The organism is Vibrio panuliri (assembly GCF_009938205.1).
Classification (GTDB): Bacteria; Pseudomonadota; Gammaproteobacteria; order Enterobacterales; family Vibrionaceae; genus Vibrio; species Vibrio panuliri.
Window position 1 is genome coordinate 749,727 of the sequence record NZ_AP019654.1, and the last position, 230,686, is coordinate 980,412.

Here is a 230,686-nt window from a genome sequence, read left to right on the forward strand (position 1 = left end):
CTTCCTCTTTGATTTCATTGTATTGAAGTCGTCGGGCATAAAAAAGTGCGCCAACTTGGTTAGAGTGGCGCACTTTTTATTGGTTAGAACATCACTCAATCACATGATAGCCATGCGCCTGAAGTTGATGGGAAAACTCCCGTTTACTTTCCGCCTCGCCATGAATGAGATGGATCACTTTTGGTGGCTGACTAATGCCTTGAACAAATGCGAGCAAATCTGCTTGGTCTGCATGGGCCGAATAGCCAGACATGGTATGCACTTGCGCATTGATTTCGATTTCTTCTCCATCAATATCCACCAGCATATCGCCGTTTTGAATCGCCCGTCCTAGTGTCCCTTCTGCTTGGTAGCCTGCCAGCAAAACATCGGTGCGTTCATCGGGAAGTAAGGACTTTAGGTAGTCCATAATCCGCCCACCTTGGCACATGCCTGAAGCTGCCACCACAATCGCCGGTTCTCCTGTCGATTTAAGACGATTCACTAACTTGAGGTGATAGCGATGTTCATCCACAGTAATGCATTGCTCAAATGCCAGTGGATGGCGTTGCTCGGCTAAGCGTTGCTTTGCCTCTTTTCCCCATAGGGTTTTAAAACGACGGTACGACTCAGTGACTTTTTGCGCCATGGGGGAATCGAGAATGATAGGAATATTGGCGTCAATTTGATGCTGATGAATAAGCTGTTCAATATCAAACAGTAACTCTTGGGTTCGTCCAACACTAAAAGCTGGAATTAAAATAGCACCGCCATCGGCGAGTGAGCGGTCGATAATCGCTTTTAGGCGCTGTGCGCGACTTTCTATTTCATCGTGCATTTTGTTGCCGTAGGTGGTTTCAATTAACAGGTAGTCAGCACGTTCTGGAGAGATTGGGTCTGGAAGTAATGGGGTATTACTCGGGCCAAGATCCCCAGAAAATACGACGATTTCACCATTGCTCAGTTGAATCTCAATATAGGATGAACCAAGAATATGGCCGGCATGCTGAAAGCGGGCTTTCAGTGGTCTTTTCCCCTCGGGGTCGATATTGAACCATTGGTTATAAGGTTGTGGGCGCAAAAGGCAATCTATTTGGTTGAGCACATACTGAACTTCTTTATTGCTCAACCCCAGTTGCAGCTTTAAACCATCTTCGAGCATAAGCGGCACCAGTTCTGCCGTTGCTTCGGTACAGTAAATCGGTTGATGGAAACCATGACCCACTAACCAAGGCACGCGACCTATATGGTCAATATGGGCATGAGTAAGGAGTAGGGCAGAAAGGTGCTCAATGGCAAAATCAATTTCTAGTGGTCTTTCATCTGCGCCTTGAAACAAGCCGCAATCAATCAGAATGGATTGACCCTCTACCGTGAGCTCATGGCATGAGCCAGTAACTGTGTGTTTACCGCCGTGGTGCACTATTTCCATCTCTGCCTCCAATTGACTATGGTTAACTGGTTGAGATTGTAAATGCGTCACTTATACCCAAGTGACTTCAATATGCAGGATTCAGAGCCTTGTCATTGACTTGAGTTCAAGGAAAACGACGCAGCGAAATAGATAACTATTTCCAAGTTGTTTGACGCCGAAATTGAGACTCTGACATGCTCCCGAAGGGCGAGTTGCCTTGACTCGCATACATCGTTAACGATTTTTGATTTAGAACCACTAAATCTTCAACTCGTTGCCTTGTCTGCAAGCCAAGGCATTCTCGCTGAACCAAGCACCTTGAGGTTACTTGGGTATATACCTTACTCAAGTGCCAATGAATTAACTGTGAGGCAGTAATTATTCTTGATGAGAAGTAATGTAAATAGAGTCGGGATTCTTACGAGGCGGTGTGGGTGCCGCGAGTAAAAGACTCGCGGCTAATATAGCTAGATTAATCGGATGATTCAGTTTGAGGGCGGGTAAAACCGCCGTAAAGATCGAGTCTACGATGGCGTAGGTTCGTTACTGAGCCTTCAGTGTTGAGTTGTTTTAGCTTGGTCAAATCCACATCAGCGAAGATGATCATTTCTGTGTTGGCGTTAGCCTCGGTTAAGGTGGCATCGTGAGGGAAGTAGATATCCGAAGGGGAGAATACCGCTGATTGCGCATATTGAATATCCACATTATCTACTCTTGGCAGGTTACCCACGCTGCCGCCGATTGCGACGTAACATTCGTTTTCAATCGCACGAGCTTGCGAGCAAATTCGAACGCGTTGGTAACCATTTTTGGTGTCGGTCCAAAACGGCACAAAAATAATTTGAGCGCCTTCTTCGGCCATCATACGTCCAAGTTCAGGGAATTCACTGTCGTAGCAAATCAGGATCCCCACTTTGCCGGCATCGGTTTCGAACACATGCACTTGATCGCCACCATCAATCACCCAATCTTTCTCCTCATGTGGGGTGATATGAATTTTAGATTGCGCGTTGATCTGTCCGTCACGTTGCAATAGATAAGCCACGTTATATAGCTTGCCGTCGCTTATTTCGGGCATACTGCCAGCGATGATGTTGATATTGTAGGTTACGGCCATTTGGGAAAAACGATTCTTAATTTCTTCGGTAAACTCGGCCAAAAAACGAATCGCTTCAACGGAGTTTTGTCCTTTTTGTAAGCCCATTAGTGGGGCATTAAAGAACTCAGGGAAGAGGGCAAAATCGGCTTTGTAGTTTGCCAGTGAAGAAACAAAAAACTCGGCTTGGTCGAGCAGATCTTCTAAGTCATGCATTGCACGCATTTGCCACTGAACCACACCAATTCGAACTAGTGTTTTCTCTACATCATGAATCGAATCAATGTCTTCCTCATAGAAAAAATTGTCCCACTCCAACAGCGTCGCGTAGCCTTGTGACGCGTCATCCTCCGGTAAGTAGCCGCGCATAATACGTTTAACATCAAAGCCATTAGCGAGCTGGAACGACAGAATAGGATCGTGGAGTTCGCGCCGTTGCACTTTCTCTATGTATTCGGTGACGCTTAACTCGTCGGCATGCTGGTGGTAATTGGGGATGCGTCCACCAGCCAAAATCGCTTTAAAGTTTTTGCTGCGGCACAGTTCTTTGCGCGCGTCGTACAAACGTCGACCTAATCTTAAGCCGCGATAGTCGGGATGCACAAACACATCCAAGCCATACATGGCATCACCAGTGACTTGGTTTTGAATCACGTTATTTTCGTTGATGATATCGGTATAGAGGTGCGGGAGAGAGAAGCGATTGTAGTTAACTTTAATCGTTAACGCGGCACCGACTATTTTACCGTTATCTTCGATGCATATTTGCCCATCAGGGAATTGGTGAATCAAATCCATAATGGTCAGGCGAGGCCAAGACCCACCGACATCATGAAATACAAGATCCATCAATGTCGCCAGTTCAGGATAATCCGTGGGTTCGATCGTACGCAGAGAAAGTTTTGGGGTGTTACCATCCATATTCCGTTATGTCCTTATTATTTCTCTATTAGTTACCTCAAGCTGAAGTTACTTGGGTATATCACTATTAGTCAGCATGCCAGATTTTAAGTATGGCAAATATATCAAGCACTCACAGTTTCAGTGGCTGGTGGTAAGGTTTTTGATTGGAGACGACAATAATTTTTCGCCGAATGTCGCTTGGCGCTCAAAGAAAAACCTCCCGTAGGAGGTTTGGATACTTGGTCAACAAAGTATGTCACCTTGTATTTAACGATCAGGCTTACACCAAATCTCGCATCAAGACTTCTAGCTCTTCATTGGCTTCTTCTACCAGCGTCGATAACTCTAGTGCATCCGAGATCGCTAAATGACAGCGCCAAGGTACTCTTTGTTCTTTGCCACACACTTCGATGCCGCCTTGATTTGATTGGAAAACGAGATCATCAAACTCAGTCATATGGCGTTGGTTTAACTCGATGATTTCTACTGCTAACTTTCCGGTTGGGTTAACTTCAAAATGTGCATGTAAGTTTGGACTGTTGGTTAAACAGTATTCTCTGTGAACAGCAATCATGATGACCTCCTTGCTCTCAGTAACAAGTGTAGGGAACGATGTTTTTATCTGACATGAAATAATCGTGAAGATTGATCCAAGGCAAAAGAGGGATAAATTTAACGAAATAGGGCGAAATTATGGCACGGTGTCACTGCTGGTTTTTCATCCCACTGTACAAGCATTTTATATTTGGTTATCCTCTTGCCTCTTGAGCTGACAAGCCCAAAAACGTTACTCACAATCACTGCATCGAGACAGCAGTTGATGAGCTGGTTAGCCATAACCAGCGCCTAATGGTTAGGCATGAGTCTTTCGCTCGGTATCTTAGTTTGTAAGTAGTTTTGAAACCTCTTTTATCACAACAAGAACGAACTCATTTATTACTTAGAGAATTGGCTCTAAGTGCTTTGTTACACCTTGAATTTCATCAGTTAGACAAAGGGCGACGCCTGAGTCTAGTCGATAAGAACTCGCTGTTTCGCTTGTGGCTAAAAAAACAAGCAACTTCGCAGCGATATAAGTTATTGAAGAAAAAAATCAAGGTATTAATCCAGCACTCAAAAGGGAATAGCTACGATCTGGAGAAGATGTTCCTTGAGCTGATTAACTACAGTGAAACCGTTTCTCTGACGCAGTTAGAGGAATATTTACTGTTGGTACGCTCAATTGAGAAAGATATCGGTTTGACCGTGTTGCTTTCTTCACCCCACGATGTCGACCTTGGGTATGGTGAAGGCAAACAGTTTATTTGTGTGTTGGCAACGGATCTTAATCGCCATTTCTCTGATGAAGGCAATATGCTGGCACCGATTACATTCCTAGTTCGCTCAAGCGTATATGAGCGTTCTGCTGTGCTGGCGAATGTTTACAAGTTTGGTCAGTTTAGCCATACCGTCTTATATGAAGACGACGACTTTTTGCGCTTTGAGCTGAAAAGCTAGGGCGTAGCACTTATCCATGCTTTGGCGGTTAAAATCAAAGGGCGAACCATTGGGTTCGCCCTTTTACGTTTGGCAGTATCGCCATTAACTTGTGCGCTTAAGGATCGAGCTCGACATGCAAATGATTGGCATGAAACAGAATGTCATAGTTGGTATTCATGGTGTTTCTCGCCAAGTTGGTGAGCGCCTGCTGGGCTTGTTGATAAGTGAGGGCACCTTGCGGCCAGTGAGCTGAGTTCCAAGATGGGTTGAGATCCACCGCGTCTCCAGTTTGATGGAAGCTATTAATGCTAGATGGACCCAGAGAGTCATTCCTTCTCGGGTTACGCCAACCTGATGTGACACGCAGTGGATAACCCCAAGCTTGGCGAATCGTTTGAGCGATGTGGACTGATTCGCCGATCACCGCATAAGTTGGGCCGTAATCCGAGTAGGTTGAGAACTCATCAAATGTGAAGTTTGTAATGCCTGCTGGGAAGTTAGCCGCGGTAATAATGCTGTCGCGAGTGGGAGTATTACGGGCAAAGTCAGGACGAAAATCGCGTTTATCGACGTACTCTTGGCGAATTTGGGATTTTACATCTTGGACTATTTCGACAGGGTCAGTCTCTTCGCCACCTGATAGCGCTTTGATTTGGTATTTCAGCTTATGAGATGCTGGGCTGGTTAGAGAGTCTAGCCCTTCATGCGTCAGCTCAATTGATTTTGAGTTTGTCCCGTCAACCCCGTTAGTCGTGCTCACACGATGGTTTTCTAACAGTTCAGTGATTTCGAACGCAATAGTGCTAGGGTCAATATGCTCGGGCACATTTAGGGTAACGATAAGCTGATTCTCACCATTCAAAGTGGTGAACACACCATCGTTCGGCAACACTTCGATAATCGAGAAATCGTCAATATCAAAAGTATGTGCGTTCCACCATCCTCGATGTGATAGCGTGCGGCTGTCATTAAAAATCAGACGAGAACCGACTTGGATAGATAGGTTCGCCGTAGTGGGGCCGTTACCATGATCGGAGTAGTAGTGAACGTCCGCTTTGTAGGTACCGGGAATGGGGTCAAGAAATGTAAATGTCTCCGGCCCATAGCCATCAGTATCATCGATATCTAGTCTTGCGCCTGGGATGCCGCTTAGACTGCCATACCACGCTTTATTACCGTTGGGATCGGTAATGTGCATATCCACATCAGTATCATTCGATGACCATGTCAATACGACGGTAATAGAGCGATTTTGCGTGGCGCTTTGTGCGGCTGCACGTGCGGTGGAGTCGATAGAGAACAACTGGACTTGCTGCCCTTCACGATTGATGATCTCAAGTGCCGGTATGGTGCCAGTATTGCCGAGAGCATCAGTCGCTCGCAGCTCAATACTGTTTGAACCGGGCAATAATGAGATGGTGTGGTCAAACTCACCATTTGCCGTCACTGAGATAAAAGAATCAAGGCCATTCAAGTTAAGTACTAACCGACCGTTTTCAAATGTCCCATTGGTATCGGCGACTGTGCCGACGAGCTTAAACACGTTATCTGAGACAACAAGCCCATCGGTGATTTCAGGCACTAACTCAATCAAAGGTGAAAGCGATGAGTCAACTCTTACGAGTTGCTCTGAAAGCTCTACGCTCGCTGTCGCCATATCAAAACTGACAAACTTTTCGTTGTAGCCCGGGATATAGAGTTTTACTTCGTTTTGACCGTTAGGGACATTTTCAATCACAAACGGTGAGAGTTGAGGTTGAAGCGCCCCGTTTAGATAAACGGACGCGCCTGAAGGGGTGGTATTCAACACCAGAGTTTGATCATCTTGTGGCTTTTTTACCGCAGCAATGAACCCACCATAAAACAGTTGGCTAATAGAGATTTCAAGCTGACTGCCTGTTAGCGAAGTGTGAGGGTAGACTTCCCAGCCGTTATCCCCAAGCGCAAGTACCAGTGGTTCTAAGCCAAGAGCGGCAACCTCTTCACTGTTGTAAGGTATTGCAGCGAGAGCGACGGGTGAAAAAGATTGCCCAATTGGCTGCAAGGTGATCGGAGCACCGACGGCTTGATAGCCTTGCGGAAGAATAGGCATATGCTCTGCGTCTGAGACGATACCAACCTCTAACTTAACGTCGGCAGGAATCTGCACGCTGCCAGCTTCAATAAGGAGGTTTGCGCCATATGCAGGATCTTGTGGGTCATCGACTGAAAGGTTAACGGGGGTGCTATCGTCTGCAGAATAGAGCGCTGAGACTCCTGACTCCAGCTGATAGGTGATTTTAAAACTGGTTTCACCATTGACGGTTCCGTTGAGGAGCGACTGCACGGTTAAGGTCGTTTCTCCTGGTGGTAACAGTAACCCAGCTAATGTAAAGGTGCCGTCTGTGGCAACCGGGGCTGTGATACTAGGAAATTGCTTATATTGAACTGAAGTGCCTTCTTTTACGCTCGAGACGGAGCCAGTAATGTTGAACATTCGCTCCTTAACGACGGAACCATCTTCAATATCTAGCGTGATGTAGTTGTAAAGACAACCACTTATCATCAAAGATATAAAAACGGCCATGACAAGATTGACACTCAGTCGCTTAAAGATAGGTAGATCTTTTTTCATCGTCATTCCTTTAACTATTATGCAACTCATATCATCCTTCATGTTACATAACGACAATTTCAAGTGAAACGTGAATAAAATAAATAGTCTAAATTCAGATGCTTATCTTGTTTCTGTCTCATTGTCGATTTTGTTGCAGATAAGTTTGCATCGAGATGAGTGAACGGTAGAGATGTTGAGCCGTGATCAGCCAGAAAGATGAACAGAGTGAAAAGCGAAGAAAATGAAAATTTCACTTTACTCTCAAATGAGAATGATTATCATTAATAAGGTTAAATCTCATAGGGAATGAAAATGAAATGAAGTTTAAGTTGTCGCTGTTGTCGGTACTGGCACTTCTTAGTGTAAGTGTGCCAGCGTTTGCTAAGTTTAAGGTTGTGACTACGTTTACTGTGATTCAGGATATTGCACAAAACGTAGCAGGGGATGCAGCCGAAGTGGTTTCAATTACCAAACCAGGAGCTGAAATTCATGGCTATCAGCCTACGCCAAAGGATATTGTTAAAGCACAAAAAGCCGATTTGGTAATCTGGAATGGGATGAATCTAGAACTGTGGTTTGAGAAGTTCTTTGATAATGTAAAAGACGTCCCGTCGATTGTGGTTACTGAAGGGATTAAGCCGATCTCCATTTACTCAGGTCCTTACACGGGTAAGCCCAATCCCCATGCGTGGATGTCTGCCTACAACGCGCTCATCTACGTCGATAATATTCGCGATGCTTTGGTGAAGTACGATCCGCAAAATGCCGATGAATATCGTGCGAATGCGAAACAGTATAAGTCACAAATCTTAGCCATTGATGCGAAAAATCGTGCGGCCTTTTCCGATATAGCGGCAAGCAGTAAGTGGCTTGTCACCAGTGAAGGGGCATTCAGTTACCTTGCTCATGATTACGGCTTTAAAGAAGCGTTTTTGTGGCCAATGAATGCTGATCAGCAAGGCACACCACAGCAAGTTAAAGCGCTGATTGATAAGGTGCGCGAAAACCAGATTCCAGTGGTGTTTAGTGAAAGTACAATTTCACCGAAACCTGCAAAACAAGTCGCGAAAGAAACCAATGCAAGTTATGGCGGTGTGCTTTATGTGGATTCATTGACGACCGCAGAGGGGGCCGTACCAACTTACCTCGATCTATTGCGTGTTACGACAGAGACGATCGCCGAAGGATTCACATTATGAGTAATTCAGTGAGCATTGTGGCAAACGATGTAGGTGTTGTGTATCGCAATGGACACAGTGCCATCAATAATGTCTCTTTCTCACTCGAACAGGGCACTATCTGTGCCCTAGTCGGGATCAATGGTGGGGGAAAATCGACGCTGTTTAAAGGCATTATGGGTTTGGTTGATTTAACGACTGGCTCAATTCAGTTGGCGGGTAAAAACGTCAAACAAGCATTAAAGCAAAACTTAGTCGCCTATGTGCCGCAGACAGAAGATATTGATTGGAACTTTCCCATTTTGACACGCGATGTTGTGATGCAGGGGCGTTATGGTTATATGGGATTTCTGCGTATCCCTAGTGGCAAAGATCATCTGGCAGTGGATGAGGCCATGGACAAAATGGGCATCGCCCATTTAGCGACTCGACAAATAGGGGAGTTGTCTGGCGGGCAAAAAAAACGGGTGTTCCTAGCTCGTGCCTTAGCGCAAAAAAGTAAGATCATTTTGCTTGATGAGCCCTTTACCGGTGTCGATTTCAATACTGAAAATGTCATCATGTCCTTACTGAAAGAACTGCAACAACAGGGGCATTTAATCCTTGTTTCGACTCACAATCTAGGCACAGTGCCGGACTACTGTAATCAAGTATTGTTTATCAATCGCACGATTATTGCCGCGGGTTCTACCGAAACGACTTTTAATCAAGAGAACCTCCATGCCACCTTTGGTGGTGCACTAAAACAAGTCGATATCGCCGGTAAAACACTGCATAAAGATGATGATGAGCGCAATATGCTGATCATTTCTGACCACGATAAACCAGCGGTTTTCTATGGTAAATCCAAATCAGACGCTGTGATTGTGAGAGATCAGAATACGGAGAACTCCCATCATGTTTGATCTTCTCTTAGAGCCATTTGCCTATCAATATATGACGAACGCTATGATTGCCGCCGCCTTGGTTGGTGGGGTCTGTGCTTTTCTATCAGCCTTTTTAGTGCTTAAAGGTTGGTCTTTGATGGGGGATGCCTTGTCCCATGCCGTTGTTCCTGGAGTCGCGGGGGCTTACGCTCTAGGGTTACCATTTTCTGTCGGGGCTTTTTTTTCTGGCTTTCTTGCGGCGGGAAGTATCTTTTTTATTAAGTCACTCTCGTCATTGCGTGAAGACGCGATAATCGGATTCGTTTTTACCACCTTCTTTGCTGCCGGCATGTTGATGATATCGCTCAATCCGACTTCGGTTGATGTGCAGACGATTATCTTTGGCAATATTTTGGCGGTTGATAGTGATGATTTACAGCAAATGCTGATCATCGGCAGTGTCTCTTTAGCCATTTTGTTTTTTATCTGGAAAGATTTGATGTTGCTGTTTTTTGATGAAAACCAAGCTGCATCGGTAGGGTTATCAGCAGGCAAACTAAAAGTGGTATTTTTCGCTTTATTGAGCGCCTGTACTGTCGCGTCTTTGCAGTTGGTTGGGGCTGTTTTAGTGATTGCTCTGGTCATTATTCCCGGAGCAACGGCTTATCTGCTCACTGACCGTTTTGGTGTTATGTTGACTCTTGCGACAGTGATTGGCGTGGTATCAGCTTTGTTTGGGACTTACTTAAGTTATTACGTTGACGGCGTGACGGGTGGGTTGATCGTGCTAACTCAAGCGGCAATTTTTATCATCGCGTTTTTGTTTGCGCCTAAATATGGGTTACTTAAAGCTCGCTATTCGATTCAAATCAAAAAGCAACCAACCGAGCAATGGAGAGAGCGTGATGTTTGAGTATTTTATTGAGCCGCTTAGCTACTCTTTTATGCAGCATGCTTTGTTTGCTGGTACAGCTGTCGCCATAGTATGTGCTGTGCTTTCTTGCTACTTGGTGCTTAAAGGTTGGGCACTAATGGGAGATGCGATCTCTCATGCAGTACTGCCTGGTGTTATTTTGGCATACGTACTTGCTCTACCTTTAAGTATCGGGGCTTTTATTTCTGGACTCAGTTGCGCTTTGTTAACAGGGTACGTGAAAGACAATAGCCGGATAAAAGAAGATACGGTGATGGGGATTGTGTTTTCCGCGTTGTTTGCGTTGGGAATTGTGTTGTTCGCTAAAATTGAAACTGAGCATCACTTAACGCATATTCTATTTGGCAATATGCTTGGTGTCGTGGCAGCAGACATGTGGCAAATCGTGATCACATCAGTCATTGTGACTTTGATTTTGACCGTGAAATACAAAGACTTTATGTTGTACTGCTTTGATAAAAGTCACGCTAAGGTCGCGGGGCTGAATGTCAAATTGCTGCACTACGGGTTACTGTCATTAATGGCGTTAGCCATCGTTGCCTCAATTCAAATTGTTGGCGTTATTATGGTGGTGGCGATGCTGATCGGCCCGGGCATCATCGCTTTAATGCTGACCAAACAGTTTGGATGGATGATGTTCACCGCTTGTGTGGTGTCTTTGGTGAGTACCTTTGCTGGTGTGATCATCAGTTACCATATTGATGGCGCAACCAGTTCATGTATTGTTTTGATTCAATCTGCGTTATTTATTGCGGCTTTGGCTTTTTCTAAGTGGAAAGATAAAGTCATTCAACGCCAATTAAGCCAAGTCGTTCAATAGGGATTACAGAAGCGAAGATGGCAAGTTGCATCACAGTAAAGCGTTAATACCAGTCAGTGATTGGCATTAACGCTATATCATTCATCTGCACCAATGACGTTAATTGCCCGCAAAGGCTTTGAAGGTTTTACCATTCTCAATACCTAATGCACTGCGTAGGTAAAACTGCGCAACGTCTTTGGCATCAATTGAATGAAAGCCAGGGAAATAGTCGCCATAGACAGCCAGTGATTCTGTCACCACTGTTGGGCTAACGGCATTAACGCGAATACCACGTGGCAGTTCGTGGGATACCGCGCTAACAAAATGCTCAAGAGCGCCATTCAGTGTTGCAGCACTAACCCCATAGGCAATTGGGTAATCGGCGATGATGCCGCTGGTTAAAGTAATGCTGCCGTTGTCATTTAAGTAGTTAAGCGCGATTTGGCTGAGGTTAACTTGACCCATTAGGCGACTGTTAATACCGACATCCCATTCTTCACGGCTAATTTGTTCAAAGGTATTGAAGGCCACATCGCCAGCGGCACAAATGATGCCATCCACTTTGCCCACTTTATCTAATGCTGCGTGAATCGAGTTCACATCTGCAATATCGATTTGTACATCACCACTGTTTTTCCCTGCGGTGATCACTTGATGGTTGTGGGTAAGAGCCTTTGTAATTTCCGAACCGATAGTACCCGCTGCGCCAATAACTAAAATTTTCATAATTTCTCTCCGTTGTGTTTACGTTTTGTATCTTATTCCCTTGAGTGTTGCGGAAAAACCACACAAAATGAGCGCACTGTTTACTAAATGGTGTTAATCATGAACCTTACTTATCTACAGACTTTTTTGACGGTGGCGCAAGAAGGCAGCTTTACCAAGGCCGCGGAGGAATTGGATGTTTCCAAAGGTTTGGTGTCACGCCATATTCAGCGATTAGAAAGTTCACTAAACAGTAAATTGTTCCATCGCACTACGCGCTCAATTAATTTGACGGAGTCAGGGCGTGATTTACTGACCCGCGCGCAACAGATCCAGCTATTAGCCACCGAAGCGGAAATGCGTGTGCGAGATATGGCGCAGGAGGTAAGTGGCGAGCTGCGTATTACCGCGCCGTTAGAGTTTGGCCGTTCCTTGTGCCAAAGCGTGATCCCCAATTATTGCCAACAGAACCCCAAAGTTGAGGTGATTTGCGATTTTGGCCCCGGAAAAAAGCGCATTGAGCTAGGTGAGTTTGATGTGGCGATTCGTGCCTTTGACGCACTGCCGGATGATGTGGTGGCGAAAGATCTCGGCTATATGCGCAATGTGTTGGTGGCGGCGCCTGCCTACCTAGACTCTGTAGAGCCGATTACGATAGACAACCTTGAACAGCAGTTCTTTATTCTCAATAGCCAAAACGAGCGCTGGAATCACCTGCAATTGGTGCGAGAGGATGAAGCGCTATTTAAGCAAGTGATTGGTAATCTTCGCGCCAATACCTATACAGCGATTTTATCTTTAGCTCAGCAAGGCATGGGGCTTGCCTGTGTGCCGTTTATGCATGCAGAGAGTATGATCAAGCGAGGTGAGCTGGTGGAGGTGTTGCCAGAGTGGTCGGTGAAATCTCATAAGCTCAGTTTGATTTACGCCCAGCGTAGAATCACGCCCTCAAAGTTGGTGAAGTTTAATCAAGCGGTAATTGAGTGGCTGCGGGCAAACCCGAGGTATCTGATTTAGGATCAGCAATATAATCTGCCAAGTATTTACTCAGGACTTGGCAGAATAGATAACTCGCCACTTAACGTTGGTATTGGTACAAGTTATTGAGCATGTCATAGAGTTCCATGGTTTGTTTGAACTCGAACCCGACAGCCTGAAGCAGTTTATTTGATCTCAGATTGTCTGGCAGGGTAACCGCAAGCACGGTATCCAATTGACATACATTCATCGTGGCAGCCAGTGTTTGCGCTGCTGCTTCGCGTGCATAGCCTTTGCCTGCAAACTCATCTAGAAACGCATAGCCCAAATCAGGAAACTCAAGCTCATCCCGTTTTAGTACTCCACACATGCCAATGGGAGTCTGGCACTCTTTGAGCATCACCAAGCTAAGACCAAAGCCATGCTTAACGTAGCTCGCCATCGGCCCTTGTTTTAGGTAGTTGATCGCGTCTTCTTCGGTGCGGACATTCTTATCCGCGATATAGCGAATAAAAGAATCTTGATTCAGTAAGCGCACAATAAATTCGGCGTCGCTCAACTCAAAATGACGAACAATCAGCCTTTCTGTTTCACATACCACAGTCATGTGAGTTTCCTAAAAGATGGAGAGAAGCGAAGATTATAAGCGCATGCAAGGCGGTGGGGTAGGTGCGAAAATCAATGAAGGGGTTTTACTAGGTGAAATATTGACTACTGGTTTGGTAGCTATTAAGTCTTCAATGTTCATCGAAGTAGTTATAACTATTGGCTTAAACGCCGAACGGTAATCAATACTGATGCAGTAAGACTTTGCAGCTTGGTTAGCGAGGCTTACGCCGTAAGCAATGGCTCAGCGGGAGCAAGAACCAAAGAATCGCTCCAGAAAGGCTTCACAAGAACGTATTGAACTTAGGTCGTCAGTTTGCGGTTACCAGGCCAAATGAAGTCTGGGTGGGCGATGTTCCGTATATTTGGACAGGTAGTCGGTGGATGTATTTAGCGGTTGTTTTCGATTTTTTTGCCCGTAAAGTGATTGGTTGGTCGAGTCGTTATCTCCTGATTCTAGGTTAACAGGCAAAGCTCTCTCGATGGCTTATGAGTCTCGTGGTAAGCCTAAAGGTGTCATGTTCCACTGCGATCAAGGTAGTCACTATACCAGTCGTAAATACCGCCAATTATTGTGGCGTTTTCCAAATAATACAGAGTTTATCTCGCCGAGGAAAATGCTGGGATAATGCACCGATGGAGCGTTTCTTTAGAAGTCTGATAACGTAATGGGTGCCAACGGTAGGTTATCGTAGCTTTGCTGAGGCTCAACAAGAAATCACTCGCAACATCACTGGATATTACTGCCAAATCAGACCACATCAGTATAACGATGGTCTAAGTCCCAATGAGTCAGAGAGACTATATTGGGAAAACTCTAAAGCCGTGGCCAATTTTAGTTGACCACTACAATTGATATTGATTATGAATGTCGGAAAATTTTTGGTCATACGCAACAAAGGTGATAGTCTCGTTGGTGAATAATATATCCATAAAAAACATGAGAGTACGATGATGTTAAGTAAGCAGTCTGACACTCGTTATATAGATGCTGCTCCCTATGCTTCAGCACTTATTGAGGGACATCGAGACTTTGGCTACAGTCTCAAAACTGCTTTGGCTGATATTATAGATAACTCCATTTCGGCGGGGGCTGATCGAGTTCGTCTTGTGGTTGATACTATTTCAAATTCTCCATCAGTTGCCATCGCTGACAATGGCAGAGGCATGAGTGAAAGTGAATTATTTGAAGCAATGAGATTAGGTAGTAAAAATCCCACGTTTGACAGGTTGCCTTCGGAACTCGGGCGCTTTGGCTTAGGTCTAAAAAGTGCAAGTTTTTCTCAGTGTCGTTCACTTACTGTCATAACTAGGCAAGATGGAATTACATCATGTGCTCGCTGGGATTTAGATCTAGTAGCCGAAACAAATGCATGGACATTAGAGCTGATTGAAGATTATGAAGGTGAGTTAGGCTATGACTTGCTCGATGAGATTGGAACGGTTGTTATTTGGAAAAAATTAGATCGATTAGTCGGCGAAATTGATACACCAGGGAAAAAAACTGAGTATATGAATGCAGAGTTCTCTCTCGCTGAGAGACATTTAAGGCTTACTTTTCATCGATTTTTAGAAGCTCCTAAGTCGCAGTTTCAAATAAGTATCAATAATCGACAATTAACCCCGTTGGACCCAATGGCTTCTTTTCATCCATCGACTCAGAAGGATCCGGACGATAACATTCGTTTATCTAATGGCCATGTTCGTATACGCAGTTATACCATTCCGCACTACAAAAAAATGAGTCAACATGAATGGGACGAGCTTGGTGGACCAGAAGGCCACCTAAAATCCCAAGGACTATATATCTATAGAGAAAATAGATTAATTATTGCAGGTAGCTGGCTGGGGCTTGCTAAGCAAACTGAACTAACAAAATTGAGTAGAATAGCCATCGACATACCTAACACGATGGATGCGCAATGGAAAATTGATGTAAAGAAATCTTCGGCGCAGCTTCCTCAACCGGTTCGAGAGCGACTCAAGCGAATCATAGAGCGTTTCGTTGGGTCCTCTAAAAGAACATATCGAAGTCGGGGGAAAAGGCTAGTTGAAGGCACGATGCATCCTATTTGGAATCGAGTCCAAGTTGAGGGTCGAATACACTTCAAACCCAATTCAGAACATCCAGTATTTCAATCTTATTCAAATTGTTTACCTCATGAATTGAAAGAAGGGTTTGAACGCTGTATTAGGTTACTTGGTGCTGGCTTACCTATTGATGCGCTTCATGCCGAACTGGTAGGTAACGCGGAGTCAATTGTTGCAATGCAGACTTCTGAATCCGATTTGAATCAAGTTGTGGTTGACCTTACTGATGCACTGCTTGTTAGCAATGTTACTCCGGATAGAATCAAAGATGTTCTTCAAAATTATCCATTATTGCAATCAAACTGGGAACTTTCAGAACGACTAGTTGCAAATTATCTCAAGGAAAAAGGCTTATGAGCAGCAGGCAGCAAGTATTAGATATGGTAGAAGCAGGACTATACAGTCAACCTCGTAAATCAGAGGATGAGCTGAGAAGTTTGGTTAAGAATATTGCTAAAGTAGTAGATAGTAATTTAGATGACACAGTGATCGAGGAAATAGCTCGTGAGATTGAGTCAAAACAAGGGATAAAAGTTGGCCTCGGTGCAATAGTTGATAATGTCAAGTTTAAGCCTTGGTTAGACGATGCAAAATCAGAAATAGACCCCTTCTACTGGAAAAGATATGAGAAACTCCTGCTAAATAATGGATTGCCTAGAGATGTTATTACAGGTACGGATATTGTTACAGACAAGATACTTGGCCGATTAGGGAACCCCCAAGAATATTCCTCATGGGATCGTAGAGGTATGGTTGTTGGTCACGTACAAAGTGGCAAAACACTGAATTATACAAGTTTGATCTGCAAGGCGGCTGATGCAGGATATCGCCTAATAATCGTTGTAGCAGGTATACATAATAACCTTCGTAATCAAACTCAAATTCGAATCGATGAAGGATTCATAGGTCGGGATACTGGAAAAAACTCTGATAAGAAAGCTGGAAATGCTAAGCATGTTATCGGTGTTGGACATTTTGATTCGAATAGAACTCCTGTTAGTCTGACGAATACGTCCAGAGACTTTAATAAACCTACCGCATCAACAAATACCAGTGAAATAGACTCGTATAGAGTGCCAGTCGTTTTAGTTATTAAAAAGAATCACCGAACGCTTGAAAATCTTCTTGAGTGGCTTAAGGACAACAGCGCTCGTGGTGATAAAGAAATGATCGACCAGCCAATGCTACTCATCGATGATGAGGCTGATAACGCATCAATCAACACTAAATACAGTGATAAATTGGTAACCAAGATAAATGGGCAAATACGCGACCTCTTAAAAATGTTTCATCGTAGTTGCTACGTGGGTTATACAGCGACTCCGTTTGCGAATATTTTCATTGATCCGGATGAGAACCACGATGTACACAAAGAGGACCTATTCCCTAAAGATTTCATTATCGGTCTCGATGCCCCAACTAACTACTTTGGTCCAAAGAAAATCTTTATCGATGGCCTGCCTGATGACAAAGAGCCAGTTTGGTTAAGAAGTATTTCGGATAATGAAGACCTTCTACCGATAAAGCATAAGATTGGTCATGAGGTCTATCAGTTACCCGACTCGCTGATGTTTGCTTTGCGTACTTTTCTATTATCGCGAGCCATTAGAAATTTAAGAGGTCAATCAAGCTCACATTGTTCAATGCTGGTTAATGCTAGTCGATTCACTCGAATACAAAGTCAGTTAAAAAATCGATTGCATGAGGCGCTAGAAAGAATTCAAAACTCTTTGAGATTAAACTCATCTTTAACCACGGCGTTGAAGGACCCAGAAATCAAAGCTTTGTTTGAAGTCTGGGAAGCAGAGTATCAAGACATTGAGTTTGAGTGGAGTGAGATACAAAAAACTATTTTTGATGCAATTGCTTCCGCCAAAGTTGTAGAAGTTAACAGTAGAGCAAATGAGCTAGATTACTCGAATTCAGGTGATAGAGGACAAACTGTCATTGCTGTCGGTGGTTTCTCTCTCTCGCGAGGGTTGACTCTAGAGGGGCTTACAGTTACTTGGTTCCTGCGCAATACCATGATGTACGATACCTTAATGCAAATGGGACGATGGTTTGGCTATCGAAATGGATATGAAGATCTGTGTCGAATTTGGATGCCCGATGATGCTATAGATTGGTACGCCTTTATCGCCAACGCAGCTGAAGAGCTTCATGATGAACTCAAAGCAATGGATCAGGCTAAAGCGGCTCCTGAAGATTTCGGGCTTGCAGTCCGCAGTCACCCTGCATCATTGTTGGTTACCGCAAAAAATAAGATGGGATCAGGCCTCGAAGTTACTACTTTTGTTGGTCTTTCAAATAGATTTATAGAAACCGCCAAGGTAAGTGTCGATTCTACAAAGTTAGATTCGAATTTAGCCATAGCTAAAAAGCTTGTTTCTAATTTGAAAAAAGCCACTTTCACGATTGAAGATACTCAATGGGGGTTATTGCTTCGTGATGTGCCAATCCAATATATCGATGAGTTCCTAGCGGGTTGGAGCAATACACCTGAGAGTGTGATTACTGAAACTGGGCCAGTAAGAAGCTATCTCAGCGCACGAAAAGAAGATGAGTTGGCTCTATGGGACTTGCTAATCCCAAGTCTACAAAAAGGAGATGAAGACAATACGCTAGGGGTTAGTATCATTCCTACAAACCGTTCTATTAATCTAGATGATCTAGCAGATGGGTATATGTCCTTTAGTGGTAAAAAAATGAGGGTTGCATCTAGAGGTATCGAAAAAGCGGGTGTTGAGCCAAGTAAGGCGAAAGTTGCTGAAAACTCTTATGATAAGAATGGTAACTACCCAGACTCAATTTATCGGCAAGTACGAGATAAACCATTATTTATTCTGCATTTTGTTAAACCAAAAGCACCAAAAAGCAAAGAAGGTGATAGTAGAGTGGCTTTGATTCCGAGTTACCCTGTCGTTGCCTGGGGGATCAGCCTTCCAGTTTCAAAAAAAGCATCGGAGAAAGTTGCTTATATCGTTAACACACAACGTTACAAAGAACTCTACGGTGAAGATGATATCGATGAGGAATATGAGGCTGAATTGAATGGATAATTCACCATGGAAGGAGCTAGATCTCAGCAATGCAAGAAGAGTTAACCATAACGGCCAGTATGATTTTTTTTGGGTTGTTGTAGAGGACAATCAGCCAGCGCTTATGCTTAGATTGCCAATTGAGCCAATTAGTAAGCCCAAGCTTCCTGAACTCAAAAATCTCATTGCCAACTTCAGGATAATATCTGGTCGATGGGCATTTGTTCTTGCCCTTAAAGAAAATAGCCAAGCGGAGCTTTTTGAAACTCTCTGCAGAGATGTCGTTGAGTCAGGTGAGAAGGCTTCCGACCTAGATGAAGCCCTTTCTAGGGCGATACAGCGGACTAAAAGGTGGCATTATCTTTTACGTTCAGGACGCTCAGAAGGTCTCACTATTGAAGAGCAACGTGGTTTAATAGGTGAATTAGCCTTTCTCCGAGAGCTCGCGACCAGTTTTGGTTCTGAAGTGGCAATTGAAGCATGGAAGGGACCTTCTGGGGCTCCAAAAGACTTTGAGTTAATTGGATGCTGTATTGAAGTTAAAACGCGAAGAACTGCAGCAACACCTTCAATTTTTATTTCATCAGCAGACCAGCTAGCTGTCTGTGATGGTGGGCGTTTATTTCTTAGTGTTACTAATGTCGAATCTGCAATTGTACCAGAAGGTATGACACTGCATGACCATGTAGCGTTAACCGAGGCTTTATTTCAGGAAGATTGTAGTACCTATACGAAGTGGGAAGATGCAATCTACTCAACAGGTTATGACCCATTAAATACGTACGATGATCGCCGTTGGCTGATAAGGTCCACCACTCATTATGAAGTAGTTGAAGGTTTTCCTCGTGTTAATTGCCCACTACCACAAGGCGTGCAGAACGTAAGATATTCTATTTCTTTAGATGCCTGTGAGCCTTTTAAAATAAATGACAATACCGTTAATTACCTCCAAGAGTTTATATAGACATGACAGAGCTTGAAGATTTCAACGTTCAGTTTATCGCTGATGTACAAGGTGATGCTGATGCCTTGGGGCTGGTAACGGTAGAGGCATTCTTTGAAAAGGTTGGTGACTTATTGACTGAGTCAGGCGAAGTAGAAAGCGCCAATCGAGCTTTTTATGAAGGTTTATACTCTCGTGGGCCAGCGCAAATTGATGGATACGGTGGTGATCCAAGGGAAAATGAAGGCATATTGAGCCTTATACTGTGTGATTTTACTTTAGATAAAGGTATTCGCCTTTTACACAAGGAGCATATTCAACGTTTATCGCAAAAACTTTTTAGGTTTCTGAATGCCAGTCTTGATGATCGGTTCCGGGAAATGCTGGAAGAAACTAGCCCTGGATTTGGTGTGGCTGATTTGATCAAAGCAACTTGGAGTAGCGTTGAAAAAGTTAAATTGATTATAGCGACCAATGGAGATTATAGAGCTAGAACAGATGCTACTAGCCTTGGTGTTATTGATGAAAGACCAATTACATTGAGCATCTGGGATATCAAACGTCTGCGGCGCTTTATGGAGCAAGGACTTGTCAGGGCTGATTCAGTTATCAACTTTAAAGACGACTTTGGAGGTGGTATTCCGATATTGAAAGCATCTGGTGGAAGTAATGCTCTAGAGAGTTATTTAGCCGTTATCCCGGGAAAGCAGCTTGCTGAAATTTATGACAAATGGGGGCCAAGACTACTTGAGTCTAACGTAAGAAGCTTTCTGCAGGCTCGGGGTAAAGTGAATAAGGGTATCCGTGACACCATTCGGGATGAGCCTCATATGTTTTTCCCTTATAACAATGGGTTAAGCGCTACGGCTGATAGTCTAGAAGTAGATAAGACAAGCTCAGGTTATGAATTGATTAGTGTGAACAACCTTCAAATAGTGAATGGTGGTCAAACTACGGCGTCGCTATTTGCGGCCAGTAAGATGCATAAAGAACAAATACAGCAAGTATTTGTGCAAATGAAATTAACTATAACCCCAAAAGAATGCGCTGAAGAGGTTGTTCCTAGAATTTCTGAATATGCCAATAGTCAGAATAAGGTAAATGCAGCGGATTTCTTTGCTAATCATCCATTTCATATACGTATTGAGGAATTATCTCGACGCATTTTAGCTCCATCAGGCACAGATAGTTATCGAGAAACGAAGTGGTTCTATGAACGAGCTAGAGGTCAATTCGCAGACGAAAGAAGCCGAAGAACGCAAACGGAGCGTAAGAAGTTCGATGCTGAATATCCTCGGGGGCAGTTTTTTGTAAAAACAGAACTTGCGAAATATGAAAACACTTGGGCATGCTTACCGCATATTGTGAGCCTAGGTGCACAAAAGAATTTTTCAGAGTTTGCGAAAGCAATAGGTAAAAACTGGGGCGCAGAGGGAACTGCTTTTAATGATATTTGGTTTAAAAGATTGATAGCTAAAGCGATCATATTCAGAACAACAGAAAAGCTCGTGTCAAATGCCGAATGGTATGAAGGAGGCTATCGAGCCAATATTGTCACATATTCAATTGCAAAACTTGTTAATGATGCCAAGAGTTTAGGCATGGTCATAGATCTTGACCTCATATGGAAAATACAATCGGTTCCAGAAGATTTAAAGGCTTCCATTCTTTTGTCTGGTGAGCTAGCACAGAAGGTTATAACAACGCCACCTGAGGGCATTAAAAACTATAGTGAATGGGCAAAGAAACCCCTTTGTTGGCAAAGGCTTGTTGAAAGTAAATTGCCGCTGAGTAACTCGTTTAAGAGAGTCATAATATCTTCTGAATTAGCTGATGAAAATGTTCGGGAAGCAAAGGCTGAAAATGCCTTAGATAACTCAATTAATGTTGAAGTTGAGGTGTATAACCTAGGCGCTAAGTTTTGGGAGAGTGCTAAGAATTGGGCAAAAGAGCGTGGTATGCTGACTCCTAGAGAAAATAGCATTATTGAAATTTGCTCGGCTATCCCCAGAAAAATGCCATCGTCGAAACAATGTGAAATTGCATTTGAAGCGCTTAAGAAGCTGCAGGCAGAAGGTTTTCACGTATAACAAGTTTCCATCAGCAGTCATCAAATTTGAGTGAGTGCATAGAACATAAATCTGTTTTTCTAAAGTAATCTGTTGCCCGTTAATTTTAGCCTGGTATGATTGCCAGGCATTTTTATTGGTGGTAATAGTTAAATGATGGCAGGTGAAATTCTTGTAATTGATCTCTTTGCTGGGCCCGGCGGGTTAGGAGAGGGGATATCTTCAGTCGCAGACGAGAGTGGAAACTCTCCATTCAAAATCGGTATATCTGTAGAAAAAGAGCCATCTGCGCATAAAACATTAACAACGCGAGCTTTCTATCGCAGAATAAAAGCTCTGGATGGTGGTTTAGATAGCTACTTCAGGTACGTTCGCGGGGAGCTAACCCGTGAAGAATTATTCTGTTTGTATCCAGAACATGCTCAAGAGGCAAGTAACGAAACATTAGAACAGCCTAGAGCGCTTGGTGACGATAATGAACTAATTCACGACCGCATTCGAGAACTATTGGCAACTCATATAGGGCCCAAGGTTGTCATTGGTGGACCTCCTTGCCAAGCCTATTCGCTAGCTGGTCGCTCTCGCAATGCGGGAAATAAGGATTATAAGGCTGAAGACGACCATCGAAATTTCCTATACAAGGAATACCTTAAAGTGCTTTCCATTGCGCAGCCAGATGTGTTTGTGATGGAAAATGTACGCGGTATTTTATCTGCCAAAATTAACGGTAAGGTTATGTTTCCTCAAATATTGGAAGATCTGAGGAACCCTAGCAAGGTAACGAGCTCGCGCGATGTAACCCAATATAGAGTTTTTTCGCTTGTTGTAGAGGCTAAAAATCCAAAGGATCCAAAATATGATGACTCCTCTGATTTTCTTATTCGTTCTGAGCAATATGGAGTGCCCCAAGCTCGTCATAGAGTAATTCTGTTGGGTGTCCGTCAAGATATAAACCGTATACCAGCAACTATTGCTCCAATTGCAGAAACCGTCACTGTTCAACAAGTACTATCAGATTTACCTCCTCTCAGAAGTGGCTTTTCTAAGCAGAAAGATGTTCAGAAGGACTGGGAGAAGCAAATTCGATTAAACGCTAAAAAGCTAAAGCGTATATTGGCAACAAAATTTGATAGAGAAGTTGTGGATAATTTAGATCTAGAGCCTTTGCTTGGGCTTGAGCGCCAAAGCTGTCTATTTATGGAAAAAGAGCACAACATCCCGCCACATTTAGAAAGCTGGTATTTATATAACCATCCCGGCTGTGTGCTAAACCATGCAACTCGCGGACATATGACATCTGATTTACTTCGTTATGCCTTCAGTGCTGCGTTTACAAAGTTAAGTGGTGGCATTTCTCCTAAAGCGAGAGATTTCCCTGCAGAACTTGCACCTGAGCACGAAAACTGGGATAGCGGTTCACATGCGGATCGTTTTCGTACCCAAGCCGCAAATAAATGTGCAACGACAGTGACTAGCCATATATCTAAAGATGGTCACTACTTCATTCATTATGACCCACAGCAATGTAGAAGCTTGACTGTTAGAGAAGCTGCTCGTTTACAAACTTTTCCAGATAACTATTTGTTCGAAGGTAATAGAACACAGCAATATGTTCAGGTAGGAAATGCTGTCCCACCATATTTAGCAAATCAGATAGGTAAGATAGTGTTAGGTATATTGGACGTAGATCAAGTCTGAATTTGTACTAAATATATATCGGAATTGTTTTATTGTAGAGAAGGTGACGAGTAGCTAAGAAACCTGCTATAGCTTTTTTGATTGACGCTGGTTTTCTTTTAGTAAATATCTACCAACGGTTATAGTGTAGTTTTAAGCTAAATTTTTATTCTGTTCATACAGAAAACCACGATTTTATCCGTGGATGAATGCCAATTCTAAAACTACAGCGTTAGCTGTTTGTAATTTTGGTCAGCGCTTTAGCGTTGTAACCAGTAAGTACCCCGGGCATGCCCGGGGGTATCTACTTCCACGTGCTAAGGAGTTTTTAAGTACAAAAAACTCCTGTCTCCTATTATAGTGAGTTGGTGGAATCTATGTGCTAGATTGCTTTTAACTGCCTAGTCCCAGTCACTGAGAGGTTGCCTTGGGCTGCCTCTTCTATATGCCCGCTCCACCAGCACATCATTGGTTTTCTGCGTTCTAGATAGTCAGTACGGTTGTATGCGCTACGGACTTGATTATCATCGACGTGAGCCAATGCCGACTCAACTAAGTCAGGATCAAAGCCTTGCTCGTTGAGTGTTGTACTCGCTAGTGAGCGTAAGCCGTGGCTAACCAGTCGACCAGCAAACCCCATACGTTTCAGTGCCATATTCGCTGTTTGGCTATTGCAGGGCTTCTTAGGGTCTCTATCTGACGGAAAAACAAAATCACGATGACCGCTTATCGGCTTCATTACTTCTAATAGTGCCAGCATCTGCTCAGTGAGCGGGATGCGATGCTCTCTTCTTTTTTTCATTCTCTCAGCGGGAATGGTCCAAACTTTCTCTTCCCAATCAACTTCATCCCATCGAGCACCAGATGCTTCCGCAGGGCGTGTCATTGTATGCAGTTGCCACTCAATTAAACAACGCGTAGTTCGCTTGATACTGGCATTGGCAATCGCGCCCATTAGTTCAGGCAGCTCTGCGGGTGCCAGAGCCGCCATATTTTCTTTTTTGGGCTTTTTGAACGCAGCGCGAATGCCTGAGAGTGGGTTAGCTTGAATAAGCCCACAGTTCGTCGCGAAGTTCATCACTTCATTGAGTCTTTGAGCTAAGCGCTTAACGGTTTCTAAACTTCCTTTGGCTTCTATTGGTTTTAGGAGCTCAATGATTTCTGGTGCCGTAATCGTTTTAACTGGTTTATCTGCAATATGCGGGAAGATATGCAAATCAAATGATCGCCAAATATCGACGGCATAATCCGGTGTAACCGAGTCTTTTTTGATTTCAAACCATTTAGTAGTGACATTCAAGAATGTGTGCTCGTGAATTTCTTTATGGGCTTGTTGTTGTCTTTTTCGTTCTTCTTGAGGATCAATACCTTGTGCGATCAGCTCTTTTGCTAAAAGAGAGCTTTTTCTTGCTTGTACAAGAGAAATGTCAGGATATCTACCTAGGCTTAGGTTGGCGCGCTTTCCACTTATAGGGCGATAGTAATTGAGTTGCCACTGTTTCGAACCACTAGGTAAAACTCGTAGTTTCAATCCTTGACCATCTACTAGGTAATACTCTTTTTCTTTCGGCTTAGCGTTTTTGACTTCCGTAGCGGATAGCTGTTTTGTCTGTCTCGGCATGTTTAGGAACCAAAAGTTAGGAACATAAATCCTAGGTTCCTACAACGGTTCCTAAAAGTCAAAGATGTCATGAAACACTCTGGAACCTTAATGGATGCTAAGTTATTGATTTTTGGTTCTTACAGGTATAAAAAAAGACGTCCTGGGACGTCTTAATTCAATGAATTGGTGGAGCTGGCGGGAGTTGAACCCGCGTCCGAAAACCTTTCATCATTGGTACTACATGCTTAGTCGATCTTTAATTTCACCACCGACCTGCGAACCGACACGCTAGTTGATGGCTATCCTGAATTATAATTCGTCGTTCATCTCTCAGGCGGGAGAATCCGGACTAGCGCGTTTGGGTTTGATCCCTCGTAATTCCCCGTCTTACGTGCGGAAGCTAGGGCGAGAGAGCTCTGAGCAGGTTATTAAGCTGCTAGTGCGTAGTTTTCGTCGTTTGCGACTATTTTTTTGCGGTTTGTTAACGAGGCCTACCGCACCTCGGCATGCACCTCAGACTTCTGAATTCCCGTCGAATCCTAAATCAGCCCCAAGTGTTCGAAGCATAGTACCAGAAAAGCTAGACCTGTCTAGTACTCTACCTCTTAAGTGGTCAAGATTAGCGCAATCCGCTCTTCATTACGCGCGCTTTTTCACGAGCCCAATCTTTTTCTTTAAGATCAGTACGTTTATCGTGCAGTTTCTTACCTTTTGCTACACCAATCTTAATCTTCACCCAAGAGCGAGACCAATAGAGTGATAGGGCAGCAAGTGTCATACCTTCACGGTTGATTCGACCAAATAAGTTGTCGAGTTCGCGACGGCTCATTAGTAGTTTACGCACGCGTGTCGGGTTTGCGACAACGTGAGTCGATGCTTGATTAAGAGGAGTGATTGTCATGCCGCTGATAAAGGCTTCTCCGTCACGCATAAACACATAGCTTTCTGCGATATTGGCTTTGCCTTGGCGTAGGGCTTTCACTTCCCAGCCTTGTAGCTCCAAGCCAGCTTCAATTTCATCGTCAATGAAGTATTCGTGGCGAGCTTTCTTGTTAAGCGCGATAGTATTGCTACCCGCTTTTTGTTTTGAATTTTTCTTTGCCATAATGGCGACATTATACGGTGCGTAGTGGGGTTAGCAAATCCCTTTATTTGCGCTCAAGGCAAATAAAAGTAAAATTGCTTAGAGCTTAACGCTCAATTGTTCGTGAAGTAGGAGAATATATGAAGCAAGTCACTCGTTCTGCGTTGGTGTCCTTTAGTGCTGAGCAGATGTTTGATCTGGTTAATGATGTTGCCCGTTATCCAGAATTTTTACCTGGATGTTCAGGATCGCGTATTCTAGAGGCGAGTGCATCAGGCATGGTTGCTTCGGTTGATGTTTCAAAAGCGGGGATCAGCAAAACGTTTACCACTTCGAATGAACTCGTCGCGGGTGAAGCAATTTTAATGAACCTTGTGGATGGTCCATTTAAAACCCTAAAGGGCGGTTGGTTCTTTACTGCTCTTGATGAACAAGCGTGTAAAGTTGAGCTAAAACTGGAATTTGAGTTTTCCAGCAAGATGATTGAACTCGCTTTCGGCAAAATTTTTAATGAGTTGACCAGTAATATGGTAAACGCTTTTACCAAACGCGCGAAACAGGTGTACGAGTGTTATGAGTATTGAGTCGGATATGATCCATGTTGAGGTAGTGTACGCACTGCCAAATGAGCAACGTGTATTCACTCTTGTGGTAAACAAAGCAATGACAGCCGAAGAGATTATTGCCCAGTCAGGCGTGCTTGAGCTTTACCCAGAGATTGATCTGAAAGTAAACAAAATTGGTGTCTATAGCCGAAATGTGCGTTTAGATGCGACGGTACGCGATGGCGATCGAATTGAAATTTATCGCCCATTATTGGCTGATCCGAAAGAGATTCGTCGTAAACGAGCGGAACAGGCCAAAGCAGCGGGTTCTGCAGACCCTGTGACAGGCGGTAAGCCAAATACCCTGCGTAAAACAGACTAACTGTGTTTTGGGTGGTACAAATAAAACAAAGGCTCGCATTGTGCGAGCCTTTTTAATGTTTCAATATTAGTTAATACTCTCGTAGAAAGATTCACTAATAGGGTAATCACCAGTCACTTCAACTAGGCGTCCTTGGTCATCGAAGCTCACAATCAAATCTCGTTGGATTGATGCGTTATGCCCTTCGGTGTGATGGTAGATGTAATACCAAGTATTTGGGTATCCGTTTTCTACTAGCATCGGTGAGCCCATCACAAAGCGAACTTGCTCTTTGCTCATACCAAACTTTAACTTGTTTACCGCTTCTTGCTCAATGTAGTTGCCTTGGTTGATATCAATGCGATAAACCAATTTTTCTAACAGTGAACAACCCGTTAGCATTGTCATAGCGAGAGGTAATGCGATAAGCCACTTTTTAAATTGCATACTCAAATTCTTGTAACTATCCATTTGTTAAACTGGGCTGATAATAAACAAGCTTTGCCCTAATGTAAAAAGCTCATCTTGTTTTGAATTATTTCAGACCATGATTTTTGAATTTGGTTGCAAAGTCAGCATACAAATCACGTAAATTAATGAATTAGGCCGCAATCAATAGCTCGCGAGCATTCGCAAGTGTTGATTCGGTAATCTGGCTGCCACCGAGCAAACGAGCTAATTCTGCAACACGTTGATCTTCTGCCAGCTGATTCATCCGCGTTTCGGTTTTGCCGGCTTTGGTTTGTTTAGCAACAAACAGCTGTTGATGACCACAACCCGCGACTTGAGGTAGATGCGTAACACACAGCACTTGGGTTGACTCGCCAAGCTTACGCAGCATTTTGCCTACCACGGCCGCTGTCGGACCACTGATACCGACATCAACCTCATCGAAGATCAGGCTAGGGGTATCAACTTTCTGCGCGGTGATCACTTGAATCGCCAACGAGATACGGGATAGCTCACCACCAGAAGCGACTTTCGCTATTGGCTGCATAGGCTGACCAGGGTTCGTCGATACAACAAAACATACGCTGTCTAAACCAAGTGGTGAAGGGTGGGCGCCTTGGTTGTTCACTTCGATACTGAACTGCGCTTTTTCCATGCTCAGTTCATGCATGCTGGCAGTGATAAGCTTGTTGAGCTCTTTGGCGTAGCGGCAACGTGATTTATGCAGTTTCTCCGCACTTGCCAAAAACGCTTGGTACTTGGTTTCGACGTCTTGTGCGAGTTCTTCCAGTTTTTCATCTGAACAATCAAGTTGCTCAATTTGTGTCAATAAGTCTTGATGGTGCTGATAGAGCTCTTCTGGCAAAACATGGTGTTTACGCGACATCGACATCACCTTTGAAAAACGTTCTTCAACAAAAGCCATACGTGCGGGGTCGACATCAATGCTATCGAGGTAGTTGCGCAGTTCACTGTTGGCCTCTTCTACTTGGATGATCGCTTCTGCCAGCATATTGGGCAGTTCCGCTAGTTTCTCATCCAGTTCAGCCAGCTGAACTAAGGAGTGACTGGCTGATTGCAGAATACCAAGCGCATTAACCTCTTCACCTTCGTAAATAAGCTCGATGGCTTGTTGGCAAGTTGAGGCAAGTTCTCCGCTATTGGACAAGCGTTTGTGTTCTTGTTCGAGTTCTTCATACTCCTCCTCACCAAGTGAAAGTTCATTGAGCTCTTTGATTTGGTATTCCAACAGCTGTTTCTGCGCTTGGTTTTGTGCGCTATTTTCGCGTAGCTGCTTTAAGTTGTTGTCCGCCTGACGCCAAGTTTGGTAAGCGTTGCGGGTATTTTTCAGCAAGCTAAGGTGTCCGGCGTATTGATCGAGCATCGCCAGTTGGTATTCACTTTTCATTAACTGGTGATGGGCGTGTTGACCATGGATATTAATCAGCAGTTGCCCTAAAGATTTTAGTTGGGAAAGGGGGACTGGGCTGCCGTTAATAAAAGCGCGTGAGCGACCATCTTTTGTGATGGTGCGGCGCAAAATGCAGTCATTGCTATCTAACAGTTCATTATCTTCTAACCAGCGGGTGGCGTGGAGGTTATTCTCCAATGAAAAAGCCGCACTCACTTCGGTTTTTTCTTCACCTTGGCGCACCATGGAGGCTTCAGCGCGTCCGCCCAAACATAAACCGAGCGCATCAATCGCAATGGATTTACCTGCACCTGTTTCGCCCGTAATGGTGGTCATGCCTTTAGAAAGTTCTAGCTGCAAAGACTTAACAATAGCGAAATTATTAACACTTAAGTGAGCCAGCATTTTAATTACCTGTTTAAATGAACAATACTGTATATAGATTCAGTATATACTGTTTCTTTATACAGTAAATACAGGTGGGCAAAAAATTGTGAGCAAAGTGGAGGAAAATCGCGATCAAGTTACATTGCTTGCTTAATTCTTAGCTACTTTGCAAGGAAGTTGAGCAAATACTATTTATAAGTCTTTGCTCGAAAATGAAAAATCCGAGCATGAACCAGTTTGGTCTCGGTTAAGATGATAATTGTTTGGCTAACAGTTCGATGCATTTTTGCACGGCGATCGGAGCGTGATGGTTATAAGCCGTGAGCGCAAAAACCGTATTGTCAGGTAAAGTCCAACTTGGCGTGAGGTTAACGATACTGTTGTCGAGTTGCTCAAGGTAAAAGGCTGGGATAAGGCCAATACCAGCGCCCGCACGGATTAAGGCAAGACAACTATGAAATGAGTTGGTAATACACCTAGCTTGGCTTACAAACGGTGGTACTACGCTTTCGCAGGAACGGAAATGGTGCACATACTGCTGACCTTGCCAAGAGTTGGCGATATAAGCTAGTTCTTCAAGAGGTTTTCCTATCATTTTGGGGTGTCCACAAAGTACATCGCGAAACTGCCCAATACGCCTTTGTTTTAGCGTGCTATCAGGGGAGTGGCCGACTCGGATGGCAAGATCAATGTCATGCTGCATAAAGTCGAGTCGTTGATCGTCGTTAATCAACTCCGGGCGCAATTTCGGATACAGCTTAATAAGATCGGCTATCACAGGTGCGATTAGGGTGTCCATCAATGCGTGTGGTGCCGTGATGCGAATTCTACCCGAGGGCTCTGTTTGATGTTGGCGAGTGTTATCCCACGCGGTATCAGCGATGAGGTTGATGTTTTTGCAGCTTTGATAGAATTGTTCGCCGATTTCGGTCAAAGATTGTCGGCGCGTGGTGCGTTTTAGTAGAGTTATCCCAAGTTCTTGCTCAAGCGTTTTTAGGTGTTGGCTGACAACGGACTTTGATAGTTCGAGTTTATCCGCGGCAGCCGAGACAGAGCCTTGTTCGACGATATGGGCAAAGATAGACATTTGTCTGAGTCTATTCATTATTGTTCTCTTTTGTTAAACAGTCACTTCTATTGTCTTTGTATTTCATTGTAATCAATACACCTACACTTGGGGTATCAAAATTACCAGACAGAAATGGATACAATCGTGAACAAATCAGACCCTAAAGCAGTATTAGAAGCGTGTAAGCAAGGTATCAAGGCGTGGCAAATCGCGTTTAATCAGCAAGACGCCAAAGGTTGCGCAGCTCAGTATCAAGAAACGTGTACCATGCATGCTCGTCCATTTGGCGATTTTACCGGTCACGAAGCAATCGAGGCTTTTTGGCAAGATATTATGGACAAAGGTTTTAACAGTGTTGAGTACACAGATGTTGAATGGCAACCCCTTGGTGACGATGCGTATATTTTGTCAGCCAAGTGGACGATGAACCAAGCGTTTGGTGTGGTACATAAGGAAGTTTGGCAGCTAGATGCCGATGGTAAAGCACGCCTAGCCAGTGATGACTTTGAAGTCCTAGGCGAACGTTAATGACAGTGCTTATTTTATGAGGCACGATTGTTGACCATCGTCATTCCATGGAGCGCGTAAGCGCGAGCAGGGAATCTAGTATTATTTGTTTAATGAGAGATTCCCAACTCGGTCGTTCCTTCCTCTCGGGAATGACAAACTTTTACCTTTGTCATTCCATGGAGCGCGCAAGCGCGAGCATGGGATCTAGTGTTTTTTGTTTAAATGAGAGATTCCCAACTCGGTCGTTCCTCTCTCTTGGGAATGACAAATTTTTACCTTTGTCATTTCATGGAGCGCGTAAGCGCGAGCAAGGGATCTAGTATTTTCCGTTTAAGAGAGATACTCCCAACTTGGTCGTTCCTCCTTCTTGGGAATGACAAACTTTATCTTTGTCATTCCATGGAGCGCGTAAGCGCGAGCAGGGAATCTAGTGTTTTCTATTTCAAAGAGAGATTCCCAACTCGGTCGTTCCTTCCTCTTGGGAATGACAATTCTAGGGATGGTCGTTCCTTCCTCTTGGGAATGACAATTCTAGGGATGGTCGTTCCTACCTCTTGGGAGTGACAATTCGAGGGATGGTCGCTCCTCTCTTTCGAGAGTCACCATATTGTGGGGGATAGTTGTGATACTTGCACTCGGACACAATACTATTTCAATACAACTGTATTAGCTTATCGTGGCACGTTAGACATTAAATCCTATGTCATGACGATACCCATGAAACAACCAGTGGTTTACATCCTATCTAACCAGACAAGACGTTCAATTTACGTTGGAGTAACGACAAATCTCAAAGCGCGAGTATGGCAGCATCAGAGCGGAATCTGTGAAGGCTTTACCAAGCGCTATCGTATTAACCGATTAGTCTATTTTGAACTTTTCAGTGATATAAGAGAGGCAATTGCTCGAGAAAAGCAACTGAAAAAATGGAAGCGTGAGTGGAAGAACAATTTGATCGAGAAGGTTAATCCTACGTGGAGTGACTTGTATCCAGAGATATAAACGGGAAAGCGAAGCCAAAGCTTCGCTCTAGTCCGTAACGTGTGATTTCATAGCGAATCCTGATTTACTCGCTCGATTCGCCCTTTTGTATCTAAAACAGCTTACTTGCCCAGCCTAGCTTGTTACGCAATACGTGGTAGTAGCTATAGTCTTTCGGGTGGATCAACTTGAGCACATTTGGGCTTTGATAGATGTGTATTTCATCACCAGGTGAAACTGGCAGTGAAACTTGACCATCACAACTCACTTCCTGAGTACCGCGGTTATCGGGAGAGACAACAAGTTTAATGCGACGTTTGCTATCAACCACCAATGGGCGGCTTGACAGGGTATGCGGAAACATAGGGACCAGTGAGATGGCATTTAAGCTCGGTGACAAAATAGGGCCACCACCTGAAAGAGAATAGGCTGTCGAACCTGTTGGGGTGGAAATGATCAAGCCATCAGAGCGTTGAGAGAAAGCGAAGCTATCATCAATGTAGACTTCAAACTCAATCATGTGAGCCACTTGCCCTGGGTGCAGTACCGCTTCGTTTAGCGCTGCATTATGACTTTTGATTTGCTTGTGGCGATGGATCTCTGCTTCCAATAAAAAGCGTTCTTCTTCGATAAACTCACCATCAAGCACTGCTTTTAATGCTGTTTTGAAATCTTCAGGGTTAAGATCGGTCAAAAAGCCAAGGTTTCCGCGGTTAACACCGATAACAGAAATATCGAACCGCGACAAAACGCGAGCTGCACCGAGCATATTACCGTCGCCACCAACCACAACAGCAAGGTCTGCAATTTTGCCAAGTTGAATAAGACTCGCAAAATTCTCTTGTGGGAGATCACTTAAAATATCGCCCAAACGGTCATCGATATAGACAGTGTAACCCTCGGCAGTTAGCCACTCAAACAGCTCTCGATGAGTTTGAATTGCTTGCTGATCTCGAGGTTTACCAATGATGGCGATCACTTCAAAAGTTTTTTTCATGGCTTTTCCGGCACAATTAGGCTTGATTCGACAATCTTCATCCCCATAATAAAGGCAAGTTAGCTAAATATGCGAATTTTTGTGTATTAACGCGTGTATACGTCGCACGCAAGCAACACAAATGCGAGAATTCTGGAGATATCATGAGCCACGAAGAAAAAAAGATCCAAGAAGAAGAGCTGCAACAGCAAGAAACTGCCGTTGAGCCAGAAGTTGAAGCCGTTGGTACAGACGCCGATATCGAATGGAACGAAGAGACTGAGCTAGACGAGCAAGAAGCAAAAATTGCTCAACTAGAAGCGGCTCTGCTTTCAAGCGAAGCAAAGATTAAAGATCAGCAAGATGGCGTTCTACGTGCGAAAGCGGAAGTAGAAAACATGCGTCGTCGTACTGAGCAAGAAATCGATAAGGCTCGCAAGTACGCTTTAAACAAGTTTGCTGAAGAGCTGCTACCTGTTATCGATAACCTAGAGCGCGCTATTGCAGCGGCTGATGGCGAAAATGAAGCGGTTAAACCACTGCTTGAAGGGGTAGAACTGACGCACAAAACTTTCTCTGATGTTGTCGCGAAGTTCGGCTTGAAAGAAATCAATCCTGAAGGTGAAGCGTTTAACCCTGAGTACCACCAAGCAATGTCGATTCAAGAAAGTGCTGACCATGAGTCAAACACTGTTATGTTCGTCATGCAGAAAGGTTATGAGCTTAATGGCCGTGTGATCCGTCCAGCGATGGTTATGGTTGCTAAGTAACACCTTGTGATTAGTGAAAGCGCCTCGTCTTTAGACGGGGCGTTTTTGTGTTTGGGAAACAGCATTCAGTTCTAGCCAGATCGAAGAGATCTGTCGCAACGTGTAAAAAGCTTTGGTTTGATGTCAAACTTTTAAGTAATAAGTAGTGAAAAGTTTGAAGAATAACCTAACCTTGATTGATAAAGGTATCAATTAGACAGACTAGAAAGATCCACAGATGGATGAATATTGAGGAGTGAGGTTCGCAGTGTCAGATACGAACAAGAAACTATATGAAACATCCATAGGAATGAGCTGGATGGTGGCTCGTTTAGTCCAGAACCGTATGCAAAATGAAATTAGTAAGTTGTACCCGACGGTCAACTTTGAGCAGATGCTCGTACTAATGGAGCTAGATTATGAGGATGGCATACGTCCTAGTGTTTTGGCTGAACGGCTTCAGCGCAGCAAAGGTACTGTCACGAGTTTGATTCGTCATGCTGAAAAAAATGAGCTGATAGCAAGCGCGCCAGATCCAAGCCACAAGAATGCAAAACGCATATTTCTAACCTTAAAAGGCAAAAAGATCCATGACGAGTTAGTCGAAGTTATTCGCGCCGAAATGGAATATGCGACCAGAGAGTTAACGTCTCAAGAAGAAGAGTTTGTGTTTAAAACGATGGAAAAGGTGATGTTGAAGTACCGTCCAGATTTTTATAGTTACTGATTTTGTTATCTTCAACAAGAAATGGTAAGCATTGGATAAAGTGAGTCTCTCTCGATTTGCAACACACTGATAGAATAGTTATTTAATGGTTGTAAGACATCAATAGCTGTCTTATTATCAAGACGAATTAAACTCTGTTGAAATAAGTGGGACGACTTATTATCAGGGTGCAGAGTTTAATAAAGCCCTCATTAAGAGGGCTTTTTGCTATTTAATATCATCACTCGAAAGAACAGGCCGTTGATGGATGCCGCTTGTTAGATAAACATTGCTAGCCATATTCCATGTGCAGCTTATCGTTATCGAGTCAAGGAGGATAAATAGTTATTTTAGAGTGATGGTTGTTGTCACCATTGCAGAACCAGACTTCAAATCTTTAGGTGCAACATTTAGACGAGCCGCTAGTTTGTGTTTACCCGCCGCAAGCGTTTTAGTTACTTCGTGTCCAGCTTCTGAATCTTGGTTCAGCTTAAGTTGTACTTTAGACAAAGCTGGAGTTGTGCCGTCTAGTTTTGCTGCTTGTACGTTAGACGTAGTTACAGTGACTTCTTCTTCTTGAGTCGCACGGTTAGTGATCACTTCAAATTGAGCACCTTCGTAGAATTCTTGGCCACCTAAAGCGAGATCTGCTGATACATCGTCAATCACTAGACCACGAATCACAGGAACGTCGGCACCAAATTCGATTTCGTTTGCAGTTGCAAACATTGGTGTTGCGGCGATAGAAGTAAGTGCTGTAGCTAGTAGTAATTTTTTCATGGGTATAAATACCTAATTTTCAGGGTTAAAGTGTGTTGATTAACTCAACGCTTAGTTGTGAGTTAACGGAGTTCGATAACCGTGATCTCACGGTCTTCATCTTCAGCAAGACGCAAAGGGACGTTTGCGCGCTTAGACAATTCATGAACTCCAGCTCCTAACTCAATGAGTTCAGAGTCTGAAAGCTTCATGTAACCATTATCAAAATGGTTTACTTCGAACTCAATTAACGGTCGATTTTCATCCCATTCCGCCTGCTTAAGTTGGTATGAGTATGTAGAAAATCGAACAAATTCTTTTCCTTTTATGGAGTTGGTAAAGAGAGTAAACCGGTTACCTTCTCTATCCTGGTGAGAAGCACTTTCAGCTTCTCTTTCTACCGAGATTCCACGCTCGGTTGGAATGACAGTGACGAACTTAATCTCATTAGCCAAAGATACAGTTGGTACACCGCTGATTAGCAAGGCAAATGCAATAAGACTGTTCCTCATATACTTTCCCTTTCCTGCCTATCGAATTTCGATCGTCACTTCGATTTCTGCCTCACCAGCCATTATGTTGATTGGTTCTTCATCTAAGTTGGCTGCTAATCTGTACTTGCCACGGTCGAGATCTATCGATTCGTGGTTCGTGACATATGCGCGCTCTCGCCGCCCTTCAACCAGCAGAGTGACTTTGTTTTCCATGCCTCGCATATTTCTGCTGTCAGATTCGATACGGAATCTCACTTCTGCTTGAGTGCGCTTGTTTGGCGTATAGATCTTGAATCGGCCACAGTCAGAGAGATCAAACCCCTCACCTTTAAAGGTCAGTCTTCCGTCGTCTTCCGTGATTTTGATGCCGAAGCGTTGGTTGTCATCGTCATCAAAATCAAATGCTGTTGCTTGAGCTGAGAGCAAGGTTGCAATCAGAGATACAAGGGCTATCCGTGTCATTCTATCGCCATGTCTTCATCAAAATTATTTTGGCTGACTGAGCCTGCATGCATTGCTGCTTTCATCAATTGCAGCTCAGCTTTTAAAGTCTCAATCTGTAAGTTTCGATTTTGCAGTTCCATTTCGTAAAGGCGATTCGGGTCAGGCTTATTGCGTTGACCAAAAGTAATGGGCACGACTGCCTGCACATAAATTGCCGCTTCATCACGTTTTCTATTGGAATTACGATGGTAATCATGATGGTTGTCTTTACTCAAACCATTGCCATATGAAGTTCCAAATTGAACCGTCATGTCTGGTGCGTATTCAGCATCGATTTCAATCCCGGATTCGCCTTTGATGCGCACGCGGTCACCTTTCGCTTGTGTTGGTGAGGGCATATAAGCAGCAGAGACTGAATTGCTAAGGGTGAACGAGGTAATAGCAATTGCGAATAAGTTGCGTACATTCATTGTCTAGTCCTCAACGCTTGCTCTGAATAGATTTGCGGTCGTAAAAATGTGCGTAATAACCGTTTGTCCTTCTCGCGGCTTAGAGCGAGTTGAGATCTCTTTCTTAACCCATCGCTCCGTATCACTGACTCTTACCGTGACATTGAACTTGCGTTTTTCATTCGGCTTTAGAGTGATTTCACCCAGTTTCTTTTCGTCAGACATCACTTCATAAGTTTGTGCGTATGAATTGAGGTTTTGAACCGTGATAGGAACTGCAACTTTTTCAGTAAGCACAACTTTTTTGTAATGTCGTGGAATTTGACTATGAGCATTTGCGCCAACGCTAGAAAATAGCATTGCAGCAATAAGTGTTTTCTTAAGCATTAATACATCCTCTGATATTAGTTTCGACCTCTTTGGTCATTTTCGATGGCGCAGTTCAATAGCAAATAGCTACCTCAAATGCGTTGACAAACTTATTAAAGAACAGTGGTGACTTCGTAACCTTTAACAGAACGTTTGATATCGAACCATTAAAATGGTACGACATCGAACTAATCATTTCAATTGGTGATCAAATAAAAGAATTTAATTTTTTAAATGACCTAGATCATGTTGTTTGAATAAAATTTTATTTTTTATTGCGGTTCTGTGGCGCATGATGTGTTTTTAAAATGTGGAAATTTGGTGTTTTGTATGTGATAACGTCATAGGTTTGACGTCATATTTTTGTCTCATTACTGAATTTAAAAAGGAGAAAAGGAGGTGAATGGGCGTAAATAAGGGTTTTATTGCATCGAGATTCCCAACTCGGTCGTTCCTCCCTCTCGAGAATGACAAATTGGGTAAGGTCGTTCCTCTTGTCTCGAGAGTGGGTTGGTGTGATCTCCTTCGTAGTACGTTCTTCGTATATCGCTTCAAAGTGTGTCGTCTTTGTTGTTTGGCTTTAGCGTTGCCATTCAGCGAAGTGCTTAACATGTCACGGACCGTATTGCTCCACTAACGTCAGTTTATGGAGTGCTTTACTCCACATTATTATTCTATGAGGTACATAACTTGCGTTTGTCATTCCATGGAGTGCGTAAGCACGAGCAGGGAATCTGGTTTTATTGCATCGAGATTCCCGACTCGGTCATTCTTCCCTCTCGAGAATGACAAATTGGGTAAGGTCGTTCCTCTTTCTTAAGAATGGAAGGTTGGGCATGGGCGCTCCTCTTTTCTTAAGAATGACAGGTTGGGCATGGTCGTTCGTCTTTTTTGCGAATGGCTGGTTGGAGTATGGCCAATGATCTGCCTAAAGAGTGACTAGTTAGGGATGGTTGTGCCTCTGTCTAGAGAACGACAACTCACTATATGGCATCTTTTTTGATTTTTTTTCTTCTTTTCCCTTGAAATGCGTTTTGGCGCCCTTATCTATGGTGCATACAAGAAGCAAACATCACATTTTTGTTTGTGAGCAAGGGTTGAAACCCGATTCTCTATCCCCCACATAGGGGATATAGCAAAACAAAATAGAATTTATTCGGAGATAGCCTGATGGGTAAAATCATTGGTATTGACTTAGGTACTACTAACTCTTGTGTTGCTGTTTTAGACGGTGACAAGCCACGCGTAATTGAGAACGCGGAAGGCGAGCGTACAACAGCATCAGTAATTGCATACACAGATGGTGAGACGCTGGTAGGCCAACCTGCTAAACGTCAAGCGGTAACAAACCCAACTAACACGCTATTTGCAATTAAGCGTCTAATCGGTCGTCGTTTTGAAGACGAAGAAGTTCAGCGTGATATCGAAATCATGCCTTACAAAATTGTTAAGGCTGACAACGGTGATGCATGGGTAGAAGCAAAAGGCCAAAAAATGGCTGCTCCTCAAGTATCTGCTGAAGTACTGAAAAAAATGAAGAAAACTGCAGAAGACTTCCTAGGTGAGGAAGTAACTGGTGCAGTTATCACAGTACCTGCTTACTTTAACGATGCTCAACGTCAAGCAACTAAAGACGCTGGCCGTATCGCAGGTCTAGAAGTTAAACGTATCATCAACGAACCAACAGCAGCTGCGCTAGCTTACGGTCTTGATAAGAAAGGCGGCGACCGCACTATCGCAGTTTACGACCTTGGTGGTGGTACATTCGATATCTCTATCATCGAAATCGATGAAGTTGAAGGCGAGAAAACTTTCGAAGTTCTAGCAACTAACGGTGACACTCACCTTGGTGGTGAAGACTTTGATAACCGTCTAATCAACTACCTAGTAGACGAGTTCAACAAAGAGCAAGGTATCAACCTTAAGAACGATCCACTAGCGATGCAACGTGTTAAAGAAGCAGCAGAAAAAGCGAAGATTGAGCTTTCTTCTACTTCTCAAACTGACGTAAACCTACCATACGTAACTGCAGATGCGACTGGTCCTAAGCACATGAACGTAAAAGTGACTCGTGCGAAACTAGAATCTCTAGTTGAAGACCTAGTACAACGTTCTCTAGAGCCACTAAAAGTAGCACTAGCGGATGCAGAGCTGTCTGTAAACGACATCACTGACGTTATCCTAGTTGGTGGTCAAACTCGTATGCCAATGGTTCAAGCGAAAGTTGCTGAGTTCTTTGGTAAAGAAGCACGTCGTGACGTGAACCCAGATGAAGCGGTAGCAATGGGTGCTGCAGTTCAAGGTGGTGTACTTGCGGGTGAAGTGAAAGACGTTCTACTACTAGACGTTACTCCTCTGTCTCTAGGTATCGAGACTATGGGCGGCGTAATGACTAAGCTAGTTGAGAAGAACACGACTATCCCAACTAAAGCGAACCAAGTTTTCTCTACTGCAGAAGATAACCAAAGCGCGGTAACGATCCACGTACTTCAAGGTGAGCGTAAGCAAGCGTCTTACAACAAGTCTCTAGGTCAATTCAACCTAGAAGGCATTCAAGCTGCACCACGTGGTATGCCACAAATCGAAGTAACTTTCGACCTAGATGCGGACGGTATCCTACACGTATCAGCGAAAGACAAGCAGACTGGTAAAGAGCAGAAGATCACTATCCAAGCTTCAGGCGGTCTAAGCGATGAAGACATCGAGAAAATGGTTCAAGAAGCAGAAGCTAACAAAGAAGCGGACAAAAAGTTCGAAGAGCTAGCAACTGCACGTAACCAAGCAGACCAAATGATTCACGGTACTCGTAAGCAAATCGAAGAAGCTGGTGAAGCGCTTCCTGCAGACGAGAAAGAGAAGATTGAAGCTGCAATCGCAGAACTTGAAACCGCACGTAAAGGCGATGACAAAGAAGCGATCGATGCGAAAGTTCAAGCTCTAGCTGCAGCAGCGCAAAAGCTAATGGAAATCGCTCAACAGCAAGCTCAAGCTCAGCAAGCACAAGGTGCTGACGCTGGTGCTCAGTCTCAAGACGATGACGTTGTAGACGCGGAATTCGAAGAAGTTAAAGACGACAAAAAATAATTTATCGTCGCTATAGCGTGTGACTTCTGTGTCGAGAGTGCTCACTTACTTGTGTAAGCTGTGCGTTCTCTCCTTGAACTAGCGCGCTCTAGCTTAGATAAATCGTTTTTAGAATCTAACGATACGGGCGTCAGAGGTAACTCTAACGCCCGTATGTTTGTAAGTAGAGGTTGTCTTTCTAGCTAAGTTCTTTTAGGAATACTTTGAGCGAAAAGCTTTTAGCTAGAACGATATAAAAAACACCAAGCGATGCTGATTCTGGCTCGTTTGCAGTAATAAATTGGTGACTAAAGCATGTCAAAACGTGATTTTTACGAAGTATTAGGCGTAAGCCGTGATGCAGAAGAGCGCGAAATTAAGAAAGCGTACAAACGTCTAGCGATGAAATACCACCCTGACCGTAACCAGGGTGATGAAACTGCATCTGACAAGTTTAAAGAAGTAAAAGAAGCGTATGAAATCCTAACGGATCCACAAAAGAAAGCGGCTTATGATCAATACGGTCATGCGGCATTCGAACAAGGTGGCGGCGGCTTCGGCGGTGGCGGTTTTGGTGGCGGCAATGCTGATTTCGGTGACATCTTTGGTGATGTATTTGGTGATATCTTCGGTGGCGGTCGTCGTGGTGGCGGTGGTCAGCGTGCGCAGCGTGGATCAGACCTACGTTACAACATGGAGCTGACTTTAGAAGAAGCTGTTCGTGGTGTTTCGAAAGAGATTGAAGTACCGACCCTAGTACACTGTGATAGTTGTAATGGCAGTGGTGCGAAGAAAGGTTCGACAGCGGAAACATGTGGTACCTGTCACGGCCACGGTCAAGTGCAGATGCGTCAAGGTTTCTTTGCTGTACAACAAACCTGTCCTACCTGTCATGGTAAAGGTAAGATCATCAAAGACCCATGTAATGAGTGTCATGGTCAAGGCCGCAAACAGAAAACTAAAACGCTTAATGTTAAGATCCCAGCAGGTGTGGACACTGGTGACCGTATTCGCCTATCTGGTGAAGGTGAAGCCGGAGAAATGGGTGCACCAGCAGGCGATTTGTACGTTCAAGTTCATGTGAAAGAGCACCATATCTTTGAACGTGATGGCAACAACCTATATTGTGAAGTGCCAGTAAGTTTTGCCATGGCTGCGCTAGGTGGGGAAGTAGAAGTTCCAACGCTAGATGGTCGTGTAAATCTTAAAGTGCCGACAGAGACGCAAACCGGTCGTATGTTCCGTATGCGTGGTAAGGGTGTGAAAGGCGTACGCGGTGGTGGCATCGGTGATTTGATCGTGAAACTTGTAGTCGAGACGCCAGTTAACTTAAGCGCTCGTCAAAAAGAACTACTAAAAGAGTTTGAAGAGTCTTGTGGTGGCGAGGCGGCAACTAAGCACAAGCCAAAGTCTGAAGGTTTCTTCAACGGTGTGAAGAAGTTCTTTGATGACCTAACGAGCTAATTGTTCGTCAATCAGAATCTATATTGCTAAAGCCTGCGTTATCGCAGGCTTTTTTGTCTCTGATTTTTATCTAAAAAGGCGTTTGAGCGGTGTGTTAAGCACGGTTTACCAGCAGCTTTCTGGCTGACCAGAGTTGGTATGATCAAGAGTAATCATGTCACTGCGATTTGCTAAGCAATGATCTTGTTCTTGCCTTTGCTGCGGATCCGCAGAGATAAGATAGCTATCCGCGCCAGCCGACACGCTAATGATATAGTCACTTTGGCGACTTTCACACACTAAGCAAATCGCCCCAGAAGTGATAGCACTCGCCGCATCAGCAAAGCTACCGTTATAGCCAGTCTCCAGTTGTAGTTGAATTCGAACCAAGTCGCTGATCACGACATGGCGTGTGCTTGTGATCAGTATTGATTGATAACTGGGTATGGCAATAGCAGTCAGGATAGCGATGATTGCCAGTACGACTAACATTTCGATTAGTGTCATTGCCTCTAATCTTTTCTTACTTCGCATACATTGAGTTACTTGTGCCATTTCCCGCTATCCTTGTCGCCCACTTGGGTTGATTGTGCGACCTGTTAGCATTGAAACAAGATTGAATCGAATCACCATCGGGTTTGCAGAGGATTCTGGGAAATGAATCGAGGGTTTAACTTGCTCGAGTTAACCGTGGTTGTGGCATTGCTAAGTGCATTACTCACTATTGCACGTCCAAGTTTTAACGGCTTCTTTGAGCGGATTAAAATGAAGCGTTTAGCCAGTGAGCTAAATGGTTTTATGGCACAGGCAAAAAGTGAGGCGGTGCTTCGTAATCAGAGGCTCTATGCACACTTCTCTTTTAGCGCTAATCCGGTGAGTCACACGGACACTTGGCACATCACACTCACAGACCAAATCGTAGCGGGTGGGGAACCTTTATTTTTCCTCGATGGTTCCGCTTTTCGTGGTCTCGCGATTAGGCATAGCTATAACTTGGGCTACATCAGTTTTGACAGTACGCGAGGGCGTCCCACTTCTGGCTCAATCGCATTTTTCCCACAACAGACTCCATCGATGGTACTTAAGGTTGTGATGGCGAACCCTCCAGGGCGGGTGCGTCTATGTGGACTCAATGGAACACTTTATGGCTACGCCGCTTGTGAGTAATTCAGCGCAAGGTTATACGCTGGTTGAGGTTTTATTGGCTGCGAGCATCGGTGTCATCGCGATAAGCACCATTGGCGCTGTGTTTATCTCCGCACAACGAGTGGCGGACGAAAAGAGTCAGCAACTCTATTTACTGCAAGCATTGAGTAGCACTTTTCAGACAATTGAAGAAGATATTCAGCGGGCAGGGTTTGATAACTATCATGGGCAATCATTAATGCTAGATGGCGCGAGCCAGGTAATTGAACTGCACAACAGTGCGGACTTTGGTTTGGCGTATTATCGACCCATGAGTGATGGCAAGAATTACCGCAGTGTTCGTTACTATCTCGATGGCGAAAAATTGGTGGTGTGTGAGCAAGGTGCGAGTAGTAAGGAAGGGATTAAAAGCCGCCTAGCGATTGCTAGTTGTCGTTCAATGTTGGATGAAAAGCGGATTCATATTACGGCTTTTTCCATGGTTGCTACACCACTCTCTAGTGCAACGGCTTCTTCGGCGATCTATCGACTCCGTTTATCGGCTCACACGTCCGACTCACTTTATATGCGTACTTTAGAAGTGGATGTAAAACAAAGGAACTGGCAGTGAAAAAGCAAAACGGTGCGGTGGTAATCATGGTTACAGCGGTGATGTTAGTGGCTTTACTGTTGCTCGTTCTAGGGAGCTATCGAGCGATTTTTCACCAAATCAAAGTGGGGCAAAATGAGCTCAAGGCACGACAGCTCCATTGGCAAGCAGAGGGCGCGTTAGAGTGTCTCTTTAGTTACCTAAAAGTTACCGATATCGTACCGGAATGGTTGAGTGCTGATAGCGCATCTCACCATCTTACTCACATGCGCTCACTTTGCTTATCTAAACCGAGTCGTGAATTGCTGTACGTTGAACATTTGGCACTAAGCCAATTTCGTCTTGTCTATCAGCGAGATAGTGTAACGGTACTAAGTAAGGCGGTAGAAGTTGATCCCGTCAGTGGGGAAGGGCGTTGGATGCAAGGGGCTTGGAGTGATTACTAAGCAAAAAGGCTTTAGTTTGCTTGAAGTGTTGCTGGCGTTCACATTGATTTCGATAGCAACACTGGGGCTACTGAAACTGCAAATCACTTTACAGCAAAAAGCCGATTTTATTCTTCAGCAAACTCAAGCGCTCCATTTCGCAGAGCAACAGTTGGAGCGATTTATTAGCCGTGCAAACTCAGTTTCCGCAGCAAGTGGCGTGATTGCTTTTTCAGAATTAGGAGAAGCCGTGAACTGCGGCACTCATCTTAGTGCGCTGTCCGGCTCTATTTATACTTTAGAGTGTCAGGTAAGTACGGTATCTGGAGTGTTAGAAGATGTAATGCGCAAGGTGACGGTTAAAGTCTCTTGGGTAAATTTGCCCAATCAAACTGGCGAATCTAACGGGGTGCACGGGGTTTTATTGCAGACAAATGTGTCGAAATTCGGTGAATTTGACATGTAACAAAATGTTTCTGTCACAAAAAACAATGAAAACGTTTCATTTTGGTTTCAGGATTGTTTTGCTGCGACGTGTGTAGTTGTATTTTTATTGTTATGGTAACTGCTCATTTTTGCAAAATATGTCTCTAAATTTGGATTTTCCTTTGGGACTATGTGCTTTTGTGTGATGGATTTAATAAAATGCTCAACTGACTACTGACCGCTATAACTATTTCTACAGGTCAAACGTAACAACATCACATATGGAAATACCATGAGTAACCAAGCTGTAAATAAAGCGCCATCACCAAAGCCGAGTGGTATGGACCGTTTTCTAAACGCCATTGAGCGTGCCGGCAACAAAATTCCAGATCCAGCAATCCTGTTTTTCTGGGCTCTAATTATCACATGGGTAACATCAGCTCTTTTGTCGAATGTTTCATTCGATCTAATTAACCCTCGTACTGGTGATACTCTAACGGTAAGTAACCTTCTGACTGGCGAAGCGCTAGCAAGTTTCCTAGCGAATATGGTGACCACATTCACCAGTTTTGCTCCGCTAGGTATTGTACTTGTGGCGATGCTTGGTGTGGGCGTTGCAGACTCTTCAGGCTTTATTACTACTGGCCTTAAGAAAATGCTGAACTTCACGCCAGCGAAGCTACTGACACCTATGCTGATTCTTGTTGCGATCGTATCGCACACAGCTGCGGATGCAGGCTACGTATTGGTTATCCCACTAGGTGGTATTATTTTCCACGCGGCTGGTCGTCACCCACTTGCGGGTATCGCAGCAGCGTTTGCGGGTGTTTCAGGTGGCTTCTCTGCTAACTTTATTCCGTCAGGTATCGACCCATTGCTTGCAGGCTTTACGCAAACATCGGCGCAAATTCTTGACCCTGAATACATTGTTAACCCACTAGCGAACATCTTCTTTACCGGTCTATCTTCAGTCGTGATCATCGCTATTGGTTGGTATGTAACTGAAAAGATTATTGAGCCTCGTTTGGTGCATACACCAATTGATGATGATGCGGAAAAAGCACCGGATCTAGGTTCATTTACTGAGCAAGAGTCAAAAGCATTCCGTTACGCGGGTTGGTCAATGCTAGCGGGTATTGCGTTGCTTGTTGCTGCGTTGATTCCTGAATCATCGGCACTGCGCTCTCCTGAAGGCGAAATTACCGCATTCTCTGCGCCAATTATGCGCTCAATCGTGCCGTTGATCTTTATCCTATTTATCATTCCTGGTTACGTTTACGGCCGTGTATCTGGCACGTTCAAAACGAGCAATGACATTATTAAAGCGATGGCGACAACCATGTCAGGCATGGGTGCTTACATTGTTATGTCATTCTTCTGTGCTCAGTTCTTGGCTGCATTTGCGCAATCAAACATTGGTACAATGCTGGCGCTATACGGTGCAGAAGGTCTAAAAGCAATGAACCTACCGGGCGAAGTAACAATTGTCGGTATGATTCTGTTGACGGCATCGGTTAACCTACTGATCGGTTCAGCATCGGCTAAATGGGCACTTATCGGTCCAATCCTAGTACCAATGCTAATGGCGGTTGGTATCTCTCCTGAACTCTCTCAGGCGGCATACCGTGTTGGTGACTCTGTATCGAACATTATCTCTCCTCTAATGGTGTTCTTCCCACTGGTTGTTGTTTACTGTCAACGCTATGTGAAGAGCTCTGGTATCGGTACGCTAGCATCATTGATGATGCCATTCTCTATCGCGATGTTGATTGGTTGGTCAATCTTCCTAGTCGCTTACTGGATGATTGGTATCCCGCTAGGTGTACAAGCACCTTACACTTACACCATGTAAGTGATACAAATGGTTACAAGCCTACCCCATCGGGTAGGCTTTTTTTTATTCTCGACTCGCTATACACTGCAAGCGGCGGCATGAGCCGTTATTCTTGGAAAAATAATATTTATGAAAATTCTGCTTTTAGTAGGGTTAATTGTATTAAACGGTCTATTTGCGATGTCTGAAATCGCATTGGTTGCTGCAAAAACAAGTCGATTAAAGCGCTTAGCTGAAAAACATAAAGCGGCACAGGTTGCCCTTGATCTAAAAGAAAATCCCACGCGCTTTCTTTCCACCATCCAAATTGGCATTACGGTTATCGGTCTCTTAAGCGGTATTGTTGGTGAGGCGACACTATCGGTTCCATTGGCTCAGCAAATGGAGTTGTGGGGTATTGGGGCTGAGCAAGCGAATGTACTCTCTACCGCGATTGTGGTGGTTGGTATTACTTATTTTGCGATTGTGGTTGGTGAGCTCGTGCCTAAACGTTTCGCTCAATCGCAAGCCGAAACCATTGCCGTTCTGGTTGCATTGCCTATTTACTGGGTATCAAAACTTACCACTCCGTTTGTGGCACTGCTCTCTTGGTCAACCGAAGCTCTGCTAAAGCTACTTGGCAAAAGTAACCAAGAAGACAGCGTGACGGAAGATGATATTCATGCCATCGTGCGAGAAGGCTCTGAGTCAGGGGCAATTGAACCTGGCGAGCAAGAGATGATCCGCAATATCCTGCAGTTAGATGACCGTCTAGTGAGCTCTCTTATGACACCAAGACGAGATATCGACTTTCTGGATATTGAACAGCCGATTGAGCAACTATTAAAGCGACTTCGCACCACTAAGCACAGCGTCTTTCCGGTTTGCCAAGGTCATATGGACAAAATGGTTGGTACCGTGTCGGCGAAAGCGCTGCTTAACCAAGCTAATAACTTAAGTGTCCAAGTGATTGTGGGTTTGTGTAAAGCTCCGGTGTATGTGCCAGAATCAATGAAAGGTTTGCGATTACTTACCTACTTTAAGGAGTCGGGGAGTGAAATGGCTTTTATCGTTGATGAGTATGGTGACATACAAGGTGTTGTGACCCATTATGATGTGTTAGAAGCGATTGCGGGTGAGCTATCGAATAATCCTAAGGATCTTTGGGCGGAGCCGGAAAAAGAGGGGTGGCTACTGGATGCGTTGATTCCGATCAGTGAGCTAAAAAATCGCTTAGAACTGGCTGAAATTGAGGGTGAAGAAGAAGGCTTTCAAACGCTCAATGGTTGGTTAACATGGCATGCTGGGCGTCTACCTGCGCAAGGGGAGACGTTTACATATCAGCATTGGTTGTTTGAAGTTGTTGCGGTGGAACACAATCGTATTGTGACCGTAAAAGCGTCACCAATCGAACAAGGACTAAGCGAGTAATTCGCCTGTTGTTGTTCTTTTTACGAGAACTTAGGTATGCTTTTGGGCATACCTTTTTTATTTCAATTCTTTGATACGTTGGAGCTTAGTTTGTCTCAGCAATTTACCGCCAGCGATGAGCAATTTATGCGTCGTGCGATTGAACTGGCAGCGCAAGCTGAAAGTGAAGGCGAAGTCCCGGTTGGCGCCGTATTAGTGAAAGATGGTGAGATCATTGCCGAAGGTTGGAACCAATCTATCGGCGCTCACGACGCCACTGCCCATGCAGAGATCCAAGCATTGCGAATCGCGGGGCAATCGTTAGAAAACTATCGTCTGCTTGATACCACCTTATACGTCACCTTAGAGCCTTGTCCAATGTGTGCAGGAGCGCTGCTACATAGCCGAGTTAAGCGGATTGTATTTGGGGCGCCGGACTTAAAAGCAGGCGCAGCTGGCACGGTGCTGAACTTGTTTGAGCATCAAGCGGCATACCATTACGCTACCATTGAGTGCGGATTGCTAGAAGAGGAGTGTCGCAGCCAGCTTCAAGCCTTCTTTAAACGTCGCCGCAAAGAAATCAAGGCACTGAAACAGGAAAAGAGAGATTCGGAGCTAAAGTAGGTGTGGTTTTCAGTTAGCAAACATAAAGCTATGTTTGCTAACTTATTAAGTCAATCCCGAGGGATCATTGACTCGACAATTGCATAAATGCACGATGACGAGCAATCACCTTTTTCTTGTTGTTAGCTAGTTTGCGTTTACGGCGGTTAGCGGCAACAGTCTTTTTAAGGCGTTTTGATTGCATGCTACGTTTTCGCATAAAACAACCTCCAAATTATACGAATTGCATACCGGATAAAACCGAAAATTCCCACCTAACTGCGATGAGAAGTTGCTTGTTCCCCATCCCAATAACGCTTTAAGCAAAGGATTTGCCTACCATCCTTAACGGTATTGCTGCCAATATCGAGAAGTCTGTTGAGCCCATCGCTTTCCTGCTGCATCAGTTGCTTGGGGATGTTCCGTTGGATTGGTATATCAGGCGCTGAAAAAGCGAGTCTTCATCAACGCTGAAAGGGCAGTGAGTATGTATGGAGTCGCAGTTAAAATTCAAGGGAAATCTGCAAAAATCGAGACTTCCCTTGATTTAGGATATGAAACCAGTGTTTTAGTTGGTTTTGCCGCTTGCGCTTGTTGGCTCACTTGGGGTCGCCGCCGAGGCTCCAGACAGTGAGCTTTCAGCGCTTGAGAGCAACTGAGGATCAACTTCAATCACGGTCAAATCGTCAATATTCACATCGGTCTCATCGGGCGTTTGCTGCTCAATATGTCCAATGATGCTCTGGTAGTAACGACGAATGTTTTCTACATAGTTACGAGCTTCGTCACCACGCGCATAACCGTAGCGGGTTTGACGGTGATATTTAGCTTGGCGAAGCAGAGGTAGGCGCTCTTTTACATCCATCCACTGATCTGGGTTTCCGCCTTGTTTCTTAGTGAGACGACGCGCATCCATAACATGACCATAGCCAACGTTGTAAGAGGCTAGGGCAAACCAAATTTTCTCATGCTGCTCGATAGAATCAGGAATGCGTGCCACCATGCGACGTAAGTATTCCACCCCTCCTTTTACCGATTGCTCGGGGTCTAGGCGATTGGTCACCCCAACGCTTTTTGCGGTGGGCAACGTTAACATCATCATGCCGCGGACACCTGTTGGCGAGCGAGCAATTGGGTTCCAATGAGACTCTTGATAAGCCAAGGCGGCAATTAAGCGCCAGTCAAACTCCTCTGAATACTCTTGAAACAGAGGAGACCACTTTGGCAATTTGTCGTCCAGCGCACGAATAAAGGCGCGAGTATCCACATAGTCAAAGCTGTCAATGTGGCCAATGTATTTCTCTTCAAGCTGCGCAAGTTGATCGGATTGTTTTAGATTGCCAAAAAATTCAATCACCATCGCATATAAGCTTTCATCATCTGAGCGGCGCAAGAACCATGAGGTTGGTTGGTCCTCTGTGAGTTCAAACGCGGTCGCCACATCCGGATAAATACGCTGAGAAAGAGAAACTTCAACGGAGTCAGCGACAGTAAACGGGATTTTGCCTTCAGAGACTTGCTTAAGTAGATCACCGACATCTGCGGTTTGATCAATCGTAAACTCAAATTCTGGGTGCTCTTCTTTTAATTTGGTTAAGGTTTGATTGAAATGAGAGTCTCCAACGATAGTTACAACCGGTTTGCCGTCATTGGCTTCGATTAACTGTGGTTGCTTTTTCAATAACTGAGCAAGGTTGCGAGGACGCCATTGACCTTTCTTATAGATCAACTGTTGGCTGACATAGTAATACGCGGGAGCTGGTCGAAAACGCTTAACACGCTCTGGTGATTGGGTAAGACCTGCGGCAATGATGTCGATCTCACCGTTCTCTAGTGCTGGATACAGGTTTGAGATTTGGTAGGCAGGTTTCATTTCGAGCCTTACGCCAAGCTCCTCAGCAAACTTACGCGCGATTTCATAGTCCAAGCCTGCCGGACCATCAGGGCCGATGTAATAAGCTAGCTGATTATTCAACGTGCCGACACGCAACACTCCACGCTCACGAATCTGATCGAGATCGCTTTTCGGTGCAGACTCTATCTGACAGCCGGCTAGCGTAACAATACTGATAGCAAACAAGATATAGGTGCGTGCTCTGTTTAGAAAATGGCTGATCATCTAATAATTTTCTCGTACTTCATATACCGACTTTATATCAGAGTAAACGGGCGAGGCAAAGTGGAGTGGAAGGGTTCGCGAGCACGGCTAAGTTTTTCTGCTTGATGAGAAAATGGTTTTCCTTTGTTGTGGTTAACAACGGAAGGTGAAAACTACGCTAACTTAGGTGGAATAAGCCGTGTCTTACCGATTGGTTATGGGTTGTATTTCAAATTTGACAAAAAAATAAAGCAAACGTTTGCTTTTGGTGTTACATCACAAAAATAAATCCTTTATAATGCGCCCGCAAGCAGAGGTGAAATTGGTATGGGTTATCAGTGATTTTTATGTAACCATCTGAATTTATTCCAATATTACCTTGTGGTCTATTTTCTTTTGCGGCAATCCGTTTGCTTCATCAGTGAAATTGATCTTAACCAATTGCAGAGAGACCTAAGCACATGAGAATTTTGCGTGGCTCCCCAGCTCTTTCCGAGTTTCGTGTCAACAAACTACTAGAACTTTGCCGTGAACAGCAGTTACCTGTGAGCGATATTTACGCAGAGTTTATGCACTTCGCTAATTTAAGCGCGGATTTGGACGCGTCTGAATTAGATAAACTTGAGAAGTTACTTACCTATGGACCAACCATTGAAGAGCACGAGCCGCAAGGACTTTTGCTTTTGGTTACTCCACGCCCAGGCACAATTTCACCTTGGTCTTCTAAGTCGACGGACATCGCTCGTAACTGTGGTCTCGAAAAAGTAAAACGTCTTGAGCGCGGTACGGCTTACTACATTGAATCCTCGGTTGAACTTTCTGCTGAGCAAGTGAATGCGGTTAAGGCTCTGATTCATGACCGAATGATGGAAGCCGTATTCACTGAACTGGATGCCGCAGATGCACTATTTAAAGTCTCTGAACCTAAGCCTGTGGCGCATGTTGATATCCTTGCTGGTGGTCGTCTTGCGCTAGAAGAAGCAAACGTTTCCCTTGGCCTGGCATTGGCAGAAGATGAGATTGACTACTTAGTGGAGAACTTCACTAAACTAGGTCGTAATCCAAATGATATTGAGTTGATGATGTTTGCTCAGGCGAACTCAGAGCATTGTCGTCACAAGATTTTTAATGCTGATTGGACAATTGATGGCGTTGAGCAAGAAAAGTCGCTGTTCAAGATGATCAAAAACACTTACGAAACCACACCAGAGCATGTGTTATCTGCATACAAAGATAACGCCGCAGTGATGGTGGGCTCAAAAGTTGGACGATTCTTCCCTGATCCACAAACCCGTCAGTACAACTACCACCAAGAAGATGCACACATCTTAATGAAGGTAGAAACTCACAACCACCCAACGGCTATTTCTCCTTGGCCTGGTGCCTCGACCGGTTCTGGTGGTGAGATTCGTGATGAAGGCGCAACGGGTATCGGCGGCAAGCCAAAAGCGGGTCTGGTCGGTTTTACAACGTCGAACTTGCGTATTCCGGGCTTTGAGCAGCCATGGGAAACAGACTTTGGCAAGCCAGGGCGTATCGTTAACGCACTCGACATTATGCTAGAAGGTCCACTTGGTGGCGCGGCATTCAACAACGAATTTGGTCGTCCAAACCTACTTGGTTACTTCCGTACTTACGAAGAAAAAGTTACCTCTCATGCTGGTGAAGAAGTTCGTGGTTACCATAAACCAATTATGATTGCGGGTGGTCTAGGTAATATTCGTGACCAACACGTACAGAAAAAAGAGATCCCAGTAGGCGCAAAACTGATCGTTCTTGGTGGTCCGGCGATGAACATCGGTCTTGGCGGTGGTGCGGCATCATCAATGGCATCAGGTCAATCTGCAGAAGATTTGGATTTCGCTTCAGTGCAGCGTGAAAACCCAGAGATGGAACGCCGTTGTCAGGAAGTTATTGACCGCTGTTGGCAACTTGGTGAGCAAAACCCAATCGCCTTTATTCACGATGTTGGCGCGGGTGGTATCTCTAACGCGCTTCCTGAATTGGTTGATGATGGTGAGCGTGGTGGTAAGTTCCAATTGCGTGATGTGCCTAATGATGAGCCGGGAATGAGCCCGCTTGAAATTTGGTGTAACGAGTCGCAAGAGCGCTACGTAATGGCGGTTGCCGCAGAAAATATGGATGTATTTGATGCGATTTGTAAGCGCGAGCGTGCACCGTATGCCGTCGTCGGTGAAGCAACGGAAGAGCGTCACCTAACTCTAGAAGATTCGCACTTCGACAATACGCCAATTGATATGCCAATGGATATCTTGCTTGGCAAACCACCAAAAATGCATCGTGATGCGACGACATTGAAAGTGGAAAGTCCAGCAATCACGCGTGATGGAATTGAAATTAACGATGCGGTTGAGCGTGTGCTTCGTCTACCGACCGTCGCGGAAAAAACCTTCCTTATCACTATCGGTGACCGTTCAGTTACCGGACTGGTTGCACGTGATCAAATGGTTGGTCCATGGCAGGTACCTGTGGCGAACTGTGCTGTAACCGCAGCAAGCTATGATTCTTACCACGGCGAAGCGATGTCGATGGGTGAGCGCACTCCAGTTGCTCTGCTTGATTTCGGTGCTTCAGCTCGCCTTGCGGTTGGTGAGTCACTCACTAATATTGCGGCAACGGATATTGGCGACATCAAACACATCAAACTGTCGGCAAACTGGATGTCTCCTGCGGGTCACCCTGGTGAGGATGCGGGTCTCTACGAAGCGGTAAAAGCCGTGGGTGAAGAGCTATGTCCGGCATTGGGTCTGACTATCCCTGTGGGTAAAGATTCAATGTCGATGAAGACTAAATGGGAAGACAATGGTGAAAGCAAAGAGGTGACGTCACCGCTTTCGTTGATTATCACGGCATTTGGTCGCGTAGAAGATGTACGCAAAACGGTTACGCCTCAGCTTCGTACCGATAAAGGCGACAGCTCTCTGCTGCTGATTGATCTTGGTAATGGTAAAAACCGCCTTGGTGCAACGGCACTGGCACAGGTTTACAAGCAGTTGGGCGATAAGCCAGCTGACGTGGATAATGCAGAGCAGCTAAAAGGCTTCTTTGATGCGATGCAAAGCCTAGTGCGCAACGACAAACTGGTTGCTTACCACGATAAAGGTGACGGTGGTCTATTTGTGACACTGGCAGAAATGGCATTTGCAGGACACTGTGGCGTTAAAGCGAATATCGAAGCGCTAGGTGAAGATACGCTGGCGGCCCTGTTTAACGAAGAGCTAGGCGCCGTGGTTCAGGTGCAAAATGAGGAACTTGATTCGGTACTCTCTACACTAGCCGCACATGGATTAGAAACGTGTTCGCATGTGATTGGTTCGGTGGAAGCATCTGATACGATTAGCATTACATCAGGTGATAAGGTGATCGTGCAGCGTTCACGTACTGACCTTCGCACTATTTGGGCGGAAACTACGCATAAGATGCAAGCCCTTCGCGATAACCCAGTTTGTGCTGATCAGGAATTTGCGGCGAAAAAAGACAACTCAGATCCTGGTCTGAATGTTGCGCTTAGCTTTGACGTAAACGAAGATGTGGCTGCGCCATATATCGCTAAAGGTGCCAAGCCGAAAATGGCTATTTTACGTGAGCAAGGCGTTAACTCTCATGTGGAAATGGCAGCGGCATTTGACCGTGCAGGTTTTGAAGCAACAGATGTTCACATGAGTGATATCTTGACCGGTAAAACCGTACTTGATGAGTACAATGGCTTGGTGGCATGTGGTGGTTTCTCTTACGGTGACGTACTGGGTGCAGGTGAAGGTTGGGCGAAGTCTATCCTATTTAACCCATCGGCTCGTGAGCAGTTTGAAGCATTCTTCAATCGCCAAGATACCTTCTCATTGGGTATTTGTAATGGCTGTCAGATGCTCTCTAACCTTAAGGAACTGATCCCAGGCGCAGAGCTGTGGCCACGTTTCGTACGCAATGAATCTGAGCGCTTTGAAGCGCGCTTTAGCTTAGTTGAAGTGCAAAAATCTGACTCGGTATTCTTTGATGGTATGGCTGGCTCGCGTATGCCAATTGCAGTTTCACACGGTGAAGGCCGCGTTGAAGTGCGAGATACGCAACACCTAGCGGCTCTTGAAGCATCAGGAACAGTGGCGGTGCGTTATGTTGACAACTTTGGTAACCCAACACAGCAGTACCCAAATAACCCGAATGGTTCGCCAAATGCGATTACAGGTTTAACCACTCAAGATGGTCGTGTCACCATTATGATGCCACATCCAGAGCGAGTGTTCCGCACGGTAGCGAACTCTTGGCACCCAGATAACTGGGGAGAGAATGGCGCGTGGATGCGTATGTTCCAAAATGCGCGTAAGAATCTAGGTTAAACTCGACTCTCAAAGGTTTTTTGAGATTGGTTGACAATGGATAGTTGCCATTAGCAAACTAGCCGCCGAAGCGTCCGCAACGGCGGCTTTTCAATGTTTTGCATGGTTGTAGTGCCACAACCAAAAATAAGAAAAATGGCGCACGGCTAGATTGAGAGCGCAGATTGTGCTCTAATACGCCGCCCCAAAGGAGGGGAATGATCGACTTAGCTGAGCGGGAATGCAGCAGGCGAAGTCATTGTTAATAATTCATTAGAGCAAAGACTATGACCACAAGTAAAAAGTTTGCAATTCGCGTATCAGAAAAACGTAACGGTTGGTGTGCAGAGATCACTCGCCAAGTTACTTCACGTAAGCAAGTAGTATCTAAGCGTGAGCAAGGATTCGAAACCGAAGCTCTGGCACAAGAGTGGGCTGAAAAAGAGCTAGCTCAGTTCGTTGAAAACCAAGTAAAGCGTAATGAGCGTAAAGCAGACCAACGCGCTGAACGTAACGAACGTCAAGAGCGTGAAGCGGCTGAGCGTAAAGCGGCGGCAATGCGTAAGCGCAGTGAAGCGGCACTAGCACAAGAAGCGGATGACGAAGAGGATTTCTAATCCCTATCGCTTGATAAATGCTGAATTAAAAAAACCGCCAGTTGGCGGTTTTTTACTATCATCAGACGCTAAAGCGTGAATCACATCGTGGTTAACGAAATTGTCCCACTTCGGCAAGAAACTCAAAACCAGCGCTCGCCAATTTGGCTTCCAAAGCTTGACGGTCGATATCGAAAAATTTTACTAACTCATCAAGATCGCCAGCGAAGTCGTCACGCAACTTTAAGTTTACGATGCTCATTAGCATGATGGGATCCATGCTTTCGAATTTCGCTAAATCCATAGTTAGTCCTCAAAATCGGAGATGAGTAAGTTGGCTGCAGCAAACGCTGCCTTCTCTCGAACCTTTAGGTCAATGTTGGTATCGGCAGCCACTTCATTTAAGGCGCGTACTGCACAAGTGATTGCTTGAGGGATATACCCTTGATCACCGCTACCAATTTGCGCATATAGCTCACGCACCAAATCACAACAATCGTAAACTTTCATCGTTTTACTTCCACTATAAATGAGAACTTCTCTCACTATACTGATTCTGTCCGGTAAGTTCAAAGCCTGCTGCGGCGAGGAGATTGCGCTATCTCAATACGCGAGCAGGGTTGTCGTTTTTATAAGCAACTACCCAAAAGTGCTCAGCACTTACATTGCATGATTGAGTTGAAGTTCAAGTTGTTGGGTAACTTCCTCTGCTAAGTTGAGCTGCTTGGCAAGCTCTTGCAAATAAGCTTTTTCCATAAAGTTCTGCTCATCAATCACAATCAGTGACGCCAGATAAATTTCAGACGCTTGCTGTGGCGTTTGTGCTAACTGTGCGATATGGCTAGGATCGAGCGGCTTATTTAGCTCATTGTGAATCAGTGTTTTTAGCTGCTGATCCGCGCCTGCCTGTTCGATAGCATTTTCGATGTGTGCCATTTCAGTTTGGTCGACATGCCCATCCGCTTTTGCCGCCGCTATCATCGCTTTCAGGATTAATTGGTCATGGATCTGGTTACACGAGTCAAATTGCTCGGCAGCGGCTTGGGGTGTAGATTGCTTGTCTTGCCAGTCGTTATACACTTTATAGGCGAGTGCACCTAAAGCGGCTGCTCCGCCAATTTTGAGCGCATTCTTGCCGACTTTTTTCCCCATTTTTTTGCTCTTTTTGGAGCCCATTAATAGATTGACTAAGCCGCCACCGACCGCTCCTGCACCGAGTGATTTCAATGTATTTGAGGTTGACGCGCTTTTTAGTTGCTGTTGCCCCTGACGGACGATATCTGAATTAAGAGCTTGATTAAGTAGAGACTTAATATCCATAGCCACCTCCAATATTAAGCTGTGAAGACTGGAATATTATTCAGACTAGCTTAACAAAACGAAGATGAATGGAGGATTAATGGATGAGAGTTGAGACAAAGAGAAAGAATTGAGAGTAGAGAGGGGGAAAGAATTGATAATTGAGAGACTGGACTTAAAGAAAGCTCAACATCATAGACAAAGAAAAGAGCCGAGAAGAAGTTCCTCTCGACTCTCATATCTCAAAGTGAAGCGTTCTAAACTCTCTCGCTGTTTTTATTCCGCAGCGTAGCCATACATCCCAAGCAACTCACCATCGAGGTAGGCGCTTTTGCCATCTCGCATTTCAAGCCGCTCTTCGACAAACCATTTGGCAACCATTGGGTAGATTCGATGCTCTTGATTCTGAACACGCTCGGTCAGTGACTCAACCGTATCTTCATCGAAAATTGGCACTTTGGCTTGCAAAATGACCGGACCGCCGTCTAGCTGCTCGGTGACAAAATGAACGCTGGTACCATGTTCTTCATCCCCGGCATGGATTGCGCGTTGATAAGTATTCAGACCTGGGTACTTTGGCAGTAGAGAAGGGTGAATGTTGATCATGCGACCCATATAGTGGCGAACAAACTCGCCACTCAAGATACGCATGTAGCCAGCTAAAATGATCAGATCGGGCTCAAATGTATCTATTTGACGCATCAACTCATGATCAAATGCATCGCGGGTATCGAAAGCCTTAGGATCGAGAAACACCCCAGCAGCACCGGCCTTTTTCGCGCGTTCTAACGCATAAGCATCCGCTTTGTTGGAGAATACGGCGGTTACCTTGCCATTGGTAATCGAGCTTGAACAAGCGTCGATGATCGCTTGGAGGTTGGTTCCGTTTCCAGATACTAAAACAACAATACTCTTCATAACTTAATTGATCTCTACTTGCTCTTCGTCAGCTTGTGCTGGTGCAATGGTACCAATAACCCACGCATTTTCGCCTTCTTGCTGAAGTAACTTAACCGCTGCGTCTGCTTGGTCTGCTGGTAGTGCAACAATCAGTCCGACACCGCAGTTAAAAGTACGGTACATTTCATGTGTGGTTACATTGCCTTGCTCTTGCAACCATTTAAAGATGACTGGCCATTCCCAACTGTTGCCATCAATAACTGCTTTGGTACCTTCAGGTAGCACGCGAGGGATGTTTTCCCAGAAGCCACCACCTGTGATGTGAGAAATTGCATGGATATCATGTTGCTCAATCATCTTTAATGCTGATTTGATATAGATTTTTGTTGGCTCTAGTAGGTGTTCACCAATAGTGCGACCTTCAAGCTCTTGGTTTTTGTCCGCAGCAGAAACTTCTAGAATTTTGCGAATCAGTGAGTAACCGTTTGAGTGAGGACCACTTGAACCAACCGCAATAAGTGCGTCACCCGCAGCAACTTTAGTACCGTCGATAATGTCTTCTTTTTCTACTACGCCGACACAGAACCCTGCGACATCGTAATCTTCGCCTTCGTACATACCAGGCATTTCTGCGGTTTCACCACCAATTAACGCACAACCAGCTTGAACACAACCTTCAGCGATACCAGAAACAACATCCGCTGCCGTATCAACATCCAATTTGCCGGTTGCATAGTAGTCAAGGAAGAATAGAGGCTCTGCACCTTGTACAATCAAGTCATTAACACACATTGCTACAAGGTCAATACCAATTGTGTCATGCTTGTTCATATCCAATGCTAAGCGCAGTTTTGTGCCTACACCATCGGTACCAGAAACTAACACAGGTTGCTTGTATTTGGTCGGCAGTTCACAAAGTGCACCAAAGCCACCAATACCACCCATTACTTCTGGGCGACGAGTACGTTTTACGGCACCTTTAATACGATCGACAAGTGCGTTACCTGCATCGATATCAACGCCAGCATCTTTATAGCTAAGAGAAGTATTATTGCCACTCACGGGAAGTCCTCGGTCTAGTCAGTTGGATATGAGAAAACGGCGCTATTCTAACAGTGGATAAAGCGCAATAGCAAACGTTTGCGTAAGTTTTTTATCGTACACTAGAGCAAGAAATGCAGCGCGAAATCGTTTATAATCTGAAGGTTTGTTTAAAAAATACCAAAAAAGCCGGAGATGGACATGAAAGTTGTTGAAGTAAAACACCCACTCGTTAAACACAAAATTGGTCTAATGAGAGAAGGTGATATCAGCACGAAGCGCTTCCGTGAATTAGCAACAGAAGTTGGTAGCCTACTGACTTATGAAGCAACCGCGGATTTTGAAACTGAGAAAGTAACCATTGAAGGCTGGAATGGTCCAGTTGAAGTTGACCAAATCAAAGGTAAAAAAGTAACGGTAGTGCCGATTCTACGTGCAGGTCTTGGCATGATGGATGGTGTACTAGAGCACGTACCTAGCGCACGTATCAGCGTTGTTGGTGTATACCGTGACGAAGAAACTCTTGAGCCAGTTCCATACTTCAACAAGCTAGCTTCAAACATCGATGAGCGTATTGCATTGGTTGTTGACCCAATGTTGGCAACGGGTGGTTCTATGATTGCAACCATCGATCTTCTGAAAGAGAAAGGCTGTCAGGCAATTAAAGTGCTTGTTCTTGTTGCAGCACCAGAAGGTATTGAAGCTCTTGAGCGCGCTCACCCAGATGTAGAGCTTTACACTGCGGCAATCGATGAGAAGCTAAACGACAAAGGCTACATCGTTCCGGGTCTAGGTGACGCAGGCGATAAGATCTTCGGTACTAAATAAACCGAATCAAATGTTAAAAGAGGAGCTTAGGCTCCTCTTTTTTTGCCTAGTAGGGTTAGAGTTTCGTTAAAACTCGTCATCCCATAGTGCGCTGAACTCAATTATGTCGCTCCTTAGAACGCTGAGTTAAGACTGTCATTCCATCGAACGCTGAATTCAAACTTGTCATTCCATAGAGCGCTTTAGCGCGAGTAGGGAATCTTTTACCGCTCTGCTTAAGTTGCCTTATAGATCCCCGACTCGGCTGCGCCTCTCGAGGATGACAAATGGGATGGGAGGGAAACTCGCCATCTCATAGTGCGCTGAACTCAAACACGTCGCGCCATAGAATGCTGAGTTAAGACTGTCATTCCATAGAGCGCTGAATTCAAACTTGTCATTCCATAGAGCGCTTTAGCGCGAGTAGGGAATCTTTTACCGCTCTGCTTAAGTTGCCTTACAGATCCCCGACTCGGCTGCGCCTCTCGAGGATGACAAATGCGCAGAGAGAACGCTGCTAGCTAAAAAGAAGGCTTGCCAATGGCAAGCCTTCTTTGTTATTTCTTCAGACTCAATGTCCCGCCTACGCGAGGGGCCGAACTTGGTTTACGGTCGCTAGATTTGTGATGTGTTGGCTTTGCGTGACTTGGTTTGCCTCGGTTCGCTTTGCTATTAAACTCACCATCACGTTTTGGCTTATTGTAACCCTTGCCTTTATTGTCGCTACGATGTTCATTGTCGCGCTGGTGGCTACGTTCGCTGTTACGACCTTTCTTCGAGTTTGGAGCATGGCGGAACTCATCCGCGTTACGCCCTTTAAAAGTGCGACTCTTCTGGTTACGACGGGCTGTTGAACTTTGGTTCTCTTCTCGGCTATCAAACAGTTTAGCATCGGTCGCTTTACGAATGCGTTGACCTTTTGCATCTAAGGTTGAGGCTTCTTCGGTGCTCACTGAGCCTTCACACATAGCGTGAATCTCATTAATCTCATCGTCTGTTAAATAGCGCCATTGTCCATTTGGAATACCATCTAGACTGATGTTCATAATGCGCACACGGCGAAGTTTAAATACTTCATAGCCTAATGCTTCACACATGCGGCGAATTTGACGGTTTAGTCCCTGTGTTAAAACGATGCGGAAAGAGAATTTGGTCTCTTTGCTCACTTTACACGGCAGTGTCACGGTATCAAGGATGTTAACCCCTGAGCTCATGGCTTTGAGAAACTCATTGGTGATCGGCTTATCGACGCGAACCACATACTCTTTTTCGTGATTATTACCCGCACGTAAGATTTTGTTCACTATGTCGCCATCGTTGGTCAAAAAAATCAGACCATCTGAAGGTTTGTCTAAACGTCCAATTGGGAAAATACGCGATTTGTGACCGATGAAATCGACGATATTACCAGGGATATCGCGCTCAGTCGTACAGGTAATGCCGGTAGGCTTATTTAGCGCAATATAGACAGGCTTTTCTTTTGCTTTTAATGGGTTGCCATCAATACAGACATCATCGTTTGGCAATACTTTCATTCCCATCTCTGGCATTTTGCCATTGATAGTAACTCGGCCTTGTTCGATCAATTTGTCGGCTTCACGGCGTGAGCAAAAGCCGGTTTCGCTGATGTATTTGTTTAGACGTTTGGCATTATCTTGTGACATAGGATTTCTCTTAACGTTTCCCAACGGCAAATATAGACAGCCATGTGAATCCGTCACATGGCATTGAAACTCGCGGCGATTGTAACAGTGCTGAACAGGTTAGCCCATTCGTTTTTGATGGCGTTCGCGGTTTTCGAGCTTTTTCTCGCTGCTTTTTCTTAGTAGAACGTAGACGGCGCCCGTCCCGCCATGGAAACGTTGCGCACTATGCGCACACTGAACATCGTTGATTTGCATTAACCATTGTGCCACGTAACTCTTCATCATCGCTGGAGGGTTAGAGCGTTCACCGCGGCCGTGTACTATCACTACCGTTCGTATATCCATACGCATACATTGCTTAAGGAAGTTGACGACTTCGTCGCGTGCTTGTTTAAGCGTTTTACGATGCAAATCGAGTCGAGCTTGAATCGGGTACTTACCTAAACGTAACTTACGGTACACACCGTCTTGAACACCATCTCGTTTAAACTCAATGATATCGTCAGGTTTAATCATTGGCGCATGGTCAATCGACAGGTATTCAGGGTCATCTTCCGTTAACCAAATGGCAGCTTCGCGTTTGGCGAGTTGAGCGTCACTGACGTGATGGGTTTTCTTTAGTTCAGCAGTATCATTGTGCAGGGGCTTTACATCCCCCATCATTTGTTGGAATAAGTCGAAGTCATCTTGAGACATAACGGCATCTCAGGCTAGGAGTTCAATATTTTGATTATACCCAGTCTAAGAGGAGAGTGATCATTTTTCTCGGTACGTCGTATTTTAAAAGTGGAAAAAGAAAAAACCGAAGTAGACAGAGAATCTACTTCGGTGCAAAGCGTTAGGCTAATACTAGCAAAGCTTAGCGATCTAGTGAGGAGATTTGTCAGTCATTACCTTGTAAACGAAGAAACCGCCATAAAAAAGCATTAGACCTAAAGCGCCGAAAATAACGATCATTGACGAAAGTCCAACTGCATTACCAAAAAGGAGATCGAGCCAAAAGTCCATGTTTCCTCCAAAGTTCCGAAGACGAGTAATAGGTTAACTTTTGGTCAGTAAATATTAATGATCTGGATCAATTGTGTTTTTATGGTTATTAAATTGTTTTCTTTAGTGTGTCTTTGCTCACAATTTGTAGCCCGTTGATGCTGTTTTAGGCAAACAGAACGATGTAGTGATTAATTTGCGGAAAACTACTTGCGTTGTGCGTAATAATCAGTAATATACGCATCCGTTGACGGGCAAAGTGCTCGAATAAAACATTTCGGTGAATAGCGCAGCTTGGTAGCGCATCTGGTTTGGGACCAGAGGGTCGGGGGTTCGAATCCCTCTTCACCGACCATCTTAAAGAAGCCGCAGCAGAAATGTTGCGGCTTTTTGCATTCTGCGCATTTATAGCGCATCGGGTCGGGTGCGGAAATCGGGTCGGGTGCGGAATGCCGCCCAGTTCGAATCCCCTTTACCGACTATCTAAAAGCAGCTTCAGCAGAACGTTGCGGCTTTTTGCATTTTGCGCACTTATAGCGCATCGGGCCGGGTGCGGAATGCTGCCCAGTTCGAACTCCCCCTTACCGACTATCTAAAAGCGGTTACAGCTTGAACTGGCACTGGGTGGGTTGACTTTTAGAACGTTGAGTAATGGTAAAGCCCTGACTTTCTAATAGTGACAGCAAATTTTCATGACCTATCAAATGCAATGCGCCAACCACCACTAAGTAGTTGCCAGATTTATTTGGGAACAATGCGCCTGTCGCCAGTTTTTGTGCCCAGTCTCGATTACGCTGATAAATAAATACCTCTTCCATTTCAGGTGACATTTCTGCGAACTTAGCAAATTGATTAAGATTTTGCTGGTCACCGTTCTTCCAGCTTTCAAGTAGGCAGTGGGCGGCATCTTCATTGTGATCAAACTGCTCAAGTAAACTCGTGAGCAGCTCTTTTCCGCCTTCTGGGAGTTGCGCCAATAGGTCGATTTGAAACTGCAGAGACTCTAAACTGTAGACTGTTTTCCCTTTCGATGATGCTTGCCCAAGTAGCCAAAGATCAACACCATCTTGTGCACGATAACCTAAATATTCGAGTTGCTTCATTTGAACCGTGAGCGCTGTCGCCCATGGCGGAGACAACAAGAGCTGTTGTGGATCAAGCTGCAATAGATTAGCAATTCCTTTAACCTCTTTGACCTGCTTATCACTTAGAACCTGTTGCGTGGTTTGCTTAGTTTGTGGATAGCGAACGCCTTGAGCATTACGGATGTCGGTCTCAACCACAATACCGTCGGAATGCTGGAGAAAAGTGGTGAGATTGACCGGTAGTGGGTACATGGTTTGATCACCGACATGCACAGAGCCGAGGATAAGATAATTGAGGTTGCCTTTACTTGCTTGCCAATAAAGGGGCTCAGCAAACAACGAGGAAGAAAAGAGAAACGTAACTAGCAAGCAAATGGTGCGCATCATGGCTCTGTCTTATAGCGATTAGGTAGTTTAAGTATACCCAACATCTATCGTGATAAAACAAGTGGATGGTGAAAATCAGAGCAACAAGCGAGCAGATTAAGAGAGAGGGGGGAGATTAGTTTTTTAAAGAAAAAAAGCGTGATTGAACTGAGTCTAATTTTTCTGTGTGAAATAACTCGCAAATTGAGGGAGAGGGTAGTGATTTTTTACGTGGTAAGACGAAAAAGCCCGGTATTGAGCCGGGCTTAAAAAACATCGAACTAAATGCTTATGCGATTTGAGTTTGCTGTTCTTCGATTTGTTGTTCAGTTGTGATTGGAGATTCAGCTCCATGCATCCAACGTACAAGTGTGTTCGAGAACAACAGTAGAATCACGCCACTGATGGTCGCCGTAACGGCAATGCCACTAAAGATAGACAGAGCACCTAGCTCACCAACGTGTGAACCCACATAGCCTGCAACATAGTTTGCGATAGCATTACAACCAAACCATGCGCCCATCATTAAAGATGCTAGGCGTAGCGGAGCCAGTTTTGTCACCAGTGATAGACCGATAGGAGATAGACATAGTTCGCCCAAAGTATGGAAGAAGAACGCACCCACTAGCCATAACATTGAAGTCTTAACGGTCGTGTCGCCACCTTGCTCCATTACCGCACCCACCATGCAAAGGAAACCAAGTGCGAGGAAGAACATTGCTAATGCAAATTTCACTGGCGAGTTTGGCTCACGTTTACCTAATTTCACCCAAAGCACAGCAAGCAACGGTGCCAATGTGATGATAAAGAATGGGTTTAGCGATTGGAACCACGCAGCAGGTACTTCAAATCCGCCAATCATACGATCAGTGTACTGTTGAGTGTAGATGTTCATCAGGCCACCAGCTTGCTCGAAACCAGCCCAGAAAACGATAGTAAACACACTCATCACTAGGATAACTTTGATACGATCGAACTCTTCTTTTGTTAGTGGCTCTTTTTTCGCTGAGTTTTTCAGCTCAAGATCGCGCTTCGCAGCAGGCTCTTTACCAATCTCACCTAACCAAGATTGTGCCAAAGTCATTTGCATCACTAGGCTCATAAGCATACCAATACCAGCTGCGACAAAGCCTGCTTTCCAACCAAATTCGTTGGTGACAGAGCCAGATACCACACCTGCTAATAGTGCACCGATGTTGATACCCATATAGAAGATAGTGAATGCACCATCACGACGGTTGTCACCTTCTTTATAAAGGTCACCGACCATTGTTGAGATGTTTGGCTTAAACAGACCGTTACCAGCAATAAGTAGTGCAAGACCTAGGTAGAAGCTATGTAAGACGCTTAGGCCTAGCATATCGGCAGGGATCGCAAGGGTAAACTGACCGATTGCCATTAGAGCGCCACCGATCAAGATTGAGCGGCGTTGACCTAAGTAGTTGTCAGCTAACCAACCACCGATTAAAGGCGTGATGTAGACGAGTCCAGTATAGATGCCGTAGAGATCTAGAGCATCTTTAGTCGACCAGCCTAAGCCGCCGTTTAAAGTAGTGTCTGTCAGATAAAGCACTAAGATTGCGCGCATTGCGTAGTATGAGAAGCGTTCCCATAGCTCAGTGCCGAAAAGAAGGAACAGTCCGCGAGGGTGTCCTAAGATTTGATGATGCTGTGTTGACATAAATTTTACTAATAGATTTTGTTAAAGAATTTTATGTGGGGGATATCTATACAGGAGGGAATTAAATATTGCAAATTATAAAATTGTAAGTATTTGCATTATTTTTGTGACAAGTGTTTGTTTTATGATGCTTTAATTGCGTTATTTCCGCGTAATTAACGCGATTAAAACTTAGGTTTCAAAATTGGTTGAATACTGTTAATTCAGGCTGTTACTTGGATTTTTACCAATAAAAAAGGGCGCTAAGCGCCCTTTTAAATTAAAATGTTGCGTTCTTGTTAATATGCGTCATTATGGACAGCTTTTACCGCTCGACCTGAAGGGTCTGCAAAGTTTTTGAACGATTCATCCCACTCAATAGCTTTTGCTGATGAGCAGGCAACCGATGGACCTCCAGGTACACATTCCGCTGCTGATGGTAGCGGGAATAGCTCTTCAAAGATTTCGCGATACACGTAACCTTCTTTGGTGGTTGGGGTGTTGTACGGGAATCGGTAAGCGGCCGTCTCGAGCTGTTGGTCTGTAACTTTCTCTTCAGCCACAGCTTTTAACGTATCAATCCAACTGTAGCCAACGCCATCAGAGAACTGCTCTTTCTGACGCCAAGCAATTGACTCGGGTAGATAATGCTCGAAACATTCGCGTAGGATGTGTTTCTCCATTTTACCGTTGCCACACATCTTGTCGGCTGGGTTTAGGCGCATTGCAACGTCAATAAACTCTTTGTCTAGGAAAGGAACGCGACCTTCAACCCCCCACGCCGCCAAAGATTTGTTCGCGCGAGCACAGTCAAACATGTTCAGTGCCAACAACTTGCGTACCGTTTCTTCGTGGAACTCTTGGGCGTTAGGTGCTTTGTGGAAGTAAAGGTAACCACCAAAGATCTCATCTGCACCTTCGCCGGACAATACCATCTTAATGCCCATGGCTTTGATTTTACGCCCCATTAAGAACATTGGCGTTGAGGCACGAATCGTTGTGACATCATAAGTTTCGATGTGGTAAATCACATCACGAATTGCATCAAGACCTTCTTGAATGGTGTAGGTCATTTCATGGTGAACGGTGCCAATTTGATCGGCTACCTCACGAGCTGCCTTAAGATCTGGAGCGCCCTCTAAACCAATCGCAAAGGAGTGCAGTTGAGGCCACCATGCTTCAGACTTTTCATCATCTTCAATTCGCATTGCTGCAAAGCGCTTAGCGACAGCGGAAGTAATAGAGGAATCAAGCCCGCCAGAGAGCAATACACCATATGGAACATCGGTCATGAGTTGGCGTTTAACTGCTGCTTCCAGTGCTTCGGTTAGCTCTTCTTTGCTTGAGAGGTTTCCTTGCACCGCTGCGTATTCGTTCCAATCGCGAATGTAGTAACGTTGTGGTTCACTGTCGCTACTTGCGTAGTAGCTGCCTGGAGGAAACTCGCTGATGGTTTTACACACAGGAACCAGAGCCTTCATTTCAGACGCGACATAGTAGTTACCGTGTTCGTCATAACCTTGATAGAGTGGAATAATACCGATGTGGTCGCGTCCAATCAGATACTGATCTTTTTCTTCATCGTAAAGAACAAAAGCGAAGATACCATTGAGCTCCTCAAGTAAGTCAGCCCCCATCTCTTGGTAAAGCGCTAAGATCACTTCACAATCAGAGTCTGTCTGAAATTCATATTTACCTTCGTAGCGCGCGCGAATCTCTTTATGGTTATAGATTTCACCGTTCACTGCCAGTATGTGTTTGCCGTTAGGGCTATAGAGTGGTTGTGCTCCACTGTTTAAACCAACGATTGCAAGACGCTCATGGGCAAGAATCGCCTTGTCTGAGGAATAGATACCAGACCAATCTGGACCGCGATGGCGAAGTTTCTTCGACATCTCGAGAGCGATTGGGCGAAGTTGAGCGGCGTCACTCTTGATGTCTAAAATGCCAAAAATTGAACACATACTAATACCTTACTTAAACCATATTTATCCTTTATCTATAAACTTGCCATTCTGGTTAAAAAAAATCAACCAATGTCGATAAAAAAATGACAAAACAGCGTATTGATTGAATGGCATTTAATATATTTCTATATTGTTAAAAAAAATCCACCATACGGTGGATTTTAGTGCAAAAACTAAGGCTAACCTTGCCAATAGCTAAACTTTATGAAAGTTGGGTTGGAGTTGATCGCACACGTTGTTGGCGAAACCAGCGCCGGCTTCACTGTAAATGTTAAACGCGGCATCGACACCATTTTCAAGTAAGATATCCATTTGATCTTGGTATTCCGCAATCGCGGCGATCTTTCCTTGAAAGTTGCGCGCTTGAAGTTGCTCTAAGGCAATTTGATTACCTTGGTGATGAGGCATTGCTAATAACACCAGTTTGACATGGGCGGTATCTAAAATACGCTCCCAAAAATCAGGGTCAGTAGCATCGCCTTGAATCACATTACGCCCTTCTTCACGGTGCCATTTTGCCGCTTCGTCGCGAACTTCAATCCCCAAACTGATTTTGCCATAGTTACTGACTAACTCATCGTACGCCCCTGTACCGATACGTCCCATCCCGAGTATTAGCACTTGAGCACTACCTGGGTTTATAAGTTGATCGCGTTGATTGAGCTTTTCTGCGGCATGCTCTTTAAGCCAGCGGCTTGAACGGTGGTAAAGTTCGTGTCCTTTGCGGTTGATCGGAGCAGAAATGATAAAAGAGATGGATACCGCTAACGCCAAGGCAACCAGTATGTCGCCGCTCATCCACCCCATCTTAAATGCCAGCCCTCCGACGATGAGTCCAAACTCACTAAAGTTAAATAGACTGAGCGAGGCGAGTAAGGAAGTGCGTACTCGGAACTTAAAGGCATTAAGCACAAGGAAGTAGAGAATGCCTTTAATTGGTAATAGAAGTAAGAATACCAACGCGAGGGCAAAGCCCGTCATTGTCGGCTGTGCAGACAAACCGATATTGAGGAAGAAGCAGACTAAGAACAACTCTTTGAGGTTAAATAGCGATTTTGAAAGTTCGGAGGCTTTTTTGTGTCCAGCGAGCAACATTCCTAAGATCAGCGCCCCTAAGTCGGCTTTCATTCCAACCAACTCAAATAGACCTGCGCCAACAACGAGCGCAAAGAAGATACCAAACAACACCAGCATCTCGCCGTGTCCTACCCAATCGAGTAGCTTATAAAACAGTGGTCTCAGTAGCGGTAGGATGAACAAGCCTATTGCATACCATTCTGGTATTTTCCCCGTTGAAGCCGTGAGAAAAATCACCGCGAAGATATCTTGCATGACTAAGATACCGATTGCTAACGTGCCGTACGTAGCATTCATTTCGCCTTTTTCTTGCAGAGACTTAACCGCAAATACGGTACTTGAAAACGAAAGTGCGAACCCGAGTAAGATGACTTGCTCAAGGTTCATCGCTGAAATGCTGTCAACCCCTAATGCTTTCAGCAGTAACAGCGCAACCGTGAAAAGGGCCGTTGAGAGAAGGTTGTGTACGGTTGCTCCCGCCCAAATTTCTTTGGAGAGTAAGGTCTTAATATCCAGCTTTAAACCAATAGTGAAAAGCAGCAGAGTTACGCCAAGGTCGGCGAGGGTAACGATGGTATCATTACTACTGTAGCCGAAAGCATGAAGCCCGAACCCTGCCAGCAAAAAACCGACAAGCGGGGGAAGGTTGCATTTCAATGCGATAAAGCCAGCAAGGAATGCTGCGGTGATTAACATGAGTTCCATATGATTAAAATTATTAATTCCTATAAAAAAGAAAGGCTACGTCATAGACATAGCCTTATATTCTAACGCAACAGTGTGCTTAATCTATCAATCACCTAGCAATTTTTGTAACAAAACGCCGTTTAACATTGCGCGTTTGATCATTGCAAAGGCACTCAATGTTGGTTGTTTATCAATTTCTGATGCGACGATCGGTAGCTCTTTATGGAAAGTGGTTAGCGATTGATTCTCTACATTGCGACGAATCGCAGGGAATAGGATATCTTCACACGAAGTAATGTCGCCAGCGATGATCACTTTCTGAGGGTTAAACAGGTTGATAGTAATCGCGACTGCTTTGCCTAATTGATTACCGACGCGAACTAAACTTTGCTTGGCAAGTTCATCACCTAGATTGGCGTGTTCGCATACATCTTTGATCGTGATGGAGTCCAATTGGGTTAAGCTGGATTCATATCCTTGCGCAATCAGTTTTTTGACGCGATCAACGATTGCAGGGTTGGCCGCCACCGTTTCTAAGCAACCAAAGTTGCCACATTGGCATTGCTCTCCAAGAGGGTCAATCTGGATATGACCAATCTCACCGACGTTGCGGTTATAACCAAGGAATACTTGACCATTAACAATGATACCCGCACCTGTACCGCGGTGAACACTCACTAAGATGGAGTCTTGGCAGTCTTTGCTTGCGCCGAAATAGTGCTCTGCTAATGCCATACCACGAACGTCATTACCAACAAAGCACTCGACGTGGAAGGTATTACAGATCAAATCACCAAGAGCAAGGTTATCAACGTTAATATTAGGCATATATTCAACCACACCAGACTCTGGGTTTACTAACCCTGGTAGTGCAATGCCGATAGCAATTAACTGATTGATAATAGACTGATTGTTTTGAATAAAGTTTTTCAGAGACTGCAATAGACCATCAACTAACTCACCTTGTGTGGTGTAGTAAAACTCTTGATAGTCACTCGCCAGCTCTTTACCGCCTAAGTCAAATAGGCTGAACTGGATGTAGTCACGCCCAAGTCGCACTGCGACTGAGTGGAAAGGTTCCACTTCTGTCGTCAATGAGATGGCTCGACGACCACCGGTGGAAGCTTGTTGAGCGACCTCTTTTACAAGGCCGCGTTCAAGTAGTTGGCGGGTTATTTTTGTGACGCTTGCTGGTGCCAGATGGCTGACATCTGCCACTTGGATCCTAGAGATAGGGCCCTGTTGGTCTATCAGCCTGTAAACTGCTGCACTATTTAGTTGTTTGACTAAATCTACGTTACCTATTTGTCCGCCATTCATGTTTACACTTGCTCGTACTGTCCGTTAACAATATTCGCTTGGATTGAGAAGTCACGATCAAACACAGTCAAGTTAGCGACCATGCCTTTTTTGATACGACCTAGTTTGTCGTCAACTTTGATTGCTTTTGCAGGGTACAAAGTTGCCATACGTAGTGCTTCATCCAAAGCGATGCCGACGTGCTCAACTGTATTTTGAACTGCTTCAATCATGGTTAAAGCTGAGCCGCCCAGTGTGCCATTTTCATCAACACACTTACCATCTCGGTAATATACTTTCTTACCTACAAAAATAAAGTAATCCATGTTAGCGCCTGCAGGAGCTGTGGCATCGGTCACTAATACTAATTTTTCACCCTTAATTTTGTGAGCGATTCGAATATTTGCGTAGTCGACATGGAAACCGTCGGCAATGATACCAGCGTAAACATCTGATGTATCGTAAATTGCACCGACAACACCCGGTTCGCGACCCACCATTGGGGTCATCGCATTAAATAGATGAGTTGCGAATGTAATACCATGCTCAAAACTTTGACGAGCTTCAGCATAAGTTGCATTAGTGTGACCAATCGACACGACGATACCTGCATCGCGCAAGCGAGAGATATGCTCAGGATCATTGTGTTCAGGTGCTAGGGTAACTTTGGCAATCACATCGGCGTTATCGCACATAAAGTCAATCATGCTGTCATCAGAAGGGCGGATGTAATCGACACTGTGAATCCCTTTCTTTGCCACATTCAGGTAAGGACCTTCAAGGTGCAGACCTAATGATTGATTCTTATGTTGTGCATGATAATCACGAGCTGCGGCAACGGCTTGGCGCATATTTTCATCAGAAGAGGTGATCAGTGTTGGAAGGAAGCTTGTACAACCTGATTTTAGGTTTGCTTCATGCATAATTTGAATGGTGTCAGCCGTGATTTCATCGTTGAACATTACGCCGCCACAGCCGTTTAGCTGTAGGTCAATAAAGCCAGGACTTAGGTTTGCGCCGTTTAGATCGCGAGTTTGGATATCAGCCGCAAGCTCAGTCACTGGACACACAGACTCGATTAGTCCGTTGTTGATGATCACAGCGTGGTCAACAAGAACATCGCTGCCAGTATAAATTTTACAGTTAGTTAGCGCATACATGTTTAACTAATCCTTATATGTTGAAATCTGGGAATTAATGGCCACTCAAATCGAAGAAAATTTCCTCACTTGTTTACTTAATTTGTGAACTTCAATTAGGCCGCAAAATATCTTTACTAAAGGATGAATTTGTCCTTTATCTGCTCCACTTGTGTGCTTTCCGTCGCGAAAAAAATCCATTGTAAGTTACAATTTTGTCATAACGCTTGAAGCCTTGCTCTATCAGCCTTGCTTGCTGAAGTGAGCCCACATCTATGGTGGAAATAATATCTGCTAATTAGCATTTTTTTGAATTGTAAAATAAGTTTTATGATCTCGCTAGCAAAAACCTTCGATCACACCCTTTTCTGGTGATTATGATCACAAATGATAAGGTTTTAATTTGCGGAGCAAAATTAATGTCATAAACTGGCTTCGACTAAATTGAGCAACATAAAAAAGTAGCTCGGCCAAAATACAAATCCTATAGGGGGAACTTAAGGTGAATATTCTTGGATATGCACAGAAGCTAGGTAAAGCATTGATGCTACCTATCGCAACGCTTCCAGTTGCGGCGCTTCTACTTCGCTTAGGTCAAGGTGACCTATTAGACATTCCGTTCATGGCACAAGCTGGTGGTGCTATTTTCGGTAACCTACCATTATTGTTCGGTCTAGGTATCGCAATCGGTCTTTCTAAAGACGGTAACGGTGCTGCCGGTCTTGCTGGTGCCGTTGCGTACTTCGTACTAACAGCAACAGCGACAACAATCAACGCTGACGTAAACATGTCATTCTTCGGCGGTATCTTTGCAGGTATCATCGCAGGTCACTCTTACAACGCTTTCCACGCAACTCGCCTTCCTGAGTGGCTGGCATTCTTCGCTGGTAAACGTCTAGTTCCTATTATGGCTGGTCTGTTTGCTCTAGTTGCAGGTGCTGTATCTGGTGTTGTTTGGCCTTCTATCCAAGGTGGTCTTGACGCACTGGCGCACGCAGTATCAACGTCTGGCGCAGTAGGTCAATTCGTATACGGTACTCTTAACCGTGCACTTATCCCTGTAGGTCTACACCACGTACTGAACTCTTACTTCTGGTTCGGTATGGGTACATGTCAAGAGATCGTAATCACTGCAGCATCTGCAGCGGGTGAAGCTCTTCCAAACCTAAAACAACTTTGTGTTGACCCAGCTCTAGCGAAAACTCTAGTTGCTGGTCAAGAGTACACATTTAACTTCGTTAACTCTGTAACTCCTGAAATCACTGCAACAGTTAACACTGTAACTGAAACTGTTAAGTCAGGTGACCTACACCGCTTCTTCGGCGGCGATAAGTCTGCTGGTGTGTTCATGAACGGTTTCTTCCCTGTAATGATGTTTGGTCTACCAGGTGCGGCGCTAGCTATGTACCTAGCAGCTCCAGCTGAGAAACGCAGCCAAGTTGGTGGTGCACTGTTCTCAGTAGCATTCTGTTCATTCCTAACTGGTATCACAGAGCCTCTAGAGTTCATGTTCGTGTTCCTAGCGCCAGCGCTATACGCAATGCACGCAGTGTTCACTGGTCTATCTCTAGTTGTTGCTAACATGTTTGGTACTCTGCACGGCTTCGGCTTCTCTGCAGGTCTAATCGACTTCCTACTAAACTGGGGTCTAGCAACTAAGCCGTTCATGCTACTTGTTATCGGTCTAGCTTTCGGTGCTCTATACTTCTTCACTTTCAGCTTCGCAATCCGCGCGTTCAACCTAAAATCGCCAGGTCGTGAAGAAGACGAAGATGAAGTTGGTGCTCCAGCCGCTGACGCTGCTAAAGGTGACCTTGCTCGTCAATACCTAAAAGCACTAGGTGGTCATGACAACCTAACGTCAATTGATGCTTGTATCACTCGTCTACGTCTTACTCTAAAAGACCGCTCTGTAGCTAACGAAGATGTTCTTAAGAAGCTGGGTGCGAAAGGGGTAGTGAAACTAGGTGAAAACAACCTACAAGTTATCCTTGGTCCTCTAGCTGAAATCGTTGCTGGCGAAATGAAAGCAATCGGTGCTAACGAAGACCTATCTGATGTAAAACTTCCATAATAACTTCTAGTTAGAATGTTAGTCTAAAAGCCTCCTTCGGGAGGCTTTTTTGCGCTTGCGCACAGTTCTATACAGGGGTGGTTAAATAACCATCAGTCGCGAGTGATTATTTCTCAATAATCACCCAGATTTAGTTGTGTCTTAGGCAAGAATTGTGGATGATAAGTCGCTATATGCTCTGAGAAGTCTAAATAACGTCCCAGAGCCTTTTTTTCTCTGACAATACTAAAATATCTGAGGTGTTATAGATGAGTGAAGCTGAAGCTCGTCCATCGAATTTTATTCGCCAAATCATTGATAAAGATTTAGCAGATGGAACACACACAAGCGTGCATACTCGTTTTCCGCCAGAGCCAAACGGCTACTTGCATATCGGTCACGCTAAGTCAATTTGCCTAAACTTTGGTATTGCTCAGGACTATCAGGGTAAGTGTAACTTACGTTTTGACGACACGAACCCAGAAAAAGAAGACGTAGAATACGTTGAGTCGATTAAGAATGATGTGTCTTGGTTAGGCTTTGAGTGGGATGGTGAGGTTTGTTACTCATCTGACTACTTCGATAAGCTTTACGGGTACGCAGTGGAATTAATTAATAAAGGCTTAGCGTATGTTGAAGAGCTAAGTCCTGAGCAGATCCGCGAGTACCGTGGCACACTTACTCAACCTGGTAAGCCAAGCCCATACCGTGACCGTAGCGTTGAAGAAAACCTAGCGCTATTTGAAAAGATGCGTGATGGTGGCTTCGAGGAAGGCACGGCGTGTCTTCGCGCTAAGATCGATATGGCGTCATCGTTTATCGTGATGCGCGATCCTGTGTTATATCGTGTGCGCTTTGCGTCTCACCACCAAACTGGTGACAAGTGGTGCATCTACCCAATGTACGATTTCACGCACTGTATTTCTGATGCGCTAGAGGGTATTACGCACTCTATTTGTACGCTTGAGTTCCAAGACAACCGTCGTCTATATGACTGGGTTTTAGACAACATTACTATCGACTGCCAACCACGTCAGTACGAGTTTAGCCGTCTAAACCTAGAGTACACGGTAATGTCTAAGCGTAAGCTAAACCAACTAGTGACTGAGAAATTGGTTAACGGTTGGGATGACCCACGTATGCCAACTATCTCTGGTCTACGTCGTCGTGGCTTCACTCCTGCAGCAATTCGTGAGTTCTGTAAACGTATTGGTGTAACCAAGCAAGACAACATGATCGAAATGAGCTCTCTAGAGTCTTGTATTCGTGATGACCTAAACGAAAATGCACCACGTGCAATGGCGGTACTTGATCCTGTTAAAGTGGTTATCGAGAACTTCGAAGCAGGTAAAGTTGAAACGCTAACGGTTGCTAACCATCCAAACAAACCTGAAATGGGTGAGCGCGAAGTGCCGTTTACTCGTGAAGTGTGGATTGAGCGTGAAGACTTCCGTGAAGAAGGTAACAAGAAGTACAAGCGTCTAGTACTGGGTAAAGAAGTACGTTTACGCGGTGCTTATGTGATTAAAGCTGAGCGTATCGAAAAAGATGCACAAGGCAATATCACAACTATCTTCTGTAGCTACGATGCAGATACGCTAGGTAAGAACCCTGCAGATGGTCGCAAAGTAAAAGGTGTTATTCACTGGGTATCGGCTGACCAAGGCCTTCCAGCAGAAATTCGCCTATACGATCGCCTGTTCACTGTACCAAACCCAGCAGCAGCAGATAACTTTGCTGAAACAATCAACCCGGATTCTTTGGTTGTGCTTAATGGTTTTGTTGAGCCGAGCCTAGCTTCTGCAGAAGCAGAGAAGGGTTACCAGTTTGAGCGTATGGGTTACTTCTGCGCTGATGCAAAAGAATCTTCTGCAGACAAATTGGTGTTTAACCGTACTGTCGGTCTTCGTGATACTTGGGCTAAGATTGAAGCTCAATAATCACTGAGTGATTAGTAAAAAAGCCAGTCTATATGACTGGCTTTTTGTTGTCTGCTGAACAGAGGACTTAAAAAAAGCGCCCTTAAGGCGCTTTGATAAATTACTTTTTCTCTTTGTGTGCGTCAGGGTTGTCCTTGCACGTACCATCACCACATTTACCATATAGGTAAAGGCTATGGTTAGTCAGAGTGACGTTGTACTTCGCGGCAATTTCACGCTGACGCTCTTCGATTACGTTGTCTGAAAACTCAATCACTTCGCCACAATCTAGGCAAACTAGGTGGTCGTGGTGATGTTGAGTTGACAGTTCAAATACCGACTTGCCACCTTCAAAATGGTGACGAGTGACAATACCTGCATCATCAAATTGGTTCAAAACGCGATAAACTGTCGCAAGGCCGATTTCTTCACCTAGGTCGATCAGTTTTTTGTACAAATCTTCAGCACTGATGTGTTGGCAGTCAGGTTGCTGTAATACTTCTAAAATTTTCAGCCTAGGTAAGGTTACCTTAAGACCAGCATCCTTAAGCGCTTGATTATTGTCTGACATATACTTTCCCGTTGATGATCTGCAGTGTTTAACAGAATTCAATATTCCTACCATTATAGGGCAGGTTAGCTTAACAATAAACCACGAAGTTCAAGGGGTTACTTATATTTTTTCTAAAGTTGTGTGGTGTCACGGATAAAACTGGTCTGATTAGTTACAATTCATTAACGTTTATTTGTGGTTGCACGGAAGCTATCATCAATGAGTTCTTTATTTTCAAAGGTTTACAAGCCAGGCATGGTTCGATTTGCATTGAATTCTTGGCCGCCATTTTGGGGAAGTGGGATAAAAATTGTTTCAATTAGCGAGGATTTTCGTCAGGTAAAAGTAAAGTTAAAGTTGCGGTGGTGGAACAAAAACGCCAACCGAACTCAGTATGGCGGCAGTATATTTTCTCTAACTGACCCTATTTACGCGTTAATGTTAATGGGGATTTTGGGTGAGGAATATTACGTCTGGGATAAAGAAGCGAGTATCAACTTTATTAAGCCTGGAAAAGGCGATTTGTTCGCTGATTTTGAACTTCACGCTGGGCAATTGGATGAGATTTACCAGCAGACAGCGTTGGGGGACAAGAGTTTTCCTGAGTTTATCGTCCATGTTAAAGATACCCATGGAGAGGTCGTGGCAGAAGTGCAGCGCAAGTTATATGTGCGCAAAAAGCCAAAATATCGACAAGTGGCTGAGTCTCAAGTTGAGCTGTCGTCGGACTAGTCAGAAAATTCAGATTAAAAAAAACCTCCCAGTGGGAGGTTTCTTGAAATTAGCCTTCTAGCTCAGCTAGGCACATTTCATCATAAATCTGCTTACACCAGTTTTTCACGCGCTCTTCGGTCAACTCTGGTTGGCGATCTTCATCGATACATAGACCAACGAACAGGCTGTCGTCGCCCTCTACTAGACCTTTAGAAGCTTCGAACTCGTAGCTTTCAGTAGACGTGTGGCCAAGGATTGTACCGCCTTTAGACTCTACGATATCACGCACTGTGCCCATTGCGTCACAGAAGTACTCTGCGTAGTCTTCTTGGTCACCACAACCGAAGATCGCAACAAGCTTAGTAGAGAAGTCAACTTGCTCAAGTTCAGGGAAGAAGTCATCCCAATCACACTGCGCTTCACCATAGTACCAAGTTGGGATACCTAGAAGCAGAAGATCGAAGTTATCGATGTCTTCTTTGCTGCTTTTTGCAATGTCTTGAACGTGAACTAGTTGTTTGCCTAGTTCTTTTTGAATCATCTTTGCAACAGCTTCAGTGTTACCTGTGTCGCTACCAAAGAAGATACCTACACTTGCCATAGATTCGTTACCTTTAATATTGTCTACTTACTAGCATCTAAAGTGGATTAGCCTAAACCGGTTCCTTCCCAACTCAACTGAATCAGCCCTTTGGCGACAAAACCAGCGCAGCCGAGAAACAGCACCAACCATACTATTCTACGACCAAAAGGAGGAACATTACCTGCGTGAAGTACGTCTTTGATTGCCATACCGATCAAAAAGAAGATCGAGGCAAACAGTAGATCAAGACCAATAGACTCAAGCATGTTCATGTAGTCGTAAAGCATGATATCCCTTTATGCTAATTTACTTGCGCTGCACTATACCACTGTTATCAGTCAAAGTTAATGTGGAAGCTTCTCACTTTATACTTATCCAATAAATTTACGAATGATTCGCAATACTTCCTCAGGTTTTTCTGCATGTAACCAGTGCCCAGTGTTGGCAATGATATGGGCTTTCGCTTGTGAAAACTGCGCTTGAATATCGCGTTGGTGCTCGGCTTGTAAATAGTCGGAATTCGCCCCTTTGATAAATAGGGTTGGGGTGCTGATCTGTTGGATCGGCTGCCAACTCATAATGTGGCGGTAGTTGTTCCAGAGGTTTTCAACACTAAAACGCCAAGCGAGGTGATTGTCGTTCTTGTACAGTGATTTGCTCAGAAACTGGCGCACGCCTTCAAGTTCAATGTGCTGTGCAAGAATCTCTAATGCTTGCTTGCGGCTTTCTGGCTTGGCGGAATTGACCGCTTGTAAACCCGCAAACACATTGTCATGACGTTGTACTTGATAATCGACTGGCGCCATATCGAGTACAAGCAGTTGCTGCACTTGTGTTTCCAGTAGCTCTGCGACTTTGATCGCGACTTTGCCGCCCATCGAATGACCGATTAGGGTAGAACGCTCAATGTTAAGATGTTGGAGTAACGCTTTGACATCTTCTGCTTGCGCTTGATAGGTGTGCAGTTCGTGGTGGAAAGAAAGACCATGGTTACGCAAGTCGATACTAAGCACTTGATGATCTTGCTTTAAATTGCGCGCAAGTAAGCCAAGGTTATCGAGATTACCAAACAATCCGTGGATCAAGACAATGGTGTGACCCTCACCTTCGAGTTTGTAGTTGAGCAGTTGTGACATTTTATCTTATTCGTGACTGGTTTAACGTAGAGTCTGAGAGAAGATCTCGCTATAATCGCCAAAGAGTTTAAACATAGAGATTGTGAAAAGCGAATGAAAACAATTGAGGTTGATGAGGATCTATACCGTTACATCGCAAGTCAGACCCAACACATTGGTGAGAGTGCTTCGGATATTTTGCGCCGTTTGTTGAATGTTGATGGTGATGCTCAAGTTGAGACACCACTGACAATGAAGGCACCGCAAGGTCTTGTGGTAAGCAAAGATGCGGTAAAAGATGTGCAGGTAGATTGCGTAAAAGAAATGCGTTCTCTATTAATCTCTGATGAGTTTGCGGGTCTTAAGAAAGCGATTGATCGTTTTATGATGGTATTGTCGACGTTACACCGCCTCGATCCTGATGGTTTCTCAGAAGCGACTCAAGTTAAAGGTCGTAAACGTGTCTACTTTGCAGACAACGAGCAAACCTTGCTGGCAAACGGTAATACAACAAAACCAAAAGCGATCCCAGCTTCGCCGTTTTGGGTTATCACGAATAATAATACCAGCCGCAAGCGACAAATGGTTGAGCAACTAATGTCGCGCATGAGCTTCCCAGCTGATTTGATTGAGAAAGTGGCGAACTCAATCTAAACACTAAATTTTTAGCCTCATAATGACCGACGAGTTTTATGAGGCTTTTTTTTATGGCTTGTTAATTTAGAAAGGATGTCAAAATGGCTATGCACCCAAGAGCTGGGCAAAAAGCTCAGCAACAGGATTTGCACAATATTCCGGCGTTAGTATCGAACTACTTCCTCCTCCAACCAGACCCAACCAACCCAGCACATAAAGTCGAATTTGGCACTTCAGGTCATCGCGGAACGGCGGACAAAGCGACCTTTAACCAAAATCATATTCTGGCTATTGCTCAAGCGATTGCTGAGGTGCGTGCGGAACAAGGGACCACTGGTCCACTTTTTATCGGTAAAGATACACACGCACTGTCGGAACCGGCTTTCTCAAGTGTTGTCGAGGTACTTATCGCAAATGGTATCGAAGTGATTGTTCAACAGGACAATGGCTACACTCCGACACCAGGTATTTCGCATGCAATTTTGACCTATAACCGCGTTCACCAAGATAAAGCGGATGGTATTGTGATTACTCCATCACATAACCCACCGCAAGATGGCGGCATCAAATATAACCCCCCTCATGGTGGACCTGCGGAAGATGCGCTAACTAAAGCGATAGAAAATCGTGCGAATGCATTGATTGCTGAAGAGTTGCAGGGCGTGAAACGCATGTCATTGGCGGCAGCCAAAGCTTCGCCGCTATTCCAGCAACTCGATTTGGTTAAGCCGTATATTGATGATTTGGTGAATGTTATCGATATGGCGGCTATTCAAAAGGCAGATCTCAAAATTGGCGTTGACCCATTGGGTGGCAGTGGTATTGATTACTGGCGCCAAATTGGTCAGGCATACAATCTGAACCTGACTCTGGTTAGTGAGGCGATTGATCCAAGTTTCCAATTTATGTCGTTGGATAAAGACGGTGTGGTGCGTATGGATTGTTCTTCACCATACGCGATGGCTGGATTATTAGCGCTTAAAGATGAGTATGACTTGGCGTTTGGTAATGATCCGGATTACGATCGCCACGGTATTGTGACGCCTAAAGGTTTGATGAATCCTAACCATTTCCTAGCGGTGTGTATTGATTACTTATACCGTCATCGTCAAGGGTGGGGCAAAGACGTTGCTGTTGGTAAAACACTGGTTTCAAGTGCTTTGATTGACCGCGTTGTTGCTGATCTAGGCCGCGAGTTATGCGAAGTGCCAGTAGGTTTTAAGTGGTTTGTTGATGGTCTTTACGCGGGCAAATTTGGCTTTGGTGGTGAAGAGAGCGCGGGCGCTTCTTTCCTACGTCAAGACGGGACACCTTGGTCAACGGACAAAGATGGCATCATACTATGTTTGCTCGCTGCAGAGATCACGGCGGTAACGGGTAAAAATCCTCAAGATTACTATGAGGAGTTGGCTGCCAAGCACGGTGAGTCTCAATACAACCGTATTCAAGCTGTGGCGAATGGTCCTCAGAAAGATGTGTTGAAGAAGCTTAGCCCTGAAATGGTTGCGGCAGAAACACTTGCTGGAGATGCAATTACGGCGCGTTTAACACATGCGCCTGGTAATGGCGCAGCGATTGGCGGTCTGAAAGTGACGACTGAAAATGGCTGGTTTGCGGCACGTCCATCTGGTACTGAAGATATCTATAAAATCTACTGCGAGAGTTTTAAAGGTGAAGAGCACCTAAAACAGATCGAAGCAGAAGCACAAGAGATCGTAAACCAAGTGTTTAAAGACGCTGGCTTGTAATTTTGAGTGCGTTTTTTTTTGAAAAGAGCTGACGAAAGTCGGCTCTTTTTTTGTGAGGAGTACTCAATAGGAAAGATGGAATGCGCGGCTCTGTCATACTGACGGAAAACCACAATGTTCAATTTCTTGAATCTGTGACTCTATTGAGCGCACTATTAAACTTTGTCATTCCATAGAGCGCATTAGCGCGAGTAGGGAATCTAGCTCTTGAGTTGGTTTGGTGCAGCGTAGTCAAGATCCCCGACTCGGCTCCGCCTCTCGAGGAGGACAGTCAAGGGATTCGAAGTTTACGCGGCGTGGCTCTTTTTCCGTAGTTTAGTCTCGTCAGCACTATGCGTTCTGTTCAGGCCACGCATCTGGCACTACAAACCAAAACCGTCCGCTGTCGGTTTGCGCATGAATAAACCGTTGTGGATTAGGCTCAACAATCGGGGAATCTGGCAGTTTACCCGTTGCCCAACGCACCTTGGGAAGAGCATAAAGTGTTTCTTTAATCTGATGGGCCTGAGAATAGTGACACCAATATCCGTTAATTTGGCTTGAGTTAAGTTTAAAGTCTAAGCAGTGGCTTGGAACAATCTCATGATTGAAGGGGTTGATATACAGCCGACCTTGAAGCAGTAGATGGTGTGAATTGACGTTCAACTCTGGGCATTGTTGTTTAAACGCATCGCTTTGTGACATTTGCAATTGGTGATTCACCATATGAGGGAGTTTTAGCTCAAGCTGATCGTGAGCATTTGGTCCGTACCAATGCCCCTTGTGTAGTAGGTAAAACTTTATCGCCACCTCCCAATGTTCGGTAATATCTTGCGCGAGATTGTGCACGATAAGATCGATGGCACCTAACGTTCGGCCTTGCTCGGATAGCTGAATTTCTTCCGCTAGTAGCTGATAATGGGGACTGTTAATAAAGGCTTGTGTGCAAAGGTGTTGATAGACAAAACCCAAGCGGTAATTGCCATGATACTCAGTGTCGGGGGCGACTGGACTTGGCTTCAACGCGTTTAGATTGGAGCAGAGTTTGCTCTGCTCAATCAAATTAGGGCTGGTGATTATCCATTGATAAAACTCGTCTAGTTCACTCATATCTCGTCACTATCAATTCTATGGGTTTGTTTCGACAATTGCAGACGAAGTTGCTATAACGTCGCTAAAGTCAGGATACTGGAAAGTCAGATGAATAATCTACAACTTGAAAAGATACTTAACGAAAAACTCTCGCCACAACTGATCAAAGACTACAGTCCGAATGGTTTGCAAGTCGAAGGTGGCGAACGGATTAAAAAGATCGTGACTGGCGTGACAGCATCGCAAGCGTTGATCGATAAAGCGGTTGAACTTGGTGCGGATGCTTTGCTGGTGCATCACGGTTACTTTTGGAAAGGTGAGCCAGAGCCGATTCGTGGCATGAAAGGTAAACGAATCCGTACCCTGATTAAGCATGATATTAACCTGTTTGGTTATCATCTACCTTTAGATATCCATCCAGAGCTGGGTAACAATGCTGAACTCGCGCGTTTACTCGAGATTGATGTTGAAGGCGGTTTAGAAGGGCATCCTCAGTCAGTGGCGATGTATGGTCGTCTAAAACAGCCTGTAACGGGCGTTGAGTTTGCCGCACGTATCGATTCAGTGTTGAATCGTAAACCGCTGCATATCGCTCCTGAGAGCGCAGATAAGCTAATCGAAACGGTAGGTTGGTGTACTGGTGGTGGTCAAGATTATATTGAGCTTGCGGCACAACATGGGCTAGATGCGTTTATTTCCGGTGAGATCTCTGAACGAACCACTTACAGTGCTCGTGAGCTTGATATTCACTACTTTTCTGCTGGGCACCATGCGACAGAACGTTATGGCATTAAAGCGCTCGGTGAATGGCTAGCCAGTGAACATGGCTTGGACGTGACCTTTATCGATATCGATAATCCGGTTTAACGGGGCGGGTAAAGGGAACGGACTTCATCCTAAGGAAGGCCTCTCTTCGGGAAGCGGGAATGGGCTTTGCCTTATGGAATGCTTTACTCACGGAATATGGTGCAGGCTTTGTCTTATTTCGTGCTTGGCTTAAGTTTGTCATTCCATAGCGCGCGTTAGCGCGAGTAGGGAATCTTGTATTTGGTGAAGTTTAAGATAGATCCCCAACTCGCTCGTTCCTCGCTCTTGAGGATGACAAATACAGAAGAGTGGTTCGCTCTTGAGGATGACAAATACAGAAAGGTGGCTCGCTCTTAGGGATGACAAACACAGAGAGTGGCTTGCTCTTAGGGACGAAATTGTGGTTTTGTTCTTTAGGATGACAAGCAGTTAGTTGCACCCAAAGAGAAAGGGTTGACGCAATCTCGCTAACCCTGACAATTTCTCGCTTCTCGCTTCTCGCTTCTCGCTTCTCGCTTCTCGCTTCCAAAAAGAAAGGGCTGACGCTTTCATGTCAGCCCTTGGCTTTTCTATGCTTTAACGCTTATTCGCGCTCATGTAGAGGGCGGAACTCGCGTTGGCTCTCACCAGTGTACAGCTGGCGTGGACGACCGATACGGTTGTCTGGGTCGCTGTGCATTTCGTTCCAGTGTGCAATCCAACCAATGGTTCGAGACATGGCGAAGATTACCGTGAACATTGAAACCGGAATACCAATCGCTTTCAAAATAATGCCAGAGTAGAAGTCGACGTTCGGGTAGAGTTTCTTCTCAACAAAATACTCATCCGATAGTGCGATACGTTCTAGTTCCATCGCAACATCGAGTAGTGGGTCTTGAATATTCAATTCCGTTAACACTTCATGACAGGCTTCACGCATAACCGTTGCGCGAGGGTCGTAGTTTTTATAAACGCGGTGACCAAAGCCCATTAGACGGAATGGGTCATCTTTATCTTTCGCACGCTCAACAAACTCAGGAATCTGATCGACACTGCCGATTTCTTCAAGCATTTTCAGGCAAGCTTCGTTTGCACCGCCGTGAGCAGGTCCCCAAAGTGATGCGATGCCCGCTGCAATACAGGCAAATGGGTTAGCACCAGAAGAGCCAGCTAGACGCACGGTTGATGTTGAAGCATTTTGCTCATGGTCTGCGTGTAGCGTGAAGATTTTATCCATCGCACGGGCAACAACAGGGTTCACTTCGTACTCTTCACATGGATTAGCGAACATCATGTGCAGGAAGTTTTCTGCATAGTTTAAGTCGTTACGTGGGTAGATAAATGGCTGACCAATCGAGTATTTGTAACACATTGCAGCCAGCGTCGGCATTTTGGAAATAAGACGATAAGCCGCAATTTCACGGTGTACGTCATTATTGATATCAAGTGAATCGTGGTAGAAGGCAGCTAATGCACCGACAACACCACACATAACCGCCATTGGATGCGCATCACGGCGGAAGCCATGGAAGAAGCTGGCAATTTGCTCATGCACCATTGTATGGCGAGTTACTGTTGTTTTGAACTTCTCGTACTGCTCACGAGTTGGGGCTTCACCGTAAAGAAGAATATAACACACTTCCAAATAATCAGCGTTGTTGGCTAATTGGTCGATAGGGAAACCGCGGTGTAGTAGTACACCTTTGCCGCCATCGATGTAGGTGATTTGAGATTCACAAGATGCAGTGGCAAGAAAACCTGGGTCAAAAGTAAAGTAGCCATTGGCCCCAAGTTTGCGAACATCAATTACGTCAGGTCCAATAGTACCTTGCATAATTGGCAGTTCGACTGGCGCTTTACCTTCAATATGAAGGGTCGCTTTCTTATCCGCCATAACAATCTCCTTTGTTTATTATTTAATCCATCCAGGATGTTTGTGTGTCATTTTTGTACGTCTCTTCGTTAATAAAGTCAATTTTTCTCCTCTGAGTTGTGCTCTTGTTATTATTTTTTACGTACATTAAGTTAAAAATCTGTTCTGTGTAGCAAAAATTGTTACACTAATTGTATTAGAATGTTGCCAACCGTATATTGGTGGCGAGAAATATGGGAGAAACCTAATAAATTCAAGGATTGAAAGAATTATAGGCGATATTTTCAAGACTTGTTGTTAACAATTTATTTACAATTAACTTCGGCGCTATTGGGGTTGTTTGTTAGTTAAATGTTATCATTTTAAAGGGTTCAGCTGCCAAGTTTCGTCAATAACTATAAATGCTCTAGTGAGCTGAGTGAGCAAGCCCGTGAAAGAAAGAAAGTCAAGACCTGTAAACCTAGACTTGCAAACCATACGCTTTCCGATCACTGCTATCGCATCTATTCTTCACCGAGTTTCTGGTGTGATCACGTTTGTAGCAGTCGGTATCCTGTTATGGTTGCTGTCTTTATCTCTATCATCTCCTGTTGGATACATGAAAGCAGTCGATATTGTCGACGGCTGGTTTTTCACGTTTATCCTATGGGGAATCCTAACCGCTTTGGCCTACCACATTGTGGGTGGTGTCCGTCATTTATTGATGGACCTAGGCTACTTTGAAGAGCTCGACACTGGCGCAATGAGCGCGAAAGTTTCATTTGGTGTCACAGCTGTGCTGTCTCTATTAGCGGGGGTATTGGTATGGTAAACCACGTATCATCATTCGGTCGTAATGGTGTGCACGATTTCCTCCTGATTCGTGCAACTGCAATCATTATGACTCTCTACACGATCTATCTGGTGAGCTTTATTGCTTTTTCAGATATTTCTTACGCATCTTGGAGCCAGTTTTTCGCTGGAAACTTTACCAAAGCATTCACCATGGTCGCACTAACCAGTGTGCTGATCCACGCTTGGATTGGTTTGTGGCAGGTTCTCACAGACTATATCAAGTGCACTAAGTTGCGCGGTGGTCTGCAAGTCGGTGTCGTCGCATTGTTGTTCGGCTACTTCTTCTCTGGTCTGTTTATTCTGTGGGGTGCGTAAGTGACTATTCCAGTTCGTGAATTCGATGCCGTAGTAATCGGCGCAGGTGGTGCAGGTATGCGTGCTGCACTGCAAATTTCAGAGCAAGGTTTAACTTGTGCTCTGCTATCAAAAGTATTTCCGACGCGTTCTCATACTGTGTCTGCTCAAGGTGGTATTACGGTCGCGTTAGGCAATTCACACAAAGATGATTGGCAATGGCACATGTACGATACGGTGAAAGGTTCCGACTACATCGGCGACCAAAACGCGATTGAATACATGTGTAAAAATGGTCCAGAGTCAGTGATTGAGCTAGAGAAAATGGGATTACCTTTCTCTCGTTTTGACGATGGCACAATTTATCAACGTCCTTTCGGCGGTCAATCCAAAGAGTTTGGTGGGGAGCAAGCGGCGCGTACGGCGGCAGCGGCTGACCGTACAGGTCACGCGTTATTGCATACGCTCTACCAACAAAACGTTAAACATAAAACCATGATTTTTTCTGAGTGGTATGCGTTAGATTTGGTTAAAAACCAAGATGGTGCCGTAGTGGGTTGTACCGCGATCTGCATGGAAACGGGTGAGATCGTTTACTTCAAATCTAAAGCAACCATTCTTGCCACTGGTGGTGCAGGGCGTATTTACGCTTCAACGACTAATGCGCATATAAATACCGGTGACGGCGTTGGTATGGCACTACGAGCTGGCGTGCCAATGCAAGATATGGAAATGTGGCAGTTCCACCCAACAGGCATTGCTGGTGCAGGCGTACTGGTAACAGAAGGCTGTCGTGGTGAAGGTGGTTACCTACTTAACAAAGATGGCGAGCGCTTTATGGAGCGTTACGCACCAAACGCGAAAGACTTGGCGGGTCGTGACGTTGTTGCTCGCTCAATGATGATTGAGATTCGTGAAGGTCGCGGTTGCGATGGACCTTGGGGCCCGCACATTAAACTCAAGTTGGATCACCTTGGTAAAGATGTACTTGAGTCACGTCTCCCAGGTATTTGTGAGCTTTCAAGAACCTTTGCCCATGTCGATCCGGTGAAAGAACCTATCCCAGTTATTCCAACCTGTCACTATATGATGGGTGGTGTACCAACCCAAGTGTCTGGGCAAGCAATTAAGCAAACAGCGGACGGCAGCGATCTAGAAGTACAAGGCTTGTTTGCTTGTGGTGAAATTGCTTCTGTATCAGTGCATGGCGCCAACCGTTTAGGGGGCAACTCACTGCTTGACCTTGTGGTATTTGGTCGCGCAACTGGATTACATCTTGGTGAAACATTGGCGGCACAAGCTGAAGCTCGTCCGGCTTCAGAGTCTGATATTGAGGCGTCTCTTGCTCGCACAATGCGTTGGGAAAACAGTGCCAGCGGTGAAGACCCATTCCAAATCCGCAAAGACCTTCAACAGTGCATGCAAAACAGCTTCTCGGTATTCCGTGAAGGGGATGCGATGGCAACAGGGCTTGAGGAACTAAAAGTCATTCGTGAACGCTTGAAAGAAGCGCACCTTTCAGACAAGTCAAAAGAGTTCAACACTCAACGTATCGAGTGTCTTGAGCTAGATAACCTGATGGAAACTGCGTTTTCGACGGCTGTGGCAGCAAACTACCGAACAGAGAGTCGTGGTGCACATGCTCGTTTCGATTTCCCAGAGCGTGATGATGAGACTTGGCTATGCCATTCAATTTATAACCCGGAAACGGAGCAGATGTCGAAGCGTGATGTCAATATGACGCCTGTGCATCGTGATGCGTTCCCACCGAAAGTTCGTACGTACTAAGGGAGGATAGAAAAATGAAAGTAAACTTCTCTTTGTACCGATACAACCCTGATATCGACAACAAGCCTTACATGAAAGACTACACGCTTGAGGTAGAAGAAGGCTCTGACATGATGGTGTTGGATGCGCTGATTCTATTGAAAGAGCAAGACCCTAGCATTGCGTTCCGTCGTTCTTGCCGAGAAGGGGTTTGTGGTTCCGATGGTTTGAACATGAATGGTAAAAATGGTCTAGCGTGCATTACGCCACTGTCTGCTCTACAAGGCGATAAAGTGGTGATTCGTCCGCTACCGGGTTTGCCTGTGGTGCGTGATCTTATCGTTGATATGACCCAGTTCTATGACAACTACGCGAAAGTGAAACCATTCTTGATCTCTGATGGTGCAATGCCACCATCGCGTGAGAATCTGCAAATGCCAGATGAACGCGCCCATCTTGATGGTTTGTACGAATGTATTATGTGCGCCTGTTGTACAACATCGTGCCCGTCGTTCTGGTGGAATCCGGATAAGTTTATTGGGCCAGCTGGCCTGTTAGCGGCTTATCGTTGGCTAATCGACAGCCGAGATACGGCAACTGATGAACGATTGTCCGATCTCGACGACGCATTTAGTGTTTTTCGTTGCCATGGCATCATGAATTGTGTAAGTGTTTGTCCTAAGGGGTTAAACCCAACAAAAGCGATAGGTCACATCAAGTCGATGCTGGTCAATCGTTCGGTTTAATTAAGTTATAAAATTGCCGCCACTCACACCAGTGGTGGCGGCTTATTCAACAGAAGCGCGGCATAGACCGCTGCAAACGTGAAAACTACTGGTTAAGGGAAAATATGCACAACGGTGTGATGAAGGCATGGCTCGAGTCTTCACACTTGGCAGGCGCAAATGCGACGTACGTAGAAGATCTCTACGAACTGTATCTCAGTGATCCCGATCTGGTAAGTGAGGAGTGGATTCGTGTATTTGATGGTTTACCTAAGCCATCTGCAGATGTGGTGGAACAACCGCACTCACGTGTCCGTGATTACTTCCGTCGACTCGCTCAAGAAACAAAGCATTACAATGTCCAAGTTAGTGACCCCGATGTCGATGCTAAACAAGTAAAAGTTCTACAGTTGATTAATGCGTACCGCTTCCGCGGTCACGAAGCAGCTGATCTCGATCCCCTCGGTCTATGGAATCGCCCTCCGGTGGCAGAGCTAGACCCTTCCTTCCACAATCTTTCTGAAGACGACTTAGAAGAAACATTCAACGTGGGTTCTTTTGCTATTGGTCAAGAGACCATGATGCTTAAAGATATCTATTCTTCGTTAAAGAAAATCTACTGTGGATCGGTTGGTGCTGAGTATATGCACATGACCGACACGGAGCAAAAGCGTTGGATTCAACAACGTTTAGAGTCTGTGGTCGGGCAACCTAGCTTTACCGCGGAAGATAAACGCAACTTTTTAGAAGAGTTAACGGCTGCGGAAGGTCTTGAGCGCTATTTGGGTGCAAAATTTCCCGGTGCAAAACGTTTCTCGCTGGAAGGGGGCGATGCTCTAATTCCAATGACCAAAGAACTGATTCGTCATGCTGGTAGTAGCGGTATGCGCGAGGTAGTGATTGGTATGGCTCACCGTGGCCGCTTAAACATGTTAGTTAACGTGTTAGGTAAGAAGCCACAAGATCTGTTTGATGAGTTTGCTGGTAAACATGGTGATTCTTGGGGGACGGGCGATGTTAAGTACCACCAAGGCTTCTCTGCTGACTTCGCGACTCCAGGTGGCGATGTTCACTTAGCATTGGCATTTAACCCGTCACATCTTGAGATCGTAAACCCCGTTGTGATTGGTTCAGTACGCGCACGTCAGGATCGCTTGGGCGATAAAGATGGCAGCACAGTATTACCTATTACGATTCATGGTGATTCAGCCGTTGCAGGTCAGGGTGTGGTTGCTGAGACATTCAATATGTCGCAGTCGCGCGGTTACCGTGTCGGCGGTACGGTGCGTATTGTGGTGAACAACCAAGTCGGTTTTACCACCTCAAACCCTCGTGATACACGTTCGACGATGTACTGTACCGATATCGCCAAGATGGTGCAGGCTCCGATCTTCCATGTGAATGCAGATGATCCTGAAGCGGTAGCTTTCGTGACACGCATTGCGCTTGATTATCGCAATGAGTTTAAGCGTGACGTGGTGATTGATTTAGTTTGTTACCGTCGCCATGGTCACAACGAAGCGGACGAGCCTAATGCGACTCAACCGCTGATGTATCAGAAGATCAAGAAACACCCAACACCACGTAAATTGTACGCGGATGTACTTATCGAGCGCGGTGACAATGACATTGAGACGGCTACCGCGCTTATCAATGAGTATCGCGATGCGTTAGACCGTGGTGAAGTGGTGGTGAAAGAGTGGCGTCCAATGGCTCTGCACTCGGTAGATTGGTCTCCATACCTTGGTCACGATTGGGATACGCCTTGGAACAGTCAGTATGACAAAGAGCGCCTAATTGAACTGGGTAATCGACTGTGTCAGTACCCTGATAGTCACAAGTTGCAAAGTCGAGTTAACAAGCTTTACAACGATCGTCTGTCCATGATGAGCGGAGAAAAAGCGATCGACTGGGGCATGGCTGAGACACTCGCCTACGCGACATTGGTCGACGATGGTAAGCGTATTCGTCTCTCTGGTCAGGATTCTGGTCGAGGTACATTCTTCCACCGTCATTCTGTGCTGCACAACCAATCTGATGCCAGTACTTATGTTCCGCTCGCGAATCTGCATGACAAACAAGGTCCTTTCCAAGTAATTGACTCGGTATTGTCGGAAGAAGCGGTACTTGCATTTGAATACGGCTACGCAACCGCAGAGCCAAGTGGCTTGACTATTTGGGAAGCGCAGTTTGGTGATTTTGCCAACGGTGCTCAGGTAGTGATTGACCAGTTTATCTCGTCTGGTGAGCAGAAATGGGCTCGTTTGTGTGGTTTGACAATGTTACTGCCGCATGGCTATGAAGGTCAGGGGCCAGAGCACTCATCGGCGCGCTTAGAGCGTTACCTGCAGCTTTGTGCTGAGCAGAATATGCAAGTTGTCGTGCCATCAACACCTGCGCAGGTTTACCACATGATTCGTCGTCAAGTGGTGCGTCCAATGCGTCGTCCGTTGATTGTGATGTCACCGAAATCACTGCTTCGTCACCCATTATGTATTTCAACGCTTGAAGAGTTATCTGATGGCACATTCCTCCCTGCGATTCCTGAGATTGACTCATTGGATGCCAGCAAGGTGAAACGCGTCGTATTCTGTTCCGGTAAGGTTTATTTCGACCTGCTTGAGCAGCGCCGCAAGAATGAGCAAGAAGATGTTGCCATCGTTCGTATTGAGCAACTTTACCCATTCCCATTGGAAGAAGTAAAACAAGCGATTGCTGAATACACCAATGTTGAAGATTTCGTTTGGTGTCAGGAAGAGCCGCAAAACCAAGGTGCTTGGTATTGTAGCCAACATAACTTCCGTGCCGCGATTCCTGCTGGTGCTGATTTGAAATATGCAGGGCGTCCCGCATCTGCTTCACCAGCGGTTGGTTATATGTCGGTGCACTTGAAACAACAAAAGGCGTTGGTTGAAGACGCTTTGACCACTGGTTCTAATACATCAGATTCCAAAACCTCAGATAAAGAACTAGAAGCATAAGGAAGATAGAAATGACAATTGAAATTCTGGTTCCAGATTTACCTGAATCAGTTGCAGATGCAACCGTCGCTACTTGGCACAAACAACCGGGTGATACGGTTGAGCGTGATGAAGTTCTAGTAGATATCGAAACCGATAAGGTTGTACTTGAAGTGCCAGCTCCTGAAGCGGGCGTTTTAGAAGCCATTATTGAACAAGAAGGCGCTACCGTGCTTTCTAAACAGCTTATTGCCAAGCTTAAGCCGGGCGCTGTGGCGGGTGAGCCAACCACAGATACTACGGAAGAAACCGAGGCTTCACCAGATAAGCGCCATAAAGCGGCGTTGGTCGAAGAGAGTAATGATGCACTAAGCCCAGCGGTCCGTCGTCTGTTGGCGGAGCATGGCCTAGAACCTTCACAAGTTAAGGGGTCTGGAGTCGGTGGACGCATTACTCGTGAAGATATTGAAGCGCATCTTGCGAACGCCAAATCGGCACCGAAAGCAGAAGAACCTGTGGCACAAGCACCTGCGGCAGCTCGCAGTCAGAAACGTGTGCCAATGACTCGTCTGCGTAAAACTGTTGCCAACCGTCTATTGGAAGCGAAGAACAGTACGGCCATGCTGACCACGTTTAACGAAGTCAACATGAAGCCAATTATGGATCTTCGTAAACAGTACAAAGACCAGTTCGAAGAGCGTCACGGTATTCGTCTTGGCTTTATGTCTTTCTACGTTAAAGCGGTAACGGAAGCGCTAAAACGCTACCCAGAAGTGAATGCGTCGATCGACGGTGATGACATTGTATATCACAACTACTTTGATATCAGCATGGCGGTATCTACGCCGCGTGGTCTTGTGACGCCAGTTCTAAAAGACTGCGACACACTAGGCTTTGCCGATATTGAAAAAGGCATCAAGGACCTAGCGATTAAAGGTCGTGATGGCAAATTAACGGTTGATGAGTTGATGGGCGGTAACTTTACCATCACCAATGGTGGTGTGTTTGGTTCACTGATGTCAACGCCAATCATTAACCCGCCTCAATCGGCTATTTTGGGTATGCATAAAATACAAGATCGCCCAATGGCTGTTGATGGCAAGGTAGAAATCTTACCTATGATGTATCTGGCTCTATCTTATGACCACCGTTTAATCGATGGTCGTGAGTCAGTTGGTTTCTTAGTAACCGTTAAGGAACTACTGGAAGACCCAGCACGTCTGCTATTAGACGTTTAATATCGCTAAAACGTCGAGTTGCCTTGGATAACTCGACGCCTTTAGTTCACGGGGCTAGACTGGCTCAACTGTCTGGCCTTCATTTGAATCGTATTGCGATTGATTTGAGAAGACCCCACAGACGTGTATTACGCAGAGTTCAACTGCGACGTTATGGAAATTATAAATCCCTTAAGGGAATAACAAACGGAATATCAAAATGAATTTGCATGAATACCAAGCCAAACAGCTGTTTGCAGAATTCGGTTTGCCTGTACCGGAAGGCTACGCTTGTGATACCCCACAAGAAGCGTTCGAAGCAGCAGGTCGTATTAGCACAGAGAAAAAAGTCGTTAAGTGTCAAGTCCACGCTGGTGGCCGCGGTAAAGCGGGCGGTGTTGAACTTCATGATACTAAAGACGGTGTAAAAGAATTTGCTCAAAAGTGGCTAGGTAAAAACCTAGTGACTTACCAAACAGATGCTAACGGACAACCAGTGTCTAAGATTCTGGTTGAAGAAGCTTCTGATATTGCGAACGAACTTTATTTGGGCGCTGTCGTTGATCGTTCATCACAGCGCATTGTATTCATGGCATCAACAGAAGGTGGCGTGGAGATTGAGAAAGTGGCGGAAGAAACGCCAGAACTCATTCACAAAGCTGCCATTGATCCGCTTGTTGGTCCTCAAGCCTACCAAGGCCGTGAACTGGCTTTTAAACTTGGTCTTAAGGGGGACCAAATTAAACAGTTCGTGAAGATCTTTATCGGTCTTGGCGAGATGTTTGCTCAATATGACCTTGCACTACTTGAGATTAACCCTCTGGTGATTACTGGTGCTGGTGACCTATTGTGCCTGGATGGCAAAATTAATATCGACTCTAACGCGCTTTACCGTCAACCAAAGCTGCGTGAAATGCACGATCCTTCACAAGAAGATGAGCGCGAAGCTCATGCAGCGCAATGGGAGCTCAACTATGTTGCTCTGGATGGCAACATCGGTTGTATGGTTAACGGCGCAGGCTTGGCTATGGGCACGATGGATATCGTTAACCTACATGGTGGTCAACCAGCAAACTTCCTTGATGTTGGCGGTGGCGCAACAAAAGAGCGTGTTACCGAAGCATTCAAGATCATCCTATCTGACAGCAATGTGAAAGCCGTACTGGTTAACATCTTCGGCGGTATCGTTCGCTGCGACCTGATTGCAGAGGGCATCATTGGCGCCGTAGAAGAAGTTGGCGTAGAAGTACCAGTCGTCGTGCGTCTAGAAGGTAACAATGCACCGCTAGGTTCGCAAAAACTGGCTGAAAGTGGTCTAAATATCATCGCTGCAAACTCTCTAACTGAAGCAGCAGAAAAAGTAGTTGCGGCAGCGGAGGGCAAATAATGTCAGTACTAATTAACAAAGATACGAAAGTTATCTGTCAGGGTTTTACGGGTGGTCAAGGTACTTTCCACTCTGAGCAAGCGATCGCTTACGGCACACAAATGGTGGGTGGCGTTTCCCCTGGTAAAGGTGGTCAAACGCACCTAGGTTTACCGGTCTTTAACACAGTACGTGAAGCTGTGGAAGTAACTGGCGCAACGGCATCAGTTATCTATGTTCCAGCTCCTTTCTGTAAAGATGCGATTCTTGAAGCGATTGATGCTGGCGTGAAGTTAATTGTCACCATTACAGAAGGTATTCCAACGCTGGATCTTCTGGATGTAAAAGTACGATTAGACGAAGCTGGCGTTGTGATGATCGGTCCGAACTGTCCAGGTGTCATCACACCAGATGAGTGTAAGATTGGTATCATGCCTGGTCACATTCATAAGAAAGGTAAAGTGGGTATCGTATCGCGCTCTGGCACATTGACTTACGAAGCGGTTAAACAGACCACTGACGAAGGTTTTGGTCAGTCTACTTGTGTTGGTATCGGTGGTGACCCAATTCCAGGTTCAAACTTTATTGATATCTTGAAGCTATTCCAAGAAGACCCAGAGACAGAAGCGATTGTAATGATCGGTGAAATCGGCGGTACTGCGGAAGAAGAAGCGGCTGCATTTATCAAAGAGAATGTGACTAAGCCTGTGGTTTCTTACATCGCTGGTGTGACAGCGCCTCCGGGTAAGCGTATGGGACATGCTGGTGCGATCATCTCTGGTGGTAAAGGCACTGCTGAAGATAAATTCGCAGCGCTAGAAGAAGCGGGTGTTAAGACAGTTAAGTCACTGGCTGATATTGGTAAAGCACTTCGTGAAGTGACGGGTTGGTAAATTAGCCTCCCCCAAAAAAACAAAAAAGGCTCAGCTTCGGCTGGGCCTTTGTTTTTTCATTGCTTGTTCATGGGATTCTTTAAACCATCTAGCGAGAGATGAGGGCGATAAAGGTTATCTTTGCTTATCTAAGCCAAACAATCTCTCAAAACTAGCGGAGCTTTTCTTCCACAGCGGCAAGACGAAGTTGTAAATCTCGTACCAGCGCTTCAAGTTGGGCGATACGATCTGACTCTGCGTTCTCTTTTGTTGCCACTTCGACTTTCGGTACGCGTTGCGAATTCTTCCAGCTTTTTATGGTCGTGATCAGTGCAGGCATAGGCACTGACGTTTTGAGACGTGCTTTAACCAACGCGACACTGGGCTCTTTTCCTTCTCGGACTAACTGATCAATCACTTGTTCTAGTTCGCGGCTAACATCTTTAGTAAGCATCATCATTCCTTGTGCTATTTGCGCAATAAATTGGTATTTAACTCTAATTTTAGCGGTAAAAAGAACATAAGGATAATGGTAAATTGGTCGCTATCTTGTAGGAAATTTGCCATGCAAAATGTAGGATTATAGCCATGATGTCTTTACGTTCTTAATTGTCAATTAAGATAACTTATTGAAAAATAGAAATATGCGCTTTAATTGTGCATGCTTCACATCACGCAAAATGCGGGCTAGATCATTGTTTGATTTGGTTTTTCGGTTAAATTGTGCGTTCAAAAATAAGCCTTACTAATAAGGCTAACAATAAAATAGCAGCTTGAGGCTTTCTCTATTCACATGCTGCACGCGCTATTTGCAAGCAAATAGCCATAAAGGATGATAGACGAATGGAATCACGGTCACTTTTGGTGACAAGATACTCCACTCTAAGACACTGATTGAGTGTCTGACTACCTCCAATCTTAATCATTATAAAATTAAACGCGGTTTTATCAGCTCGCCTGATTTGATTTAGCCGGGCGTCAGTATTGCTACACGCTCGCTATGGCAATGGCTTATTTTACCGAACCTTTTTTAGGTTCGAGTTATTAATTATTTGAGAAGTGAAGAGCTTAATCTAAGTTTGCTGAAAGCAAGGATGAACTGTGACTATCGCAACTCGACGCGTATTATTGGTACCCTATAACGAGTCTCTTTTGTCTGACTTTGTGGTACTCAACTGCTGTGTTAAGAACCGAGCTAATATGAATGGTCCTTATACAGTTTCTAAAGCCAGAGAAGTGTTTGAACGTATTTTAAATGACAATACAGTATACGCGCGTGCGGTGTTGGATAACTTCACACGAGAATATATTGGTCATGTTGCGATTACGGATATCCATACTTCGCCTGAGCTGGTTTTTATTTTGGATAAAGCGTATTGGGGAAAAGGGATTGCTTCTGAAGCCCTAGGCGCATTTTATGCCAAAGCATTGAGAGATCTTAAATTACACACAGTTAAAGCAACTGCCAATGTTGATCACTTTGCTTCAATTCGTGTGCTGGAGAAACTAGGTTTTGTTAAAAAAGGTCTCAATAGCGACGCTTATGGACCTTTTTTTGAATATCAATTTACATCCGATGAGGAGGTAAATGAAAGTGCACTATTTGAAACCCTATCATAGTAAGTTCGCCTTGGTAGCAATCGTCACCAAGTGATGAAAATTCAAATTGATAGACAGTATGCCAACGCCAGACTCCGTCTGGCGTTCTTATTTTATGCGCTTTTAAAGCAGTACTGATGAGCTGTAAGTCTAATTGATCACACTTGCGCTGAATGGCTATTTTCGCTAGCTCAGATTGACGACGCTGTTGCCAAAACAACATGCACACGAGGCAGAGAACTAGTATGGCAAACAAATCCGTAATCATATCAATCGCTTATCTGGTTCCGTTAGGCTTTAGCTGCTTGTTGCAGCTTTGCCAAGGCGTTAGCCAATTCGTCAGAGGGAGACGAGTGCAGCAATGGAAGCAATACTAAGCGCAGCTCGGGTAGCATGACTAAATCCGCAAACAGCTGATTAAAGAGCACTTGGTTACCGGTTTGTGCAAGTCGCAGTAAAAAGCGCTCGGCCATATCAGCATCAGCCAATAGATGCCAACTTCGCCCAGCGATACCAATTAACACTTCTTGATGGCTTAAGCGAGGGCTTGCTAAAACTTGTTTGAGAATCGGTAGAGCGATGGTTTGCTCTGCTCCGGAAAGTGCGCGGGTTAATGCAGAGATTAGGAACAGATCAGGCTCAGGGCTTTCAATTTGCTTCTGAGCGAGTTCGGCAATTCGCTGGGCAAGTTTGTCCGGCAAATCGACGTGTTCCAGAGCGCCAAGTAGAGCATATAACGGCTCGTTCGGTAGGTTTGCTAACGCTTTGCGTAACTCGACACCATTTTGCTCGCTACCTAAGCGTGCGACCATATCGGTGATGCCCTGTAACCCAACGGTCTGCCAGTTTTGCCACCCAAGTCCACCTTTGAAGTAGTGTTGAGCGTGTTCATAATACTGACTGCATGGAAGCTCTAAGTCTGCACGAATCTGGCTGTGGAACACCGCCATTTTGTCTTCGGAAGGCTTATAGGTGTATGGGTTGTTTGCGAGTTTTTGCTGTTGTTCTTCACTCATCTCTTGGCTAAGGCGAGTGCCCATCGCTTCAACGACAAACTTAATGAAGTTACCAATATCGGCTTGTTTGAGTAAGCCTCGCTCGTCGAGCTCAAACTTTAAGAACCAGATCCAAGGCTGTTTAGTCTCATTCCAATAGGCAATTGCCATATGAGCTTTACGTTGCAATGGAAATGGGTAGGGGTGCTGACCTTTCTCAACCTGTTCAAAGGTTGAGTTGCCTATGGTTTTTATGCGGCGACCTAAATCGAAAATTTTAAACTTACAATCGCTGTTTCGCAGTAGTTCACTGAGGGTATGAATATTATCCATGAAAGAGATTTCCTAACTTTCTTTCCCTTATAAATGGTACTCTATGAGCTAATTTCAAGGTCATTGACAAAAGATAAATGAAACAGGATACATCGCTCACGATTTTACTTAAACAACTAGAGCGACAACTAAGAGAGGTTGAGTTGTGGCAGGACACTTCGCCTTCTAGGCAGGCGCTATCCAGTGTTGAGCCATTTGCAATTGATACATTGGAACCACAGCAGTGGCTGCAATGGGTTTTCTTACCGAAAATGCACGCTCTGATTGAAGCCGGTCATTCGCTGCCAAAAGGCTTTCAGCTCACCCCCTATTTTGAAGAGTGCTGGAAGCAGCAGAAACAGTATTTGTCCGTTATTGCGATAATTCGCCAAATCGATAAAGAGGCAGTGTAAGTGTTAGATATCGTCTATCAGGATGAGTATTTTGTCGCGGTGAACAAGCCAGCAGGTATGCTGGTTCATCGCAGTTGGTTAGATAAACATGAAACTCAGTTTGTCATGCAGACGCTACGTGACCAAATTGGTCAACATGTCTTTCCGTTACATCGATTAGATAGGCCGACTTCCGGAGTGCTGATTTTTGCCTTGTCGAGCGAAATTGCCGCGCAAGTAATGCCGATGTTTGCCAATCATGAGATGAAGAAAACCTATCACGCTATTGTGCGCGGCTGGATTGAAGAGGAGGGGACTCTTGACTATCCGTTAAAGGTTGAGCTGGACAAAATTGCTGATAAGTTTGCGAGCCAAGAAAAAGAAGCTCAAGATGCCGTGACCGATTATCGTCCATTGGCGAAAGTTGAAGTGCCACATTCCACTGGGCGCTTTCCAACCACGCGCTACTGCTTAATGGAGCTTAACCCACATACTGGGCGTAAACATCAACTGCGTCGTCATATGGCGCACCTACGTCATCCTATGGTAGGCGACACCACGCATGGCGATGGTAAACACAATAAATTGTTCCGCGATGTTTATAACTCGCACCGATTGCTGTTGCACGCCAGCAGTCTCGAATTTGTCCATCCGTTCAGTGGTGAAACACTCGTGATTAAGGCGGGGTTTGATACGACTTGGCGTAGCCTGTTTGAGCAGTTTGAGTGGCAAGAGCCTCATATTTAAGCCACCCAAAATAGTAAAGCCCTCCAAGTGGAGGGCTTTATCGTTAGCAAAATAGCGTAATTACTTGCTCACATAGTCTCGGATTGATTGTTCAATACCTTTGGCGTCGAGACCCAACTCCGCATGCAGTTCTTGCTGCGTACCTTGAGCGATAAAGCGGTCCGGTAGACCGAGGTTTAGTACTGGTTTAATGATCTTTTCTTGCATCATAAACTCAACCACACCCGCTCCTGCACCACCAGCAATCGCGTTCTCTTCGATCGTCACCAGTACGTCGTGATCCTCTGCAAGCTGTTTAATCAATGCATGATCAAGAGGTTTAGCAAAGCGCATATCCGCAACGGTCGCATTGAGCGCTTCTGCTGCCTCAAGTGCACTCGGCATAAAGGTGCCAAAGTTAAGAATTGCGACTTTTTCGCCTTGACGCACTAAGCGACCTTTACCGATTTCTAGTTCGGTAAAGGCTTGTTCAACCGGTGTTCCCATGCCATTACCACGTGGGTAGCGAACAGCACTTGGACCAGAATGTTGGTGGCCGGTGTAGAGCATTTGACGACACTCATTCTCATCACTTGGTGTCATGATCACCATGTTTGGAATGCAGCGCATAAAGCTAATATCAAATGCACCTTGGTGAGTTTGACCATCGGCACCGACTAAGCCTGCTCGGTCAATGGCAAACATCACCGGCAGGTTCATGATCGCGACATCATGGATCAGTTGGTCGTAACCACGCTGTAAGAATGTTGAGTAGATGGCGACAATAGGACGATTGCCCGCAATCGCCATGCCGGTTGCAAGTGTCACAGCATGCTGCTCAGCAATTGCAACGTCAAAGTATTGCTCAGGGTACTCTTTCGAGAAGCGCACCATGCCCGAACCTTCGCGCATTGCTGGTGTAATCGCCATGAGCTTAGGATCTTGCGCGGCCATATCACAGAGGAAATCACCGAAAATCTTTGAGAAAGTTGGTTGACTACTGCTGCTTTTTGGCAGGCTAGTGTGGCTTGGGTCAAACTTAGGAACACCATGGTAACCAATCGGATCTTTCTCCGCAGGCTCGTAGCCTTTTCCTTTCTTGGTCATGATATGTAAGAACTGTGGACCTTTGAGTTCACGCATGTTCTTCAGTGTTTTGACCAATTCGATCACATCATGCCCATCAACAGGGCCAATGTAGTTAAAGCCCAACTCTTCAAACAGTGTGCCAGGAATCATCATGCCTTTCAGATGTTCTTCTGTACGACGAACTAACTCTTTGATTGGAGGCACACCAGAAAGAACGCGTTTACCGCCTTCACGGATAGAGGTGTAGAAGTTGCCCGACAGAAGTTGTGCTAAGTGGTTGTTAAGCGCGCCCACGTTTTCTGAAATCGACATTTCATTGTCATTTAGGATCACCAACATATCGGGATGAATATCACCAGCGTGGTTCATGGCTTCAAACGCCATGCCCGCGGTAATCGCACCATCACCAATCACGCTCACCACTTTACGATTTTGGTTTTCTTTATGGGCACTAATCGCCATACCAAGCGCAGCACTGATTGACGTTGATGAGTGACCAACCGAGAGCGTGTCGTACTCACTCTCTTCACGCCATGGGAATGGGTGTAATCCACCTTTTTGACGAATGGTTGGCATTTTCTCACGGCGACCCGTCAGAATTTTGTGTGGGTAAGCTTGATGACCTACGTCCCAAATAAGTTGATCAAACGGGGTGTTATAGACGTAGTGAAGCGCCACGGTCAGTTCGACCGTGCCCAAGCCAGACGCTAAGTGTCCACTCGACTGGCTAACAGAATTTAGTAAGTAAGTACGTAGTTCGTCACATAGCTTTGGCAGAACCTCTTTTGGTAGGCTGCGCAGTTCTAGCGGTGTATCCGCCAGAGCTAGTGTTGGGTACTTTGATATATCAAGAGTCATAATAATGCGCGCTTATTGTGTTAGTTCTTGCGCTCGACGACGTATCGGGCGAACTCTTCCAGTAACTCAGTATTGTATGGTATTGCGTCCAGTGCTTGAAGCGCTTCGTGTAACAGATTGTTTGCTTTTTCGATAGCGCCCTGTAAACCGAGCAGTGCAGGGTAAGTACTCTTGTTGAGCTCTTGGTCAGAGCCTTGAGGTTTACCCAAGGTTTCAGTATCACTGATGATGTCGAGGATATCGTCCTGGACTTGGAACGCCAAACCAATCGCATCGGCATATTTGTCGAGTAACGGCATGACCGCTAAACCTTTTTTGCCAGCCGCTAACGCACCTAGGCGAACAGCACATTTCATCAATGCACCCGTCTTGTTGCGGTGAATCTCTTCTAACTCCGCAAGCCCGACTGAACGGTTTTCAGCTTGTAAATCTAAAGTTTGTCCGAGACACATGCCGCTTGCGCCTGACGCTTCTGCCAAGGTGCTAACCATTTTTATACGCAGAGTTTCAGCATTTGGATTGAGTCGACCATCAGCAAGGATGGTAAAGGCGAGCGTTTGCAATGCATCACCAGTTAAAATGGCCGTCGCTTCGTCGAACTTGATGTGGCAAGTTGGCTGGCCTCGACGCAATTCGTCATCATCCATCGCGGGCAGATCATCGTGAATCAAAGAGTAGGCGTGAATACACTCGACCGCTGAGGCCGGTGTGTCTAAATCTTCTATTTCACAGCCAAGCATTTGCCCTGTGATGTAGACCAGAAATGGACGAGCCCGTTTTCCGCCCAAAAGCAGACCGTAACGCATTGCATCGACAAGCGCCTGATTTTGATGTGGAAGATGGCTCAACCATCTTTCTAACTGTTGGTTGTTTCGTTGCTGAAACGAGATTAGTGCCTCGTGCATAGAGTGATCTTCTAACAATATTATTCTTCAGGCTGTTGGTTAAATTGAGACAGGGGCGCATCATCATCGTTTTGCAACAAAATACTCACGCGTTGCTCTGCATCATTTAGCTTAGTTTGGCCTGCACGAGCTAAAGATATGCCACGTTCGAACTTTTTCAGTGCTTCATCTAATGCTAGGTCACCGTTCTCAAGATCTTCAACAATCGAATCTAACTCTTCAATCGTTGACTCAAAGGTCATATTTTCGGGTTTCTTGCTCGCCATAATTTTACTTGTTTTGGAAAGATGCACGAAAGTTACCTTAGCGGCTTATGATGGTCAAATTTAACCGAGGAAATTTGTCATAAAAATCGAGTTTGGGCAGGTGATAGCGGCAATCTATCTTGCTTTTTTACTTTGGCACATCCTTGGTGTGAGATCGGTAAAAAGCCGAGAAAGCAACAACCGTGATAACCCAATTAGATAGTTTGTGAGTGTGGTACCAATAAAAAACTAAAGATTCACAGAGCCTGCCGATATAATTCCAGAGATAGAGTCATAAGTTAGCATGAGGAGTGCTGTGTGGATTTAGCAACGCTAATTGGATTAATTGGCAGCTTCGCGTTCGTTATCATGGCAATGATACTGGGCGGCAGCCTGATGATGTTTGTCGATACGACATCCATTTTGATCGTAATCGGTGGCTCTGCGTTTATCGTGTTAATGAAGTTCACTTTTGCCCAATTTTTTGGTGCAGCTAAGGTTGCTGGTAAAGCATTTGCGTTCAAAGCCGACGAGCCAGAAGACCTAATTGCAAAAATCGTAGAAATGGCTGATGCGGCACGTAAAGGTGGCTTTCTTGCGTTAGAGGAGATGGAAATCTCCAATAGTTTTATGCAAAAAGGCATCGATTTACTCGTCGATGGTCATGACGCGGATGTAGTGCGCTCAGCATTGCAAAAAGATATTGCACTGACCGATGAGCGTCACGAGCAAGGCACTGGCGTATTCCGTGCATTTGGAGATGTTGCACCCGCGATGGGGATGATCGGTACACTTGTTGGTCTGGTAGCGATGCTTTCCAACATGGATGACCCAAAATCTATCGGTCCTGCGATGGCGGTAGCTTTGTTGACGACCTTGTATGGCGCGGTATTGTCGAACATGGTGTTCTTCCCGATTGCGGACAAACTTTCGCTGCGTCGTGAACAAGAAAAGCTCAATCGCCGCTTAATTATGGATGGTGTACTTGCTATTCAAGATGGGCAAAACCCACGTGTCATTGATAGTTATCTGAAAAACTACCTGAATGAGGGTAAACGCTCGCTTAATATCGACAATGGCTAAGGTGTCTCAATGAGTGATGAAAACGACTGCAAATGTCCACCACCTGGCGCGCCAATGTGGATGACGACGTTCTCAGATTTGATGACATTGTTAATGTGCTTCTTTGTACTGCTACTCTCGTTCTCTGAGATGGATGTATTAAAATTTAAGCAGATAGCTGGCTCGATGAAGTTTGCTTTTGGTGTGCAAAACCAACTCGAAGTGAAAGATATCCCCAAAGGCACCAGCATTATTGCGCAAGAGTTTCGACCAGGTCGCCCTGAGCCGACACCGATTGATGTGATTATGCAACAGACCATGGATATTACTAAGCAGACGCTAGAGTTCCATGAAGGGGAATCAGACCGTGCGGGTGGCACCCAGCGTGACCAAGGTAAGATGACCGGCGGGCAATCTCCGGAAACGTCGACCAAGAACAACCAAAACTCTGAGTCTGATAAACAGCAACAGCAAGAGTCTCAATCAATGGAAGAGATGGAGACGCTGACAGAGAGCATTAAAAAAGCGCTTGAGCGAGAAATCGACCAAGGGGCGATTGAAGTTGAGAACTTGGGGCAACAGATTGTCATTCGGATTCGCGAGCAAGGGGCGTTCCCTGCTGGGTCGGCGTTCTTGCAACCCAAGTTCCGTCCTTTAGTTCGCCAAGTGGCAGAGTTGGTTAAAGATGTTCCGGGAATCGTGCGAGTCTCAGGTCACACAGACAATCAACGTTTAGACTCGGAGCTTTACCGTTCTAACTGGGATCTGTCTGCTCAACGAGCTGTGTCTGTGGCACAAGAGATGGAAAAAGTGCGTGGATTCTCTCATCAGCGTTTACGTGTGCGTGGTATGGCGGATACGGAGCCGTTAGGCCCCAATGACACAGAACAGCAACGTTCGCGCAATCGAAGAGTTGAGATCAGCATTATGCAAGGTGAGCCACTATATAGCGAACCTGTGCCAGCAACGCAGAACTAAACCCAATTTGCAGCTAAGATAAAAGACGAGCATCACGCTCGTCTTTTTTATGTGCTTTTCATCATGTATAATCTTGCGCCCTTAAGGTCATAGATACGAACTAAGCCGAATGTGGCAACGTATTAGTGATGATTGCGAAAACTGTTAACCAGTGAAGTGAAGTATGAAATTTATTGTAAAGCCCCATCCAGAAATTTTTGTAAAAAGTGAGTCGGTGCGTAAGCGCTTCACAAAGATTCTTGAGTGTAACATTCGCAACATTATCAAGCTTCGCACTGAGTCTGTGGCAGTATTTAACCGTCGTGACCATATCGAAGTGACGTCAGAAAGTGACCAATACCACGCTGAGGTGCTTGAGATCCTTACGCACACACCTGGTATTCACCATGTACTAGAAGTAAAACAGTCTGACTTTACTGATCTACATAATATCTATGAGCAAGTGCTAGAGTTGAGTGCGCCACTGATCGAAAACAAAACGTTTGTGGTTCGTGCAAAGCGTCGTGGTAAACACGAGTTTAACTCGCTAGAGCTTGAGCGTTATGTTGGTGGCGGCTTAAACCAAGCGGTTGAAAGCGCGAAGGTGAAGCTGAGCAAACCAGAAGTCACCATCAATATCGAAGTGAGCAACGAGAAGCTTAACCAAGTATTGGCACGCCATAAAGGCTTAGGTGGTTTCCCTCTAGGTACGCAAGAAGACGTGCTAAGCCTAATCTCGGGCGGCTTTGACTCAGGCGTTTCAAGCTACTTACACATTAAGCGCGGCTCTAAAGTTCACTACTGTTTCTTTAACCTAGGTGGTCCTGCGCACGAGATCGGCGTGAAGCAAGTGTCACACTACCTATGGAACAAGTATGGCTCGTCAGCAAAAGTACGCTTTATCTCAGTCGACTTTGAACCAGTTGTCGCTGAAATTTTAGAGAAAGTGGATGACGGCCAAATGGGCGTTATCCTTAAGCGTATGTTTATGCGTGCTGCGGGTATGATCGCGGAAAAATTTGGTATCCAAGCATTAGTGACTGGTGAAGCGTTAGGTCAGGTATCAAGCCAAACTCTAACCAACCTTCGCCATATCGACGGTGTGACAGATACTTTGATTCTTCGCCCACTGATTAACTGGGATAAAGAAGATATCATCAATCTTGCTCGTGACATCGGTACCGAGGACTTTGCGAAAACAATGCCAGAGTACTGTGGCGTGATTTCTAAGAAGCCAACGGTTAAAGCGGTGAAAGGTCGCTTAGAAGCGGAAGAAGCTAAGTTTGATTTCTCGATTCTAGAAAAAGTGGTTTACGAAGCTCGTCAAATGGACATTCGCGATATTGCTAAAGAAACCGAGCAAGCGGCTCCAGAAGTTGAGCAGGTTCAAGCAGTAGAAGAGCACGCAATCGTGCTTGATATTCGTAGCCCTGACGAAGAAGATGAGAGCCCGCTAGAAATTGAAGGTGTGGAAGTGAAACACCTACCATTCTACAAGCTGTCTACTCAGTTTGGTGATTTGGATCAGAGCAAAACTTACCTACTGTATTGCGACCGCGGCGTAATGAGCCGTCTACAGGCGCTTTACCTGCAAGAGCAAGGTTTTGCGAATGTGAAGGTTTACCGCCCATAACGCTGACTAATTGGCGTTGATGACAAGATTAAAAGCGCAGATCGTTAATTCGATTTGCGCTTTTTTTGTTTTTGTCATTCCTGATAGCCTATAAGGCGTAGTCGGATTCTTGTTGTGGATGGTAGAGAGATTCCCTGTCACGCTCGTTCCTCGCGGCATGGAATGACAAGATGGAAGAGAGTTGAGATTAGAGAGCTTAGAACTGAGCACGACTTTTTGTCATTCCTGATAGCCCATAAGGGCGTAGTCAGGAATCTCGCTTTTGGAATCTAAACTCGAGACATAAAAAAACACCGCCTATTAGGCGGTGCTAAAAAATTTGACAGACAGGTCAAAATAAATACAGGAAGTATACGTTTTGTTTCTGGGATAAATGAAACAAAACCATGGTAGAAATCTACCGAACTCGAAATACGAGTTTGCAAACACAACATCGCAACAACAAAGCCAATTGGTTCAAAAAAACCAAGCCGTTCAGGCTCGCGTTGCGAAACGAAATATAGAATTTCTCTGGTCGTCAGGCAATGGACATTTTATAATGTTTCAGATAAAAAAAACTAATCCAATATATTGAGGGCTTCCTATGTCCAGAAGACTACCGCCTTTGAACTCGTTAAAGGTGTTTGAAGCAGCCGCTCGCCACTTAAGTTTCACTCGAGCAGCAGAAGAGCTATTTGTGACGCAGGCCGCAGTTAGCCATCAAATCAAAGCGTTAGAAGAATTTCTTGGTTTAAAACTTTTTCGTCGTCGCAATCGCTCTTTGCTATTGACCGAAGAAGGGCAAAGTTACTTTCTCGATATTAAAGACATCTTTACTTCACTCGCAGAGGCGACGGATAAGGTACTTGAAAGAAGTGAGAAAGGGGCATTAACGATTAGTTTATCGCCAAGTTTTGCTATTCAATGGTTGGTGCCGAGATTGGCGGATTTTAATCAGCAAGAGCCTGATATTGACGTACGCATTAAGGCGGTCGATATCGAAGAAGGATCATTGACTGATGATGTCGATGTAGCGATCTATTATGGTCGTGGCAACTGGCCGGGATTGCGTGCTGATAAGTTGTATCAAGAGTTTCTTATTCCACTGTGTTCACCGTCACTACTACTCGGTCCTAAGCCACTCGCAGAGCTGTCGGATCTGAAGAATCATACCCTACTGCACGATACTTCCCGTAAAGATTGGAAAAACTTTGCCAAGTTCCATGGCATCGAAGGCGTGAATGTTAACCATGGTCCTATTTTTAGCCATTCAACCATGGTGCTACAAGCTGCCGCCCACGGACAAGGGGTTGCTTTGGGTAACAATGTCTTGGCGCAACCAGAGCTTGAGGCGGGGCGTTTGATTGCACCTTTTGATGAGGTGTTGGTCACCAAGAATGCTTTTTACGTGGTGTGCCATGAGAAACAAGCTGATATGGGCCGAATTGCCACTTTCCGTGATTGGATGTTAGCCAAAGCCCAAAGTGAGCAAGAGGAAATGTTGGAAGATGACGAGTAAGGTAATCATAGATGGCGAACAAGGTTCGCCATTATTCGTTTTTGCGCATGGAGCAGGGGCAGGAATGGAGCATGCATTTATGCAGCACGTGGCTCTTGGCTTGGCTGAAAAAGGGATTCAAGTGGTGCGCTTTAACTTTCCTTATATGGTAAAGCGCGGTGAAGATGGCAAAAAGCGCCCGCCAGACCGTGCTCCCAAGTTGCTTGAGGCATTTGAGCAAATCATCGCTGAGTATGCCGACCAGCCAATCGTGATTGGTGGGAAGTCGATGGGAGGGCGTATGGCGAGTTTACTTGCGGAGAATCCTCTAGTAGCAGGAATCGCCTGTTTGGGATATCCGTTCCATCCTCCGGGCAAACCTGAGAAATACAAAGGTGAACATCTGGCTGACCTCGCCAAACCCTGCCTTATTTTGCAGGGCGAGCGTGATACTTTTGGTAAGCGTGAGGAGTTTGAGCATTTCTCACTTTCTCAAAGCGTTACTGTTGAGTTCGTATCTGATGGCGACCATAGTTTTAAACCGCGTAAAAGTTCAGGTCATACTGAAGAAGGTAACCTTGCTCATACAGTAGACGTATTGAGTCAATTTATCTTCGCTTGTTATGAGAGGAAGTAACGAATGCGTGCAAATAATCTTCTTGCTGCTGGTGGCGTTCTCGCGGGGGTAGGCGTTGCACTTGGTGCTTTTGCTTCGCATGGTTTAAAGACAGTACTCTCGCCTTACTTGTTGGAAGTGTTCTCGATCGGGGTGCAATATCAATTTATCCACGCGATAGCGATCCTACTGTGTGGGGGACTGTTATTGCTTAATCTTGGCGAGAAAGCACAAAAATATTTTTTCATTGCCGCGATTTGCTTTATCATCGGCATCTTTTGTTTTAGCGGCAGTCTCTACGCACTAGCGTTAACCGGGGTGAAATGGTTCGGACCAATCACACCGATGGGTGGTTTCACCTTTATGCTAGGTTGGGCACTGTTCGTTTTCGCAGCACTACAGATCAAAAGAGGTGAGTAAGTGAAACAACTGATGCTTTATTGCCGTTCGGGCTTTGAAAAAGAGTGTGCCGGTGAAATTCAAGACCGTGCTACGGCGTTGGAAGTGTTTGGTTTTCCACGTTTACAAAAGAACTCAGGTTACGTGCTGTTTGAGTGCTACCAAGCGGGCGACGCACAAAAACTGGTGAAAGAGTTGGACTTCAACTCGTTAATTTTCGCACGACAAATGTTCGCGGTTGCGGCAGAGGTGACTGACTTACCTCGTGAAGACCGTATTTCACCGATCCTTGAGTCATTGGCTGATGTTGATGCGATGCCACTGTGTGGTGATATTCGTATAGAGACGCCTGACACCAATGAGGCCAAAGAGCTGCTTAAATTCTGTCGTAAGTTTACCGTACCAATGCGTCAAGCGATGCGTGGTAAAGGTGTGCTAATGAATAAAGAGCATGCGAAAAAACCAGTTCTGCATATTTGCTTTGTTGAACCGGGCCACTGCTACATTGGTTACTCGTTACCAGGAAACAACTCGCAGTTCTTTATGGGTATTCCACGTCTTAAGTTCCCAGCAGACGCACCTAGCCGCTCGACGCTGAAACTGGAAGAAGCTTTCCATGTGTTTATTCCACGTAATGAATGGGATGAGCGTTTAGCGTCAGGTATGTGGGGTGTTGACCTTGGTGCATGCCCAGGTGGTTGGACTTATCAGCTAGTGAAGCGCTCAATGTTCGTTCATTCGGTGGACAACGGTATGATGGCGCAAAGCTTAATGGATACAGGACAAGTTAAGCACCATCAAGAAGATGGCTTTAAGTTTGAGCCTGCACGTAAGAATGTGACTTGGCTTGTTTGTGACATGATCGAAAAGCCATCACGTGTTGCGCAGTTAATGGGTGAGTGGATCATTAGTGGCTGGGCGAAAGAAGCGATCTTTAACCTTAAGCTGCCGATGAAAGGTCGTTACGACGAAGTTCTACAAGATATCGAAAACTTGAAGGTTTTCTTAATCGAGAACGGCGTGAAGTTTAAGCTGCAAGCGAAGCATCTATATCATGACCGTGAAGAGATCACCGTGCACATTCAGTGTCTATCGAATATCTCTCCACACTAAGAATAATGATGCAGTTGTTATTGATAAAACCCGCTTTTAAAGCGGGTTTTGTTTTTTTGCGTGGGTGTGTTTACCAAGCGATCCCATAAACTGCCCGCTATTTGTCATTCCATGGCGCGCGCAAGCGCGAGCAGGGAATCTTATTTTCAAGGGTGAAAGCGAGATTCCCGACTCGGTCGTCCCTCCCTCTCGAGAATGACAGTTGTTGGGGGGGCTTCGTTCTTTTTTGTTCCTTGAACTGCCCGCTATTTGTCATTCCATGGCGCGCGCAAGCGCGAGCAGGGAATCTTATTTTCATCGGTGAAAGCGAGGTTCCCGACTCGGTCGTCCCTCCCTCTCGAGAATGACAGTTGTTGGGGGGCTTCGTTCTTTCTTGTTCCTTGAACTGCCCGCTATTTGTCATTCCATGGCGCACGTAAGCGCGAGCAGGGAATCTTATTTTCATCGGTGAAAGCGAGATTCCCGACTCGGTCGTTCCTCCCTCTCGGGAATGACAAATGTTGGATCGGTCGTCTTTATTGAGAGTGACAAGTGTTAGCTTGCCTCTTCGTCTCGGGAATTTACCAAGAGTCGTCGTCGCCCCAACTGCCTGAGTCATCGCTACCGAAGTCAAAATCATCGCTCGTTGAGTTATCTTCACCACCCCAGCGAGTCGAGTCATCACTCAAGCCATTTTCATCCAAACTGTCACTACTTGAGTCACTAAAACTTAGATCATCAGGGTTACCAAATCCGGTATCGGTATTCCAGCCGCCACCCGTGTAGCTTTGGGTATAGTCATCGCTGCCAGCGAGAAATGAACTGGCGTTATCGTCTGCGACCGCTGCGTCATTTTCAGCGCTCGCCACATTTGATGACTCTTCCGTCTGACTATTATCCAACGGGTTCTCAGCAGTATCGTCCGGCTGCTGATAGTAATTGTTCGTGGTGTTTTCTACGATTGGCTCTGCGGCGTGGGAATCTGAAAATAGCAAATGGCTGAGGGTACTGCCTGCCACCATGCCAGCGGCGACACCGGCTGCGGTCTGCATAAAGCCACCAAAGGCACTGGGTTGGTAGCTTGATACTGGCGGTCTTGGTGGTTGGCGGCTTTCGCCAAACATTCGGCTCATCGTGCCACGCTTGGACTCTTGCTGATAAAAGTCGGCATTACTTTGCAAGTAGTCATTGCGTTTCTTCATCTCAGTCAAGGCAAGTTCTTGTGCTAATGCTAGTTGGCTAAGTCGATAAATAATATCGCGTTGAGAGGCGATTTTATGGTTGATGAGCTCTGCTGCGGCAGGATCTTGAGTAATATCTTGTTTTGCCGCTAATTTATCAGCTAGCTTTTCAATCATTTCTTGTTCTTGTGGGGTCATTACCCAGTCCTCAAATCACTAATGGCCGTGCCATTTCATTACTTCTGTATTTATTAGGCTGACTTACAGGGGAGGAAGGCGACATTGTTCAGTACGCTTACCTCTGTTACTAACCAGAATAAGCAATTGATCATTCTTGCCATTTTTGTTGTGCAGTGTTCTGACCACTCACTTACCCCAATCGGTATGAGCTGTAACCTCATTCTATGCCTACAAAACAGAGGAAATGGTTATGGAATCATTATTTGCTGAAAGCGTCAGTTAAGGGGGCAGGATTAGGGGATTTGTTGAGCAATTCGGTGTGAGTCACACCATCAGGTTGTATGCATGGTGCTGATTTGAGCAGATATCGCCACAGGAGGGAGCGCTGAACTCTCAATGTTCACCCCCCCCATCTTGATATGGCTAAGTTATTTGGCGTTGTAGCGTAGGTCTTGCAAGTTAAAGCCAAGTTCGATGTCTGTTTTCAGCGCTGCAACTTGTTTGCACTTGCGCGCCATTTCGATCTCTTTATCCAGCTTTTTGCGATATTTGCTTGGCAACTCATCACTGGCAAAGGCTTGTTCAATATCGGCAAACTGAGTCAGGATTTCTTTAGCGGCTTTAGGGCCGATTCCTGCTACTCCAGGCACTTGGCTAGAGCTGATGCCAGTCAGTCCCCAATAATCGGATAGCTGGGTTGGTTTAACACCAAACTCATTCTCGATAAAAGGTTCATCTAACCAACGGTGCTGGAAATAGTCACGGATCTGTAGGGTAGGAGACAGCAACTGACAGTAACCTTTGTCTGTCGAGATAATGGTGACTTTCTCATTGTGGCTAGCGACTTTGATTGCCAAGGTTGCGACCAAATCATCGGCTTCATCCCCTTCTGACAATAACGAGTCGATCCCTAACTGCCACCAAGCATCTTGAATTGCATCGAGACCGTGAACCAGTGGTTCCGGCATCGGCTTACGATTTTGCTTATATTCGGGTAGGATCTCTGCTCGCCAACCGCGATCTTGTAGATGATGATCAAACACGGCGATGATATGGGTTGGTTTAGCCTCATTAATTATACGAGTCAGCGTACGGCTGGTTGTTTCTATTGTTCTCGCGATATCGTTTGGATCCGGTTGAACAGAGTGAACACGACGGATCAAGTTTAAGGCATCGATAATGACAAGGTGAATAGACATAAAAGGTATAAAAAATAAGGGCCAATGGCCCTTATTGTAATTGAAACGACAGCGAAAGTCTTATTTCGTCTCTGTGGCGATTCGATAGCATGGCACGTACGCCGTGCCGCCAGGCAGTTTCATACGGTGTTGCTCGACAAAGTCTTTCAACAGGCGATCCATTTTCTTCATTAGGTCAGCGTCACCATCAAGGATAAACGGCCCTTTGCGCTCAATTTCACGAATCCCTTCAGCCTTAACATTACCAGCAACAATACCGGAGAAGGCTTGTCTAAGCGCCGCGGCTAAGTTTTCTGGGCGTTGATTGAGGTGCAGATCCAAACTCGCCATGGCTTCATGCGTTGGTTCAAATGGCAGTTGGAATTCGGGTTCAATTTTTAGCGACCAGTTAAAGCTGTAGGCATCGCCGGTGTCTTTGCGGTGCTGACGTACCTGATCCATACTCTGCTTCATAATTCGAGCAACTTGCTCAGGGTCATCAATCACAATCTGATAGTGTTTTTGAGCTGCTTCGCCCAATGTAGAGCCAATAAACTGGTCAATCGAACGGAAGTAAGCCTCACTCTCTTTTGGCCCTGTCAGAACAATTGGGAGCGGCTGATCAGCATTCTCTGGGTGCATCATAATACCCAAGATATAGAGCAACTCTTCTGCCGTACCTGGGCCCCCAGGGAAAATAACGATGCCATGTGCCATGCGAACAAAGGCTTCCAAACGTTTTTCAATATCTGGCATGATCACCAGCTCATTCACAATTGGATTCGGCGGCTCGGCGGCGATAATTGAAGGTTCTGTTAAGCCGAGATAACGTTGGTGGGTATAGCGTTGTTTGGCATGACCGATCGCCGCACCTTTCATCGGTCCTTCCATCGCACCGGGCCCACAGCCAGTACAAATGTTCAGTTCACGAAGCCCTAGTTCATTACCGACTAGTCGAGTGTATTGATATTCGGTTTCGTTAATTGAGTGTCCACCCCAACACACCACTAAGTTCGGCTCAATACCAGGCGTTAGCGCCCGAGCATTGCGCAGAATGCCAAATACCAGGTTAGTGATATGCGTTGCATTGGTGAGGTTGAGACGTTGGTTATCAGCAAGGTGCATATTGACGTAGACAATATCGCGCAACACAGCAAACAGGTGTTCTTGTATACCTTTGATGATCTCACCATCGACAAAAGCATGCTCAGGTGGATTGGTTAATTCGAGTTTGATTCCGCGCTCGCGGCGCATTACCGTCACATCAAACGATTTATGTTTGTCTAATAACTCTTTGGAGTTGTCGGTGTGGCTACCAGAGTTTAATACTGCGAGGGTACAGTTGCGGTAGAGTTGATACAGATCGCTCGATGCGGTCTTTTTAAGGCGCTCAACTTCGAGTTGAGAGAGTAGATCCATACTACCAGCAGGACTGATATGGGTGATCATAGTGACCTCCTTGACGATATATTGGCAGCTTCACTTCCCGCGAACAGGCTTAGGGCCAATCACTTAGCAGACGAGTACACCAAAACTGCCAACGCAATTAAGGCTCACGCTACCGAGTGAGCGGAGTCGTATCGGTAAGGTTTGTACGTAAGCTATCCGTTATTGTTTTTATTGTTATCCTTGTCCCTTCGATTCACACATGATGATGTCATAGCGGGACGTTATCTAATGCCGAGTGAATAAATGACTAAGCATCTGATATCTATAAAGCTATCATACTATTGGGAAAATAAAAAAGCCGCGGATTAAATAATCTGAGCGGCTTTCTTGTTTGAGGCTTGGTTTTAAGGGTTATCTCGCGCTTAAATGGCTTACTTCCAAATCAGTTGTTCCAGACCAATCCCTTTTGCTTCTCGCAGCATTGCACGCAAGCGTTCTAAAACCTCTTCGGGCGTATCCGAGTCTTTAAAACGCGTGCTGACCGCGGTTGCGGTAATCGTGATGTTTTGATCGCGGAACTTAAACGGAAGGTGTGATACTTGTCTTTGAATGTTCTTCACTAACTCATAACACTCAGGGTCCGCTCTCTCTGGCATCAATACAATAAACTCTTCACCCGTAAAGCGAGCAATGGTGTCTTTATCGCTGAGATCTGCTTTGATATTGCGCGCAATGATTTTCAGCGCTTTGTCTCCAGCGGTATAGCCAAAGCTATCGTTGACTGCCTTGAAGTTATCAATATCAAATTTCACCACACGCAGGCTATGTTGATTACGAATCCAGCGGCGATACTCAACCTCTAAACGCTCATTAAAGGCTGAACGATTTAATACCCGAGTGAGAGGGTCTTGCTGCATTCGTTCTGCTTGCTCATCCAGCCTGCGACGATAATCTTGGGTCGTTTCGTGCAAGGCTTCAAGCTGGCAATGATTAAACTTCATGCGTTCGAGCAGCGTTTTTTCGCGCTCTTCAGCATGCTTTAGGCGTTCATTGAGTGAAGCGATTTGGCTCAAAATTGGTGTTAAAGTGGTTTGCGCTTCTTCAATGGTTTGTGCTTGAGATAGGGCATTTTTGCTGTTGGTGACTAATGAAGTCAGCTCTTTGCCGTGATCGACACGTTGCTCGTAGTAGCTTTCACTCTGGTCAGTAATTTGTGCCGAGCTTTTCAGCGAACCTGACAGGGATTCATTCACTTGAACAAGAAACTGCTGAGAGGTTTTGCGCTCGAAATGCGTCGCTTGAATGACCAACTTTAATACGTGCAGCGTCTCTTCCAGCAGAGTGTGGGTATTCACTCCAAGCAGTAGCTTTGCTCGAACGTCGTTGAGTAAGTCTCCTGACTCGCCAGCAAAATCTAACTCAGAGATTAAGTGCTGAAGCTCAGAGTTAAGTTGCTTGAGTAACTCTTTATCAGCATCGCTGGATAAAATCGCATTAGTTGACTCAGGGTTAGAGATCAGAATCTTGATGGCACGTTGATAAATGGCGAGCAGCTTCATCGCTTGCTCGGTTCGTGGCGTTTCGTTAGCGACGCACAAACTCAGCAAATCACGAAGGTCGCGTTTGATCTTTGACGGTATGCCGGCGACACGAAGAAGCGTTTCACCCGCATGTTTTACTTGCGAATCTAACTGTTGCCTTTGCGAGTCCATAGCCACTGTATGTTGTTTAATTAAACGTTCTAATACCAAAAGCTTAGGTATTAAACTACTAATGTCTTTTTGTTTCTCAATTGCCAATTTAAGCTCTTGCAGCCCAGATTGCAAATGGGGGTTATCACTAATACACGTACTACTTAATGAAGTTACGACGCGTTGTAATACTTGCAGCTCTCGTTTGAATTTGAAAGAGGTATCTCTTTGCGTCAATCGAGCTTGTTCCAATTGAGATTTCAGCTTGTGAAGCTGTGACTGAATATCTTGTTCAAGCGCGCCCATGTAACTAATTTCTTATTGTATAATCGGGTGGTAGCCCTATTAATTAATTTATTGATATTAACAAATTTAAATGTTTCGTCACTGCCTCTTGGGTAGGAACGGTCTGAAATCAGTCATCTTTTAATATTTTTTTGAGGCTCTCCTCATTATTGAAAGATGAGTGTACTTTTATCAGTCCTTGACTTATCGAGTGTTTGCACGCTTTACGTACATTACCCGTTGCCAAACTGGCTGCCGGAGCGTTTTCAATCGCCTTTAGATAAACCCAATGGCTGTTCCCGTCATCCAAACTCAGCGTTCTCGCCGCGCCCGTCGCCATCAAAAGAATATCGAGTAATTCTTTGTCATTTAATGCGGTATAAGCTCGCGGTAAGAAAGGATAGTCAACCATACCCATACGAACGACTCGGTTGAGTTTTCGCTGCGGTTTAAACTCTTCGACCCATTGGTGGATCTTTTCGATCAACACTTCAGGTGAGGTGTTGCGGTCACTGTTTGGTTCGATGTAGAGCAAGTTAGCGTCTGAAAAATGGTAGATTCGAGCGGGGGCAGAAACTTTGGCTCGCAGAAAGTCCCCAAATTGCTTCTCTAGCTTTAACCCTTCAATGTAACCATGTTGCATGTGTAAGTTACGTAGAAATGGCACATCTATCATCACAAAGCGCAATCTATCGTTAAGTGGTTCATGGATCAGTTCACCGACATGCCATTTCTCAAATTGATCGCTGCTGGCCTCTAAGGAGGCTGGTAGTTTGGCATTCAACATACGCAGGTTTCGCAACCCTGATCGTGAGTGCTTAAAGAGGTTTTGATTAAGCTTGTCGATTTCTTCTTTTTGCAGGCGCATCACGTGACCACGGCGCAATAAGAATAAAAACAGCAGTGAAGCGGCAATGAACATCGCAAAAGCGATTTTTTGGAACTTACGATATTCCGTCTGCGAGTGTTCTAACTCTTGTTTTTGCCCGGTTAGGTGAATATTCCGTTCGACAAACTCTTTCTGTTGGCGAAACGCATCTTCACTGATGAGATCCATTTGATGTTGCTCTATCGACACTAGCGCACTGTAATTCTTAAAGTACTGCAGGGCAGTTTTATAGTCGCCTTTCAGCTCATAACCTCGGTTAATCAGTCGATAAGCGTGTTTTTGGGTATTGATACTGTCGGAGTGCTGAGCGATCTCTAATGCTTTCTTACCATTCTCGATCGTTTGGTCGGCAAGGCGTTTTTCTGCCGATAACCCCGCTCGTAGCAGATAAGCATGTGATTGTTGTTTAGGGGCATCGGTATACTTCAATAACTCTTCCGCTCGCTCTAAGTATTGTTCAGCCAGTGGGAAATTCACCAAGTTTAAATAGGTAGCCGATAGCGCAATGCGTATATCGATCTCATTTAAGATATTGTTGTTTACTCGCTCATGATCCATGGCGTTGAAGTACTGGACTAAAGCAAGGTTGTATTTGCCTTGGTAGTAGTAGCTATCGCCCATCAGTTTGAGAATATCAGGTAAAACAGGGGAGTCTTGATAGTTATCGTAGAAATCAGCAGCTTGCGATAGGTGGTTATTGGCTTTATCGAGGACTTTGCGATCATAGAACAGCTTACCCAAGCAGTAATTGGTTTTCCCTAACAGCGCGCGTGAGTCTTCTTCAATGGCTGTCCAGTATGCAACCAAAAACTCAGAAAGCGCTTTGTTGTACTGCTTATGAGCCAGTAAGTGATTACCCACCGTAAGGTGATAATTGATCACGATATATGAAGATTTTACTTGTTCGATGTAAGGCTTCACTTGAGCAAATAACTGATTTGCCAAGTCCAGTTCGCCTTCTTTGGAGGCGATTTCCCCTTTTAGCATCGTGATTTGGTATTTGAGCCCTATGGCTAACTGTTCCGGATTTTTGATACTGGTGTAGGACTCTTCCACTTTATGAAGCTTTTCTCTGGCTAGAATACCATTACCAGAAAAACGCCACTCTAGGCGGATTTGGTGCAGTTGCACATCAAGACCTAAGTAAGGAAGATCATAGATCTCGGTGAGCGTTTTGGCCTCTGCGAGATGCTTCAATGCCGCTTTAGGATTACCAAGGTTAAACTCAGCATCCGCCAATATGCTGAGCGCATCTATGGTGGCACCGGGCGTACGAACCCGATTATCCGCTTCATCGCGAGAAATGGCTGCTGGGCTTTTCTCTGAGTTATCCGACAGTTTACGCTGGGCAAGATAGTCACTGGCGAGTTGACGTGCCTGTTTAGGGACAATCTCGACCAGATTGTTGGCCTCATTGAGAGTTGGCGAGGTATAAACAGGGTTGGCCATCGAGTGGCTTGTTAACATTAGCAGCAATACACAGAGCCAATGCTCCCAGCGCAGTTTTCGCATCCTTAGCTTTTTCCTTATTGGCGAGCCATACGTTGATTATGATTTGGTTGCAGTTGCTCTGTTGAGCGATATGGATTGATATCCAAACCACCGCGGCGAGTGTAACGTGCGTAAACGGTCAACTTCTGTGGTTGGCAATATTTCATTATGTCGGTGAAAATGCGCTCCACACATTGCTCGTGAAACTCATTATGTTCACGGAACGAAACGATATAGCGTAACAGAGCTTCGCGATCGATTTTTTGACCTTGATACTGGATCTCTACACTCCCCCAATCCGGCTGGTTGGTGATCAAACAGTTTGATTTCAGTAGGTGACTATGCAGTGCCTCTTCGACCCATTCTGTGCCAGTGGCGTCAGCGAGTAGTGTGTCATCAAAATCATAACTGTTGATCTCGATATCTTGTTCATCAATACATTCGCCTTGCATAGTGACAATCACACTATCGGTGTAATCGACCACAGAGCGAACCGTAACAGACACGGTTTCACCAGCACAGGCAGACAAGTCACGAACTAAGGTTTGCTCGACTTGTTCCCAACTACTAAAGCGCGTTTGGTTGAAACTGTTTAGATACAGCTTGAAAGATTTCGATTCGATCAGATTTGCGCTGGTGGCAGGAATGCTTACTTCGCCAACGGCCACTTGAGGCAGGCCTTTCTCATTCAACCAAGACAGTTCATATAAGGTCCAAATATCACAACCAAGGAAGGGTAACTCGCTACCTAAATTCAGGTCATCACGATTAAGGCTGCGTGGAACTGGCTGCAGGAGTGTTGGGTCATACTGATTGGCATACTCGGTCTTTTGACCCAGCGTTAAGCCAGCTAACTCTTTGGCGTTGGAATATTTGCTCATACTTTGGTTGGATTTCGATTAGAATATCAGGAATTTTACGCAATCTCGCACTCAGTGTCATTAACGTAACTACTCTGGAGACTCGAATGGCTGATAATGCCTTACAAGCCCTGCACGAATTTAGTGAAAAATACCGCTCCCAGTACCAAAATAAGCATGGTCATCTACCCGTAAGTGAAGAGCTTGCTGATTTAGTGTCACCATGTGTTGAGCGCAAAAGTGCAGAGGGTGTCGAATGGCAGGCTTATTCGCGAGAGCAGTTTGCCGATTTTAGCAATGTTGAAAATGGCATTGAGCTGGTTTTGCATCAAGATATCAAGACTTTCTATGGTGCGCAGTATAGTGCCGATATGGATGCGACATGGAACGGCAATGAGTTGTCGTTACTCCAAGTGTGGAACGATGATGACTTTACGCGATTGCAAGAGAACATTCTTGGGCATTTGGTTACTCAACGCCGTTTGAAACTAAAACCGACCGTATTTATTGCCGCTACAGATGCAGAGCTGGATGTGATTTCGATATGTAACCTGTCAGGCAATGTGGTTCTTGAGCGTCTTGGCACCGACAAGCGCGACGTTCTTGCTGAGAGCCTTGCTGAATTTCTTCGTCAACTTGAGCCCGTGGTATAAGCATGTACGTTGTTGAACTGCAATTTGAATGCTTTGATAACACGACGGTTTCCGCGGTAGACAAAGCGATTAATGGTTTAATGGATGCACTGCGTTACAACGGTCAGGTGCTGGGGCGCGAGTTTCCAATCGTGATGGGCGAAGGGGAGTTTTACGTTCGCGCTGTGTGCCCTGAAAAAGAGAGTTTACATCCTAAACATCATTCTGATTTCGTTAAGGTGTGTCTCAATCGGTTGGCTGAAGCGTGTTTACTCGCGCCAAAAGTTCGTTTGCTTGGGCGAGATTTAAACTCTGAGCAAGCGGCAGAGGAAGAAACGCCGAGTTGGCAAGTGTTGTACACCACATATGTCCACACTTGTTCACCGCTTCGCAGTGGTGAAACTTTACTGCCGATCCCGCTCTACCGTAATCCACCTACTTTAAACGGTGATCACAAAGCAGTGGTCAAATGGCAAACGGAATGGCAAGCATGTGATGAACTGCAAATGGCTGGCGGTTGTCGAGCAGAACACGCGGCGCTGCACGAGATTTGCGATGTTGATAGCGTATTGTTCCGACGTGGTTGGGATTTGCGTGGTCGCATTGAGTATCTGACTAAAATCCCAACTTACTACTATCAGTATCGGGTTGGCGGACAAAGCCTCGCTCACGAGCAAGAGCGAAAATGCCCGAAATGTGGCGGTGAGTGGCTGCTCGACGAGCCACTGCATGACGTGTTCTATTTTAAATGCGATCAGTGCCGTATCGTTTCAAACATCTCATGGGATCACATCAAGTAGTGAATGATTAGCAGCCTCATTGTTACTTGGATGAGGTTGTTTCTTCCGAGTCTTCTGGCTTCTCAGGCTTTGTTTCTGGATACAGGCCTTTTTTCTTCATTTGTGTCATCTTTATATTGGCGGTGTATTTCAGTGCAGCAATGTTGCCAATAATAACCGCCAGTACAATTGCAATGATCACCCAAGGGTTGGTCAGTAAGTCCATCATTCATCTCCACTGATATTGGTGATAAATTGATTGTAGATGTTTTCGAGCTGTTCTAGAACCACTTGATTACCCAAAATAGGCGAAAGGCGAAGTCGAAATTGCAACTGCTCCAATGTTAGTTGAGATAAACAGGCTTGCGCGGTGGTTTTATGGCTGATGTGCCAAGGCTCGGGGGCAACACCACCTAAGTCTTTTGCATAGGGAAAGAAAAAACCATACTGGTTGAGATTAGCGGTAAGCCATTGATAAAACTTTGCTTGGTGCCCAGTGAGGTATTCCCATGGCTCCAGTTGGAGTGAAACCCCTTCAGGCAATGAGTTACGGTCAAAGACGTCAAAGTCACTGCCCCAATGGTGCCTACTTGCGCCAGGCAAGGCTGACCAGCGTAAAATGGCAGTGATCTTTTCAGCGCAAGACATCAAAGCTGTGTCGAGAGGTTGGCTGTGTTTATCTAAAATGGCACTCACCCCTGACATCTTGTTGTTCCAAATCAGCTTTTGTCGTTCAAAATCACGAAAGCCACTGGCGATGTTGAGGTTAAAGCCAGCCTGAGCCGCGGCATTTTTAAGTGACAGCAAATCTTGTTCTACCGCTGGATGGACAAGAAAGACTTTCTGACCAAACAGTAACTTAACTAAATGGTCACTGCTGATACCGCTCAGTTGCTCAGGTGTCATTTTCACGCGAGTACGTTCTCCAAAATGTTTTGATACATGTCAGTCAGTTTTTCAAGGTCAGCAATGCTTACACACTCATTAACTTTATGAATGGTGGCATTCACAGGACCTAGCTCGACGACTTGCCCGCCCATCTGCGCGATAAAGCGGCCATCTGAAGTACCGCCAGTGGTGAGTAACTCCGGCGCTTTATGGTTGACGGCCGACACGCCTTTAACCACAGCATCAAGTAGACAGCCAGCATCGGTTAAGAAGGGTTGCCCACTTAAGGTCCATTTTAAATCGTAGTCCAAGCCGTGCGCATCAAGCGTTGAATGAACGCGGCGCTTAATTTCAGCATCAGTCAGTTCGGTACTAAAACGGAAGTTAAACTGGACGTCAAACTCACCGGGAATAACATTTGAAGCGCCAGTTCCAGCCGCAACGTTGGGAATTTGAAAGCTGGTGGGTGGGAAATAGTCGTTGCCATCATCCCATTTGGTGCTGGCAAGTTCGGCTAACGCTGGTAATGCCTGATGGACTGGGTTGTTGGCTAAGTGAGGGTAAGCAACATGTCCTTGAATGCCTTTGACCCGCAAGTCACCAGTAATCGAACCGCGACGGCCATTTTTCACCACATCACCGACGGCATGTGTACTTGATGGTTCACCCACAATACACATATCAATGATTTCATTTCGCGCCATTAAGGTATCGACAACTCGGGTCGTACCATTGATAAACGGGCCTTCCTCATCGGAAGTAATGAGGAAGGCGAGCGAGCCTTGGTGATCTGGGTGATCGGCAATAAAGCGTTCGACGGCAACAATCATACAGGCTAGAGAGCCTTTCATATCGGCTGCACCGCGACCGTGGAGATAACCGTCAATAACGGTTGGCTCAAAGGGTGGGGTGTGCCATTGCTCAAGAGAACCCGCAGGCACAACGTCAGTGTGGCCGGCAAAGGCAAACAGCGGGGCTTGATTACCGCGTCTTGCCCATAAGTTCGTCGTGTCTTCGAACACCATAACTTCGATTTCAAAACCGAGAGCTTGAAGGCGATCAATCATCACTTGTTGGCAGCCTGCGTCTTCCGGTGTGACCGATTGACGGCTAATAAAATCTTTTGCCAGAGCCAAAACAGGGCTGTCTGTCATCCTTGAAATCCTTTTCGTTACGCAAAAATGGCGGCGTATTGGTCCGCTTTAAATCCAATATGGTACTGATTATCAGCCAATAAGATAGGGCGCTTAATCATCGCTGGGTGTTCAACCAGCAATTCTATCGCGGTCTGTTCATTTAGGCTTTCTTTTTGCTCTTGGCTCAGTTGGCGGAAAGTCGTTCCGCGTTTATTGAGCACATTTTCCCAGCCGAGAGCTTGGCAGAAAGTCGAAACCATCTGAGCATCCACTCCTTGTTTGCGGTAATCGTGAAACTCAAAGCTAACGTTTTCAGTTTCCAGCCATTTTTTGGCTTTTTTGATCGTATCGCAGTTCGGGATGCCGTACATAGTGATTGTCATGTTGAACCTTTTGAAGTGACATTTTTGTTATTTTTTAATCCTATCAGGAACTTCGCAGGGAAACAAAAATGTGACGCATATATTTTGATGAGTAAAAAATACCCGAAATTCGCCTAATGACGACGAGTTATTGATCAAACGCAAGTTATTAATTGCATAAACGGAAATAATGTTGCTTGAAGTTTATAGGAGGTATCAATGGAACTGAGTCCTGTGTTTGCACGGCGTTTATACTTAGCTCTTTTAGTTGAAAGCTTAGAGCGCCCAAATGTTCCTAAATTAATTGAGCAGACGGGTTGGCCTCGTCGTACTATCCAAGATGTGATTAAAGCGCTTCCTGGTATCGGTATTGAGCTTGCTTTTGTGCAAGATGGTAGACGCCATAATGATGGCTACTACCAGCTTTCTGATTGGGGGCCTTTTGATAGCCAGTGGGTTAGTGAGCGCGAGTCAGATATTGCTGCGAGTTTGGGCTTCAAAGCTTAACTGTGTCTTCATCCACATTTATACGCATTCCCCACCACAGTAAATGAGGTGGTAAAATCCTGTGGAGCTACCATATATACAGTTGTCGCGCCAAGTTTCTTGGCGCGATTTTTTATATCATTAACCGCGCCCTGAACAATCGCATCATTATTGAAGAACAGGTATGAGTACCAATGTCCTTCTGAGCCGGTTACTTCGCCCAACCATTCACATTCATCCGCGTTAAAACCATTGTCTAAGCGAATATGTACCACTTCAGCACCTTGATTTAACTGAGTATAGGGCGTAGAGCACCCTGCTAAAGTAAGCAGCAGTAGCGAGGCAATGCTACGCAGTTTGAGTGACATAAACATAAAATCCTATCCAGCTAACAACTAACAACATCCATGGCAGTATAGCGGCTCTATCACGCTCTGGGGTGTCATTGGTCGATGATTGTTCTACTTGGTGAGTAGGTTGGGACTCGTTCTGTGCCTGTTTGGCTTTAAGATTTTTCTTCTTCGCTTTATCGGCTTGGCGAGCTTTCTCTTTTTGCTGTTTCTTATATAGGGCGATGCCTTTTTCGATGCCTTGAGCAACTAACTTGGTTTGCTCTTTGGTTTGACCAGGCTTTTGTGTTGCCTTCGCTATTTTCATCGCTTCTTCTTGGCTTTGCTGTGAGGGTACAACTTTGTTTTTCATTATTGGTAACGACTGATGGATCAAAGATACTCTTATCCTATCACGGTATAATTCGTTGAGGGGAAAACAATTAAGTCAGGGACTGAGTTTGTGAAAAAAGTAATAATTGCTAGTGCCTTACTCGCCGTGCCTGTGTGGTTTGTGCTTCGAGGAGAGCCGCCTGTTCCTGAGGTGTTGGACAATGATATTTTTTCCCATCAACAGCAAATGTTGGCGTTGCAGAATCAACTCAAAGCGGACCCCAATCAAGCTGAGTTATGGTTTCAACTTGGGCATGGTTATTTGAATCAACAAGAGTTTCAATCGGCGCTGACGTGCTTTGACTATGCAGTGAGATTGAACCCAACTCCCACCGCAAACCAGTTGTCAGCCAAAGCGACGGCGCTGTATTACTTAAATAAGCAACATATGACGGATGAAGTGACCACGCTACTGGATGCGGCTTTAGCGCAAGACGCGAATAATTTGACGGCGCTTACCTTAATCGCAAGTGATCATTACATCAGTTTGCGTTATGCGCAGGCGGTCGAAGTGTGGACGCAACTGCTTGAATCATCAAATCCTGAGTTGGATCGTGAATCGGTTATCCATGCTTTAAATCAAGCTAAACAGATGCTGTAGCGAGCGCTATCCTTAAGAAAAACCGGTGCAAGCACCGGTTTTTTCTGTGTTGTTAATATTGGGCTTCTCGCGCTTTGGCCTGTTCTTCCCATTGTGGTACGACGGTTTCGAGGAAGTGTTTCTTCTCTGCGTTCATCGCATCCATATCCATACCAAGAGCTTGTTGCGCTTTTTCTTTGGTTGAAATGTCGGGCAGTTCTACCGGATCAGTAATGCCTTTCTTCGCCAACAAGCGAACCAGTTTAGTGCGCGCATCGGCGGCTCTATCTACCGCGGTGCCTAGAACTTCTAAAGCCACTTCTGGTGCATGCATATGAACCCCGTGAGATGCAATTGCATAGTCCCAACGCCATTGAGCATGACGAATATCTTGTAGAATATCGGCCATTTCAGCTTCTGTCGCTCCCGCATCCCAAGCCGCACCGGCTTCAAAATGAGCGGCAACGATTTGCTTCTCAGCGGTCAGTTTCATGTTGTGCACTTGGGCTTTGCGTGTATTCACTATTTCTAGCATCTGATCTTTGCTTTGGGTGTGACAGTTGGCACAAGTGTCTTCGAAGCGGTCAAAGGGATTACCCACTTTGTGGTCGGTATATACTGTGCCATCTTCTTTGGTCACTTTTGGCATGTGGCAGTCTACGCAGACGACTTTATTCTTACCATGTATACCGTCACGCCATGTTTCGTAGCCGGGGTGCTGAGCTTTTAACATTGGCGCTTTTGACACTTTATGGGTCCAATCTTTAAAGCCTAATGCATCGTAGTATTTTTCCATATCTTCGACGGTTGTTCCCATGTCCCACGGGAATTTGACGGCTTTGGTTGGTCCAGTGAAGTAATACTCAACGTGGCATTGACCACAAACCGAGGCTTGTTGATCGAGGCGAGTTTGTTGGTCGAAAGGTTTATTAATCGTAGCAAAAGCGCGTTCTACATAAGGCTTGGCAAGGGCGAGGGCCGGTTCGCCATTTTTAAACGCTTCGCTGCGCGTATCGTGACAGTCGGCACACCCAATCGGATTTGCAATTTGATTACCACCGCGAGCCCATTTACCCGTAAAGTAGCCATCTTCGCCTTGTTCATCAATCACGCGACCAACATCCGGGCTTTTACAGCTCCAGCATGCCATTGGCATTGGGCCGGAGTTCTCATCTGTCGGGCCTCCAGTACGCAATGTTTGGCGCACATCATCTAAAGCGTAAAAGTGTCCACGTGCTTTATTGTAGTCCTTGGCAAAACCATAACCCGCCCACAGAATGACCATGTTCGGGTCATCAGCAAGTGCATCATCAATTGCTTCACTTTCTGATGTTGCTTTCCAAGAGTGGTATTGATCGGGGTGCTGCTGCTCGTAAGCCTCATTGCGAGGGTCGATCAGTTGTTTGTTTTCAGGCGCAGCAATACTGGTGGCGCTAATTATCGAGCTTGCCACTATCACTATTGTTGCAGCGGAGTTTTTTATCCAATGCAATTTATTCACAGTGCTATCTCCATATTCTGTTGTTATTTAGCAGCGTTGTGTTCTGGCTATATTCCAAACTAAGAATTGGAGTTGCTAATAGTGTAATCAACTGGCATGAAATGAATATTTCCCATCTAGATTTGATTGTTTAAGATCAATTTATATAAGTGATCTAAGTCATAAATAGATTTTTATACCTCGAAAGGGGTAGGTTTTTGGTGGTTGTTAATAATAAGAGTTATTCTCAATTAATTATTAAGGAATTAGGAAACTATGTGCTCGATTTAATTTAATATTGTTCGGCTTTACGCAGTTAAATTGGTCTGCCCAATAGAAATAGCTTGGACTCCAGTATCTTGCTGCGACTTAAGTATTTATCAGGGTGATAATGATCTTATTTTCGAGTCATTTCAGTTTTGCTCTTTTCATAATCAAGTAAACTAATAAATAAGCGTTGTGGCTTATCCAAAATAAGAATTGATTTCATTTGGCGCATAAAAATTGCGTTGAAGGATTTTAATTTTTACCCATTTTAACTTTGCTCTTAAGTCGTGAGTAAAAGAAAGAATGGTGACGAGGAAAGGATAATATGGCCAATATAAAGTTGACCATAGTCATGATGCTAAAGTTATTTCTTACATTATGCCTCTATGGTTATTCTCTTCATGCCGTTGCCGAGTCATCAACAATTGAGGCAACACCTCAGTCGATGCGACATGAAGTCACGCTATTTCGTGACAAAGACTACAAATGTATTCAATGTCACAAAGACTCCAAGCAAACCTTATTAGGTTCCCATGGTGAACAAGCGCATCTTGAGCTAGGTCGCGAGGTCAATTGTGTCGATTGCCACAATAATATTGGCCCAGACCATCGAGAAGGTGCGCCGCAAGTCAATAAGTTCTTCAGTGCACAATCGCAGCAGGGCAGTGAAAAAACAACACTAGAACCTGACGCCATTTTGAAAGCCAACAGTCAATGTATGGACTGCCATCAAGCGAGCAAATTGAGAGAATACAGCTGGACGCACGATGTTCATGCGAAAAATCTTACCTGTTCTAATTGCCATGATGTGCATGCCAGTCAAGCAAAAGTATTGGGGCTAGAGCGCAAAGAACGCATTAAGCTTTGTGTTGACTGCCACTCCGATATCACCGAGTTGAAGGAGGAGAAGTAGCATGAAATGTAGCAGACGTAATTTTATTGTCGGTAGCGGTGCCGTCATTTTTACTACCGGTGGCGCCGGTCTATCACTGCTTCACAGCAGAAAGTTGGATGCGAGCGAACCTCAAACTGCAAAGCGATTGGGTATGGTGCACGACGAAACGGCGTGTATTGGTTGTACTGCATGCACGGATGCTTGCCGAGAGGTGAACAAGGTGCCTGAAGGTGTGTCTCGTCTTGAGATTTTGCGCAGTGAACCTCAAGGACAATTTCCTGATGTAAGCTATCGCTTTACGCGCCGCTCTTGCCAACACTGTGAAAATCCTCCCTGCGTCTACGTGTGCCCAACGGGCGCGGCTTACAAAGATGAGCAGACCGGCATCATCGATGTGCACAAGGAAAAGTGTGTTGGGTGCGGTTATTGCTTAGCCGCCTGTCCTTACCAAGTGCGTTTCTTTAATCCCGAAGATCATTCAGCCGATAAGTGTAATTTCTGTCGAGATACCAACTTAGCGCAAGGTAAGCTGCCTGCATGTGTTGAGTCATGTCCAACCAACGCATTGATATTTGGTGACTTAAATGACAAGACCAGTGAGATCAGTCAAGTAATCAGCAATAAAGTGGTGTATCGCGATAAGGCGCATCTCGGCACTCAACCAAAATTGTACAAGGTACCTCATCAGAAAGGGGAGGTTTCATCATGAGCGGATTCGACAGTGCTTTTCATTTTGACTCCCTAGTATGGGATTGGATTATTGCGGTGTATCTATTTCTTGCAGGGATGTCTGCAGGTGCCGTGATGATTGCTTTGTATTTGAAACGCAGAGTAATTGAAGGTGATCCGGCGAATAATGGCATTATGAAGGCGATGGCGTGGTTGGCACCTTTTGGCATTATATCAGGGTTAACTATTTTAATATTTCACCTAACCAAACCGTTATCTTTCTGGAAAATAATGATTTTTTACAATCCAACCTCGGTTATGTCGATGGGGGTGATTTTATTCCAAGTTTATATGGTGGTTTTGTTTATTTGGATCGGGGTGATATTTCGTGCACCAATAATGAATACGCTCGATGGTAAGTTACCGGATGGGCTATTGAATTGGGCTGATAACCTGCTGGTTAAGTTAAAGAATGGCAGCAATGGCTTGGAATTATTTCTTGGCTTTCTTGCGATTATTCTAGCGGCTTATACGGGATTTCTGCTGTCTGCATTAAAAACATACCCAATGCTCAATAATCCGGTATTACCGATTCTTTTTCTTTTCTCTAGTATTTCGTCGGGTGTCGCGGCTTGCTTAATGTTCGGGGTGCTCTTGTTCAAAGAGCCGGCGAGCAGTCCTAGCGTTTCGTGGGTACACTATATTGAGCGTCCGGTGGTGATGTTTGAACTGTTTGTTTTGGTCACATTCTTTACTGGGCTTATTTTTAGTGGAGGACAGAACGAAGTTGCTGCTTGGAATGCGATTGGCGGAGGTTTTTGGTCCAATTGGTTTTGGTTTGGTGTTGTGCTGTTGGGCATGGTACTACCATTGGTGTTAAACAGTGTGACTTCAAAGCAAACACGTCATCGTGGCGGCTATATATTTGTTGTTACTTCACTAAGCCTCGTTGGGGTCTTAATGCTGCGTACCTTTATTCTGTATGCGGGTCAGATGACGGTGGTTTAGTTGATGATAGGAGAGTTGGGTCATTTTAGTCTGATTTGGCTGGTGGTGAGCAGCACGCTAAGCTCACTTCATTATGCGTGGACAAAATATCTCACCGCGAAGAACGGTTTTCGAGGTGAGCCCATTCTCTCCTTTAATTGGATTGCGCGAGTCAATGCGTTCTTGGCGACCTTGGCGTTATTGCTGCTGATGCTGTTGTTTATTCAAGATCAGTTTCAGTACCACTATGTTGCGACTCACTCAAATCTCGCTTTACCGAACTATTTCAAAATTGCCGCTGTGTGGGGCGGACACCAAGGCTCGATGTTGTTTTGGGTGTTTACGCTCTCGGCTTGGTCAGCTCTGATTTCATGCACTCGTCATGCACGCTCACGTTTGATTCAAGATGTATTGTGGGTGATGACCATATTCGTCGCAGTGTTTGGTTGGTTTACATTACTGAGTTCTAATCCATTTGAGTTTTCCCCAGTGATGGTCGAGCAAGGTCGAGATCTTAATCCGATGCTGCAAGATATTGGATTAATCGTGCACCCACCGTTGCTTTACTTGGGGTACATCGGTTTTTCGACCGTTTTTGCTTTTGCTTTCGCCGCGTTACTGAACCCCAGTTACAATGAACAATGGGCTGAACTTTGCTTGCCTTGGGCTATCTCAGCTTGGCTATTTCTCACCTTAGGTATCTTATTGGGGTCATGGTGGGCATACAATGAGCTAGGCTGGGGAGGTTGGTGGTTTTGGGACCCAGTAGAAAACGCTTCTCTGCTTCCGTGGTTAACAGGCACCGCTCTTTTGCACGCATTAGTTGCGGTAAGGCGAGAGAAACAGATGCAACTATGGGCGCTTTCCTTAGCGCTTATCACCTTCTGCCTTAGTATTTTAGGTACCTTTATTGTTCGATCTGGCATCTTGACCTCAGTGCATGCGTTTGCGGTTGACCCTGATAAGGGGATTGTGCTGCTACTTATTTTAGCGATTGCACTGTTAGTGGGGTTTGTATTGCTGCTGCATCGAAGTGATAAGATCAAAAGCGGTTGGATTTCTTCATTATTGAGCCGCAGTTATCTGGTTTTACTCGCGTTGGGGGGGCTGAGTGTGGCGACATTAACAGTGCTGCTCGGTACATTCTATCCCATGGTTTATCAGTTACTGGGATTTGGACAAATATCTGTCGGAGCCCCATATTTTAATACGCTTTTTGTCCCGTTAGCCTTGTTAATGCTGATCTTGCTGGGGATGGTTCCATTTATTAAATGGCAGGGTGGAACTCAACTCTCTTGGGTAAGAATATCTGCGCTGTGCGTGGTTGCGATGTCAGCCGGAGTGGCGCTCTATTGGTATCAAGTGGACTCAATGTATAGTGAGGTTGCTGTATTTTGGGCGCTTGGGGCTTGGGTTGTCGTTGGGCACTGCGTTGCGGGCGTTCGTTTGAAGCGGTGCAGTTTTATGCTGTTTGCTCATGTTGGCATCACTATAGGTTGTGTCGGCGCGATGATGAATGCGCACCACTCTTATGAAGTTAATCATAAGATGTCTCCCGGAACTTCAGTGCAAATGTCGGGTTGGCAGATAGAGTATCAAGACACCAATTGGTATGTTGGGAGCAATTACACAGCACAACAAGCAGCATTAATGTTTCGTCGAGGTGGGCAAAGTTTTCAACTGTTCCCTGAGCGTCGACATTATCCTGTTAGAGTCATGAATATGAGCGAACCGGCGATTCACAGTGTCTGGAATGGGGATTTTTATGTCACATTGGGGCCTGCGGTTAGCTCGGGGGCTTACGCGATGAAAATACAGTTTCGTGCTTATATTGGTTGGATTTGGCTAGGGGCATGCTTAATGATTGCCGGAGCCATAGGAAGGTTGACTATTAGGCGAAGAGTTGAGGAGCGATTACGTGTTATTAAGCAAGCATAAAATAGCCATCTTTGTGACCCTCCTCAGTACTTTTATTGCGGTGTTGTTATGGGGAGTTCATTCGCAGCGCATTGGTCCGCAAACCCAATCAACGGTTACGAACTTCCCCGAGCGAGAGATTGTGACGCTCTTGGAACAACAAGCATTCACGTCAAAGGCACTATTTTCTGAGCCTTATCAAATCGTCAATGTCTGGGCATCATGGTGCGGTTATTGCCGAGCGGAGCACGGATTCTTACATCAAATTGCGAAAGAAGGTGTGCCGATTATCGGCCTCAATTATCGAGACCGTCGTTCTGCGGCGTTAAATTATCTTGGGCAACTGGGCAATCCGTATAAAGTGGTGATGTATGACCCAGACGGTCGCCTAGCTATTGATCTTGGGGTCATCGGTACGCCAGAAACCTATTTAGTGAATCGTGCAGGAAACATCGTGTACAAGTTTTCTGGGGCGCTTGATCAACGCGCATGGCAGCGACATTTTGCCAATTACTTTGCTCTCAAGGAGGAAGGTTAATGCGTTGGTGGTGGTTTTTTTGTTGTTTTATTTCGTCGCTGGCAATGGCGCAAGATGATTCTGTATTTGTTGCTGCAACTAGTGCGCACCAAACACAGGTGGCGTTGTTTAAGTTTGATTCGCCGGAGCTGCAGCAAAAAGCGATAACATTGGCAAAGTCGCTGCGTTGTCCACAGTGTCAAAATCAAAACTTAGTTGAGTCCAACTCACCGATTGCGCTTGATCTTCGTTTGGTGGTGTTTGAGATGATTAATCAAGGCAAAAGTGAACAGCAAGTCATTGATTATATGACCGCAAGGTTTGGTGACTTTGTTCTTTACAACCCTCCGCTCACTGTACGGAACTCGTTATTGTGGGGATTGCCACTTTTGGTATTGCTAGCGTTTGTCTTTGGTTCGGCTTCGCGGGTGGTAAAAGGTCGTCACAAAAAATAACTGAGTTTTCACATTTGAACATCAAATATTGCTTTAGCCCTCATTGAAAGTTGGTATAGAGTGTCAACTCTTTTTCGATTTTTGGTAAGTCTCGTCCTTTGCTTTATTCAATAGAACAATACGATAAAAATGGTAACCTTCATGCGCCCAAATGGCTCTGGCTCGGCTGGATGCTCTTAGCGAAAGCGTGGGTTGTTTTTATTGTTGCCGGTGTCAGCCGCGATAGCGGAAACACCATTTTGAGCTATGTTTATCCTGATCATAATATGCTCTATCTTGGTTTAGTCATGGGATTGCCAAGTATTGCGCTAATGTGGTTGATTAGTTTGCGCTCGCCAGAACGGCGCTGGGCAGGAAAACTGGTCTCGTGGGGTAAACCCATCACCTTGTTGACGACATTAAGTCAGCTGACGCAAAGCCTTTATCATGTCTACTTGCAAGCGGGTGAGTTTAGTTGGGCCAACGGCGTGATTATGTTAGTGCTACTTTGGTTTGCCATTTACGTACATCGCAGTAAAACCGTGAGAGATTGCTTTAAGCTTAATCAAACCAGCGCCTCTTAGGCTGGCCAGAGTATGAGATCACACAGATATAACTGATCATAATCAATACGCAACACTCAATAACGACTACACTGAGCAAAATTAAAATAATGAGGAACAATGAAATGTCACAGCCTCAAACGGCCATCCTTCCAGAAGCGGAACCATTCGCACACTACACGTTACTGAAAGTTCGTCAAAACTCAGAAAAGGTGTTGGCGCAACTACAGGCATTACCAGCGCTTGTGGAAGAACTGAATCAACAGCAAGAGAATGCTAAACTGACGCTATCCATTGCGTTTACGCACGGTTTTTGGAGCCAACTTAACCAAGCAGTACCAGCGGAGCTTATTGAGTTCCCGCAGCTTGGCGAGGGCGATGTTGTTGCTCCAAGCAGCGATGTTGATGTTTTGGTTCACCTTCACTCTAACCGCCATGATCTTCACTTTTACGTAATGCGTAAGTTGCTTGCCGAAATTGCAGATGATGTAAACGTCGTTGATGAGACCGCTGGTTTCCGTTACCTTGACGCACGTGATATGACAATGTTTATTGACGGTACTGAAAACCCGAAAGAAGGTGCTCGTCAAGAAGTCGCTATCATTCCAGAAGGTGAGTTTGTCGGCGGTAGCTACGTGATGGTGCAACGCTTTATTCACAATCTCCCAGCATGGAACCGTTTAAACATCTCAGCTCAGGAAAAAGTGATTGGTCGTACCAAACCTGATTCTATTGAGCTAGACGATGTACCTGCAGCATCTCACGTAGGTCGTGTGGACATTAAAGAAGAAGGCAAAGGGCTTAAAATTGTTCGCCACAGCTTGCCATACGGCACAGCGAGCGGTGAGCATGGTCTACTGTTTATCGCCTACTGCAATACGCTACATAACTTCAAAGCGATGTTAGAAAGTATGTATGGCGTGACAGACGGTAAAACTGACCAACTTCTACGTTTTACTCATGCTGTAACAGGCGCCTATTTCTTTGCCCCAAGCAGCGATATGTTGCAAAAACTGGCAGTGAAATAAGTAGCGATTACTTGCAGAAAGAGCCGAGCTTTAGCTCGGCTTTTTTGTACCCTAAATCTGTAAACGGATTTTCCCGTTGGTATAGAAAGCAATGAAAAAATGGTTAAAGTTTTACCCGTTTAGCCGATAACTAGGTAATCCCTTATTCTTTTGGTAGACCCATGACCATTACTGTTAATACCAATGTTGCCGCAATGAGCGCGCAGCGCCATCTTGGCAATGCGACCCATTTGCTCAACCAATCTTTGGAGAGATTGGCGTCAGGCAGTCGGATTAACAGTGCAAAAGATGATGCCGCGGGTTTGCAAATATCCAATCGCTTAGAGTCTCAGATCAGTGGTCTTGATGTTGCAATGCGCAACGCCAACGACGGTATCTCGATTATGCAAACGGCAGAAGGGGCGATGAAAGAATCGACCAATATTCTGCAACGTATGCGAGACCTCTCCTTACAGTCGTCTAACGGTGCAAATAGTCATTCAGAGCGAGTCGCTTTGCAGGAAGAAATGACAGCTTTGAACGATGAACTGAACAGAATTGCTGAAACGACCTCTTTTGGTGGGCAAAAATTGCTCAATGGCTCATTTAAAGATGCAGCTTTTCAAATTGGTGCAAGTTCAGGTGAAGCGGTACAAGTGACACTCAAAAATATGCGTACCGATGGTATCGATATGGGCGGTTTTAGCTATATAGCGGCGGCGAAAGTAGCACCTGATTGGGAGGTGACGGCCGGTAAGCAACAACTCAATATGAGCTATACCAATGCCAGAGGAGAGCAAGAGACGATTCAAATTGAAGCCAAAGTAGGGGACGATATTGAGGAGCTTGCTACCTATATTAACGGTCAAACAGACAAGGTATCAGCGTCGGTGAATGACGAAGGTCAACTTCAAGTCTATATGGCTGGCAAAGAAACGTCCGGTACGATTAACTTTACAGGCAGTCTAGCCAATCAGCTGAGTCTTAACTTAAGTGGTTATGAAGCGGTTGATAATTTGGATATCACGGATGTGGGAGGCGCACAGCGAGCCGTTTCCGTTATCGATACAGCACTGAACTATGTGGATAGCCACCGCGCTGAACTCGGGGCGACGCAAAACCGTTTCGGTCACGCTGTTAATAATCTTAGTAATATCAGTGAGAACCTTTCGGCTTCAAACAGCCGCATTAAAGACACTGACTATGCCAAAGAAACCACCCAGATGCTTAAGCAACAAATTTTGCAGCAAGTCAGTACCTCTATCTTGGCCCAGGCGAAACAACAGCCGAATTTGGCCCTGACGTTACTTGGCTAGTCTCAAAAAAGAGAATCTTATCGGCAGCATGGTCGATAGCTTGAGTGGAAATTTCAATATTTCTCTGTTTTTATCCATTTCGTCACACTAATCCCGTCAAAAGTCTTTTTCTGAAAAAAAACGCATTTTTTTTCTAAAGGTTTCCAAATCGGTGCCGTTAATAGAAGTAACTTTGAGAGAACTACTTGGTTTTCCGAGACGTCGGAAACCGGAAACATCGGAAAATCAATTGGAGAAACCACCATGGCAGTGAATGTAAATACTAACGTTTCAGCAATGACAGCTCAGCGCTACCTTAACCAAGCAACTAGCGCGCAACAAACTTCGATGGAGCGTCTATCGTCTGGTTCAAAAATCAACAGCGCAAAAGACGATGCAGCTGGTCTACAAATTTCTAACCGTTTGAATGTACAAAGTCGCGGTCTAGATGTAGCAGTACGTAACGCTAATGACGGTATCTCTATCGCTCAAACCGCTGAAGGCGCGATGAACGAAACGACAAATATCCTGCAACGTATGCGTGACCTATCGCTACAATCTGCGAACGGTTCAAACTCGAAATCTGAGCGCGTAGCAATCCAAGAAGAAGTAACAGCACTAAATGACGAACTAAACCGTATTGCTGAAACGACTTCATTCGGTGGTAACAAACTACTGAACGGTACGTTTACGACTAAATCAATGCAGATCGGCGCTGATAACGGTGAAGCAGTAATGCTGACTCTAAATGACATGCGCAGTGATAATGCACAGATGGGTGGTACTAGCTACAAAGCATCAGCTGAAAACGCAAAAGACAAAGATTGGTCAGTAGCGGCAGACAAGAACGTTCTTGAAATCACTCTGACTGAAAAAGGCGCAGCAGCTCCAGAAACAATCTCAATCGAAGCGAAAGCGGGTGATGACATTGAAGAGCTAGCAACTTACATCAACGGTCAGACTGACAAAGTAACAGCGTCTGTTGATGAAGAAGGTCGTCTACAAGTGTTTGCTGGTTCAAACAACGTTGATGGTGCAGTGAGCTTTGGTGGTTCACTATCTGGCGAACTAGGTATGAGCGCGGGTACTGCGGTAACGGTTGATAAAATCGACGTAACAACAGTAGGCGGTTCACAAGAATCTGTTGCTGTTATCGACTCAGCGCTTAAGTATGTTGATAGCCACCGTGCAGAGCTAGGTGCATTCCAAAACCGTTTTGAACATGCAATCAACAACCTAGACAACATCAACGAAAACGTAAATGCGTCTAAGAGCCGTATCAAAGATACTGATTTCGCGAAAGAAACGACTGCACTAACTAAGTCGCAAATTCTTTCTCAAGCTTCAAGCTCTATCTTGGCACAAGCAAAACAAGCGCCAAACTCAGCATTGAGCTTACTAGGTTAATCCCTAGCATGATTAGAAAAATCCAGCTTCGGCTGGATTTTTTTTATTTCAGCATAGCCAAACGGTTGGGCCATGATGAGACAACAAGTGACAAAAGATTTTGGAGAGAAATCACGTTTCTGTTTGCCGATGCAAAAATAAACGAAAAAAGTTAAATTTTTCCTAAAGGTTATATTTCTTTGGTCGTTAAAGGACTGAGAGAAATGATATGCATTGAAGTGAGGTGAGAGACACGGAGATGCATAGCCCTATGCCTAAGGAGATCAAATATGGCAATCAACGTAAACACTAACGTGTCTGCGATGACAGCACAGCGCTATGTCAACAATGCAACCGACGGGATGCAGAAGTCGATGGAGCGCTTGTCATCAGGTTACAAAATCAACAGCGCAAAAGATGATGCAGCAGGTCTGCAGATTTCAAACCGTTTAACTTCTCAAAGTCGCGGTTTGGATATGGCGGTGAAAAATGCCAATGATGGTATTTCAATTTCACAAACCGCAGAAGGTGCAATGAATGAAACAACAAACATTCTGCAACGTATGCGCGACCTTGCTTTGCAATCATCAAATGGCTCTAACTCACGTTCAGAACGAATTGCGATTCAAGAAGAAGTGACGGCATTAAACGATGAGCTTAATCGTATTGCTGAAACCACTTCATTTGGTGGCAACAAACTTCTGAATGGTCAGTTTGGCAGCAAATCTTTCCAAATCGGAGCGGGCTCAGGTGAAGCTGTGCAACTTAGCATGGGTAACATGCGCTCAGATACTGCAGATATGGGTGGTAAAGCTTATACAGTGACCACTGGTAAAGCAGCGGATTGGCGTGTTGCCGCAGATAAAACTGACATCACATTGAACTACACTGATGTTCATGGTGAAGCGAAAGCGTTAACCATTAATGCTAAAGCGGGTGATGATGTTGAACAACTTGCCACTTACATCAATGGTCAAAGTGACGATGTTAAAGCGTCGATTGGCGAAGATGGCAAGATGCAGCTTTTTGCAGCAACCAACAAGATCAAAGGCGACGTCACCATTGGTGGTGACCTAGGTAATGACCTTGGTTTCGGTGCAGCAAAAGAAGTCACCGTTGCGGATGTGGATGTAACCTCGGTTGCTGGCTCTCAGCTAGCGGTTTCAGTGATTGATGGTGCGCTAAAATCTGTTGATAGCCAACGAGCATCTCTTGGTGCATTCCAGAATCGCTTTGAGCATGCAATCAATAACTTAGACAATATCAATGAAAACGTGAATGCGTCTCGCGGCCGTATTCTTGATACTGACTATGCAAAAGAAACGACCCAAATGACGAAATCGCAGATCCTGCAGCAAGCGAGTACTTCTGTACTTGCACAAGCTAAGCAGACTCCGACTGCCGCATTGAGCCTTTTGGGTTAAAGCGTAACAATGCCGAGCCGACTAGGTAAGTGATGATGATCTAACGCTTACCTATGAGGTGGAAGGGAGATTGTAATGGAAATACCTTCTTACACATCGAACATCCAGTCTTATGGCTCACAAGGTGGCACTAAAATTGCTTCGGATTATGATAATCCGCAAGGCATTTCTTCTGCTTCACAGAAAGCAGTCGCGTCTGAAATGGACCAGTTGACCTCTCGAGAGGTTGAGCAAGCAACGGAAGTTATTCAGTCTAGGCAGAAGCTTTCTGAGCAAGAGCGCGAAAAAGTCGTAGAGCAGATGAATGAATTTATCTCTTCTATGCAAACTGGTTTGTCGTTTCGTTCTGATGAGCAATCAGGGCGAAATGTCGTGACTATTTATGAGCAGAGTACTGGTGAAATCATTCGTCAGATACCGGATGAGGAAATGCTAGAAGTCTTGCGACGTCTTAGAGAGCAAACAGCCAGATACTCTTCTGGATTGTTAATCGATAAGGTGTAATCGTATATTTGAGGTGATTGAATGAGTTTTGGCCCTATAGGGATGAACACTGGCATGGATATCAATGCCATGGTAAGCAAAATTGTTGAAGCGGAGCGTGCGCCAAAGCAGCAACGTATCAACAATGAGCTGAACCAGATTGATTCTAGCATCAGTGCCTATGGTCGACTCAAAGAGTCGCTGGATACGATGAAAAACTTAATGGCAAGTTTTCGCCAAGAGAAAGCGTTTGCGGCAAGAAAGGTGGAGTCGAATGACGATACTGTCGTGTCCGCAACCGCAACAACCGAAGCGATAGCAGGTCGTTATGCCGTCGATGTACTGCAGCTTGCCCAAAGCCACAAAATTGCGTCAGATGTTCTACCGGAAGATGCAAAATTTGGCGCGGGTAAGTTGCGTATCGCGATGGGCAACAAATCATTTGTTGTTGATGTAAGAGAGCACTCCAAGCTCACGGATATCGTTCGAAATATTAACGGCGATAAAAGTAATCCTGGAGTGCGAGCTTCTGTTATCAATGACGTCAACGGACCCCGACTGATTGTCGCTTCCGATTTGTCTGGAGAAGACCATGCGGTCAGCATGAGTGTTGAAACAGATAAACCCAATAATCTTCTCAAACGTTTCGAGTACAAAAATCTCGAACAACGAGTTTCCGATCTAGAAAAAGCTCGCGCATCTGCGCAAGAGTTACTTAATCCTTTGACGCCTCAAGAGCAGTTGGTGGCAGACAGAATTGCCCAACGCAATATTGATGCGGCAAAAGGCGTAGATCAAGAGATTGCCGATGCGACGAAGCAGGCGGCAACCATTGCCGATCCCAATGCCGCTCGAGATGTTACGCCGACCAATCCGATTTCCGATCAAGCAGTCGCCGCTGCAGCAAGCGCGGGACAAGCTGCCAACCAATATATTAAACCGGAAGATCGTATTCCCGGCTGGACTGAAACTGCGTCTGGCACCCTGTTAGATTCTTACTGGGAACCAGAGCCAGAATTGGATGACAAAGCTCGTGAAAAATCGTCGGATATTCCCGGTTGGAGCAATACCGCTTCCGGCACGCTAACCGATTCCTATGTAACACCGAAGGAAGCCCAAGCCGCATTGGACAAAAAGTTGGCGGCGGAGCAAGCGGTCATCGATGCGGCACACAAAGATGAAATTGCTAAGATTGACGCAGCCCTTGCTGCTGGTGAGCTCAATGATGCTCAAGCAAAGCAGGCGAAGTTAGATTTGTTGTCGCCGGAACAGCGTCAATACATTGAGCGAATTGAAAAAGCGCAACAAGACCTTAAAGCCGCGCAGTCATCATTTGATGCTTACAATGGCATGAGTCAGGTGCAAGCGGCACAAGACTCCAAGGTGATGCTCGATGGTGTGGCACAACTCTCTAGCAATAACAATATTATTGAGAATGCGATTGATGGGGTAGACCTCACTCTTAAAGGTCGCACGCAACCAGGCAAGCCGGCCTCAGAAATCGACATTGAATATGACCGTCAAGGCGTACGTGAAGATATTGAACAGTTCGTCGCGGCCTATAATCAGTTTTACCAACTATCAAAAGATCTCTCGAGTGTCGATCCGGTGACAGGTCAGCGTGGCCCGTTAGCAGGTGACAGCGTGGTTCGCAGTGCCGACTCACGCTTAAAGTCAGTGTTCTCTTCAAGCATTGAACCAGCGCCAGAAGATCTTAAATCTTTAACAGAGTTTGGTATTACGACCACGCGCCAAGGTACGCTGGAAATTAACTATTCCATGCTTGACCGTCAGCTAAACAACAACTTCAACAAACTTGAGGACTTCTTTGGTGGCAACCAAGGTTTTGCCAAAAAAGTTGAAGATGCGATTCACGGCATTACCGGTGTACAAGGTGCACTGCGTACTCGTGAGCAGAGTTTGGTGGAGCGTAATTATCGGATTCAGGATGAGCAGTCTAACTTAGATCGCCGCATGGAAAGTTTAGAGAAGCGAACTCACGCCAAATTTACGGCAATGCAGGATTCAACCAGCAAAATGCAGCACCAGTTAGCGGGGATGATGAATGCACTTGGAGGATGATTTTCAGGCAAAGTTGAGTCAATTAAGTGATCTTGATCAACTTATCACTGAACAACTATCATTAAGCGACATTAATGCTGAAGAAATTACTCAGTTGGTCGATAAAAGGGAACAATTATTGCTGGGTATTCTATCTATGATAGATGAAGCGCCAAAATTAGCTCAATTGGAGTCTTGGCGAGCAGCAGTTTATCAAACACAAAAAGTACTGGGTTTGATGCAAGAGCAAACACGATCTATTGGTCAATCTCTGCACAAATACCGACACGGCAATAAGTCGGTACAACAGTACAAAAAGTTTTTATAAAAGAGGAATGTTATGCGTGGTTCATTACAGGCTTACAAGAAGGTATCGGTAGATAGCCAGCTCAGTGCGGCCTCCCCGCATAAAATTGTACAGATGCTGATGGCGGGTGCTATTGAGCGTCTGATCCAAGGTAAAGCGGCGATGCAACAAGGCAACATCCCAGCTAAGGGTGAGCGCTTGGGTAAGGCTCTCGATATTATTATCAGTTTACGCAGCTGCTTATCGATGGATGATGGTGGTGATATCGCACAAAATCTGGATCAATTATATGAATTCATGATTACACAAATAACTGCGGCGAACCACAAAAATGACCCTCAACCTATTGATGACGTGATTGAGATAATTCGTGAGATAAAGTCGGCTTGGGACCAGATTCCAACTGAGTTTCATAACCTCACCGCTAAAGAAGTTGGTTTGTAAATTTTTTGTTTAAATCATGCTGATATTATTAGTTATTTAGAACCAAAGCCTTTGGGTAAACATCACACCATATAATTGCTTGGTTGCCTTATTTTTTTTATCAAATAGAATATAAGCCACTATATCCCTAGTGGCTAATTTAGTTGCATATTCTTTTTAACTTAAGTGCTGTTCATAAATTGATCAGTCAAATAAGTGAATTTCAGTTTGCAACTCCAAGTATTAACGAAGGCAATCATTCTCATCTATGCAAGGCTTAGCAAAATTACTTGTCATTGAAGACGACGCTCAAGCGCAGACCAATCTAGCTTCAATTCTAGACTTCGTTGGCGAGCAGTGTGAGGTAGTTAGCGCTGCACAAATTGACTCGCTAGATCTTTCAGGTATCTGGTCTGGTTGCATTATCGGTTCAATTCACAAGGTTGACGATGCAGCTAAGTTGAATGATCGACTTTCAAACGCAAGCCATATCCCACTTTTGATCGCTAATCCAGCGTTCTCGTTTGCCGACGATCTGACCAACTATGTTGGCGATCTTGCTTATCCACTCAATTACCCGCAGTTGAGCGAAGCGTTGCGTCATTGCAAAGACTTTCTCGGACGCAAAGGCGTCAACGTGGTGTCTAGCGAACGCAAAAACACCCTGTTTCGCAGTTTGGTTGGTCAGAGCCATGGCATCAAAGAAGTTCGTCACCTGATAGAACAAGTTTCATCGACCGAAGCCAATGTGCTGATCCTCGGTGAGTCTGGTACTGGTAAAGAAGTCGTCGCACGCAATATTCATTATCACTCTTCTCGTCGTGGTGGCCCATTTGTGCCGATCAATTGCGGCGCTATCCCGCCAGATCTGCTTGAAAGTGAGTTGTTTGGTCATGAAAAAGGCGCGTTTACTGGTGCTATTACCTCACGTAAAGGACGTTTTGAGTTAGCTGAGGGCGGTACTCTGTTTTTGGATGAGATCGGCGATATGCCGATGCCAATGCAGGTTAAACTGCTACGTGTCTTGCAAGAGCGCTGCTTTGAACGGGTGGGCGGTAACAACACTATTCGTGCCAATGTACGTGTGATTGCTGCTACGCATCGAAACCTAGATACGATGATTGATGATGGCTCGTTTAGAGAAGATCTCTATTACCGACTCAACGTATTCCCAATTGAAATGCCGGCACTGCGTGAGCGCAAAGATGATATTCCTTTGTTGCTACAAGAGCTAATGACGCGAATGGAAGCAGAAGGGGCTCAGCCGATTTGCTTTACTCCTCGCGCGGTTAACTCACTGATGGAACATGACTGGCCAGGTAATGTGCGTGAGCTGGCGAATCTCGTTGAGCGTATGATCATTCTGTATCCGAATAGTCTTGTCGATGTGAATCACTTACCGACGAAATATCGTTACAGTGACATCCCTGAGTTTCAGCCAGAATACAATCCGTTTGTCTCCGTTGAGGAGCAAGAAAGAGACGTGTTACAAAACATTTTCTCTGAAGACTTTAGCGTTGACGAAATGGATATTTTCCCAGCAGGGGAGCACGCGCCGCAAGCATTACCACCTGAGGGCGTCAATCTCAAAGAGATGTTGGCAGACCTAGAAGTGAACATGATCAACCAAGCATTAGACGCGCAAGGTGGCATTGTTGCCCGAGCGGCAGATATGCTGGGGATGCGACGTACCACATTGGTCGAGAAAATGCGCAAATACAACCTGCAACGATAATGATTGTTGCCAGTACAAATGTCCGTGTTTGATATGGTTTGACTGGCTCCTATGACAGTGTCAAAAAATCGACCATAACTTAACTGTTTGATTTTATTAAATAATGGCTTGGCGTGCTTTTTGCATTCCAAGCCATTGCAGTATTTAAGGCAAAATAACGACGAGTAAGTTGGTCAGCGATGGATAACCATTTAGGGTCTTTAGAAGAACAAGTAGAACGCTATAAACAGGTGCTTGATGTCATGCCTGCAGGCGTCATCCTTTTGGATACTCAGGGTGTGGTCAGAGAGGCCAACCCGGAAGCGGAGCGCTTATTAGAGGTCCCGCTGGTTGGGCATAAATGGTTTGAAGTGATTCAATGGGCGTTCGCCCCCCGTGAAGATGATGGTCATGAGATTTCGTTACGCAATGGCAGCAAAGTGCGCCTAGCGATTTCCGCATCAGCCACAGGGCAATTGATTCTGATCACTGACTTGACTGAGACTCGTCTATTGCAATCGCGCATTAGTGATTTGCAGCGCCTGTCCTCATTAGGACGAATGGTTGCTTCATTGGCGCATCAAGTGCGCACCCCTTTGTCGAGTGCGATGTTGTATGCGGCGAACCTTAGCGCTCCCAACTTACCGCCTGCAACCAAAGAGCGTTTTCAAACCAAATTGCTAGATCGCCTCCAAGATCTTGAAAAGCAGGTCAATGATATGCTGCTGTTTGCCAAAGGTGGTGATAACAAAGTGGTCAAGCCGTTCTCCGTTGCGGATTTGGTCGCTGAATTCTCACCCATGGTTGAAACCGCGATCAAGAACAATGGCATCGACTATTGCTTAGAGGTGGAAGAGCAAGAGACGCGATTAATGGGCAATGCTAACGCAATCGCCTCTGCGCTGAGCAACCTAGTGATGAATGCGATTCAGATCGCGGGCAAGGGCTCACAGCTTGACGTCTTTTTCCGTCCGGTGAATGGCGAGCTTAAGATTTCGGTTCAAGACAGTGGGCCAGGTGTGGCAAAAGAGCTGCAGCAAAAAATTATGGAACCTTTCTTTACGACACGCTCCCAAGGCACTGGCTTGGGGTTGGCCGTGGTACAAATGGTGTGTCGCGCCCATGACGGAAGGTTAGAACTTATTTCTGAAGAGGGAGAAGGGGCGTGTTTCACGGTATGCATACCATTGGAACGTCAATTTTCGCTTGAACAATCAGTAACGACTGGAGAATAACATGGCTCAAAGCAAGGTACTTATCGTAGAGGATGACGAAGGTCTACGTGAAGCACTCGTCGATACCTTAGCGCTTGCGGGCTACGAATGGCTCGAGGCCGATAGCGCGGAAGATGCATTAGTAAAGCTCAAATCAAATGCAGTCGATATCGTTGTATCTGACGTGCAAATGGCTGGAATGGGTGGTTTGGCACTACTACGTAGCATCAAACAGCACTGGCCAAACTTACCTGTGTTACTGATGACCGCTTATGCCAATATCGAAGATGCGGTATCTGCGATGAAAGATGGTGCGATTGATTATATGGCGAAGCCATTTGCACCAGAAGTTTTACTCAATATGGTCAGCCGTTACGCTCCGGTGAAGTCGGATGACAATGGCGATGCTGTCGTTGCCGATGAGAAAAGTCTTAAGTTACTCGCTTTAGCGGAAAAAGTGGCGAAAACCGACGCTAACGTGATGATTCTCGGTCCAAGTGGTTCTGGTAAAGAAGTGATGTCTCGTTACATTCACAATGCCTCGAATCGTAAAGATGGTCCGTTTGTCGCGATTAACTGTGCCGCGATCCCAGACAATATGCTCGAAGCCACCCTGTTTGGTTACGAGAAAGGGGCGTTTACCGGCGCTGTTCAGGCCTGCCCAGGTAAGTTTGAACAAGCCCAAGGCGGTACGATTTTGCTTGATGAGATCAGTGAGATGGATCTGAGCTTACAAGCGAAACTTCTGCGTGTATTGCAAGAGCGTGAAGTAGAACGTTTAGGCAGTCGTAAAAGCATCAAACTGGATGTGCGAGTGCTAGCCACCAGTAACCGAGACCTAAAGCAGTATGTACAAGAAGGCAATTTCCGCGAAGACTTGTACTACCGTTTGAATGTTTTCCCAATTGCATGGCCGGCTTTGTGTGAACGCCAAGGCGATATTGTGCCTCTGGCAACACACTTAATTGAGCGCCATTGCCAGAAGCAAGGTTTGCCAGTACCGAATCTTGGTGATGATGCACAAGCGAAGCTATTGGCTTACCCTTGGCCGGGTAACGTTCGTGAGCTTGATAATGTTGTACAACGTGCGTTGATCCTAAGTGAAAGTGGTCACATCAATGCGGAGCATATCTTACTCGAAGGGTTAGATTGGCAAGATGCGACCAGCTTGCAGCAAGTGGTAGAAAATGGAACCGTTGTCGCGCCAAACGTTAAACCGATCGCTGAAGTAGAGACACCAAACGGATTATCGAATCATACCGGGCTAGGTAATGAACTTAGAGATCAAGAGTATGCTATTATCCTTGAAACTTTAGTTGAGTGTGGCGGTCGTCGTAAAGAGATGGCTGACAAGCTCGGTATTAGCCCGCGAACTTTGCGCTATAAGCTCGCAAAAATGCGTGATGCAGGGATTGATATTCCAAACTAACGTGCTATTTTCTCAAGTTGATAACTTGATGGCATAGCCTTTGCAGTGTCAGTAATATAGCGGAGTGGGCAGTCAAAGAATTGACTTATGAGGTAATGATGAGAATAGATGGCTTTAATAGTGAAATGCAGGCGTTAATGTTAGAAGCAACTAACAGTAAACCGGCTGCGACAGGTCACACCGTCGGTGCTGACTTTAAAGATCTATTGAGCAATGCCATCAATAATGTCAACAGCCTATCTAAGACTTCCAGTGAACTCCAAACCCGTTTTGACCGCGGCGATGAGAACGTTTCATTATCAGACGTGATGATCGCTCGCAATAAATCAAGCGTCGCATTTGAGGCTACAATTCAGGTACGTAACAAGCTAGTCGAATCGTACAAAGAATTGATGAATATGCCAGTTTAATTTAGGTATCGTCAGTGTCTGAGCAAAACAACTCCACAGATTTAGCCATTTCTGGATCCGCATCAGAGGGGGCGCTTGTCACCCATCATGACTTGGGTCATGATGGGCAAAACCCAGATGTCGATGAAAAAAGTAGCTCAAAGTTTGATATGGCTGTCGGGGATCTTGACCTTATTCGTCAGATCGTACTGGTCTTAGCAATATCAATTTGTGTGGCGCTGATCGTCATGCTGTTTTTCTGGGTGAAAGAACCAGAAATGCGTCCTCTCGGTATATATGAAACCGAAGAACTTATTCCAATCCTTGACCATCTTGATGGACAAAAGCTGGAGTACAAACTTGAAGGCAACACCATTATGGTGCCTGCGAGTGAGTACAACAGCCTGAAGCTAAACCTTGCCCGTGCAGGTCTGAATCAAGCCACTGAAGCTGGAGACGATATCTTGTTGCAAGATATGGGCTTTGGTGTATCTCAACGTCTAGAGCTTGAACGCCTAAAACTAAGCCGTGAGCGACAACTCTCGCAAGCGATGGAAGAGATGCAGCAAGTGCGTCGAGCGCGGGTACTTTTAGCGCTACCTAAGCAAAGTGTGTTTGTTCGTCATAATCAAGAGGCGTCAGCCTCAGTGTTTTTGACTTTGAAGTCCGGTAGCAGCCTAAAGCAAGAAGAGGTCGACTCGATTGTTGATATGGTGGCGAGTGCCGTTCCGGGCATGAAGCCGACTCGCGTTACTGTGACAGATCAACATGGTCGTCTACTTAGCTCTGGTTCACAAGATGCCGCATCTATGGCTCGTCGCAAAGAACATGAGTTAGAGCGCAAGCAAGAAGAAGCGCTACGCGAAAAAATCGACTCGGTGTTGATCCCGATTTTGGGCTTTGGCAATTATACCGCGCAAGTGGACATTGAGCTGGACTTCAGTGCTGTCGAACAAACGCGTAAAAGTTATGATCCGAATACACCGTCAACGCGCAGCGAATATACGCTAGAGGATTACAACAATGGCAATGTGGTTGCTGGTGTACCAGGTGCGTTGAGTAACCAACCGCCTGCTGATGCATCGATTCCGCAAGACGTTGCACAAATGAAAGATGGCTCGGTGTTGGGGCAGGGTTCTGTGCACAAGGAAGCAACGCGCAACTTTGAACTTGATACCACCATTAGCCATGAACGTCGTCAAACTGGGGTGGTGAATCGTCAAACGGTCGCGGTTGCGATTAAGAATCGCCCTGTGGTTAATCCAGAAACTGGCGCGACGACTTATCAACCATTATCAGCCTCAGAGCTCGATTCTATTCGTCAGGTTCTTATTGGTGCGGTTGGCTTTAGCCAAGCCCGTGGCGATCTGCTTAACGTGTTAAGTATGCAGTTTGCTGAACCACAAATGGATGAAGTGATTGATGCACCGATTTGGGAAAACCCACACTTCAGCGATTGGGTACGTTGGTTTGCTAGTGCGCTGGTCATCATCATCGTTGTGTTGGTGCTGGTTCGCCCTGCGATGAAGAAACTGCTTAACCCTGCTGCGGACGAAGACGAGCAAATGTACGGTCCTGATGGATTACCAATCGGTGTTGATGGTGAAACCAGCTTGATCGGCGGTGACCTTGATGGTGGTGAACTGTTTGAGTTTGGTTCAAGTATTGATTTGCCGAACCTCCACAAAGATGAAGACGTATTGAAAGCTGTGCGCGCGCTAGTGGCGAATGAGCCAGAGCTGGCGGCGCAAGTTGTGAAGAACTGGATGAAAGATGGCTAACGAAATTGTACCTCAAGGCCAAGGTGGTGAAGTTGTCGAAGCTACCGTGGATATCTCAACCATTCCTGGTGAAGAACGTGCAGCAATCTTATTGCTCAGTTTAAATGAGGAAGACGCTGCTGGCATTATTCGTCATTTAGAGCCAAAACAAGTTCAGCGAGTGGGTAGTGCGATGGCACGCGCCGCTGATCTTAGCCAAGATAAAGTGGGGGCGGTTCACCGTTCCTTCTTAGAAGATATCCAGAAATACACCAACATTGGTATGGGCAGTGAAGATTTCATGCGCAATACCTTGGTGGCGGCGCTTGGTGAAGATAAAGCGAACAACTTAGTTGACCAGATTCTATTGGGTACTGGCTCGAAAGGTCTTGATTCATTGAAATGGATGGACCCACGCCAAGTGGCGAGCATCATTATTAATGAACACCCGCAGATTCAAACGATTGTTTTGTCTTACTTAGAGCCCGATCAATCAGCGGAAATTCTGTCGCAGTTCGCTGAACGTGACCGTCTTGACCTGATGATGCGAATTGCAAACCTTGAAGAAGTTCAACCATCAGCATTGGCTGAACTGAATGAAATCATGGAGAAACAGTTTGCTGGTCAAGCGGGCGCGCAAGCGGCGAAAATTGGCGGCCTGAAAGCAGCTGCCGAGATCATGAACTACATGGACAACAATATCGAAGGCGTCTTGATGGAGCAGATTCGCGACCAAGACGAAGATATGGCGACTCAGATTCAAGATCTTATGTTTGTATTCGAAAACCTCATCGAAGTGGACGATCAAGGTATTCAGAAGTTGCTGCGTGATGTACCGCAAGATGTACTGCAACGTGCACTTAAAGGTGCCGATGATGGTCTGCGTGATAAGATCTTCAAGAACATGTCTAAGCGTGCCGCTGAGATGATGCGTGACGACCTTGAAGCTATGCCGCCGATTAAAGTTTCTGATGTTGAAGCCGCACAAAAAGAAGTGCTGGCTATTGCACGCCGCATGGCTGACGCTGGGGAGTTGATGCTTTCTGGTGGTGCAGACGAATTCCTATAATCTTATCTTTTTAAGGTGACTCAGTATGTCAGGTGAGAGAAAGCGCGGTTTTTTGCGTCTCGATGACGACCAACAAGTTGAAAAAGCTCAAAAATGGGGCTTACCTGACTATACGCCAGAACATTCTCAAGCGCGTGAAACCGCGTTGAATTATGACCCGAGTTGGATGCCAGATTTTTCTGAACCAGAAGAAGAAGCTCCGGCAGAGCTGACCCAAGAAGAAATTGACCTGATCAAACAGCAAGCTTTTCAAGAAGGTTTGCATCAAGGGCAAGAGGCGGGCTTCAAGCAAGGCTATGAAAAGGGTAAAGAACAAGGCTTAGAGCAGGGTCATCAAGAAGGTTTAGAAGCCGGTAAATTGGAAGGCGTTGCCGCCGGACAAGAGTTTATTCAACAGCAAGTACAAACCTTCGTAAGCTTAGCCAACCAGTTCGCCCAACCACTTGAGCTTATGAATGCTCAAGTAGAGAAGCAATTGGTGGACATGGTATTGACCTTGGTAAAAGAGGTGGTGCACGTTGAAGTGCAGACCAACCCACAAGTGATCCTCGATACCATTAAGCAGTCGGTAGAATCCCTACCGATCTCTGGGCATGCGATTACATTGAAGCTCCATCCAGATGATGTCGATATCATCCGTTCTTCCTATGGTGAAGAATCCCTTGAATTTCGTAATTGGACACTATTAGCAGAGCCAGCGCTCAATCGTGGCGATGTGCAGATTGAAGCGGGTGAATCGAGTGTCAATTACCGCTTAGAAGAGCGCATTCGCAACGTACTAAAAAGCTTTTGTGGCGTGAACCGCCATCAAGGTGGTGAATAGTGCTGGCACTGGCAGAACGCCTTTCTCAATATAAAACCCAAGGATTGACTTGCCGACCTGTCGCGTCAGGTAAGTTAGTTCGCGTGGTTGGCTTGACCCTAGAAGCAACAGGGTGTCGAGCTCCAATTGGCAGCTTGTGTAAAGTGGAAACCATGCACGGTGAGATGGAAGCCGAAGTGGTTGGCTTTTCCGGAGATAACCTGTTTCTGATGCCAAGTGAGCAAATTACTGGCGTTCTACCTGGTGCCAAAGTGACCCCACTGACCAGCGAAACGGGCTTGCCTGTTGGCATGGAACTGCTCGGTCGAGTTATCGATGGTGTAGGTAACCCGCTTGACGGTTTAGGACCGATTTATACAGAGAAACGTGCCTCCTTCAATGCTGAACCGATCAACCCTTTGTCACGCAAACCAATCACCGAACCTCTCGATGTCGGTCTAAAAGCCATCAACGGCTTATTAACTGTGGGTAAAGGGCAGCGTATCGGTCTGTTTGCCGGCTCTGGTGTCGGTAAGTCGGTAACACTTGGCATGATGACTCGCGGAACGACAGCGCAAGTGGTTGTGGTTGGTCTGATTGGTGAACGTGGACGCGAAGTTAAAGAATTTATTGAAGAGATTTTAGGTGTCGATGGTCGCCAGCGTTCAGTGGTGGTTGCCGCACCAGCCGATGCTTCACCGTTGATGCGTTTAAAAGGTTGTCAAACGGCCTTGACGATTGCCGAGTACTTTCGCGACCAAGGCTTAGATGTTCTCTTACTGATGGACTCATTGACACGTTTTGCTCAAGCACAGCGTGAGATTGCGCTTTCAGTCGGCGAACCTCCGGCAACCAAGGGTTATCCACCGTCAGTATTTGCTAAGTTACCAGCGTTGGTTGAGCGAGCGGGAAATGGTAGCCCTGAGCAAGGCTCGATTACCGCATTTTTCACCGTACTGACTGAAGGTGATGATCTTCAAGACCCGATTGCCGATGCATCACGTGCGATTCTCGATGGTCACGTCGTGCTGTCGCGTGAAATGGCAGATGCGGGTCACTATCCAGCGATTGATGTGGAAAAATCAGTGAGTCGTGTGATGCCGCAGATCACCACCGACGAGCATGTATTAATGTCGAAAGCCGTGCGTCAGGTACTGTCACTTTGCCGCAAAAACCAAGACTTGGTCTCTATTGGTGCTTATAAACCGGGCACCGACCCTGCGATTGATGCCGCGTTCACACTAAAACCGAAGTTAGATATGTTCCTTCAGCAAGGAATGAAAGAGAGTGTGCCTTACGATATGTGCGTCAATATGCTTGGGCGTTTGCTAAAAGGAGAGTAGCTAACTCATGAACAACGCCCTCGACTTCCTATTGGAACAAGCCAGTGAGCGCGAGAACCAAGCGGTATTAGCGCTGAGCAAAGCTCGCACCGATCTTGATGGATACTACCAGCAGCTTCAGCAAATTGAACAATACCGCTTAGATTACTGCCAACAGCTAATCGACCGTGGCAAACAAGGATTGACCGCCAGTCAATACACCCACTTAAACCGCTTTCTGACCACTTTGGACAACACTCTGTCAAAGCAGAAACAGGCGGAAACACACTTTACCGAGCAAGTGACTAACTGCGAGCGACATTGGTTAGAGTGCCGTAAACAACGCCTTTCGTATGAATGGTTGATTGAAAAGAAACAAACGGAAAAACAGCGTTTAGAAAACCTTCGTGAGCAAAAGCAAATGGATGAGTTCTCGACGTTGCAGTTTTCTCGTTTGCGCGGCAAATCGTTAGGTTAGGTCTGCCTTTCCACTCTTTGGTGACTTGAACTTATTGGCGCGATTATTGCTTTGTTTTGCTATAACTTGAGTGTGTTTCACGACAGTAAAGTCATGACTCGCTCAGAATAATATCGACAATGAATTAATTAAATCAGTTAGTTAATAGCGAGCCTTCGATCATGAACGTCAATCCATCAGCTGTGACAGAATCAACCAAACTCAGTAAAGGTGTTAGTACTAGCACCTCTGCAAGTGAAGAGGTGCCTGAAACAGAAGGTTTTTTTGCCAAGCTAGCAGCGATGCTTAAAGGTGGCGATAAGTCCGAAGCAAAAGATGCCAAAGTCAGTGACGTCGAGGGTGCCAGCACCGAGAAACTACTCAAAGCTGACGCTGATGTTGAAGCAAGCACCGTCGAGTCAAACAGTGAAAGTAGCGAGGAGAGCCAAGCTGCTAAGCAATCACAATCGTCGTCGGTTGATGCGGCGGTAGAGGGTGAACAGCAAGAAGTAAAACTCTCTCCAGAGTTGGCTAAGTTTGTCGAACAAGATGATGCGAAAGGCACAGAATCTGAACAGGTACAGCAAACCGTGGCAGAAAGTGAGGCTCTGCTGGGGCGCTTAGAGCAATCGAACAAAGCTCTGCAAGCGAAAGACGGCAATAGCTTGCCTCCACAAACCGTATCTGACGAACAGGCTGAGAGCGACGCTATGACCGAATCCGCGGCGGGCATGGCACAAGCTGGCGCAGTCGCAACCTCTCAAGCCCCCGCAGTAGAAGAATCTCAGCAAGTGGCTGAAGCGCAAAATGTAGCATCAGCTGCCAACATGCCTCAATCCGTGCAAGGTCAAACGCCTGTTGCTGTTGAGTCTGAGACTCCAGCATCTGCTCACATCGAACAATCAGTCACCGCTGAAACTCACTTGACTCAATCCGATGCCGCCCAGCTTAGTGCAGGTAAAACGACTCAATCTATGCCAGTAGACTCTGAGCAAGATTTGGCGGCTGCGACAGTAGCCGCAGGCGCTTTGGCGTCACCCGAGTTAGGAGCGACGCCTACCGGCACACCGATAGTGACTGGGGATGGTGCGGTTGAGCAAACGTCGACTCAAGTCGATGGTGTGGCGATGATGCACAGTGGTCAAAGCTCCGCGGAAAATGCAGAACTCACTGAAGACGCTTCTCAAGCTGAGGCGATTGCGTGGGCGACACCTGCGAATGCGACTAATGAGAGTAGCGCTAAACTTGCCCCAGAAGGGGATGGTTTACATAAATCTGCTGCTAAAGCGGCGGTTCACCCAGCGCACCTTTCTGCCGCTGCTGCTAGCGCCGCACAAGTGAATAGCGCAGCAACGAATGTGAATACTCCAGCGGCACAGAGTGCACTCTCGCCAGCGACGCCAATGGATCTGTCAGCTGCCCAACAATTACAAGCGACGGCAGCGCCGACTGTGAAGGCCGAACAAGCAGCACTGCAAGCGGCTTTGGGGGCTAAAGCCGCCGCAACTCTGGGTAAAATGACTCATAAGCAGGAGTCCAGTTCTGCCAGTGATGCCTCTTTTGCTCAGCAACTCAGCCACGCCGCTGGTCAAACGACACCTGCGAATCAGCTAAGAGCGGAGCAAGCGGCTCAAGCGCAACCTGCATTGCAGTTAAGTCGTGAAATGGCGGGTGACCAAGTCGCAGAGCGAGTGCAAATGATGATGTCGAAAAACTTGAAGAACATCGACATTCGTCTTGACCCACCGGAGCTTGGGCGTATGCAGATTCGCATGAACATGAATGGTGACAATGCAACAGTACACTTTACCGTTGCGAACCAACAAGCACGAGACATGGTGGAACATGCCATGCCTAGATTACGCGAGATGCTGGCACAACAAGGTATGCAGTTGGCTGATTCATCGGTACAACAGCAGGCATCGGGTCAACAGCAAGGGCGTTACGCAACGCAAAATGGTGGTGGATCTGGTCAAGGTACCAGCGGTCAGCATCTTAGCGGTGAAGAAAACCTTGAACCGGACGTCAAACTTGATTTGAATGTGGCATCAAAGCGTGATGGAATCAGTTATTACGCTTAGACTATGTGCTTAAGTGTTCAATTGTGCTCAAGTAATCGACAAACATTCGATTGCAAAGCAGATAAAATGGATTAGCTAGAGAAATTCAAACTATGGCAGCAGAAGAGATTGCAAACGAAGCCCCACAAGGCAAACGAAAACTGATTATTATCATTGTCGTCGCTCTGGTGTTGTTGGTAGGCGGCGGTGCGGCAGCTTTCTTTTTACTCGGTTCGAGTGATAGCGCGGCCAGCGATGCAACGCAGCAAGCGGCGGCGGCACCTGTTGAGCAGCCGGTATCTTACGTGAATATTCCGCAGCCATTTCTGTTTAACGTTACGGGCGACAAAAGAGATCGTCTGGTACAGATTAACGTTCAGTTGATGGTACGAGGTATTGAGAATGAAAACCTCGCTCGCTACCACTCTCCGTTGATTGAAAGCTCTCTGTTAGCGACGTTTGCTTCGGCAACAGTCGATCAATTGCGCAGCGCAACAGGGCGTGTAGAGTTGCGCGATAAGGCAACCGAAGATATTAAAGCGAGTTTAACTCGCGCAGTCGGACAACCCGTGATTGAACGCGTGTTGTTTACTGATTTTGTAATCCAGTAGGAATTAGTGTGACCGATTTATTAAGCCAAGACGAAATTGATGCGCTACTGCATGGTGTAGACGATGTTGATGATGTCGATGACGAAGAGGTCCTGGGCAGTACTGATGCAGTCGATTTCGACTTCTCATCGCAAGACCGAATTGTCCGTGGTCGTATGCCGACGCTCGAACTTATTAACGAGCGTTTTGCCCGTCATATGCGCATTAGCTTGTTTAACATGCTGCGCAAAACGGCAGAGGTGTCGATAAACGGCGTGCAGATGATGAAGTTCGGTGAGTATCAAAACACCCTTTATGTTCCAACGAGTTTGAACATGGTGCGCTTTAGACCGCTCAAAGGTACCGCACTTATCACGATGGAAGCGCGCTTGGTTTTCATTTTGGTGGAGAACTTTTTTGGTGGCGATGGTCGATTCCATGCGCGAATCGAAGGGCGTGAATTTACCCCAACGGAACGCCGTATTATTCAGTTGCTGCTGAAAATCGTCTTTGAAGATTACAAAGAAGCTTGGTCACCAGTCATGGGGGTTGAGTTCGAGTATCTTGACTCTGAAGTGAACCCGAGTATGGCGAACATCGTCAGCCCGACGGAAGTGATTGTCGTGAGCTCTTTCCACATCGAAGTCGATGGTGGTGGTGGCGATTTCCATATGGTCATGCCTTACTCCATGGTTGAGCCGATTCGTGAATTGCTCGATGCGGGTGTTCAGTCAGATAAGATGGAAACCGATGTTCGTTGGAGCTCGGCGCTGCGTGAAGAGATCATGGATGTGCCAGTCAATTTCCGTGTTGATCTGCTAGAGAAAGACATCTCTTTGCGAGATTTAATGGAGTTGCAACCGGGGGATATTATCCCGGTAGACATGCCAGAGCATGCAGTAATGTTTGTAGAAGATCTGCCAACCTATCGAGTCAAAATGGGCCGTTCCGGTGAAAAATTGGCAGTGCAAGTTTCCGAAAAAATTAGACGCCCTGATGTGGTGAAAACCGACATCGCTTTCCTCAGTAAAGATGTTATTTCTGAGTTAGAGAGTGATGATGGTGAAATTGAAGATTAATCAGTTAATAGGTATTAGGTATGGAACCAAGTGACGATCAAAAACTAGCCGATGAATGGGCGGCGGCGTTAGGTGAAGATCCCAGTGCGCCAAATATTGACGTTGATGAGGTGATGGCAGCGCAATTAGATGAATTGCAAGATACCTCAGAGCCAATTTCTGTCGATGAACGTCGTAAGCTCGATACCATTCTCGATATTCCTGTGACCATTTCGATGGAAGTGGGACGGTCGCAAATCAGTATTCGTAACTTGCTGCAACTCAACCAAGGCTCGGTTGTTGAACTAGAGCGCTTAGCGGGTGAATCTCTCGATGTGTTGGTCAACGGCACCTTGATTGCGCACGGCGAAGTGGTTGTCGTCAACGACAAGTTTGGTATTCGTCTCACTGACGTGATTAGCCAAACTGAGCGGATTAAGAAACTTAGGTAGCCCATGAAGCCGACTATTTTATGGCTACTGATGTTATCTCCAACGGCAATGGCTGCGCCTTCCGCACCATCTAGCCAGCTTGATTGGGCGACCACTTTTGGGTCGCTCTTGTTCGTTATAGTGCTGATCCTTTTATTAGCTTGGCTGCTCAAGCGTATGCGAGTGCCTACTATCGCCAATCAAAAAGGACTCAGTGTGGTACGGCAAATTGCAGTTGGTACACGAGAACGCATCGCCATTGTGCAAGCGGGAGAAGAGCAATTTTTGGTTGGGATTACCTCTCAATCGATTCAATTGATTTCTAAGCTGGAAAAACCATTGTCTCAGGAGGAGCTGGCAGCCAGTCCATTCGCAAACCAACTGACTCAGCTATTAAAAAAGAATGACAAGAAATAATCGTTCAGTCGCGAACACGATTGCAAGCCTCGTATTGGCGATGATGTTGTCCCTTGTGTCAACGTTCGCTTTTGCCACTCAAGAGCTTGAAACACCGGTGGCTAATAATGTTGCTGCGAGTTCAGTGACCGCTTCGGCAATGGAGCGTGAACAGGGAGCGACTCGTACCATTTCGACGAGCAGTATGGTGGGCTCGGGCAGTGGTATTCCTGCCTTTACCGTGACCACCAATGGTGATGGGACAGAAGACTACTCAGTCAACTTGCAGATCCTCGCCTTGATGACCATGTTGGGCTTTTTGCCTGCAATGGTCATTTTGATGACGTCATTTACCCGTATCGTCGTGGTGATGTCTATCTTGCGTCAAGCGATGGGTTTACAACAAACACCTTCAAACCAAGTCATCATTGGTATTGCGATGTTTTTGACCTTTTTTATCATGTCGCCGGTGCTGAGTAAGGTTAATGATACGGCAATTCAACCGTATATTAATGAGCAAGTTTCAGCCCGTGAAGCGTTTGATTTAGCCCAAATCCCGATGAAGGATTTTATGCTTAAGCAGACCCGAGTCAAAGACCTTGAAACCTTTGTCAATATCTCGGGTTCTACTGCTGACAATCCAGAAGATGTGTCGATGGCTGTCTTGATCCCTGCCTTTATCACTTCGGAGCTTAAGACTGCTTTCCAAATTGGTTTTATGCTGTTTTTGCCGTTTTTGATTATCGACTTGGTCGTTGCCTCGGTGTTGATGGCAATGGGTATGATGATGCTATCTCCTATGATCGTATCGTTACCGTTTAAACTCATGCTGTTTGTGTTGGTGGATGGTTGGAACCTGATCTTGTCCACTTTAGCCGGCAGTTTTGCCTTGTAGCGGGAGAAAAGTATGACTCCTGAAATGTTTGTCGAGCTATTCCGAGACGCGCTTTGGATGGTGCTTATTATGGTCTGCGCCATTGTTATACCAAGTTTGCTGATTGGTTTGGTGGTGGCAATATTTCAAGCTGCGACTTCGATTAACGAGCAAACCTTGAGTTTCTTGCCGCGTTTGGTGGTGACTTTGCTCGCTTTGATGTTTTTTGGTCATATGATGACGCAGATGATGACCGAGTATTTCTATTCGATTATTGAGCGTCTGCCACAAGTTCTGTATTAGGCGAGTCGATGGAATACCCAGCCACCGTTGTTCTCGATTGGATAGCCAACTATTTTTGGCCTTACACTCGCATTGCCGCCATGCTGATGGTGATGTCAGTGACGGGCGCACGCTTTGTGCCCAATCGTGTTCGGTTGTTTTTAGGGTTAGCCATCACTTTTGCTGTGATGCCCGCCATCCCTAAAGTGCCTGAGAGCATCGAGTTGCTGTCGTTTCAGGGCTTTATGGTGCTCTTTGAGCAGATTGTCATTGGTGTCGCGATGGGAACCGTCACCCAATTTATGATTCAGATCTTTGTTATTTTGGGTCAAATATTGGGTATGCAGTCGAGTTTGGGTTTCGCTTCCATGGTCGATCCGGCTAATGGACAAAATACTCCGCTACTTGGTCAGCTCTTTATGTTTTTAGCGACCATGTTTTTCCTTGCGACCGATGGGCACCTTAAAATGTTGATGCTGGTGGTCATGAGTTTTAAATCGTTGCCGATTGGCAGCGGCTCCCTGACTGCGGTGGACTTTCGTGAGTTAGCCCTGTGGTTGGGAACCATGTTTAAGTTTGCCTTGAGTATTTCTCTCTCTGGCATTATCGCGTTGTTAACCATTAACTTGTCCTTTGGTGTTATGACCCGTGCAGCACCTCAGTTGAATATTTTCTCACTCGGTTTCGCATTTGCGTTGATCGTCGGGTTACTGCTCTGTTGGTATATCTTAGGCGGGTTATTTACCCACTATGAGCTGATATGGCTTGAGGGTGAGCGGCAGGTGTGTCGTTTTATTCGCTTAGATTGCTAGTCGATGGTTAGGTTAGGAGACAGGATTGGCTGAAGAAGACGGTCAAGAACGTACCGAAGACGCCACGCCCAGGCGCTTGCAACAAGCCCGAGAAAAAGGGCAGGTTGCAAGGTCAAAAGAGTTAGCGTCGGTTTCGGTATTAGTGGTAGGGTCTATCGCCTTGATGTGGTTTGGCGAGGGGCTGGCGCACGCGCTATTTAGCGTTATGTCGCGACTGTTCGACCTTTCCCGCGAAGAAATTTTCGATCAAACGAAACTGTTTGATATCGCACTTGGTTCACTGACGGCGCTTATTTTGCCATTACTGTTCATTCTCTTGATGTTGTTTATCGCTGCGCTCGTGGGAGCGGCTGGGGTCGGAGGGATCAACTTCTCCGCTGAAGCGGCGATGCCCAAGCTATCCAAAATGAACCCGCTAAGCGGTTTAAAGCGCATGATAGGGATGCAGAGTTGGGTTGAGTTGGTTAAATCTATCCTTAAGGTGACATTAGTTTCGGGGATGGCGTTTTATTTGATCAACGCCGCCAAAGAGGATTTGTTCCAACTCAGCTTGGATGTGTTCCCGCAGAACATCTTCCATGCTCTCGATATTCTGCTTAATTTTATCCTATTGATCAGTTGCTCTTTGCTCATTGTGGTCGGCATCGATATCCCGTTTCAGATTTGGCAGCACGCCAATCAACTGAAGATGACCAAACAAGAAGTAAAGGATGAGTATAAAGAAACCGAAGGTAAGCCTGAGGTTAAAGGCCGGATTCGTATGCTGCAACGTGAAGCCGCCCAGCGTAGGATGATGGCTGAAGTGCCGCAGGCGGATGTGATCATTACCAACCCAGAGCACTTTTCAGTGGCGTTGCGATATGATCAAAGCAAAGACCGTGCGCCTATCGTGGTAGCCAAGGGTATTGACCATCTCGCGCTCAAAATACGAGAAGTCGCCCGTGAGCACGACATCTATATTATTCCAGCGCCACCGTTGGCGCGTTCACTTTATCATTCGACTGAGCTTGAACAAGCCATACCTGATGGCTTGTTTACCGCGGTTGCGCAGGTGCTCGCTTATGTGTTCCAGCTTAAGCAGTATCGCCGACGTGGTGGTCAACGCCCGCACTTGAAAACATCAGAGCTGCCTATTCCGCCGGATTTAAGGCAATAATTGCAAAGCGGTTAGAGAGTCGAGAGTTTGAAAGTAAGCGATGAGATTGCGACGCCAAAAGACCGCTATTGACCTAGCGCCTCATTGGCGTGTTTGGTGTCAAAGCGAGATCCCCAACTCGCTCGTGCCTCACTCTTGAGGATGACACGGTTTTATATTTGAACCTTGCCCTTAAGGGGGACAGGGTTTGCGTACATGCTTCGCTCTTGGGGATCACAAGGCGTTATGTATATGCCTCGCTTCTCTACTTTTCAGGAATCGACAACAGCACCAACAACGCGCCATCACCACCAAACTCCAGTGGAGCTTGATGAAACGCCATTACATCGGGATGTTGAGCAAGCCAAAGCGGTGCTTTTTGCTTAAGGATATGTTTGCCAATGCCATGTTGGACGCAAGCACAATGCACTTCATTCTTTATGCAGTAGGCGATCATCGCGCCAAGTTCGCGCTTCGCCTCTTGTTGAGTCATGCCATGCATATCTAAGAAAACATCGGGCACATACACGCCTCGACGCAACCTTTTGACCTCATAGGTTGACACATCATCGCGAGCGTAGCGGGTTGGTCCCTCTTCACTTAACAGTGGGACAAACTCGTCAGAGAAATAAAACTCGGCATCACTGTTTTCACGCGTGGTGCGTTTCATTTCTTTTTGCTTAGTATTTTTTTTTGGTTGCTGGACTATGGTATCCTGTCGCAACTTTTTTACGCCTTGTACTGCATCCCTAAAAAGGGCGAAATCGTCGTCAGCGTCGAAGTCTTTTTTACTCATGGGTATAAACTAGATGGTGTTTGAACATCAACAATTTGTATTGTCAGTATTGTAGCGCTTTTCGGAGACAATTTTGGATAAGATTTTTGTAGAAGAAGCGGTATCGGAATTACATACCCTTCAAGATATGATTCGTTGGACAGTGAGCCGCTTTAATGCTGCTAACCTGTTTTACGGTCACGGTACAGATAACGCGTGGGATGAAGCCGTTCAGCTAATTCTACCAACCCTTTATCTACCAATTGATGTGCCTCCACATGTTCTTAATTCTCGTCTAACGACAAGCGAGCGCATGCGCGTCGTTGAGCGAGTGGTTAAACGCATCAATGAGCGTACACCAACCGCATACCTCACCAACAAAGCGTGGTTCTGTGGATTAGAATTTTTTGTTGATGAGCGAGTGCTAGTGCCTCGTTCTCCGATTGGTGAACTTATTCAAGCTGAGTTCCAACCTTGGTTGGTGGAAGAGCCTGTTCGCATTATGGATCTCTGCACAGGCAGTGGTTGTATCGCGATTGCTTGTGCACATGCTTTCCCTGAAGCTGAAGTGGATGCGATTGATATTTCTGCTGATGCGCTGCAAGTTGCGGAGCAAAATATTCAAGATCACGGTATGGAGCAACAGGTATTCCCAATTCGCTCTGACTTATTCCGAGATCTAGAAAAAGAGAAGTACAACATCATCGTAACTAACCCACCTTACGTTGATGCAGAAGATATGAACAGTCTGCCAGAAGAGTTTACTCACGAACCTGAGCTTGGTTTGGCTGCGGGCTCTGATGGCTTGAAGTTGGTACGTCGTATTTTAGCTAACGCGCCTGACTACCTAACTGAGCAAGGTATTCTGATTTGTGAAGTAGGCAACTCGATGGTGCATATGATGGAGCAATATCCACATATCCCGTTTACTTGGCTAGAGTTTGAAAACGGCGGTCACGGTGTGTTTATGTTGACTCGTGATCAACTGGTTGACTGTGCAGAAGAGTTCAAACTGTACATCGATTAAGTTAGTTCAAGATGCCAGAATTAAACGCCATGCCTTTGCATGGCGTTTTTGTTGGGGACAACTTGGTTAAATTTGTTGCCATTTGGGGGTTTACATCAATTGGTAATCAAGCGACTATGAAAATACGAACAACAGGAAGGACAGCTGTAAGCAAGGCATTTACAGCAGCAAAATTGGGGAAGCAATGGCAGGAAATAGTATCGGACAACACTTTCGAGTGACAACATTCGGAGAAAGTCACGGTATCGCACTAGGATGTATCGTTGACGGCTGCCCTCCGGGGTTAGAAATATCAGAAGAAATGATTCAAGTGGACTTGGACCGTCGACGTCCGGGCACTTCTCGTTACACCACCGCGCGTCGTGAGCCTGACCAAGTCAAGATCCTCTCGGGTGTGTTTGAAGGTAAAACGACTGGCACCTCAATTGGCTTACTGATCGAAAATACTGACCAACGCTCAAAAGATTACTCGGATATCAAAGATAAGTTTCGTCCAGGTCATGCAGACTATACCTATCATCAGAAATATGGTGTGCGTGATTATCGTGGTGGCGGTCGTTCGTCAGCGCGTGAAACAGCAATGCGTGTTGCGGCAGGCGCAATTGCTAAGCAATACCTTAAACAAGAGTTTGGGGTTGAGATTCGCGCTTACCTGTCACAGATGGGCGATGTTGCGATAGAGAAAGTCGATTGGAATGAGATTGAAAATAACCCATTCTTCTCTCCTGATGCCGATAAAGTGGATGCGTTTGACCAACTGATTCGCGACTTGAAAAAACAAGGTGATTCAATTGGTGCCAAAATCCAAGTGGTTGCGACTAACGTGCCTGTTGGTTTGGGTGAACCAGTGTTTGATCGCCTCGATGCTGATATTGCTCATGCGCTGATGAGTATTAATGCTGTCAAAGGGGTAGAGATTGGTGATGGTTTTGATGTTGTGAGCCAAAAAGGCAGCGAGCATCGCGATGCCTTATCGCCACAAGGTTTTGGTAGCAATCATGCTGGTGGGATCTTAGGGGGTATATCGACAGGTCAAGATATTGTCGCCAATATTGCGCTAAAGCCAACCTCAAGCATTACCGTTCCCGGTGAAACGATTGACCGACAAGGTCAACCGACAGAGTTGATCACTAAAGGTCGCCATGATCCATGTGTTGGCATTCGTGCTGTGCCCATTGCCGAAGCGATGCTTGCGATTGTTGTGATGGATCATTTGCTGCGCCATCGTGGACAGAATCAGGGAGTGACCACTGAGACGCCACATATCTAGTCATGCGCGGATTAAAAAAAGCCAATCGTGATGATTGGCTTTTTTGATCTGTCTATATCCGCCTTCTTAGTGCAGCGGCTCTTCGCTTTCCAAGTGGAATGAAGGTAAACGCCATTTAAAGCGAACGGCGGCCATGCGCATAAGGTATCCAACGACCAGTGTCACGATTGTTGCAGTGACATCCGCAATACCAAACTCAAGTAGCGCTAAGTAGAGACCGGAAGCGACCAAAGAGACTGAGGCATAGAGTTCTTCGTGCAGAACCAATGGGGTTTGACGACAAATTAAGTCTCGCAATAGACCACCAAATACACCCGTCACTAATGCGGCAACCATACAGATGCCAGGATGTAGGCCCATGCCCATCGCAATTTTGGTACCGATGATACTAAAGACGATTAAACCGAGTGCATCAAGGCGGATAAACAAGCCTTTGAACTTAATGACCCATTTGGCTAAACCTGTTGTCAGTACTCCGGCGATACAAGTGATGGCAAGATACTCAGGGTTTTTTACCCAACCTAGAGGGTAGTGGCCTAGTAAAATATCGCGCACCGTACCACCCCCGATAGCGGTAGCACTTGCAACCAGCATCACGCCAAACCAGTCCATTTTTCGACGACCTGCACTGAGCGCGCCAGTCATCGCTTCTGCTGTGATACCAATAATGTATAACACGCTTAGTAGCATAACGATTACTCAATTCAAAAGGGGAAAACAGATGCAGTAGATAGATCTACCCCACCTTATAAAGCAAGCATGGCAGTGTAGGGGTTGTTGAGGAAAAAAGCGAATGAGTTTTGTTGTTTACGAAAGCGTTTTCAGATAATTTTTTCTAATGTCAACACTGGTTGTAAGGTATTGCAATAGTAGCTAGAAGTGCGAGAATGCTTGAGCTGTAACTGTTTTCAATCTAAAGAGCCCATGACGCACGACTATCAAGACCTTATCAAAATCTTTAATGATACTTTTTATTCAAGTTTTAATACCAAGCTGGAGTTAGGTGGTGATGAGCCTATCTACCTACCTGCCAATGAAAAGTGCGATTATCACCGGATTATTTTTGCTCGCGGCTTCTATGCATCGGCACTACATGAGATCGCACATTGGTGCGTAGCGGGACCTGAGCGTCGTTTACTTGAAGATTTTGGCTACTGGTACGAACCAGATGGGCGAACAGCTCAAGTTCAAGCGGAGTTTGAAAAGGTTGAGATTCGTCCGCAAGCCTATGAGTGGATTCTTGCGTTGAGCGCTGGTTTTCCGTTTACAGTGAGTTGCGATAACCTTAATGGTGATTTCGAACCTGATCGCTTGGCTTTTATGGGCAAAGTACACCGAGAGGTAATTTCGATCCTTGAACAAGGTCTACCGCCGCGGGTTAAGATGCTTTCAGAAGCGATGCGCAGTTTCTATCAAGTTGCGCCATTAAGTGCCGATAAGTTTCAGGTTAAGTAATACGCCCAAAGCCCAATGAACAGTTGGGCTTTGGCTTTTTGAGCTAAGGGATTAACCAAGTGCTCTGTGCTTGATAGTCATACTGCCAAGTAAATATCAGTGGTACGCTGCCATTTTCCATTGGGGTTATCTCGGCAATCAACGACGTTTGATGATTCGGCAATTTTAAATCAAACCTTCCAATACCATCATCAAGCGCAGCCTTAATAAAACATTTGTCATAGTCGATCGCTTGCTGGTCGTACTCGCAAATCGCAATATACGCTTGTTTGTCATTCAGTTGGCTGAGATTGACATCGACAGTTAGCTGATAAGTTGACGATAGATTGTTTTGATTGGCAATGACTAACTCATTGATTGATTGAACACTTGGCTCCGGTGGTGGAGCGGGGCTCGGTGCGGGAGTCGGCTCGGCATTCTGTGCGCTTTCCCCACTATCGGAAGCCGCTGCGCTGGCGGTAAAGCTTAAGGGGCTGCTACCGCCATTAGTGTTTGTTGCAGGTGTGTCACTTCCACTGTCGCCATCGCCACCACCACATGCGGTCAATACCAGAGTCAGGCCAAGCATGGTCAACCAATTATTCTGCTGCTTTGTCATGATTTATCCCTCGTATTAATCAAAGTACACGTAGTTTTCATCGATGTAGTCATTTGTGGTATCACTGTCGACACGATTGTCTTTTTCTTCTTCAGTGGCAGCGTACCAAGTCGTCGCGGTTTGACCGCTCGGGTCTGAGGCAAAGACCGAAAAGTAGCGATATGCTTTAAGGATGCTCACTTGCTCTAATGGGTGCTGCCACGTTAAGGGAATTTCAATTGCCCAAGGCAGACCATTGGCGTTATGGAAATGAGTCTCACCGGATGAAGTGTCGTCGCCAAGCGCTTTATAGCGAGCATCAAATTTGCTGGTAGGTGCTTGGTTTTTAAGGTGTACTTCAAGCCCTCGTGATGGGTATCCACCAGTTAACTGATAGCCAATTTCGCCATAGTAGTGACCTGGTGCGGCAAAAATAAATGGATCATAGGGGAAATCGGGCATCTGCTGATTTTCGATGGCATTGCGCATTGTGACGGTTAATTGCCATGTTGGACGGTAACTGGTACCGCACCCTTCTTGGGTGCGGAAAAACGTGCAGCTTTCTCCTTCACCAGATTCGGCAATGTCCCATAAATCATCTTGAATAATCAGCACGGCGTCGGTTGTGCCGGATTCCAATACGGTGCGTTCCACTGGTTCGCCATTAATGATCAGTTCAATCAATTCTTGCTTAATATCGGTGGGGGCGACATCAGGTAATCTAATCGCAAAGCCAGAGTGGTAGTCTCCACCAAGCGCGGCGACTTGCCCTTCGAGTTTGATGCGAATCACTTTGCCATCTAATTGATATTCGGTGTACTTAACGTTCATCAGTACATCGTTCATATCGTAGTCGCCCGCGATAGGATACTGGTCCTCGTACGCAAATGTGGTGTAATCGGCGCCACTTGGGTATATCTCAGTGACAACCCCTTCCTCAGTTATGTCGATCAAATAGTCTTCGACTTCTCCGGTTGGTACGCCACCTGAAGGGCCTATGTTGTCCACTTCACTTAATCGAAATCTTGCCCACGTGCTGCCTACTTGCGCCCAAGGTGGAACCGAAAAAAACACATCCTGTTGTCCGTTGGAAACCGATAAGTTGGTGACGATGATTTCATCAGAATCAAACGTCCCATCGCCATCAAAATCCATCCATGCATTAAGCACACTGCCAGACGAAGCGCCATTCACACTCACACTTAGCTTGGACATTCTGCCCACTTGAATTGGCAGCGGGAAAGCCACGCCATCGTCGTCATCGACACCATCGGAGACGTCGTCACTTAACGGTGGCAAACTTGCATCAGTTTCGCCGTCAATCAGTTCACCGAGTTTGAGTGTGGTAACGCCGTGGCGTGCACCAGAGTTAGCGTAGGATGTGTTATAGCTGTCAGGGGCGTCGCCAAAGTCCGTATTAGGGCTTGCTTCTACTGGTGCTAAGGCACAGCGAGCCCCGTCATTGGAGGTACTAGAAGGCCCATAGGCAAAAAAGTTGGCAGAGGACTGCATTCCATCAATGCTGACTTTAAATACAAAACCATTGCTGTTGTTACTGGCGTAGAAGTTGCCATCGACGTCAAAGTAGACAGCGCCGAAGGTTAGGCTATAGCCCAAAGCGTCTTTATCAAGTAGTTGATTTAGTTGTGTGCTGGTGCCTGCATTGACGTCGATTTGCCACAAGTAGCCGCTAGAATCGATGCTGTACGCCAGCGAGTTGTCGGGGTGGAAGGCGATATCAAAGATTTTGGGTGCGCCAAATTGAGCTGGGGACGCGACCAACGTCATCACTAAAGTATCAAGGTCTATCTTGTAAAGTCCGTCTGAAGGGCGGTAGCCATACCAAGCGTTTTCTTCCAGAGAAACATCGCCGACGTAAATCGCACTCGGAGCGCCACTGGGTTTGGTTACAGAAAGTGAGTACTTAGTAAAGGTACTGTCAATCAGCGCTAAGGATTGAGCGCCATAATCCCAGCCGTAGATAAACTCATCATGTTGGCTGAAACCAACGGCATTGATTTTTGCACTACCCAACGATGAATCCAGTGTTGAATAACTGCCTAAATCGATATTGACCCCGTAGGCGACAGGTTCACCCGACGGGTTTTGGAACAAAAAGGCTTCAGTTGGGCAATTACTAAAAGGCTGCTGAGCGAGCGCAGATGGGGCGTTCGAAGAGATTGAGAGGGCAGCCAATGTAATGGCCAGTTTTGGCAACGGTGTAGGCATAAGTTGGCTCTCTAAAAAATGAGACGTAGAGGGAGAAAAGCATAGTGCGTGCCAGATGACCAAGCCCCGTGCTATATAGGGTTTGCGTTAAATTTCTCAATGTGAGAAGCTTCAGCCTCCTTTTTGAGAATCAAACTGAGTTGATTAACCACAACATGATTATTGAATTTGAAGAAAAGCTACTTGAGCTTATTGATGCTCGCATCGCAACGGCATCGGATGATGAGTTATTTGCTGGTGGCTACTTACGCGGTCACATTTCACTCTCAGCAGCGTCATGTGAAGAGGAAGGCATTAACGATGTTGAAGAGCTTAAGCTGCGTATCATTGCGAGTTTAGAACAAGCTCGTCCTGAGTTAAGCCCTGCCGACCGAACCATCGTTAACGATTTGTGGAATGAATTAATTCACCACGCCTAGTCAGTTCAGAAAAACCGTATCCTTAGTGGTTGTCGCTTGATTGCTCAGTTTCTATGCTAATAGAGAACATCAGCAGAAAAAGGAACAACCACTATGCTTATCGTCGCTTTTGGCGCTTCTACCAGTTCTTCCTCGATTAATCGCACCCTCGCAAATTACGCCGCCCATCTTGTACCAGACGCGCAAGTGAAGCTTTTGGATCTCAATGACTACCATGTTCCCATCTTCAGCGAAGATATGGAAAAGCAGATTGGTCAGTCTGAAGGGGCGAGAGCTTTTTTAGCCGATATTAGCCAAGCCGATGCGTTGATCATCTCTTTTGCTGAACACAATGGGGCATACACAGCGGCGTACAAAAACCTTTTTGATTGGGCATCACGGATTGAGCGGGAAGTGTTTCAGCAGAAACCTGCTGTGTATCTTGCGACTTCTCCAGGGCCGGGCGGGGCGAGTAATGTGTTAGCTGCGGCGAGTGGTTCAGCCAGTTATTTTGGTGCACAGCTCAAAGCATCACTCTCGGTGCCGAGCTTCTACGATAATTTCGATCTGGCTACAGGTAAATTTAGTTCAAGTGAAATGGCCGATAAAGTGCGCCAAGTTGTTACGGCACTCACCGCTGAACTGTAAGTCATCCCCCTCATAAAAGGAGGGGGATGATTAGCGCTTAAATCTCAGTAATCGCTTTGCCCTTGCGCAGTTTCCTTGTCCACATACGGCTTGGGTCAATTTGCTCAAGCAGATCGACAGGTAGGGGAATTGGGTCGCCACAAATCTGCGAAGCAAGAATTTCTGCCATTAACGGCGCGGAGCTTAAACCTCGAGAGCCTAACCCCAGCAAACAGAACAAGTTTGGATGATGCGGAGTCGTGATCGTTGCCTGCTGAGGCGTTGGTTGTTCAGCGTAGCGAGCTTTAATTTGCTCAAAGTCTCCAACGTTGCCAACAAAAGGAAGATGGTCGCGGCTTACGCAGCGAATCCCTTGACGAGATTGGTTGCTGGAAGTATCGACTTCGTTCGGCCAAGCTTGATTTGGAATACAGTGACGTAACTTGTCACCATTGTCCTGTTGGGCTTTAGGGTCGAACTGATAATCTAAGTGGCTGCGATCATAGCTAGCACCGATGCAATGATGCTGGTTATTGGGGTTGACGGGCGTCATATAACCATCGTAGCAAAGTACACTGCTAAGTTGTGTGAGCGTTGCGCTGGTCGGAACATGACTCACTTGACCTTTTACTTGACCAAGTGGCACTGTGGCACATTGTGCTAATGAAGCAAACTCATTGCCATTGGCGATGATCACGCAATCATGCTCGAATTGGGTTTGATTTGCTGCTAATAACCAGCCTGTCGGTGTCGCTTGAAGATTCTCAATTCGGTGAGAAAACTTCGTGGTGAACAAATCATTTTTTTCTAGCTCGCGGATTAATCCTTGTGTCAGTTCTGCTGGGCATAACCAACCACCGAGTGGGTAGTGGACACTGGTCATATCAATAGGCAGGCCAATGGCTTGACTGGTTTTATCTACGTCCAAACCTTGCACTAACTGTGGGTCGAAACGACCCTCAAGTATCTTGTCGAGTTTGAGGGTGGATTTTTCATCCCATTTTAACTGAGTGACGCCACACCAGTCGTGATCGAATGTGAACTGCTCAGCCGCTTGGTTGACAAACTGACGGGCAAACAAAAAAGCAGGCGCAAAGACGCGCGACACACCTTGATGATCGCCATTAAGCAGTGGATAGACCGCCCCTTGACGATTGCCTGATGCACGCATTGCAGGATGTTCATCTTGGCAATACAGGGTCACTTTTTGACCACGGCGGACGAGTGTCTGCGCCAAGGTTGCACTCGCAATACCGCCGCCAATTATCGCAATATCTTGGTGTTGGTCACTGGCTGTACGGTGAAAGTGGGGCTGGATGTTAGAGCATGTGTTACGTTGGGCTAGATGGCCTGCAATCATTTCACGTTTAGTGCCAAAGCCTTTGACTTTCTTCATCGCAAAGCCAGCCTCGATTAATCCGCGTCGAACAAAGCCAGCGGCAGTAAATGTCGCGCAGCTACACCCTTGTTTTGCTAACGTCGCCATGCCATCAAAGAGTGTTTGATTCCACATTTCAGGGTTTTTACTTGGTGCGAAACCGTCAAGAAACCAAGCGTCGACCAGACCTTGCTCTGGTACGGGAACCATAGGCATGCAATCTTTAATGTCACCAAACCACAGATCTAACGTAATTGCGCCATCGGCAAGCACGATGCGATGACACTCTGGTACCGCGATTGGGTAATGAGCTTGAAGTTGTTTCGCATACTCCTCAAGCTCTGGCCACGCTTGGTGAGCTTTCACCAAGTCTTGTTGGCTAAGAGGGTATTTTTCAAAGCTGATAAAGTGCAGCTCTTTGAGTGTCACTTCTGGATGTTGTTGTCGAAAGGTTTCAAACCATTGCCAGACTGCTAGAAAATTTAGTCCCGTACCAAAACCGGTTTCGGCGATGACAAAACGGCGCTGGTCATAATCTTGCCATCTTTGTGGTAGATGATTCTGGCTAAGGAAAACATAACGGGTCTCTTCTAAGCCATTAACATTAGAAAAGTAGACGTCATCGAACTGGTCGGAAACGGGTGTTCCAGCTTCATTCCAGTCTAGTTGAGCATTAGTTATCGCAGTCATAGTGTCTAAAATTTGTGATTATCGACAGTAAAGTTGTGCTGATTGTACGGTTTTAAAGGAAAGCTGACCACTTTTGTCAGATAACTTAGTTATCATCTAGCGGTATTTTGAATCATAGGAATGTCATAATGAAACGAGTCGTAATCACCGGTATGGGTATTGTTTCAAGTATCGGTAACAACGTCGAAGAAGTTTTAGCGTCTCTAAAAGCGGGTAAATCTGGCATTACTGCTTCAGAGCAGTTCAAAGAAAACGGCCTACGTTCTCAGGTTTGGGGTGATCTAAAAATCAATCCGGCTGAGCATATTGACCGTAAACAGATTCGCTTTATGGGTGATGCGGCTGCGTATGCATACCTATCAATGCAGCAAGCTATTGAAGACGCAGGTCTAACAGAAGACCAAGTATCAAATGACCGCACGGGTATCGTTGCAGGTTCAGGTGGTGCTTCTGCATTAAACCAAACAGTAGCGACAGACACCATGCGTGCGAAAGGCGTGAAGCGTGTTGGTCCTTACATGGTTCCGCGTACTATGTCTTCAACTGTATCGGCATGTCTTGCGACACCATTTAAGATTCGCGGTGTTAACTACTCGATGAGTTCTGCTTGTGCAACGTCAGCACACTGTATCGGTCACGCAATGGAACTTATTCAACTTGGCAAGCAAGATATTGTGTTTGCCGGTGGTGGTGAAGAGCTAGACTGGTCGCAAACCATGATGTTTGATGCGATGGGTGCACTTTCAACCAAATACAACGAAACTCCAGAGCTAGCATCAAGAACTTATGATGCAGACCGTGATGGTTTTGTTATCTCTGGTGGCGGCGGTATGCTGGTGATTGAAGAACTTGAGCATGCACTTGCTCGTGGCGCAAAAATCTATGGTGAGATTGTGGGCTACGGTGCGACGTCAGACGGCTACGATATGGTTGCACCATCTGGTGAAGGCGCCGTTCGCTGTATGAAGATGGCAATGCAAAATGTCGATGGCGTTGATTACGTTAACACACACGGTACTTCTACACCCGTAGGTGACGTAAAAGAGCTAGGCGCAATCCAAGAGCTATTTGGTGATAACAGCCCTGCTATCTCAGCAACAAAAGCAATGACAGGTCATGCTCTTGGTGCGGCGGGTGTGCACGAAGCGATTTACTCAACATTGATGCTCGAAAACAACTTTATTGCTCCAAGCATCAATATCGCGAATTTAGACGAAGCTGCTCAAGGTCTGGATATCGTTACGGAAACACGCGAAGCCGAGTTGACAACTGTTATGTCAAACAGCTTTGGCTTTGGTGGTACAAACGCGACGTTAGTGATCAAAAAGTACCAAGGTTAACTGTCTTCGTCAGTGTTAACTATATCACTGACCACCCAGTTTCCAGAGCTTGACCAACACCGATAGGTAATGGTCGAACAGACGCAAAATTTGGCCCATGGAGAGCGGGTCAAATCCTTTTGTTCTGGATCTTACCGGCCTCATTTTGGGGCCGGTTTTTTATTGGTTCGCATTTAGGTAGTGCTAAAACGCACGCAACGCTTGGTGCGTTTTAACGTTTGATTGCTTGAAAAGTAAACTAACTTGATGACTTTTGACGGATAGATTGCGAAGTGGGTATCTGATTGCTTGACGGAAAGAGTTCATAATAGAGTGTATGCAGCACTCGACACGGTATAGTGAATTCTGCACAATCCAGTTAATCCGCATTAAGAACACGAAGCAAAATGAAAATTCTAATTGACGAAAACATGCCTTACGCACAGGAGCTATTTGAGCAACTAGGCGAAGTAATTTTAAAACCGGGGCGCACTCTAACTGCTGACGATCTCGTCGACGTTGATGCACTGATGATTCGCTCAGTCACTAAAGTAAATGCAGAACTGATTTCAAAAGCGAATAAGTTGAAATTTGTCGGTACGGCAACGGCAGGTATGGATCATGTCGATCAGGCGCTATTACGTGAGCGCGGCATTTTCTTTACCGCAGCGCCGGGTTGTAACAAAGTAGGTGTGGCAGAGTATGTCTTTAGCGTAATGATGGTGCTGGCTCAGCAGCAAGGCTTCTCGGTTTTTGACAAGACCGTGGGTATTGTTGGTGCAGGTCAGGTGGGGAGTTATCTTCAACACTGTCTAGAAGGCATTGGTATTAAGGTTCTGATTAACGATCCGCCAAAACAGGCGCAGGGCGACAACCGAGACTTCACCCCGTTAGAAACGCTGCTTGAACAAGCAGACATTATTTCTTTGCACACGCCTATCACTCGTCAAGGTGAGTACGCGACTCATCATATGATCAACGAGCAAGTGCTTAACTCGCTGCGTGGTGATCAAATTCTGATTAACGCCGCGCGCGGGCCAGTGGTCGATAATCAAGCATTAAAAGCACGTTTGCAGAAACACGATGGCTTTGCCGCGGCACTTGATGTGTTTGAGTTTGAGCCGGAAGTTGATATGGAGCTTCTACCTCTGCTAGCATTCGCCACCCCGCATGTCGCAGGCTATGGTCTTGAAGGCAAAGCACGCGGTACTACAATGATTTTTAATAGTTACTGTGAGTTCTTAGGAGAGCCGAAATCAGCATCTGCTGCGGCACTGTTACCTATTGCTCCAGTTCCAACCGCGCGACTACAATATGCGTGGGATGAAGCAACGCTGCACAATCTGACGCAGATCATCTATGATGTGCGTAAAGACGATGCGTTATTCCGTCGTGAGATCGCCAAACCTGGCGCGTTTGATCAAATGCGTAAGGATTATTGGGACCGCCGTGAATATGGTGCAGTCACGCTAGTTGGTGGTGAAGAGTGTAATCTCGCGCCGCTAGCGCAATTAGGTTTTCAAATTGAGGTAAGTGAATGAGCCAACAATATAATGTGGCCGTACTAGGTGCGACAGGCGCTGTCGGTGAAACGATTCTTGAAGTATTACAAGAACGTAAGTTTCCAGTTGGCGAATTATTTCTGTTAGCAAGTGAGCGCAGCGAAGGTAAAACTTACCGTTTTAATGGCAAGACTATTCGCGTGCAGAATGTCGAAGAGTTCGATTGGTCACAAGCTCATATCGCGCTATTTTCAGCAGGTGGCGAGTTATCAGCGAAATGGGCGCCTATCGCAGCAGACGAAGGTGTTATCGTGATCGACAACACATCGCATTTCCGCTACGACTACGATATCCCATTAGTGGTTCCAGAAGTGAACCCTGAGGCGATTGGTGAGTTCCGTAACCGTAATATTATTGCCAACCCAAATTGCTCGACAATTCAGATGTTGGTTGCTTTGAAACCAATCCATGATGCTGTGGGTATCGAGCGTATTAACGTGTCGACTTACCAATCAGTTTCAGGCGCTGGTAAAGCGGGTATCGATGAGCTAGCGGGCCAAACGGCAAAACTGCTTAACGGTATTCCGGCTGAGAATGAACAGTTCTCGCAGCAGATTGCATTTAACTGTATTCCTCAAATCGACCAAATGATGGAAAACGGTTACACCAAAGAAGAGATGAAGATGGTGTGGGAAACCCAGAAAATCTTCAATGATCCTTCTATTACGGTTAACCCAACTTGTGTTCGCGTACCAGTTTTCTATGGTCATGCAGAAGCAGTACACGTTGAAACACGTGCACCAATTGATGCTCAAGAAGTGATTCAACTGCTTGAAAACACCGAAGGGGTAGAAGTGTTCCACGGTGAAGACTTCCCGACGCAAGTTCGTGATGCTGGTGGTAAAGACCATGTCATGGTGGGTCGTATTCGTAACGATATTAGTCACCATAGCGGCATCAACCTTTGGGTTGTAGCAGACAACGTGCGCAAAGGCGCAGCCACCAATGCGGTACAAATCGCAGAAGTACTTATCCGCGACTACTACTAATTGGCTAAGCGTTATAATCTAAGAGCCCCGCATAACGCGGGGCTTTTTTAAACGATATTGAAAAAAATGTGTGAGATTAATGCGATTATTAAGCTAGCAACACATTTTTTGGCACTACGGCTATAGTTTTGCCCCAATGATCCGATATATTTAGCAGATCACCGAATTTATTTACTATGAGCACCGAGCTGAGCCTTCTATGCGTCGATTTTTTCAACGTCTATTAATGCCAATTGCATTGGTAGCCGTGACTCAGACTACCATTGTAAGTGCAGAGAGTATTCGCCTCACGGGGCCGAATGGTGAGATTCAATCCTCACCCCAATTTTCTGAACAAATTACGCGCCAACCTTCTGTTGCCAGTGAGCCGTCACGCTTCTACGGCCCCACGTCTGAGCAAGAGACATTATGGGGAGTGGCATCGGAGCTACGTCCATCTCCACAAGTTTCGGTTCAGCAAACTTTGCTGGCGATTTATCAGCTCAATCCCCAAGCGTTTGAAAACCAAAATATCCATACACTGATCCCGGGTAGTACCCTTCGTATTCCTTCTCTTGCCCAAGTGCGCAGTGTATCGACTGATGAAGCCGTTCGTATTATGAATCTTCATCAAGCTCGTTTAGATGGGAAAAATGCCACGCCAAGTACCACGCCAGTGAGAAAACCGGCGGAAACTGCAGCTAAACCGGCTCAGCCAAGTCAACCGTCTGTGGCAGACAAAACACCACCGCCAGCCGCGAAACCTGTTGTCAACGCATTGCCAAAAGGTGAAGTTGCGGATCTAGAACAGCAGCTTGAAACGTCAGAATCTGAGCTAACCGCACTGGAAGAGAAAAACCACCGTCTTCGCCTAATGCTGGCAGATGTTCAAAGTGAGGTGGATGGACTCAAGCAGGAACTGGGTGATGAAAATCGTATTCGAGCAGAAGTCGAACGTTTGCTTTCTGCTGAACGTCAGCGTTTAGCTGAAGAGCAGCGCAATGCTCCAAGTGCTTTAGATAATATTTTGTCCAACGGCTGGCTGGTCGCTGGATTGGCTGTTATTCCTGGTTTGCTGATTGGCTTACTGGTGATGCTAATGCTTGGACGTAAGAAATCAGCGGCAGAACAGAACGCAAGTGAGCTGACGCAAAGTGCGCCCGGCAATATTCCGGTTGCCCCCGTTATTCCAGAAGCTCTGGATGATGACGTGGAAGATGAGTTGGATCTTGATGACGATCTCTTTGGAGAGTCGAGTGATGATGACTTACTGTTTGCTGAAGAGCCAGAAGGTGAAACTACCGCATCTGATGAAAGCGATGTATTCGCCGATCTTGACGATACCGATCTCGATTTCAACCTAGAAGATGATAATGACGACCCATTTGCTGCGATCAGTGAAGATGGTGCTCTGGATGAGTCGATAACCGCGCCTGGTATCAGTAGCAACGGCATCAGTGTTGGGGCGGATGAAAAAGCGCTCGGTCTTGAAGAGATGGAGCGCGCACTCGACGACGTTATTATTGAAGACAGTTCTGATGAAGATGACTTTGATCTTTCTGATACCGCCATCAGCCAAGATGACTTAGATGACCTGTTCAGTTCAGCACTGGCGAAGGACGATGACAATGATGCGATTGATCAGTCCATGCTTGATGAATTGCTCTCGGAAGCGTCGCTCGATGATGATTCTTCATCGTTAGATTTCGATAACTTACTATCGGACGCTGATGACGATTTGGATTTGGCGAAAGAAGATAGTCAATCTTTAGCGTCACTCAATATTGCATCAGATGATGATATTGACGCGATTTTCGCTCAAGCAGAGGCGCAGGCAAGTTTAGAACAACTGGAGCAAAACTCAGCCTCACAAGATGCATTAGATCAGCTTGAAGACGACACCTCAGCATTGTTTGATGAGATGTTTGATTCGGCTGAGGAAAAACCGTCATCCGAACGAGAGCAAGCGAGCATGCTTGATGAACTCTTAGATGGCGAACAAGACGACTTTGAACTGAGTTCAGATGACGACGTGTCGTTATTGGATGAGTGGCTTGATGACAGTGATGACTCACTGAGTGACTTGTCTGATGATTCAACCGCAATGTTGGATGAACTGCTCGAAGGTGACACTCAACAAGAGACCTCTGCCGAGAGTTCAGAGCCATCATTTGATGAGCTGTTAAAAGAAAATGGCTTCGAGTTGGCCGAAGAAGAGGATGACTTTGACTTCGACCCAGAATCAACGGCGACTCTTGATGAGCTGTTAGATGATGACGCTTTCGATATGTCGGCGAGTAAACCAAGTTACGCGCAAGAGAGTACCGAGCTCCTTGATGACTTGCTAGATGAGAGTGATGAACAGACGGATTCTGAGTTGGGCGATGAAGCGACCGACTTATTTGAAGAGTTATTAGAGATTGAAAAAAACTCAAGTGAATATGATTCACATGAGGAGCAAGCTGACGACGCGATTGATATTGAGCAGTTACTGTCTGATGTTCAAGAGCCACAAGAAGAGACGACTTTAGCGGAAGAGCCGTCGACAGAGGCAGAGAAGCTTAGCGAAGAGACAGTTGAAGAACCATCAGCAGAGTTTTCTAGTGAAGATTTTGTTGATGATATGTTTGATATCGCCCCTGAAGAAGACCCGTTGATGGGGGAATTTAGCTTCGATCATCTATCGGATGAAGCGCAGGAGCAAAAGCTTGCACAAGCGCAAACAGAAGCCGCACAATCACTGCCAGAGCCAGAGCCAGAGCCAGAGCCAGAGCCAGAGCCAGAGCCAGAGCCAGAGCCAGAGCCAGAGCCAGAGCCAGAGCCAGAGCCAGAGCCAGCGCCCCAGAGCCAGAGCCAGAGCCAGAGCCAGAGCCAGAGCCAGAGCCAGAGCCAGAGCCAGAGCCAGAGCCAGAGCCAGAGCCAGAGCCAGCGCCCGTCGAGCTACCGAAAGCTGCACTGCCTGTTGAAGACAACGAATTTGGTACGCCAAGTGATGAAGATTGGCTAGTTGAAGATGATATCGAAACGGAAAGTGCGTTAGCTGCTCTGCGTGGCGATGACCAAACGCCAGCAGCAGCGCCTCAAGCGCAAGAAGCACCGGTTGAGCCAGTAGCTGATGAGAACGCGTTTGAGTTCGACGAACTTGATTTGCCAGAATATGGTGAAGAGCAAGCTCAGGCGGATTTTGCTAACGAAGCGCCAATGGATGCGGATGTTGTTGAGCAAAGCGAGCCAGAAGCCGCGGCGCCTCAAGTGCAAGAAGCACCTGTCGAGCCAGTAGCTGATGAGAGCGCCTTTGAGTTCGACGATCTTGATTTGCCAGAATATGGTGAAGAGCAAGCTCAGGCGGACTTTGCTAACGAAGCGCCAATGGATGCGGATGTTATTGAGCAAAGCGAGCCAGAAGCCGCAGCGCCTCAAGCGCAAGAAGCACCGGTTGAGCCAGTAGCTGATGAGAACGCCTTTGAGTTCGACGATCTTGATTTGCCAGAATATGGTGAAGAGCAAGCTCAGGCGGACTTTGCTAACGAAGCGCCAATGGACGCGGATGTTATTGAGCAAAGCGAGCCAGAAGCCGCAGCGCCTCAAGCGCAAGAAGCACCTGTCGAGCCAGTGGCTGATGAGAGCACCTTTGAGTTCGACGATCTTGATTTGCCAGAATATGGTGAAGAGCAAGCTCAGGCGGACTTTGCTAACGAAGTGTCAATGGACGCGGATGTTATTGAGCAACCTGAACCAGAAGCAGCAGCGACACAAGCAGAAGAAGCGCCAGTTGAGCGAGTGGCTGATGAGAACGCGTTTGAGTTCGACGATCTTGATTTACCAGAATATGGTGAAGAGCAGGCTCAGGCAGATTTTGCCGCTGAGCAAGCTGAAGAGAGTGAAGTAATCGCACATCAGGCAGAGACTGATAGCCAAGGTAACGAGCGTAGTTTTGATATTGCTGATCACAATCAAGCATACAATAACTTAGCGTCTGAACTGGATGATATGGTGGCGGCACCATCTTCAGAGGCGGAGTCACAGCCAAGCTCAGCTCCAGCACTGGGTGGTGAAGATGATTTTGTTCTGCAAGACCCATTTGAGTTTGATGATATTGACTTGCCCGAATATGGTGAAGAGCAAGCTCTGATCGACTTAGCTGACGAAGTAGAAGACGTTCATGGTGCAACTGAGCAACAATCAGCACAACAGCCAGAGTTGCAAGCTGAACAACCAGCAACGGATGCGTCGCTCGATGAAGGTGTATTGGACTTTGACGATCTTGAGTTACCTGAATTTGGCGAAGAGCAAGCACAATCGGAACTTTCAACTGAGCGAGCAGAACCGCAAGCTGACGCTGAACAAGCGGCGATGTTCTCTGAGCCAGAGGCTAATGAACTTGAGCCGATTCAAGATGCGTTTTTAGATCGTACTCTTGATGAAGGTGATGTACTCGCGGGTCTATTTGGTGGCGCTCCTGCAATCGCAGAGCCGGAAGCAAGCGCCCCTTCGGTTGCTGATAGCAGTGACTATGATGAGCGTACATTAAGTGAATTACTTAATGAAGAAGCGCAGGATTATCAACCAATCACTAAGCCAGTTGACCGTGAAGTCAGCGATTCTGCTGGGATGGATTTGGATGCCATGTTGGAGATGGGCGGCGAAGACTGGAATGGTTTTAGCCTCTCTCCGGAACAACAAGCCAATATTTCAGATGATATTCCTGAAGAAGAAAGGCAGATTTGGTCAGGTGATAACCAGCCAGCTCAACCATCAGTGCGTGATGAAAACTGGGAAAGCCAAGATGAACTCGGCGACTTTAATCCTCGAGATCACCAATATCGCACCATTGATGAGTTGATGGCAGAGGTAGACCAGCAAGAAGCGGACTTTAACCCAGATGAAGAAGAACTTAAGCTTGATGTTGGCTTAGGCGACTTCCCAGATGTTATCGGTGAGATGAGTGACATTGATGTGGACTCGAACGCTGAAGCGGCTGGAAAACTTGATCTGGCAAAGATCTATATGGAAATGAATGACGCAACGGGTGCCGTTAGACTATTGGAAGAAGCGATCGTTGATGGCAGTGACGAAATTCGTCGTGAGGCTAAGAAACTGATCGATAGTATCAATAGCCGTGCTTAGTTTGTGGGCGTTTATTTTACTGAAAGGGGCTTAAGCCCCTTTTGTTTTTGTGTGATGGGTAGCTAGGTAATGGCAGTTTGGTTATACTTCCGCCCCCCATTTTCGAAGAGAGACCAAGATGAGAATTGCTTTAGGTATTGAGTATGACGGTACTCACTACTTTGGCTGGCAACGTCAAAGAGATGTTCAAAGTGTGCAAGAGAAGCTTGAGCGAGCGCTCAGTATTGTCGCCAATCATCCGGTAGAAGTGCAGTGTGCAGGGCGCACTGACGCTGGCGTACATGGTACAGGGCAAGTCGTCCACTTTGATACGACCGCCAACCGTAAAATGGTGGCTTGGATGATGGGCGTGAATGCGAATATGCCTAAAGACATCGCAGTACGCTGGGCAAAAGAAGTACCTGAAGAGTTTCATGCTCGATTTTCAGCAACGGCGCGTCGTTATCGCTATATCATCTTTAACAGCCCATTGAGACCTGGAATTCTTAACTCGGGTGTCAGTCACTATCACGGTGAGCTGGATGAGAAAAAAATGCAGCAAGCGGGTCAATATCTACTCGGTGAAAATGATTTTACGTCATTTCGCGCGGTACATTGCCAGTCGCACAGTCCGTGGCGAAATCTGATGCACCTCAATGTGACGCGTCATGGTCAATATGTGGTAATAGATATCAAAGCGAACGCGTTTGTTCACCATATGGTACGTAACATCACCGGTAGTTTGTTGTGTGTAGGACGCGGCGAACAAGAGCCTGAGTGGATCGAGTGGCTACTAGCGGCTAAAGATCGCAAGCTTGCTGGCGCAACAGCAAAGGCGGAAGGCTTATATTTGGTTGATGTGGATTACCCTCAAGAATTTGAATTACCGCGCTTGCCGATCGGACCGCTGTTTTTACCAGACAATTTGAACTAATTGATGGTGACTTGTCTTAAAGTGAGAGGGGAGGCTCTCTTCTCGCTTGAGATTGAATTCTGTTAGGGAGAAGGCGACGAAAAATAGGTACAACCAGTTTTTTGTCTACACTTGGCATTTTATATGCTTTAATCCTCACGTATAAATTCAGATTTTTATTTTTCGCATGGCGCGGAAAATTGATAGAGAAAAGGTCTTCCATGAGTTGGCTTGAAAAGATTTTAGAAAAAAGCAATATCGTAAGTTCACGTAAAGCATCTATCCCTGAAGGTGTTTGGACTAAATGTACTTCATGTGAGCAAGTGCTTTATCACGCTGAACTAGAGCGTAACCTAGAAGTATGTCCAAAATGTGACCACCACATGCGTATGCGTGCGCGTCGCCGTTTGGAAACATTTTTAGATGAAACTAACCGTGTAGAGTTGGCAAATGATCTTGAGCCTCAAGATAAGCTCAAGTTTAAAGACTCTAAGCGTTACAAAGATCGTCTATCTGCTGCACAAAAGAGCAGTGGCGAGCGCGACGCACTGGTGGTTATGCAAGGTGAAGTGATTGGTATTCCAGTTGTCGCTTGTGCTTTTGAGTTCTCATTTATGGGTGGCTCAATGGGCTCAGTTGTTGGTGCGCGCTTTGTTAAAGCCGTTGAAGCAGCAATGGAAAACAATTGCGGCTTAGTGTGTTTCTCTGCAAGTGGTGGTGCACGTATGCAAGAGGCACTGATGTCTCTTATGCAGATGGCGAAAACCAGTGCGGCACTTGAGCGACTATCGCAAAAAGGTTTGCCTTTTATTTCAGTAATGACTGACCCAACAATGGGTGGCGTATCAGCGAGTTTAGCGATGCTGGGCGATATCAACATTGGTGAACCTAAAGCGTTAATTGGCTTTGCTGGTCGTCGTGTTATTGAGCAGACGGTACGTGAAGACCTTCCTGAAGGTTTCCAACGCAGTGAGTTCCTGCTCGAGCATGGTGCCATTGATATGATTGTTGACCGCCGTGAGATGCGTCAGCGTGTTAGTGGTCTTCTTGCTAAACTAACAAACTCAGCGTCTCCATTGGTTGTTTCTGTGAATGATTCTCCGCAAGAAGATGAGTATTCTGTACCAGAAGCGAACGAAAAAGGTTAAAGTATCACTAACAAACAACCACGGAACTATTGGTTAAAGTTAGATGAGTCAAACTCTTATTCCTCAAGCCACATCTCCACTCGCGATGTGGCTTGATTATTTAGCAAATATTCACACTTCTGCAATCGACCTCGGCTTGGACCGCGTTCAAGCGGTAGCGCAAAAAGCCAATCTTATTAAACCTGCCAACACAGTGATTACCGTCGCCGGTACCAATGGTAAAGGCTCGACTTGTGCATTGATGGAAGCCATTCTTCTCGATGCGGGTTATTCAGTTGGTGTCTACAGTTCACCACATCTTATTCGCTACAACGAGCGTGTTCGGGTAAACGGACAAGACCTTAGTGACGAAAAACACACCCAAGCGTTTGACTTTATCGAGAAGCAACGTGGAGATATCAGCTTAAGTCTGTTTGAGTATGGCACGCTTGCCGCGTTGCGCTTGTTTCAGACTGAGCAAGTTGATGTGGTGTTGCTTGAGGTCGGGCTCGGCGGGCGTTTGGATGCCACTAATGTGGTAGACCATGATGTATCGGTCATCACCAGTTTGGCTATCGACCATGTAGATTGGTTAGGTGATGATATCAACGTTATTGGTTTTGAGAAGGCAGGAATTTTCCGCAGCGGCAAACCAGCGATATGCGGCCAGCCAAAAGCGCCGGCAACCGTTGCCGCTCATGCAGATGACATCCAAGCTGAACTGTATCAGGTTGGGATTCAATACCAGTACGCGTTGACGCAAGACAACACTTGGAGTTGGATGCATGGCTCTTATCAATTAGATGCCTTACCAGTGCCGAGCCTGCCGCTGCCGAATGCTGCCACCGCGCTGATGGCACTCGCAACTGCTCATCTTGATATCAGTGACGTTAACATAGTGAATGGTTTGAATAACGCCACGCTACCAGGGCGAATGCAAGTAATTCATCAAACGCCGACCGTGCTGCTTGATGTTGCCCACAATCCGCATTCCGCTCAGTACTTGGTAGAACGCGTTTCGCAGTGTTATGCAAATAAAACGATTCATATGGTCGTGGCAATGTTGCATGACAAAGACATTAAATCAACGCTAGAGATTCTGTCACCACTTGCCAGCGTTTGGTACCCAGCCTCTTTGACCGGTCCTCGGGCAGCGACTGCTGACGAGTTATGCCAGTATCTAGCCCAAGATCAGCTTCAGTATTCGACCCCGATAGCAGCATTTGATGCGGCAATGACACAAGCAAATGCTGATGATGTCATTATCGTTGTCGGTTCATTCCATACTGTCGGTGAAGTACTTGAACACTGGCAGAGCAAAGGAGAGTAAATGGCAAGTAAGTTTCAAAATCGTCTGGTAGGCACCATTATCTTGGTCGCGATTGGCGTGATTGTCCTGCCTGACGTATTGGATGGCAAAAAAACGCACTACAAAGAAGAGATCGCCAGTATCCCTATTAAACCTGAGCTTGATAGCGATATTGAAACCTTTGAAGTGCTCGCTCCAGAGGATGACAGTGCCGCACTACCACCATCGCCAGTCGAGGTAGTAGTTGAGCCAAGTGTGCAACAAGATAGCGATATTGTTGCTGTGGTTGAAAAGCCTGTTCCTGAGCGTAATCAATACCAAGAGAGCGCGTGGATTATTCAATTGATGGCGTTGAAGAATGCCGACAACGCAGCGAATGTCGTCAAAGACCTACAGAAACGTGGTTATCAGGCACATACCAAGCTTGAGAATGGTTTTACCCGAGTGATTATTGGACCGAATGTATCAAAAAGTAAACTGGAGCGTCAGATCGTAGAGTTAGAAAAAATAACCGGCTCAAAAGGCCGATTGCTTAAATTTAAACCACTAAATCCTTAAGAAAACGTTTGCGTCGCCGTTTTTTCTGTTAAAATGCGCGCCAACTGAAGATGTGAATACACATGAATTGGTTAGATATTGTCATTTTAAGCGTGATTGCCCTATCGGCATTGATCAGCTTAATCCGTGGCTTCGCTAAAGAAGCTTTGTCTCTGGTAATTTGGTTTGGCGCGTTTTTTATCGCCAGTCAGTACTACGCTCGCTTGGCGGTGTACTTCACCAAAATCGAAGATGAAATGTTTCGTAACGGCGCAGCCATTGCTGCTCTTTTTGTTGCCACGCTGATTGTAGGTGCGTTGGTCAACTATGTGATTGGGCAGTTGATCCAAAAAACGGGTCTGTCAGGTACAGACCGTGTATTGGGTATTGTATTTGGTGGCTTGCGCGGTGTGCTAATCGTTGCTGCGGTGCTGTTTTTTGTCGATACCTTCACCACTTTGGATAATAGCGACTGGTGGCAGAACTCTGAACTTTTGCCTCACTTTAAGCTGATTATCGAACCGTTTTTTGAACACCTACAAGCATCATCGAGTTTCTTATCTGGCGCGATCTAACGCGCCAGCCATTGTCGCAAATCGAGGGTTAGGACATGTGTGGTATTGTTGGAATCGTGGGCACAACGCCTGTTAATCAGTCTATCTATGACGCTTTGACTGTATTGCAGCACCGTGGCCAAGATGCCGCCGGTATTTGTACCATAGAAAGCAATCGTTTTCGTCTGCGAAAGGCGAACGGTTTGGTTAAGGATGTGTTTGAAGCTAGACACATGCAAAGACTACAAGGTAGCGTGGGAATAGGGCACGTTCGCTATCCTACCGCAGGCAGTTCAAGTGCCTCTGAAGCTCAACCTTTCTACGTTAACTCTCCATTCGGTATCACCCTCGCCCATAACGGCAACTTAACTAATGCGAACGATGTTCGTGAAAAACTTTTCGCTAAAGACCGTCGCCACCTCAATACAACTTCAGACTCAGAAGTTTTACTAAACGTCCTTGCTCATGAAATTGATACAGTAAAAGGTAACGTAACAGCAGAAGATGTATTTCGTGCGGTCATGAACGTGCATCGCACAATTCGCGGAGCCTACGCGGTGACAGCGATGATTATTGGCCACGGTATGATTGCTTTCCGCGATCCAAAAGGGATTCGCCCTCTGTGTTTAGGTAAGCGCGAAACTGCAGGTCAAACGGAGTATATGGTCGCTTCTGAATCGGTGGCGCTTGATGCAGTAGGTTTTGATTTTATTCGCGACGTTGCACCGGGTGAGGCGATTTACGTCACGTTCGACGGGCAACTATTTACCCAGCAATGTGCGGATAACCCACAACTCAATCCATGTATGTTTGAGTACGTCTATTTTGCTCGTCCGGATTCATTTATCGATAAAATCTCGGTTTATGCCGCTCGGGTCGAAATGGGTAAAAAACTGGGTGAGCGCATTCGTGACGAGTATGCACATCTGGATATTGACGTGGTGATTCCAATTCCTGAAACCTCTTGTGACATCGCTCTGCAAATCGCTCAAGCGATCGATATTCCATACCGCCAGGGTTTTGTTAAAAACCGCTACGTAGGTCGTACGTTTATCATGCCAGGTCAGCAGCAACGTAAGAAATCAGTACGTCGTAAGTTGAATGCGATTCGCTCAGAGTTTAAAGATAAAAACGTTCTGTTGGTTGATGACTCAATTGTTCGTGGCACAACCTCAGAACAGATTATCGAAATGGCTCGTGATTCCGGCGCTAAAAAGGTGTTTATGGTTTCCGCTGCCCCAGAGATTCGTTTCCCGAACGTGTACGGCATTGATATGCCAAGCGCCAATGAGTTAATTGCGCATGGTCGTGACAATGAGCAAATCTGTAAACAGATTGGTGCAGATGAGCTTATTTTCCAAACATTAGACGACCTTGTTGCTGCGGTTGGTGCTGGTAATACTGATATCACTAAATTTGAAACCTCGGTATTCAGTGGTGAGTATGTCACGGGTGATATTACTCAACAGTACTTAGAGTATTTAGAGTCTTTACGTAGTGATGATGCGAAAACCCAACTGGAAATTCAGCAGGATTTGGCAAGTTTAGAGTTATATAACGAAGGGGCGTAAGCCAAAGTTTGCTGACTCAGATGAATAAAAACGGCTTCCAATGGAAGCCGTTTTTTTATGTGCGGCTTGTTAGGCTACTTTTTTAAACTGGCTAAGGATAAATAGCGCAGCTGCACTGATCACGACTGAAGGGCCTGCTGGTGTGTCAAAGTGCCAAGAAAGGCTAAGTCCTGATAAAACGGCAATGCTGCCGATTAAAGAGGCAGTCAGCGCCATTTGCTCAGGCGTACGAGCAAAGCGTCGAGCGGTTGCTCCTGGGATAATAAGCAGTGACGTGATAATTAGCGCCCCAACAAATTTCATTCCGACCGCGATAACCAAGCCAACTAACAGCATTAAAATCAGGCGCATTAAGTCAACGTTATGTCCTTCGACGGAGGCGAGTTCTTCGTTAATGGTCGTTGATAGAAGTGGACGCCAAAAAGCCATCAAGACTAATCCGACTACGATTACACCAGAGTAAATAAAGATCAGATCTTGTGGTGATACGGCTAGTAAGTCACCAAAAAGGTAGCTCATCAGATCGATGCGAACATCATCGAGAAAGCTGACTGCGACCAAACCGAGCGAAAGGGCACTGTGAGCAAGTATGCCGAGCAGCGTATCCGCAGCCACTAACTGCTGGCGCTGGAGTGTCACCAACAGAACCGCTAAAAGTAGGCAGCAGACCACCAACGCAAGATATAGGTTTACATCGAGCAGAAAGCCAAATGCGAGTCCCATTAGTGACGCATGCGCCAAGGTGTCACCAAAATAGGCCATTTTTCGCCACACGACAAAAGAGCCCAATGGGCCCGCAATGAGCGCAATACCGAGTCCGGCAAAAATAGAAGGTAGTAAAAACTCAATCATGATGATGATGACCGTGTGAATGATGAGAACAGCTAGCACCCTCTCCGCCGACTGGCTGCCCAGCTAAGTCGTGATGATGGTGGTCATGCTGGTGATGATAAAAAGCCAGTTTTTCTTGGCGAGTTTCGCCAAACAACGCGATGTATTTTGGGTGTTGAGTGATCGTCGCAGGCGCACCGGAACAGCAAATATGATGCTGCAGGCAAATCACATGATCAGTTTTTGCCATCACTAGATGCAAGTCATGAGAAACCATAAACACTGCACAATGAAAACGGCGGCGTATCGCCTCAATGAGATCGTAAAGATCAATTTGCCCCTGCACATCGACCCCTTGTGCGGGTTCATCAAGCACCAATAAATCTGGTCGTTGCAGCAATGCGCGCGCTAACAATACTCGTTGGGTTTCCCCACCAGAGAGTGCATGCATATCACTGTTGAGAAGGTGCTGTGCGCCAGTGAGTTCCAAGGCATCTTGGATCTCCTGTTGACTAAAACGGCCCGCCAAACGGAGAAAACGTAAGACGTCGAGTGGGAGAGCTTCATTCAATTTTAGCTTTTGTGGGACGTAACCAATCTTAATTTTTTTTGCTTTGGTGATTTTGCCTTTATAGCGCTTTTGTAATCCCAGCAATACTTTGACTAGGGTAGACTTGCCGGCCCCATTTGGGCCAACTAAAGTGATGATTTCGCCCTTATTAATGCTCAAACTGACGTTATCAAGTACTTGGCGACCGTCAAACTGGACATTAATATTGGAAAGCTCGATGAGCGCAGTCATGAATAGAACTCATTTGCAATTGACTAATGTTATAATGTAACATTTAATTCCTAACATTTCTATATAGCTGTAGATCATTACGATGAAAACTAAATTCGCTGTTTTAACTGCTCCTCTGCTGGCCTTTGTTTGCAGTACGGCTGCTGCTGAGCAACCACAAGTTCTTACCAGTATTAAACCAATCCAAATGATAGCGCATGAAATTATGCTTGGGACTGGTGAGCCGGATGTCTTGTTGCAATCGAACGCTTCCCCGCATGATTATGCAATGAAGCCTTCGGACGTAAAGAAAGTGAAAAACGCTGACTTAGTGATTTGGTTTGGCACTGGATTGGAGCCATTTCTTGCAGGTGTATTAGAGCAAAAAGAGCAAGTGCTAGAGCTATCGAAAATATCAGGTCTGAGTTTGCGTGAATTCAGCCACGATGGGCACGACCACCACGATCATGATGGGCATGATCATGGTAGCCATGACCCTCATTTCTGGTTGGGTTATCAACCAACGCTTCAAGTTGCACATAGCATTGCCAATGAACTTAGCCGTTTAGATCAAGCCAATGCTCAACAGTATCAAGCTAATTACGATAAGTTTGCTCAGCGTTACAAAGAAAAGCGACAGCAAATTGATGCACTATTAACTCCGGTTAAGCAGCAAGGCTATTACGTTTTTCATGATGCCTATGGATATTTTGAGCAAGACTATCAGCTTAACCATCTTGGACATTTTACCGTCACTCCCGATCGCAAACCGGGGGCGAAAACCTTAATTAAGATCCGCAATGAACTGCGCAATGAAAACGCGAAGTGCGTGTTCGCTGAGCCACAGTTTACGCCAGCGGTGGTTCAATCCGTTATGCGCGGCAGCGATGCAAAACTCGGCGAGCTTGATCCGGTAGCATCAACCATTTCGGTGCAAGATGGCAGCTATTTTGTGTTTCTTGATCAAATTTCACACAGTTTTGCTGAGTGTTTAAGCAAATAAACTAAGTTTTTATTGCTTAGGTCATACCTTATCGAGCAGTTTAAGTATTCAATTAAGTGATTATCCAATAGAATAAGGGCAACAAGCATGATGAGCATCGAGAGTTAAGGTGCTCATTTTATTGATGCTTTAAGGATTAGTTAATTGATACGCACCTTTTGCGTTACGCTGCTCTATTTCGTAACACAGTTCGTTTTTGCTTTTGATTCTTCGCCATCGGTATTTTATCCATTACCGACTGAGAGTCAGGGGCGTGCGTTTGCCGCAAAACAACTCTTCCTTTCCTCAAGCGGTGGTCTTTGGATTCACGATGTTCGGGGTAAAGTACTCTTTTTTGATGGACAAACCGTATCTCCCAAATGGGGATCCGCTTTACCCTATCCCGCAACCAAACTGGTCGTGCATGATGACCGTTTCTGGTCTTTCAGTGACAATCTTGTATATCAATCGACCTCCCATAGCGAACGAGAAGTTGAGTTTTCACTGCCCCCTGGTAGTGAGATAGAGAGTATGGGGTCGAGTGAAGGCTATCTTTGGCTAAATGATGGTGCGCATTTTCATACCTATCGGATTGCGGATGGTGAGTTTTCAACTTATTCGCTAATGGAACTGTATCGCTATAACCAATCAACCAGTTTGGCGATTAATGACGCGCTGCGAGTTAAAGACCGTTGGGTGCTAGCAACAGAAGTGGGCGTATTTGTTTCTCAAGAAGAGGGCTTTAGGCATGTCCCGCGCTCAAAGAACAACTCAATTGATAAACTTTACTATTCAAAATCACGCCGAGAGTTGGTGCTAGGTTCTGAACGAGGTGCGGTGGTTTACGACATCAACAACACCTCAAAGCCAAAATTTATCATTCCTGCTCCAGATGTCACTTCCGTGGCCGAAACGACCCAAGCTTATTGGATAGGGACTTCAAGAGGGTTGTATGTCTACTCATTCATTAGTGGCAAAATGGCCAAGTATTCGGGCGAAAAAGATGCCGGATACACCCTTTCAGGGCGTAAAATTCTCTCTATTGTCAATGATACTCGCGGCGGTATGTGGATTGCGACCAACAAAGGTATTCACTATTTCTCCCTGTTTGGTGACAAGTTTGAGCGTATTCCTAGCCAAGACTTAAGCTCAGAACATAGTCACATCAAGATGAATGATTTGGTGGCGCTGAACAATAAGCAAGGCTATTGGGTGATCCAAGACTCCGGTCTCTATCGACTACTACTGCGTTCTGATAGACGCAAAGAGCAGTTTTATGCAGGGCGCGTGCACAATCTTTTGGAACACAAAGGTACACTCTGGCTAGCTACCAATCATGGCATTGTCGCCATGGATGCTAAGAACGGCAGAAAACTGAGCAATCAAACGCTAACTACCGCCTTCAAAGGACAACGCATCACACATTTAAGCCTTGATAGTAAAGGCAACCTTTGGATCGCAAACAGTGAAAACATCTGGTGTTTTAGTTTTTCGACTAACCAGTTGAAGTTGGTGGCTGAAAACTGGATGCAGTCCTCTTCGGCTAGCGGCAGTCTGAAGAAGATGCTTCTCACCAGCGGAGATGAACTGATACTCGGCACCGAAAATGGGGTGTACATACTCAAACAAGGTTTGCTCAAATTTGTCTCACAAAGTGCAAAGTATGGCTCGGTACATAGCATGGTAGAAGACGAGACTCATCGTATATGGGTTGCAAGTAACTATGGGGTCAATGTTCTTAACCTCAACACAATGACATTTAACCCCATTGCGATGATTGATGAGCACATCAGCCCGCAGTGTTTGGTGGATAATGAGACAGGGGTGTGGCTAACATCGACGGCTGGACTAACCCACTATGATGCAGTGGGCAGTATGATTGCTCACTATGGGCAACCATTTGGTGTGATAAACAATGAGTTTAAGAATGGATTTTGTTTGCTAGATGCTAACGATCCAAACTCGCTGTTATTGGGCTCTTGGCACAGCTTAATTAAAGTGCAAAGCCAAGATTTAATGGTCAGTCCCGTGCCAGAAGCAAGTGTACTGTTCTCCCAAGTGCTGGTTAACCAAGAGATGGTTGCGTTTGGTTCCATAGATGGTGCAAAAATTGTCGCCCCTTATGGTGAATCGATTTCAGTTCAGATCGGTACTATGCCGTTGATCAGTGGCACATCTTTGGAATATCGGCTCAACAATGAAAGTCAGTGGACGCAACTGGAGGGTTACCAAATAGCGATGGAAGGTCTCGCTCCAGGTCACTACAAATTATATGTAAGGGCGGTTGTGAATGGCATGAAGCGTGGAACTGCACGTAATTTGTCCTTTGAAGTGACGGAACCTTGGTATCTAAGTTCTATCGCCTTAGTCAGTTACGTTGCTGCTGGTTTTACCATTCTGTTTGGCTCGGTTTACTGGCGTTCAAGACTGGTGGCAAGCGCAAACCGCAAGCTAAAAGCGCAAGTGGCACTTAAAACCAACCAGTTACGCCATCAAAGTCGTATTCTACTCAGTAACAACCATCAGTTGCGTAAGCAGCTTCAAGTTCGTCGATTGATATTTAGCCAAGCAGTGCAGTCTTTCAAAGATCGGCTAAGGAAAGCGGAACAAGCGATTGATGGGGAAAGTAATCGTTCACAAGCGCATATTGTCGATCAAATTTCGTCTGAATTAGAGTTGCTGCTTAATGTTCGAGAATCGCAAAAGCAAGATTCTCCGGCGTACAACTTATCGATGATTTTTAACTCGACCCTCGGAGGGTGGAGAGAAGAGTTGGCAAAAGCAGGAATAGCGGTAGAGTGGCGCGAGTCGGGCGACAATGATGCTTACGTTATTTTGAACTATTTTAATCTCGATATTTTGTTCAACCTACTGTTTGATGGCATTGTAAATCGCTGCTCCCGTTACCAAACGGTAGAAGTGAACCTCATCAGCAATGACGATAACGTGCAGCTCAGTTTTATCGATTACGGGAACAGAATCGATACTAGCCAAGAAGGCCACTGGGGCGAAGTGGAAAAACTGGTTGATATCAGTGGTGGCCATTTAGTGCTTGATTTGTGCGAGGATAAAAACAGTGTCTTCTTGTCATGGCAACGCAGTCACGATTTTAACGAGCACTCATTAGTTGAGGTTGAGCGAATTACCCTTAATGATCCAACGTCCGGTGTGGTCGACTCGTTTATCGAGCGGTTAGAAATGCTGGTATTGGAGAATTATACCGACCCAGACTTTAGTACTTCGACGGCGGCTAAGATGCTGTTTGTCTCGGAGAGAAGTTTGCAGCGTCGCTTTAAAGGGGCAACTCAACGTACGTTTTCTGACTACCTCAGTGAGGTACGGCTAGATAATGCATGTCGACATCTCCTCGCAGGGGCGAAAGTTGCCGATGTTGCCTTTGATTGCGGCTTTAATGACCCATCCTACTTCAGCCAGCGCTTTAAACATCGCTTTGGTGTCTCCCCAACGCAGTTTGTTGAACAGAACTTCAACGAAGAAGCGTTCTAACAACATTTGATTGATGTTGCTTAAATCATGCACTAGGTCTTGAACTTGGTTCCACTCCCTAATGCTTTTTACCATACAAGCTCTGATACTCTCCCGTTTGATCGCAGGCATTTCTACTGTACTTGTTTGCTAGTGCGTAATTTTTAAGCGTTAAATAACCATCGATAGTAATCAATAGATATTGCTTAGAAGTGGCTGGGGGAGAGAGCTTTAAGGTTAAAGTGCTTTTTAAACAGTGAGATAGGTAGATAAAGAAAAAAATATCGTGGTATAGCCGGGGGGACTATACCACGGGTGTCAACGACACCTTCGCTTGCTGCCGGAGTGGTGCGGGGGCACCACCTCTGGAATTAATTGTCAAAAAGCCTTTGTTGGCCTGACAGAAGCACTATAAGCAAGTTAACTTTATTTACTTATAAAATTAACGCCAATATGACATAAGAATTGCGACAATCCATTTAACTTATTGTTTTTACGTAAATAAAAAGAGAAATGTCGAGTAATTAAAATTTGTAGAAGAATATAAAAAAATAAGTCAGATATAAAATTGACGTTTTTGACGGAGTTAAAATTGACGATCTTTACGTTTGATAGCGCTACGTACAAGCCAACGTTACAAATACGTAAAGTTTGATTTCAGACAAGTCATTTGCAAAGAGGTTTGGGTACCATTAGTGAGTGAACTGTAAATAACAATTACTATCATTTCTAACAACACTCGCGCACTGGAATTTCTCATGCAACTATCCCAACTTAACCCTGGGCAAGAGGGCACTATCATTGGTTTTTCTGAACTCTCTTCTGATGTTCGTAAAAAGTTAATGGTAATGGGCTTATTGCCAAAAACACCGATCAAACTGGTTCGATTTGCTCCTATGGGCGATCCGCTGCAAGTTGAGGTACGTGGTGTATCAATCGCCGTTCGCGCAAATATTGCTGATGCAATTTTGGTGGAGGCGAAATAATGAAATACCAAATTCTAACCGTAGGTAACCCTAATAGTGGTAAAACCACGCTTTTTAATGGTTTAACTGGCGCGAAACAACAGGTCGGCAACTGGGCAGGCGTGACTGTTGAGAAGAAAACCGGTCGATACACTCACTCTGGCGACGACTTCTTATTGACCGACCTTCCTGGTATTTATGCACTTGATAGCGGAAATGATAGCAATAGTATTGATGAGTCGATTGCTTCACGTGCAGTGTTAACTCATCCAGCAGACTTAATTGTGAACGTTGTCGATGTGACATGTTTAGAGCGTAGCCTCTATATGACACTTCAGTTGCGCGAGCTTGGTCGCCCAATGGTCGTGGTGCTGAATAAAATGGATGCATTACGACGCGAGCGCCAGACAATTGATATTAAAGCGTTAGAGAAAGTTCTAGGCTGTCCAGTTTTTGCTATTTCAGCTAATAATAAAGCTCAGGTTGGTGAGTTTAAAGAATTGCTGCACAAAGTGGTTGTGCAAGGCGTTACGCTTGATGCCATGAAGCTGGACTATGACAGTGAATTTGAAGCGACATTAGATGCGGTAGAAGAGAATTTTACTGGTCAAGAGTCTGCGGCACGCGCACTGGCAATTCGCGCCCTCGAGCAGGATGTTTTGGTGCTAAATGCACTTAAACCTGAGCAACGAGAACTGCTCAACCAAAAGCGTCTCGCGTTGTCGATGGATGTGGACTTGCATGTCGCAGATACGAAATACACTTTCTTGCACGAGCAGTGTAAAAAAGTTCGACGTAGTGAAGGTAAGCTGAGCCATAGCTTTACAGAAAAAGTGGATCGCGTGATTCTCAACAAGTGGATAGGCGTGCCTTTCTTCTTTGTTGTGATGTATTTGATGTTTATGTTCTCAATTAACATCGGTGGTGCGTTTATCGACTTTTTCGATATTGGCGTTGGTGCATTATTGGTTGATGGCGGGCATTTCCTGCTCGATGGTCACCTTCCTGTATGGCTCACAACTTTGATTGCTGATGGTATTGGTGGTGGTATCCAAACCGTTGCGACCTTTATTCCTGTTATTGCTTGTCTTTACTTATTCCTAGCAGTGTTGGAAAGCTCGGGTTATATGTCACGAGCGGCCTTCGTGCTTGATAAAGTGATGCAGAAGATCGGCCTTCCGGGCAAAGCGTTTGTTCCACTCGTGTTAGGTTTTGGCTGTAATGTTCCATCAATCATGGCAACACGAACGCTAGACCAAGAGCGTGAACGTAAGCTAGCAGCATCAATGGCACCATTTATGTCTTGTGGCGCACGTCTGCCTGTATACGCTTTATTCGCGGCGGCATTCTTCCCAGAGAGCGGACAGAATGTTGTATTTGCCCTTTACCTGCTGGGTATTGTTGCGGCAGTGTTCACTGGTTTAGTGCTGAAACATACGCTTTACCCTGGTTCTAGTGACAGCCTTGTGATGGAAATGCCTGATTATGAACTGCCAACTATGCAGAATGTAATGATCAAAACTTGGCAAAAGCTGAAGCGTTTTGTGCTTGGTGCGGGTAAAACGATCGTTGTGGTTGTTACGGTTCTAAGTTTCTTCAACTCTTTGGGGATGGATGGCAGCTTTGGTAACGAAGACTCAGAGAATTCTGTGTTATCTAAAGCCTCGCAAGTGGTTACGCCAGTGTTTGCACCAATCGGTGTTGCAGAAAACAACTGGCCAGCAACCGTCGGTATTATTACTGGTATTTTTGCCAAAGAGGCGGTAGTGGGCACACTAAACAGCTTGTACGCGCCAAGTGAAGGTGATGACGGCGGCGAGTACGATCTGATGGCAAGTTTGGAAGAAGCGGTGATGACCATTCCTGATAACCTAGCGGGATTAAACTACTCAGATCCTCTAGGCGTTGAGGTTGGTGATTTGACTGACAGTTCGGCGGTTGCACAAGAGCAAGAAGTGGATGCATCCATTTTTGGTAACCTTAAAGGTTACTTTGCTTCAAGCCATGCTGCGTTTGCTTACCTGATCTTTATCCTGCTTTACACGCCATGTGTCGCGGCAATGGGGGCGTATGTGCGTGAGTTTGGACAAAAATACGCGCGTTTTATTGCGGTTTGGACAATGGGATTGGCCTACGGTAGCGCCGCTCTATATTATCAAGCCACTCATTTCACGGATCACCCAGCGAGCAGCTCAGCGTGGATTGTCGGCATTCTGCTAGTATGCGGTATTGTATTCCGCATGCTTAAATCTGCTGGTAAAAAACAGCAGCAGGCATTAGAGGTTCAAGTGGCATGATCCTGACAGAGTTAAAGCAATACATTGATGCTCAAGGCAGTGCTACGCGAAGTGAACTCGCGAAGAAATTTGCTTTAAGTGAAGATGGCGTAGATGCAATGCTTTCTGTTTGGATAAAGAAAGGCGTGATTTCGCGCATGATTGATACTAATAAAGCGAATAAGGTGACCCGAATTCGTTATTCCGTCAATCAAACTGATGGACTGTCGTTGACCGTCACAATGTAAAATTGCGAGCTTAAAGAAAAGCCACTTCAACTGAAGTGGCTTTTTTGATCCATCAAGCTTTACTAAATAGGCTACTTAAACTCAGCACATTGCCTATGCGGGTAGCAATGGCAACTTGTTCTTCGTCACTGCGAAACTGACCTTGTGTATTTCCCCACACCGGCCCTGGCCAAGCGATGTCGTCTTTGAAACGTGCGATATGATGGATGTGCAACTGCGGCACCATATTACCTAACGCCCCCAAGTTGAGTTTGTCTGGTTGAAAGGTTGCTTCTAACGCTTGGCTTACCGCTTGAGACTCAAGCAAGAATTGTTGTTGTTCCTGCATTGGTAAATGGTGCAACTCTTTCAAGTTTTCCCGCTTTGGTACCAAAATAACCCAAGGCACAGCACTGTCTTTATGCAGCAAAGCAACGGTTAGTGGGAAGTGGCCAAGTACGGTGGTGTCTTTTGCCAATTGAGGATGCAGTTCAAAGCTCATCGTTTCAATCCATCTGTTTTGTCATATCGCGCCAGTATAACGCTTTCCTAGTTTGAAACACTATGCAGCTCACACGATTTAAGCGTGTCGAGGTAGAGTTTGTTGAGCAAACTCTGCGGGTGGGTTGTTGGTTTAATTCATAGAGCTCAATGCAAATCGTTAGGCAAATAGAGTTAACTTACCAGCATGCCTCTCTCCTTGGAAAAGCCTATTTTCATGCGCTTGGATGGGCGGTAAAGGTAAAACTCGCGCTTAATGGGCTTGCTACGGGCTGTTTATCGGCTGATTGGTTTGAATTAGCCACAAAAAGTGAGTATTCACCATCAACTAGATGGTAATTTCTTAGCTAGGCGCTTAAGAAAAGCGCGAGATCAATAGCGAAGATTTGCTTAAATATCATCCAAACAATCACCTGTAAGTACTGGGGCTATATTAATAACTCTAATGATTAAGTAGTATTTAGACATATACGCTAACTCAATCAATTGATTGATAAAAACAAATAAAGGCGCAGTACTATGTCGAAAACTAGTGGTCGAGAATCTTATCAAGGGCTAATTTATCTCATTCAGTTCGCAATCATCGGGGTGATATTTTATCGAGGTCAGCAGATCTACAATGTTGTGCCAGATAAGTTTGATAATGCACTTTGGTTAGGACTGTTTGTCTTCCTTTATTTTATTTGCCTAAGAACGGCAACTCAAAACCATGCGGGTTATGATGCGACTGAGACGACTTACTATCGAAATGGCTCGTACTCGCATCAGAACGTGAATCTCTCAAGCCGATGGGAAGCAAAAAGTCGAGAAGAACAGCAAGCAATCATGGCCGCGAATGGTGGATTATCGCCGCTTGTTTTTGGTTTTTACCAAGCAGCCGTAACCACACTATACTGCATGTTTATCTTCAATGATTTTGGTTGGAGCATGTGGGTGCACATTTTGGTGGGTTTCGTCGGCCTCTGCTTTTGCTGGGCGATGGTGGGACACTTTTTAAGAGGGATTGAAACCATCGGAAGGAGCTCTCTTGCTGCCGGTTTCATTTTAGACTTGATATTAGTGTCTGGTGTTACCGCATCGGTATGCTCAACGATTATGTTCTTCTGGCATCATAATTAGGGGAGATGCTTCCGCTGGCAACGTTTTTTCGCTTCGCTCGAATTAACTTTTACTAGAGTTATGCCAATTCCTGATGGCAAAAGCCCGCTAACTATTAGCGGGCTTTTTTAATGTGGTTGAGTGCGGGGCGCTTAATCTAAGGCGCACACGACGAGGGACTTTAATCCCTGTGTAAACTTTTCAGTGTGCTAAAACGAGAAAACCCCAGCATTTCTGCTAGGGTTTAGAATGTGGCGGAGAGATAGGGATTTGAACCCTAGATACGCTATTAACGTATGCCGGTTTTCAAGACCGGTGCTTTCAACCACTCAGCCATCTCTCCGTGTGGTGCGCATAATATAGTGGTGTGTTGAGCTTGTAAACCCCTGTTTTTACTGTTTGCTTTATTTATGAGCAGTTTTGCTACCAAAAGCAAAGCAATTGGATTTTTAGGGTAAAAAAGTGCGCGAAATAATTGCTCAACCTATTGAATACGCTTCAAAGGGCAACAAAAAAGGCTGACGTTAAACGCCAGCCTTGATAGCTTGTATCAACAGTCGAGCTTACATACGCTCTAGCGTGTCGATACCTAGTAGTGATAGACCTTGCTTGATAGTCTTCGCTGTCAGCGCTGCAAGTTTTAGGCGGCTCTGTTTCACAGCTTCGTCTTCTGCTACTAGGATAGGGCATGCCTCGTAGAAGCTAGAGAACTGACCTGCTAGTTCGAATAGGTAGCTACACATAATATGTGGTTGACCTTCGCGAGCCACTGACTGAACGGCTTCTTCAAACTGCATTAGCTTAGCGATAAGCGCTTTCTCTTTCTCGTCAGTGATTTGGATATCACCTTGTAGCTCATCCATTGACACGCCAGCTTTAGCGAAAATAGATGCGACACGAGTGTATGCGTATTGCATGTAAGGCGCTGTGTTGCCTTCAAATGCTAGCATGTTGTCCCAATCAAACACGTAGTCAGTAGTACGGTGCTTAGATAGGTCAGCGTACTTAACGGCTGCCATTGCCACTGTGCTTGAGATTTTCGCTTTCTCTTCAGCATCAAGGTCTGGGTTCTTCGATTCAATCAGTTTCGCTGCGCGCTCTTCTGCTTCATCTAGAAGATCGGCAAGACGTACAGTACCGCCAGCACGAGTCTTAAATGGACGACCATCTTTACCTAGCATCATACCGAAGGCATGGTGCTCAAGAGATACAGACTCTGGCACGTAACCCGCTTTACGAACGATAGTCCAAGCTTGCATTAGGTGCTGATGTTGACGAGAGTCGATGAAGTATAGAACGCGATCTGCACCAAGTTGCTCGTAACGGTATTTTGCACACGCAATGTCAGTCGTGGTGTATAGGAAGCCACCATCACGTTTTTGCACGATAACGCCCATAGGTTCGCCATCTTTGTTCTTGAACTCGTCTAGGAAGACAACTTGTGCGCCATCATCTTCAACCGCAAGACCTTGTGCTTTAAGGTCTGCAACGATCTTAGGTAACATGTCGTTGTACATGCTCTCACCCATAACGTTATCACGAGTTAGTGAAACGTTTAGACGATCGTAGTTGCGTTGGTTTTGAATCATGGTTACGTCAACCAGCTTCTTCCACATTTCTGCGCAGAACTCATCGCCGCCTTGTAGTTTAACTACGTAGCCACGCGCTTTTACCGCGAACTCTTCGTCTTCATCGTACAGTTTTTTCGATTCACGATAGAAAGCTTCAAGGTCAGCCAGTTCCATCGATACTTCACCAGATTCCTGTTGTACGCGCTCTAGGTTGGCGATCAACATACCAAACTGAGTACCCCAGTCACCGATGTGGTTCGCACGAATCACTTTGTGACCTAGGAATTCAAGCGTGCGTACAACCGCATCACCAATGATGGTTGAGCGTAGGTGACCAACGTGCATTTCTTTCGCTACGTTTGGTGCCGAGTAGTCTGCAACGATAGTTTGTGCTGCTTCTGCCGCTACGCCAAGACGTGAATCAGCTAGCGCTAACTCCGCTTGTTTGGCAAGAAACTCTTCACTAAGGAAGATATTGATAAAGCCAGGACCTGCAATTTCAGTTTTGCTCGCAATACCGTCTAGGTCTAGAACATCCAATACTTTCTGCGCAAATTCGCGAGGGTTCGTACCGAGTTTTTTAGCGACGCCCATAACGCCGTTTGCTTGGTAGTCACCGAATTGTGCTTTTGCAGATTGACGAACGGCTGCAGGGCTGCCTGCAGGTGCGCCAGCGGCTTCTAGAGCCTGAGAAACTTTTTCATTAATAAGTGCTTGGATATTCACACGCGCTTCCTTCAAATCTAGGAAATATTGAGGTTTGCCGATTGTGGCGAAAATGGATACTGATAGTATCGGCGCCGTTCAAAATAGCGGCAAACCAAATCGAGTTCACAAATTGGCGCACATGATACCAATTTTATTAAAAGGCATATAGGGCGTAATTTGAGTATTTTGCTACTTTTCCCTAAGTAAAAGGTTACTATGAGCAAAAAAGTCACCTTTTACTTTAGGAAGATGCCTCATGTCGCTAGCAAGTGCAGAACTATTGCCAGAGCAGTTAAAGCAAAAATTACCAGAATTTATGCTTAGAATTCAAAATCTAAGTGAAAAGCTCCGTATCGATTTAGCTCAGTTTCAAGCGGATCATATAGCGTTGCGTATCAATGAGGTGGAACTCGCCCAACAAGCGCATCAAGCGTGGTTGAAAGAGGGGAAAGAGATCTCTAATGCGCAGATTAATGGACGTCCGATCATTGTTTTAGCCTTTCACCAACCTTTAAAGGCACTCGACTGGCAAATAGAGTGTTTAGAACTACCGTATCCAACTGAGGGTAAACTCTACCCAGAACAGAGTTGGGAGCATGTTGAGTTTGTGATTCCTTCACAAGCACAAACCGCAGAAGAGTTTGCCCAAGAGCTTAAACAGCGTTTTCCATCCTTGGCTGCACAGTGGGGCGACTTGGCTGACATGGGGATCAAGGTCAAGCTATCGAGTCCCAAAGGCGAGGGTGAGCGGCTGAATAACCCGACCGTTGCGTTTAAGCATCAAGGGGTGTGTATTAAGCTCCACCCCCATTCGCTTAAAGCGATTGTCGCTTCTGAGCAATCAGCCTAGTTCAACGTCTTTTGGTCTTAATTGAAATTCTTCAATTGACCCAATTTCTAACCCAAGGTTTAACGGCTCCGCCTCTTGGTGGGCATTGCCTTGGGTGTGCATTATCAAACGATTCGCCGTGCGCGGTTTTAGCTGGTTGACGACAAAACGAATCATATCGCTGCGAGTCAATTTCTTCAGTTCAGCAAGCACGCGCTGTCTTTGGTTAAAGTCCTCATCTTTATTACCAATAGCGACCCAAAGTCTTTGGGCACGCCCACGTAACGTCGTGTCTGGAGTGGCAATTTGATTCCAAAGCCCTCGTTTACTGCTGTGCCATTGATACTCATTAAGTTCGAGCAAGACCATGTAAAATGCATTGAGGAACTCATCAATCGAGCTAATCAACTCGACTGGCGCCGCATTCGGTGATTGGACATAAAGTACGATACCCGGGTGCTTATTGAGTGGCATATTGCCGGTGCCTACCATGTAACCCAGTTGCTGTTTTGTCCGAATTTCATGGAAGAAGGTCGCCGACATTAAGTGGTTTGCCAGAGAGTATAAAGCGATGTTTTTGGCTGAAGTATCATCACATTGGTAGTACACCACAATCGCCGAGTCTTCTTGATTGCAAGGCACATCACGCTGGAATGTGCCGCTTTGCCCAAGCATCACGAGAGGGCGGAGTGCCTCTTCGTATTGTTGGTTCTGTACGCGTAGTGCGTCTCTTAATGTATCACCCAGCGCTAACGCATCACTTCGAGTCCAATCTCCAAAGACAAACATTTCAACGTGTAGCTCGGCCAAAATGGCTTGGACAAAGCTCGCCAATGAATCAACCTCAATGGTTTCCAGCGCTTCAACTAATACCGGATAAGGAGGATTGTTTGGTTGTAGAATCCCTGTCATGGCATTAAATAGCTGCGAAATAGGGCGATCTTGGGCTGAATTTCGCCAATTTCTCAGCAATTGGGTTTTTATCGTGTCAAAACGTTTTTGGCTAAACTCCCGTTTGGCAAAACGCGCCAAAATCATTTTCATCAACTCTGGCTGCTTTTCCGTAAAACCAGAAATCGCGAGGGTAACGCCGCCCTGATGCGCGTACAGGTTGTACCCCATGCCTGCAATTTCAGCTTGGTAGGTCTCTTTTGCTAAGGCGTCGAGGAACATTTCAACGCACAAGCGAGTCTTGACGATATTGATCGGTGTAGCAACCGCATTAGGGCTATCAATCGCAACATAAACCACACCTTTAGGAACGCGAAACTCATCATCTTGCAGATGCCAGAGTTTAAAGCCCGGCATTTCTGAAATGACTTGCGGAACTTCCGTAACTTCGTCTAGCGGCTTAGGTGTGAGGTCGTAGCAAATAAACGGGTTACGCTCAGGTAACTCAGCCTTGATGGTTGACGGTTGAAGGTAAAACGCTTTTTGCTCTGGGCTAAGTTGTCGCACTGAGTATGGCGTAAAATACCATTTGGCGGTTTCCTCATAATCAAGCCCTTTGGCAATTAACGTGACGCGAAGGTTGTCGGCAGTAAAGTGAGTCGCTAACTGCTGCAGCACATCTAACTGGTACTGCGCCATTTTAAAATCACCATAGATGATATCGTCACTTTGATAGTGCTGCATATTGACCACAAGGTGACTTGCCATATCTAACGGGCGAGTTGGCTCTTGAAAACGAAAAGCTGACTCAAGTACCGCTTTTTTCTCAAGATAGCGCCACTCATCGAAACCGCGTGCTTTGATGATGGCGATATAGTTAAACACAGCCTGAATAATATCGTCAGTATGGTTGAGGCCTTTTTCCGTCAGAGTACAACTGACATTGAACTCGCGATAATTACTGCCGCTCGCGCCACCGCCTGCAGATAGTGATGTGATCCACCCTGCCTCTTTGAGTTCGAGCATTAAGCTGTTGTCACCTTCATAGCCAAGCAGATGGGCAAAATAGGAAAGGGGCTTAGTATGGTAGTACTCATCGCTACTTGGCATCGGGAAGGTCAGCATTAGCTTGCGGATTTCTTTAACCGGCTCGACATTGACCCAAATTCCGGTTGAACGTAAATCAGCGTAAGGTTCAGTCACGCATTTGCCACTAAGGTGCTGATTGGTAATCGCAGAAAACTTCTCTTTTGCGCAGTTCTCAAGTTCATCTAAGGATTGCGCGCCAGCCAGCACCAGCGTCATAAGATCGGCAGAATAGTTTTGCTGATGAAAGCGAATGATCTCGTCACGAATTGACTGACCACCACGGTCGCCTAGAGTTTCAAGATTACCAACCGAAAACTTGGCAAAAGGATGGTTAGGATTGATCACCTCTTTGTGCACTTGGTAAAGGCGTCGAGAGTCATCGTTGAGTTTCATTTTGTACTCAGAGTCGACGGCTTGACGTTCCTTATCGAGCGCCTCTGCATTGAATAGCGGTGCCGTAAAAAACTGGCTAAATCTGTCGAGGGCGTTGGCGAATGCGCGAGTATCGACATCGAAAAAGAAACAAGTATGTTCCGTGCCTGTCCATGCGTTGTTCATTCCGCCATGTTGGCTAATGTAACTCTGAAACTCGCCCACTTTTGGGTATTTTTCGGTGCCAAGAAACAGCATATGTTCAAGATAGTGCGCCATGCCTTCACGGTCTGAAGGGTCGTCGAAATGACCGACGTTGACCGCCAGTGCCGCCGCCGATTTTTGTGCATCTTGGTCGTGAATCAATAGCACCCTTAAATCATTGCTTAAGGTTAAGTAGCGATATTGATTAGTATCATTTGGGCTTACATGCACAGCTTTTCTCCGAACCTTGAGAGTATGTCTAAGTATGAACGCGTTTATTGCGCCTGCAAACAACTATTCAGCATCCTCTGGGGATGAAATGAGGTATTTGCGGCATAAATGATTGCCACATCTTGAAACAAAAACATCCATATTACCCTTAAGATTGTTAAGAAAGTCTGAGTCTTTGGCAAGTTACTTGATATAATTAATTAAAATATATACCCAAGTGACTTTGGAAATGGGCACCGTTAGGTCGGCACGCCGATGCATTTAGGTTGCTTGGGTATATCAAATAAGCCCAAAAATTTGTGAGGCGAATAAGTCCTCACACTACAGGAAAAAGTATGAAAATCGTGATTATGCGTCACGGCGAAGCGGAAACATTCGCCCAAAGTGATGCCGATCGAGCGCTAACTCCGTTTGGAAGAAGTGCTTCAAGAGATGTCGCGCAACGTTGTGCCCTACAGGGTGTATCGCAGTTTGATAAAGTGCTAGTCAGCCCATACAAAAGGGCAAAACAGACCTGGCAAGAACTCGAAGAGATTTTTGCCGCCAAAGATGTTGAGTTGTGTGAGGACATTACCCCTTACGGTGACTCGGCGACAGTGGCGGATTTTCTGCAAGCCTTAATAGATTTAGAGCAACTTGACTCAGTCTTGTTGGTCTCCCATCTTCCATTGGTTGGCTATCTCACCGCTGAATTGGTGATTGATATGGTTCCACCAATGTTCCCAACTTCAGGTATCGTCTGTATTGAATACGATCCGGCTACACAACGTGGAGAGTTGCTCTGGAATATTAATCCGTAGCAAACCTAGTCGCTAAACTGACATATATTTGACTTTTTAGTGGACTAATACTTGCATAAGTGGCTAACTACCTGTGACAAAAGACTGTTTAGTTGTATTAGCCTCTATTTTTATGAAGTTATCTCTACCATTTGCGGATAAACTACCTCCGTTACCTAAGCGAGCAATGCCTGCGATCGGCGCACCCGTTATGGTGTTGGCGACGTTGGCGATGGTTGTGCTACCTATGCCAGCCTTCCTGCTCGACTTGTTCTTCACCTTTAATATTGCCTTATCGATGGTGGTATTATTGGTGACGGTTTACACCCGTCGTCCGCTAGATTTTGCTGCCTTTCCAACCGTACTGCTTATCGCAACGCTGCTGCGCTTGGCGTTGAACGTTGCGTCGACTCGTGTCGTGTTGCTGTATGGCCATGAAGGCCCAGGCGCTGCGGGTCACGTAATCGAAGCATTTGGTAACGTAGTGATCGGCGGTAACTACGCAGTTGGTTTTGTCGTATTCCTTATCTTAATGATCATCAACTTTATGGTGGTGACCAAAGGTGCTGGGCGTATTTCTGAAGTTAGTGCTCGCTTCACGCTAGATGCCTTACCCGGCAAACAAATGGCGATTGATGCTGACTTGAACGCAGGTCTGATTGACCAAGACCAAGCTCGAACTCGCCGCCAAGAAGTGACCAAAGAGGCAGACTTCTATGGCTCGATGGATGGTGCGTCAAAATTTGTAAAAGGCGATGCGATTGCCGGTATTTTGATTCTATTTATCAACATCATCGGTGGTCTTTCGATTGGTATGGCACAGTATGGGTTGGGTTTCGCTGAAGCGATGCAAATCTATACCTTGCTGACGATTGGTGATGGTCTGGTTGCGCAGATCCCATCGCTACTGCTCTCTATCGGTGCTGCAATTATGGTAACTCGTCAAAACACTGACGAGGACATGGGGCAGCAGGTGGTCTTCCAGTTGTTCGATAATCCTAAGGCATTGATGATCACCGCGTTGATCTTATTTGTGATGGGTATTGTTCCGGGCATGCCGCACTTTTCTTTCTTACTTCTCGCTGCGATGGCTGGAGGTGGTGCCTACTGGATGACGCGCAAACAGAAAAAACAACAAGAAGAAAAGAGCAATTTGCCTGCGACACCAACCTCAGAACCAAGTACGCCCAAAGAGCTCTCTTGGGACGATGTTCAGCCAGTGGATATTATTGGCCTAGAGGTGGGGTATCGTTTGATTCCGTTGGTTGACCGAGACCAAGGCGGTGAGTTGCTTGAGCGAGTGAAAGGCGTACGTAAAAAGCTGTCACAGGATTTTGGTTTCCTTATACCCGCAGTCCATATCCGCGATAACCTTGAGTTAACTCCAAACAGTTACCGCATCACCCTAATGGGGGTGGCTGTTGGTGAGGCAGAAATTCGCCCAGACCAAGAGTTAGCGATTAACCCCGGTCAGGTTTATGGTGTGATAGAAGGTGAACCGACGATTGACCCAGCATTCGGCTTGGAGGCGGTATGGATTCGTGATGATCAACGAGAACATGCTCAAGCTCTGGGTTACACGGTGGTTGACTCCTCGACGGTATTGGCGACGCACCTAAGCCAGCTTTTGACCAATAATGCCTCCCACTTGATTGGTCATGAAGAAGTACAAAACTTACTGGAAATGCTAGGTCGCAGCACGCCGAAACTGGTTGAAAGTTTTGTGCCTGATCAGCTGCAACTTGGCGTGGTCGTGAAAGTACTACAAAATCTGCTTAACGAGGCAGTTCCTATCCGCGACATTCGTACCATTGTGCAGACCTTGTCCGAATATTCTTCGAAGAGTCAAGAACCTGACATCTTAACTGCTGCCGTTCGAATTTCACTAAAACGCCTAATTGTTCAGGAAATCAATGGATTAGAGCCGGAATTGCCAGTGATAACTTTGATTCCTGAGCTGGAACAAATTTTGCATCAAACTATGCAGGCTTCCGGAGGGGAGTCAGCAGGTATCGAACCCGGCCTTGCTGAGCGCTTACAAGTGTCATTGAGCCAAGCGACTCAAGAGCAAGAATTAAAGGGCGAACCAGCAGTCTTGCTAACGTCTGGTGTGCTTCGTTCTACCCTCGCTAAATTTGTTAAGAATACAATCCCAACGCTGCGCGTACTCTCTTATCAAGAGATCCCGGACGAAAAGCAAATTCGCATCGTTCAAGCGGTGGGCAACTAGTTTCTGTTACTAACCCATAACGGATATCGATTTTGAAAATTAAACGATTTTTTGCCAAAGACATGCGAACGGCGCTTCTTCAAGTCAAAGAAGAGCTTGGGTCTGACGCGGTGATCATGTCGAACAAAAAAGTCGCTGGTGGTGTTGAAATTGTCGCGGCTGTTGATGGCGAGCCATCGGCTGCGCGTGTCAACAGCAATTATAATTCGCTTCCGCGCACTGCGCCTGCAACTCAAGTTTCCCCGAATTTGGAAACAAGAACCAATGGCCGCGAGCTCGATGATGATCGTGTAAGTTTAAACAGCAGCGCAGAGACTGGACGTTCGATGACCAAACGATTTGCCAGCATGCTTAAGCAATACAGCCACAATCGTCCGGGTCACGAAGAGGCAGAAGAAAGCGGCAACGATGACTCGTTGACAGCACTGCTTAAACGCCAAGCGGCACAGCGTAATCAAAATGGTGATATCAAGCTCAAGCAAGATTCGCCTTTAGCTCGTTTGATTGCTGAAGACCGCCGTATCGAAAGACCAAAACCACAACTGGATCCGACTCGATACGAGCGCCAAGCGGCACGTGAATCGGCAGTGTCGAGTGAAGATTTGACCGACATGCGTGAAGAAATGACGTCCATTCGTCGCCTGCTTGAGCACCAAGTATCGGGTTTGATGTGGCAAGAAGTTGAGCGTCGTGAGCCATTAAGAGCCATGCTGATTAAACGCTTAGAGCGTATGGGTTTGTCTTTAGAGTTGGCTGACCAGTTGGCCTGTTATATTCCAGAAGACACTCCACCGAAAAAAGCGTGGAAAGCATTGCTTGGTTTAGTCGCAGACCAGATCCCAATTTCAAAGCAAGATATTCTTAAACGTGGTGGTATTGTCGCGCTACTAGGGCCTACTGGCGTTGGTAAGACAACCACGGTAGCTAAACTCGCAGCTCGTGCTGCAATGGAGTACGGCTCGGACAACGTTGCGTTGGTCACAACGGATACATATCGTATTGGTGCCCATGAGCAATTGGCCATTTACGGCAGAATTATGGGTTGTCCTGTAAAAGTCGCTAAAGATTCCAAAGAGTTAGCCGATGTAATATATCAACTACGCCATCGTCGTCTTGTTTTAGTGGATACCGCAGGTATGGGACAACGAGATGTTCGCCTTTCAGAACAATTAGATACCCTAATGCAAGAGAGTGGTGAAATTATTCACAGCTACTTGGTTTTACCTGCGACGGCACAGCGTAAAGTATTGCAAGAAACCATTGACCACTTTAAACGCATACCTCTCTCTGGTTGCATCATGACCAAGCTTGATGAGTCATTAAGCCTTGGAGAGTTTGTGAGCGTTGTAGTGCAAAATGCGCTGCCAGTGGCTTATATCGCGAATGGACAACGCGTACCTGAAGATATCGTTATTGCTCAGCCTAAGTACATGGTGGCGAAAGCAAATGATTTACTTGAGAAATCGGCGGACGATGAACCGCACTATTGGAATAGTGAAGTAGAGAGGTTCTAGGCGGCGATGATGACAGAGAATATGATACAAGACCAAGCTAGCGGATTGCGCCGCTTAACTCAACCATCACTGACGAAGGTTATTTCGGTAACCGGCGGTAAAGGTGGTGTGGGTAAATCTAATGTCACTCTTGGGCTGGCAATTTGCATGGCTCGTCAAGGCAAGAAAGTGATGGTTTTGGATGCTGACTTAGGTCTGGCTAACGTCGATGTGATGTTGGGAATTCGTCCAACACGCAACCTAGGGCACGTTCTTGCTGGTGAATGCGATCTCGCTGATGCCATTGTAGAAGGTCCATTTGGAATCAAAATTATTCCAGCGACTTCCGGTACTCAATCGATGACAGAATTGACCCATGCCCAACATGTTGGTTTAATTCGTGCCTTCGGTAGTCTCGAAGATGAGATGGATGTGCTGCTGATTGATACCGCAGCCGGCATTTCGGATATGGTAATTAGCTTCTCGCGTGCGGCACAGGACGTCGTAGTGGTGGTGTGTGATGAGCCAACCTCAATTACCGACGCTTATGCGCTCATTAAGCTATTGAGCAAAGAGCACCAAGTGCAGCGATTCAAAATTGTTGCAAATATGGTCAGAAGCTATCGAGAAGGGCGAGAATTGTTTGCAAAGTTGACCTTAGTCACAGAGAGATTCTTGAATGTGAGCCTTGAGCTCGTAGCATGTATTCCATTAGATGATAAAGTTCGGCAAGCGGTGAAAAGACAGAAGATTGTTGTTGACGCGTTTCCGCGCTCGCCTGCAGCCCTAGCAATAGGATCGCTTGCAAACAAAGCCTTAACATGGCCCATCCCCAAAACGCCGAGCGGGCATTTGGAGTTTTTTGTCGAACGTTTGTTAAACCGACCACAACCATTAGAGGAACCATTTGGTGAATAAGGCGTTGACCTATGACCAATACGGAAACCATAACAGCCAGAGGCTTTTCTTAGAAAAGTACTCGGTTTTGGTTAAACGGATTGCTCATCATTTGCTTGGCAGACTGCCATCAAGTGTTCAGGTTGAAGATCTTATCCAAGCGGGAATGATTGGGCTTCTGGAGGCGCAAAAGAACTACGACGGCAATAAAGGTGCGAGTTTTGAGACCTATGCTGGAATACGCATTCGTGGCGCTATGCTTGACGACATTCGTCGTGGAGACTGGGTTCCACGATCGGTGCATAAACATAGTCGCGAAATCAACCAAGCTATCGCAGTTCTTGAAGGTCAGCTGAGTCGAGATCCTACGGATGCCGAAGTGGCAAGTTTCGTCGGGATGTCGCTAGAGCAATATCACAGCGTTCTGACTGATATCAATTGCTCTCGTTTGGTAGGGATAGAAGACCTTGGCGTCTCGGAGGATGTCATTACTTCCGAAGACACGGATGAAGAAAATGCACCTTTTCAAGGTGTTGCGGATGAATACTTTAGAAAAGCTCTGGTAGAATCGATAAAATCTCTACCTGAGCGAGAAGCTTTGGTGTTGTCTCTTTATTACGATGAAGAGTTGAACCTGAAAGAAATCGGCGAAGTAATTGGAGTTAGTGAATCACGCGTTAGCCAAATACTTAGCCAATCAATGCAACGTCTGCGCACAAAACTCAGTGCTTGGACAAACAATGACTAGAAATCACTGAAATTACACTCAGTGGAGGCAATTTTGAATAAAAACATGAAAATCTTGATTGTTGATGACTTTTCAACAATGCGCCGTATCGTTAAAAACCTACTTCGTGATTTGGGTTTTAATAACACCCAAGAAGCGGACGACGGTTTAACAGCATTGCCTATGCTCAAGAAGGGCGATTTCGATTTTGTCGTTACCGACTGGAACATGCCGGGTATGCAAGGTATTGACTTGCTTAAGCATATTCGTGCCGATCAAGAGCTAAAGCATTTGCCAGTGTTGATGATCACGGCGGAAGCTAAACGCGAACAAATCATTGAGGCTGCTCAAGCTGGTGTAAATGGTTACATCGTTAAACCATTTACTGCAGCAACGCTAAAAGAGAAATTAGATAAAATCTTTGAGCGTTTATAGTCAACGTTTTGACTAAATAAATTGGGCAAAAAGGCCGGATAGGAATGATTTCATTAGAACAAGCTAAGCAACTTGTCGAGCTTTTAGAAAGTGGTAAGCAGCAAGACGCTGATGACTTGGTGAAAGGTATCTACAACATACCGAGCCAACCAGTGCTGCAAGAGATTGGCACCTTGACCCGAGAGTTGCATGAGTCTATTAAGCAATTTCATTTAGATGAACGTATTTCACAACTAGCAAACGACGATATTCCTGATGCAAGGGAGCGTCTCCAATACGTGGTTGAGAAAACGGAAGTTGCTGCTAACCAAACCATGGATGCAGTAGACCGCTGCATGCCGATCGCTGACAACTTACATGACGGTTTATTACAAGTGCGACCGCAATGGAATCAGTTGATGCATGGCAAGATCGACCTCAGCGAGTTTAAGGCACTGTGTCACCGTATTGATGATTTATTAGGGCAAGTTGAAGGAAACAGCAGCGAATTACGCAGCTTGTTAACCGACATTCTAATGGCACAAGGTTTCCAAGACCTTACTGGGCAGATCATTGGCCGTGTTATTGAGTTGGTTAACGAAGTTGAATTGCGACTCGTTGATATACTTACAGTTTTTGGCCAGAATCAGTTGGACGAAGATATATCCAATAACAAGAAAAAAGCATTAACCGAACCAGAGGGGCCAATTATGAATCCTCATCAAAGGGACGATGCGGTTTCATCGCAAGACGAAGTGGATGACTTGCTCTCCAGTCTTGGGTTTTAGAGGTAACTTATGAGCTACGAATTAGACGAAGATATTCTTCAGGATTTTTTAGTTGAGGCGGGTGAAATTCTAGAGCTGTTATCAGAGCAGTTGGTAGAGTTAGAAAACAACCCCAATGACAAGGACCTGCTTAATGCTATCTTCCGTGGTTTCCACACGGTAAAAGGTGGCGCGGGCTTCCTAAGCCTGACTGAACTGGTTGATACCTGCCACGGCGCGGAAAACGTGTTCGATATCTTGCGCAATGGTCAACGTGAAGTTAATGCCAGTCTAATGGACACAATGCTTAAAGCGCTAGATACGGTTAATGAGCAGTTTCAAGCGGTGCAAGATCGTGAACCATTAGAGCCAGCAGATCAGTCACTCCTCGATGAATTACACCGTCTAAGTAAGCCTGCGACAGAAGATGAAGCAGAAGTAGCGCCAATTGAACCAGTGGTCGTTGAAGCTCCAGCTCCGATTATTGAACCAGAACCAGTTGCCGCACCAACGACACAAGTTGATGCAAGCTCGATCGATGAGATCACTCAAGATGAGTTTGAGAGATTGTTAGATGAGTTGCACGGTGCTGGTACCGCACCTGGCGCGAGTAAGCCAGTTGCAACTCCAGCGCCAGCCGCACCAGTTTCTTCAGTTGAAACCGGTGATATCACTGACGATGAATTTGAAAAACTGCTTGATGAACTGCACGGTGTTGGCAAAGGTCCTGGTAAAGAAGAACCTGTTGTTGCCGCCGCACCAGTCGCTCCAGCACCATCGAATGCTAAGCCTGCCGCAAGATCTTCTGATGAAGACTTGATGACGGACGATGAATTTGAAAAGCTGCTTGACCAACTGCATGGGCAAGGAAAAGGTCCAAGTGTTGAAGAGCTTGAGTTTGCGACAAAACCTGCTCACCACAATTCAGTTGAGCAACTGGTAGAAGCTGCACCTGCACCAGCAGCACCTGTTGTTGCTCCTGTCGCTCAGCCAGCGCCAACCGCAGTTGCACCGAAAGTAGAAGCGAGTGCTCCAGCGAAAAAAGAGGCAACGGTACCTGCGAAGAAAGCAGAAGCGACAGTGCGTGTTGACACCTCGACTCTCGATATCATCATGAACATGGTGGGTGAGTTAGTACTGGTACGTAACCGCCTGCTTAGCCTTGGCTTAAACAGCAATGATGAAGAGATGGCGAAAGCGGTCTCGAATCTTGATGTGGTCACGGCCGACCTTCAAGGTGCGGTGATGAAAACCCGCATGCAGCCGATTAAGAAAGTATTTGGTCGTTTCCCTCGTGTGGTTCGTGATTTGGCGCGTAGTCTGAAAAAAGACATAACGTTGGAAATGCGCGGCGAAGATACTGACTTGGATAAAAACCTCGTTGAGGCACTAGCAGACCCATTGATTCACTTGGTACGTAACTCGGTTGACCACGGCATTGAGATGCCTGAGGACCGTGTTAAAGCAGGTAAACCGCGTACTGGTAAAGTGATCCTGTCTGCGGCGCAAGAAGGGGATCATATTCAACTTGCTATCGTTGATGATGGCGGTGGTATGAACCCGGATGTTCTTCGTGGTATCGCGGTTAAACGCGGCATGATGGATGAAGACGCAGCGTCTCGCCTGACAGATAAAGAGTGTTTTAACCTGATCTTTATGCCGGGCTTCTCAAGTAAAGAGAAAATTTCTGATATTTCTGGCCGTGGTGTGGGTATGGACGTTGTGAAAACAGCGATCAATACACTCAACGGTTCGATTGATATTGATTCTGAGATGGGCAAAGGAACGCAAATCTCTATTAAAGTACCATTAACCCTAGCGATTCTTCCTACTCTGATGGTAGGTGTCGGTGGTAACCCATTCGCATTGCCGTTGGCAAGTGTGAATGAAATTTTCCACTTAGATTTGAGCCGCACCAACGTGGTTGATGGGCAACTAACGATTATTGTCCGTGATAAATCTATCCCACTGTTCTACCTACAGAACTGGTTATCTCCTCGTTCTGCTGGAATAGAACAACGTAAAGGACATGGTCATGTGGTGATTGTACAACTAGGTAGCCAGCGTGTCGGTTTTGTAGTTGATACCCTGATTGGGCAAGAAGAAGTGGTTATCAAACCACTTGATAACTTGTTACAAGGTACTCCGGGTATGGCTGGCGCGACCATTACGAGTGATGGTCATATCGCATTGATTCTAGATGTACCAGATTTGCTAAAACGTTACGCAGCGGCATCACGCATCTAATCGTTATTTTATAAAGAAGGATACACATGGCAATACGAGTATTAGTCGTTGACGATTCAAGTTTCTTTCGCCGTCGAGTTAGTGAAATCATTAACTCTGATGCACGATTAGAGGTTATTGATGTAGCCACTAATGGCAAAGAAGCGGTAGAAAAAGCGCTTAAAATCAAGCCAGACGTCATTACGATGGATATTGAAATGCCAATTATGGACGGTATCACTGCCGTCCGTGAAATCATGGCATCGAACCCAGTTCCAATCTTGATGTTCTCTTCGTTGACTCATGACGGTGCGAAAGCAACGCTTGATGCGCTAGACGCTGGCGCATTGGATTTCTTACCGAAAAAATTCGAAGATATTGCTCGCAACCGAGATGAAGCGGTGCAGTTACTTCAACAACGTGTGATTCAAATTGCGTCGCGCCGAACCTTTATGCGCCGTCCAGTGGCTCCGCGAGTTGCGCCGGCAAGCACTGCGGAGAGAACGACAACTCGCCCGCTAACGGGTTCAGTTCAACGTCAGCCTGTTGCTACAGCATCGCGCGCACCAGTTGCGCCGGCACGTTTTAAAGCCACAGGTAAAAAATATCAGCTAACCGCGATTGGTACCTCTACCGGAGGTCCTGTAGCGCTACAGAAAATTTTGACGAAATTGCCTGTCAACTATCCGCACCCAATCGTACTGATTCAGCACATGCCAGCGACCTTTACCGCAGCGTTTGCGAGTCGTTTGAACTCGCTGTGCAAGATTCAAGTCAAAGAAGCGGCTGACGGTGATGTGCTGCAAGCAGGGGTCGCTTATCTAGCGCCAGGCGGTAAGCAGATGATGATTGACGGCCGTGCCGGTAGTGCAAAACTGCGCATCATTGATGGTGGCGACCGCATGAACTACAAACCTTGTGTGGATGTGACTTTCGGTAGTGCCGCAAAAATTTACGGCGACAAAGTTTTGTCAATGGTGCTAACAGGCATGGGTGCTGATGGTCGAGAAGGCGCACGTATGCTGAAAAATGCGGGTGCGACCATTTGGGCGCAAGACGAAGAAAGCTGTGTTGTATATGGTATGCCTCAAGCAGTGGCAAAAGAGGGGATTTCCTCAGAAGATCTTCCTCTCGATCGAATTGCTGAACGTATGCTAGTCGAAGTTGGCCTAGCATAGAGGTAAGGCTATGATCGTATGGAGTATTGCAAACCAAAAGGGTGGCGTTGGTAAAACCACGACAACCATTACCCTTGCCGGTTTGCTTAGCAAGCAAGGTAAAAAAGTACTGTTGGTTGATACTGACCCTCATGGTTCTTTAACCACTTATTTGGGTTTTGATTCGGACAGTGTGCCTTCTAGCTTGTTTGATCTATTTCAACTCAAAGAGTTTACCGAACATACGGTAACCCCCTTGATTATGGATAGTGATATTCCTGGTATTGATATTATTCCTGCGCATATGTCACTGGCGACGCTTGACCGAGTTATGGGCAATCGCAGTGGTATGGGACTGATCCTTAAGCGAGCATTGATGGCTATTAAGGATCAGTACGACTATGTGCTGATTGATTGTCCGCCAATCTTAGGCGTGATGATGGTCAACGCTTTGGCTGCCAGCAATCGTATTTTGATACCAGTACAAACCGAGTTCCTCGCAATGAAAGGCTTGGAGCGAATGGTACGTACACTCGCGATCATGCAAAAGTCACGCAGTAAGCCATTTAAAGTAACGATAGTGCCAACAATGTACGACAAGCGTACACGAGCGTCGTTACAGACATTGCAACAGCTTAAGAAAGATTACCCGAATCAAGTCTGGTCATCTGCAGTGCCAATCGATACCAAATTTAGAGACGCGAGTCTGAAGCATTTACCCGTCTCTCATTTTGCATCAGGAAGCCGCGGCGTGTTTGCTTACAAGCAACTGTTACTGCACTTAGAGAGGCTTGCGATCGATGAGTGAAGAGACGCTACTCTCCAGTGAACAGGCACTTGATGACTACTTTACTTCCCTATTATGTGAAGATGAAGAGTTACAAGCCCTTGTAACACCAGATGTAGATGAGACCATTTTTGCAGAGCCAGAGCCAGAGCCAGAGCCAGAGCCAGAGCCAGAGCCAGAGCCAGAGCCAGAGCCACCTGCTGTCGAAAGCTATCAGCTTGAACCAATGGCGCAGATGGCGGAAACAAAAAGCTTTTACCATCCCACCAGTGTAGAGATTGAAATCCCTAACTTGGAAGATGTTGAAAGGCTATTGAAGCAACTTGAGTCATCTAACCCGGTTGACGATCTGCAGCTAAACAGTGTGATGGAACAAAACACACTAAATATTGCGCAAGCGGTACAGACACAAGTTGTTGAAGAAGAGATACAAGAGTGGGAGCCTGAGCCATACGTTGAGTCTCCAGATTTAGAGTCAGCAGTTGACGTAGCAAGCGAATTGGACGTCGAACTCGTTCAACATGAAAGCGAAATTGCTGAGATTGAAGTTGAAGCTCAAACTGAGTTGCAAACAGAAGCGGGTGCTTCATTTGCGGCGGATTGGACTTCGACTCAGCGAGACGTCGACTTTCAGGTGCTCTATTTTGATGTGAACGGCGTGACGTTTGCAGTACCACTGGATGAGTTGGGTGGTATTCATCGCATGGCTGAACTGAATCACTTAATTGGCCGACCTGAGTGGTATCTTGGTCTGCAATCTAGTCGAGAATCTCAACTGGATGTTGTCGATACTGCGAAATGGGTAATGGCTGAGAAGTTGTCTGATGACGACTATAAAGAACACTACCAGTACATCGTTATGCTTGGTGCGAGCATGTGGGGCTTAGCCTCTACCCAGTTAATGGGAACAGAGTTGCTAAACCCAGAAAAAGTGCGCTGGCGTGAGATGGCAGGCAAAAGACCATGGCTTGCTGGAATGGTTAAAGAAAAAATGTGCGCTCTGATCCATGTTGAAGCATTGATAGCTATGCTAAATGCCGGATTAGATGTAAAAGCATTAGACAAATAGATATGTGCCCTAAACAGGCTAAAAGAGGATAAGGTATGTCTCAAACTAGCGAACTTGAAGTGAGAAAAGAGAACTCAAATGATGAAGTACTTCAGTGGGTGACGTTCCAACTTGAGGAAGAAACCTACGGCATCAACGTGATGCAAGTACGCGAAGTTCTACGCTACACAGAAATCGCTCCGGTTCCAGGCGCGCCAGACTACGTTCTAGGTATTATTAACCTACGTGGTAACGTTGTGACTGTAATCGACACACGTTCGCGCTTTGGTTTAATGGAAGGCGAAATCACTGACAACACTCGTATTATTGTTATCGAGTCTGAACATCAAGTGATTGGTATTCTTGTTGATAGCGTAGCTGAAGTGGTTTACTTGCGTTCATCTGAAATTGATACCACGCCAAGTGTTGGTACTGATGAAAGCGCCAAGTTCATCCAAGGTGTGAGCAACCGTGATGGTAAGCTATTGATCTTGGTTGATTTGAACAAGCTTCTTTCTGATGAAGAATGGGATGAAATGGCTCATCTATAATGGATACTAGCTGGATGTTTAATGCGCCTGTAATGGCAGGCGTGGTTGCGTTTATATTCTTGGTGTTTGTGTTTAGTGTGTTACGCCTAAAATCAGCGCAAAGAAAAGCAGCCGAGCAAGCAAGACAGCAGCATCGACACTTAGATCGAGAGTTACAGAAAGCAAACAAGCAACTGTTAGAAGTACGCTCTGTTGTGGTTGGACTCGGTCAGCGAGTGAGTGAGCAAGAAGATATTATCCAACACCTTCTTGAGCGAATTAAAGACCTTGAGCAGGCTGATGGTGATGGCAGACTCTACTCTCGTGCCAGTAAGATGGTGCAACTCGGTGCTGACTTAAATGAGTTGATCGAAGAGTGTGAACTGCCAAAAGCAGAAGCTGAACTTATGCTGTCTCTACAGAATAAGTTGGCCGGTCGAGAGAAAATTCCGCCGCTGGAAGGCATGCCAGAGCAGTCAGCTAAGCATCGGCGAACCCGATCAAACCGATAATCCCAAAGGATGCTATATGCATCCTTTTTTATTGCTTACCATCTGATTTATGTCGCATTGTTTTCTAATGTGAACAGGTGGTGTGACTTAATGCATAATGTGATTAATTATTAACAACTTCTTACGTAGTTTCGTGATTCGTAAAGCTCTATCACTATGTTGTCGAAAAGCGCCTGTGATAATATAAGCGTCTAAATCTCTATTGTGGTTGCCAATGCTAGAAGTAAAACAATTAACAGCAATTCGTGACGAAAGAATTTTGTTCGAGTCTCTGTCTTTTTCCATAGATAGCGGCGAACTAGTGCAAATTGAGGGGCGCAACGGTACAGGTAAAACCACCTTGTTGCGTATTGTCGCTGGTTTGGGCGACCGTGATGATGGTGAAATTTACTGGAACAATGAAAATATTGAGTCCAATCGTGATGGTTATCACCATGATCTACTTTTCCTTGGTCATCAAACGGGTGTTAAACGTGAGTTGACCGCATACGAAAATCTACGCTTTTATGTTTCGGTACATAACCAGCAAGCGGCAGATAAAGAGACTATCTATCAAGCTCTTGTTAAAGTTGGGCTTGCGGGTCGAGAAGATGTACCAGTGGCGCAACTGTCTGCTGGGCAACAACGACGCGTGGCGCTTGCTCGTCTGTGGCTGAGTAATCACAAGCTGTGGATCCTTGATGAGCCTCTGACTGCGATTGATAAGCAGGGGGTTAAAGTTTTAGAAGCCTTGTTTCTCAATCATGCTGAACAAGGTGGGATTGTTGTGTTAACCACTCACCAAGATATGTTTGCTGACAACCCTAAACTACGCAAAATCAAATTAGGTGGTTAACTGTGCTGGCTATAATGAATAACGTCATTCGTCGAGAGTTACTGATAGCGTATCGACGCCAAGCGGATATTTTTAACCCACTTTGGTTCTTTATTATTGTGATCACGCTGTTTCCGCTCAGTATTGGCCCAGAGCCTAATCTACTAGCGCGAATTGCAGCGGGGATTGTTTGGGTTGCTGCGTTACTGTCTGCTTTGCTTTCGTTAGAGCGACTGTTTCGTGATGACTATCAAGATGGCGCACTTGAGCAGATGATGTTGATGCCAATTCCGTTGCCTTTAGTGGTGATGTCGAAAGTGATTGCTCACTGGCTGCTTACTGGGTTACCGCTGATTATTATCAGCCCGTTGCTCGCCATCTTGCTTTCACTTGATTTCAATACTTGGTTGGCCGTGATCCTAACTTTGTTAATTGGCACGCCAACGCTAAGTTTTATAGGGGCAATTGGTGTTGCACTCACCGTCGGTTTACAAAAAGGTGGTGTGTTGCTGAGTTTGCTGATTTTACCTCTCTATATACCGATTTTAATTTTTGCTACATCGGCGATTGATGCGGCATCGCTTGGTATGGCGTATAACGGGCAATTAGCGATTTTGGGGGCAATGTTTATGGGAGCATTGACCCTAACGCCATTTGCAATTAGCGCGGCTTTAAGAGTAAGTGTTAATTAGTTGTTTTCGATCAAGCACGATTTTTTCCCAGTATATAAATTACAACGCTACTAAATACCGAGAGACCTTCTACTCGGTAACTAATGAAGTAAAGAGTGAGACCGACAATGTGGAAATGGCTCCATCCATATGCAAAGCCTGAGTCAGCCTACCGCTTATGCGGAAAATTGCTGCCATGGTTTTCGATACTAGCCTTCGCTTGCCTTTTAATAGGCACTGTGTGGGGGTTAGCGTTTGCACCTTCTGATTATCAACAAGGCGACAGTTTTAGGATCATCTACATTCATGTGCCGTCGGCTATTTGGTCGATGGGGGTATATATGTCAATGGCAATCGCTGCTTTTATTGGATTGGTTTGGCAAATCCGCATTTCGGATATGGCAGCCTTGGCAATGGCGCCTATTGGCGCAGTGTTTACGTTTATCGCGCTTTTAACTGGTGCGATTTGGGGTAAACCTATGTGGGGTGCATGGTGGGTATGGGACGCTCGCTTGACTTCAGAGCTGATTCTACTGTTCTTGTACCTTGGCGTTATCGCGCTCTACCATGCTTTTGATGACCAAAAAACCGCTGCAAAAGCCGCAGGTATTCTGGCGATTGTTGGTGTGATCAATCTGCCTATCATCCACTTTTCAGTCGAGTGGTGGAACACGCTGCACCAAGGTGCGACGATCACTAAGTTTGATAAACCCTCGATCTCTAATGACATGTTGTGGCCACTACTGCTCAACATTTTCGGTTTTGCCTTTTTCTTTGGTGCTCTAACTTTAGTTCGTCTACGTAACGAAATTATAAGTAAAGAGAGCCACCGTCCTTGGGTGATAGAGATGTCGACCCGACTAACTCAGAGAGGTAATTAATCATGCATTTTGAATCTTTGGGTGATTTTTTTGCAATGGGTGGCTACGCAGGTTATGTGTGGAGTGCATTCGGCATTACTTTTTTCGTGATGATTGCGCTGCTGGTCAGCAGTGTGCGACGTCACAAAGCACTACTGAACGATGTTCAGGATAAAGTGGCTCGTCAAGCGCGTATTGATGCGGCCAAGAATTTGGAGAACACGCTATGAACCCAAGACGTAAAAAGAGGCTCGCTATTGTTCTAGCCATTTTGCTTGGCATTGGCTCAACGGTTGGTTTAATGATCTATGCTTTAGGCCAAAATATGGACTTATTCTATACCCCGACTGAGTTGGTTCAGGGTAAGCCAGATGGCTCAAAACCTGAAGTCGGTCAGCGCTTGCGTATTGGTGGTATGGTTACGGTAGGGTCTGTTGTACGCGATCCTGAATCGTTGCGTGTTTCCTTCCAATTGCATGATGTCGGCCCGAATGTCACGGTTGTCTACGATGGCATCTTGCCAGACCTTTTCCGCGAAGGGCAGGGCATTGTTGCTCAAGGTGTGTTGGTTGATGCGACAACCGTAGAGGCGTTTGAGGTACTCGCTAAGCATGATGAAGAGTACATGCCACCTGAAATTGCTGAAGCGATGGAAAAATCGCACACGCCACTTGAATACTCAAATGAACAGAAACAAGGAAGCAGTCAATGATTGCAGAAATCGGCCATTTTGCACTGATCGTATCGCTTGCGATGGCAGTGCTGCTGAGTATCCTGCCTTTGGTAGGTGCTTCCAAAAACAATACTCTTTTGATGAACACAGCCCGTCCTCTCTCTTGGGGGATGTTCTTGCTGCTCGCGCTGTCATTCGCGATTTTGCTGTGGGCGTTTTACACAAATGACTTTACGCTTAATTACGTTGCCAGCAACTCCAATACTCAGTTGCCATGGTATTACCGCTTAACAGCCGTCTGGGGCGCGCATGAAGGCTCGCTACTGCTTTGGGTGTTAATTCAAGCAGCGTGGACTGTGGCGGTGGCGACTTTTAGCCGTGGGATGCCACAAGAGTCGGTTGCTCGCGTATTAGCGGTCATGGGGATGATCAGTGTCGGCTTCTTGCTGTTTATTATCCTCACTTCAAACCCGTTCTTACGTACTCTGCCATTTTTCCCTGTCGACGGACGCGACCTTAACCCATTGTTGCAAGACCCGGGTCTGATTATTCACCCGCCTATGTTGTACATGGGTTATGTTGGGTTCTCTGTTGCGTTTTCATTCGCGATTGCATCGTTAATGACAGGCCGTCTTGATACGGCATGGGCTCGTTGGTCTCGTCCTTGGACTACAGCGGCTTGGTTATTTTTAACACTTGGTATCGCACTAGGTTCATGGTGGGCATATTACGAACTTGGCTGGGGTGGCTGGTGGTTCTGGGATCCAGTAGAAAACGCCTCATTTATGCCTTGGTTGGCAGGTACGGCGCTGATGCACTCATTAGCAGTGACGGAAAAACGCGGTACCTTTAAAGCATGGACCGTGCTTCTCGCAATCTCGGCATTCTCATTGAGCTTGCTCGGCACGTTTTTGGTGCGTTCAGGTATTTTGGTTTCAGTACACGCGTTTGCCTCGGATCCATCGCGCGGTATGTTTATCCTAGGTTTCCTAGTGTTTGTTATTGGTGGTTCACTATTGCTGTTTGCCGTGAAAGGCGCGGCAGTACGTGCCCGTGGTAACTTCGACTTGGTATCACGTGAAAACGCGTTACTGGCGAACAACGTGCTATTGATGGCTGGTCTAGTGGTCGTTTTGGTGGGGACTCTGCTACCTTTGGTCCATAAGCAAATTGGCCTTGGTTCGGTTTCAATCGGTGCACCTTTCTTCGATATGCTGTTTGCATGGCTAATGATCCCATTCTCATTTGTGTTGGGTATTGGGCCGCTAATTCGTTGGAAGCGCGATAACCTCTCTAGCCTAGCGAAACCTATGCTGGTCTCTGGTGTTATCTCGATTGTTCTCGCAGGACTGTTGAACTGGATGTTCTCTGATTACTTCGTCTTTATGACCTACCTAGGATGGTTAATGGCGATGTGGATTGTTGTTCTCCACTGTTTCGAGCTGCATGAGCGTGCAACGCATCGCCATAGTTTCTTCACCGGTGTGCGTAAGTTGCAACGTAGCCACTGGGCAATGATGCTAGGTCATATCGGTTTGGCTGTGTCGATCATTGGTATCGCAATGGTACAAACACACAGTATTGAGCGTGATGTTCGCTTGGCACCTGGGGATAACTTCCAGCTGGAAGAGTACAATTTCTACTTCTCAGGTGTGCGAGATAAAGATGGTCCTAACTACGATGGTTACATTGCGGACTTTGAAATCACTCTTGATGGCAAGTACATCAACACGCTTCACGCTGAGAAGCGCTTCTACCGTACTGCTCGCTCGATGATGACCGAAGCGGCGATTGACCGCAGTATCACGCGTGATCTCTATGTTGCAATGGGTGACCGCCTTGATGACAACAAGTCTTGGGCGGTGCGTATTTACTATAAACCATTTGTAAACTGGATTTGGGCTGGTTCGATTATCATGTCACTAGGCGGCGCACTGGCTATTAGTGATAGACGTTACCGCTTCAGAAAAAACGCTAACAAGCAGGAGGCATAAATGAATAAGAAGTTTTTATTTATCCCACTGATCGCATTTTTAGGTTTAGTGGCGGTATTTATGACTCAGTTGGTGCGCAACTCAGAAGGCGACGACCCAACGAAGTTAGAGTCCGTTTTGGTAGGAAAAACCGTCCCTGAGTTCCGACTAGAAGATCTTGCAGAGCCGGGTAAGCTCTATGACCAATCGATCTTTAAGGGTGAGCCTTTACTGTTGAATGTATGGGCGACTTGGTGTCCAACCTGTTATGCCGAACACCAGTATCTTAATGAGTTAGCCAATGAAGGCGTCAAAATCATTGGTTTAAACTACAAAGATCATCGTGATAAAGCGGTCGGTTGGTTAAATGATTTAGGCAATCCTTATCTGATTAGCTTGTTCGATGGAAACGGCATGCTTGGATTGGATCTCGGTGTCTATGGTGCACCGGAGACTTTCTTGATCGATGCTAATGGTGTGATCCGTTACCGCCATGTTGGTGATGTAAACCCACGTAACTGGAAAGAGAAACTCGAGCCAATGTACTTAGAGATGGTAGCGGAGGCGAAGAAATGAAGAAGTGGATGATTGCGCTATTCGCGGCAATGACATTTTCTCTAGCAGCACACGCAGCGATTGAGGTATACGAGTTTGATACTTTACAACAAGAGGAACAGTTTAAAGAGCTGGGTCATACTCTGCGTTGTCCAAAATGTCAAAACAACACCATCGCGGACTCAAATGCGGAACTGGCTCAAGATCTTCGTCATAAAGTGTACGAGATGACCAAAGATGGTAAGTCTAAGGATGAGATTGTGGATTACATGATTGACCGTTACGGCAATTTTGTTACCTACAACCCGCCATTTACACTGGCAACTTCAATTTTATGGTTGGGACCATTAGGTGTTGTACTGCTTGGCTTTGGGCTTATTATCATCCGTAGCCGCAAAGCGAAGCAGGTGGACGTTGACGATAAATGGGATCAAGACAAAGAACAGCGCCTAAAAGCGCTACTCGATGAAGAGAACGACGGAGATAAGCAGTAATGACTCTATTTTGGATTGCTTCAATCGTTCTTATTGCACTGAGCGGTGTGATGATCGCGTTGCCTTTTATCAAAAAGAAAGAGAACAACGACGCCGCTTTGCGTGATGAACTCAATAAAGCCTTGTACAAAGATCGTCTATCTGAGCTTGAAGAAGAAACCGAAGAAGGCTTAGTTGAAAACCAGCAAGAATTGATTGATGACCTCAAACAGTCTTTGCTAGATGACATTCCTTCCGAAAAGCACGTTTCGGAGAGTGCAGCATTAAACCCTTGGGTTGTGATTGTGCCGTCTATGTTGTTGACGATTGCAATGAGCTATGGGTTGTACGCCAAGTTTGGCGCAGCAGATGATGTGGCGCAGTGGCAACAGGTATCTTCAAACCTTCCTGCTTTGTCGAAAAAGCTAATGTCGCCTGAAGGGGCAGCGTTAAGCGACGATGAGATGCAAGATTTGACTCTGGCGTTGCGTACCCGTTTGCATGTAGAGCCTAAAGATGCCACTGGCTGGCTTCTGCTTGGGCGTATTGCACTGGCAAATCGTGATATTGATACGGCGATCGGCGCAATGAACAAGGCATATACCCTTAAAAATGATGACCCAGACATCATGTTGGGTTATGCGCAAGCTTTGATGCTCTCTCAAGATCCTGTCGATCAAGATACCGCTCGTGCGACCTTGGGTAAACTGGTTCAACGCAACTATATGGATGTGCGTGTATTCTCCTTGTTGGCATTTGATGCCTACGAGCGCAAGGACTTTGCCGCTGCCGTGCGTTATTGGAGCATTATGCAGCAGATGATTGGTCCACAAGATGAACGCTATGAAATGCTTGGTCGTAGTATCGAAAACGCTCAGAAGCAAATGGGGATTGCGCCAAGTGATGCTAAATCAGTTTCTGTAAGCATCAATCTTGCGCCACAAGTTACTGCTAGCCCTGACGCGGCTTTGATTGTCTCTGTGCATAACGCTGACGGTTCACCGGTTCCTGTGGCTGCGGCTCGTTATCCACTCGGTACATTCCCGCGTACGGTTGTGCTTGATGATGGCAATAGCATGATGCAAGGACAAAAGCTGTCTCAGCTTGAAGGTTATGTTGTTCGCGTTCGAATCGATAACGATGGCAATGTCGCGACAAAAGAGGGCGACTGGTACGGAGAGAGCTCAGCAGCTAAAATGGGAGAAGCGGTTGAGGTTACGATTGATAAGCAGTATTAATAAGCAAGAGTATTAATATAACTGAAAAATCAGTACACTAAGGCCGGATATTCACCGGCCTTTTTCATGGAATAGCAATAATGAAGAGCCTTAAGCCAAAGGTATGGACATCGTTATTATCAGTAATGTTGCTTGCAGGGTGTTCAAGTGCACCTGACAGTGAGTCTGAAACCAGCATTAATAATGTCAACGATCCCTTTGAAAACTTTAACCGCGTAATGTGGGACATCAACTACGACTATCTTGACCCTTATGTTGTTCGTCCTGTCTCTCTTGCTTACGTGGGTTATACTCCTCGCCCTGTCCGAGTTGGTATCGCCAACTTTCTTAGCAACCTTGATGAGCCATCAAGCATGGTTAACAATCTAATTATGGGTAATGGTGGTAAAGCATTTGATCACTTTAACCGATTTTGGATTAACACCACTTTTGGTCTATTAGGTTTTATTGATATCGCTTCAGATGCAGGGATTACTGATCATAATGAAAAGGCGCTGGGTGATGCACTCGGCCACTATGGTGTCGGTAACGGTCCGTATGTGATGGTGCCAGGTTATGGTCCTTGGACGGTACGTGAAAGTGCCGATTTTGTCGATGGTATGTATGTACCGCTGTCACTGCTAAACTTCTGGGCCGGCCTTGGTAAGTGGGCATTAGAAGGAATGGAAACTCGCGCTTCTCTGGTTACTCAAGAAGCAATGTTAGACAACTCGCCAGATCCATACGCACTGACGCGTGAGGTTTATATTCAGCATCAAGATTTCAAAGCTGAGATTGAATCGAAGCAAGAAGAAATCGACCACGATGAAGAAGCGTATCTTGATGACTATCTCGATGAGTTAAATTAAATAACTGCAACAGAGAGCAAATGTAAAAAAGGCTTGGATTGACCAAGCCTTTTGTTTATCCATTAGACCAATGTCTAGTCGATAGTGATATTCGTGACAAAGTTAGAACTTGTAGTTCGCTTGTACACCGATCAACCAGATACTGCCAGAGACTTCGCCTTCGAATGAGCCACCAAAGAAATCAGCGCCCAGTGGTTTACTATCGCTTTCGTGCATCTTAGCGTCTTTCGCCATAATGTAAGTAAAGCCAGCATCTAGAGACAGTTGTTCTGACCATTGGTAGCCCGCACCAATGCTTAGCCATAGACGGTCGGTTTCAGGTATGGTTGCGGTGCGGAACTCTTCATCTACTGCAGATGTGTCGTAGGCGATACCAGTGCGAAGTTGTAACTTGTTGTTGTATTGATAAGTTGAGCCAACTGCGAAGCGGTAGTTATCCTTCCAGTTTTCTTCTTTAATAGAAACACTTGCTTCATTAGGAAAATCCGCAACTAGCTCTTTAAAGCTGCTCCAATTGGTCCAGTTAATGCTGGTGTGAACTGCCACTTTATCCGTTAACTGGTGATAGGTTGCTAGCTCAGCAGTTGCTGGTAATGCTAAGTTCATCGAACCATCTTTTCGGGCTTCTGCGTCATTGCGGTTGAAGCCGCGACCTTTTGCGTAGCCTTCAAGAGTTAGGTCAACCTCTGATTTATAACTAAAACCTACGCGGTTAGCTTCGTTAATTTGCCAAACAGTACCAACTTGCCAACCCCAAGCTGTATCATCACCTTCCATATATTTAAGGGCATCACCTTTGTACATCAGAGAGTTTGATGATGCTACTGCTCCAAAACTGCCTTCAGCCTGAACATAGCGCAAACCTCCACCCACACTTACAGCATCTGTGATTTGATAAGCGGCATTTAAGTTCGCTTCCATAGAAATAATGCTCGCTTCATTACCATGGTTTGCACCTGCGAACTCTTTCCCTAGGTCTGTTTCCATACCGTAGTTGGTGCCTAATGCGAAACCAATAGCAAACTTTTCATTGTACTTGTGTGATACGTAGAAGTTAGGAATTACTGCATCATGGGCAAAGTCTTCTGAGTTTGCATCATAGGTGCGAGAGTAATTAGGTAAAGGGTTGTAAGTTGATTTGCCGCTAATATCGATATTTGGGTCTACATAAATAGCGCCTACAGAAACTTGAGTCCCTTCTAAGTAGGTAAGTAGCGCAGGGTTGCGCCATTGTGAGCTTGCGTTATCCGCTATCGCTGCTTCGCCTGCATACGCACGGCCAAGACCCGTTGCTGAGTATTCTGCTAACTGGAAACCAGCTGCGTTAACGGTTGTTGAAGCTGACATTAAACCACATGCCACTGCAAGTGATAGGAGAGACTTGTTTGTTTTCATTGTAATGTTCGCTGAATATGTTTTTCGGAAGAACGTGAATGTTAAATTTAGAGCAAATGCTTTAAAAATAAAAAACACACCAAATGGCGTATTTAAGATTAAATTCTTATTTTGGTTGAATTATCAGAACAAAAAACTAGAAAAGTGGTAAGACCACTTCCTTTTTCAGCTAACGCGTGTTTCGCTTAATTGGCCTAAAATTTTACAACTGTTCACTCAAAGAGGTGTTTTAAGTGTTCGCTGAAACTTATTAGAGGTAGGATGGGCTATGAAAAGGCAATAAAAAAGGGCTGGAAAACCAGCCCTTCGCAACAGTTTAAACCTTAGCTTAGAAGCTACGGCTATATTGCAGGCCGAACAAGATTGCATCGGCATGGGTTGTTGCAGACAGAGTTGAGAGATTCTCAGGCCCTGCTAGAGGGTTTGTTGGGTCGTAATTAGGGTTTGCTGTTGCTTCATTTACAGAAACGTCATCTCCCATTAGATATGTAAAGCCAAAGTCAATATTAGATGCACTATCAATATGGTAAGTAAAGCCTGCTGAGAACCATTGGCGGTCAGAGTCTGGAACAGATACTGATGTTAAGCTATCTTGAGCACTGGTGTCATACATATAACCTGCACGTAGTGTCCAATCGTTATTTAGGTAATATGTACCACCGATAGCATAGTGCCAACCATCCTGCCATTCATAAGGTTTATTATAGTTTGAGCCTAGAGGAGACCCGCTAAGGTTATCAAACTCGATCTGATCAAAAGAACCCCAACCTATATACTGAATCGAATAGTGTACGGCAAACTTAGTGTCTTCAATTCTATGATAACCGGAGAACTCTAGTAAGTCAGGAAGCGGTAGAACAATTTTCTGTCCTTTATCATCTTCTGCTTCAAACTCTGGGCTGTAGTGATAAGCTAGTCCAAATCGGTTATTTTCATCGAGTTCAAAAACGGTGCCGATATTAAACCCTAAAGCAAAGCCATCAGCTTCATCAACGTTAATTAGGTCCATTCCACCGATTTGTGCGACATCGTTACTTGCCACTCGCTTCATAGTACCTTGACCATAGACAAGGTCTAAGCCTGCGCCAAAGCTCCATTGTTCATTTAGGCGGTATGAGCCCGCTAGGCCAAAGTTAAAGCTTTTAACATCAGTTAAACCACCATATTCTGAAGCAGAATAACTATCCGAAAACTCGGTTTTAGTACCGAAGTTTGTATAGGCGTTTATACCCCAAGCGAATTTATCATTTACTGGGACAATAAGATGAATATTAGGGGCGATGGAAGTGTCACCTGCGTCATCTACGTTTGCATCTTTAGGAGGAGAGATCCCTGGTAGCACTTGACAGGTTGTACCACAATACTTTGCATCCTTTACTTCAATCATTGAAGTAATACTTTCAAAACCAAGAGAAAGCTCAGTTTTGTCAAATAGAGCCATAGCAGCAGGGTTACGAGCCATTACTGAAGCGTTATCAGCAATAACTGCATCACCGGCGAATGCACGACCGATACCTGTTGCAGATTGTGCGTTAAGCTGGAAGCCAGCGGCGAGAGCTTGTTGTGATGCAAGTGAAACTGTCACTGCGACCAGTGTTTTTTTAAACAGACGCGTTTTATTCATTGTGCTTTTTTCCTTTTTAGTCGCCTCTTATGGGCGCTGTTTTTTGAGCATTTGCTCAGTTGGGGCTGATCCTAAGCTGAAGTATAGAATATAGAAATCCGACCATTGTCTAATTTGATGATAAAATTGCGTAAATGATGCTTATCAGGCGGTAAAATGCGGGAAAAGGCGTCTTTTTAGAGTGTTAACTCTAATTTTGTGCTAAAAAAAGAGCCCTGATGGGATATCAGAGCTCAATCAGTTAGATAGAAACTGGTTGGATAAGTTTTTTTATAGAATTGGCGATGTTCGCGACATTTTCACCCTTTTCGCCCACTATGACGATGCTTGCGTTACCGACGGGTTCAACTACGCCATCCATGCCCTGTTTTTGAAAATCTTCAACATGGCTTGAGGCGATATTAGTCATAAACAAGGTGACTTTGCCCTTTTCACCTTCAAACACCATATGCAAAGCATTAGCATCACCAAAACCACAATGGTTGAGATAGTAGACGTGATAAGGAAATTGCTCACTGAGTTGATGGGTAAATGGGGCCATCTTGGCATTAATTTGCGACGTATTCACTTGCTCATCTAAGTTCGCGATAAACGGTTTTTCAGCCATCACATGTTCAATTGCCGTATCAGCTAGGCTTGCTTGTGCGGGTGTGACTACCACATTGCCCCAATTGATTTGACCGACCAACAATCCAACGACGAAAGCAACCGATGCCGCCATTGCCATACTGCGTTTAACAAAGTTCGCTTTCACCACGTTATTCTGGTTGCGTGAGCTTTGGTTAAACAAAATTCGGTCAGCAAGATCTTCTGGCACATCAACATTCATCGCTTTTGCGATACGGCTGTCGAGATCCAATATATCTTCAGCGAACTTGCTGTTGCTTTCATTGGTACGCATCGCATCGAGAATGTCGCTGTCCCGCTCTTTTGGGTCAGACATAATACGACGACGGAATTCTAATTCATCCATTGTGCGCTCCTCTGTGTTTCTCTTCAGATTCCAACATCTCTTTGAGTTGGTTTCGAGCTCTAAACAACCGTGTCATCACGGTATTTTTGTTTAACTCTAAAATTTCACCGATTTCGTCACCGCTAAATCCGCCTACGACTTGCAAAAACAGTGGCTCACGGTATTCCACTTCGAGTTTCATGATTTGAGCGTGAATCCACTCTGATTGATGATGGGCATCATCGCTCACTTTGGCTTCATTGCTGTGATCGTCAATATCCACTAAATCGAATTGCTTGCGTTCAAATCGACGCGCATTTTCTCGACGTAATATGGTGATCAGCCAGCTTTTTGCCGCTTTGTCATCCTGTAAGCTATCTAGTGATTTCCATGCCCGTAAGCAGGTTTCTTGAACCAAATCTTCGGCAATGGTGGGATCTTTACACAGCCAATAGGCGTAGCGATAGAGATCTCGATGATACGCGCGCACTAGTGCTTCATATTTTCTTTGTCTGTCCATATCTAAATCGACCGGACGACTGGACTTTTTCTTTCCAAAAAAATCTAAGATGGCCACACATAGCCTCCCAAACTTGTTCCTGTTTTGGTGTAAACAGCCTGAAAATGTAAGAAAACCGTCATAAATAAGGGGTTTTGTGTTTCTGAAATCGATTACCTGAGTCGTTCGCTCAGAAATCGAAAGAAAAATTGATCTATTTCAAAAAACCTCACCACTCAGCGGTTATAGTACATCTTGTCATCTAGTTAGTGTTCGCACTAACAGTTGAGCAAGATGACACTTCCTTTTGAAGGCTGACTTTACTTTCTCCTAATCAGGAAACTGATTATTTTCAATTGGCGTGAGTTAATTGCTTTATACATTCCAACCACACAGATTTGTGTGGTTTTTTTTTGCCTGCGATTTATTTACATTACTTCCCTGAGCCGCGGTGATCACGCTTTTACTCGCGGATTCCCCACTTTAATACTCGCCTTAACTATAGTTTATTTTGTTGCTATCTCAATCTTATTATTCATCAACTTAGCGAATATTGCTTACGTTGAATCACGTTTAGTTAAACGTATGTTTGAATTAATTAACAAAGTGATTACAATAATTCTGGTCAGACCTCTTATATATTTAAGGAGAAACAATGGGCAAGCAGGAAGTGACTACTCGTTCCGGGGAGCGAGTTGCCATCGTAGCAGGGCTGCGAACGCCTTTTGCGAGGCAGAGTACCGAGTTTAGTCAAGTGCCCGCGGTGGACTTGGGGAAAATGGTGGTGAGTGAACTACTCACTCGCACGGATATTGATCCCAAACTGATTGAGCAAGTGGTGTTTGGACAGGTGGTGCAGATGCCAGAAGCGCCGAACATCGCGCGAGAAATCGTATTGGGCACAGGGATGCACATCCATACCGATGCTTATAGTGTTACGCGTGCTTGTGCTACCAGTTTTCAGGCGGCAGTGAATGTGGCAGAAAGCATTATGGCGGGTACGATTGATGTTGGTATTGCAGGCGGAGCCGATTCTTCTTCCGTGTTACCAATAGGTGTATCGAAAACCTTGGCTGCGAATTTACTGGCGTTAAGTAAAACTAAAACGATGACGCAAAAGCTCAAGATACTCAAGAATCTCTCCTTAAAGGATCTTATGCCTGTTCCTCCCGCGGTGGCTGAATATTCAACGGGTTTATCGATGGGGCAAACCGCTGAGCAAATGGCAAAAAGTCATGGCATTACTCGTGCAGAGCAAGATGCTTTGGCGCATCGTTCACATTCGTTGGCTTCTCAAGCATGGAGAGAAGGTAAGATTGCGGGTGAGGTGATGACGGCATTTCCTCAACCCTATAAAAAATGGTTGGCTGAAGATAACAATATTCGTCATGACTCTGCGCTAGAGAGTTACGCCAAATTGAGACCTGCGTTTGATCGCCAATATGGAAGCGTTACTGCGGCAAACAGTACTCCGCTGACTGATGGTGCAGCAGCCGTTATGTTAATGCGAGAAGGCAAAGCGAAAGAACTTGGCCTTGAAATTCTTGGTTATATTCGCTCCTATGCTTTTTCAGCGATCGGAGTTGAACAAGATATGTTGATGGGGCCTTCTTATGCTACCCCATTGGCACTAGACCGTGCGGGTCTGACGCTTAATGACTTAACTTTAATTGATATGCATGAAGCGTTTGCAGCACAAGCCCTATCTAATGTGAAGATGTTCGCCAGTGATAAGTTTGCCCAGCAAAAACTTGGGCGAAGCAAAGCCATTGGCGAGATTGATATGGACAAGTTTAATGTATTGGGTGGTTCGATTGCTTATGGGCACCCATTTGCCGCGACTGGTGCGCGGATGATGACGCAAACACTGCGCGAGTTGAAACGACGTGGCGGTGGTTTAGCGTTGAATACGGCTTGTGCCGCGGGCGGTTTGGGCGCAGCAATGATTTTGGAGGTTGAGTAATGACTAACGAGAAAGCATTCAATCTAACTCTTGATGAGCAGAACATTGCATGGCTCTGTATTGATGTGCCAAATGAAAAAATGAACACCTTACAAGCGGCATTTGCTGACGATATGCAGCAAGTGTTCGCTGAAATCGAGCAAAACAAAACATCAATTAAAGGTTTGATCCTGCATTCGGGTAAGCCGGATAATTTTGTTGCTGGTGCAGACGTACGCATGTTAGATGCCTGTCAGTCTAGTCAGGAAGCAGAAGCATTGGCGCGTAAAGGACAGGAGATGTTTCAACAACTGGCGGACTTGCCATTTCCGGTTGTCGCTGCCATTCACGGACCGTGCCTTGGTGGAGGTTTAGAGTTGGCACTCGCGTGCGATTATCGTGTGTGTAGTGATGACGATAAAACCCGAATCGGCTTGCCTGAAGTTCAACTGGGTTTGTTGCCAGGCTCTGGAGGTACTCAACGCCTGCCGCGCCTAATCGGTCTGTTACCGTCGCTTGATTTGATTCTAACCGGTAAACAACTTCGGGCGAAAAAAGCGAAGAAGCTAGGGGTTGTTGATGCTTGTGTTCCAAAAACTATTTTACTCGATGTGGCAAAGCAATTTCTAAACACGGGCAAAAAGGCCGCACACAAGTCGTCCACGAAAGAGAAGCTGATGTCGAGTACTGGACTAGGGCGGAAAGTTATATTCGAGCAAGCAGCCAAGAAAACAGAGCAGAAAACTCGAGGAAATTACCCTGCAACGACCGCCATTTTGGAAGTGATTCGCTTTGGGCTTGAAAAAGGTCTCAAGCAAGGTTTGGAACATGAGGCCAAACGCTTTGGTGAACTGGTGATGACACCTGAATCAAAAGCGTTGCGCTCGATATTCTTTGCCACTACGGAAATGAAAAAAGAGCATGGTGGTGAGACTGAGCCACTGCCGACCCATCGGGTTGGCGTTCTGGGTGGTGGTTTAATGGGAGCGGGCATTACGCATGTCTCCGTTGCCAAAGCAAAGTTACCAGTGCGGATCAAAGATGTTAGCAATGACGGCGTGCTCAACGCGTTGAACTACAATTTTAAATTGTTCGATAAACAGCGCAAACGTCGCATTTTAACTAAAGCGCAACTGCAAGCTAAGATGAGCCAAATTTCAGGAGGTACCGATTTCATTGCTTTTAATCACTTAGATGTGGTGATTGAGGCGGTGTTTGAAGATCTCGATCTTAAACAACAAATGGTCGCAGATATTGAGCAAAACACTCAACCCGCTACCATTTTTGCTACCAACACGTCTTCGCTGCCGATTGCTCAGATTGCTGAAAAGGCAACACGACCAGAAAACGTAGTCGGTTTGCACTATTTTAGTCCGGTTGAAAAAATGCCGTTAGTTGAAGTTATTCCTCACCAAGGCACATCCGAACAGACGATTTCGACCGTGGTGGAGCTGGCCCGTAAGCAAGGTAAAACCCCTATTGTGGTTAAAGATCAAGCGGGCTTCTACGTCAATCGCATTCTCGCACCTTATATGAATGAAGCGGCGCAGATACTGTTAACCGGAGAGCCAATCGAGCAGTTGGATAACGCATTGCTCAATGCTGGCTTCCCTGTAGGGCCGATAACTTTGCTTGATGAAGTTGGGGTCGATATTGGCGCGAAAATTATGCCAATTTTGGTCAAAGAGTTGGGGGAGCGTTTTCAAGGGCCTGATGTGTTCGATACGTTGCTCAATGATGGACGTAAAGGGCGCAAGAGTGGCAAAGGCTTTTATACCTACAAAGGCAAAGATAAAAAAGTGGATAAAACCGTGTATCAATTGCTTAATCTCAAGCCTGAGGCGAAGCTTGCTGATGCTGAAATTGCCATGCGTTGTATGCTACCGATGCTAAATGAGGCAGTGCGCTGTCTTGATGAAGGTATTATTCGTTCACCACGTGACGGTGATATTGGCGCTATTTTTGGTATTGGGTTCCCGCCGTTTTTAGGCGGACCATTCCGATATATGGACCAAATTGGTATCACCAAGTTGGTAGAAATTATGAATGAGCATGCGGCTAAGTATGGTGACCGATTTGCGCCTTGTGATGGTTTACTGACTAGAGCGAGTGTCGGTCAGTCATTCTATTAATGAGTATAAAGGAGGGCAAACAGCCCTCTTTTTTTGTATAGATTTTGTCGGATTTTATAGAGTGCCCAAAAAGTGTGAGTTTGCTAGCTAATGTTAGGTGTTGAGTTTGTGACCCTATAGAAATACTCATATTATGCGCTTTGTACTAGTTGGATAGGACAAGGAGTCTCATGAAAAACACATTCAATCATGCTTTACCCGATGCAAATGGCTACTTTGGCGAGTTTGGTGGCAGTTTTATTCCTCAAGAGCTGCAAAAGGTAATGGATGAAATCACTGCTGCCTATGATGAGTGTCGACAAGATCCACAGTTTCAAGCTGAGCTTGCACGTTTGTACAAACACTTTGTCGGACGTCCAAGCCCAATATTTCATGCGGAAAACTTATCGGCAAAATATGGCGTAGATATCTATTTAAAACGAGAGGATCTCAACCATACTGGCGCACATAAAATTAATCACTGCTTAGGTGAAGCGCTGCTTGCCAAGAAAATGGGCAAGAAAAAACTGATCGCTGAAACAGGGGCTGGACAACATGGTGTGGCATTGGCAACTGCAGCGGCATTAGTTGGGCTTGAGTGCGATATTTATATGGGGGAAGTGGACATTGCGAAGGAGCACCCCAATGTGGTGCGCATGCGTATCTTAGGCGCCAATGTTATCCCTGCGACCCATGGTCGTAAAACCCTTAAAGAAGCCGTGGATGCTGCGTTTGAGGCATACTTAAAAGACCCAATTACTCAATTGTATGCGATTGGCTCAGTAGTAGGTCCTCACCCATTCCCAATGATGGTGCGAGATTTTCAATCGATCATCGGCAATGAGGCTCGTGAGCAGTTTCAAGAAATGACAGGTAAGCTGCCGGATAATCTTGTCGCTTGTGTTGGTGGCGGATCGAATGCGATGGGGCTGTTTACTGCGTTTTTAGATGATGAGACTGTAGCAATTCATGGCGTTGAGCCAGCAGGACGCTCACTTGTTGAAGTGGGTGAACATGCTGCAACCTTGACTCTCGGCGAACCGGGCATCATGCATGGCTTTAAGTCCTACATGCTCAAAGATGAAGCCGGAGAACCTCAAGAGGTCTATTCGGTAGCCAGTGGTTTGGATTATCCCTCTGTGGGGCCGCAACACAGTTATCTGAAAGACCTTGGTCGCGTGCAATACGGGACAGCGGATGACAAAGAATCCATCGATGCCTTCTTTGAGTTATCCCGCCTTGAAGGGATTATTCCTGCTATTGAGTCCTCACACGCGGTCGCTTATGCGCTGAAACTTGCTAAACAGGGCGTGAAAGGTTCTATCTTGCTTAACTTGTCAGGTCGCGGCGATAAAGATATCGACTTTGT

At 45.7% G+C, this 230,686-nt stretch carries 211 protein-coding genes, 2 tRNA genes, 1 other RNA gene and 2 pseudogenes (1 of these 216 running past the window's edge); 141 read left to right on the forward strand and 75 right to left on the reverse strand.

The genetic code is table 11. The features are described from left to right. Window positions 1–91 precede the first annotated feature (91 nt). The 3 genes from GZK95_RS03405 to GZK95_RS03415 form a co-directional block, all read right to left on the reverse strand. The gene (locus GZK95_RS03405; RefSeq protein ID WP_151148870.1) at window positions 92–1,411 is read right to left on the reverse strand and encodes an MBL fold metallo-hydrolase; all 1,320 of its coding nucleotides are present in this window, start codon (window positions 1,409–1,411) and stop codon (window positions 92–94) included. 454 nt (window positions 1,412–1,865) lie between these two features. Then, complete coding sequence (locus tag GZK95_RS03410; RefSeq protein WP_075716228.1) at window positions 1,866–3,410, reverse strand: bifunctional GNAT family N-acetyltransferase/carbon-nitrogen hydrolase family protein; 1,545 nt, start codon at window positions 3,408–3,410, stop codon at window positions 1,866–1,868. Between the two features lie 262 nt (window positions 3,411–3,672). Continuing rightward, window positions 3,673–3,966, reverse strand: a complete 294-nt coding sequence (locus tag GZK95_RS03415; RefSeq protein WP_075706287.1) for a hypothetical protein — start codon at window positions 3,964–3,966, stop codon at window positions 3,673–3,675. 323 nt (window positions 3,967–4,289) lie between these two features. Between GZK95_RS03415 and GZK95_RS03420 the strand changes: the two genes are divergently transcribed. After that, the gene (locus tag GZK95_RS03420; protein ID WP_075716227.1) at window positions 4,290–4,889 is read left to right on the forward strand and encodes a DUF2913 family protein; all 600 of its coding nucleotides are present in this window, start codon (window positions 4,290–4,292) and stop codon (window positions 4,887–4,889) included. Window positions 4,890–4,986: 97 nt separating this feature from the next. Here the strand turns inward: GZK95_RS03420 and GZK95_RS03425 are convergent, their stop codons facing one another. Then, window positions 4,987–7,485: a D-Ala-D-Ala carboxypeptidase family metallohydrolase gene (locus GZK95_RS03425; protein ID WP_075716226.1), complete on the reverse strand. Its 2,499-nt coding sequence runs from the start codon at window positions 7,483–7,485 to the stop codon at window positions 4,987–4,989. Window positions 7,486–7,784: 299 nt separating this feature from the next. Between GZK95_RS03425 and GZK95_RS03430 the strand changes: the two genes are divergently transcribed. From GZK95_RS03430 to GZK95_RS03445, 4 genes are read left to right on the forward strand one after another with little or no spacing between them, the layout of a single operon-like run. Continuing rightward, window positions 7,785–8,666: a metal ABC transporter substrate-binding protein gene (locus GZK95_RS03430; RefSeq protein ID WP_075716225.1), complete on the forward strand. Its 882-nt coding sequence runs from the start codon at window positions 7,785–7,787 to the stop codon at window positions 8,664–8,666. Continuing rightward, window positions 8,663–9,550, forward strand: coding sequence for a metal ABC transporter ATP-binding protein (locus tag GZK95_RS03435; protein ID WP_075716224.1), 888 nt, complete (start codon window positions 8,663–8,665; stop codon window positions 9,548–9,550). Before GZK95_RS03430 ends, GZK95_RS03435 begins: the two co-directional genes overlap by 4 nt. Continuing rightward, window positions 9,543–10,424 (forward strand): metal ABC transporter permease, encoded by an 882-nt coding sequence (locus GZK95_RS03440; protein ID WP_151148869.1) that lies wholly within the window; start codon window positions 9,543–9,545, stop codon window positions 10,422–10,424. The genes GZK95_RS03435 and GZK95_RS03440 overlap by 8 nt, the downstream gene beginning before the upstream one ends. Further along, window positions 10,417–11,265, forward strand: coding sequence for a metal ABC transporter permease (locus GZK95_RS03445; protein WP_075706293.1), 849 nt, complete (start codon window positions 10,417–10,419; stop codon window positions 11,263–11,265). The genes GZK95_RS03440 and GZK95_RS03445 overlap by 8 nt, the downstream gene beginning before the upstream one ends. Before the next feature lie 99 nt (window positions 11,266–11,364). On the opposite strand, the gene GZK95_RS03450 is transcribed toward GZK95_RS03445, so the two are convergent. Further along, on the reverse strand, window positions 11,365–11,973 hold the full coding sequence (locus tag GZK95_RS03450; protein ID WP_075716222.1) for a short chain dehydrogenase: 609 nt from the start codon (window positions 11,971–11,973) through the stop codon (window positions 11,365–11,367). A gap of 99 nt (window positions 11,974–12,072) precedes the next feature. Between GZK95_RS03450 and GZK95_RS03455 the strand changes: the two genes are divergently transcribed. Beyond that, window positions 12,073–12,969 carry a LysR family transcriptional regulator gene (locus tag GZK95_RS03455; protein WP_075716221.1) on the forward strand — a complete coding sequence of 299 codons (897 nt, stop codon included), beginning with the start codon at window positions 12,073–12,075 and terminating at the stop codon, window positions 12,967–12,969. A 61-nt stretch (window positions 12,970–13,030) separates the two neighbouring features. Here GZK95_RS03455 and GZK95_RS03460 read toward each other — a convergent pair whose 3' ends face one another. Beyond that, the gene (locus tag GZK95_RS03460; protein ID WP_075716220.1) at window positions 13,031–13,537 is read right to left on the reverse strand and encodes a GNAT family N-acetyltransferase; all 507 of its coding nucleotides are present in this window, start codon (window positions 13,535–13,537) and stop codon (window positions 13,031–13,033) included. Window positions 13,538–13,663: 126 nt separating this feature from the next. Here GZK95_RS03460 and GZK95_RS22190 point away from each other — a divergent pair. The 6 genes and pseudogenes from GZK95_RS22190 to GZK95_RS03490 all read left to right on the forward strand — a co-directional run. Beyond that, window positions 13,664–14,379: pseudogene (locus GZK95_RS22190) on the forward strand (IS3 family transposase); the annotation flags it as partial. 108 nt (window positions 14,380–14,487) lie between these two features. Then, window positions 14,488–15,984, forward strand: coding sequence for an ATP-binding protein (locus tag GZK95_RS03470; protein WP_075716219.1), 1,497 nt, complete (start codon window positions 14,488–14,490; stop codon window positions 15,982–15,984). After that, a complete protein-coding gene (locus tag GZK95_RS03475; protein ID WP_151148868.1) occupies window positions 15,981–18,686 on the forward strand; it encodes a Z1 domain-containing protein in 2,706 nt (901 codons plus the stop codon). Before GZK95_RS03470 ends, GZK95_RS03475 begins: the two co-directional genes overlap by 4 nt. Continuing rightward, the gene (locus GZK95_RS03480; RefSeq protein WP_075713087.1) at window positions 18,679–19,629 is read left to right on the forward strand and encodes a PD-(D/E)XK motif protein; all 951 of its coding nucleotides are present in this window, start codon (window positions 18,679–18,681) and stop codon (window positions 19,627–19,629) included. The genes GZK95_RS03475 and GZK95_RS03480 overlap by 8 nt, the downstream gene beginning before the upstream one ends. A gap of 2 nt (window positions 19,630–19,631) precedes the next feature. Continuing rightward, the gene (locus GZK95_RS03485) at window positions 19,632–21,698 is read left to right on the forward strand and encodes an AIPR family protein (RefSeq protein ID WP_075713089.1); all 2,067 of its coding nucleotides are present in this window, start codon (window positions 19,632–19,634) and stop codon (window positions 21,696–21,698) included. A gap of 132 nt (window positions 21,699–21,830) precedes the next feature. Beyond that, window positions 21,831–23,375 (forward strand): DNA cytosine methyltransferase, encoded by a 1,545-nt coding sequence (locus tag GZK95_RS03490; protein WP_075713091.1) that lies wholly within the window; start codon window positions 21,831–21,833, stop codon window positions 23,373–23,375. 361 nt (window positions 23,376–23,736) lie between these two features. Here GZK95_RS03490 and GZK95_RS03495 read toward each other — a convergent pair whose 3' ends face one another. The 3 genes from GZK95_RS03495 to smpB form a co-directional block, all read right to left on the reverse strand. Beyond that, window positions 23,737–24,975 (reverse strand): integrase domain-containing protein, encoded by a 1,239-nt coding sequence (locus GZK95_RS03495; RefSeq protein WP_075713093.1) that lies wholly within the window; start codon window positions 24,973–24,975, stop codon window positions 23,737–23,739. A 166-nt stretch (window positions 24,976–25,141) separates the two neighbouring features. After that, window positions 25,142–25,509: a transfer-messenger RNA gene (gene ssrA, locus GZK95_RS03500) on the reverse strand. Between the two features lie 67 nt (window positions 25,510–25,576). Continuing rightward, entirely contained in the window at window positions 25,577–26,062 is a 486-nt protein-coding gene (smpB, locus tag GZK95_RS03505; protein WP_075652281.1) for an SsrA-binding protein SmpB, read from the reverse strand. A gap of 119 nt (window positions 26,063–26,181) precedes the next feature. Between smpB and GZK95_RS03510 the strand changes: the two genes are divergently transcribed. Both GZK95_RS03510 and GZK95_RS03515 read left to right on the forward strand, forming a co-directional pair. Continuing rightward, window positions 26,182–26,625, forward strand: a complete 444-nt coding sequence (locus tag GZK95_RS03510; protein ID WP_075706307.1) for an SRPBCC family protein — start codon at window positions 26,182–26,184, stop codon at window positions 26,623–26,625. After that, the gene (locus GZK95_RS03515; protein WP_075706308.1) at window positions 26,615–26,968 is read left to right on the forward strand and encodes an RnfH family protein; all 354 of its coding nucleotides are present in this window, start codon (window positions 26,615–26,617) and stop codon (window positions 26,966–26,968) included. Before GZK95_RS03510 ends, GZK95_RS03515 begins: the two co-directional genes overlap by 11 nt. 66 nt (window positions 26,969–27,034) lie before the next feature. On the opposite strand, the gene bamE is transcribed toward GZK95_RS03515, so the two are convergent. The 3 genes from bamE to GZK95_RS03530 all read right to left on the reverse strand — a co-directional run bounded on the left by bamE (window position 27,035) and on the right by GZK95_RS03530 (window position 30,300). Then, window positions 27,035–27,394, reverse strand: coding sequence for an outer membrane protein assembly factor BamE (gene bamE / locus GZK95_RS03520; protein ID WP_075706309.1), 360 nt, complete (start codon window positions 27,392–27,394; stop codon window positions 27,035–27,037). Between the two features lie 154 nt (window positions 27,395–27,548). Continuing rightward, a complete protein-coding gene (recN, locus tag GZK95_RS03525; protein ID WP_075713097.1) occupies window positions 27,549–29,213 on the reverse strand; it encodes a DNA repair protein RecN in 1,665 nt (554 codons plus the stop codon). A gap of 229 nt (window positions 29,214–29,442) precedes the next feature. Next, window positions 29,443–30,300: a LysR family transcriptional regulator gene (locus GZK95_RS03530; protein WP_075714206.1), complete on the reverse strand. Its 858-nt coding sequence runs from the start codon at window positions 30,298–30,300 to the stop codon at window positions 29,443–29,445. 96 nt (window positions 30,301–30,396) lie between these two features. Here GZK95_RS03530 and GZK95_RS03535 point away from each other — a divergent pair, with 96 nt between their 5' ends. Continuing rightward, window positions 30,397–30,792, forward strand: a complete 396-nt coding sequence (locus tag GZK95_RS03535) for a YybH family protein (RefSeq protein ID WP_075714208.1) — start codon at window positions 30,397–30,399, stop codon at window positions 30,790–30,792. Window positions 30,793–31,491: 699 nt separating this feature from the next. Further along, a complete protein-coding gene (locus GZK95_RS03540) occupies window positions 31,492–31,776 on the forward strand; it encodes a GIY-YIG nuclease family protein (RefSeq protein WP_075706313.1) in 285 nt (94 codons plus the stop codon). 91 nt (window positions 31,777–31,867) lie between these two features. Here the strand turns inward: GZK95_RS03540 and nadK are convergent, their stop codons facing one another. Beyond that, window positions 31,868–32,752 (reverse strand): NAD(+) kinase, encoded by an 885-nt coding sequence (nadK, locus tag GZK95_RS03545; RefSeq protein ID WP_075706314.1) that lies wholly within the window; start codon window positions 32,750–32,752, stop codon window positions 31,868–31,870. 143 nt (window positions 32,753–32,895) lie between these two features. Here nadK and grpE point away from each other — a divergent pair, with 143 nt between their 5' ends. Both grpE and GZK95_RS03555 read left to right on the forward strand, forming a co-directional pair. Continuing rightward, window positions 32,896–33,501 (forward strand): nucleotide exchange factor GrpE, encoded by a 606-nt coding sequence (gene grpE, locus GZK95_RS03550; protein WP_075714425.1) that lies wholly within the window; start codon window positions 32,896–32,898, stop codon window positions 33,499–33,501. A 247-nt stretch (window positions 33,502–33,748) separates the two neighbouring features. Next, on the forward strand, window positions 33,749–34,207 hold the full coding sequence (locus GZK95_RS03555) for a MarR family winged helix-turn-helix transcriptional regulator (RefSeq protein WP_075706316.1): 459 nt from the start codon (window positions 33,749–33,751) through the stop codon (window positions 34,205–34,207). Window positions 34,208–34,531: 324 nt separating this feature from the next. Here the strand turns inward: GZK95_RS03555 and GZK95_RS03560 are convergent, their stop codons facing one another. The 5 genes from GZK95_RS03560 to GZK95_RS03580 all read right to left on the reverse strand — a co-directional run bounded on the left by GZK95_RS03560 (window position 34,532) and on the right by GZK95_RS03580 (window position 36,719). Continuing rightward, on the reverse strand, window positions 34,532–34,966 hold the full coding sequence (locus tag GZK95_RS03560; protein ID WP_075706317.1) for a hypothetical protein: 435 nt from the start codon (window positions 34,964–34,966) through the stop codon (window positions 34,532–34,534). Between the two features lie 62 nt (window positions 34,967–35,028). Next, window positions 35,029–35,457: a hypothetical protein gene (locus GZK95_RS03565; protein WP_075706318.1), complete on the reverse strand. Its 429-nt coding sequence runs from the start codon at window positions 35,455–35,457 to the stop codon at window positions 35,029–35,031. Window positions 35,458–35,475: 18 nt separating this feature from the next. Beyond that, the gene (locus GZK95_RS03570) at window positions 35,476–35,901 is read right to left on the reverse strand and encodes a hypothetical protein (protein ID WP_075714423.1); all 426 of its coding nucleotides are present in this window, start codon (window positions 35,899–35,901) and stop codon (window positions 35,476–35,478) included. Then, window positions 35,898–36,353, reverse strand: coding sequence for a hypothetical protein (locus tag GZK95_RS03575; RefSeq protein ID WP_075706320.1), 456 nt, complete (start codon window positions 36,351–36,353; stop codon window positions 35,898–35,900). The genes GZK95_RS03570 and GZK95_RS03575 overlap by 4 nt, the downstream gene beginning before the upstream one ends. Window positions 36,354–36,356: 3 nt before the next feature. After that, complete coding sequence (locus GZK95_RS03580; protein WP_075706321.1) at window positions 36,357–36,719, reverse strand: hypothetical protein; 363 nt, start codon at window positions 36,717–36,719, stop codon at window positions 36,357–36,359. Between the two features lie 1,152 nt (window positions 36,720–37,871). Between GZK95_RS03580 and dnaK the strand changes: the two genes are divergently transcribed. Both dnaK and dnaJ read left to right on the forward strand, forming a co-directional pair. Continuing rightward, the gene (dnaK, locus tag GZK95_RS03585) at window positions 37,872–39,785 is read left to right on the forward strand and encodes a molecular chaperone DnaK (RefSeq protein ID WP_075706322.1); all 1,914 of its coding nucleotides are present in this window, start codon (window positions 37,872–37,874) and stop codon (window positions 39,783–39,785) included. A 294-nt stretch (window positions 39,786–40,079) separates the two neighbouring features. Continuing rightward, window positions 40,080–41,228 carry a molecular chaperone DnaJ gene (gene dnaJ, locus GZK95_RS03590; RefSeq protein ID WP_075706323.1) on the forward strand — a complete coding sequence of 383 codons (1,149 nt, stop codon included), beginning with the start codon at window positions 40,080–40,082 and terminating at the stop codon, window positions 41,226–41,228. Between the two features lie 105 nt (window positions 41,229–41,333). Here dnaJ and GZK95_RS03595 read toward each other — a convergent pair whose 3' ends face one another. Then, window positions 41,334–41,762: a type IV pilin protein gene (locus GZK95_RS03595; RefSeq protein ID WP_075714421.1), complete on the reverse strand. Its 429-nt coding sequence runs from the start codon at window positions 41,760–41,762 to the stop codon at window positions 41,334–41,336. Window positions 41,763–41,864: 102 nt separating this feature from the next. On the opposite strand from GZK95_RS03595, the gene GZK95_RS03600 reads away from it, so the two are divergent. From GZK95_RS03600 to tadA, 7 genes are all read left to right on the forward strand, one after another. Next, window positions 41,865–42,374, forward strand: coding sequence for a GspH/FimT family pseudopilin (locus GZK95_RS03600; protein WP_075706325.1), 510 nt, complete (start codon window positions 41,865–41,867; stop codon window positions 42,372–42,374). Beyond that, window positions 42,352–42,963: a PulJ/GspJ family protein gene (locus tag GZK95_RS03605; RefSeq protein WP_075706326.1), complete on the forward strand. Its 612-nt coding sequence runs from the start codon at window positions 42,352–42,354 to the stop codon at window positions 42,961–42,963. Before GZK95_RS03600 ends, GZK95_RS03605 begins: the two co-directional genes overlap by 23 nt. Continuing rightward, entirely contained in the window at window positions 42,960–43,388 is a 429-nt protein-coding gene (locus GZK95_RS03610; RefSeq protein ID WP_083626176.1) for a hypothetical protein, read from the forward strand. Before GZK95_RS03605 ends, GZK95_RS03610 begins: the two co-directional genes overlap by 4 nt. Continuing rightward, window positions 43,378–43,833, forward strand: coding sequence for a prepilin-type N-terminal cleavage/methylation domain-containing protein (locus tag GZK95_RS03615; RefSeq protein WP_075714419.1), 456 nt, complete (start codon window positions 43,378–43,380; stop codon window positions 43,831–43,833). Before GZK95_RS03610 ends, GZK95_RS03615 begins: the two co-directional genes overlap by 11 nt. A gap of 252 nt (window positions 43,834–44,085) precedes the next feature. Next, window positions 44,086–45,645, forward strand: coding sequence for an AbgT family transporter (locus GZK95_RS03620; RefSeq protein ID WP_075706328.1), 1,560 nt, complete (start codon window positions 44,086–44,088; stop codon window positions 45,643–45,645). 111 nt (window positions 45,646–45,756) lie between these two features. After that, a complete protein-coding gene (locus GZK95_RS03625) occupies window positions 45,757–47,037 on the forward strand; it encodes a hemolysin family protein (RefSeq protein WP_075706329.1) in 1,281 nt (426 codons plus the stop codon). Window positions 47,038–47,073: 36 nt separating this feature from the next. Then, complete coding sequence (gene tadA / locus GZK95_RS03630) at window positions 47,074–47,640, forward strand: tRNA adenosine(34) deaminase TadA (protein WP_075706330.1); 567 nt, start codon at window positions 47,074–47,076, stop codon at window positions 47,638–47,640. A 64-nt stretch (window positions 47,641–47,704) separates the two neighbouring features. Here the strand turns inward: tadA and GZK95_RS22370 are convergent, their stop codons facing one another. Both GZK95_RS22370 and mltF read right to left on the reverse strand, forming a co-directional pair. After that, a complete protein-coding gene (locus GZK95_RS22370; RefSeq protein WP_263862229.1) occupies window positions 47,705–47,839 on the reverse strand; it encodes a hypothetical protein in 135 nt (44 codons plus the stop codon). Between the two features lie 348 nt (window positions 47,840–48,187). Beyond that, window positions 48,188–49,738 (reverse strand): membrane-bound lytic murein transglycosylase MltF, encoded by a 1,551-nt coding sequence (mltF, locus tag GZK95_RS03635; RefSeq protein ID WP_075706331.1) that lies wholly within the window; start codon window positions 49,736–49,738, stop codon window positions 48,188–48,190. Between the two features lie 440 nt (window positions 49,739–50,178). On the opposite strand from mltF, the gene purL reads away from it, so the two are divergent. Together purL and GZK95_RS03645 are read left to right on the forward strand one after the other, a co-directional pair. Beyond that, on the forward strand, window positions 50,179–54,072 hold the full coding sequence (purL, locus tag GZK95_RS03640; RefSeq protein ID WP_075714405.1) for a phosphoribosylformylglycinamidine synthase: 3,894 nt from the start codon (window positions 50,179–50,181) through the stop codon (window positions 54,070–54,072). Between the two features lie 266 nt (window positions 54,073–54,338). Further along, window positions 54,339–54,668, forward strand: a complete 330-nt coding sequence (locus GZK95_RS03645; protein WP_075706333.1) for a DUF3622 domain-containing protein — start codon at window positions 54,339–54,341, stop codon at window positions 54,666–54,668. Between the two features lie 91 nt (window positions 54,669–54,759). On the opposite strand, the gene GZK95_RS03650 is transcribed toward GZK95_RS03645, so the two are convergent. The 5 genes from GZK95_RS03650 to purM form a co-directional block, all read right to left on the reverse strand. Beyond that, window positions 54,760–54,951: a DUF4250 domain-containing protein gene (locus GZK95_RS03650; protein ID WP_075706334.1), complete on the reverse strand. Its 192-nt coding sequence runs from the start codon at window positions 54,949–54,951 to the stop codon at window positions 54,760–54,762. 2 nt (window positions 54,952–54,953) lie between these two features. Further along, a complete protein-coding gene (locus tag GZK95_RS03655; protein WP_075706335.1) occupies window positions 54,954–55,157 on the reverse strand; it encodes a YaeP family protein in 204 nt (67 codons plus the stop codon). Between the two features lie 150 nt (window positions 55,158–55,307). Next, window positions 55,308–55,967 carry a tellurite resistance TerB family protein gene (locus tag GZK95_RS03660; RefSeq protein ID WP_075714403.1) on the reverse strand — a complete coding sequence of 220 codons (660 nt, stop codon included), beginning with the start codon at window positions 55,965–55,967 and terminating at the stop codon, window positions 55,308–55,310. 255 nt (window positions 55,968–56,222) lie between these two features. After that, on the reverse strand, window positions 56,223–56,864 hold the full coding sequence (gene purN / locus GZK95_RS03665; RefSeq protein WP_075706337.1) for a phosphoribosylglycinamide formyltransferase: 642 nt from the start codon (window positions 56,862–56,864) through the stop codon (window positions 56,223–56,225). A 3-nt stretch (window positions 56,865–56,867) separates the two neighbouring features. Then, window positions 56,868–57,908 carry a phosphoribosylformylglycinamidine cyclo-ligase gene (gene purM, locus GZK95_RS03670; RefSeq protein WP_075714401.1) on the reverse strand — a complete coding sequence of 347 codons (1,041 nt, stop codon included), beginning with the start codon at window positions 57,906–57,908 and terminating at the stop codon, window positions 56,868–56,870. A 180-nt stretch (window positions 57,909–58,088) separates the two neighbouring features. Between purM and upp the strand changes: the two genes are divergently transcribed. Further along, the gene (upp, locus tag GZK95_RS03675) at window positions 58,089–58,715 is read left to right on the forward strand and encodes a uracil phosphoribosyltransferase (RefSeq protein ID WP_075706339.1); all 627 of its coding nucleotides are present in this window, start codon (window positions 58,089–58,091) and stop codon (window positions 58,713–58,715) included. 536 nt (window positions 58,716–59,251) lie between these two features. Here the strand turns inward: upp and rluF are convergent. The 3 genes from rluF to GZK95_RS03690 all read right to left on the reverse strand — a co-directional run bounded on the left by rluF (window position 59,252) and on the right by GZK95_RS03690 (window position 61,348). Further along, window positions 59,252–60,358, reverse strand: a complete 1,107-nt coding sequence (gene rluF, locus GZK95_RS03680) for a 23S rRNA pseudouridine(2604) synthase RluF (RefSeq protein ID WP_075714399.1) — start codon at window positions 60,356–60,358, stop codon at window positions 59,252–59,254. Window positions 60,359–60,457: 99 nt separating this feature from the next. Beyond that, complete coding sequence (gene smrA, locus GZK95_RS03685) at window positions 60,458–61,036, reverse strand: DNA endonuclease SmrA (protein ID WP_075706341.1); 579 nt, start codon at window positions 61,034–61,036, stop codon at window positions 60,458–60,460. 171 nt (window positions 61,037–61,207) lie between these two features. Beyond that, the gene (locus tag GZK95_RS03690) at window positions 61,208–61,348 is read right to left on the reverse strand and encodes a DUF3149 domain-containing protein (protein WP_075651770.1); all 141 of its coding nucleotides are present in this window, start codon (window positions 61,346–61,348) and stop codon (window positions 61,208–61,210) included. A gap of 257 nt (window positions 61,349–61,605) precedes the next feature. On the opposite strand from GZK95_RS03690, the gene GZK95_RS03695 reads away from it, so the two are divergent. After that, window positions 61,606–61,682 (forward strand) — tRNA-Pro (locus tag GZK95_RS03695). Window positions 61,683–61,929: 247 nt separating this feature from the next. On the opposite strand, the gene GZK95_RS03700 is transcribed toward GZK95_RS03695, so the two are convergent. The 6 genes from GZK95_RS03700 to nagA form a co-directional block, all read right to left on the reverse strand. Next, window positions 61,930–62,799, reverse strand: a complete 870-nt coding sequence (locus tag GZK95_RS03700) for a TraB/GumN family protein (protein ID WP_075714397.1) — start codon at window positions 62,797–62,799, stop codon at window positions 61,930–61,932. A 268-nt stretch (window positions 62,800–63,067) separates the two neighbouring features. Then, the gene (locus GZK95_RS03705; protein WP_075709708.1) at window positions 63,068–64,459 is read right to left on the reverse strand and encodes a peptide MFS transporter; all 1,392 of its coding nucleotides are present in this window, start codon (window positions 64,457–64,459) and stop codon (window positions 63,068–63,070) included. A 278-nt stretch (window positions 64,460–64,737) separates the two neighbouring features. Beyond that, the gene (gene asnB / locus GZK95_RS03710; protein WP_075714395.1) at window positions 64,738–66,402 is read right to left on the reverse strand and encodes an asparagine synthase B; all 1,665 of its coding nucleotides are present in this window, start codon (window positions 66,400–66,402) and stop codon (window positions 64,738–64,740) included. A 198-nt stretch (window positions 66,403–66,600) separates the two neighbouring features. Further along, a complete protein-coding gene (locus GZK95_RS03715) occupies window positions 66,601–68,187 on the reverse strand; it encodes a cation:proton antiporter family protein (protein ID WP_075714393.1) in 1,587 nt (528 codons plus the stop codon). An 87-nt stretch (window positions 68,188–68,274) separates the two neighbouring features. Further along, complete coding sequence (gene nagC, locus GZK95_RS03720; RefSeq protein WP_075709705.1) at window positions 68,275–69,489, reverse strand: DNA-binding transcriptional regulator NagC; 1,215 nt, start codon at window positions 69,487–69,489, stop codon at window positions 68,275–68,277. A 2-nt stretch (window positions 69,490–69,491) separates the two neighbouring features. Further along, window positions 69,492–70,628: an N-acetylglucosamine-6-phosphate deacetylase gene (nagA, locus tag GZK95_RS03725; RefSeq protein ID WP_075709704.1), complete on the reverse strand. Its 1,137-nt coding sequence runs from the start codon at window positions 70,626–70,628 to the stop codon at window positions 69,492–69,494. 481 nt (window positions 70,629–71,109) lie between these two features. Between nagA and nagE the strand changes: the two genes are divergently transcribed. Both nagE and glnS read left to right on the forward strand, forming a co-directional pair. Then, window positions 71,110–72,681, forward strand: coding sequence for an N-acetylglucosamine-specific PTS transporter subunit IIBC (gene nagE / locus GZK95_RS03730; protein WP_075714391.1), 1,572 nt, complete (start codon window positions 71,110–71,112; stop codon window positions 72,679–72,681). Between the two features lie 248 nt (window positions 72,682–72,929). After that, on the forward strand, window positions 72,930–74,600 hold the full coding sequence (gene glnS / locus GZK95_RS03735; RefSeq protein ID WP_075709702.1) for a glutamine--tRNA ligase: 1,671 nt from the start codon (window positions 72,930–72,932) through the stop codon (window positions 74,598–74,600). Between the two features lie 100 nt (window positions 74,601–74,700). Here the strand turns inward: glnS and fcrX are convergent, their stop codons facing one another. Then, the gene (fcrX, locus tag GZK95_RS03740; RefSeq protein WP_075709701.1) at window positions 74,701–75,150 is read right to left on the reverse strand and encodes a ferric iron uptake transcriptional regulator FcrX; all 450 of its coding nucleotides are present in this window, start codon (window positions 75,148–75,150) and stop codon (window positions 74,701–74,703) included. Window positions 75,151–75,351: 201 nt separating this feature from the next. Here fcrX and GZK95_RS03745 point away from each other — a divergent pair, with 201 nt between their 5' ends. Next, window positions 75,352–75,864: a DUF4442 domain-containing protein gene (locus GZK95_RS03745; protein ID WP_075709700.1), complete on the forward strand. Its 513-nt coding sequence runs from the start codon at window positions 75,352–75,354 to the stop codon at window positions 75,862–75,864. 49 nt (window positions 75,865–75,913) lie between these two features. On the opposite strand, the gene fldA is transcribed toward GZK95_RS03745, so the two are convergent. The 3 genes from fldA to GZK95_RS03760 all read right to left on the reverse strand — a co-directional run bounded on the left by fldA (window position 75,914) and on the right by GZK95_RS03760 (window position 77,565). Next, window positions 75,914–76,447: a flavodoxin FldA gene (fldA, locus tag GZK95_RS03750; protein WP_075709699.1), complete on the reverse strand. Its 534-nt coding sequence runs from the start codon at window positions 76,445–76,447 to the stop codon at window positions 75,914–75,916. 47 nt (window positions 76,448–76,494) lie between these two features. Next, complete coding sequence (locus GZK95_RS03755) at window positions 76,495–76,716, reverse strand: DUF2788 domain-containing protein (RefSeq protein ID WP_075652181.1); 222 nt, start codon at window positions 76,714–76,716, stop codon at window positions 76,495–76,497. A gap of 84 nt (window positions 76,717–76,800) precedes the next feature. Beyond that, the gene (locus GZK95_RS03760) at window positions 76,801–77,565 is read right to left on the reverse strand and encodes an alpha/beta fold hydrolase (protein ID WP_075714389.1); all 765 of its coding nucleotides are present in this window, start codon (window positions 77,563–77,565) and stop codon (window positions 76,801–76,803) included. A gap of 93 nt (window positions 77,566–77,658) precedes the next feature. On the opposite strand from GZK95_RS03760, the gene seqA reads away from it, so the two are divergent. Both seqA and pgm read left to right on the forward strand, forming a co-directional pair. Then, on the forward strand, window positions 77,659–78,198 hold the full coding sequence (seqA, locus tag GZK95_RS03765) for a replication initiation negative regulator SeqA (protein WP_075709697.1): 540 nt from the start codon (window positions 77,659–77,661) through the stop codon (window positions 78,196–78,198). A gap of 83 nt (window positions 78,199–78,281) precedes the next feature. Continuing rightward, entirely contained in the window at window positions 78,282–79,928 is a 1,647-nt protein-coding gene (pgm, locus tag GZK95_RS03770) for a phosphoglucomutase (alpha-D-glucose-1,6-bisphosphate-dependent) (protein WP_075714387.1), read from the forward strand. A 330-nt stretch (window positions 79,929–80,258) separates the two neighbouring features. Here pgm and GZK95_RS03775 read toward each other — a convergent pair whose 3' ends face one another. Then, a complete protein-coding gene (locus tag GZK95_RS03775) occupies window positions 80,259–81,017 on the reverse strand; it encodes a DUF1853 family protein (protein ID WP_075714385.1) in 759 nt (252 codons plus the stop codon). Window positions 81,018–81,107: 90 nt separating this feature from the next. Between GZK95_RS03775 and GZK95_RS03780 the strand changes: the two genes are divergently transcribed. Then, complete coding sequence (locus tag GZK95_RS03780; protein ID WP_075706703.1) at window positions 81,108–81,866, forward strand: Nif3-like dinuclear metal center hexameric protein; 759 nt, start codon at window positions 81,108–81,110, stop codon at window positions 81,864–81,866. A gap of 523 nt (window positions 81,867–82,389) precedes the next feature. Here GZK95_RS03780 and GZK95_RS03785 read toward each other — a convergent pair. Continuing rightward, a complete protein-coding gene (locus GZK95_RS03785; RefSeq protein WP_075706704.1) occupies window positions 82,390–83,679 on the reverse strand; it encodes a citrate synthase in 1,290 nt (429 codons plus the stop codon). Between the two features lie 397 nt (window positions 83,680–84,076). On the opposite strand from GZK95_RS03785, the gene sdhC reads away from it, so the two are divergent. From sdhC to sucD, 8 genes are all read left to right on the forward strand, one after another. Continuing rightward, complete coding sequence (gene sdhC / locus GZK95_RS03790; RefSeq protein WP_075650506.1) at window positions 84,077–84,469, forward strand: succinate dehydrogenase cytochrome b556 subunit; 393 nt, start codon at window positions 84,077–84,079, stop codon at window positions 84,467–84,469. Next, window positions 84,463–84,807: a succinate dehydrogenase, hydrophobic membrane anchor protein gene (gene sdhD / locus GZK95_RS03795; RefSeq protein ID WP_075706705.1), complete on the forward strand. Its 345-nt coding sequence runs from the start codon at window positions 84,463–84,465 to the stop codon at window positions 84,805–84,807. Before sdhC ends, sdhD begins: the two co-directional genes overlap by 7 nt. Next, window positions 84,808–86,574 carry a succinate dehydrogenase flavoprotein subunit gene (sdhA, locus tag GZK95_RS03800; protein ID WP_075714383.1) on the forward strand — a complete coding sequence of 589 codons (1,767 nt, stop codon included), beginning with the start codon at window positions 84,808–84,810 and terminating at the stop codon, window positions 86,572–86,574. Between the two features lie 14 nt (window positions 86,575–86,588). Continuing rightward, window positions 86,589–87,299, forward strand: a complete 711-nt coding sequence (locus GZK95_RS03805; RefSeq protein ID WP_075706707.1) for a succinate dehydrogenase iron-sulfur subunit — start codon at window positions 86,589–86,591, stop codon at window positions 87,297–87,299. Between the two features lie 104 nt (window positions 87,300–87,403). Next, complete coding sequence (gene sucA, locus GZK95_RS03810) at window positions 87,404–90,259, forward strand: 2-oxoglutarate dehydrogenase E1 component (protein ID WP_075706708.1); 2,856 nt, start codon at window positions 87,404–87,406, stop codon at window positions 90,257–90,259. A gap of 11 nt (window positions 90,260–90,270) precedes the next feature. Further along, window positions 90,271–91,476: a 2-oxoglutarate dehydrogenase complex dihydrolipoyllysine-residue succinyltransferase gene (gene odhB / locus GZK95_RS03815; protein ID WP_075706709.1), complete on the forward strand. Its 1,206-nt coding sequence runs from the start codon at window positions 90,271–90,273 to the stop codon at window positions 91,474–91,476. Window positions 91,477–91,675: 199 nt separating this feature from the next. Further along, entirely contained in the window at window positions 91,676–92,842 is a 1,167-nt protein-coding gene (gene sucC / locus GZK95_RS03820) for an ADP-forming succinate--CoA ligase subunit beta (RefSeq protein WP_075706710.1), read from the forward strand. After that, a complete protein-coding gene (sucD, locus tag GZK95_RS03825; RefSeq protein WP_075706711.1) occupies window positions 92,842–93,714 on the forward strand; it encodes a succinate--CoA ligase subunit alpha in 873 nt (290 codons plus the stop codon). Before sucC ends, sucD begins: the two co-directional genes overlap by 1 nt. Window positions 93,715–93,865: 151 nt before the next feature. On the opposite strand, the gene GZK95_RS03830 is transcribed toward sucD, so the two are convergent. Continuing rightward, window positions 93,866–94,147: a hypothetical protein gene (locus GZK95_RS03830; RefSeq protein ID WP_075714381.1), complete on the reverse strand. Its 282-nt coding sequence runs from the start codon at window positions 94,145–94,147 to the stop codon at window positions 93,866–93,868. 647 nt (window positions 94,148–94,794) lie between these two features. On the opposite strand from GZK95_RS03830, the gene GZK95_RS03835 reads away from it, so the two are divergent. Beyond that, window positions 94,795–95,313: a GNAT family N-acetyltransferase gene (locus GZK95_RS03835; protein WP_075714379.1), complete on the forward strand. Its 519-nt coding sequence runs from the start codon at window positions 94,795–94,797 to the stop codon at window positions 95,311–95,313. On the opposite strand, the gene GZK95_RS03840 is transcribed toward GZK95_RS03835, so the two are convergent. Together GZK95_RS03840 and GZK95_RS03845 are read right to left on the reverse strand one after the other, a co-directional pair. After that, window positions 95,261–95,560, reverse strand: coding sequence for a DUF3301 domain-containing protein (locus GZK95_RS03840; RefSeq protein ID WP_075706714.1), 300 nt, complete (start codon window positions 95,558–95,560; stop codon window positions 95,261–95,263). The genes GZK95_RS03835 and GZK95_RS03840 overlap by 53 nt on opposite strands. A 22-nt stretch (window positions 95,561–95,582) precedes the next feature. Continuing rightward, window positions 95,583–96,620: a DUF3549 family protein gene (locus tag GZK95_RS03845; RefSeq protein ID WP_075714377.1), complete on the reverse strand. Its 1,038-nt coding sequence runs from the start codon at window positions 96,618–96,620 to the stop codon at window positions 95,583–95,585. A gap of 77 nt (window positions 96,621–96,697) precedes the next feature. Here GZK95_RS03845 and GZK95_RS03850 point away from each other — a divergent pair, with 77 nt between their 5' ends. Together GZK95_RS03850 and truC are read left to right on the forward strand one after the other, a co-directional pair. Beyond that, window positions 96,698–97,012, forward strand: a complete 315-nt coding sequence (locus GZK95_RS03850; protein ID WP_075706716.1) for a YqcC family protein — start codon at window positions 96,698–96,700, stop codon at window positions 97,010–97,012. After that, window positions 97,013–97,738 (forward strand): tRNA pseudouridine(65) synthase TruC, encoded by a 726-nt coding sequence (truC, locus tag GZK95_RS03855; RefSeq protein WP_075706717.1) that lies wholly within the window; start codon window positions 97,013–97,015, stop codon window positions 97,736–97,738. A gap of 60 nt (window positions 97,739–97,798) precedes the next feature. Here truC and dxs read toward each other — a convergent pair whose 3' ends face one another. From dxs to xseB, 3 genes are read right to left on the reverse strand one after another with little or no spacing between them, the layout of a single operon-like run. Then, a complete protein-coding gene (dxs, locus tag GZK95_RS03860; RefSeq protein ID WP_075714375.1) occupies window positions 97,799–99,664 on the reverse strand; it encodes a 1-deoxy-D-xylulose-5-phosphate synthase in 1,866 nt (621 codons plus the stop codon). Between the two features lie 20 nt (window positions 99,665–99,684). Further along, window positions 99,685–100,569, reverse strand: coding sequence for a (2E,6E)-farnesyl diphosphate synthase (gene ispA, locus GZK95_RS03865; RefSeq protein WP_075714427.1), 885 nt, complete (start codon window positions 100,567–100,569; stop codon window positions 99,685–99,687). A 20-nt stretch (window positions 100,570–100,589) separates the two neighbouring features. Continuing rightward, the gene (gene xseB, locus GZK95_RS03870; protein ID WP_075706719.1) at window positions 100,590–100,835 is read right to left on the reverse strand and encodes an exodeoxyribonuclease VII small subunit; all 246 of its coding nucleotides are present in this window, start codon (window positions 100,833–100,835) and stop codon (window positions 100,590–100,592) included. Window positions 100,836–101,132: 297 nt separating this feature from the next. On the opposite strand from xseB, the gene pomA reads away from it, so the two are divergent. From pomA to rlmM, 7 genes are all read left to right on the forward strand, one after another. After that, entirely contained in the window at window positions 101,133–101,897 is a 765-nt protein-coding gene (gene pomA, locus GZK95_RS03875) for a flagellar motor protein PomA (RefSeq protein ID WP_075706720.1), read from the forward strand. 9 nt (window positions 101,898–101,906) lie between these two features. Beyond that, complete coding sequence (locus GZK95_RS03880) at window positions 101,907–102,854, forward strand: flagellar motor protein MotB (protein WP_075714373.1); 948 nt, start codon at window positions 101,907–101,909, stop codon at window positions 102,852–102,854. Window positions 102,855–103,017: 163 nt separating this feature from the next. Next, window positions 103,018–104,466 carry a tRNA uracil 4-sulfurtransferase ThiI gene (thiI, locus tag GZK95_RS03885; protein ID WP_075706722.1) on the forward strand — a complete coding sequence of 483 codons (1,449 nt, stop codon included), beginning with the start codon at window positions 103,018–103,020 and terminating at the stop codon, window positions 104,464–104,466. A gap of 583 nt (window positions 104,467–105,049) precedes the next feature. Then, entirely contained in the window at window positions 105,050–105,964 is a 915-nt protein-coding gene (locus tag GZK95_RS03890; protein ID WP_075706724.1) for a transcriptional regulator GcvA, read from the forward strand. After that, window positions 105,954–106,580 (forward strand): alpha/beta fold hydrolase, encoded by a 627-nt coding sequence (locus tag GZK95_RS03895; protein ID WP_075714371.1) that lies wholly within the window; start codon window positions 105,954–105,956, stop codon window positions 106,578–106,580. Before GZK95_RS03890 ends, GZK95_RS03895 begins: the two co-directional genes overlap by 11 nt. 3 nt (window positions 106,581–106,583) lie before the next feature. Then, a complete protein-coding gene (locus GZK95_RS03900) occupies window positions 106,584–106,979 on the forward strand; it encodes a DUF423 domain-containing protein (protein WP_075714369.1) in 396 nt (131 codons plus the stop codon). Next, window positions 106,980–108,071, forward strand: a complete 1,092-nt coding sequence (rlmM, locus tag GZK95_RS03905; protein WP_075706727.1) for a 23S rRNA (cytidine(2498)-2'-O)-methyltransferase RlmM — start codon at window positions 106,980–106,982, stop codon at window positions 108,069–108,071. It abuts the gene before it with no gap. A 560-nt stretch (window positions 108,072–108,631) separates the two neighbouring features. On the opposite strand, the gene GZK95_RS03910 is transcribed toward rlmM, so the two are convergent. The 6 genes from GZK95_RS03910 to queF all read right to left on the reverse strand — a co-directional run bounded on the left by GZK95_RS03910 (window position 108,632) and on the right by queF (window position 117,215). Continuing rightward, window positions 108,632–109,429 carry a DUF2076 domain-containing protein gene (locus tag GZK95_RS03910; RefSeq protein WP_075714365.1) on the reverse strand — a complete coding sequence of 266 codons (798 nt, stop codon included), beginning with the start codon at window positions 109,427–109,429 and terminating at the stop codon, window positions 108,632–108,634. A 410-nt stretch (window positions 109,430–109,839) separates the two neighbouring features. Then, a complete protein-coding gene (xni, locus tag GZK95_RS03915; RefSeq protein WP_075706729.1) occupies window positions 109,840–110,610 on the reverse strand; it encodes a flap endonuclease Xni in 771 nt (256 codons plus the stop codon). A gap of 60 nt (window positions 110,611–110,670) precedes the next feature. Beyond that, window positions 110,671–112,038: a nucleotide 5'-monophosphate nucleosidase PpnN gene (ppnN, locus tag GZK95_RS03920; RefSeq protein WP_075706730.1), complete on the reverse strand. Its 1,368-nt coding sequence runs from the start codon at window positions 112,036–112,038 to the stop codon at window positions 110,671–110,673. A 371-nt stretch (window positions 112,039–112,409) separates the two neighbouring features. After that, the gene (locus GZK95_RS03925) at window positions 112,410–113,975 is read right to left on the reverse strand and encodes a GGDEF domain-containing protein (protein WP_075714363.1); all 1,566 of its coding nucleotides are present in this window, start codon (window positions 113,973–113,975) and stop codon (window positions 112,410–112,412) included. 109 nt (window positions 113,976–114,084) lie between these two features. Beyond that, window positions 114,085–116,355, reverse strand: a complete 2,271-nt coding sequence (locus GZK95_RS03930) for a tetratricopeptide repeat protein (protein WP_075706732.1) — start codon at window positions 116,353–116,355, stop codon at window positions 114,085–114,087. A gap of 14 nt (window positions 116,356–116,369) precedes the next feature. Further along, window positions 116,370–117,215 carry an NADPH-dependent 7-cyano-7-deazaguanine reductase QueF gene (gene queF, locus GZK95_RS03935; RefSeq protein WP_075714361.1) on the reverse strand — a complete coding sequence of 282 codons (846 nt, stop codon included), beginning with the start codon at window positions 117,213–117,215 and terminating at the stop codon, window positions 116,370–116,372. A gap of 86 nt (window positions 117,216–117,301) precedes the next feature. Between queF and syd the strand changes: the two genes are divergently transcribed. After that, window positions 117,302–117,847 carry a SecY-interacting protein gene (gene syd, locus GZK95_RS03940; protein ID WP_075706734.1) on the forward strand — a complete coding sequence of 182 codons (546 nt, stop codon included), beginning with the start codon at window positions 117,302–117,304 and terminating at the stop codon, window positions 117,845–117,847. Window positions 117,848–117,849: 2 nt separating this feature from the next. Next, entirely contained in the window at window positions 117,850–118,626 is a 777-nt protein-coding gene (locus GZK95_RS03945) for a Zn-ribbon-containing protein (RefSeq protein WP_075714359.1), read from the forward strand. Between the two features lie 22 nt (window positions 118,627–118,648). On the opposite strand, the gene GZK95_RS03950 is transcribed toward GZK95_RS03945, so the two are convergent. From GZK95_RS03950 to GZK95_RS03965, 4 genes are read right to left on the reverse strand one after another with little or no spacing between them, the layout of a single operon-like run. After that, complete coding sequence (locus GZK95_RS03950; protein WP_075714357.1) at window positions 118,649–118,831, reverse strand: DUF2897 family protein; 183 nt, start codon at window positions 118,829–118,831, stop codon at window positions 118,649–118,651. Continuing rightward, window positions 118,831–119,511 carry a M15 family metallopeptidase gene (locus GZK95_RS03955; protein WP_075706737.1) on the reverse strand — a complete coding sequence of 227 codons (681 nt, stop codon included), beginning with the start codon at window positions 119,509–119,511 and terminating at the stop codon, window positions 118,831–118,833. The genes GZK95_RS03950 and GZK95_RS03955 overlap by 1 nt, the downstream gene beginning before the upstream one ends. Before the next feature lie 2 nt (window positions 119,512–119,513). Then, on the reverse strand, window positions 119,514–120,647 hold the full coding sequence (gene dapE, locus GZK95_RS03960) for a succinyl-diaminopimelate desuccinylase (protein WP_075714355.1): 1,134 nt from the start codon (window positions 120,645–120,647) through the stop codon (window positions 119,514–119,516). 17 nt (window positions 120,648–120,664) lie between these two features. Then, a complete protein-coding gene (locus GZK95_RS03965) occupies window positions 120,665–121,012 on the reverse strand; it encodes an ArsC family reductase (RefSeq protein ID WP_075706739.1) in 348 nt (115 codons plus the stop codon). A 198-nt stretch (window positions 121,013–121,210) separates the two neighbouring features. Between GZK95_RS03965 and GZK95_RS03970 the strand changes: the two genes are divergently transcribed. After that, the gene (locus tag GZK95_RS03970; RefSeq protein WP_075706740.1) at window positions 121,211–121,498 is read left to right on the forward strand and encodes a winged helix-turn-helix domain-containing protein; all 288 of its coding nucleotides are present in this window, start codon (window positions 121,211–121,213) and stop codon (window positions 121,496–121,498) included. A gap of 8 nt (window positions 121,499–121,506) precedes the next feature. Here GZK95_RS03970 and GZK95_RS03975 read toward each other — a convergent pair whose 3' ends face one another. Together GZK95_RS03975 and GZK95_RS03980 are read right to left on the reverse strand one after the other, a co-directional pair. Next, entirely contained in the window at window positions 121,507–121,845 is a 339-nt protein-coding gene (locus tag GZK95_RS03975; protein ID WP_139315038.1) for a DUF4156 domain-containing protein, read from the reverse strand. Continuing rightward, complete coding sequence (locus GZK95_RS03980; protein WP_075706742.1) at window positions 121,826–122,179, reverse strand: DUF2956 domain-containing protein; 354 nt, start codon at window positions 122,177–122,179, stop codon at window positions 121,826–121,828. Before GZK95_RS03980 ends, GZK95_RS03975 begins: the two co-directional genes overlap by 20 nt. Before the next feature lie 90 nt (window positions 122,180–122,269). Here GZK95_RS03980 and GZK95_RS03985 point away from each other — a divergent pair, with 90 nt between their 5' ends. Next, window positions 122,270–122,800, forward strand: coding sequence for a TPR domain-containing protein (locus tag GZK95_RS03985; protein ID WP_075706743.1), 531 nt, complete (start codon window positions 122,270–122,272; stop codon window positions 122,798–122,800). Between the two features lie 52 nt (window positions 122,801–122,852). Here the strand turns inward: GZK95_RS03985 and nrfA are convergent, their stop codons facing one another. Continuing rightward, on the reverse strand, window positions 122,853–124,280 hold the full coding sequence (gene nrfA / locus GZK95_RS03990) for an ammonia-forming nitrite reductase cytochrome c552 subunit (RefSeq protein WP_151148867.1): 1,428 nt from the start codon (window positions 124,278–124,280) through the stop codon (window positions 122,853–122,855). Between the two features lie 571 nt (window positions 124,281–124,851). On the opposite strand from nrfA, the gene nrfB reads away from it, so the two are divergent. The 33 genes from nrfB (at window position 124,852) to flhB (ending at window position 156,709) form a co-directional block, all read left to right on the forward strand. Next, a complete protein-coding gene (gene nrfB, locus GZK95_RS03995) occupies window positions 124,852–125,439 on the forward strand; it encodes a cytochrome c nitrite reductase pentaheme subunit (protein WP_075714349.1) in 588 nt (195 codons plus the stop codon). A 1-nt stretch (window position 125,440) separates the two neighbouring features. Next, complete coding sequence (nrfC, locus tag GZK95_RS04000) at window positions 125,441–126,130, forward strand: cytochrome c nitrite reductase Fe-S protein (RefSeq protein WP_075714347.1); 690 nt, start codon at window positions 125,441–125,443, stop codon at window positions 126,128–126,130. Further along, a complete protein-coding gene (nrfD, locus tag GZK95_RS04005) occupies window positions 126,127–127,098 on the forward strand; it encodes a cytochrome c nitrite reductase subunit NrfD (RefSeq protein ID WP_075714345.1) in 972 nt (323 codons plus the stop codon). Before nrfC ends, nrfD begins: the two co-directional genes overlap by 4 nt. 3 nt (window positions 127,099–127,101) lie before the next feature. After that, window positions 127,102–129,015 carry a heme lyase CcmF/NrfE family subunit gene (locus GZK95_RS04010; RefSeq protein WP_075714343.1) on the forward strand — a complete coding sequence of 638 codons (1,914 nt, stop codon included), beginning with the start codon at window positions 127,102–127,104 and terminating at the stop codon, window positions 129,013–129,015. Then, complete coding sequence (locus GZK95_RS04015) at window positions 128,996–129,532, forward strand: DsbE family thiol:disulfide interchange protein (RefSeq protein ID WP_075714341.1); 537 nt, start codon at window positions 128,996–128,998, stop codon at window positions 129,530–129,532. Before GZK95_RS04010 ends, GZK95_RS04015 begins: the two co-directional genes overlap by 20 nt. Then, entirely contained in the window at window positions 129,532–129,966 is a 435-nt protein-coding gene (nrfF, locus tag GZK95_RS04020) for a heme lyase NrfEFG subunit NrfF (RefSeq protein WP_075714339.1), read from the forward strand. Before GZK95_RS04015 ends, nrfF begins: the two co-directional genes overlap by 1 nt. A gap of 98 nt (window positions 129,967–130,064) precedes the next feature. Continuing rightward, complete coding sequence (locus GZK95_RS04025; protein WP_075714337.1) at window positions 130,065–130,529, forward strand: DUF2919 domain-containing protein; 465 nt, start codon at window positions 130,065–130,067, stop codon at window positions 130,527–130,529. Window positions 130,530–130,633: 104 nt separating this feature from the next. Beyond that, on the forward strand, window positions 130,634–131,536 hold the full coding sequence (locus GZK95_RS04030; protein WP_075714335.1) for a Dyp-type peroxidase: 903 nt from the start codon (window positions 130,634–130,636) through the stop codon (window positions 131,534–131,536). Window positions 131,537–131,697: 161 nt separating this feature from the next. Next, window positions 131,698–132,831 (forward strand): flagellin, encoded by a 1,134-nt coding sequence (locus GZK95_RS04035; RefSeq protein ID WP_075714333.1) that lies wholly within the window; start codon window positions 131,698–131,700, stop codon window positions 132,829–132,831. A 243-nt stretch (window positions 132,832–133,074) separates the two neighbouring features. Next, entirely contained in the window at window positions 133,075–134,217 is a 1,143-nt protein-coding gene (locus GZK95_RS04040) for a flagellin (RefSeq protein WP_075706755.1), read from the forward strand. Window positions 134,218–134,486: 269 nt separating this feature from the next. Beyond that, entirely contained in the window at window positions 134,487–135,620 is a 1,134-nt protein-coding gene (locus GZK95_RS04045) for a flagellin (RefSeq protein ID WP_075706756.1), read from the forward strand. A gap of 75 nt (window positions 135,621–135,695) precedes the next feature. Further along, on the forward strand, window positions 135,696–136,124 hold the full coding sequence (gene flaG, locus GZK95_RS04050) for a flagellar protein FlaG (RefSeq protein ID WP_075706757.1): 429 nt from the start codon (window positions 135,696–135,698) through the stop codon (window positions 136,122–136,124). Window positions 136,125–136,145: 21 nt separating this feature from the next. After that, on the forward strand, window positions 136,146–138,185 hold the full coding sequence (gene fliD, locus GZK95_RS04055; protein ID WP_075714332.1) for a flagellar filament capping protein FliD: 2,040 nt from the start codon (window positions 136,146–136,148) through the stop codon (window positions 138,183–138,185). Continuing rightward, window positions 138,169–138,492, forward strand: a complete 324-nt coding sequence (locus tag GZK95_RS04060; RefSeq protein WP_075706759.1) for a flagellar protein FliT — start codon at window positions 138,169–138,171, stop codon at window positions 138,490–138,492. The genes fliD and GZK95_RS04060 overlap by 17 nt, the downstream gene beginning before the upstream one ends. 12 nt (window positions 138,493–138,504) lie before the next feature. Continuing rightward, window positions 138,505–138,915 (forward strand): flagellar export chaperone FliS, encoded by a 411-nt coding sequence (gene fliS, locus GZK95_RS04065; RefSeq protein ID WP_075706760.1) that lies wholly within the window; start codon window positions 138,505–138,507, stop codon window positions 138,913–138,915. A 247-nt stretch (window positions 138,916–139,162) separates the two neighbouring features. Further along, window positions 139,163–140,629, forward strand: coding sequence for a sigma-54 dependent transcriptional regulator (locus tag GZK95_RS04070; protein ID WP_075706761.1), 1,467 nt, complete (start codon window positions 139,163–139,165; stop codon window positions 140,627–140,629). Window positions 140,630–140,808: 179 nt separating this feature from the next. Further along, window positions 140,809–141,843, forward strand: a complete 1,035-nt coding sequence (locus GZK95_RS04075) for a sensor histidine kinase (RefSeq protein WP_075706762.1) — start codon at window positions 140,809–140,811, stop codon at window positions 141,841–141,843. 1 nt (window position 141,844) lies between these two features. Continuing rightward, window positions 141,845–143,251 carry a sigma-54-dependent transcriptional regulator gene (locus GZK95_RS04080; protein WP_075714330.1) on the forward strand — a complete coding sequence of 469 codons (1,407 nt, stop codon included), beginning with the start codon at window positions 141,845–141,847 and terminating at the stop codon, window positions 143,249–143,251. 98 nt (window positions 143,252–143,349) lie between these two features. Continuing rightward, window positions 143,350–143,661: a flagellar hook-basal body complex protein FliE gene (fliE, locus tag GZK95_RS04085; protein ID WP_075706764.1), complete on the forward strand. Its 312-nt coding sequence runs from the start codon at window positions 143,350–143,352 to the stop codon at window positions 143,659–143,661. A gap of 14 nt (window positions 143,662–143,675) precedes the next feature. After that, on the forward strand, window positions 143,676–145,421 hold the full coding sequence (gene fliF, locus GZK95_RS04090) for a flagellar basal-body MS-ring/collar protein FliF (protein ID WP_075714328.1): 1,746 nt from the start codon (window positions 143,676–143,678) through the stop codon (window positions 145,419–145,421). Beyond that, window positions 145,414–146,469, forward strand: a complete 1,056-nt coding sequence (gene fliG / locus GZK95_RS04095) for a flagellar motor switch protein FliG (protein ID WP_075706766.1) — start codon at window positions 145,414–145,416, stop codon at window positions 146,467–146,469. Before fliF ends, fliG begins: the two co-directional genes overlap by 8 nt. 25 nt (window positions 146,470–146,494) lie before the next feature. Beyond that, window positions 146,495–147,292, forward strand: coding sequence for a flagellar assembly protein FliH (fliH, locus tag GZK95_RS04100; protein WP_075706767.1), 798 nt, complete (start codon window positions 146,495–146,497; stop codon window positions 147,290–147,292). After that, a complete protein-coding gene (gene fliI / locus GZK95_RS04105) occupies window positions 147,292–148,614 on the forward strand; it encodes a flagellar protein export ATPase FliI (RefSeq protein WP_075706768.1) in 1,323 nt (440 codons plus the stop codon). The genes fliH and fliI overlap by 1 nt, the downstream gene beginning before the upstream one ends. Window positions 148,615–148,621: 7 nt before the next feature. Further along, a complete protein-coding gene (fliJ, locus tag GZK95_RS04110; RefSeq protein WP_075706769.1) occupies window positions 148,622–149,071 on the forward strand; it encodes a flagellar export protein FliJ in 450 nt (149 codons plus the stop codon). Window positions 149,072–149,232: 161 nt separating this feature from the next. Further along, complete coding sequence (locus tag GZK95_RS04115) at window positions 149,233–151,131, forward strand: flagellar hook-length control protein FliK (protein ID WP_075714326.1); 1,899 nt, start codon at window positions 149,233–149,235, stop codon at window positions 151,129–151,131. A gap of 92 nt (window positions 151,132–151,223) precedes the next feature. Then, window positions 151,224–151,721, forward strand: a complete 498-nt coding sequence (fliL, locus tag GZK95_RS04120) for a flagellar basal body-associated protein FliL (RefSeq protein ID WP_075714324.1) — start codon at window positions 151,224–151,226, stop codon at window positions 151,719–151,721. A gap of 8 nt (window positions 151,722–151,729) precedes the next feature. Then, window positions 151,730–152,779, forward strand: coding sequence for a flagellar motor switch protein FliM (fliM, locus tag GZK95_RS04125; protein WP_075706772.1), 1,050 nt, complete (start codon window positions 151,730–151,732; stop codon window positions 152,777–152,779). Window positions 152,780–152,799: 20 nt separating this feature from the next. Then, window positions 152,800–153,210, forward strand: a complete 411-nt coding sequence (gene fliN / locus GZK95_RS04130) for a flagellar motor switch protein FliN (RefSeq protein WP_075706773.1) — start codon at window positions 152,800–152,802, stop codon at window positions 153,208–153,210. A gap of 3 nt (window positions 153,211–153,213) precedes the next feature. Then, entirely contained in the window at window positions 153,214–153,606 is a 393-nt protein-coding gene (fliO, locus tag GZK95_RS04135; RefSeq protein WP_075714322.1) for a flagellar biosynthetic protein FliO, read from the forward strand. Beyond that, window positions 153,593–154,480, forward strand: coding sequence for a flagellar type III secretion system pore protein FliP (gene fliP, locus GZK95_RS04140; protein WP_075714320.1), 888 nt, complete (start codon window positions 153,593–153,595; stop codon window positions 154,478–154,480). The genes fliO and fliP overlap by 14 nt, the downstream gene beginning before the upstream one ends. Window positions 154,481–154,492: 12 nt before the next feature. Beyond that, window positions 154,493–154,762 (forward strand): flagellar biosynthesis protein FliQ, encoded by a 270-nt coding sequence (gene fliQ / locus GZK95_RS04145; protein ID WP_075650576.1) that lies wholly within the window; start codon window positions 154,493–154,495, stop codon window positions 154,760–154,762. An 8-nt stretch (window positions 154,763–154,770) separates the two neighbouring features. Next, window positions 154,771–155,553, forward strand: a complete 783-nt coding sequence (gene fliR / locus GZK95_RS04150) for a flagellar biosynthetic protein FliR (protein ID WP_075706776.1) — start codon at window positions 154,771–154,773, stop codon at window positions 155,551–155,553. 25 nt (window positions 155,554–155,578) lie between these two features. Further along, on the forward strand, window positions 155,579–156,709 hold the full coding sequence (gene flhB / locus GZK95_RS04155) for a flagellar biosynthesis protein FlhB (protein ID WP_075706777.1): 1,131 nt from the start codon (window positions 155,579–155,581) through the stop codon (window positions 156,707–156,709). Window positions 156,710–156,953: 244 nt separating this feature from the next. On the opposite strand, the gene smrB is transcribed toward flhB, so the two are convergent. Then, window positions 156,954–157,484 (reverse strand): endonuclease SmrB, encoded by a 531-nt coding sequence (smrB, locus tag GZK95_RS04160; protein WP_075714318.1) that lies wholly within the window; start codon window positions 157,482–157,484, stop codon window positions 156,954–156,956. Window positions 157,485–157,557: 73 nt separating this feature from the next. Between smrB and prmB the strand changes: the two genes are divergently transcribed. Both prmB and aroC read left to right on the forward strand, forming a co-directional pair. Further along, complete coding sequence (gene prmB, locus GZK95_RS04165; protein ID WP_075706779.1) at window positions 157,558–158,490, forward strand: 50S ribosomal protein L3 N(5)-glutamine methyltransferase; 933 nt, start codon at window positions 157,558–157,560, stop codon at window positions 158,488–158,490. 184 nt (window positions 158,491–158,674) lie between these two features. Then, on the forward strand, window positions 158,675–159,760 hold the full coding sequence (aroC, locus tag GZK95_RS04170; RefSeq protein ID WP_075706781.1) for a chorismate synthase: 1,086 nt from the start codon (window positions 158,675–158,677) through the stop codon (window positions 159,758–159,760). Window positions 159,761–159,826: 66 nt separating this feature from the next. On the opposite strand, the gene GZK95_RS04175 is transcribed toward aroC, so the two are convergent. Next, window positions 159,827–160,450, reverse strand: coding sequence for a trimeric intracellular cation channel family protein (locus tag GZK95_RS04175; RefSeq protein ID WP_075706782.1), 624 nt, complete (start codon window positions 160,448–160,450; stop codon window positions 159,827–159,829). Window positions 160,451–160,684: 234 nt separating this feature from the next. On the opposite strand from GZK95_RS04175, the gene GZK95_RS04180 reads away from it, so the two are divergent. Continuing rightward, a complete protein-coding gene (locus tag GZK95_RS04180) occupies window positions 160,685–161,215 on the forward strand; it encodes an elongation factor P hydroxylase (protein WP_075714314.1) in 531 nt (176 codons plus the stop codon). Between the two features lie 43 nt (window positions 161,216–161,258). Here the strand turns inward: GZK95_RS04180 and GZK95_RS04185 are convergent, their stop codons facing one another. Both GZK95_RS04185 and GZK95_RS04190 read right to left on the reverse strand, forming a co-directional pair. Beyond that, window positions 161,259–161,813, reverse strand: a complete 555-nt coding sequence (locus GZK95_RS04185; protein ID WP_075714312.1) for a hypothetical protein — start codon at window positions 161,811–161,813, stop codon at window positions 161,259–161,261. Between the two features lie 15 nt (window positions 161,814–161,828). Then, entirely contained in the window at window positions 161,829–164,021 is a 2,193-nt protein-coding gene (locus GZK95_RS04190; protein WP_083626169.1) for an LruC domain-containing protein, read from the reverse strand. Window positions 164,022–164,176: 155 nt separating this feature from the next. On the opposite strand from GZK95_RS04190, the gene GZK95_RS04195 reads away from it, so the two are divergent. Beyond that, a complete protein-coding gene (locus GZK95_RS04195; RefSeq protein ID WP_075714310.1) occupies window positions 164,177–164,440 on the forward strand; it encodes a YfcL family protein in 264 nt (87 codons plus the stop codon). A 93-nt stretch (window positions 164,441–164,533) separates the two neighbouring features. Continuing rightward, window positions 164,534–165,067 (forward strand): NADPH-dependent FMN reductase, encoded by a 534-nt coding sequence (locus tag GZK95_RS04200; protein ID WP_075714308.1) that lies wholly within the window; start codon window positions 164,534–164,536, stop codon window positions 165,065–165,067. A gap of 37 nt (window positions 165,068–165,104) precedes the next feature. Here the strand turns inward: GZK95_RS04200 and mnmC are convergent, their stop codons facing one another. Then, entirely contained in the window at window positions 165,105–167,114 is a 2,010-nt protein-coding gene (gene mnmC, locus GZK95_RS04205; protein ID WP_075714306.1) for a bifunctional tRNA (5-methylaminomethyl-2-thiouridine)(34)-methyltransferase MnmD/FAD-dependent 5-carboxymethylaminomethyl-2-thiouridine(34) oxidoreductase MnmC, read from the reverse strand. A gap of 128 nt (window positions 167,115–167,242) precedes the next feature. Here mnmC and fabB point away from each other — a divergent pair, with 128 nt between their 5' ends. The 11 genes and pseudogenes from fabB to purF all read left to right on the forward strand — a co-directional run bounded on the left by fabB (window position 167,243) and on the right by purF (window position 182,080). Then, a complete protein-coding gene (gene fabB / locus GZK95_RS04210; protein ID WP_075706788.1) occupies window positions 167,243–168,454 on the forward strand; it encodes a beta-ketoacyl-ACP synthase I in 1,212 nt (403 codons plus the stop codon). 386 nt (window positions 168,455–168,840) lie between these two features. Next, on the forward strand, window positions 168,841–169,974 hold the full coding sequence (locus tag GZK95_RS04215) for a 4-phosphoerythronate dehydrogenase (RefSeq protein ID WP_075706789.1): 1,134 nt from the start codon (window positions 168,841–168,843) through the stop codon (window positions 169,972–169,974). Beyond that, on the forward strand, window positions 169,971–170,984 hold the full coding sequence (locus GZK95_RS04220; protein WP_075714304.1) for an aspartate-semialdehyde dehydrogenase: 1,014 nt from the start codon (window positions 169,971–169,973) through the stop codon (window positions 170,982–170,984). Before GZK95_RS04215 ends, GZK95_RS04220 begins: the two co-directional genes overlap by 4 nt. A 199-nt stretch (window positions 170,985–171,183) precedes the next feature. After that, window positions 171,184–172,095: pseudogene (locus GZK95_RS22540) on the forward strand (FimV/HubP family polar landmark protein); the annotation flags it as partial. Between the two features lie 2,015 nt (window positions 172,096–174,110). Further along, entirely contained in the window at window positions 174,111–176,090 is a 1,980-nt protein-coding gene (locus tag GZK95_RS22250; protein ID WP_161987194.1) for a FimV/HubP family polar landmark protein, read from the forward strand. A gap of 118 nt (window positions 176,091–176,208) precedes the next feature. Further along, on the forward strand, window positions 176,209–177,003 hold the full coding sequence (gene truA / locus GZK95_RS04235) for a tRNA pseudouridine(38-40) synthase TruA (protein WP_075714105.1): 795 nt from the start codon (window positions 176,209–176,211) through the stop codon (window positions 177,001–177,003). Between the two features lie 200 nt (window positions 177,004–177,203). Continuing rightward, the gene (accD, locus tag GZK95_RS04240; RefSeq protein WP_075713099.1) at window positions 177,204–178,130 is read left to right on the forward strand and encodes an acetyl-CoA carboxylase, carboxyltransferase subunit beta; all 927 of its coding nucleotides are present in this window, start codon (window positions 177,204–177,206) and stop codon (window positions 178,128–178,130) included. 43 nt (window positions 178,131–178,173) lie between these two features. Beyond that, on the forward strand, window positions 178,174–179,439 hold the full coding sequence (folC, locus tag GZK95_RS04245) for a bifunctional tetrahydrofolate synthase/dihydrofolate synthase (protein WP_075708984.1): 1,266 nt from the start codon (window positions 178,174–178,176) through the stop codon (window positions 179,437–179,439). Beyond that, on the forward strand, window positions 179,440–179,976 hold the full coding sequence (locus tag GZK95_RS04250; RefSeq protein WP_075713101.1) for an SPOR domain-containing protein: 537 nt from the start codon (window positions 179,440–179,442) through the stop codon (window positions 179,974–179,976). It begins immediately after the preceding gene. Window positions 179,977–180,038: 62 nt separating this feature from the next. After that, complete coding sequence (locus GZK95_RS04255; RefSeq protein WP_075708982.1) at window positions 180,039–180,530, forward strand: CvpA family protein; 492 nt, start codon at window positions 180,039–180,041, stop codon at window positions 180,528–180,530. A gap of 35 nt (window positions 180,531–180,565) precedes the next feature. After that, window positions 180,566–182,080, forward strand: a complete 1,515-nt coding sequence (purF, locus tag GZK95_RS04260; protein ID WP_075708981.1) for an amidophosphoribosyltransferase — start codon at window positions 180,566–180,568, stop codon at window positions 182,078–182,080. 69 nt (window positions 182,081–182,149) lie between these two features. On the opposite strand, the gene znuB is transcribed toward purF, so the two are convergent. Together znuB and znuC are read right to left on the reverse strand one after the other, a co-directional pair. Beyond that, entirely contained in the window at window positions 182,150–182,932 is a 783-nt protein-coding gene (gene znuB / locus GZK95_RS04265; protein WP_075708980.1) for a zinc ABC transporter permease subunit ZnuB, read from the reverse strand. Further along, window positions 182,925–183,713 (reverse strand): zinc ABC transporter ATP-binding protein ZnuC, encoded by a 789-nt coding sequence (gene znuC / locus GZK95_RS04270; protein WP_075708979.1) that lies wholly within the window; start codon window positions 183,711–183,713, stop codon window positions 182,925–182,927. Before znuC ends, znuB begins: the two co-directional genes overlap by 8 nt. Before the next feature lie 82 nt (window positions 183,714–183,795). On the opposite strand from znuC, the gene znuA reads away from it, so the two are divergent. From znuA to GZK95_RS04295, 5 genes are all read left to right on the forward strand, one after another. Next, window positions 183,796–184,695, forward strand: coding sequence for a zinc ABC transporter substrate-binding protein ZnuA (gene znuA, locus GZK95_RS04275; protein ID WP_075713103.1), 900 nt, complete (start codon window positions 183,796–183,798; stop codon window positions 184,693–184,695). A gap of 144 nt (window positions 184,696–184,839) precedes the next feature. Then, window positions 184,840–188,181, forward strand: coding sequence for a helix-turn-helix domain-containing protein (locus GZK95_RS04280; protein WP_083626091.1), 3,342 nt, complete (start codon window positions 184,840–184,842; stop codon window positions 188,179–188,181). Between the two features lie 737 nt (window positions 188,182–188,918). After that, window positions 188,919–189,146: a FeoA family protein gene (locus GZK95_RS04285; RefSeq protein ID WP_075708977.1), complete on the forward strand. Its 228-nt coding sequence runs from the start codon at window positions 188,919–188,921 to the stop codon at window positions 189,144–189,146. Further along, a complete protein-coding gene (feoB, locus tag GZK95_RS04290; RefSeq protein ID WP_075713895.1) occupies window positions 189,146–191,422 on the forward strand; it encodes a Fe(2+) transporter permease subunit FeoB in 2,277 nt (758 codons plus the stop codon). Before GZK95_RS04285 ends, feoB begins: the two co-directional genes overlap by 1 nt. Next, complete coding sequence (locus tag GZK95_RS04295; protein ID WP_075713897.1) at window positions 191,419–191,649, forward strand: FeoC-like transcriptional regulator; 231 nt, start codon at window positions 191,419–191,421, stop codon at window positions 191,647–191,649. Before feoB ends, GZK95_RS04295 begins: the two co-directional genes overlap by 4 nt. Before the next feature lie 52 nt (window positions 191,650–191,701). On the opposite strand, the gene GZK95_RS04300 is transcribed toward GZK95_RS04295, so the two are convergent. Continuing rightward, window positions 191,702–192,130 carry an HIT family protein gene (locus tag GZK95_RS04300; protein ID WP_075708974.1) on the reverse strand — a complete coding sequence of 143 codons (429 nt, stop codon included), beginning with the start codon at window positions 192,128–192,130 and terminating at the stop codon, window positions 191,702–191,704. A 518-nt stretch (window positions 192,131–192,648) separates the two neighbouring features. Between GZK95_RS04300 and GZK95_RS04305 the strand changes: the two genes are divergently transcribed. After that, window positions 192,649–193,248, forward strand: coding sequence for a hypothetical protein (locus GZK95_RS04305; RefSeq protein WP_075713901.1), 600 nt, complete (start codon window positions 192,649–192,651; stop codon window positions 193,246–193,248). Window positions 193,249–193,479: 231 nt separating this feature from the next. Here GZK95_RS04305 and GZK95_RS04310 read toward each other — a convergent pair. Both GZK95_RS04310 and argS read right to left on the reverse strand, forming a co-directional pair. Next, a tRNA-Ser gene (locus tag GZK95_RS04310) sits at window positions 193,480–193,570 on the reverse strand. Window positions 193,571–193,790: 220 nt separating this feature from the next. After that, a complete protein-coding gene (gene argS / locus GZK95_RS04315) occupies window positions 193,791–195,524 on the reverse strand; it encodes an arginine--tRNA ligase (protein ID WP_075708971.1) in 1,734 nt (577 codons plus the stop codon). A gap of 238 nt (window positions 195,525–195,762) precedes the next feature. Between argS and GZK95_RS04320 the strand changes: the two genes are divergently transcribed. After that, complete coding sequence (locus GZK95_RS04320) at window positions 195,763–196,356, forward strand: VOC family protein (protein WP_075716499.1); 594 nt, start codon at window positions 195,763–195,765, stop codon at window positions 196,354–196,356. On the opposite strand, the gene GZK95_RS04325 is transcribed toward GZK95_RS04320, so the two are convergent. Beyond that, window positions 196,348–199,122 (reverse strand): insulinase family protein, encoded by a 2,775-nt coding sequence (locus GZK95_RS04325; RefSeq protein ID WP_075716498.1) that lies wholly within the window; start codon window positions 199,120–199,122, stop codon window positions 196,348–196,350. The two genes, GZK95_RS04320 and GZK95_RS04325, sit on opposite strands and share 9 nt — an antisense overlap. Before the next feature lie 335 nt (window positions 199,123–199,457). Between GZK95_RS04325 and sixA the strand changes: the two genes are divergently transcribed. From sixA to GZK95_RS04440, 23 genes are all read left to right on the forward strand, one after another. Next, entirely contained in the window at window positions 199,458–199,922 is a 465-nt protein-coding gene (gene sixA / locus GZK95_RS04330) for a phosphohistidine phosphatase SixA (RefSeq protein ID WP_075716497.1), read from the forward strand. 112 nt (window positions 199,923–200,034) lie between these two features. Continuing rightward, the gene (gene flhA, locus GZK95_RS04335) at window positions 200,035–202,131 is read left to right on the forward strand and encodes a flagellar biosynthesis protein FlhA (protein WP_075708967.1); all 2,097 of its coding nucleotides are present in this window, start codon (window positions 200,035–200,037) and stop codon (window positions 202,129–202,131) included. A gap of 32 nt (window positions 202,132–202,163) precedes the next feature. Beyond that, window positions 202,164–203,645, forward strand: a complete 1,482-nt coding sequence (flhF, locus tag GZK95_RS04340) for a flagellar biosynthesis protein FlhF (protein WP_075708966.1) — start codon at window positions 202,164–202,166, stop codon at window positions 203,643–203,645. A gap of 9 nt (window positions 203,646–203,654) precedes the next feature. Beyond that, window positions 203,655–204,542, forward strand: a complete 888-nt coding sequence (locus GZK95_RS04345; RefSeq protein WP_075708965.1) for a MinD/ParA family protein — start codon at window positions 203,655–203,657, stop codon at window positions 204,540–204,542. Beyond that, window positions 204,535–205,269, forward strand: a complete 735-nt coding sequence (locus GZK95_RS04350; RefSeq protein WP_075708964.1) for an RNA polymerase sigma factor FliA — start codon at window positions 204,535–204,537, stop codon at window positions 205,267–205,269. Before GZK95_RS04345 ends, GZK95_RS04350 begins: the two co-directional genes overlap by 8 nt. Before the next feature lie 45 nt (window positions 205,270–205,314). Further along, a complete protein-coding gene (gene cheY, locus GZK95_RS04355) occupies window positions 205,315–205,683 on the forward strand; it encodes a chemotaxis response regulator CheY (RefSeq protein WP_075649797.1) in 369 nt (122 codons plus the stop codon). Between the two features lie 44 nt (window positions 205,684–205,727). Next, window positions 205,728–206,450: a protein phosphatase CheZ gene (locus GZK95_RS04360; protein WP_075708963.1), complete on the forward strand. Its 723-nt coding sequence runs from the start codon at window positions 205,728–205,730 to the stop codon at window positions 206,448–206,450. 9 nt (window positions 206,451–206,459) lie between these two features. Beyond that, window positions 206,460–208,676 (forward strand): chemotaxis protein CheA, encoded by a 2,217-nt coding sequence (locus GZK95_RS04365; RefSeq protein ID WP_075716496.1) that lies wholly within the window; start codon window positions 206,460–206,462, stop codon window positions 208,674–208,676. A gap of 26 nt (window positions 208,677–208,702) precedes the next feature. Further along, on the forward strand, window positions 208,703–209,833 hold the full coding sequence (locus GZK95_RS04370) for a protein-glutamate methylesterase/protein-glutamine glutaminase (RefSeq protein ID WP_075716495.1): 1,131 nt from the start codon (window positions 208,703–208,705) through the stop codon (window positions 209,831–209,833). 10 nt (window positions 209,834–209,843) lie between these two features. Continuing rightward, a complete protein-coding gene (locus GZK95_RS04375) occupies window positions 209,844–210,620 on the forward strand; it encodes a ParA family protein (RefSeq protein WP_075708960.1) in 777 nt (258 codons plus the stop codon). Beyond that, window positions 210,613–211,668 (forward strand): chemotaxis protein CheW, encoded by a 1,056-nt coding sequence (locus GZK95_RS04380; protein ID WP_161987195.1) that lies wholly within the window; start codon window positions 210,613–210,615, stop codon window positions 211,666–211,668. The genes GZK95_RS04375 and GZK95_RS04380 overlap by 8 nt, the downstream gene beginning before the upstream one ends. 35 nt (window positions 211,669–211,703) lie before the next feature. Next, window positions 211,704–212,198 (forward strand): chemotaxis protein CheW, encoded by a 495-nt coding sequence (locus GZK95_RS04385; protein ID WP_075649803.1) that lies wholly within the window; start codon window positions 211,704–211,706, stop codon window positions 212,196–212,198. Continuing rightward, window positions 212,198–212,689: a DUF2802 domain-containing protein gene (locus GZK95_RS04390; RefSeq protein ID WP_075709012.1), complete on the forward strand. Its 492-nt coding sequence runs from the start codon at window positions 212,198–212,200 to the stop codon at window positions 212,687–212,689. Before GZK95_RS04385 ends, GZK95_RS04390 begins: the two co-directional genes overlap by 1 nt. A 214-nt stretch (window positions 212,690–212,903) precedes the next feature. Further along, window positions 212,904–213,524 (forward strand): cytochrome c biogenesis heme-transporting ATPase CcmA, encoded by a 621-nt coding sequence (ccmA, locus tag GZK95_RS04395; protein ID WP_075709011.1) that lies wholly within the window; start codon window positions 212,904–212,906, stop codon window positions 213,522–213,524. Window positions 213,525–213,538: 14 nt separating this feature from the next. After that, window positions 213,539–214,195 carry a heme exporter protein CcmB gene (gene ccmB / locus GZK95_RS04400; protein WP_404817688.1) on the forward strand — a complete coding sequence of 219 codons (657 nt, stop codon included), beginning with the start codon at window positions 213,539–213,541 and terminating at the stop codon, window positions 214,193–214,195. A gap of 107 nt (window positions 214,196–214,302) precedes the next feature. Continuing rightward, a complete protein-coding gene (locus tag GZK95_RS04405) occupies window positions 214,303–215,055 on the forward strand; it encodes a heme ABC transporter permease (protein ID WP_075713061.1) in 753 nt (250 codons plus the stop codon). A 2-nt stretch (window positions 215,056–215,057) separates the two neighbouring features. Then, a complete protein-coding gene (gene ccmD, locus GZK95_RS04410; protein WP_075709008.1) occupies window positions 215,058–215,264 on the forward strand; it encodes a heme exporter protein CcmD in 207 nt (68 codons plus the stop codon). Then, entirely contained in the window at window positions 215,261–215,746 is a 486-nt protein-coding gene (gene ccmE, locus GZK95_RS04415) for a cytochrome c maturation protein CcmE (RefSeq protein WP_075709007.1), read from the forward strand. The genes ccmD and ccmE overlap by 4 nt, the downstream gene beginning before the upstream one ends. Next, window positions 215,743–217,701 carry a heme lyase CcmF/NrfE family subunit gene (locus GZK95_RS04420; RefSeq protein WP_075713063.1) on the forward strand — a complete coding sequence of 653 codons (1,959 nt, stop codon included), beginning with the start codon at window positions 215,743–215,745 and terminating at the stop codon, window positions 217,699–217,701. The genes ccmE and GZK95_RS04420 overlap by 4 nt, the downstream gene beginning before the upstream one ends. Then, window positions 217,702–218,256, forward strand: a complete 555-nt coding sequence (locus GZK95_RS04425) for a DsbE family thiol:disulfide interchange protein (protein WP_075709005.1) — start codon at window positions 217,702–217,704, stop codon at window positions 218,254–218,256. Further along, window positions 218,253–218,729, forward strand: coding sequence for a cytochrome c-type biogenesis protein (locus GZK95_RS04430; RefSeq protein WP_075709004.1), 477 nt, complete (start codon window positions 218,253–218,255; stop codon window positions 218,727–218,729). Before GZK95_RS04425 ends, GZK95_RS04430 begins: the two co-directional genes overlap by 4 nt. Then, window positions 218,729–219,946: a c-type cytochrome biogenesis protein CcmI gene (ccmI, locus tag GZK95_RS04435; protein WP_075709003.1), complete on the forward strand. Its 1,218-nt coding sequence runs from the start codon at window positions 218,729–218,731 to the stop codon at window positions 219,944–219,946. The genes GZK95_RS04430 and ccmI overlap by 1 nt, the downstream gene beginning before the upstream one ends. Before the next feature lie 80 nt (window positions 219,947–220,026). Then, window positions 220,027–220,794, forward strand: a complete 768-nt coding sequence (locus GZK95_RS04440) for an MlaA family lipoprotein (protein ID WP_075709002.1) — start codon at window positions 220,027–220,029, stop codon at window positions 220,792–220,794. Window positions 220,795–220,896: 102 nt separating this feature from the next. Here GZK95_RS04440 and GZK95_RS04445 read toward each other — a convergent pair whose 3' ends face one another. From GZK95_RS04445 to GZK95_RS04460, 4 genes are all read right to left on the reverse strand, one after another. Beyond that, complete coding sequence (locus GZK95_RS04445; RefSeq protein ID WP_075713065.1) at window positions 220,897–222,189, reverse strand: outer membrane protein transport protein; 1,293 nt, start codon at window positions 222,187–222,189, stop codon at window positions 220,897–220,899. A gap of 328 nt (window positions 222,190–222,517) precedes the next feature. Further along, a complete protein-coding gene (locus tag GZK95_RS04450) occupies window positions 222,518–223,813 on the reverse strand; it encodes an outer membrane protein transport protein (RefSeq protein WP_075714028.1) in 1,296 nt (431 codons plus the stop codon). 241 nt (window positions 223,814–224,054) lie between these two features. Further along, complete coding sequence (locus GZK95_RS04455; RefSeq protein WP_075708999.1) at window positions 224,055–224,786, reverse strand: DUF3379 domain-containing protein; 732 nt, start codon at window positions 224,784–224,786, stop codon at window positions 224,055–224,057. Beyond that, window positions 224,779–225,285 (reverse strand): sigma-70 family RNA polymerase sigma factor, encoded by a 507-nt coding sequence (locus tag GZK95_RS04460; protein WP_232061575.1) that lies wholly within the window; start codon window positions 225,283–225,285, stop codon window positions 224,779–224,781. The genes GZK95_RS04455 and GZK95_RS04460 overlap by 8 nt, the downstream gene beginning before the upstream one ends. A gap of 634 nt (window positions 225,286–225,919) precedes the next feature. Between GZK95_RS04460 and fadI the strand changes: the two genes are divergently transcribed. From fadI to trpB, 3 genes are all read left to right on the forward strand, one after another. Next, on the forward strand, window positions 225,920–227,227 hold the full coding sequence (gene fadI / locus GZK95_RS04465) for an acetyl-CoA C-acyltransferase FadI (RefSeq protein WP_075713889.1): 1,308 nt from the start codon (window positions 225,920–225,922) through the stop codon (window positions 227,225–227,227). Next, a complete protein-coding gene (gene fadJ, locus GZK95_RS04470; protein ID WP_075713887.1) occupies window positions 227,227–229,338 on the forward strand; it encodes a fatty acid oxidation complex subunit alpha FadJ in 2,112 nt (703 codons plus the stop codon). Before fadI ends, fadJ begins: the two co-directional genes overlap by 1 nt. A gap of 170 nt (window positions 229,339–229,508) precedes the next feature. Beyond that, window positions 229,509–230,686 carry the 5' portion of a tryptophan synthase subunit beta gene (gene trpB, locus GZK95_RS04475; protein ID WP_075713885.1) on the forward strand. Its footprint extends 46 nt past the window's final position, so 1,178 of the gene's 1,224 nt are visible here — the first part of the coding sequence; its start codon is at window positions 229,509–229,511; its stop codon lies beyond the right edge, outside the window.

Excerpts from the sequence above, each read along its gene's own strand:
- GZK95_RS03405 (WP_151148870.1), bottom strand. The coding sequence starts at position 1,411 with ATGGAAATAGTGCACCACGGCGGTAAACACACAGTTACTGGCTCATGC.
- GZK95_RS03410 (WP_075716228.1), bottom strand. The coding sequence starts at position 3,410 with ATGGATGGTAACACCCCAAAACTTTCTCTGCGTACGATCGAACCCACG.
- GZK95_RS03415 (WP_075706287.1), bottom strand. The coding sequence starts at position 3,966 with ATGATTGCTGTTCACAGAGAATACTGTTTAACCAACAGTCCAAACTTA.
- GZK95_RS03425 (WP_075716226.1), bottom strand. The coding sequence starts at position 7,485 with ATGAAAAAAGATCTACCTATCTTTAAGCGACTGAGTGTCAATCTTGTC.
- GZK95_RS03430 (WP_075716225.1), top strand. The coding sequence starts at position 7,785 with ATGAAGTTTAAGTTGTCGCTGTTGTCGGTACTGGCACTTCTTAGTGTA.
- GZK95_RS03435 (WP_075716224.1), top strand. The coding sequence starts at position 8,663 with ATGAGTAATTCAGTGAGCATTGTGGCAAACGATGTAGGTGTTGTGTAT.
- GZK95_RS03440 (WP_151148869.1), top strand. The coding sequence starts at position 9,543 with ATGTTTGATCTTCTCTTAGAGCCATTTGCCTATCAATATATGACGAAC.
- GZK95_RS03445 (WP_075706293.1), top strand. The coding sequence starts at position 10,417 with ATGTTTGAGTATTTTATTGAGCCGCTTAGCTACTCTTTTATGCAGCAT.
- GZK95_RS03450 (WP_075716222.1), bottom strand. The coding sequence starts at position 11,973 with ATGAAAATTTTAGTTATTGGCGCAGCGGGTACTATCGGTTCGGAAATT.
- GZK95_RS03455 (WP_075716221.1), top strand. The coding sequence starts at position 12,073 with ATGAACCTTACTTATCTACAGACTTTTTTGACGGTGGCGCAAGAAGGC.
- GZK95_RS03460 (WP_075716220.1), bottom strand. The coding sequence starts at position 13,537 with ATGACTGTGGTATGTGAAACAGAAAGGCTGATTGTTCGTCATTTTGAG.
- GZK95_RS03470 (WP_075716219.1), top strand. The coding sequence starts at position 14,488 with ATGATGTTAAGTAAGCAGTCTGACACTCGTTATATAGATGCTGCTCCC.
- GZK95_RS03475 (WP_151148868.1), top strand. The coding sequence starts at position 15,981 with ATGAGCAGCAGGCAGCAAGTATTAGATATGGTAGAAGCAGGACTATAC.
- GZK95_RS03480 (WP_075713087.1), top strand. The coding sequence starts at position 18,679 with ATGGATAATTCACCATGGAAGGAGCTAGATCTCAGCAATGCAAGAAGA.
- GZK95_RS03485 (WP_075713089.1), top strand. The coding sequence starts at position 19,632 with ATGACAGAGCTTGAAGATTTCAACGTTCAGTTTATCGCTGATGTACAA.
- GZK95_RS03490 (WP_075713091.1), top strand. The coding sequence starts at position 21,831 with ATGATGGCAGGTGAAATTCTTGTAATTGATCTCTTTGCTGGGCCCGGC.
- GZK95_RS03495 (WP_075713093.1), bottom strand. The coding sequence starts at position 24,975 with ATGCCGAGACAGACAAAACAGCTATCCGCTACGGAAGTCAAAAACGCT.
- smpB (WP_075652281.1), bottom strand. The coding sequence starts at position 26,062 with ATGGCAAAGAAAAATTCAAAACAAAAAGCGGGTAGCAATACTATCGCG.
- GZK95_RS03510 (WP_075706307.1), top strand. The coding sequence starts at position 26,182 with ATGAAGCAAGTCACTCGTTCTGCGTTGGTGTCCTTTAGTGCTGAGCAG.
- GZK95_RS03515 (WP_075706308.1), top strand. The coding sequence starts at position 26,615 with ATGAGTATTGAGTCGGATATGATCCATGTTGAGGTAGTGTACGCACTG.
- bamE (WP_075706309.1), bottom strand. The coding sequence starts at position 27,394 with ATGCAATTTAAAAAGTGGCTTATCGCATTACCTCTCGCTATGACAATG.
- recN (WP_075713097.1), bottom strand. The coding sequence starts at position 29,213 with ATGCTGGCTCACTTAAGTGTTAATAATTTCGCTATTGTTAAGTCTTTG.
- GZK95_RS03530 (WP_075714206.1), bottom strand. The coding sequence starts at position 30,300 with ATGAATAGACTCAGACAAATGTCTATCTTTGCCCATATCGTCGAACAA.
- GZK95_RS03535 (WP_075714208.1), top strand. The coding sequence starts at position 30,397 with ATGGATACAATCGTGAACAAATCAGACCCTAAAGCAGTATTAGAAGCG.
- GZK95_RS03540 (WP_075706313.1), top strand. The coding sequence starts at position 31,492 with ATGAAACAACCAGTGGTTTACATCCTATCTAACCAGACAAGACGTTCA.
- nadK (WP_075706314.1), bottom strand. The coding sequence starts at position 32,752 with ATGAAAAAAACTTTTGAAGTGATCGCCATCATTGGTAAACCTCGAGAT.
- grpE (WP_075714425.1), top strand. The coding sequence starts at position 32,896 with ATGAGCCACGAAGAAAAAAAGATCCAAGAAGAAGAGCTGCAACAGCAA.
- GZK95_RS03560 (WP_075706317.1), bottom strand. The coding sequence starts at position 34,966 with ATGAAAAAATTACTACTAGCTACAGCACTTACTTCTATCGCCGCAACA.
- GZK95_RS03565 (WP_075706318.1), bottom strand. The coding sequence starts at position 35,457 with ATGAGGAACAGTCTTATTGCATTTGCCTTGCTAATCAGCGGTGTACCA.
- GZK95_RS03570 (WP_075714423.1), bottom strand. The coding sequence starts at position 35,901 with ATGACACGGATAGCCCTTGTATCTCTGATTGCAACCTTGCTCTCAGCT.
- GZK95_RS03575 (WP_075706320.1), bottom strand. The coding sequence starts at position 36,353 with ATGAATGTACGCAACTTATTCGCAATTGCTATTACCTCGTTCACCCTT.
- GZK95_RS03580 (WP_075706321.1), bottom strand. The coding sequence starts at position 36,719 with ATGCTTAAGAAAACACTTATTGCTGCAATGCTATTTTCTAGCGTTGGC.
- dnaK (WP_075706322.1), top strand. The coding sequence starts at position 37,872 with ATGGGTAAAATCATTGGTATTGACTTAGGTACTACTAACTCTTGTGTT.
- dnaJ (WP_075706323.1), top strand. The coding sequence starts at position 40,080 with ATGTCAAAACGTGATTTTTACGAAGTATTAGGCGTAAGCCGTGATGCA.
- GZK95_RS03595 (WP_075714421.1), bottom strand. The coding sequence starts at position 41,762 with ATGGCACAAGTAACTCAATGTATGCGAAGTAAGAAAAGATTAGAGGCA.
- GZK95_RS03600 (WP_075706325.1), top strand. The coding sequence starts at position 41,865 with ATGAATCGAGGGTTTAACTTGCTCGAGTTAACCGTGGTTGTGGCATTG.
- GZK95_RS03605 (WP_075706326.1), top strand. The coding sequence starts at position 42,352 with ATGGCTACGCCGCTTGTGAGTAATTCAGCGCAAGGTTATACGCTGGTT.
- GZK95_RS03620 (WP_075706328.1), top strand. The coding sequence starts at position 44,086 with ATGAGTAACCAAGCTGTAAATAAAGCGCCATCACCAAAGCCGAGTGGT.
- GZK95_RS03625 (WP_075706329.1), top strand. The coding sequence starts at position 45,757 with ATGAAAATTCTGCTTTTAGTAGGGTTAATTGTATTAAACGGTCTATTT.
- tadA (WP_075706330.1), top strand. The coding sequence starts at position 47,074 with ATGCTTTTGGGCATACCTTTTTTATTTCAATTCTTTGATACGTTGGAG.
- GZK95_RS22370 (WP_263862229.1), bottom strand. The coding sequence starts at position 47,839 with ATGCGAAAACGTAGCATGCAATCAAAACGCCTTAAAAAGACTGTTGCC.
- mltF (WP_075706331.1), bottom strand. The coding sequence starts at position 49,738 with ATGATCAGCCATTTTCTAAACAGAGCACGCACCTATATCTTGTTTGCT.
- purL (WP_075714405.1), top strand. The coding sequence starts at position 50,179 with ATGAGAATTTTGCGTGGCTCCCCAGCTCTTTCCGAGTTTCGTGTCAAC.
- GZK95_RS03645 (WP_075706333.1), top strand. The coding sequence starts at position 54,339 with ATGACCACAAGTAAAAAGTTTGCAATTCGCGTATCAGAAAAACGTAAC.
- GZK95_RS03650 (WP_075706334.1), bottom strand. The coding sequence starts at position 54,951 with ATGGATTTAGCGAAATTCGAAAGCATGGATCCCATCATGCTAATGAGC.
- GZK95_RS03655 (WP_075706335.1), bottom strand. The coding sequence starts at position 55,157 with ATGAAAGTTTACGATTGTTGTGATTTGGTGCGTGAGCTATATGCGCAA.
- GZK95_RS03660 (WP_075714403.1), bottom strand. The coding sequence starts at position 55,967 with ATGGATATTAAGTCTCTACTTAATCAAGCTCTTAATTCAGATATCGTC.
- purN (WP_075706337.1), bottom strand. The coding sequence starts at position 56,864 with ATGAAGAGTATTGTTGTTTTAGTATCTGGAAACGGAACCAACCTCCAA.
- upp (WP_075706339.1), top strand. The coding sequence starts at position 58,089 with ATGAAAGTTGTTGAAGTAAAACACCCACTCGTTAAACACAAAATTGGT.
- rluF (WP_075714399.1), bottom strand. The coding sequence starts at position 60,358 with ATGTCACAAGATAATGCCAAACGTCTAAACAAATACATCAGCGAAACC.
- smrA (WP_075706341.1), bottom strand. The coding sequence starts at position 61,036 with ATGTCTCAAGATGACTTCGACTTATTCCAACAAATGATGGGGGATGTA.
- GZK95_RS03690 (WP_075651770.1), bottom strand. The coding sequence starts at position 61,348 with ATGGACTTTTGGCTCGATCTCCTTTTTGGTAATGCAGTTGGACTTTCG.
- GZK95_RS03700 (WP_075714397.1), bottom strand. The coding sequence starts at position 62,799 with ATGATGCGCACCATTTGCTTGCTAGTTACGTTTCTCTTTTCTTCCTCG.
- GZK95_RS03705 (WP_075709708.1), bottom strand. The coding sequence starts at position 64,459 with ATGTCAACACAGCATCATCAAATCTTAGGACACCCTCGCGGACTGTTC.
- asnB (WP_075714395.1), bottom strand. The coding sequence starts at position 66,402 with ATGTGTTCAATTTTTGGCATTTTAGACATCAAGAGTGACGCCGCTCAA.
- GZK95_RS03715 (WP_075714393.1), bottom strand. The coding sequence starts at position 68,187 with ATGGAACTCATGTTAATCACCGCAGCATTCCTTGCTGGCTTTATCGCA.
- nagC (WP_075709705.1), bottom strand. The coding sequence starts at position 69,489 with ATGAATGGCGGACAAATAGGTAACGTAGATTTAGTCAAACAACTAAAT.
- nagA (WP_075709704.1), bottom strand. The coding sequence starts at position 70,628 with ATGTATGCGCTAACTAACTGTAAAATTTATACTGGCAGCGATGTTCTT.
- glnS (WP_075709702.1), top strand. The coding sequence starts at position 72,930 with ATGAGTGAAGCTGAAGCTCGTCCATCGAATTTTATTCGCCAAATCATT.
- fcrX (WP_075709701.1), bottom strand. The coding sequence starts at position 75,150 with ATGTCAGACAATAATCAAGCGCTTAAGGATGCTGGTCTTAAGGTAACC.
- GZK95_RS03745 (WP_075709700.1), top strand. The coding sequence starts at position 75,352 with ATGAGTTCTTTATTTTCAAAGGTTTACAAGCCAGGCATGGTTCGATTT.
- fldA (WP_075709699.1), bottom strand. The coding sequence starts at position 76,447 with ATGGCAAGTGTAGGTATCTTCTTTGGTAGCGACACAGGTAACACTGAA.
- GZK95_RS03755 (WP_075652181.1), bottom strand. The coding sequence starts at position 76,716 with ATGCTTTACGACTACATGAACATGCTTGAGTCTATTGGTCTTGATCTA.
- GZK95_RS03760 (WP_075714389.1), bottom strand. The coding sequence starts at position 77,565 with ATGTCACAACTGCTCAACTACAAACTCGAAGGTGAGGGTCACACCATT.
- seqA (WP_075709697.1), top strand. The coding sequence starts at position 77,659 with ATGAAAACAATTGAGGTTGATGAGGATCTATACCGTTACATCGCAAGT.
- pgm (WP_075714387.1), top strand. The coding sequence starts at position 78,282 with ATGGCTATGCACCCAAGAGCTGGGCAAAAAGCTCAGCAACAGGATTTG.
- GZK95_RS03775 (WP_075714385.1), bottom strand. The coding sequence starts at position 81,017 with ATGAGTGAACTAGACGAGTTTTATCAATGGATAATCACCAGCCCTAAT.
- GZK95_RS03780 (WP_075706703.1), top strand. The coding sequence starts at position 81,108 with ATGAATAATCTACAACTTGAAAAGATACTTAACGAAAAACTCTCGCCA.
- GZK95_RS03785 (WP_075706704.1), bottom strand. The coding sequence starts at position 83,679 with ATGGCGGATAAGAAAGCGACCCTTCATATTGAAGGTAAAGCGCCAGTC.
- sdhD (WP_075706705.1), top strand. The coding sequence starts at position 84,463 with ATGGTAAACCACGTATCATCATTCGGTCGTAATGGTGTGCACGATTTC.
- GZK95_RS03805 (WP_075706707.1), top strand. The coding sequence starts at position 86,589 with ATGAAAGTAAACTTCTCTTTGTACCGATACAACCCTGATATCGACAAC.
- sucA (WP_075706708.1), top strand. The coding sequence starts at position 87,404 with ATGCACAACGGTGTGATGAAGGCATGGCTCGAGTCTTCACACTTGGCA.
- odhB (WP_075706709.1), top strand. The coding sequence starts at position 90,271 with ATGACAATTGAAATTCTGGTTCCAGATTTACCTGAATCAGTTGCAGAT.
- sucC (WP_075706710.1), top strand. The coding sequence starts at position 91,676 with ATGAATTTGCATGAATACCAAGCCAAACAGCTGTTTGCAGAATTCGGT.
- sucD (WP_075706711.1), top strand. The coding sequence starts at position 92,842 with ATGTCAGTACTAATTAACAAAGATACGAAAGTTATCTGTCAGGGTTTT.
- GZK95_RS03830 (WP_075714381.1), bottom strand. The coding sequence starts at position 94,147 with ATGCTTACTAAAGATGTTAGCCGCGAACTAGAACAAGTGATTGATCAG.
- GZK95_RS03840 (WP_075706714.1), bottom strand. The coding sequence starts at position 95,560 with ATGATTACGGATTTGTTTGCCATACTAGTTCTCTGCCTCGTGTGCATG.
- GZK95_RS03845 (WP_075714377.1), bottom strand. The coding sequence starts at position 96,620 with ATGGATAATATTCATACCCTCAGTGAACTACTGCGAAACAGCGATTGT.
- GZK95_RS03850 (WP_075706716.1), top strand. The coding sequence starts at position 96,698 with ATGAAACAGGATACATCGCTCACGATTTTACTTAAACAACTAGAGCGA.
- dxs (WP_075714375.1), bottom strand. The coding sequence starts at position 99,664 with ATGACTCTTGATATATCAAAGTACCCAACACTAGCTCTGGCGGATACA.
- ispA (WP_075714427.1), bottom strand. The coding sequence starts at position 100,569 with ATGCACGAGGCACTAATCTCGTTTCAGCAACGAAACAACCAACAGTTA.
- xseB (WP_075706719.1), bottom strand. The coding sequence starts at position 100,835 with ATGGCGAGCAAGAAACCCGAAAATATGACCTTTGAGTCAACGATTGAA.
- GZK95_RS03880 (WP_075714373.1), top strand. The coding sequence starts at position 101,907 with ATGAGTGATGAAAACGACTGCAAATGTCCACCACCTGGCGCGCCAATG.
- thiI (WP_075706722.1), top strand. The coding sequence starts at position 103,018 with ATGAAATTTATTGTAAAGCCCCATCCAGAAATTTTTGTAAAAAGTGAG.
- GZK95_RS03890 (WP_075706724.1), top strand. The coding sequence starts at position 105,050 with ATGTCCAGAAGACTACCGCCTTTGAACTCGTTAAAGGTGTTTGAAGCA.
- GZK95_RS03895 (WP_075714371.1), top strand. The coding sequence starts at position 105,954 with ATGACGAGTAAGGTAATCATAGATGGCGAACAAGGTTCGCCATTATTC.
- GZK95_RS03900 (WP_075714369.1), top strand. The coding sequence starts at position 106,584 with ATGCGTGCAAATAATCTTCTTGCTGCTGGTGGCGTTCTCGCGGGGGTA.
- GZK95_RS03910 (WP_075714365.1), bottom strand. The coding sequence starts at position 109,429 with ATGACCCCACAAGAACAAGAAATGATTGAAAAGCTAGCTGATAAATTA.
- xni (WP_075706729.1), bottom strand. The coding sequence starts at position 110,610 with ATGTCTATTCACCTTGTCATTATCGATGCCTTAAACTTGATCCGTCGT.
- ppnN (WP_075706730.1), bottom strand. The coding sequence starts at position 112,038 with ATGATCACCCATATCAGTCCTGCTGGTAGTATGGATCTACTCTCTCAA.
- GZK95_RS03925 (WP_075714363.1), bottom strand. The coding sequence starts at position 113,975 with ATGGGCGCGCTTGAACAAGATATTCAGTCACAGCTTCACAAGCTGAAA.
- GZK95_RS03930 (WP_075706732.1), bottom strand. The coding sequence starts at position 116,355 with ATGCGAAAACTGCGCTGGGAGCATTGGCTCTGTGTATTGCTGCTAATG.
- queF (WP_075714361.1), bottom strand. The coding sequence starts at position 117,215 with ATGAGCAAATATTCCAACGCCAAAGAGTTAGCTGGCTTAACGCTGGGT.
- syd (WP_075706734.1), top strand. The coding sequence starts at position 117,302 with ATGGCTGATAATGCCTTACAAGCCCTGCACGAATTTAGTGAAAAATAC.
- GZK95_RS03945 (WP_075714359.1), top strand. The coding sequence starts at position 117,850 with ATGTACGTTGTTGAACTGCAATTTGAATGCTTTGATAACACGACGGTT.
- GZK95_RS03950 (WP_075714357.1), bottom strand. The coding sequence starts at position 118,831 with ATGGACTTACTGACCAACCCTTGGGTGATCATTGCAATTGTACTGGCG.
- GZK95_RS03955 (WP_075706737.1), bottom strand. The coding sequence starts at position 119,511 with ATGACACCTGAGCAACTGAGCGGTATCAGCAGTGACCATTTAGTTAAG.
- dapE (WP_075714355.1), bottom strand. The coding sequence starts at position 120,647 with ATGACAGACAGCCCTGTTTTGGCTCTGGCAAAAGATTTTATTAGCCGT.
- GZK95_RS03965 (WP_075706739.1), bottom strand. The coding sequence starts at position 121,012 with ATGACAATCACTATGTACGGCATCCCGAACTGCGATACGATCAAAAAA.
- GZK95_RS03970 (WP_075706740.1), top strand. The coding sequence starts at position 121,211 with ATGGAACTGAGTCCTGTGTTTGCACGGCGTTTATACTTAGCTCTTTTA.
- GZK95_RS03975 (WP_139315038.1), bottom strand. The coding sequence starts at position 121,845 with ATGTCACTCAAACTGCGTAGCATTGCCTCGCTACTGCTGCTTACTTTA.
- GZK95_RS03980 (WP_075706742.1), bottom strand. The coding sequence starts at position 122,179 with ATGAAAAACAAAGTTGTACCCTCACAGCAAAGCCAAGAAGAAGCGATG.
- nrfB (WP_075714349.1), top strand. The coding sequence starts at position 124,852 with ATGGCCAATATAAAGTTGACCATAGTCATGATGCTAAAGTTATTTCTT.
- nrfC (WP_075714347.1), top strand. The coding sequence starts at position 125,441 with ATGAAATGTAGCAGACGTAATTTTATTGTCGGTAGCGGTGCCGTCATT.
- nrfD (WP_075714345.1), top strand. The coding sequence starts at position 126,127 with ATGAGCGGATTCGACAGTGCTTTTCATTTTGACTCCCTAGTATGGGAT.
- GZK95_RS04010 (WP_075714343.1), top strand. The coding sequence starts at position 127,102 with ATGATAGGAGAGTTGGGTCATTTTAGTCTGATTTGGCTGGTGGTGAGC.
- nrfF (WP_075714339.1), top strand. The coding sequence starts at position 129,532 with ATGCGTTGGTGGTGGTTTTTTTGTTGTTTTATTTCGTCGCTGGCAATG.
- GZK95_RS04030 (WP_075714335.1), top strand. The coding sequence starts at position 130,634 with ATGTCACAGCCTCAAACGGCCATCCTTCCAGAAGCGGAACCATTCGCA.
- GZK95_RS04035 (WP_075714333.1), top strand. The coding sequence starts at position 131,698 with ATGACCATTACTGTTAATACCAATGTTGCCGCAATGAGCGCGCAGCGC.
- GZK95_RS04040 (WP_075706755.1), top strand. The coding sequence starts at position 133,075 with ATGGCAGTGAATGTAAATACTAACGTTTCAGCAATGACAGCTCAGCGC.
- GZK95_RS04045 (WP_075706756.1), top strand. The coding sequence starts at position 134,487 with ATGGCAATCAACGTAAACACTAACGTGTCTGCGATGACAGCACAGCGC.
- flaG (WP_075706757.1), top strand. The coding sequence starts at position 135,696 with ATGGAAATACCTTCTTACACATCGAACATCCAGTCTTATGGCTCACAA.
- fliD (WP_075714332.1), top strand. The coding sequence starts at position 136,146 with ATGAGTTTTGGCCCTATAGGGATGAACACTGGCATGGATATCAATGCC.
- GZK95_RS04060 (WP_075706759.1), top strand. The coding sequence starts at position 138,169 with ATGCACTTGGAGGATGATTTTCAGGCAAAGTTGAGTCAATTAAGTGAT.
- fliS (WP_075706760.1), top strand. The coding sequence starts at position 138,505 with ATGCGTGGTTCATTACAGGCTTACAAGAAGGTATCGGTAGATAGCCAG.
- GZK95_RS04070 (WP_075706761.1), top strand. The coding sequence starts at position 139,163 with ATGCAAGGCTTAGCAAAATTACTTGTCATTGAAGACGACGCTCAAGCG.
- GZK95_RS04075 (WP_075706762.1), top strand. The coding sequence starts at position 140,809 with ATGGATAACCATTTAGGGTCTTTAGAAGAACAAGTAGAACGCTATAAA.
- GZK95_RS04080 (WP_075714330.1), top strand. The coding sequence starts at position 141,845 with ATGGCTCAAAGCAAGGTACTTATCGTAGAGGATGACGAAGGTCTACGT.
- fliE (WP_075706764.1), top strand. The coding sequence starts at position 143,350 with ATGAGAATAGATGGCTTTAATAGTGAAATGCAGGCGTTAATGTTAGAA.
- fliG (WP_075706766.1), top strand. The coding sequence starts at position 145,414 with ATGGCTAACGAAATTGTACCTCAAGGCCAAGGTGGTGAAGTTGTCGAA.
- fliH (WP_075706767.1), top strand. The coding sequence starts at position 146,495 with ATGTCAGGTGAGAGAAAGCGCGGTTTTTTGCGTCTCGATGACGACCAA.
- fliJ (WP_075706769.1), top strand. The coding sequence starts at position 148,622 with ATGAACAACGCCCTCGACTTCCTATTGGAACAAGCCAGTGAGCGCGAG.
- GZK95_RS04115 (WP_075714326.1), top strand. The coding sequence starts at position 149,233 with ATGAACGTCAATCCATCAGCTGTGACAGAATCAACCAAACTCAGTAAA.
- fliL (WP_075714324.1), top strand. The coding sequence starts at position 151,224 with ATGGCAGCAGAAGAGATTGCAAACGAAGCCCCACAAGGCAAACGAAAA.
- fliN (WP_075706773.1), top strand. The coding sequence starts at position 152,800 with ATGGAACCAAGTGACGATCAAAAACTAGCCGATGAATGGGCGGCGGCG.
- fliO (WP_075714322.1), top strand. The coding sequence starts at position 153,214 with ATGAAGCCGACTATTTTATGGCTACTGATGTTATCTCCAACGGCAATG.
- fliP (WP_075714320.1), top strand. The coding sequence starts at position 153,593 with ATGACAAGAAATAATCGTTCAGTCGCGAACACGATTGCAAGCCTCGTA.
- fliQ (WP_075650576.1), top strand. The coding sequence starts at position 154,493 with ATGACTCCTGAAATGTTTGTCGAGCTATTCCGAGACGCGCTTTGGATG.
- fliR (WP_075706776.1), top strand. The coding sequence starts at position 154,771 with ATGGAATACCCAGCCACCGTTGTTCTCGATTGGATAGCCAACTATTTT.
- smrB (WP_075714318.1), bottom strand. The coding sequence starts at position 157,484 with ATGAGTAAAAAAGACTTCGACGCTGACGACGATTTCGCCCTTTTTAGG.
- aroC (WP_075706781.1), top strand. The coding sequence starts at position 158,675 with ATGGCAGGAAATAGTATCGGACAACACTTTCGAGTGACAACATTCGGA.
- GZK95_RS04175 (WP_075706782.1), bottom strand. The coding sequence starts at position 160,450 with ATGCTACTAAGCGTGTTATACATTATTGGTATCACAGCAGAAGCGATG.
- GZK95_RS04180 (WP_075714314.1), top strand. The coding sequence starts at position 160,685 with ATGACGCACGACTATCAAGACCTTATCAAAATCTTTAATGATACTTTT.
- GZK95_RS04185 (WP_075714312.1), bottom strand. The coding sequence starts at position 161,813 with ATGACAAAGCAGCAGAATAATTGGTTGACCATGCTTGGCCTGACTCTG.
- GZK95_RS04190 (WP_083626169.1), bottom strand. The coding sequence starts at position 164,021 with ATGCCTACACCGTTGCCAAAACTGGCCATTACATTGGCTGCCCTCTCA.
- GZK95_RS04195 (WP_075714310.1), top strand. The coding sequence starts at position 164,177 with ATGATTATTGAATTTGAAGAAAAGCTACTTGAGCTTATTGATGCTCGC.
- GZK95_RS04200 (WP_075714308.1), top strand. The coding sequence starts at position 164,534 with ATGCTTATCGTCGCTTTTGGCGCTTCTACCAGTTCTTCCTCGATTAAT.
- mnmC (WP_075714306.1), bottom strand. The coding sequence starts at position 167,114 with ATGACTGCGATAACTAATGCTCAACTAGACTGGAATGAAGCTGGAACA.
- fabB (WP_075706788.1), top strand. The coding sequence starts at position 167,243 with ATGAAACGAGTCGTAATCACCGGTATGGGTATTGTTTCAAGTATCGGT.
- GZK95_RS04215 (WP_075706789.1), top strand. The coding sequence starts at position 168,841 with ATGAAAATTCTAATTGACGAAAACATGCCTTACGCACAGGAGCTATTT.
- GZK95_RS04220 (WP_075714304.1), top strand. The coding sequence starts at position 169,971 with ATGAGCCAACAATATAATGTGGCCGTACTAGGTGCGACAGGCGCTGTC.
- truA (WP_075714105.1), top strand. The coding sequence starts at position 176,209 with ATGAGAATTGCTTTAGGTATTGAGTATGACGGTACTCACTACTTTGGC.
- accD (WP_075713099.1), top strand. The coding sequence starts at position 177,204 with ATGAGTTGGCTTGAAAAGATTTTAGAAAAAAGCAATATCGTAAGTTCA.
- folC (WP_075708984.1), top strand. The coding sequence starts at position 178,174 with ATGAGTCAAACTCTTATTCCTCAAGCCACATCTCCACTCGCGATGTGG.
- GZK95_RS04250 (WP_075713101.1), top strand. The coding sequence starts at position 179,440 with ATGGCAAGTAAGTTTCAAAATCGTCTGGTAGGCACCATTATCTTGGTC.
- GZK95_RS04255 (WP_075708982.1), top strand. The coding sequence starts at position 180,039 with ATGAATTGGTTAGATATTGTCATTTTAAGCGTGATTGCCCTATCGGCA.
- purF (WP_075708981.1), top strand. The coding sequence starts at position 180,566 with ATGTGTGGTATTGTTGGAATCGTGGGCACAACGCCTGTTAATCAGTCT.
- znuB (WP_075708980.1), bottom strand. The coding sequence starts at position 182,932 with ATGATTGAGTTTTTACTACCTTCTATTTTTGCCGGACTCGGTATTGCG.
- znuC (WP_075708979.1), bottom strand. The coding sequence starts at position 183,713 with ATGACTGCGCTCATCGAGCTTTCCAATATTAATGTCCAGTTTGACGGT.
- znuA (WP_075713103.1), top strand. The coding sequence starts at position 183,796 with ATGAAAACTAAATTCGCTGTTTTAACTGCTCCTCTGCTGGCCTTTGTT.
- GZK95_RS04285 (WP_075708977.1), top strand. The coding sequence starts at position 188,919 with ATGCAACTATCCCAACTTAACCCTGGGCAAGAGGGCACTATCATTGGT.
- feoB (WP_075713895.1), top strand. The coding sequence starts at position 189,146 with ATGAAATACCAAATTCTAACCGTAGGTAACCCTAATAGTGGTAAAACC.
- GZK95_RS04295 (WP_075713897.1), top strand. The coding sequence starts at position 191,419 with ATGATCCTGACAGAGTTAAAGCAATACATTGATGCTCAAGGCAGTGCT.
- GZK95_RS04300 (WP_075708974.1), bottom strand. The coding sequence starts at position 192,130 with ATGAGCTTTGAACTGCATCCTCAATTGGCAAAAGACACCACCGTACTT.
- GZK95_RS04305 (WP_075713901.1), top strand. The coding sequence starts at position 192,649 with ATGTCGAAAACTAGTGGTCGAGAATCTTATCAAGGGCTAATTTATCTC.
- GZK95_RS04320 (WP_075716499.1), top strand. The coding sequence starts at position 195,763 with ATGTCGCTAGCAAGTGCAGAACTATTGCCAGAGCAGTTAAAGCAAAAA.
- sixA (WP_075716497.1), top strand. The coding sequence starts at position 199,458 with ATGAAAATCGTGATTATGCGTCACGGCGAAGCGGAAACATTCGCCCAA.
- flhA (WP_075708967.1), top strand. The coding sequence starts at position 200,035 with ATGAAGTTATCTCTACCATTTGCGGATAAACTACCTCCGTTACCTAAG.
- GZK95_RS04345 (WP_075708965.1), top strand. The coding sequence starts at position 203,655 with ATGACAGAGAATATGATACAAGACCAAGCTAGCGGATTGCGCCGCTTA.
- cheY (WP_075649797.1), top strand. The coding sequence starts at position 205,315 with ATGAAAATCTTGATTGTTGATGACTTTTCAACAATGCGCCGTATCGTT.
- GZK95_RS04360 (WP_075708963.1), top strand. The coding sequence starts at position 205,728 with ATGATTTCATTAGAACAAGCTAAGCAACTTGTCGAGCTTTTAGAAAGT.
- GZK95_RS04365 (WP_075716496.1), top strand. The coding sequence starts at position 206,460 with ATGAGCTACGAATTAGACGAAGATATTCTTCAGGATTTTTTAGTTGAG.
- GZK95_RS04370 (WP_075716495.1), top strand. The coding sequence starts at position 208,703 with ATGGCAATACGAGTATTAGTCGTTGACGATTCAAGTTTCTTTCGCCGT.
- GZK95_RS04375 (WP_075708960.1), top strand. The coding sequence starts at position 209,844 with ATGATCGTATGGAGTATTGCAAACCAAAAGGGTGGCGTTGGTAAAACC.
- GZK95_RS04380 (WP_161987195.1), top strand. The coding sequence starts at position 210,613 with ATGAGTGAAGAGACGCTACTCTCCAGTGAACAGGCACTTGATGACTAC.
- GZK95_RS04385 (WP_075649803.1), top strand. The coding sequence starts at position 211,704 with ATGTCTCAAACTAGCGAACTTGAAGTGAGAAAAGAGAACTCAAATGAT.
- GZK95_RS04390 (WP_075709012.1), top strand. The coding sequence starts at position 212,198 with ATGGATACTAGCTGGATGTTTAATGCGCCTGTAATGGCAGGCGTGGTT.
- ccmA (WP_075709011.1), top strand. The coding sequence starts at position 212,904 with ATGCTAGAAGTAAAACAATTAACAGCAATTCGTGACGAAAGAATTTTG.
- ccmB (WP_404817688.1), top strand. The coding sequence starts at position 213,539 with ATGAATAACGTCATTCGTCGAGAGTTACTGATAGCGTATCGACGCCAA.
- GZK95_RS04405 (WP_075713061.1), top strand. The coding sequence starts at position 214,303 with ATGTGGAAATGGCTCCATCCATATGCAAAGCCTGAGTCAGCCTACCGC.
- ccmD (WP_075709008.1), top strand. The coding sequence starts at position 215,058 with ATGCATTTTGAATCTTTGGGTGATTTTTTTGCAATGGGTGGCTACGCA.
- ccmE (WP_075709007.1), top strand. The coding sequence starts at position 215,261 with ATGAACCCAAGACGTAAAAAGAGGCTCGCTATTGTTCTAGCCATTTTG.
- GZK95_RS04420 (WP_075713063.1), top strand. The coding sequence starts at position 215,743 with ATGATTGCAGAAATCGGCCATTTTGCACTGATCGTATCGCTTGCGATG.
- GZK95_RS04425 (WP_075709005.1), top strand. The coding sequence starts at position 217,702 with ATGAATAAGAAGTTTTTATTTATCCCACTGATCGCATTTTTAGGTTTA.
- GZK95_RS04430 (WP_075709004.1), top strand. The coding sequence starts at position 218,253 with ATGAAGAAGTGGATGATTGCGCTATTCGCGGCAATGACATTTTCTCTA.
- ccmI (WP_075709003.1), top strand. The coding sequence starts at position 218,729 with ATGACTCTATTTTGGATTGCTTCAATCGTTCTTATTGCACTGAGCGGT.
- GZK95_RS04440 (WP_075709002.1), top strand. The coding sequence starts at position 220,027 with ATGAAGAGCCTTAAGCCAAAGGTATGGACATCGTTATTATCAGTAATG.
- GZK95_RS04445 (WP_075713065.1), bottom strand. The coding sequence starts at position 222,189 with ATGAAAACAAACAAGTCTCTCCTATCACTTGCAGTGGCATGTGGTTTA.
- GZK95_RS04450 (WP_075714028.1), bottom strand. The coding sequence starts at position 223,813 with ATGAATAAAACGCGTCTGTTTAAAAAAACACTGGTCGCAGTGACAGTT.
- GZK95_RS04455 (WP_075708999.1), bottom strand. The coding sequence starts at position 224,786 with ATGGATGAATTAGAATTCCGTCGTCGTATTATGTCTGACCCAAAAGAG.
- GZK95_RS04460 (WP_232061575.1), bottom strand. The coding sequence starts at position 225,285 with ATGGACAGACAAAGAAAATATGAAGCACTAGTGCGCGCGTATCATCGA.
- fadI (WP_075713889.1), top strand. The coding sequence starts at position 225,920 with ATGGGCAAGCAGGAAGTGACTACTCGTTCCGGGGAGCGAGTTGCCATC.
- fadJ (WP_075713887.1), top strand. The coding sequence starts at position 227,227 with ATGACTAACGAGAAAGCATTCAATCTAACTCTTGATGAGCAGAACATT.